This is a genomic window from Lysobacter firmicutimachus, assembly GCF_037027445.1.
Taxonomy (GTDB): domain Bacteria; phylum Pseudomonadota; class Gammaproteobacteria; order Xanthomonadales; family Xanthomonadaceae; genus Lysobacter; species Lysobacter firmicutimachus.
On sequence record NZ_JBANDL010000002.1, the window covers coordinates 2,982,970 to 3,211,113 of the forward strand.

General features: G+C 69.4%; 198 protein-coding genes, 7 tRNA genes and 1 pseudogene (1 of these 206 only partly in view). 87 read left to right on the top strand and 119 right to left on the bottom strand.

Annotated features, from left to right (window positions below; translation table 11 throughout):
• Window positions 1-123: 123 nt before the first annotated feature.
• From V2J18_RS13030 to tpiA, 16 genes are all read right to left on the bottom strand, one after another.
• A complete protein-coding gene (locus V2J18_RS13030; RefSeq protein WP_064749523.1) occupies window positions 124-1,641 on the bottom strand; it encodes an NADH-quinone oxidoreductase subunit M in 1,518 nt (505 codons plus the stop codon).
• A 19-nt stretch (window positions 1,642-1,660) separates the two neighbouring features.
• Entirely contained in the window at window positions 1,661-3,781 is a 2,121-nt protein-coding gene (nuoL, locus tag V2J18_RS13035; RefSeq protein WP_336131979.1) for an NADH-quinone oxidoreductase subunit L, read from the bottom strand.
• A 5-nt stretch (window positions 3,782-3,786) separates the two neighbouring features.
• Window positions 3,787-4,113: an NADH-quinone oxidoreductase subunit NuoK gene (gene nuoK / locus V2J18_RS13040; RefSeq protein WP_064749525.1), complete on the bottom strand. Its 327-nt coding sequence runs from the start codon at window positions 4,111-4,113 to the stop codon at window positions 3,787-3,789.
• Window positions 4,110-4,748: an NADH-quinone oxidoreductase subunit J gene (locus V2J18_RS13045; RefSeq protein ID WP_064749526.1), complete on the bottom strand. Its 639-nt coding sequence runs from the start codon at window positions 4,746-4,748 to the stop codon at window positions 4,110-4,112. Before V2J18_RS13045 ends, nuoK begins: the two co-directional genes overlap by 4 nt.
• A 10-nt stretch (window positions 4,749-4,758) precedes the next feature.
• The gene (gene nuoI / locus V2J18_RS13050; RefSeq protein WP_057947332.1) at window positions 4,759-5,247 is read right to left on the bottom strand and encodes an NADH-quinone oxidoreductase subunit NuoI; all 489 of its coding nucleotides are present in this window, start codon (window positions 5,245-5,247) and stop codon (window positions 4,759-4,761) included.
• A 13-nt stretch (window positions 5,248-5,260) separates the two neighbouring features.
• Entirely contained in the window at window positions 5,261-6,325 is a 1,065-nt protein-coding gene (gene nuoH / locus V2J18_RS13055; protein WP_087960764.1) for an NADH-quinone oxidoreductase subunit NuoH, read from the bottom strand.
• A gap of 15 nt (window positions 6,326-6,340) precedes the next feature.
• Window positions 6,341-8,584 carry an NADH-quinone oxidoreductase subunit NuoG gene (gene nuoG / locus V2J18_RS13060; protein ID WP_336131980.1) on the bottom strand — a complete coding sequence of 748 codons (2,244 nt, stop codon included), beginning with the start codon at window positions 8,582-8,584 and terminating at the stop codon, window positions 6,341-6,343.
• Window positions 8,581-9,951, bottom strand: a complete 1,371-nt coding sequence (gene nuoF / locus V2J18_RS13065) for an NADH-quinone oxidoreductase subunit NuoF (RefSeq protein ID WP_064749529.1) — start codon at window positions 9,949-9,951, stop codon at window positions 8,581-8,583. Before nuoF ends, nuoG begins: the two co-directional genes overlap by 4 nt.
• 11 nt (window positions 9,952-9,962) lie before the next feature.
• Window positions 9,963-10,490: an NADH-quinone oxidoreductase subunit NuoE gene (nuoE, locus tag V2J18_RS13070; RefSeq protein ID WP_064749530.1), complete on the bottom strand. Its 528-nt coding sequence runs from the start codon at window positions 10,488-10,490 to the stop codon at window positions 9,963-9,965.
• A gap of 136 nt (window positions 10,491-10,626) precedes the next feature.
• A complete protein-coding gene (locus tag V2J18_RS13075; RefSeq protein ID WP_064749531.1) occupies window positions 10,627-11,931 on the bottom strand; it encodes an NADH-quinone oxidoreductase subunit D in 1,305 nt (434 codons plus the stop codon).
• Window position 11,932: 1 nt separating this feature from the next.
• Window positions 11,933-12,649, bottom strand: a complete 717-nt coding sequence (locus V2J18_RS13080; protein ID WP_064749532.1) for an NADH-quinone oxidoreductase subunit C — start codon at window positions 12,647-12,649, stop codon at window positions 11,933-11,935.
• Window positions 12,646-13,233 (bottom strand): NuoB/complex I 20 kDa subunit family protein, encoded by a 588-nt coding sequence (locus V2J18_RS13085; protein WP_064749533.1) that lies wholly within the window; start codon window positions 13,231-13,233, stop codon window positions 12,646-12,648. Before V2J18_RS13085 ends, V2J18_RS13080 begins: the two co-directional genes overlap by 4 nt.
• A complete protein-coding gene (locus V2J18_RS13090; protein ID WP_064749534.1) occupies window positions 13,224-13,580 on the bottom strand; it encodes an NADH-quinone oxidoreductase subunit A in 357 nt (118 codons plus the stop codon). The genes V2J18_RS13085 and V2J18_RS13090 overlap by 10 nt, the downstream gene beginning before the upstream one ends.
• A gap of 157 nt (window positions 13,581-13,737) precedes the next feature.
• Window positions 13,738-13,822, bottom strand: a tRNA-Leu gene (locus V2J18_RS13095).
• A 120-nt stretch (window positions 13,823-13,942) separates the two neighbouring features.
• On the bottom strand, window positions 13,943-14,422 hold the full coding sequence (gene secG, locus V2J18_RS13100; protein WP_336131981.1) for a preprotein translocase subunit SecG: 480 nt from the start codon (window positions 14,420-14,422) through the stop codon (window positions 13,943-13,945).
• 73 nt (window positions 14,423-14,495) lie between these two features.
• Window positions 14,496-15,248: a triose-phosphate isomerase gene (gene tpiA / locus V2J18_RS13105; protein ID WP_064749536.1), complete on the bottom strand. Its 753-nt coding sequence runs from the start codon at window positions 15,246-15,248 to the stop codon at window positions 14,496-14,498.
• 88 nt (window positions 15,249-15,336) lie between these two features.
• On the opposite strand from tpiA, the gene V2J18_RS13110 reads away from it, so the two are divergent.
• The 3 genes from V2J18_RS13110 to V2J18_RS13120 all read left to right on the top strand — a co-directional run bounded on the left by V2J18_RS13110 (window position 15,337) and on the right by V2J18_RS13120 (window position 18,571).
• Entirely contained in the window at window positions 15,337-15,870 is a 534-nt protein-coding gene (locus V2J18_RS13110) for a DNA-deoxyinosine glycosylase (RefSeq protein WP_336131982.1), read from the top strand.
• Between the two features lie 414 nt (window positions 15,871-16,284).
• Complete coding sequence (locus tag V2J18_RS13115; RefSeq protein WP_064749540.1) at window positions 16,285-17,436, top strand: trypsin-like serine peptidase; 1,152 nt, start codon at window positions 16,285-16,287, stop codon at window positions 17,434-17,436.
• 274 nt (window positions 17,437-17,710) lie between these two features.
• Window positions 17,711-18,571 (top strand): phosphate/phosphite/phosphonate ABC transporter substrate-binding protein, encoded by an 861-nt coding sequence (locus tag V2J18_RS13120; protein ID WP_336131983.1) that lies wholly within the window; start codon window positions 17,711-17,713, stop codon window positions 18,569-18,571.
• Window positions 18,572-18,665: 94 nt separating this feature from the next.
• On the opposite strand, the gene V2J18_RS13125 is transcribed toward V2J18_RS13120, so the two are convergent.
• On the bottom strand, window positions 18,666-19,601 hold the full coding sequence (locus V2J18_RS13125; RefSeq protein ID WP_064749542.1) for an isopenicillin N synthase family dioxygenase: 936 nt from the start codon (window positions 19,599-19,601) through the stop codon (window positions 18,666-18,668).
• A gap of 197 nt (window positions 19,602-19,798) precedes the next feature.
• Between V2J18_RS13125 and V2J18_RS13130 the strand changes: the two genes are divergently transcribed.
• Complete coding sequence (locus V2J18_RS13130) at window positions 19,799-21,661, top strand: DUF3413 domain-containing protein (protein ID WP_064749543.1); 1,863 nt, start codon at window positions 19,799-19,801, stop codon at window positions 21,659-21,661.
• Between the two features lie 628 nt (window positions 21,662-22,289).
• Here the strand turns inward: V2J18_RS13130 and glmM are convergent.
• From glmM to V2J18_RS13155, 5 genes are all read right to left on the bottom strand, one after another.
• Entirely contained in the window at window positions 22,290-23,633 is a 1,344-nt protein-coding gene (glmM, locus tag V2J18_RS13135; protein ID WP_064749544.1) for a phosphoglucosamine mutase, read from the bottom strand.
• A gap of 186 nt (window positions 23,634-23,819) precedes the next feature.
• Complete coding sequence (accD, locus tag V2J18_RS13140; RefSeq protein ID WP_064749545.1) at window positions 23,820-24,710, bottom strand: acetyl-CoA carboxylase, carboxyltransferase subunit beta; 891 nt, start codon at window positions 24,708-24,710, stop codon at window positions 23,820-23,822.
• 124 nt (window positions 24,711-24,834) lie between these two features.
• Window positions 24,835-25,638, bottom strand: coding sequence for a tryptophan synthase subunit alpha (gene trpA / locus V2J18_RS13145; protein ID WP_336131984.1), 804 nt, complete (start codon window positions 25,636-25,638; stop codon window positions 24,835-24,837).
• Between the two features lie 145 nt (window positions 25,639-25,783).
• Window positions 25,784-26,998 (bottom strand): tryptophan synthase subunit beta, encoded by a 1,215-nt coding sequence (gene trpB / locus V2J18_RS13150; RefSeq protein WP_064749547.1) that lies wholly within the window; start codon window positions 26,996-26,998, stop codon window positions 25,784-25,786.
• 274 nt (window positions 26,999-27,272) lie between these two features.
• The gene (locus V2J18_RS13155; RefSeq protein WP_075575263.1) at window positions 27,273-27,686 is read right to left on the bottom strand and encodes a hypothetical protein; all 414 of its coding nucleotides are present in this window, start codon (window positions 27,684-27,686) and stop codon (window positions 27,273-27,275) included.
• Window positions 27,687-27,859: 173 nt separating this feature from the next.
• On the opposite strand from V2J18_RS13155, the gene V2J18_RS13160 reads away from it, so the two are divergent.
• From V2J18_RS13160 to arsC, 3 genes are all read left to right on the top strand, one after another.
• A complete protein-coding gene (locus V2J18_RS13160) occupies window positions 27,860-28,714 on the top strand; it encodes a tetratricopeptide repeat protein (protein ID WP_336131985.1) in 855 nt (284 codons plus the stop codon).
• 191 nt (window positions 28,715-28,905) lie between these two features.
• A tRNA-Val gene (locus V2J18_RS13165) sits at window positions 28,906-28,980 on the top strand.
• Between the two features lie 105 nt (window positions 28,981-29,085).
• Window positions 29,086-29,454, top strand: coding sequence for an arsenate reductase (glutaredoxin) (gene arsC / locus V2J18_RS13170; RefSeq protein ID WP_336131986.1), 369 nt, complete (start codon window positions 29,086-29,088; stop codon window positions 29,452-29,454).
• Window positions 29,455-30,114: 660 nt separating this feature from the next.
• On the opposite strand, the gene V2J18_RS13175 is transcribed toward arsC, so the two are convergent.
• The 3 genes from V2J18_RS13175 to V2J18_RS13185 form a co-directional block, all read right to left on the bottom strand.
• Window positions 30,115-31,737, bottom strand: a complete 1,623-nt coding sequence (locus tag V2J18_RS13175) for an FMN-binding glutamate synthase family protein (protein ID WP_064749823.1) — start codon at window positions 31,735-31,737, stop codon at window positions 30,115-30,117.
• A 103-nt stretch (window positions 31,738-31,840) separates the two neighbouring features.
• Complete coding sequence (locus V2J18_RS13180; protein WP_336131987.1) at window positions 31,841-33,130, bottom strand: nucleotide sugar dehydrogenase; 1,290 nt, start codon at window positions 33,128-33,130, stop codon at window positions 31,841-31,843.
• A gap of 90 nt (window positions 33,131-33,220) precedes the next feature.
• On the bottom strand, window positions 33,221-34,279 hold the full coding sequence (locus V2J18_RS13185) for a diguanylate cyclase (RefSeq protein ID WP_064749825.1): 1,059 nt from the start codon (window positions 34,277-34,279) through the stop codon (window positions 33,221-33,223).
• A 334-nt stretch (window positions 34,280-34,613) separates the two neighbouring features.
• On the opposite strand from V2J18_RS13185, the gene V2J18_RS13190 reads away from it, so the two are divergent.
• Window positions 34,614-34,961: a hypothetical protein gene (locus V2J18_RS13190; protein ID WP_064749826.1), complete on the top strand. Its 348-nt coding sequence runs from the start codon at window positions 34,614-34,616 to the stop codon at window positions 34,959-34,961.
• A 175-nt stretch (window positions 34,962-35,136) separates the two neighbouring features.
• Here the strand turns inward: V2J18_RS13190 and V2J18_RS13195 are convergent, their stop codons facing one another.
• The 4 genes from V2J18_RS13195 to V2J18_RS13210 form a co-directional block, all read right to left on the bottom strand.
• The gene (locus V2J18_RS13195) at window positions 35,137-35,838 is read right to left on the bottom strand and encodes an SDR family NAD(P)-dependent oxidoreductase (protein ID WP_064749827.1); all 702 of its coding nucleotides are present in this window, start codon (window positions 35,836-35,838) and stop codon (window positions 35,137-35,139) included.
• Entirely contained in the window at window positions 35,838-36,392 is a 555-nt protein-coding gene (locus tag V2J18_RS13200) for a 2-amino-4-hydroxy-6-hydroxymethyldihydropteridine diphosphokinase (protein WP_064749828.1), read from the bottom strand. Before V2J18_RS13200 ends, V2J18_RS13195 begins: the two co-directional genes overlap by 1 nt.
• Window positions 36,393-36,583: 191 nt before the next feature.
• Complete coding sequence (locus V2J18_RS13205; protein ID WP_064749829.1) at window positions 36,584-37,567, bottom strand: NAD-dependent epimerase/dehydratase family protein; 984 nt, start codon at window positions 37,565-37,567, stop codon at window positions 36,584-36,586.
• A gap of 66 nt (window positions 37,568-37,633) precedes the next feature.
• Window positions 37,634-38,794 carry a serine hydrolase domain-containing protein gene (locus V2J18_RS13210; protein ID WP_336131988.1) on the bottom strand — a complete coding sequence of 387 codons (1,161 nt, stop codon included), beginning with the start codon at window positions 38,792-38,794 and terminating at the stop codon, window positions 37,634-37,636.
• A 149-nt stretch (window positions 38,795-38,943) separates the two neighbouring features.
• On the opposite strand from V2J18_RS13210, the gene V2J18_RS13215 reads away from it, so the two are divergent.
• Window positions 38,944-40,077, top strand: a complete 1,134-nt coding sequence (locus tag V2J18_RS13215; RefSeq protein ID WP_064749831.1) for a sensor histidine kinase — start codon at window positions 38,944-38,946, stop codon at window positions 40,075-40,077.
• Window positions 40,059-40,718 carry a response regulator gene (locus V2J18_RS13220; protein ID WP_064749832.1) on the top strand — a complete coding sequence of 220 codons (660 nt, stop codon included), beginning with the start codon at window positions 40,059-40,061 and terminating at the stop codon, window positions 40,716-40,718. Before V2J18_RS13215 ends, V2J18_RS13220 begins: the two co-directional genes overlap by 19 nt.
• Here V2J18_RS13220 and V2J18_RS13225 read toward each other — a convergent pair.
• Window positions 40,711-41,640 (bottom strand): LysR family transcriptional regulator, encoded by a 930-nt coding sequence (locus tag V2J18_RS13225; protein WP_261370224.1) that lies wholly within the window; start codon window positions 41,638-41,640, stop codon window positions 40,711-40,713. The genes V2J18_RS13220 and V2J18_RS13225 overlap by 8 nt on opposite strands.
• A 141-nt stretch (window positions 41,641-41,781) precedes the next feature.
• Between V2J18_RS13225 and V2J18_RS13230 the strand changes: the two genes are divergently transcribed.
• Window positions 41,782-42,345 (top strand): ester cyclase, encoded by a 564-nt coding sequence (locus tag V2J18_RS13230; RefSeq protein WP_336131989.1) that lies wholly within the window; start codon window positions 41,782-41,784, stop codon window positions 42,343-42,345.
• Between the two features lie 138 nt (window positions 42,346-42,483).
• Here the strand turns inward: V2J18_RS13230 and V2J18_RS13235 are convergent, their stop codons facing one another.
• On the bottom strand, window positions 42,484-43,146 hold the full coding sequence (locus V2J18_RS13235) for a hypothetical protein (RefSeq protein ID WP_336131990.1): 663 nt from the start codon (window positions 43,144-43,146) through the stop codon (window positions 42,484-42,486).
• A 237-nt stretch (window positions 43,147-43,383) separates the two neighbouring features.
• Between V2J18_RS13235 and V2J18_RS13240 the strand changes: the two genes are divergently transcribed.
• Window positions 43,384-44,472 (top strand): M35 family metalloendopeptidase, encoded by a 1,089-nt coding sequence (locus tag V2J18_RS13240; protein ID WP_336131991.1) that lies wholly within the window; start codon window positions 43,384-43,386, stop codon window positions 44,470-44,472.
• Window positions 44,473-44,584: 112 nt separating this feature from the next.
• Here the strand turns inward: V2J18_RS13240 and V2J18_RS13245 are convergent, their stop codons facing one another.
• A complete protein-coding gene (locus V2J18_RS13245; RefSeq protein WP_141233605.1) occupies window positions 44,585-45,742 on the bottom strand; it encodes a Tle-like phospholipase domain-containing protein in 1,158 nt (385 codons plus the stop codon).
• Between the two features lie 306 nt (window positions 45,743-46,048).
• Window positions 46,049-47,413, bottom strand: a complete 1,365-nt coding sequence (locus V2J18_RS13250; RefSeq protein WP_336131992.1) for a S8 family peptidase — start codon at window positions 47,411-47,413, stop codon at window positions 46,049-46,051.
• Between the two features lie 186 nt (window positions 47,414-47,599).
• Between V2J18_RS13250 and chrA the strand changes: the two genes are divergently transcribed.
• From chrA to V2J18_RS13290, 8 genes are all read left to right on the top strand, one after another.
• Window positions 47,600-48,793, top strand: a complete 1,194-nt coding sequence (chrA, locus tag V2J18_RS13255) for a chromate efflux transporter (RefSeq protein WP_336131993.1) — start codon at window positions 47,600-47,602, stop codon at window positions 48,791-48,793.
• A 392-nt stretch (window positions 48,794-49,185) separates the two neighbouring features.
• Window positions 49,186-50,805: a methyl-accepting chemotaxis protein gene (locus tag V2J18_RS13260; RefSeq protein WP_064749839.1), complete on the top strand. Its 1,620-nt coding sequence runs from the start codon at window positions 49,186-49,188 to the stop codon at window positions 50,803-50,805.
• 40 nt (window positions 50,806-50,845) lie between these two features.
• On the top strand, window positions 50,846-51,313 hold the full coding sequence (locus tag V2J18_RS13265) for a chemotaxis protein CheW (protein WP_064749840.1): 468 nt from the start codon (window positions 50,846-50,848) through the stop codon (window positions 51,311-51,313).
• Window positions 51,310-52,596, top strand: coding sequence for a CheR family methyltransferase (locus V2J18_RS13270; protein ID WP_064749841.1), 1,287 nt, complete (start codon window positions 51,310-51,312; stop codon window positions 52,594-52,596). The genes V2J18_RS13265 and V2J18_RS13270 overlap by 4 nt, the downstream gene beginning before the upstream one ends.
• Window positions 52,593-53,207: a chemotaxis protein CheW gene (locus V2J18_RS13275; RefSeq protein ID WP_336131994.1), complete on the top strand. Its 615-nt coding sequence runs from the start codon at window positions 52,593-52,595 to the stop codon at window positions 53,205-53,207. The genes V2J18_RS13270 and V2J18_RS13275 overlap by 4 nt, the downstream gene beginning before the upstream one ends.
• The gene (locus V2J18_RS13280; protein WP_336131995.1) at window positions 53,204-55,504 is read left to right on the top strand and encodes a hybrid sensor histidine kinase/response regulator; all 2,301 of its coding nucleotides are present in this window, start codon (window positions 53,204-53,206) and stop codon (window positions 55,502-55,504) included. The genes V2J18_RS13275 and V2J18_RS13280 overlap by 4 nt, the downstream gene beginning before the upstream one ends.
• A gap of 94 nt (window positions 55,505-55,598) precedes the next feature.
• Window positions 55,599-56,618 (top strand): chemotaxis response regulator protein-glutamate methylesterase, encoded by a 1,020-nt coding sequence (gene cheB / locus V2J18_RS13285; RefSeq protein WP_064749844.1) that lies wholly within the window; start codon window positions 55,599-55,601, stop codon window positions 56,616-56,618.
• Entirely contained in the window at window positions 56,615-57,625 is a 1,011-nt protein-coding gene (locus V2J18_RS13290; RefSeq protein WP_064749845.1) for a GGDEF domain-containing response regulator, read from the top strand. The genes cheB and V2J18_RS13290 overlap by 4 nt, the downstream gene beginning before the upstream one ends.
• Window positions 57,626-57,673: 48 nt before the next feature.
• On the opposite strand, the gene V2J18_RS13295 is transcribed toward V2J18_RS13290, so the two are convergent.
• Complete coding sequence (locus V2J18_RS13295) at window positions 57,674-58,285, bottom strand: hypothetical protein (protein WP_336131996.1); 612 nt, start codon at window positions 58,283-58,285, stop codon at window positions 57,674-57,676.
• Window positions 58,286-58,545: 260 nt separating this feature from the next.
• Entirely contained in the window at window positions 58,546-59,751 is a 1,206-nt protein-coding gene (locus V2J18_RS13300; RefSeq protein WP_336131997.1) for a S41 family peptidase, read from the bottom strand.
• Between the two features lie 266 nt (window positions 59,752-60,017).
• On the opposite strand from V2J18_RS13300, the gene V2J18_RS13305 reads away from it, so the two are divergent.
• The 8 genes from V2J18_RS13305 to V2J18_RS13340 all read left to right on the top strand — a co-directional run bounded on the left by V2J18_RS13305 (window position 60,018) and on the right by V2J18_RS13340 (window position 67,303).
• Window positions 60,018-60,299 carry a hypothetical protein gene (locus V2J18_RS13305; protein WP_064749848.1) on the top strand — a complete coding sequence of 94 codons (282 nt, stop codon included), beginning with the start codon at window positions 60,018-60,020 and terminating at the stop codon, window positions 60,297-60,299.
• 509 nt (window positions 60,300-60,808) lie between these two features.
• On the top strand, window positions 60,809-61,222 hold the full coding sequence (locus tag V2J18_RS13310; protein ID WP_064749849.1) for a hypothetical protein: 414 nt from the start codon (window positions 60,809-60,811) through the stop codon (window positions 61,220-61,222).
• Between the two features lie 124 nt (window positions 61,223-61,346).
• Window positions 61,347-61,616 (top strand): heavy-metal-associated domain-containing protein, encoded by a 270-nt coding sequence (locus tag V2J18_RS13315; protein WP_336131998.1) that lies wholly within the window; start codon window positions 61,347-61,349, stop codon window positions 61,614-61,616.
• A 580-nt stretch (window positions 61,617-62,196) separates the two neighbouring features.
• On the top strand, window positions 62,197-63,516 hold the full coding sequence (locus tag V2J18_RS13320; RefSeq protein ID WP_336131999.1) for a hypothetical protein: 1,320 nt from the start codon (window positions 62,197-62,199) through the stop codon (window positions 63,514-63,516).
• 132 nt (window positions 63,517-63,648) lie between these two features.
• Window positions 63,649-64,053 carry a hypothetical protein gene (locus tag V2J18_RS13325; protein WP_141233608.1) on the top strand — a complete coding sequence of 135 codons (405 nt, stop codon included), beginning with the start codon at window positions 63,649-63,651 and terminating at the stop codon, window positions 64,051-64,053.
• A gap of 14 nt (window positions 64,054-64,067) precedes the next feature.
• Complete coding sequence (locus V2J18_RS13330) at window positions 64,068-64,718, top strand: hypothetical protein (protein WP_336132000.1); 651 nt, start codon at window positions 64,068-64,070, stop codon at window positions 64,716-64,718.
• Window positions 64,670-66,493: a hypothetical protein gene (locus V2J18_RS13335; RefSeq protein WP_336132001.1), complete on the top strand. Its 1,824-nt coding sequence runs from the start codon at window positions 64,670-64,672 to the stop codon at window positions 66,491-66,493. The genes V2J18_RS13330 and V2J18_RS13335 overlap by 49 nt, the downstream gene beginning before the upstream one ends.
• Before the next feature lie 138 nt (window positions 66,494-66,631).
• The gene (locus tag V2J18_RS13340) at window positions 66,632-67,303 is read left to right on the top strand and encodes a S1 family peptidase (protein WP_336132002.1); all 672 of its coding nucleotides are present in this window, start codon (window positions 66,632-66,634) and stop codon (window positions 67,301-67,303) included.
• 87 nt (window positions 67,304-67,390) lie between these two features.
• On the opposite strand, the gene V2J18_RS13345 is transcribed toward V2J18_RS13340, so the two are convergent.
• From V2J18_RS13345 to V2J18_RS13465, 25 genes and pseudogenes are all read right to left on the bottom strand, one after another.
• Window positions 67,391-67,477 (bottom strand) — tRNA-Leu (locus V2J18_RS13345).
• A gap of 70 nt (window positions 67,478-67,547) precedes the next feature.
• The gene (locus V2J18_RS13350) at window positions 67,548-67,916 is read right to left on the bottom strand and encodes a DUF5713 family protein (protein WP_336132003.1); all 369 of its coding nucleotides are present in this window, start codon (window positions 67,914-67,916) and stop codon (window positions 67,548-67,550) included.
• 408 nt (window positions 67,917-68,324) lie between these two features.
• Window positions 68,325-68,400: transfer RNA gene (locus tag V2J18_RS13355), tRNA-Gly, on the bottom strand.
• Between the two features lie 70 nt (window positions 68,401-68,470).
• A tRNA-Cys gene (locus V2J18_RS13360) sits at window positions 68,471-68,544 on the bottom strand.
• A gap of 131 nt (window positions 68,545-68,675) precedes the next feature.
• Window positions 68,676-68,751: transfer RNA gene (locus V2J18_RS13365), tRNA-Gly, on the bottom strand.
• 172 nt (window positions 68,752-68,923) lie between these two features.
• Window positions 68,924-69,499, bottom strand: coding sequence for a CDP-diacylglycerol--glycerol-3-phosphate 3-phosphatidyltransferase (gene pgsA / locus V2J18_RS13370; protein ID WP_064749625.1), 576 nt, complete (start codon window positions 69,497-69,499; stop codon window positions 68,924-68,926).
• A gap of 74 nt (window positions 69,500-69,573) precedes the next feature.
• Window positions 69,574-71,424: pseudogene (gene uvrC, locus V2J18_RS13375) on the bottom strand (excinuclease ABC subunit UvrC); the annotation flags it as partial.
• Window positions 71,425-71,840: 416 nt separating this feature from the next.
• Window positions 71,841-72,317: a low molecular weight protein-tyrosine-phosphatase gene (locus V2J18_RS13380; RefSeq protein WP_064747578.1), complete on the bottom strand. Its 477-nt coding sequence runs from the start codon at window positions 72,315-72,317 to the stop codon at window positions 71,841-71,843.
• 2 nt (window positions 72,318-72,319) lie between these two features.
• Window positions 72,320-73,102 carry a 3-deoxy-manno-octulosonate cytidylyltransferase gene (gene kdsB, locus V2J18_RS13385; RefSeq protein WP_336132004.1) on the bottom strand — a complete coding sequence of 261 codons (783 nt, stop codon included), beginning with the start codon at window positions 73,100-73,102 and terminating at the stop codon, window positions 72,320-72,322.
• Between the two features lie 94 nt (window positions 73,103-73,196).
• The gene (lpxK, locus tag V2J18_RS13390; RefSeq protein ID WP_336132005.1) at window positions 73,197-74,234 is read right to left on the bottom strand and encodes a tetraacyldisaccharide 4'-kinase; all 1,038 of its coding nucleotides are present in this window, start codon (window positions 74,232-74,234) and stop codon (window positions 73,197-73,199) included.
• Window positions 74,231-75,979 carry a lipid A export permease/ATP-binding protein MsbA gene (gene msbA / locus V2J18_RS13395; RefSeq protein ID WP_075575067.1) on the bottom strand — a complete coding sequence of 583 codons (1,749 nt, stop codon included), beginning with the start codon at window positions 75,977-75,979 and terminating at the stop codon, window positions 74,231-74,233. Before msbA ends, lpxK begins: the two co-directional genes overlap by 4 nt.
• Window positions 75,976-76,428, bottom strand: coding sequence for an ExbD/TolR family protein (locus V2J18_RS13400; RefSeq protein ID WP_064747575.1), 453 nt, complete (start codon window positions 76,426-76,428; stop codon window positions 75,976-75,978). The genes msbA and V2J18_RS13400 overlap by 4 nt, the downstream gene beginning before the upstream one ends.
• Before the next feature lie 11 nt (window positions 76,429-76,439).
• Complete coding sequence (locus V2J18_RS13405) at window positions 76,440-77,105, bottom strand: MotA/TolQ/ExbB proton channel family protein (protein WP_075575066.1); 666 nt, start codon at window positions 77,103-77,105, stop codon at window positions 76,440-76,442.
• A gap of 27 nt (window positions 77,106-77,132) precedes the next feature.
• Window positions 77,133-79,514: a ComEC/Rec2 family competence protein gene (locus tag V2J18_RS13410; RefSeq protein WP_064747574.1), complete on the bottom strand. Its 2,382-nt coding sequence runs from the start codon at window positions 79,512-79,514 to the stop codon at window positions 77,133-77,135.
• A 2-nt stretch (window positions 79,515-79,516) separates the two neighbouring features.
• Window positions 79,517-80,242: a lipoprotein-releasing ABC transporter ATP-binding protein LolD gene (gene lolD, locus V2J18_RS13415; RefSeq protein ID WP_425606017.1), complete on the bottom strand. Its 726-nt coding sequence runs from the start codon at window positions 80,240-80,242 to the stop codon at window positions 79,517-79,519.
• A gap of 7 nt (window positions 80,243-80,249) precedes the next feature.
• Window positions 80,250-81,494: a lipoprotein-releasing ABC transporter permease subunit gene (locus V2J18_RS13420; RefSeq protein ID WP_064747572.1), complete on the bottom strand. Its 1,245-nt coding sequence runs from the start codon at window positions 81,492-81,494 to the stop codon at window positions 80,250-80,252.
• A 187-nt stretch (window positions 81,495-81,681) separates the two neighbouring features.
• The gene (locus V2J18_RS13425; protein ID WP_064747571.1) at window positions 81,682-82,260 is read right to left on the bottom strand and encodes a hypothetical protein; all 579 of its coding nucleotides are present in this window, start codon (window positions 82,258-82,260) and stop codon (window positions 81,682-81,684) included.
• Window positions 82,211-82,492, bottom strand: coding sequence for an FAD assembly factor SdhE (locus V2J18_RS13430; protein WP_064747570.1), 282 nt, complete (start codon window positions 82,490-82,492; stop codon window positions 82,211-82,213). Before V2J18_RS13430 ends, V2J18_RS13425 begins: the two co-directional genes overlap by 50 nt.
• Window positions 82,493-82,508: 16 nt before the next feature.
• The gene (locus V2J18_RS13435) at window positions 82,509-83,204 is read right to left on the bottom strand and encodes a hypothetical protein (RefSeq protein ID WP_336132006.1); all 696 of its coding nucleotides are present in this window, start codon (window positions 83,202-83,204) and stop codon (window positions 82,509-82,511) included.
• Window positions 83,201-83,623 carry an MAPEG family protein gene (locus V2J18_RS13440; protein WP_336132007.1) on the bottom strand — a complete coding sequence of 141 codons (423 nt, stop codon included), beginning with the start codon at window positions 83,621-83,623 and terminating at the stop codon, window positions 83,201-83,203. The genes V2J18_RS13435 and V2J18_RS13440 overlap by 4 nt, the downstream gene beginning before the upstream one ends.
• Window positions 83,624-83,763: 140 nt before the next feature.
• Window positions 83,764-84,549 (bottom strand): succinate dehydrogenase iron-sulfur subunit, encoded by a 786-nt coding sequence (locus V2J18_RS13445; protein ID WP_064747567.1) that lies wholly within the window; start codon window positions 84,547-84,549, stop codon window positions 83,764-83,766.
• A gap of 15 nt (window positions 84,550-84,564) precedes the next feature.
• A complete protein-coding gene (sdhA, locus tag V2J18_RS13450) occupies window positions 84,565-86,319 on the bottom strand; it encodes a succinate dehydrogenase flavoprotein subunit (protein ID WP_336133109.1) in 1,755 nt (584 codons plus the stop codon).
• Window positions 86,320-86,361: 42 nt separating this feature from the next.
• Window positions 86,362-86,760, bottom strand: coding sequence for a succinate dehydrogenase, hydrophobic membrane anchor protein (sdhD, locus tag V2J18_RS13455; RefSeq protein ID WP_064747566.1), 399 nt, complete (start codon window positions 86,758-86,760; stop codon window positions 86,362-86,364).
• A complete protein-coding gene (gene sdhC, locus V2J18_RS13460) occupies window positions 86,757-87,152 on the bottom strand; it encodes a succinate dehydrogenase, cytochrome b556 subunit (protein ID WP_064747565.1) in 396 nt (131 codons plus the stop codon). Before sdhC ends, sdhD begins: the two co-directional genes overlap by 4 nt.
• 105 nt (window positions 87,153-87,257) lie before the next feature.
• Window positions 87,258-87,476 (bottom strand): DUF1674 domain-containing protein, encoded by a 219-nt coding sequence (locus tag V2J18_RS13465; protein WP_261370073.1) that lies wholly within the window; start codon window positions 87,474-87,476, stop codon window positions 87,258-87,260.
• 30 nt (window positions 87,477-87,506) lie between these two features.
• On the opposite strand from V2J18_RS13465, the gene ygfZ reads away from it, so the two are divergent.
• Window positions 87,507-88,376 carry a CAF17-like 4Fe-4S cluster assembly/insertion protein YgfZ gene (gene ygfZ, locus V2J18_RS13470; RefSeq protein WP_336132008.1) on the top strand — a complete coding sequence of 290 codons (870 nt, stop codon included), beginning with the start codon at window positions 87,507-87,509 and terminating at the stop codon, window positions 88,374-88,376.
• A 184-nt stretch (window positions 88,377-88,560) separates the two neighbouring features.
• Here the strand turns inward: ygfZ and asnB are convergent, their stop codons facing one another.
• From asnB to V2J18_RS13500, 6 genes are all read right to left on the bottom strand, one after another.
• A complete protein-coding gene (gene asnB, locus V2J18_RS13475) occupies window positions 88,561-90,510 on the bottom strand; it encodes an asparagine synthase (glutamine-hydrolyzing) (protein ID WP_336132009.1) in 1,950 nt (649 codons plus the stop codon).
• Between the two features lie 129 nt (window positions 90,511-90,639).
• Complete coding sequence (locus tag V2J18_RS13480; protein ID WP_425606110.1) at window positions 90,640-92,871, bottom strand: thiamine pyrophosphate-dependent enzyme; 2,232 nt, start codon at window positions 92,869-92,871, stop codon at window positions 90,640-90,642.
• A 140-nt stretch (window positions 92,872-93,011) separates the two neighbouring features.
• The gene (locus V2J18_RS13485; RefSeq protein WP_336132011.1) at window positions 93,012-93,653 is read right to left on the bottom strand and encodes a glutathione S-transferase family protein; all 642 of its coding nucleotides are present in this window, start codon (window positions 93,651-93,653) and stop codon (window positions 93,012-93,014) included.
• Window positions 93,650-94,204, bottom strand: a complete 555-nt coding sequence (locus V2J18_RS13490) for a GNAT family N-acetyltransferase (RefSeq protein ID WP_064747561.1) — start codon at window positions 94,202-94,204, stop codon at window positions 93,650-93,652. Before V2J18_RS13490 ends, V2J18_RS13485 begins: the two co-directional genes overlap by 4 nt.
• Window positions 94,205-94,409: 205 nt before the next feature.
• Entirely contained in the window at window positions 94,410-95,573 is a 1,164-nt protein-coding gene (locus V2J18_RS13495; RefSeq protein WP_064747560.1) for an acyl-CoA dehydrogenase family protein, read from the bottom strand.
• Window positions 95,574-95,928: 355 nt separating this feature from the next.
• Window positions 95,929-96,750: a glycine zipper 2TM domain-containing protein gene (locus V2J18_RS13500; protein ID WP_336132012.1), complete on the bottom strand. Its 822-nt coding sequence runs from the start codon at window positions 96,748-96,750 to the stop codon at window positions 95,929-95,931.
• A gap of 223 nt (window positions 96,751-96,973) precedes the next feature.
• On the opposite strand from V2J18_RS13500, the gene V2J18_RS13505 reads away from it, so the two are divergent.
• Window positions 96,974-97,201 (top strand): DUF6116 family protein, encoded by a 228-nt coding sequence (locus V2J18_RS13505; RefSeq protein WP_064747558.1) that lies wholly within the window; start codon window positions 96,974-96,976, stop codon window positions 97,199-97,201.
• A 2-nt stretch (window positions 97,202-97,203) separates the two neighbouring features.
• Window positions 97,204-97,968, top strand: coding sequence for a TatD family hydrolase (locus V2J18_RS13510; RefSeq protein ID WP_425606019.1), 765 nt, complete (start codon window positions 97,204-97,206; stop codon window positions 97,966-97,968).
• Between the two features lie 79 nt (window positions 97,969-98,047).
• Here the strand turns inward: V2J18_RS13510 and V2J18_RS13515 are convergent, their stop codons facing one another.
• Window positions 98,048-98,866, bottom strand: a complete 819-nt coding sequence (locus V2J18_RS13515) for a tRNA threonylcarbamoyladenosine dehydratase (RefSeq protein WP_336132013.1) — start codon at window positions 98,864-98,866, stop codon at window positions 98,048-98,050.
• A gap of 208 nt (window positions 98,867-99,074) precedes the next feature.
• Here V2J18_RS13515 and V2J18_RS13520 point away from each other — a divergent pair, with 208 nt between their 5' ends.
• From V2J18_RS13520 to V2J18_RS13530, 3 genes are all read left to right on the top strand, one after another.
• The gene (locus tag V2J18_RS13520) at window positions 99,075-99,527 is read left to right on the top strand and encodes a cytochrome c (protein WP_064747556.1); all 453 of its coding nucleotides are present in this window, start codon (window positions 99,075-99,077) and stop codon (window positions 99,525-99,527) included.
• Window positions 99,528-99,729: 202 nt separating this feature from the next.
• Window positions 99,730-100,221, top strand: coding sequence for a glycine zipper 2TM domain-containing protein (locus V2J18_RS13525; protein ID WP_336132014.1), 492 nt, complete (start codon window positions 99,730-99,732; stop codon window positions 100,219-100,221).
• A 294-nt stretch (window positions 100,222-100,515) separates the two neighbouring features.
• Window positions 100,516-101,622: a M35 family metalloendopeptidase gene (locus V2J18_RS13530; RefSeq protein WP_336132015.1), complete on the top strand. Its 1,107-nt coding sequence runs from the start codon at window positions 100,516-100,518 to the stop codon at window positions 101,620-101,622.
• A 959-nt stretch (window positions 101,623-102,581) separates the two neighbouring features.
• On the opposite strand, the gene V2J18_RS13535 is transcribed toward V2J18_RS13530, so the two are convergent.
• Window positions 102,582-102,791, bottom strand: a complete 210-nt coding sequence (locus tag V2J18_RS13535; protein ID WP_064747553.1) for a cold-shock protein — start codon at window positions 102,789-102,791, stop codon at window positions 102,582-102,584.
• 216 nt (window positions 102,792-103,007) lie between these two features.
• On the opposite strand from V2J18_RS13535, the gene V2J18_RS13540 reads away from it, so the two are divergent.
• A complete protein-coding gene (locus V2J18_RS13540) occupies window positions 103,008-103,493 on the top strand; it encodes a DUF456 domain-containing protein (protein ID WP_064747552.1) in 486 nt (161 codons plus the stop codon).
• Between the two features lie 131 nt (window positions 103,494-103,624).
• Window positions 103,625-104,800 carry a phospholipase A gene (locus V2J18_RS13545; RefSeq protein ID WP_336132016.1) on the top strand — a complete coding sequence of 392 codons (1,176 nt, stop codon included), beginning with the start codon at window positions 103,625-103,627 and terminating at the stop codon, window positions 104,798-104,800.
• A 238-nt stretch (window positions 104,801-105,038) separates the two neighbouring features.
• Here V2J18_RS13545 and V2J18_RS13550 read toward each other — a convergent pair whose 3' ends face one another.
• Both V2J18_RS13550 and V2J18_RS13555 read right to left on the bottom strand, forming a co-directional pair.
• Entirely contained in the window at window positions 105,039-106,619 is a 1,581-nt protein-coding gene (locus tag V2J18_RS13550) for a fumarate hydratase (RefSeq protein WP_336132017.1), read from the bottom strand.
• 613 nt (window positions 106,620-107,232) lie between these two features.
• Complete coding sequence (locus tag V2J18_RS13555) at window positions 107,233-107,436, bottom strand: hypothetical protein (RefSeq protein ID WP_064747549.1); 204 nt, start codon at window positions 107,434-107,436, stop codon at window positions 107,233-107,235.
• A gap of 467 nt (window positions 107,437-107,903) precedes the next feature.
• Here V2J18_RS13555 and V2J18_RS13560 point away from each other — a divergent pair, with 467 nt between their 5' ends.
• Window positions 107,904-109,787: an ABC transporter ATP-binding protein gene (locus V2J18_RS13560; RefSeq protein ID WP_064747548.1), complete on the top strand. Its 1,884-nt coding sequence runs from the start codon at window positions 107,904-107,906 to the stop codon at window positions 109,785-109,787.
• Window positions 109,788-109,863: 76 nt separating this feature from the next.
• Window positions 109,864-111,069, top strand: a complete 1,206-nt coding sequence (locus V2J18_RS13565; protein ID WP_336132018.1) for a PQQ-dependent sugar dehydrogenase — start codon at window positions 109,864-109,866, stop codon at window positions 111,067-111,069.
• A 402-nt stretch (window positions 111,070-111,471) separates the two neighbouring features.
• Here the strand turns inward: V2J18_RS13565 and V2J18_RS13570 are convergent, their stop codons facing one another.
• A complete protein-coding gene (locus V2J18_RS13570; RefSeq protein ID WP_425606021.1) occupies window positions 111,472-113,865 on the bottom strand; it encodes a Tex family protein in 2,394 nt (797 codons plus the stop codon).
• A 270-nt stretch (window positions 113,866-114,135) separates the two neighbouring features.
• Here V2J18_RS13570 and V2J18_RS13575 point away from each other — a divergent pair, with 270 nt between their 5' ends.
• Together V2J18_RS13575 and V2J18_RS13580 are read left to right on the top strand one after the other, a co-directional pair.
• A complete protein-coding gene (locus V2J18_RS13575; RefSeq protein ID WP_064747547.1) occupies window positions 114,136-114,945 on the top strand; it encodes a ferredoxin--NADP reductase in 810 nt (269 codons plus the stop codon).
• Window positions 114,942-115,556 carry a TlpA family protein disulfide reductase gene (locus V2J18_RS13580; RefSeq protein WP_336132019.1) on the top strand — a complete coding sequence of 205 codons (615 nt, stop codon included), beginning with the start codon at window positions 114,942-114,944 and terminating at the stop codon, window positions 115,554-115,556. Before V2J18_RS13575 ends, V2J18_RS13580 begins: the two co-directional genes overlap by 4 nt.
• A gap of 97 nt (window positions 115,557-115,653) precedes the next feature.
• Here V2J18_RS13580 and V2J18_RS13585 read toward each other — a convergent pair whose 3' ends face one another.
• The 7 genes from V2J18_RS13585 to V2J18_RS13615 form a co-directional block, all read right to left on the bottom strand.
• Window positions 115,654-115,938, bottom strand: a complete 285-nt coding sequence (locus V2J18_RS13585) for a hypothetical protein (protein WP_336132020.1) — start codon at window positions 115,936-115,938, stop codon at window positions 115,654-115,656.
• A 40-nt stretch (window positions 115,939-115,978) separates the two neighbouring features.
• Complete coding sequence (locus V2J18_RS13590) at window positions 115,979-116,461, bottom strand: glutathione peroxidase (protein ID WP_336132021.1); 483 nt, start codon at window positions 116,459-116,461, stop codon at window positions 115,979-115,981.
• Between the two features lie 298 nt (window positions 116,462-116,759).
• A complete protein-coding gene (locus tag V2J18_RS13595; protein ID WP_336132022.1) occupies window positions 116,760-119,057 on the bottom strand; it encodes a TonB-dependent receptor in 2,298 nt (765 codons plus the stop codon).
• Between the two features lie 221 nt (window positions 119,058-119,278).
• Entirely contained in the window at window positions 119,279-119,593 is a 315-nt protein-coding gene (locus V2J18_RS13600; protein ID WP_141233424.1) for a hypothetical protein, read from the bottom strand.
• 175 nt (window positions 119,594-119,768) lie between these two features.
• On the bottom strand, window positions 119,769-121,328 hold the full coding sequence (locus V2J18_RS13605; protein WP_336132023.1) for a tyrosinase family protein: 1,560 nt from the start codon (window positions 121,326-121,328) through the stop codon (window positions 119,769-119,771).
• A 265-nt stretch (window positions 121,329-121,593) separates the two neighbouring features.
• Window positions 121,594-123,666: an amidohydrolase family protein gene (locus tag V2J18_RS13610; protein WP_336132024.1), complete on the bottom strand. Its 2,073-nt coding sequence runs from the start codon at window positions 123,664-123,666 to the stop codon at window positions 121,594-121,596.
• A 45-nt stretch (window positions 123,667-123,711) separates the two neighbouring features.
• Window positions 123,712-124,131, bottom strand: a complete 420-nt coding sequence (locus V2J18_RS13615) for a VOC family protein (RefSeq protein WP_336132025.1) — start codon at window positions 124,129-124,131, stop codon at window positions 123,712-123,714.
• A 172-nt stretch (window positions 124,132-124,303) separates the two neighbouring features.
• Here V2J18_RS13615 and V2J18_RS13620 point away from each other — a divergent pair, with 172 nt between their 5' ends.
• From V2J18_RS13620 to V2J18_RS13635, 4 genes are all read left to right on the top strand, one after another.
• Window positions 124,304-126,508, top strand: coding sequence for a M3 family metallopeptidase (locus V2J18_RS13620; protein WP_336132026.1), 2,205 nt, complete (start codon window positions 124,304-124,306; stop codon window positions 126,506-126,508).
• 291 nt (window positions 126,509-126,799) lie between these two features.
• Window positions 126,800-127,558, top strand: a complete 759-nt coding sequence (locus V2J18_RS13625) for a response regulator transcription factor (protein ID WP_064747538.1) — start codon at window positions 126,800-126,802, stop codon at window positions 127,556-127,558.
• A 442-nt stretch (window positions 127,559-128,000) separates the two neighbouring features.
• Window positions 128,001-131,195, top strand: coding sequence for a YadA family autotransporter adhesin (locus V2J18_RS13630; RefSeq protein WP_336132027.1), 3,195 nt, complete (start codon window positions 128,001-128,003; stop codon window positions 131,193-131,195).
• Between the two features lie 189 nt (window positions 131,196-131,384).
• Entirely contained in the window at window positions 131,385-132,227 is an 843-nt protein-coding gene (locus V2J18_RS13635; protein WP_336132028.1) for an NAD-dependent protein deacetylase, read from the top strand.
• A gap of 118 nt (window positions 132,228-132,345) precedes the next feature.
• On the opposite strand, the gene V2J18_RS13640 is transcribed toward V2J18_RS13635, so the two are convergent.
• Window positions 132,346-133,620 carry a glycerophosphodiester phosphodiesterase family protein gene (locus V2J18_RS13640; RefSeq protein WP_336132029.1) on the bottom strand — a complete coding sequence of 425 codons (1,275 nt, stop codon included), beginning with the start codon at window positions 133,618-133,620 and terminating at the stop codon, window positions 132,346-132,348.
• A 122-nt stretch (window positions 133,621-133,742) separates the two neighbouring features.
• Window positions 133,743-134,801 (bottom strand): hypothetical protein, encoded by a 1,059-nt coding sequence (locus tag V2J18_RS13645; protein WP_064747534.1) that lies wholly within the window; start codon window positions 134,799-134,801, stop codon window positions 133,743-133,745.
• A 127-nt stretch (window positions 134,802-134,928) separates the two neighbouring features.
• Between V2J18_RS13645 and V2J18_RS13650 the strand changes: the two genes are divergently transcribed.
• Window positions 134,929-136,365, top strand: coding sequence for an amino acid permease (locus tag V2J18_RS13650; protein WP_064747533.1), 1,437 nt, complete (start codon window positions 134,929-134,931; stop codon window positions 136,363-136,365).
• 106 nt (window positions 136,366-136,471) lie between these two features.
• On the opposite strand, the gene cfa is transcribed toward V2J18_RS13650, so the two are convergent.
• From cfa to V2J18_RS13675, 5 genes are all read right to left on the bottom strand, one after another.
• A complete protein-coding gene (gene cfa, locus V2J18_RS13655) occupies window positions 136,472-137,605 on the bottom strand; it encodes a cyclopropane fatty acyl phospholipid synthase (protein WP_064747532.1) in 1,134 nt (377 codons plus the stop codon).
• 211 nt (window positions 137,606-137,816) lie between these two features.
• Window positions 137,817-138,641 carry a DUF3298 and DUF4163 domain-containing protein gene (locus V2J18_RS13660; RefSeq protein ID WP_064747531.1) on the bottom strand — a complete coding sequence of 275 codons (825 nt, stop codon included), beginning with the start codon at window positions 138,639-138,641 and terminating at the stop codon, window positions 137,817-137,819.
• 122 nt (window positions 138,642-138,763) lie between these two features.
• Window positions 138,764-139,477 carry a pseudouridine synthase gene (locus V2J18_RS13665; RefSeq protein ID WP_064747530.1) on the bottom strand — a complete coding sequence of 238 codons (714 nt, stop codon included), beginning with the start codon at window positions 139,475-139,477 and terminating at the stop codon, window positions 138,764-138,766.
• A 217-nt stretch (window positions 139,478-139,694) separates the two neighbouring features.
• A complete protein-coding gene (locus tag V2J18_RS13670) occupies window positions 139,695-139,970 on the bottom strand; it encodes a GNAT family N-acetyltransferase (protein WP_064747529.1) in 276 nt (91 codons plus the stop codon).
• Window positions 139,971-140,036: 66 nt separating this feature from the next.
• Window positions 140,037-141,521 (bottom strand): hypothetical protein, encoded by a 1,485-nt coding sequence (locus V2J18_RS13675; protein ID WP_336132030.1) that lies wholly within the window; start codon window positions 141,519-141,521, stop codon window positions 140,037-140,039.
• Window positions 141,522-141,769: 248 nt separating this feature from the next.
• On the opposite strand from V2J18_RS13675, the gene V2J18_RS13680 reads away from it, so the two are divergent.
• Window positions 141,770-141,961, top strand: coding sequence for a hypothetical protein (locus tag V2J18_RS13680; RefSeq protein ID WP_336132031.1), 192 nt, complete (start codon window positions 141,770-141,772; stop codon window positions 141,959-141,961).
• 23 nt (window positions 141,962-141,984) lie between these two features.
• Here the strand turns inward: V2J18_RS13680 and V2J18_RS13685 are convergent, their stop codons facing one another.
• The 4 genes from V2J18_RS13685 to V2J18_RS13700 all read right to left on the bottom strand — a co-directional run bounded on the left by V2J18_RS13685 (window position 141,985) and on the right by V2J18_RS13700 (window position 145,756).
• On the bottom strand, window positions 141,985-142,605 hold the full coding sequence (locus tag V2J18_RS13685; protein ID WP_336132032.1) for a rhomboid family intramembrane serine protease: 621 nt from the start codon (window positions 142,603-142,605) through the stop codon (window positions 141,985-141,987).
• A 37-nt stretch (window positions 142,606-142,642) separates the two neighbouring features.
• Window positions 142,643-144,271 carry a POT-type proton-dependent oligopeptide transporter gene (locus tag V2J18_RS13690; RefSeq protein WP_064747526.1) on the bottom strand — a complete coding sequence of 543 codons (1,629 nt, stop codon included), beginning with the start codon at window positions 144,269-144,271 and terminating at the stop codon, window positions 142,643-142,645.
• A gap of 154 nt (window positions 144,272-144,425) precedes the next feature.
• Window positions 144,426-144,887, bottom strand: coding sequence for a hypothetical protein (locus V2J18_RS13695; protein ID WP_336132033.1), 462 nt, complete (start codon window positions 144,885-144,887; stop codon window positions 144,426-144,428).
• A gap of 242 nt (window positions 144,888-145,129) precedes the next feature.
• Entirely contained in the window at window positions 145,130-145,756 is a 627-nt protein-coding gene (locus tag V2J18_RS13700; RefSeq protein ID WP_336132034.1) for a glutathione S-transferase family protein, read from the bottom strand.
• Between the two features lie 202 nt (window positions 145,757-145,958).
• Between V2J18_RS13700 and V2J18_RS13705 the strand changes: the two genes are divergently transcribed.
• The 4 genes from V2J18_RS13705 to V2J18_RS13720 all read left to right on the top strand — a co-directional run bounded on the left by V2J18_RS13705 (window position 145,959) and on the right by V2J18_RS13720 (window position 151,063).
• Window positions 145,959-147,743: a M14 family metallopeptidase gene (locus tag V2J18_RS13705; protein ID WP_336132035.1), complete on the top strand. Its 1,785-nt coding sequence runs from the start codon at window positions 145,959-145,961 to the stop codon at window positions 147,741-147,743.
• A gap of 249 nt (window positions 147,744-147,992) precedes the next feature.
• Window positions 147,993-148,406: a hypothetical protein gene (locus tag V2J18_RS13710; RefSeq protein ID WP_336132036.1), complete on the top strand. Its 414-nt coding sequence runs from the start codon at window positions 147,993-147,995 to the stop codon at window positions 148,404-148,406.
• 212 nt (window positions 148,407-148,618) lie between these two features.
• Window positions 148,619-149,374 carry an endonuclease/exonuclease/phosphatase family protein gene (locus V2J18_RS13715; RefSeq protein ID WP_261370069.1) on the top strand — a complete coding sequence of 252 codons (756 nt, stop codon included), beginning with the start codon at window positions 148,619-148,621 and terminating at the stop codon, window positions 149,372-149,374.
• A 321-nt stretch (window positions 149,375-149,695) separates the two neighbouring features.
• Window positions 149,696-151,063 carry an esterase-like activity of phytase family protein gene (locus tag V2J18_RS13720; RefSeq protein WP_336132037.1) on the top strand — a complete coding sequence of 456 codons (1,368 nt, stop codon included), beginning with the start codon at window positions 149,696-149,698 and terminating at the stop codon, window positions 151,061-151,063.
• A 229-nt stretch (window positions 151,064-151,292) separates the two neighbouring features.
• Here the strand turns inward: V2J18_RS13720 and V2J18_RS13725 are convergent, their stop codons facing one another.
• The 9 genes from V2J18_RS13725 to V2J18_RS13765 all read right to left on the bottom strand — a co-directional run bounded on the left by V2J18_RS13725 (window position 151,293) and on the right by V2J18_RS13765 (window position 161,135).
• Window positions 151,293-151,901, bottom strand: a complete 609-nt coding sequence (locus V2J18_RS13725; RefSeq protein WP_336132038.1) for a YdeI/OmpD-associated family protein — start codon at window positions 151,899-151,901, stop codon at window positions 151,293-151,295.
• 243 nt (window positions 151,902-152,144) lie between these two features.
• On the bottom strand, window positions 152,145-152,732 hold the full coding sequence (gene thpR / locus V2J18_RS13730) for an RNA 2',3'-cyclic phosphodiesterase (RefSeq protein WP_336132039.1): 588 nt from the start codon (window positions 152,730-152,732) through the stop codon (window positions 152,145-152,147).
• A gap of 42 nt (window positions 152,733-152,774) precedes the next feature.
• Window positions 152,775-153,902 carry a hypothetical protein gene (locus V2J18_RS13735; protein ID WP_064747513.1) on the bottom strand — a complete coding sequence of 376 codons (1,128 nt, stop codon included), beginning with the start codon at window positions 153,900-153,902 and terminating at the stop codon, window positions 152,775-152,777.
• A gap of 37 nt (window positions 153,903-153,939) precedes the next feature.
• Window positions 153,940-154,752 (bottom strand): helix-turn-helix domain-containing protein, encoded by an 813-nt coding sequence (locus tag V2J18_RS13740; protein WP_064747512.1) that lies wholly within the window; start codon window positions 154,750-154,752, stop codon window positions 153,940-153,942.
• On the bottom strand, window positions 154,749-155,345 hold the full coding sequence (locus V2J18_RS13745) for an SRPBCC family protein (protein ID WP_222423739.1): 597 nt from the start codon (window positions 155,343-155,345) through the stop codon (window positions 154,749-154,751). Before V2J18_RS13745 ends, V2J18_RS13740 begins: the two co-directional genes overlap by 4 nt.
• Window positions 155,346-155,508: 163 nt before the next feature.
• Window positions 155,509-157,389, bottom strand: coding sequence for an ATP-binding cassette domain-containing protein (locus V2J18_RS13750; protein WP_064747511.1), 1,881 nt, complete (start codon window positions 157,387-157,389; stop codon window positions 155,509-155,511).
• Between the two features lie 272 nt (window positions 157,390-157,661).
• Window positions 157,662-158,540 carry a GNAT family N-acetyltransferase gene (locus V2J18_RS13755; RefSeq protein ID WP_336132040.1) on the bottom strand — a complete coding sequence of 293 codons (879 nt, stop codon included), beginning with the start codon at window positions 158,538-158,540 and terminating at the stop codon, window positions 157,662-157,664.
• A 279-nt stretch (window positions 158,541-158,819) separates the two neighbouring features.
• A complete protein-coding gene (locus V2J18_RS13760) occupies window positions 158,820-160,382 on the bottom strand; it encodes a protein adenylyltransferase SelO (protein ID WP_336132041.1) in 1,563 nt (520 codons plus the stop codon).
• Window positions 160,383-160,457: 75 nt separating this feature from the next.
• Window positions 160,458-161,135, bottom strand: coding sequence for a glutathione S-transferase (locus V2J18_RS13765; RefSeq protein ID WP_336132042.1), 678 nt, complete (start codon window positions 161,133-161,135; stop codon window positions 160,458-160,460).
• Between the two features lie 83 nt (window positions 161,136-161,218).
• Between V2J18_RS13765 and V2J18_RS13770 the strand changes: the two genes are divergently transcribed.
• Entirely contained in the window at window positions 161,219-161,698 is a 480-nt protein-coding gene (locus V2J18_RS13770; protein ID WP_336132043.1) for a YaiI/YqxD family protein, read from the top strand.
• Window positions 161,699-161,713: 15 nt separating this feature from the next.
• Here the strand turns inward: V2J18_RS13770 and V2J18_RS13775 are convergent, their stop codons facing one another.
• Window positions 161,714-162,982 carry an MFS transporter gene (locus V2J18_RS13775; RefSeq protein ID WP_261370068.1) on the bottom strand — a complete coding sequence of 423 codons (1,269 nt, stop codon included), beginning with the start codon at window positions 162,980-162,982 and terminating at the stop codon, window positions 161,714-161,716.
• Between the two features lie 83 nt (window positions 162,983-163,065).
• Window positions 163,066-163,848: a DeoR/GlpR family DNA-binding transcription regulator gene (locus V2J18_RS13780; protein WP_064747507.1), complete on the bottom strand. Its 783-nt coding sequence runs from the start codon at window positions 163,846-163,848 to the stop codon at window positions 163,066-163,068.
• A gap of 268 nt (window positions 163,849-164,116) precedes the next feature.
• On the opposite strand from V2J18_RS13780, the gene V2J18_RS13785 reads away from it, so the two are divergent.
• A complete protein-coding gene (locus V2J18_RS13785; RefSeq protein ID WP_064747506.1) occupies window positions 164,117-166,159 on the top strand; it encodes a DEAD/DEAH box helicase in 2,043 nt (680 codons plus the stop codon).
• A 236-nt stretch (window positions 166,160-166,395) separates the two neighbouring features.
• A complete protein-coding gene (locus tag V2J18_RS13790) occupies window positions 166,396-167,151 on the top strand; it encodes a type 1 glutamine amidotransferase (protein ID WP_064747505.1) in 756 nt (251 codons plus the stop codon).
• Window positions 167,152-167,413: 262 nt separating this feature from the next.
• Here V2J18_RS13790 and V2J18_RS13795 read toward each other — a convergent pair whose 3' ends face one another.
• Entirely contained in the window at window positions 167,414-168,295 is an 882-nt protein-coding gene (locus V2J18_RS13795) for a pseudouridine synthase (RefSeq protein ID WP_336133111.1), read from the bottom strand.
• A gap of 232 nt (window positions 168,296-168,527) precedes the next feature.
• Between V2J18_RS13795 and V2J18_RS13800 the strand changes: the two genes are divergently transcribed.
• From V2J18_RS13800 to V2J18_RS13810, 3 genes are all read left to right on the top strand, one after another.
• On the top strand, window positions 168,528-169,085 hold the full coding sequence (locus V2J18_RS13800) for a YaeQ family protein (RefSeq protein WP_336132044.1): 558 nt from the start codon (window positions 168,528-168,530) through the stop codon (window positions 169,083-169,085).
• 1 nt (window position 169,086) lies between these two features.
• A complete protein-coding gene (locus V2J18_RS13805) occupies window positions 169,087-170,277 on the top strand; it encodes a BaiN/RdsA family NAD(P)/FAD-dependent oxidoreductase (RefSeq protein WP_336132045.1) in 1,191 nt (396 codons plus the stop codon).
• Between the two features lie 121 nt (window positions 170,278-170,398).
• Complete coding sequence (locus V2J18_RS13810) at window positions 170,399-171,142, top strand: hypothetical protein (protein WP_336132046.1); 744 nt, start codon at window positions 170,399-170,401, stop codon at window positions 171,140-171,142.
• A 102-nt stretch (window positions 171,143-171,244) separates the two neighbouring features.
• On the opposite strand, the gene rimO is transcribed toward V2J18_RS13810, so the two are convergent.
• On the bottom strand, window positions 171,245-172,636 hold the full coding sequence (gene rimO, locus V2J18_RS13815; RefSeq protein WP_336132047.1) for a 30S ribosomal protein S12 methylthiotransferase RimO: 1,392 nt from the start codon (window positions 172,634-172,636) through the stop codon (window positions 171,245-171,247).
• A 138-nt stretch (window positions 172,637-172,774) separates the two neighbouring features.
• On the opposite strand from rimO, the gene V2J18_RS13820 reads away from it, so the two are divergent.
• The 11 genes from V2J18_RS13820 (at window position 172,775) to V2J18_RS13870 (ending at window position 181,811) form a co-directional block, all read left to right on the top strand.
• Window positions 172,775-173,437 carry a dienelactone hydrolase family protein gene (locus tag V2J18_RS13820; protein WP_064747501.1) on the top strand — a complete coding sequence of 221 codons (663 nt, stop codon included), beginning with the start codon at window positions 172,775-172,777 and terminating at the stop codon, window positions 173,435-173,437.
• Window positions 173,434-173,844 carry an HIT domain-containing protein gene (locus tag V2J18_RS13825; RefSeq protein ID WP_064747500.1) on the top strand — a complete coding sequence of 137 codons (411 nt, stop codon included), beginning with the start codon at window positions 173,434-173,436 and terminating at the stop codon, window positions 173,842-173,844. Before V2J18_RS13820 ends, V2J18_RS13825 begins: the two co-directional genes overlap by 4 nt.
• 23 nt (window positions 173,845-173,867) lie before the next feature.
• Entirely contained in the window at window positions 173,868-174,572 is a 705-nt protein-coding gene (pxpB, locus tag V2J18_RS13830) for a 5-oxoprolinase subunit PxpB (protein ID WP_336132048.1), read from the top strand.
• A complete protein-coding gene (locus V2J18_RS13835) occupies window positions 174,569-175,543 on the top strand; it encodes a 5-oxoprolinase subunit C family protein (RefSeq protein WP_064747499.1) in 975 nt (324 codons plus the stop codon). Before pxpB ends, V2J18_RS13835 begins: the two co-directional genes overlap by 4 nt.
• Window positions 175,544-175,829: 286 nt before the next feature.
• Window positions 175,830-177,659 carry a DUF885 domain-containing protein gene (locus V2J18_RS13840; RefSeq protein ID WP_336132049.1) on the top strand — a complete coding sequence of 610 codons (1,830 nt, stop codon included), beginning with the start codon at window positions 175,830-175,832 and terminating at the stop codon, window positions 177,657-177,659.
• A gap of 469 nt (window positions 177,660-178,128) precedes the next feature.
• Window positions 178,129-178,293 carry a LiaI-LiaF-like domain-containing protein gene (locus V2J18_RS13845; protein WP_087960695.1) on the top strand — a complete coding sequence of 55 codons (165 nt, stop codon included), beginning with the start codon at window positions 178,129-178,131 and terminating at the stop codon, window positions 178,291-178,293.
• 27 nt (window positions 178,294-178,320) lie between these two features.
• Window positions 178,321-179,064, top strand: a complete 744-nt coding sequence (locus V2J18_RS13850; protein ID WP_336132050.1) for a LamB/YcsF family protein — start codon at window positions 178,321-178,323, stop codon at window positions 179,062-179,064.
• Window positions 179,065-179,146: 82 nt separating this feature from the next.
• Window positions 179,147-179,854: a DUF969 domain-containing protein gene (locus tag V2J18_RS13855; RefSeq protein ID WP_336132051.1), complete on the top strand. Its 708-nt coding sequence runs from the start codon at window positions 179,147-179,149 to the stop codon at window positions 179,852-179,854.
• Window positions 179,851-180,831, top strand: a complete 981-nt coding sequence (locus V2J18_RS13860) for a DUF979 domain-containing protein (protein WP_336132052.1) — start codon at window positions 179,851-179,853, stop codon at window positions 180,829-180,831. Before V2J18_RS13855 ends, V2J18_RS13860 begins: the two co-directional genes overlap by 4 nt.
• Window positions 180,828-181,481, top strand: a complete 654-nt coding sequence (gene pcp / locus V2J18_RS13865; RefSeq protein WP_336132053.1) for a pyroglutamyl-peptidase I — start codon at window positions 180,828-180,830, stop codon at window positions 181,479-181,481. The genes V2J18_RS13860 and pcp overlap by 4 nt, the downstream gene beginning before the upstream one ends.
• A gap of 36 nt (window positions 181,482-181,517) precedes the next feature.
• Window positions 181,518-181,811, top strand: coding sequence for a hypothetical protein (locus V2J18_RS13870; protein WP_064747494.1), 294 nt, complete (start codon window positions 181,518-181,520; stop codon window positions 181,809-181,811).
• Window positions 181,812-183,074: 1,263 nt separating this feature from the next.
• Here the strand turns inward: V2J18_RS13870 and V2J18_RS13875 are convergent.
• The 3 genes from V2J18_RS13875 to apbC all read right to left on the bottom strand — a co-directional run bounded on the left by V2J18_RS13875 (window position 183,075) and on the right by apbC (window position 185,678).
• Complete coding sequence (locus V2J18_RS13875) at window positions 183,075-183,587, bottom strand: RDD family protein (protein ID WP_336132054.1); 513 nt, start codon at window positions 183,585-183,587, stop codon at window positions 183,075-183,077.
• Window positions 183,588-183,978: 391 nt separating this feature from the next.
• Window positions 183,979-184,548 (bottom strand): dCTP deaminase, encoded by a 570-nt coding sequence (dcd, locus tag V2J18_RS13880; RefSeq protein ID WP_064747812.1) that lies wholly within the window; start codon window positions 184,546-184,548, stop codon window positions 183,979-183,981.
• A 62-nt stretch (window positions 184,549-184,610) separates the two neighbouring features.
• Complete coding sequence (apbC, locus tag V2J18_RS13885) at window positions 184,611-185,678, bottom strand: iron-sulfur cluster carrier protein ApbC (protein ID WP_336132055.1); 1,068 nt, start codon at window positions 185,676-185,678, stop codon at window positions 184,611-184,613.
• Window positions 185,679-186,131: 453 nt separating this feature from the next.
• Here apbC and V2J18_RS13890 point away from each other — a divergent pair, with 453 nt between their 5' ends.
• From V2J18_RS13890 to rnfB, 5 genes are all read left to right on the top strand, one after another.
• Complete coding sequence (locus V2J18_RS13890; protein ID WP_064750032.1) at window positions 186,132-189,125, top strand: TonB-dependent receptor plug domain-containing protein; 2,994 nt, start codon at window positions 186,132-186,134, stop codon at window positions 189,123-189,125.
• 1,043 nt (window positions 189,126-190,168) lie between these two features.
• Window positions 190,169-192,991 carry a TonB-dependent receptor plug domain-containing protein gene (locus V2J18_RS13895; RefSeq protein ID WP_336132056.1) on the top strand — a complete coding sequence of 941 codons (2,823 nt, stop codon included), beginning with the start codon at window positions 190,169-190,171 and terminating at the stop codon, window positions 192,989-192,991.
• A 204-nt stretch (window positions 192,992-193,195) separates the two neighbouring features.
• Entirely contained in the window at window positions 193,196-193,630 is a 435-nt protein-coding gene (locus V2J18_RS13900; protein WP_064748103.1) for a DUF2147 domain-containing protein, read from the top strand.
• Window positions 193,631-193,840: 210 nt separating this feature from the next.
• A complete protein-coding gene (metG, locus tag V2J18_RS13905; protein WP_336132057.1) occupies window positions 193,841-195,913 on the top strand; it encodes a methionine--tRNA ligase in 2,073 nt (690 codons plus the stop codon).
• A 60-nt stretch (window positions 195,914-195,973) separates the two neighbouring features.
• The gene (rnfB, locus tag V2J18_RS13910; RefSeq protein WP_075575122.1) at window positions 195,974-196,414 is read left to right on the top strand and encodes an Rnf electron transport complex subunit RnfB; all 441 of its coding nucleotides are present in this window, start codon (window positions 195,974-195,976) and stop codon (window positions 196,412-196,414) included.
• A 634-nt stretch (window positions 196,415-197,048) separates the two neighbouring features.
• Here the strand turns inward: rnfB and V2J18_RS13915 are convergent.
• The 6 genes from V2J18_RS13915 to V2J18_RS13940 form a co-directional block, all read right to left on the bottom strand.
• Window positions 197,049-198,095 carry a TraB/GumN family protein gene (locus V2J18_RS13915; RefSeq protein ID WP_064748100.1) on the bottom strand — a complete coding sequence of 349 codons (1,047 nt, stop codon included), beginning with the start codon at window positions 198,093-198,095 and terminating at the stop codon, window positions 197,049-197,051.
• A gap of 21 nt (window positions 198,096-198,116) precedes the next feature.
• Window positions 198,117-199,112 carry a DUF1684 domain-containing protein gene (locus V2J18_RS13920; RefSeq protein ID WP_087960720.1) on the bottom strand — a complete coding sequence of 332 codons (996 nt, stop codon included), beginning with the start codon at window positions 199,110-199,112 and terminating at the stop codon, window positions 198,117-198,119.
• The gene (mutL, locus tag V2J18_RS13925) at window positions 199,112-201,007 is read right to left on the bottom strand and encodes a DNA mismatch repair endonuclease MutL (RefSeq protein WP_064748116.1); all 1,896 of its coding nucleotides are present in this window, start codon (window positions 201,005-201,007) and stop codon (window positions 199,112-199,114) included. The genes V2J18_RS13920 and mutL overlap by 1 nt, the downstream gene beginning before the upstream one ends.
• Before the next feature lie 423 nt (window positions 201,008-201,430).
• Window positions 201,431-203,158 (bottom strand): N-acetylmuramoyl-L-alanine amidase, encoded by a 1,728-nt coding sequence (locus V2J18_RS13930; RefSeq protein WP_064748115.1) that lies wholly within the window; start codon window positions 203,156-203,158, stop codon window positions 201,431-201,433.
• 87 nt (window positions 203,159-203,245) lie between these two features.
• Window positions 203,246-203,761: a tRNA (adenosine(37)-N6)-threonylcarbamoyltransferase complex ATPase subunit type 1 TsaE gene (tsaE, locus tag V2J18_RS13935; protein ID WP_064748099.1), complete on the bottom strand. Its 516-nt coding sequence runs from the start codon at window positions 203,759-203,761 to the stop codon at window positions 203,246-203,248.
• A 9-nt stretch (window positions 203,762-203,770) separates the two neighbouring features.
• Complete coding sequence (locus tag V2J18_RS13940; RefSeq protein ID WP_079248191.1) at window positions 203,771-205,291, bottom strand: NAD(P)H-hydrate dehydratase; 1,521 nt, start codon at window positions 205,289-205,291, stop codon at window positions 203,771-203,773.
• Between the two features lie 100 nt (window positions 205,292-205,391).
• Here V2J18_RS13940 and queG point away from each other — a divergent pair, with 100 nt between their 5' ends.
• Entirely contained in the window at window positions 205,392-206,426 is a 1,035-nt protein-coding gene (gene queG, locus V2J18_RS13945) for a tRNA epoxyqueuosine(34) reductase QueG (protein WP_064748113.1), read from the top strand.
• A 386-nt stretch (window positions 206,427-206,812) separates the two neighbouring features.
• On the opposite strand, the gene pgi is transcribed toward queG, so the two are convergent.
• The 6 genes from pgi to pcnB form a co-directional block, all read right to left on the bottom strand.
• Window positions 206,813-208,324 carry a glucose-6-phosphate isomerase gene (pgi, locus tag V2J18_RS13950; protein WP_336132058.1) on the bottom strand — a complete coding sequence of 504 codons (1,512 nt, stop codon included), beginning with the start codon at window positions 208,322-208,324 and terminating at the stop codon, window positions 206,813-206,815.
• 32 nt (window positions 208,325-208,356) lie between these two features.
• Window positions 208,357-208,740, bottom strand: coding sequence for an aspartate 1-decarboxylase (gene panD, locus V2J18_RS13955; protein WP_064748098.1), 384 nt, complete (start codon window positions 208,738-208,740; stop codon window positions 208,357-208,359).
• A gap of 160 nt (window positions 208,741-208,900) precedes the next feature.
• Window positions 208,901-209,749: a pantoate--beta-alanine ligase gene (gene panC / locus V2J18_RS13960; RefSeq protein WP_336132059.1), complete on the bottom strand. Its 849-nt coding sequence runs from the start codon at window positions 209,747-209,749 to the stop codon at window positions 208,901-208,903.
• Window positions 209,750-209,827: 78 nt separating this feature from the next.
• Window positions 209,828-210,658: a 3-methyl-2-oxobutanoate hydroxymethyltransferase gene (panB, locus tag V2J18_RS13965; RefSeq protein WP_336132060.1), complete on the bottom strand. Its 831-nt coding sequence runs from the start codon at window positions 210,656-210,658 to the stop codon at window positions 209,828-209,830.
• A gap of 172 nt (window positions 210,659-210,830) precedes the next feature.
• A complete protein-coding gene (folK, locus tag V2J18_RS13970; RefSeq protein WP_064748095.1) occupies window positions 210,831-211,334 on the bottom strand; it encodes a 2-amino-4-hydroxy-6-hydroxymethyldihydropteridine diphosphokinase in 504 nt (167 codons plus the stop codon).
• A gap of 97 nt (window positions 211,335-211,431) precedes the next feature.
• Window positions 211,432-212,769 (bottom strand): polynucleotide adenylyltransferase PcnB, encoded by a 1,338-nt coding sequence (gene pcnB / locus V2J18_RS13975; RefSeq protein ID WP_064748094.1) that lies wholly within the window; start codon window positions 212,767-212,769, stop codon window positions 211,432-211,434.
• 143 nt (window positions 212,770-212,912) lie between these two features.
• Between pcnB and V2J18_RS13980 the strand changes: the two genes are divergently transcribed.
• The 3 genes from V2J18_RS13980 (at window position 212,913) to V2J18_RS13990 (ending at window position 214,323) form a co-directional block, all read left to right on the top strand.
• Window positions 212,913-212,988: transfer RNA gene (locus tag V2J18_RS13980), tRNA-Glu, on the top strand.
• Window positions 212,989-213,195: 207 nt separating this feature from the next.
• A complete protein-coding gene (gene fdxA, locus V2J18_RS13985) occupies window positions 213,196-213,519 on the top strand; it encodes a ferredoxin FdxA (protein ID WP_064748093.1) in 324 nt (107 codons plus the stop codon).
• A gap of 87 nt (window positions 213,520-213,606) precedes the next feature.
• Window positions 213,607-214,323, top strand: coding sequence for a hypothetical protein (locus V2J18_RS13990; protein ID WP_064748092.1), 717 nt, complete (start codon window positions 213,607-213,609; stop codon window positions 214,321-214,323).
• A 371-nt stretch (window positions 214,324-214,694) separates the two neighbouring features.
• Here V2J18_RS13990 and V2J18_RS13995 read toward each other — a convergent pair whose 3' ends face one another.
• Entirely contained in the window at window positions 214,695-215,228 is a 534-nt protein-coding gene (locus V2J18_RS13995; protein WP_064748111.1) for a hypothetical protein, read from the bottom strand.
• A 23-nt stretch (window positions 215,229-215,251) separates the two neighbouring features.
• A complete protein-coding gene (gene dapA, locus V2J18_RS14000; protein ID WP_336132061.1) occupies window positions 215,252-216,157 on the bottom strand; it encodes a 4-hydroxy-tetrahydrodipicolinate synthase in 906 nt (301 codons plus the stop codon).
• A 125-nt stretch (window positions 216,158-216,282) separates the two neighbouring features.
• On the opposite strand from dapA, the gene V2J18_RS14005 reads away from it, so the two are divergent.
• The 11 genes from V2J18_RS14005 to V2J18_RS14055 all read left to right on the top strand — a co-directional run.
• Window positions 216,283-216,951 (top strand): glycine cleavage system transcriptional repressor, encoded by a 669-nt coding sequence (locus V2J18_RS14005; RefSeq protein ID WP_087960721.1) that lies wholly within the window; start codon window positions 216,283-216,285, stop codon window positions 216,949-216,951.
• Window positions 216,952-216,953: 2 nt separating this feature from the next.
• Window positions 216,954-217,436: a peroxiredoxin gene (locus tag V2J18_RS14010; RefSeq protein ID WP_064748089.1), complete on the top strand. Its 483-nt coding sequence runs from the start codon at window positions 216,954-216,956 to the stop codon at window positions 217,434-217,436.
• 163 nt (window positions 217,437-217,599) lie between these two features.
• The gene (locus V2J18_RS14015; protein ID WP_064748088.1) at window positions 217,600-218,997 is read left to right on the top strand and encodes a PhoH family protein; all 1,398 of its coding nucleotides are present in this window, start codon (window positions 217,600-217,602) and stop codon (window positions 218,995-218,997) included.
• Between the two features lie 356 nt (window positions 218,998-219,353).
• A complete protein-coding gene (gene thiD, locus V2J18_RS14020) occupies window positions 219,354-220,166 on the top strand; it encodes a bifunctional hydroxymethylpyrimidine kinase/phosphomethylpyrimidine kinase (RefSeq protein ID WP_336132062.1) in 813 nt (270 codons plus the stop codon).
• A gap of 115 nt (window positions 220,167-220,281) precedes the next feature.
• A complete protein-coding gene (locus V2J18_RS14025) occupies window positions 220,282-221,115 on the top strand; it encodes an alpha/beta hydrolase family protein (protein ID WP_336133113.1) in 834 nt (277 codons plus the stop codon).
• Window positions 221,116-221,505: 390 nt separating this feature from the next.
• A complete protein-coding gene (locus tag V2J18_RS14030; protein WP_336132063.1) occupies window positions 221,506-222,261 on the top strand; it encodes a TorF family putative porin in 756 nt (251 codons plus the stop codon).
• 12 nt (window positions 222,262-222,273) lie between these two features.
• The gene (locus tag V2J18_RS14035; RefSeq protein WP_221673128.1) at window positions 222,274-222,366 is read left to right on the top strand and encodes a potassium-transporting ATPase subunit F; all 93 of its coding nucleotides are present in this window, start codon (window positions 222,274-222,276) and stop codon (window positions 222,364-222,366) included.
• 133 nt (window positions 222,367-222,499) lie between these two features.
• Window positions 222,500-224,218, top strand: coding sequence for a potassium-transporting ATPase subunit KdpA (gene kdpA, locus V2J18_RS14040; protein ID WP_336132064.1), 1,719 nt, complete (start codon window positions 222,500-222,502; stop codon window positions 224,216-224,218).
• A 20-nt stretch (window positions 224,219-224,238) separates the two neighbouring features.
• Window positions 224,239-226,317, top strand: a complete 2,079-nt coding sequence (gene kdpB, locus V2J18_RS14045; protein ID WP_336133114.1) for a potassium-transporting ATPase subunit KdpB — start codon at window positions 224,239-224,241, stop codon at window positions 226,315-226,317.
• 76 nt (window positions 226,318-226,393) lie between these two features.
• Window positions 226,394-227,002, top strand: a complete 609-nt coding sequence (gene kdpC, locus V2J18_RS14050; protein WP_336132065.1) for a potassium-transporting ATPase subunit KdpC — start codon at window positions 226,394-226,396, stop codon at window positions 227,000-227,002.
• 339 nt (window positions 227,003-227,341) lie between these two features.
• Window positions 227,342-228,144, top strand: partial view of an ATP-binding protein gene (locus tag V2J18_RS14055; RefSeq protein WP_336132066.1) — the 5' end (the start) only. The gene runs 1,918 nt beyond the window's last position; the window shows 803 of its 2,721 coding nt (coding positions 1-803); the start codon lies at window positions 227,342-227,344; its stop codon lies beyond the right edge, outside the window.

Here is a 228,144-nt window from a genome sequence, read left to right on the forward strand (position 1 = left end):
CTTACTCTAGAAGCGAACGGAGGGAAGTGAGAAGTGAGCGCACCCGCGCCCTGCCTTTCTCCCGCCCCTCACTCCTCGCTGCTACTCACTTCCAGGACGGCGGGCCGACGGCCCGCTGTCCGCTTACAGCTTGCTGGCGACGATCTGGCTGGCCAGATTGGCGATCGCCGGCTCCATCAGGTCGGTCAAGGGCTTCGGCCACACGCCCAGGATCAGCACGCCGGCCGCGAACACGCCCAACACCAGCGCTTCGCGCGGGTTGATGTCCTCGAGCTCGGCGACGTGGGCGTTGCCGACTTCGCCCCAGATCACCCGCTTGACCAGCCACAGGGTGTAGCCGGCGCCGACGATCAGGGTGGTGGCCGCGCCGAACGCGATCAGCGGATGCTGCTGGAACGCGGCCAGGATGACCATGAATTCGCCGACGAAGCCCGAGGTGCCCGGCAGGCCCGAGTTGGCCATCGCGAACAAGACCACGAAAGCGGCGAACCACGGCATCACGTTGGCGACGCCGCCGTAGTCCTTGATCATGCGGCTGTGCATGCGGTCGTAGAGCACGCCGACGCAGGTGAACATCGCGCCCGACACGAAGCCGTGGCTGATCATCTGCACCATCGCGCCCTGCAGGCCCAGGCGCGCGGCGTCGGTGCCGTGCGCGTCGCCGTTGTGGACCAGGGCGAAGGCGATGAAGGTGCCCAGGGTCACGAACCCCATGTGCGAGACCGACGAGTACGCGATCAGCTTCTTCATGTCGTCCTGGACCAGGGCGACCAGGCCGACGTAGATCACCGCGATCAGGCTCAGGGCGATCACCAGCCAGGCCCATTCGTGGCCGGCGTCCGGCACGATCGGCAGGACGAAGCGCAGGAAACCGTAGCCGCCGATCTTCAGCATGATCGCCGCCAGGATCACCGAACCGGCGGTCGGCGCCTCGACGTGCGCGTCCGGCAACCAGGTGTGGACCGGGAACATCGGCACCTTGACCGCGAACGCGATCAGGAAACCGAAGAAGATCCACATCTGCTCGGTCGCGGTGAGCTGCAGCGCGTACATGTCCGCCAACTGCCAGCTGCCGCCCTTCAAGTACAGGTAGATCAACCCGACCAGCATGAACACCGAGCCGAGGAAGGTGTACAGGAAGAACTTCACCGAGGCGTAGACGCGGCGCGGGCCGCCCCAGACGCCGATGATGATGAACATCGGGATCAGCATGCCCTCGAAGAACACGTAGAACAGCATCGCGTCAAGGGCGGAGAACACGCCGACCATCAGGCCTTCGAGGATCAGGAACGCGGCGTAGTACTGGCTGACGCGCTTGTCGATCGAGGTCCAGGCGCTGATCAGCACCAGCATCGAGGTCAGCGTGGTCAGCGCGATCAGCGCCGCCGAGATGCCGTCCGCGCCGAGGTGGTAGCGGATGTCGTAGGCCGGGATCCAGGCGTGGTCTTCGACCAGCTGCATGTTCGCGCTGGCGAAATCGCCGTGGCTGAACATCAGCAGGCTCAGGCCGAGGGTGGCGATGGCCACGATCAGCGCGAACCAGCGCGCGGTGTTGGCGCGCTCGTTGCCGAACGCGAGGGTGGCGAAGCCGCCGAGAATCGGCAGCCAGATCAGGAGGCTAAGCAAGGGCACGGGGCTCACGTCGGGTGTCCTTGTCGGATTAGTGCCAGTAACGGATGACGACGGCGAGCAGAGCAATCAGGCCGACAATCATCGCGAAGGCGTAGTGGTAGAGGTAACCGGACTGGACCCGGCGCGCGAGGTTGGCGACGAAGCCGACCAGGCTGGCGCTGCCGTTGACCGCGGCGCCGTCGATCAGCTTGCTGTCGAACAGGCGCGAGACCTTGCCCAGGCCGACGCCGCCGGCGGCGAAGCCGTCGATCCATAGGTTGTCCATGCCGTACTTGTTCTCGAGCACGCGAATCGGCAGGGCGAACAGCTTGCGCGCCTTGGCCGGCAGCTCCGGCTTCCACCAGTACATGACCGTGGCCAGCAGGAAACCCGAGAAGGCGAGCCAGAACGCCGGCGCCTGGAACCCGTGCAGGGCGAACGGCATCCAGCCGTGCCAGGCTTCTGCGCCGACCTGGGCGATGGTGTCGCGCGCCGGCTGCAGGTCGATCGCGCCGAGGAAGAACGGCAGCTGTTTGACGTGGCCGGACATGTCGGTGCCGAACAGCATCGGGCCGGCGGTGAAAATGCCGATCAGCACCGACGGAATCGCCAGCAGCATCAGCGGCACCGTCACCACCCACGGCGACTCGTGCGGCTCGTGCGGACCGTGGTGGCCGTGATCGTCGTGCGCATGGTCGTCGTGCTTGCCATGGCCGTGGTCGTCATGGGCGTGCGCCGCATGATCGTCGTGGCCGTGCGCGTCGCGGAAGCGTTCCTTGCCGTGGAAGGTCAGGTACAGCAGGCGGAAGCTGTAGAACGCAGTGACGAAGGCGCCCAGCAGCACCGCCCAGTAGGCGTACTGCGAGACCCAGGTCGCGTGCTCGCCGCTGGCGGCGTGGTGCGCGGCCTCGATAATGGTGTCCTTGGAATAGAAACCGGCGAAGAACGGCGTGCCGACCAGGGCCAGGGTGCCGAGCAGACTGGTCCAGTAGGTGATCGGCATGTACTTGCGCAGGCCGCCCATCTTGCGCATGTCCTGCTCGTGGTGCATGCCGATGATGACCGAGCCGGCGGCCAGGAACAGCAGCGCCTTGAAGAAGGCGTGGGTCATCAGGTGGTAGACCGCGGCCGAATAAGCCGATACGCCCAGCGCCACGGTCATATAGCCCAGCTGCGACAGGGTCGAGTACGCGACCACGCGCTTGATGTCGTTCTGGACGATGCCGATCAGGCCGGTCCAGAACGCGGTGGTCGCGCCGATGAACAGGACGAAGTTCAGCGCGGTCTGCGACATCTCGAACAGCGGCGACATACGCGCGACCATGAAGATGCCCGCGGTGACCATCGTCGCGGCATGGATCAGCGCCGAGATCGGGGTCGGGCCTTCCATCGAGTCCGGCAGCCAGACGTGCAGCGGCACCTGCGCCGACTTGCCCATCGCGCCGATGAACAGGCAGATGCAGATCACCGTCGGCAGCGACCACACGATCGGGTCGGCGCCGCCCCACACCGTGATGGTGCGGCCGGCCAGGGTCGGCGCGTTGGCGAACACGGTGCCGTAGTCGAGCGAGCCCAGCGCCCACAGCACGGCGCCGATGCCGAGCAGGAAGCCGAAATCGCCGACGCGGTTGACCAGGAAGGCCTTGAGGTTGGCGAACACCGCGGTCGGCTTCTTGAACCAGAAGCCGATCAACAGGTACGAGACCAGGCCCACCGCCTCCCAGCCGAAGAACAGCTGCAGGAAGTTGTTGCTCATGACCAGCATGAGCATGGAGAAGGTGAACAGCGAGATGTAGCTGAAGAAACGCTGGTAGCCCGGGTCCTCGGCCATGTAGCCGATGGTGTAGACGTGGACCAGCAGCGAGACGAAGGTCACCACGACCATCATCATCGCGGTCAGCTTGTCGACCATGAAGCCGACGTGGGCCTCGTAGCCGCCGATCTGGAACCAGGTGTAGACGTTCTCGTTGAACGGAACGGCGCCCTGCCCCACGAGCTGCCACAGCACGTAGATCGACATCGCGCAGCTGGCGGCGACGCCGAGGATGGTGACCGTGTGCGCGCCGGCGCGGCCGATCTTGCGCCCGAACAGGCCGGCGAGGATCGCGCCGAGCAAGGGCGCGAGCACGACCGCAAGCAGGATGGACTTGGAAAGTACGACGGGTTGCATGCCGGTCAGCCCTTCATCGTGTCGATTTCAGCGACGTTGATCGTGCGCCGGTTGCGGAACAGCGTGACCAGGATCGCCAGGCCGATGGCGGCCTCGGCGGCGGCCACGGTCAGGATGAAGAACACGAACACCTGACCGGCCGGGTCGGCCAGCTGACGCGAGAACGCCACGAAGTTGATGTTGACCGCGAGCAGCATCAGCTCGATCGACATCAGCAGCACGATCACGTTCTTGCGGTTGAGGAAGATGCCGGCGACGCTGATGCAGAACAGCACCGCGCCGAGGGCGAGATAGTGGCCGAGCGCGAGGCCCGTCCCGAAGAATTCGCTCACGGCTTGGCCTCCTGTGCGGCGGGCTCGGCGGGCGCCGGCACGACCGGCTTGACCGCTTCCATCTTGATCATGCGGATGCGGTCGCCGGCGCGGACGCGGGCCTGCTCGCTCGGGTTCTGGTGCTTGGCCCCGGCGCGGCGGCGCAGGGTCAGCATCACCGCCGCGATCACCGCCACGGTCAGGATCACCGCAGCGACCTCGAACGGCAGCAGGAAATCGGTGAACAGCGCGTGCGCCAGCCACTTGGTGTTGGATTCGCCGGCGGCGTCCGCGGTCAGCGGCGCGGCCAGGCTGGCCTTGACCCCGATCAGGGTCAGCATTTCCAGCAGCATGACCACCGCGACCAGCAGGCCGACCGGCAGATAGCGGACATAGCCCTCGCGCAGGGGCGCGACGTCGATGTCGAGCATCATGACCACGAACAGGAACAGCACCATCACCGCGCCGACGTAGACCAGGATCAGGGCCACGCCGAGAAACTCGGCGCCGGCGATGATCCATACGCAGGCCACGGAGAAGAACGTCAGCACCAGGCTGAGCGCGGCATGGACCGGGTTCTTGACGCTGATCACGGCCACGGCCGAAAGCGTGGCCGCGGCGGCGAAGACGAAGAAGGCGATCTGGGCGAGATCCATGTCGGGGTACTCAGCGGAAGGCGGCGTCGGCAGCGCGGCGTTCGGCGATCTCGGTCTCGAGACGGTCGCCGATCGCCAGCAGCTGCGGCTTGGTGACGATGTTCTGTCCGCGCTGGTCGAAGTGATACTCGTGGATGTGGGTTTCCACGATCGAGTCGACCGGGCAGGACTCTTCGCAGAAGCCGCAGAAGATGCACTTGAACAGGTCGATGTCGTAGCGCGTGGTGCGGCGGGTGCCGTCGGCGCGCTTCTCCGAGTCGATGGTGATCGCCAGCGCCGGGCACACCGCCTCGCACAGCTTGCAGGCGATGCAGCGCTCTTCGCCGTTGGGATAACGGCGCAGCGCGTGCACGCCGCGGAAGCGCGGCGACTGCGGGGTCTTCTCCATCGGGTACATCAGCGTGTACTTCGGCTTGAACAGGTACTTGAGCGTCAGCCCGAGGCCCTGCGCGAGCTCGATCAGGAGCAGGCTCTTGAAATAGGAAACGATGCGATTCATGTAGGTGCCTGCCTTACTGTCCCGGCTGGAAGACGCCGTAGTACGCCATCACCGCGACCACGCAGATCCAGGCGATGGTCAGGGGGATGAACACCTTCCAGCCCAGGCGCATGATCTGGTCGTAGCGGTAGCGCGGGAACGACGCGCGGAACCAGATGAAGCAGCTGGCGAAGAAGAACACCTTGATCAGCAGCCACCACCAGCCGTCGGCCGACAGCAGCGGGATGCCCAGGCCCTGGAACGGGCTGAGCCAGCCGCCGAGGAAGAAGATCGAGGTCAGGAAGCTGATCAGGATCATGTTCGCGTATTCGGCGAGGAAGAACAGCGCGAACGCCGAACCCGAATACTCGACCATGTGGCCCGCGACGATTTCCGACTCGCCTTCGACCACGTCGAACGGCGCGCGGTTGGTCTCGGCCACGCCGGAAATGAAATAGACCACGAACAGCGGCAGCATCGGCAGCGCGAACCACTCCAGCGCGCCGGCGTTGCCCGACTGGGCCATCACGATCTCGCTGAGGTTGAGGCTGCCGGCGCCGACCATCACGCCGACCATGGCGAAGCCCATGGCGATTTCGTAGGACACCACCTGGGCCGCGGCGCGCATCGCGCCGAGGAAGGCGTACTTCGAGTTCGACGCCCAGCCGGCGAGGATGATGCCGTACACGCCCAGCGAGGTCATCGCCAGCAGGTAAAGCAAGCCGGCGTTGGCGTTCGACAGCACCACCTGGGCGTCGAACGGCACCACCGCCCAGGCGGCGAAGGCCGGAGCCAGGGCCAGCAGCGGCGCAAGCTTGTACAGGAAGGACTGCGCCCGGGTGGGCTGGATCACTTCCTTGAACAGCAGCTTGAACACGTCGGCGAAGGCCTGGAGGATGCCCATGCCGACGTACATCGGGCCGCGGCGGACATGCATCCAGCCGATCAGCTTGCGCTCCCAGACCACGTAGAACGCGACCGAGACGATCACCGGCATGGCGATCAGCAGGATCTTGAGCACGATCCAGGCCACCGCGCCGGCCATGCCGAAGGAGAGGAAGAACTCGCGAACCGGGTCGACCACATGGGTCGTGAACATTCCATCCGTCATGGCTTAAGCCCTCCCCGCCTGCACGCGGCCGGCGCCGAGCGGCGCGGTCGCGCCATGCCCGCTTTCGATCCACACCGTGCCCGCCGCGACCTTGGCGCTGAGCGCGACCGGCAGCGTCGCCGTGCCGGCGCCCGCGCCGAACTTGGCGACCGCGCCGTCGGCCAGGCCGAGCGCTGCCGCGTCGTTCGGATTCAGCACCGCACGCGGCGCCAGATTGAGCGGATGCGATTGCAGCGCCGGTGCGCGGCGCACGGTGGCGTCGCTGCGGTAGATCGCGGTCGACACGGCAAGCTCCAAGCCCTCGCCCGCCGCCTTCGGCGCACGGCCGGCGGCCGGAGTCACGCTGCGCGGCGCGATGCCGCGGCGTAGGCCGTCCAGATCGGTGAACTCGAAACCCTTCGCGCCCAGCTCGCCGCCGAGCGCGCGCAGCACGCGCCAGCCGGCGCGGGTATCGCCCGGCAGTTTGCCGCCGGCGCTGGCGGCCTGGGACAGGCCGTCGAGGTTGGTCAGGGTGGCGTCGATTTCCGGCAGCAGGCCGATCGGCAGGATCACGTCCGCGACCGCTTTGGTCGAGCGGCAAGCGTAATGGCTGAACGCCACCACCTGGGCCGCGCCGAGCGCGCGCAGAGCGCTTTCGCTGTCGGCGAAATCCAGGCCCGGCTCGATGCCGTAGACGATGTAGGCGCCGCGCGCGTCGTCGAGCATGGCGCGGGCGTCGCGCGCGCTCGGCAGCACGCCGTGGCGGGCCAGGCCGACCGCGTTCGCGCCTTGCGGAATGCGGCACAGCTTGGCGCCGGTGGCCTCGGCGAAGGCCTTGGCGGCGGCGCGGATCGCAGCGGCGTGCGGGCCGTTCTCGGCCAGCGCGCCGACGATCAGGGCGACGTGGTGGCCGGCCTTGGCCGCCTCGCGCAGGGCTTCGTCGGCGAGCGCGCCGGCGAGCTGCGACGGCGCGACGATGCGCTTGCCGGCCAGATCGAAGGTGAAGTCGAAGTCGACCGGGTTGATCGCGTGGACCTTGGCGCCGCGGGTGAAGGCCTTGCGCACGCGCTGGTGGACCAGCGGCAGTTCATGGCGCAGGTTCGAACCCACGATCACCACCACGTCGGCGCGGTCGATCTCGGCGACCGGCATGGCGAAGGTCTCGGCGACCGCCGCGTCGGTCAGGTCGTGCTGGCCGATGCGGTGATCGAGGTTGCCGCTGCCCAGGGCCTCGGCCAGGCGCGCCAGCAGTGCGCCCTCTTCGTTGGAGGTCGCCGGATGGACGAGCACGCCGAGGTTGTCGCCGCCGTTGTCGCGCAGGATCTTGGCCGCGCGCGCCAGGGCTTCGTCCCAGGAGGCCTCGCGCCATTCGCCGTTGTCCTTGACCAGCGGACGCTGGGCGCGGTCCTCGGCGTACAGGCCCTGGTGCGAATAGCGGTCGCGGTCCGACAGCCAGCACTCGTTGACCGCTTCGTTGTCGCGCGGCACGGTGCGCAGCACGTCGCCGCGGCGCACGTGCAGGAACAGGTTGCTGCCCAGTGCGTCGTGGTAGCCCAGCGACTCGCGCGCGGTCAGCTCCCATGGGCGCGCCTTGAACTGGAACACCTTGTTGGTCAGCGCGCCGACCGGGCAGACGTCGATGACGTTGCCGGACAACTCGGTGGTCAGCGGCTTGCCGTCGAAGGTGCCGATCTGCAGGTTCTCGCCGCGGTACATGCCGCCGAGCTCGTAAGTACCGGCGATCTCGGCGGTGAAGCGCACGCAGCGCGTGCACTGGATGCAACGGGTCATCTCGGTCGCGACCAGCGGACCGATGTCCTCGTCCGGCACCACGCGCTTGCGCTCGGCGAAGCGGCTGACCGAACGGCCGTAGCCCATCGACACGTCCTGCAGCTCGCACTCGCCGCCCTGGTCGCAGATCGGGCAGTCCAGCGGATGGTTGGCGAGCAGGAACTCCATCACGTTGCGCTGCGACTTGAGCGCGCGCTCGTTGCGGGTGAAGACCTTAAGCCCGTCCATGACCGGGGTGGCGCAGGCCGGCGACGGCTTGGGCGCGGCGCGGCCGCCGACTTCGGTGTCGACCAGGCACATGCGGCAGTTGGCCGCGATCGCCAGCTTGTCGTGGTAGCAGAAACGCGGGATCGGAATGCCGGCCTTGTCGGCGGCATGGATGATCATCGAGTTCTTCGGCGCGGCCAGCTCGACGCCGTCGATGAAGACGGTGACGTGGTCGGGCGGCAGATTCGGATTTACAGGCTGCGCACTCATGCCGCCACCTTCTTTTCAATGACCGTGCCGGCGCGCTGGTCGTCGACCAGGAAGCGCTTGTTCACGATCGCGTACTCGAACTCGTCCCAGAAGTGGTGCAGGAAACCCTGCACCGGCCACGCGGCGGCTTCGCCGAACGCGCAGATGGTGTGGCCTTCGATCTGGCCGGCGGCGGCGCGCAGCATGTGCAGATCGTCCAGGGTCGCCTGCTTCTCGGCGATGCGGGTCAGCATGCGGTACATCCAGCCGGTGCCTTCTCGGCACGGCGTGCACTGGCCGCAGCTTTCCTTGTAGTAGAACCGGGCGATGCGCTGGCACGCGCGCACCATGCAGGTGGTCTCGTCCATGACGATGACCGCGCCCGAGCCCAGGCCGGAACCGGCCTTCTGCAGCGAGTCGTAGTCCATGGTGCAGGCCATGATGGTCTCGGCCGGCAGCACCTTCATCGACGAACCGCCGGGAATCACCGCCTTGAGCTTGTTGCCCTGGCGCATGCCGCCGGCCATCTGCAGCAGTTCCGAAAACGGCGTGCCGAGGCGGATCTCGAAGTTGCCCGGGTTGGCGACATGGCCGGAGACCGAGAAGATCTTCGGGCCGCCGTTGTTGGGCTTGCCGAGGTTGAGGAACCACTCCGCGCCGTTGCGCAGGATCGCCGGCACCGAGGCGTAGGTCTCGGTGTTGTTGATCGTGGTCGGCTTGCCGTACAGGCCGAAGTTGGCCGGGAACGGCGGCTTGTAGCGCGGCTGGCCCTTCTTGCCTTCCAGCGACTCCATCAGCGCGGTCTCTTCGCCGCAGATGTAGGCGCCGGCGCCGAGCGCGCCGTAGATGTCGATGTCCACGCCGCTGCCGAGCACGTTCTTGCCCAGCCAGCCGTGTTCGTAGGCTTCCTTCAGCGCCTGCTCGAAGTGCTCGAACGGCTCGTGATGGAACTCGCCGCGCAGGTAGTTGTAGGCCACGGTCGAACCGGTGGCGTAGCAGGCGATCGCCATGCCCTCCACCACCGAGTGCGGGTTGAAGCGCAGGATGTCGCGGTCCTTGGCCGTGCCCGGCTCGGATTCGTCCGAGTTGCACAGGATGTACTTCTGGGTGCCGCTGCCCTTGGGCATGAAGCTCCACTTCAGGCCGGTCGGGAAGCCCGCGCCGCCGCGGCCGCGCAGGCCCGAGGCCTTGACCGCGTCGATGATCTGCGCCGGATCGGTCTTCTCGGTCAGGATCTTGCGCAGCGCGCTGTAGCCGCCGGTCTTGAGGTAGTTCTCGTACGACCACGGCGTGTCGTAGTGCAGCGTGGTGTAAACGACCTGGTGCTCCTGCGGAGCCGGGCCGACCGGGCCGTAGCCCTTGGAATAATCGTGGTGACCGTGCGCCATCTCGCCCGACCTCACTTCAGACCGTCGAGCAGCTCGTCGACCTTGGCAGCGTCGAGCTTCTCGTGGTAATGACCGTTGATGACGACCACCGGCGCGCCGCAGCACGCGGCCACGCATTCTTCCTCGCGCTTGAGGAACACGCGGCCGTCGGCGGTGGATTCGCCCAGCTTGCAGCCCAGCTTCTTCTCGGCATGGGCGACCAGTTGCTCGGCGCCGTTGAGCCAGCAGCTGATGTTGGTGCAGAAGGCGACGTTGTTGCGGCCGACCTTCTCGGTCTCGAACATCGAGTAGAAGCTGGCGACCTCGTAGGCCCACACCGGCGGCAGGCCCAGGTACTTGGCCACCGCGGCGATCAGCTCGTCGGTCAGCCAACCGCCGTTCTGCTCCTGCGCCGCATGCAGGCCCTGCAGCACCGCCGAGCGCTTGCGGTCCGGCGGGAACTTGGTCAGCCAGTGATCGATGTGCGCGCGCGTCGCATCCGACAACGCCACCATCGGATCGACGTGCTGTGCGGCCTCGAAATTGCCTGTCGCTTTCATAGGGGTAAAGCCGGGATTTGGGATTCGGGATTCGGGATTCGAAAAGCCCGCATTCCAGGAAAGTGAGCGAAACAGGTGTTCGGGCGGTTGCTTCGGGCGATTGCCGATCCCGAATGCTCCATCCCGAATCCCCGCTTCATCGATCGATCTCGCCGAACACGATGTCGTAGGTGCCGATCATCGCCACCACGTCGGCCAGCATGTGGCCCTTGACGATCTCGTCCATCGACGACAGGTGGGCGAAGCCCGGGGCGCGCAGCTTGACCCGGAACGGCTTGTTGGCGCCGTCGGAGACCAGGTAGCAGCCGAACTCGCCCTTGGGCGCTTCCACCGCGCTGTAGGTCTCGCCGGCCGGGACGCAGTAGCCTTCCGAGAACAGCTTGAAGTGATGGATCAGCGCTTCCATGTCGTCCTTCATCTCCTCGCGCTTGGGCGGGGCGACCTTGAAGTTGTCGACGATCACGGGGCCGGGGTTGGCGCGCAGCCACTTCACGCACTGCTTGATGATGCGGGTGGATTCGCGCATCTCGGCGACGCGCACCAGGTAGCGGTCGTAGCAGTCGCCGTTGACGCCGACCGGAATGTCGAAATCGACTTCCGCGTACTTGGCGTAGGGCTGCTTCTTGCGCAGGTCCCAGGCGATGCCGGAGCCGCGGATCATCGGGCCGGTCATGCCCCAGGCCAGGGCCTGCTCGGGCGAGACCACGCCGACGCCGACGGTACGCTGCTTCCAGATGCGGTTGTCGGTCAGCAGCGTCTCGTACTCGTCGACGCGCTTGGGGAAATCGTCGGCGAAGGCGTCGAGGTAATCGAGCATCGAGCCTTCGCGCCATTCGTTGAAGCGCTTCAGGCTGGCGCCCTTCTTCCAGGGCGATTCCTTGTACTTCGGCATCCGGTCCGGCAGGTCGCGGTAGACGCCGCCCGGACGGTAGTAGGCCGCGTGCATGCGCGCGCCGGAGACCGCCTCGTAGCAGTCCATCAGCTCTTCGCGTTCGCGGAAAGCGTACAAAAACACGGCCATCGCGCCCAGGTCGAGCGCGTTGGAGCCGACCCACATCAGGTGGTTCAGGATGCGGGTGATCTCGTCGAACATGGTGCGGATGTACTGCGCGCGCACCGGCGCCTCGATCCCCAGCAGGGTCTCGATCGCGCGCACGTAGGCGTGCTCGTTGCACATCATCGACACGTAGTCGAGGCGGTCCATGTAGCCGATCGACTGATTGAACGGCTTGGACTCGGCCAGCTTCTCGGTGCCGCGATGGAGCAGGCCGATATGCGGGTCGGCGCGCTGCACGACTTCGCCGTCCATTTCCAGGATCAGACGCAGCACGCCGTGCGCGGCCGGATGCTGCGGGCCGAAGTTCAGCGTGTAGTTGCGGATCTCGGCGTTGTTGAGGCCGGAGGTGTTGGCTTGCGGCATGACGCTAGCGGGGTTGCTCATTTCACTTCACCTCGCGCTGCGCGCGCTCGCCCTGCGCCGTCTGGTAGCGGGCGTCGTCGCGGATCACGCGCGGCACGCCGACGCGCGGGTCGATCGAGACCGGCTCGTACACCACGCGGCGCTTGTCCGCGTCGTAGCGCACTTCGACGTTGCCGATCAGCGGGAAGTCCTTGCGGAACGGATAACCGACGAAACCGTAGTCGGTGAGGATGCGGCGCAGGTCCGGATGGCCTTCGAAGACGATGCCGTAAAGGTCGAAGGCTTCGCGCTCGAACCAATTCACGCCCGGCCAGATCGCGGTCAACGAACCGACCACCGGCAGGTCGTCGTTCGGAGCGAAGGTCTTGAGCCGCAGCCGCTGGTTGTGCTGGCACGACAGCAAGTGGGCGACCGCGGCGAAGCGGCGCTCCGGCGCGATCGACGCCGCGTTCGGGCTTTCGCCCCAACGGAAGCGGCCGGCGCTCTTGCCTTCGACGCCGCGCGAGAAGCCTTCCGAGGACACGTCGGTGTCCCACTCGTCGCTGCCGAAGCTGAGGTAGTCGACGCCGCTGACGTCGACGCATTGCTCGAAGCCGAATTCGTCGCGCAGGGCGCGCGCGGCGCCGATCCAGTCGGCGGCGGCGACTTCGAGAGTGACTTCGCCGCGCGGTTCGGCCACGACGACGGAAGCGCCGGCGAAACGTTCGCGCAGACGCTCGGCGAGATTGGCGGTGCTCATTCGCGGACGCCCTGCTTCTGGTCGCCGAAATTGGTGCCGCGGCGGATCTTGCGCTGCAGCTGCAGGATGCCGTAGATCAGCGCTTCGGCGGTCGGCGGGCAGCCCGGCACGTAGACGTCGACCGGAACGACGCGGTCGCAGCCGCGCACCACCGAGTAGGAATAGTGATAGTAGCCGCCGCCGTTGGCGCAGCTGCCCATCGAGATGACCCACTTCGGGTCCGGCATCTGGTCGTAGACCTTGCGCAGCGCCGGGGCCATCTTGTTGACCAGGGTGCCGGCGACGATCATCACGTCGGACTGGCGCGGCGACGGGCGGAACACCACGCCGTAGCGGTCCAGGTCCAGGCGCGCGGCGCCGGCGTGCATCATCTCGACCGCGCAGCAGGCCAGACCGAAGGTCATCGGCCACATCGAACCGGTGCGCGCCCAGTTCCACAGCGTGTCGAGGTTGGTGGTGACGAAACCCTGCTGCAGCAGCGGGTTTTCGCCTTCCGGGCGCAGAATATCGTCGAGACGGCCTTCCGGGAGCGGGTTGTGCATCAACCCGGAGATCGTGTCGCCAACGCTTTGGATCACTCCCATTCGAGCGCTCCCTTCTTCCAGACGTAAACGAAGCCGAGCAGGAGCATGCTGGCGAAGATGCCCATCTCGATCAGGCCGATGATTCCGAGGTCTCGGAACACGGTGGCCCAGGGCACGATGAAGATGATTTCCAGATCGAAGATGATGAACTGGATCGCGATCAGGTAGTAGCGCACGTCGAACTGCATGCGCGCGTCTTCGAAGGCTTCGAAGCCGCATTCGTAGGGAGATAGTTTCTCCGCGGTCGGGCGCTTGGGCCCGAGCACATTGCCTACCACCAACAGGGCGACGCCGATACCACCGGCGACGATCAGGAACAGCAGAGTCGGCAGGTATTCGGCCAGCACGCGGTGTTCTCTCGGCTACTTGTTCGGCTACATGGGCGCGTTGCCGCGACCTTGGCTTGGCGCCGTGGCGCCCAGTCGTTTGGACGCCTTGCGCGGCCCGCCGTGCGTGCCGCACCTGCGTACCGTGGTGCGAATTGCTGAAGCAAAGGGATGGATGTGGTGCCCAAAGGGGGACTCGAACCCCCACGACCTAAGTCGCTACCACCTCAAGGTAGTGCGTCTACCAATTCCGCCATCTGGGCACTGTAACCAACCACGCCATCCTGGCTCCGGTGGGGCTCGCGTTCGCGCCGCCACCCGGTCATCGCTGACCTGCCCTGCCGTCCTTGCGGGGCGTTGAAACTGTATTTTAACTCTTTATTTCACTTACCGTCAGCCGGCTGTTTTGCCGGGGTTGCCTGCTCGGCCGGCGCCGTGGCGGGCGCGGCCGGAACCGCGGCCGGCTGGGCCGCCGCCGGTGCCGGCACGGACTGCACCGGCGCCTGCGGCACGCCGCTGGCGGGCGCGGCCGGAGCGGTGGCCGCGGGAGCGGGAGCCGTCGACGGAGCCGACGGGGCCGCCGCCTGCGGCGCGCCCATCAGGCCCAGGTCGGGCTTGCCGGCTTGGGCCGAGGGACGGCTCGCCTGCCAGGCCATGAAGAGGCTGATCGCGAAGAACGCGATCGCCAGCCATTTGGTCGCCTTGGACAGGAAGTTCGAGGAACCGCGCGCGCCGAACACCGTCGCCGAAGCGCCGCCGCCGAAGCCCGAACCCGCCTGCGCACCGGCGCCGCGCTGCATCAGGATCAGCGCGATCATGGCGATCGCGATCAGCACATAGATGACGTTGAGGAACAACAGCATCGCTTAGGATTCTTCGGTTCGGACTGCGGGTTAGGACCGTCCCGCTGCGGCGCCGGGCGCCGCAACGCTTCGATCAGGGCGCCGCCGCGGCTGCGATGGCGTTGAAATCCGCGGCCACCAGCGAGGCGCCGCCGACCAGGCCGCCGTCGACGTCGGGCTGGGAAAACAGCGCGGCGGCATTGTCGGCCTTCACGCTTCCGCCGTAAAGAATCGGAAGCGAGCCAGCGATTGTAGCATCGTGCGCAGCGATTTCGCTACGAATGAATGCGTGGACCTGCTGAGCCTGTTCCGGGGTGGCGGTCTTGCCGGTGCCGATCGCCCAGACCGGCTCGTAGGCCAGGATCGCGCCGTCCAGCGCCTGCGCGCCGAGCAGCTCGAAAACCGGCCCCAACTGCTCCTGCAGGCGCCATTCGGTCTTGCCGTCCTCGCGCTCGGCCAGGGTCTCGCCGACGCACAGGACCGGGGTCAGGCCGGCGGCCTTGGCGGCGGCGAACTTGCGCGCGACCAGCTCGCTGCTTTCGCCGTGGTACTGGCGGCGCTCGGAGTGGCCGACCAGGCCGTAGCCGGCGCCGACGTCCCTGAGCATCGCGGCCGAGACTTCGCCGGTGTAGGCGCCCTTCTCGTTGGCGCTGACGTCCTGCGCGCCGAAGGCCAGCCCGCGTTCGCCGTAATGTTCGATCAGCTCGCCCAGGTACGGCAGCGGCGGCAGGATCAGGCGCTCCACCCCCGGCGGAGGGGTCTGCGCGGCGACCTCGTCGAGCAAGGCGAAAGCGAACTCGCGGCTGCCGTGCAGCTTCCAGTTTCCGGCGACGATCCTGCGGCGCATGGTCTCTCCTGTTGCGTCTGAACGCGCAGTTTAACCCAGGCCGCCACGCCCCCACCCTATCGGTCCGACCTTCCCGTTCGCCTCGCCCATGCCCGCAACGCCGCCCGCCCCCGTCCGCAGCTTCGCCCCGATCGAACCGCCGCAAGCGCGGGTGTTGATCCTGGGCAGCATGCCCGGGGTCGCGTCGCTGACCGCCGGCCGCTACTACGCCCATCCGCAAAACCGTTTCTGGCCGATCATGGGCCGCCTGATCGGCGCCGGCCCGGAACTGGCTTACGAGCGCAGGATCGAAGCGCTGTGCGCGGCCGGGATCGCGGTGTGGGACGTGCTCGCGCAATGCGAGCGCGAGGGCAGCTTGGATTCGGCGATCCGCGACGACACCGCGGTCGCCAACGATTTCGCCGGCTTTTTCGTTCGCCACCCGCAGGTACGCACGGTGCTGTTCAACGGCGCCAAGGCCGAACAGAGCTTCCGCCGCTTCGTCCTGCCCGGGCTGGCGGCGGCGCCGGAATTGCGCCGCCTGCCGTCGACCAGCCCGGCCAACGCCTCGCAGGCCGATGCGGCCAAATGCTCGGCCTGGCGCGAGGCCTTGCGTGACGCCGGGGTGGCGGTACGCGACTGAGCCCGCACCGCCGCGTGTTGCAGGCCTGAAACTCCGGGCCCGCTCTACGCAGTCGCGAAAAACAGCGTAAGTCAGTGCCGGGAAAGGATTTTCCACCCGGCTGGCCGACCTGCCGCCGGTGCCGCGGCCGTCGTTCGGCCGGCGCCGATTCGCCCGCCCCCTGTCCTGCCCCTGTCGACCCCGGCGTTTGTTGGGGGTGACTGCCCGTATCGGGCCTCAACGCCAAGGATCGCTTGCGAAGCCCCCCGGGGTTCGCGGGACAGGGAGCGTTCGCCCGCGCAAAACCGGCCTCGCCGGCGGCGCACCGCCCCCGTTCCCGATCCGCGACGCGCGCCCTCCGGGTCGGGGCGCACGTCCGGCGACCGTCGACCCGTTCATCGCCCCCAGGGAAGCGATACCACAAGGAGTTTCGCCATGAAGTCGCAGAACCGCCGCTCGCCCCGCCCCATCGCCCGCCTCGCCGCTCTCGGCGCGCTGGCCCTGACCTGCTTCGCCGCCGACGCCGCCGACACCGGCAAGACCGTGCGCACGCCCTACGGCGACGTGATCGAAATCCAGGCGCCGCCGTCGCAGCAGCGCCTGTCCACGTCGGCGCAAGCGCACCCGTTCGCCACCGCACGCCAACGCGCCGCGGTCAAGCCGCTGCAATGGGCGCCGCGCGACGACCGGGCAGCCGCGGACACCGCCGAGCTGAGCGACAAGATGGTCCGCGCCGCCGGCAGCGCCCCCGGCGGCGAAGCGCCGGCGTTCGCCAACTACCTCGCCCGCAACCACTTCCGCGCCACCTGGCAGCGCCTGGACGCGCTCGACGCGGCCAAGGGCGCAGCGCCGTTGAGCGCGCTGTCCGACGGCGGCGAGAAGGACGGCGCGCATTACCCCTATACCCGCTATCCGGGCAACTACTACACCAGCCAGTGGAAGACCACGCCCTGGAACAAGATCGGCAAGCTCTATTTCACCAAGCCCGACGGCAGCGGCTCGTACTGCACCGCCAACGTCGCCAGCGGCAATTCGGTGCTGATCACCGCCGCGCATTGCGTCTATACGCTCGGCGCGGGCTGGAACACGAACTTCGTGTTCGTGCCGGCCGAGCGCTACGGCGAAGCGCCGTACGGTCGCTTCGGCTGGAGCAGCGCGCGCGTTCCGAGCGGCTATTTCCCGTCGGGCGGCCGGCGCTGGGACGTGGCGGTGATCAAGCTCACCGGCGAACAGGTCACCGGCCTGCCGGTCACCAGCTATGTCGGCTGGCTCGGCCGCACCTGGAACCGCCCCTACTCCGAGTACGCCACCTCCCACGGCTACGCCAGCAATCTGAGCACCCAGTTCACCCATATCTGCAACGGCCAGACCTACAGCTCGCCGAGCGAGGGCACCAACGTGCTGGTGCAGGGCTGCGACATGACCTATGGCGCCAGCGGCGGCGGTTGGCTGCTGAACCTCAGCGGCGGCCACTACGTCAACAGCGTGGTCAGCGGCCCGCACATCGGCGCCTTCGGCACCGCCTGGGTCGGCCCGCGCTTCGCCGACGACAACATCGTGGCTTTGTGTGCGGCGATCGGGTGTTGAAAGTCGGGAATGGGGAATGGGGAGTCTGGAATGGGGCGGCAGCGGTTTGTGTCGCTGCGTTCCTCCGGCCAGGGATGGCCGATGCAGCAAAGGAAGGAGCCGGCGCAAGCCGGCTTCTTTTTGTCTTGGTTGGGATTGGGGATTTGGGGGTTGGGGATTCGGGATTGGGGGGGCGGAGCGATGGCGTGTTGCGGGCCGGTGGCAGCGCAGGCTGTTTCGACGCCGCTGCCGTAAGGGCGATGACAAACGCCGGTCGATGCCGTCTGATATCGCGATGACGCGCTCACTGCTGTTCTGCGGCCTGCTCGCGCTGTGCGCGCCCGCGGCCCATGCCCAATCGACCGCCGTGGCCGCGCCACGGCCCTGGGTGGTCGCCACCTATGCCTATCCGCAGCGCGATCGCGAAGCGGCGATCCGGCCGCTGGCCGATTACCTCGCCGCGCGCGGCGGCCGCGCGACCGCGCTGCGTCTGTTCCCCTCGCCGACCGACCTGGTGGAGGCACTGCGCCGCGGCGAAGTCGACGTGGCCGTGCCCAATCTGCATGCCTACCTGCAGACCCGGCGTTGGCGGGCGTCCGCACCGGTCACCTTGCCGGTGCCGCAAGTGCCGGCGGCGCAGGCCGAACGCTATCGCGCCGTGCTCGTCGGGCGCAGCGACGCCGTCGCCGCGGACAGCCTCCGGCGCGAGGCACCGCGCCTGCGCCTGGTCCTGGTCGGCCAGGACTCCGCCTCGGGCGGCTTCGTGCCGGCCCACCATTTGCGCCGCCTGGGCCTGGACCCGGCGAGCGATTTCGCCGGCCTGAGCTATGCCGGCTCGCACGCCGCCGCGCTGCAGGCGCTGAGCGAGGGCCGCGCCGAGGTCGCCGCGCTCGCCGCCGATGTCTACGACGCGGCCCGGCCCGCCGGCCTGGTCGAATTGTGGCGTTCGCCGCCGATTCCGCCCGGTCCGCTGCTGTGCCGTCCAGCCCCCGACGTCCTCTGCGCCGAGGTCGCCGCCTGGCTGTTGCAAGCCCACACCGAGGACCCGTCGGTGATGGCGGCCTTGCGCGCGGGCTGGCCCGAGTTCGGCGAGGCTGCGGGATTCACCTCCGCCGATGCCGACGCGCTCGGTGCGTTGGCGACACGCATCGAGTGAGCGCGCAAGCCCGTCCGCAGGCAAAGAAAAAGCCGGCGCAAGCCGGCTTTTTCCGTTCTGGCGATGCGGCGCGCGAGCGGCGCGCGCCGGCGGCTTACTTGAGCTTGATCTCGCGCAAGCGCTCTTCCAGGTAGCCCTGGGCGGTGATCGGCTCGGGGTAACGGCTGGGGTTGTCGGCGCTGATCGTCGACGGCAGCACGTCGATCAGGAAGTCCGGGTTCGGGTGCAGGAAGAACGGGGTCGAATAGCGCGGCTGGCGCGCTTTCTCGCCCGGCGGGTTGACCACGCGGTGGGTGGTCGAGGGGTATACGTGATTGGTCAGGCGCTGCAGCATGTCGCCGATATTGACCACGATGGTGTCGGCGTCGGCGGTGAACGGCACCCACTCGCCCTGGCGCGATTTCACTTCCAGGCCCTCGGCGCTGGCGCCGACCAGCAGGGTGATCAGGTTGATGTCCTCGTGCGCGCCGGCGCGCACGTTGGGGATGTCGTCGGTGGTGATCGGCGGGTAGTGGATCGGGCGCAGGATGGAGTTGCCCGAGTCGGTCTTGTCGGCGAAATAGTTCTCCGCCAGGCCGAGGTGCAGGGCCAGCGCGCTGAGCACGCGCGAACCGAGCCGGTCCAGGGCCTGGTACAGGCCGTAGGCCTGCTCGCGGAACTCGGGGATTTCCTCCGGCCACAGGTTGGCCGGCATGTCCGCGGCGTACTTGGAGTCGCGCGGGATCTCGCGGCCGACGTGCCAGAACTCCTTCAGGTCGAAGTGCTTGGAGTCCTTGGCGGTTTCCACGCCGAACGGGGTGTAGCCGCGCGCGCCGCCGCTGCCGGGCACGTGGTACTTGCGCTTGATCTCTTCCGGCAGGGCGAAGAAGCGCTTGAACACGTCGTAGGAACGGTCGATCTGCTGATCGGAAATGCCGTGGCCGCGGATGCCGGCAAAGCCCCATTCGCGATAGGCGGCGCCGAGCTCGGCGACGAAGGCCTCGCGGTCGGTGTCGAAACGGCGGATGTCCAGGGTGGGAATCTGACTCACGTGGTCTTCCTGTTGGTGTCGTCGGTCGTAAGGTAATGGGTCATTTTCGCTCAAACCCGGCGTCCGCGCTCGCCGCGTCGCGACAGGGCCGGCAAAGCCACCTTTGGGCGGTATTCGGGACGCGGATTACACGATAAAGTCGCGCCCCGGCCGGCCTCGCGCGCCGGCAGCTCCGTCGGCCGCCGAGAACGCCCCGCATGCAAGACACTGCCGCCCGCCCCGCCTTCCCGGCGCGCCGCGCCTTGGCCTGGCTGACCGGGTTCATCTTCGCCAATGCACTGGCGGCGATCGCGATCGCGGCCTCCAACATCCCCTTCGCTCACCTCACCGAGCACTGGAAGGCCGGGGTCTTCCTGGCCCTGGCCCTGCCCGCCCACTTCGTGTTCTTCGGCGCCGTGCTGGGCCTGCAGGCGCTGCTGTTGGGCTGGGCGACCCGCAGCGTGCGGGTGCTGGGCGCGGCCGCCGTGCTGCCGCACGCGGCCTGGATCTGCCTGCTGCTCATCGACGCCAAAGTGTTCGCCCTGTATCGGTTCCACCTCAATGCGATGGTCGCCAATATGGTGTTCGGCGGCGCGATGCAGGACCAGGTGGTGTTCTCGGGCGCGGTATGGGGCCTGATCGCGCTCGCGGTCGGCGCGGTGCTGGCGCTGGAAATCCTGCTCGCCTGGCTGTGGTGGCGCCTGCTCGAGCGCCGGCCGGGCTGGCAGCGCCTGCTCAAGGGCTGGCTGTGGGCGGCGGGCGTGATGCTGATCAGCCAGGGCATGGTGGCCTACTACGACGCACGCGGCGACCGCGTGGTGATGTCGCAACTGCCCTACATCCCCTGGGCCCAGCCGATCACGCTCAAGGACACGCTGGCCCGGTTCGGCATCGAACGCGCGCCCGGCGCCTCGCTGCCGGCCCAGGGCGAAGGTCTGCTGACCTACCCGTTGCGGCCGTTGCAATGCGATCCGGCGCCGAAGCTCAACGTGGTGGTGATCCTGCTCGAATCGTTGCGCCACGATGCGCTCGAGCCGCAGACCATGCCCAATGTCTGGGCCTATGCGCAGCGCTCGCAGTGGTTCGACGACCATTACAGCTCCGGCAACGCCACCCGCTTCGGCGTGTTCGGCCTGCTCTACGGCCTGCCCGGCGGCTACTGGCACCCGATGTTGGCCGAACAGCGCGGCTCGGCCCTGATCGGGCAGATGAAGCGCGACGGCTACGGCATGCATATCTACGGCAGCGCGCCGCTGCACAGCCCCGAGTTCGACCGTACGGTGTTCTCGGAGGTGCGCGAGCGGGTGGTCAACGGCCCGCGCAAGCGCAAGAGCGCCGAACGCGATCGCGAAATCCTGCGCCGGCTGCAGGCCGACATCGCCGCGACCCCGCGCGACGGGCGTTTCTTCGGCTTCGTGTTCCTGGATTCGCCGCATCAGCCTTATTACATGCCCAAGGGCTATCCGCCGCTGGCGCGGCCGATGGCCGCCGACGTCAATCCGCTCGACCTCGGCCCGGATCACGACCCGACTCCGGAGTACAACCGCTACCGCACCGCAGTGCATTACGCCGACAGCCTGATCGGCGAATTCCTGCGCGCGCTGGACGCGAGCCCCTTCGCCGACGACACGGTAGTGCTGATCACCGGCGACCACGGCGAGGAGTTCAACGACCTCAAGCTCAATTACTGGGGCCACAACGGCAACTTCTCCGACTACCAATTGCGCACGCCGTTCGTACTGCACTGGCCCGGCCGCGCGGCGCAGAAGTTCGCCCACGTCACCGCGCACGAAGATTTCGTGCCGACCGTGATGCGTCACGCTTTGGGCTGCCGCAACCCGGCCGGCGACTACAGCACCGGCCGCGACCTGTTCGGCCCGGCCCAACCGCAGCGGCCGCTGCTGGTGGAGAGCTGGTCGCAACGCGGCATCCGCCAGGGCGAGCGGATCTACCTGTTCGACAACTACGGCGCGGCCACCGTGGTCGACCGCCGCTATCGGCCGCTGCCCGACGCCAAGGTCGATCCCGCCGCTCTGCGCCAGTCCTGGGACATGCTGACCCGGTTCCAGCAACAGCATTGACCGGACGCGTTGCGGTTGCCGTTGCCGTTGCCGTTGCCGTAAAGAGCTTGGCGCCGCATCGAACTAGCGAAGATAAATCGAAGCCCCGAAGGGCGGCCCGCAGGGAGGCGGGCCGTGCGCAGCCAGGCCAGGGAGGGCCTGTGCGGAGCAGCCCTGCGCACGCTCCGTCCCATAGTGGCTCTTGATCCGAAAACAGCCATGGCGTTTTCTTTGGTTACTTTTGACCGAAGGAAATCCCGTAGGACGTTGTCGCCTTGGACAAAGAAAGTGACCCGGCCGCTTGCGGACGGAAGCTTTGCTTGAAGCTTTGAGCTCTGAAGCATCAGAGGCCTTCGAACGACAGACGCCGCGAGACCGCAAGGACGCGGTCGCGGCTTACGCCGCTCCTACAGGGGCATAGGGCAAAGCGCGGCAAGAGTGAAGGACGCGGCCGCGGCTTGCGCCGCACCTACCCCGCGACGGTTTCGAGCTCCGGTCGATGAGGTCGGCGCTGGAGACGTCGGCACTGGATTCGCTGCGCGCACTGGGGGCGCGACTTGCCCCCCTACCCCGCGGATCTTGCGCCAAAAACAAAAACGCACCGGCGCGCGAGGGCGCCGGTGCGTTGACGGTGGACGATGCCCGCGGGTCAGGCCGCGGCGGCGCGCACCGCGGCGGACAGCGTATCGAGGGTCGACTGCATCAAGACCTCGTCGTCGGCCTCGACCGTGACCCGCACCACCGGCTCGGTGCCGGACGGACGCAGGAAGGCGCGGCCGCGGCCGCTGACCGCGGCCTGGGCCTGGCGCAGCGCCTCCTGCACCGAGGCGGCTTCGGCCGGCTTGGCCTCGCCTTCGTAGCGCACGTTGACGGTCTTCTGCGGTACCCGGTACAGGCCGTCGAGCGCGTCGCGCAGGCTGATGCCGTTGCGCCCCAGCACTTCCAGCACCTGCAGCGCGCTGACGATGCCGTCGCCGGTGCTGGTGCGGTCCAGGCACAACAGGTGACCGGAGGCCTCGCCGCCGAGCACGCCGCCGTGGGCGATCAGCTGCTGATGCACGTAACGATCGCCGACCTTGGCGCGCAGGAAACCGATGCCGCGCTGTTCGAATGCGCGTTCCAGGCCGTAGTTGGTCATCAGGGTGCCGACCACCGGCCCCTGCAGGCGGCCGCTGCGCTGCCAGTCGGTGGCCAGCACGTACAGCAGGTCGTCGCCGTCGCAGACGCGGCCTTCGCTGTCGACGAACAGCACCCGGTCGCCGTCGCCGTCGAAGGCGATGCCGAGGTCGGCGCCGGTGGCCTGGACCCGCGCGACCAGGGTCTGCGGATGGGTCGAGCCGACGCCGTCGTTGATATTGAGGCCGTTGGGATCGATGCCGATCGCGTCGACCCGCGCGCCGAGCTCGCCCAGCACCAGCGGACCGGTCTGGTAGGTCGCGCCGTTGGCGCAATCCATGGCGATGCGCATGCCGCTGAGATCGAAGCCCTTGGGCACCGAGTTCTTGCACGCTTCGACGTAGCGGCCGATCGCGTCGCGGGTGCGCACGGCCTTGCCCAGGCGCTCGGACTCGACGGTGCGGAACGGTTGTTCCAGCGCTGCCTCGATCGCCAGCTCCGTCTCGTCGTCGAGCTTTTCGCCCTCGGCCGAGAAGAACTTGATGCCGTTGTCGTAGTGCGGATTGTGCGAGGCGGAAATGACGATGCCGCCGTCGGCGCGCAGGGAGCGGGTCAGGTGCGCGACCGCCGGGGTCGGCATCGGCCCCATCAGCTGCACGTCGACGCCGGCGGCGACCAGCCCGGCTTCGAGCGCGGCTTCGAACATGTAATTGGAGATGCGGGTGTCCTTGCCGATGATGACCATCGGATTGCGCCAGCCGCGCCGGGTCAGGGCGTGACCGTAGGCGTTGCCCAGGCGCAGGACGAAATCGGCGGAAATCGGGCCTTCGCCGACGCGGCCGCGGATGCCGTCGGTGCCGAAATACTTACGAGCCATGCAGTTCAACCTCCAGGTAGCGCGGCGCGTCGCACCAGGACGCGGGCGCTGGATGTGATCGGGACAGGATCGAAGACGCCGCCGACACCGATCGCGCCCCATGGCCATCCAGCCCGCGCTCGAGTCCACAGACGGCGAGGACCGCCGCAGCGGTCCCCCATGACGCGCGCGGTCGGGCCGCTGCGATCAAGCCGCCGCCTCTGCGTCGTCTTCGGGTTGCGATTGTTTCATCAACAGCGCCAAAAGATGCGCGAGGCGATCACGCATTTCGCGTCGGTCGCAGATCTGGTCGACCGTGCCGTGCTCGAGCAGGAACTCGCTGCGCTGGAAACCGTCGGGCAGTTTTTCGCGCACGGTCTGTTCGATCACGCGCGGGCCGGCGAAACCGATCAGCGCGCCCGGCTCGGCCAGGTTGAGATCGCCGAGCATCGCGAACGAGGCGGTGGTGCCGCCGAAGGTGGGATGGGTCATGACCGAAATGAACGGCAGCCCGGCGTCGCGCAAGCGGCCCAGTGCGGCCGAGGCCTTGGCCATCTGCATCAGCGAGAACAGGCTTTCCTGCATGCGCATGCCGCCGCTGGCGGCGAAGCAGACCAGCGGCACGCGGTCGGCCAGCGCGCGCTCGGCGGCGCGGGCGAAGCGCTCGCCGCTGACCGAGCCCATCGAGCCGCCCATGAAGGCGAAGTCCATCGCGCAGGCCACCAGCGGACGCTGCTTGAGGGTGCCGGTCATCGCCACCAGCGAGTCGCGCTCGCCGGTCGACTTCTGCGCCGCCTTGAAGCGTTCGGAATACTTCTTCTGATCCTTGAACTTGAGCACGTCGACCGGGCTGAGCTCGGCGGCGATCTCCTGCGCGCTGCCGGCATCCAGGAACGCAGTGAGGCGCACGCGGGCGCGGATCGGCATGTGGAAGCCGCACTTGGGGCAGACCTCCAGGTTCTCCTCCAGCTCCGGCCGGTACAACACCGCGCCGCAGCTCTCGCACTTCTCCCACAGGCCCTCGGGGACGCTGCGCCGCTTGGCCGCGACCGTCTCGGTGCGGATGCCGGAGGGCATGAGTTTCTTGAGCCAAGACATGCGATGAAATCTTCCTGTTCAGGCAACCACGGATGAGGTACCGACGGGCGCGGCGCGGCAGGCGCCGCTCGCGCACCGGCGGATGAGTTTAGCGCAGCGGACGCGGGCGTCCGCCGCCGGCCGTTCAGGCGCGCGCGTCCAGCGCCTGGCGCAGCGGGGCGAGGAAGTCGGCGGCGGTGCGGGCGGCGGCCGCGTCGCCGGCCTCGGCCAGGGCCGCGACCAGGGCGCTGCCGACCACCACGCCGGCGGCCTCGCGCGCCATCGCCGCGGCGCTGGCGGCGTCCTTGATCCCGAACCCGGCCACCACCGGCACCCGGCTGCGCGCGCGGATGCCGTGCAGGCGGTCGTTGGCGGCTCCGGCGTCGAGCCGGTCGGCGCCGGTCACCCCGGCGAAGCTGACGTAGTACAGATAGCCCTGCGCGCCCTCGCACAGCAGCGCCAGACGCTGCTCGGTGGTGGTCGGCGAAGCCAGCAGGATCAGCGCCAGGCCGGTGTCGGCGAAGGCGCCGCGCAGTTCGTCCGCTTCTTCCGGCGGCAGGTCGACCAGCAGCACGCCGTCGACGCCGGCGTCGACCGCATCGGCGGCGAAGCGCGCCGCGCCGCGGATCTCGATCGGGTTGAGATAGCCCATCAGCACCACCGGCGTGTCGGCGTCGTCGCGGCGGAACTCGCGCACCGCCCGCAGCACCCAGCTGAGCCCGGCGCCGCGCGCGATCGCGCGCTCGGAGCTGCGCTGGATCACCGGCCCGTCGGCCATCGGATCGGAAAACGGCACCCCCAGTTCCAGCACGTCGGCGCCGGCGGCGACCAGGGCGTGCATGACCGGCACGGTCGACTCCAGCGAGGGATCGCCGGCGGTCAGGAACGGGATCAGCGCCTTGCGGCCGGCGGCTTGCAGTTGTTGGAACTTGGCGTCGATTCGGTTCATGGATGAAAGGCTTCGGCTTTAACCCCTCGTCCGCGTGTGGAAAAGGGGTGGGGTGAGGGTCGTCGGCGTCGGCGAACGTCGGATCGGGCGCGCGCCCTCATCCGCCCTGCGGGCACCTTCTCCCGCGAGGGGGAGAAGGAAAAAGTCAGAAGTGCAGCCCCTCGCGCCCGGCGATGGTATGCACGTCCTTGTCGCCGCGCCCGGACAGGTTGCACAGCACGACCCGATCCTTCGGCATCGCGCGCGCCAGCTTGATCGCCTGGGCGATGGCGTGGCTGGACTCGAGTGCGGCGAGGATGCCTTCGGTGCGGGCCAGGGTGCGGAACGCGGCCAGCGCGTCTTCGTCGGTGACTCCGACGTACTCGGCGCGGCCGGCGTCCTTGAGGAAGGCGTGTTCGGGGCCGACGCCCGGGTAGTCCAGGCCGGCCGAGACCGAATGCGTCTCGATGATCTGGCCGTCGTCGTCGCACAGCACGTAGGTGCGGTTGCCGTGCAGCACGCCCGGACGGCCGGCGGCCAGCGACGCGGCGTGGCGGCCGCTGTCGATGCCGTCGCCGGCCGCTTCGGCGCCGACGATGCGCACCGAAGGGTCGTTGAGGAAGGCGTGGAACAGGCCGATCGCATTGCTGCCGCCGCCGACGCAGGCGGTGATCGCATCCGGCAGGCGGCCGTACTCGGCCAGCATCTGCGCCCTCGCCTCGCGCCCGACCACGGCGTTGAAATCGCGCACCATGCGCGGATACGGGTCGGGGCCGGCGACGGTGCCGATGATGTAGAACGTGTCGCGGACGTTGGTGACCCAGTCGCGCATCGCTTCGTTGAGCGCGTCCTTGAGGGTCTGCGAGCCGCTGGTCACCGGCACCACGGTCGCGCCGAGCAGCTTCATCCGGTAGACGTTGATCTTCTGCCGCTCGATGTCGGTCGCGCCCATGTACACCACGCACTCCAGGCCCAGGCGCGCGGCCACGGTGGCGCTGGCGACGCCGTGCTGGCCGGCGCCGGTCTCGGCGATGATGCGGGTCTTGCCCATGCGGCTGGCGAGCAGGGCCTGACCGATGGTGTTGTTGATCTTGTGCGCGCCGGTGTGGTTCAGGTCTTCGCGCTTGAGCAGGATCTGCGCGCCGCCGACCTCGTCGCTGAGCCGCTGGGCATGGTAGATCGGGCTGGGCCGGCCGACGTAATGGGCCAGGTCGCGCTCGAACTCGGCGATGAAGGCCGGGTCGACCCGCGCCGCATCGTAGGCGGCGGCCAGTTCCTCCAGCGGGGCGATCAGGGTCTCGGCGACGAAGCGCCCGCCGAAACGGCCGAAGTGACCGGACGCGTCCGGGTAGGCGTGGAAATCGATCGGTTCTGCGGACATCGGCTCGGCGCGCTGTGAGGGCAACGTGGGACGCCGCCGGAACGGCGACGGGAACCGTGGAGTTTAGGCCATCGCGGGCCCGACCGTACGCGCGACCGGCCGATGGAATGGGACCGGGGTCGCGGCGCGGCGGCCGGCGGCGTCGAGGCCCGTCGCCGCGAACGCGGCAAGCGCCACACCGGGCGCACGCCCCGCCCCGATCCGGCAAACGCGCCGGACCGCGCTCCACGCAACGAAAAGGGCGCCGCAGCGCCCTTTTCGTCTGTGCTTCGGATCAGGCCCGGCGCGTCCGCCGCGGCGCCGGCTTGCGCGCGCCGCGCCGTGCCTGGGCCGGCTTGGCCGCTTTGCGCGGCTTGCGTGCGCCGCGGCGCTGCTTCTTGCCGCCCTTGAGACCCAGCTTGTCCAGCACCGGCGCCAGCCGCGCCTCGACTTCGGCGCTGAACTTCACCACCGTCGGCTCGACTTGGCCGCGCACGCTCTCGATTCCGCCGCGCACGTTGTCGCGCGCGTCGGCGACCAGACCCTGGGCGCGGCGCTGCAGCGCGCCGATCCGGTCGACCGTGCGCGCGCCGCTCGCCAGCGCTTCGCGGCGTGCGATCACGGCCAGGCCGAGGCCGGCCAGCCAGAGATGACGCAACGTGGGGGTGGGGTTGTTCGCCGCCGGCTTGTTGCGCTTCACAGCTGCCATGGTTCGCTCCGCACGACCGCCCGGGGATGGGGGTTTCAGGACGCCACTGTGGGCCGCCGGCATCGAGCATTCACACTAGCCGCGACCGCCGCCGCACGCCCGCGGCCGCCCTCTTGCCAGCGCGCGGCCGCGGCGGGATGCTGCCCAACCCGACCTGTCGACAAGGACCGCAGATGGCCGCCAAATCCGCTTGGGCCGCTTTTCCCCACGAAGCCAAGGCCTATACCTACGCCGGCGATGCCCTCAAGAAAGCCTGGCCCAAGCTGCATGCCGGCGACACCGAGCCCTACCCGGACGCCAAGCGCGCCGCCGCCCTGATCGACGCCGCCGGCAAGGCCGCGCCCAAGGGCCTGGATGCCGATGCGCTGGCCGATGCGCTGCAAGAGGCCTGGCGGGCGTTCCACCGCGGCGATTTCAAGGCCGCTTTCGACGCCGGCCAGGCGCTGGGCCCGGTCGGCGCGTCGGTCGCGGTCAAGGCGCTGGGCATCCACGCCACCTATCTGGTCGAGGACGAGGACGAACAGCTCAAGCGCTACGAGCAGGCGGCCAAGATCGCCGAAGCCGCGGTCAAGGCGCTGCCGGACGAGGCCAACAGCCATTACCGCCACGCCTTCGCCCTGGGCCGCTACAGCCAGGGGCTGAGCATCGCCAAGGCGCTCAAGGCCGGCATCGCCGGCAAGGTGCGCAACGCGCTCGACGCCACCCTGGAACTCGCGCCCAAGCACGCCGAGGCGCATACCGCGATGGCGCTGTACCACGCCGAGATCATCGACAAGATCGGCGGCATGATCGGCGGCCTGACCTACGGCGCCAAGGCCGCCGACGCCGAGAAGCACATCAAGACCGCGCTCAAGCTGACCCCGGACTCGCCCATCGCCCACATCGAGCACGGCAACGTGCTGCTGCTCCTGCACGGCGACAAGCAGGAAGACGCGGCCGCGGCGGCGTACGAAAAGGCCGCCAAGCTCAAGCCGCTGGACGCGATGGAGGCGCTGGACGCGGCCTACGCCAAGGAGCAGTTGGAGTAAGTGCGAATCCAAGCCCGCGCCGCAGGCCTCGCCGGACGGGGTCCCGTGTTCGCGCTCGCCCTGCCGTCCCTGCGCGAACGCGAACCAAATCGCAGCCGGCACGCCCCGCCGGCCGGGCTTCAGTGAAATTTTCACGCCAAGGCTTGTCAGTCCGAAAAAGCCCGATTACACTTTGCGGCCCGATAAGACTCGGGCGGTTAGCTCAGCGGTAGAGCATCGCCTTCACACGGCGAGGGTCGCAGGTTCGAACCCTGCACCGCCCACCAGTTGTACGAAAAGGCCGGCGCAAGCCGGCTTTTTTTCGTTTCGGGCGCAGCGCGCCGGCGTGGATGCCGTCCCGCCGCCTCTGCGCCATGACGAGAATCCGCACCATGACCACCGACCCGCATCTCGCCCCTACCCGCCTGTACCACAACCCGCGCTGCTCCAAGTCGCGCGGCGCGCTGGAACTGCTGCGCGAACGCGGCCTGGAGCCGGCGCTGGTGACGTACCTGGATTCGCCGCCCGATGCCGCGCAGTTGCGCGCCCTGCTCGGACTGCTGGGCCTGTCCGCGCGCGAACTGCTGCGCAGCGGCGAAGACGAGTACCGCGAACTCGGCCTGGGTAATCCCAGCCTCGACGACGCCGCGCTCATTGCGGCCATGGCCGCGCACCCGCGCCTGATCGAACGCCCGATCTTCGTCCACGCCGGCCGCGCCGTGGTCGGCCGGCCGCCGGAGCGGGTGCTGGAGTTGCTGTAAGCCCGCCCTGACCCGCCCCGACCAAAGCCTTGCTCAGTTGGAGCGGCATAGGCCGTTGCCGTTGCCGTTGCCGTTGCCGTTGCCGTTGCCGTTGCCGTGAAGAGCTTGGCGCCGCTTCGAACTCGCGAGGACAAATCGAAGCCCCGAAGGGCGGCCCGCAGGGAGGCGGGCCGTGCGCAGCCAGGCCAGGGAGGGCCTGTGCGGAGCAGCCCGGCGAAAACCTCGTCCCATAGCGGTTTTTGATCCGAAACCGCCATGGCGTTTTCTTTGGTTACTTTTGACCGAAGGAAATCCCGTAGGACGTCGTCGCCTTGGACAAAGAAAGTGACCCGGCCGCTTGCGGACGGAAGCTTGGCTTTAAAGCTTTTGTCCATAGAAGCCGGCGCTACGGTTTCGTAGCTTCGATCATTAGCGAAGGCGTTGATTTCTCTGCGCGTCCCGTGGTCGCGGCTTACGCCGCTCCTACAGGGGCATAGGACAAAGCGCGGCGAGAGTGAAGGACGGCGGCCGCGGCTTGCGCCGCTCCTACCCTCCGCGTCAGTTTCGAGCTTCGATCAACCTCAACCCCGTCGGATTTCCATGCGTCCCGGGGGCGCAGTCTATGGCCGCAGGCAATCCCCATGGGGAAGCCGTTGCCGCAGTGAAGCCAGCACGCTTGGGCTACAGCGATTTGCTCTCGCGCATCGCCAGCACCCGCGCCGGCGCAGCGAACGAGTCACTGCGCGCCGCGCTCCAGAACGCCTGGAACACCGCATGCGCCGGCACCTTGCCGATCAGATCGCCCGGCGCGAGGAAGTTGTACAAGGCCCCCAGCGAACGCACCTCGGTCGGCGATACCCGGCGCAGGATGTGCTCGGGTCCGATCTCGCCGGCATGGCCGAGCCCGGCCGCGCACAGCAGGTCGCGCAGCGCCTTGAGCGTGTTCTCGTGGAAATGGAATACCCGGCTGGCCTTGTCCGGCACGTCGAGCTTGCCCCAGCGGCTGGGGTCCTGGGTCGCCACGCCGGTCGGGCAGCGGTCGGTGTGGCAGCTCTGCGCCTGGATGCAGCCCAACGCGAACATGTAGCCGCGCGCGGCGTTGCACCAGTCCGCGCCCATCGCCAGCGTCCGGGCGATATCGAAGGCGCTGACGATACGGCCGGCGGCGCCGATCCGGATCTTGTCGCGCAACTCCAGCCCGACCAGGGTGTTGTGCACCAGCATCAAGGCTTCGTGCATCGGTACGCCGACATGGTCGATGAACTCCGCCGGCGCCGCGCCGGTGCCGCCCTCGGCGCCGTCGACGACGATGAAGTCCGGCAGCAGCCCGGATTCGTGCATCGCCTTGGCGATGCCGAACCATTCCCAGGGATGGCCGATCGCGAGCTTGAACCCGGTCGGCTTGCCGCCGGACAGCTCGCGCAGGCGGGCGACGAAACGCAACAGCCCCAACGGCGAATCGAACGCCGAATGCGCCGCCGGCGACACGCAGTCCTGGCCCATCGGCACGCCGCGGGTGGCGGAGATCTCGGCGCTGACCTTGGCCGCCGGCAGCACGCCGCCGTGGCCGGGCTTGGCCCCTTGCGACAGCTTGATCTCGATCATCTTGACCTGCGGGTCGCCGGCGTTCGCGGCGAAGCGCTGTTCGTCGAACAGGCCGCGTTCGTCGCGGCAGCCGAAGTAGCCCGAGCCGATCTCCCACACCAGGTCGCCGCCGTTCTCGCGGTGATACGGCGAAATCGAGCCCTCGCCGGTGTCGTGGTAGAAGCCGCCGAGCCTGGCGCCCCGGTTGAGCGCGCGGATCGCATTGGCCGACAGCGAACCGAAGCTCATCGCCGAGATGTTGAACACGCTGGCCGAGTACGGCTGGGCGGCGTTTTCGCCGATGACCACGCGAAAATCGTGCGGCACGTGCGCGGTCGGCGCCAGCGAATGGTTGATCCACTCGTAATCGAGACCGTAGACGTCCTGCTGGCTGCCGAACGGGCGCACGTCGTTGACCGACTTGGCGCGCTGGTAGACCAGGGCGCGCTGCTGGCGCGAGAACGGCACCTCGGCGGTGTCGGCCTCGATGAAGTACTGGCGCATCTCCGGGCCGATCGATTCCAGGCCGTAGCGAAAGTGCGCCAGCACCGGATAGTTGCGCCGCAGGGTGCTGCGGGTCTGCAGCAGGTCGGCGGTGCCGAGCGCGGCGATCGCGCCGAACGCGGCCACGCCCCACCACCAGTCCGGATGGTGCAGCCAGGCCAGCAGCAACGAAAACAGGGTTAGCAGCAGGCTGGCGGCGTAAGCGGCATAACGCATGGCGATGGGTCGGTTCACGAGCGGGAGCCGAGCATAACCGGCCGCGGGTGCAGGCACCGTGGCGGCGCGCCGCCGACGGGCTGCGGCCGCCCCGCCGCGCCGGCTACAGGCGCGCGTCGACCTGATCGCGCGGGTACAGGCTCTTGATGTCGTACAACAGCGCGTCCGGCTTGCCGAACGCGCGCGCGCCGGCGGCGCCGAGCCGGCGGAACTGTTCGTGCGCGACCGCGACGATCACCGCGTCGTAGACCCCGGCCGGCGGCGTTTCGACCATCTCCACGCCGTACTCGCGGCGGGCCTCTTCGGCGTTGGCCCAAGGGTCGTGGATCTCGACCCGGGCCCGGTACTCGCCGAATTCGCGCGCCAGGTCGATCACCCGGGTGTTGCGCAGGTCGGCGCAGTTTTCCTTGAAAGTGATGCCCAGGATCAGGATGCGCGAGTCGGCGACCGCGACGCCGCGTTGGATCATGCGCTTGATCACCTCGGCCGCGACGTGCCCGCCCATGGCGTCGTTGATGCGCCGGCAGGCGAGCAGGATGTCGGGATAGTAGCCCGCGCTTTGCGCCTTCTGGATCAGGTAGTAGGGGTCCACGCCGATGCAGTGGCCGCCGACCAGGCCGGGGCGGAACGGCAGGAAATTCCACTTGCTGCCCGCCGCTTCCAGCACCTCGGTGGTGTCGATGCCCAGGCGCTGGAAGATCAAGGCGAACTCGTTGATCAGGGCGATGTTGGCGTCGCGCTGGGTGTTCTCGATGACCTTGGCCGCCTCGGCCACGCGCAGGCTGGAGGCCTTGTGGGTGCCGGCCGGGATGATGCTGCGGTACAGCGCGTCGACCCGCTCGGCGGTGGCCTCGTTGGAGCCGGACGTGACCTTGGGAATGTCGGTCAGGCGACGCTGGCGATCGCCGGGGTTGATCCGTTCCGGGCTGTAGCCGACGAAGAAGTCCTGATTGAAGCGCAAACCCGAAGCGCGTTCGAGCTCGGGAATGCAGATCTCCTCGGTCGCGCCGGGATAGACGGTGGACTCGTAGATCACCGTGTCGCCGGGCTTGAGCAGTTCGCCGAGCGCGCGGCTGGCCTGGACCAACGGGGTGAAATCCGGCCGCTTGTGCTCGTCGATGGGAGTCGGCACCGTGATCACGTAGGTGTCGCGATCGGCCAGATCCCGCAAGCTGGCGCTGAAACGCAGCCGGGTCGCGGCGGCGATCTCGGCGGCGTCGTTCTCGCGATGCGAGTCCTCGCCCTGGCTGAGCTGGGCCACCCGCACCGGATTGATGTCGTAACCGACGGTGTCGTAGCGCTTGCCGAATTCCAGCGCCAGCGGCAGGCCGACGTAGCCCAGGCCGATGACGCCGATGCGCGTTTGCGCGAGATTGCCGCCCTGCTCCGCCATGCCCTGCCCCGATCGTTGAGTCTGCGCCGGGTCGCCCGGGTCGGTGGATTCTAGTGAGCCGCTTTCGCCGCTGGCAAACCCCGCACCGGCTCAGCCGTCGGCGCAGACCACCTGATTGCGGCCGCGTTGCTTGGCCTGGTACAGGGCCGCGTCGGCATGGCGCATCCACATCGCCGCGCTGACCGTGCGCGGCCCGGTCGATGCCAGGCCGATGCTGACCGTGCAACGCAGCGCCGGGGCGTCGTCGAAGCGGGCGTCCTCGATCGCCTTGCGGATGCGCTCGGCGATCGATCGGGCCGGTTCGTCCTCGATGTTCATCAGCACCAGGGCGAACTCGTCGCCGCCGATCCGGCTGGCGGTGTCGGTCAGGCGCACCACGCCGTGCAGGATGCCGGCGACCCGGCGCAACACCGCGTCGCCGATCTGGTGGCCGTGGAAGTCGTTGATGTCCTTGAAATGGTCGACGTCGATCAGGATCAGGCTGGCGTTCCTGGCCGAACGCGCGCAATGGGTCATGGCCGCGGTCGCCGAATCGTCCCAGTGCAAGCGATTCTGCAGGCCGGTCAGCGGATCGGTGCGGCTGAGCTGGTCGAGCTGCTTGTTCTGCCGCACCACCTTGCGCGCCAGGCCGTAGGCGGCGCTGCTGATCGCCATCGGATAGACGAACATGAACGGCAAACAGGCCAGGACCACCGTCATCGAGCTGTAGGGCGCGAACGGGAAGCCGATCAGCGTCCACACCGCAGCGGCGGTGAGCAGCATCGCCAGCGCGGTGCGCACCAGGAAACGCCAGCCGCCGACGCCGATCTTGTCGGCCGAAAGCATCACCGCCAGCAAGGCGCTGGGCACGATGTTGAACTGCATCACCGCGATCCACATCCCGCCCATGGCCGAGTCGATCACCAGATTGCGGTATTCGGCGTACTCCGGATCGCGACTGCGCGAGGCCAGTACGTAGGCCAGCGTCGGCCACAGGTAGCCGTTGGCGAACAACAGCGTCCACAGCCCCCAGCCGGCGTGCTGCTCGTACAGCACCCCGGCCACGGCGAAGAACCCGAAGCCCAGCCCGAGCGAACGCATCGCGTAGATGCGGCGGACGAAACGCAGATGCTCGGCGGTGCGCCCCGCTTCCCGGGAACTGTCGGTCATTCCGCTCACGCCCCCTCGCTCGTGGATGATCGCGTCGAATCGGTCCCTGCCTCGGTAATCCGAGCATACCTTGCCTGACGGCGCCGGGTGCGCGCAGGAGGGGCCGGCAGCGGGCCGCCGCCGGCCCGACGCCCGGGCCCGGCGGGCATCGGCAAGAGGGCCCGGATCGCCCGGCGACAGCGAGCGGGAGCCGCGTGACCGCGGTCGCGCAGGGAGCGGATTCCGGTCGCAGAGATGAACGTTTGTCTCGATTGAATGCCGCTCTACACGTGCATCTAACGATGCGATCGGGCACCATCTGCGCAACAGGGGGTTCCTCCACGGAGCCTGAGCGATGACGACGACCCTACGCGGCCGCCACAGCCCCAACACGCCCGGGCTCAGTTACTGGGCCAGCCATTACCGGCATGCGGATTTCTACCGCGACGGCATGCGCTTCAGCGATTACGCACCGGCGTTCTACGTCGGCATTTCGGTGCATCTGGAACATCCGGACCGGGACTTCGACGACCCGACCCTGCAACTGCGCCAGCGCTATCAGCGCATCCGCCTGGGCTCGGCGCTGAACTGGGAACAGGCCGAACGCGCCGCGCGCTCGGCCTGGCAACGCGCGCGCAATACCGCCGAAGCGGCGCAGGCGCGCATCGCCCGGCATATGGCCGAGTTGGCCGCACAGCCCTGACCCGACGCGGCGATTCCGCAGCGAACGATCGCGGACGAATATCTCTCCTCTCCGGGAGGGATCGGCCGTCTCGAGACGACCGCGGCGAGGGGCCCGGGGTGCGGCACGGCGCGGGCCTTGCGGCAACGACGGCGCGCGCGCCGGATGCCACAGCCCGAACGCCGGAGCCCGAAGGTCAGAGCTTGAAACGGCCGCCGTCGACGCGCAGGATCTCGCCGGTGCAGTAGGCCGCATCGCTGAGGTACATCACCGCCGCCACCACGTCCTCGGGCGCGCCGATGCGCCCGAGCACCGTGCGCGCGGCGATCGCGTCCTCTTGCTCGGCCCGCTCGGCCGGGTCGCGCACCGACGGCAGCACGGTCCCGGGCGCGACCGCGTTGACCCGGGTCGGCGCCAATTCGCTCGCCAACGCGCGCACCAGCCCGGCGCCGGCGGCACGACTGACCTGATAGGCCGCATGGCCGGGAAAGGAACGATCCAGATAGGTGTCCAGCAGCATCACCACCGAACGCAGCGGGCGGCGGCGCTGCAGCGCCAGCGCCAATTCCCACGGCGCCAGCAGGTTGACCTGCAGATGGCGCCGCATGCGATCGCGTTCCTGCTCCAGCCCGGCGGCGTCGATCCCGCTCCAATGCCGACCACGCTCGAACATCGAGGCGCTGAGCACCAGATCGGTGATCTGCGCCTCGGGCAAGGCCGGCAGCGGCTGATTCAGGTCCCAGCTCCAGCCGATCACGGGGCGCGGATACGGCGCCGGCTCGGCATCGGCGTCGCGGCGGTGCGCGACCACCGTGTCGCCGCGCGCCAGGCAGGCCTCGGCGATGGCGCGGCCGATGCGGCGCGAGGCGCCGGTGACCAAAGTGACGCGCTCGGACATCAACGGGCCTCCGCGGTGAAGTCGGCGACGGGATCGCACGAGCGCAACCAACGTTCGACGAAGCCCGCACCGGCCAGGGAATAGAAACCTTCGGCATTGCGTTGCGGTACGAACCCGCGCTGGGCGGCCACCGTGTCCAGCGCCTGTTTCAACGCCGGCAACGGCAGTTGATACAGGCCATGGAACAGGTAAGGCCGGCCCGGATCGTAACGCGGCTGCCATCGCACCTGTGTGTCGACGAGCCCGACCAGATCGATGTCCAGCGGCACCGGCAAGGCCCGCTGCGGATCGCGGCGCCGTCCGAAGTCGCTCTCGATCTGCTTGAAACGTCGCTCCAGCGCGGCGGCGTTGTCGGCCGCGGCGATCTGCAGCGCCAACATCAGGTTCACCGTCACCCCGCCGCGATAGTCGCGGTGGCGGTCGGCGAACAGGTCGGAACAACCGCGCAGGCCGTGCGGTCCCGCCTCGGCGCACAGTCGCGCGGCGGCGACGATCAGGTTCTCGACCCGCGCGCCGTCGCAGGCGCCCAGGCAGATCAGTGCGATCGCGCTCATGCTGCGCCCGCCTGCGTCGCGCAGGCGCGGCGCGGATCGAGGACTGACCGGATCGTGTCGTTGCGGTGGTTCAATGCGGCGCCTCGTCGGTGGGCGGCGACGGCGCGCCCGGCGCCGTCGTCATCGGCTCCATTCTAGCCAGCGTCGGGCGGACGCCCCAGCCCGTGTCCGCGATCGCTCCCGGCACCGGTTCACATCACCGGATAAGGCATGTCCTCGAAGCGCTGCGCGTGATAGCCCTTGACCCCGACTTCGCGGGCCAGCCCGCTGCGGAAATCGCGCCCCTCGCGCAGGCAGTCCAGCACGTGGCCGAAACCGTAGCGCGGTGCCCAGCCGAGGTCTCGGCGGGCGCGCGCGTTGTCGTAGATCCGGTCGAGCTCGGGGAACAGGCGCCAGCCCTGCGCCGCGTACAGGTCGCGGCAATGCGGGAACAGGCGTTCGACCGCGGCAGCCGCGTCGCGGCGCAGCTCGGCGCGGTCCGCACGCGAGAAGGGCGTGGTGGCCGAGACGATGTAGCGCCCGAAACCCAGCGCCGGCGCGCGCTCGATCGCGCACAGGTGAGCCTGGACCACGTCGTCGATGTCGGCGCGCCGATACAGCAGTTCATTCGCCTGCGCATTGGCCGGGCTGTAGACACTGCGCACCGCCGCATCGTCGTCGTCCTCAGGGAAGAAGCGCGAGGTGCGCAGCACCAGCACCGGCAGGCGATGCTTGCGGTGGAACAGCTCGCACAAGCCTTCGGCGGCGATCTTGGTGGTGCCGTAGATGTTCTTCGGCACCGGCGCCACGTCCTCGTCGATCCACGCCGCCGGCTCGCCGGGCGCCGGGCTCAGCGCCGCGCCGAAGGCGCTGGTGGTGCTGGTGAACACGAACGCCTCGACCCGCTCGGCCAGCGCCGCCTCGAGCAGGGCCAGGGTGCCGGCGACATTGGTGTCGACGAACTGGCGGTAGCTGTGGGTGGCCACGTGCGGCTTGTGCAGGGTCGCGGCGTGGATCACCTGGCGCACCCCGCGCATCGCCGCGGCGACGAAATCGGGATCGGCGATCGAACCGACCGCATCGGTAAAGGCCGAAGGCTTGATGTCCACGCCGCGAACGTCGCGCCCTTGCGCGCGCAAACGACGCATCAGGCCTTCGCCGAGGTGGCCGGCGCTGCCGGTAACGAGAATCGACATCGGTGCTCGCTCCTGGCCGGGGCCGGGCGCGGACGCGCACGCGGCGAACCGGCAAAGAAGCGGACACTAGCAAGCCGGATCGGCCGCCGCCAGGCGCGGCTCGGCGTTTCGGCCCGGCCCGGCGCGCGCCGGCGCATCGGACGGCGGGGCCGCGCCGGCGGCGCGGATCATCAGCTGGTGCAGGTGCTGATGGTGGCTGCGCCAGCCGTCGCCGTCGAACAGCACGAACCAACCCAACTGCAGGCGGCTGCGGCCGGTGTCGTTGCGCGAGACCAACGCCAGCCGACGGCGCGCATCGACGATCAGGAACTGCCCGCCCCACCCGTCGGCCCAGACCGTGTCCGCATCGCGGTCGACCCACCACAAATAGCCGTAGGCATCGAAGGGATCGCGGTCGGCCACCGGCGAACAGGCGCGCGTGCTGCGCTCGACCCAGGCCTGCGGCACCACCTGCACCCCGCCCCAACGGCCGCGGTCGGCGTAAAGCATGCCGAACCGGGCCAGATCGGCGGCCGACAGGAAGATCACGAACTGGCGGTGCTCGGTATAGCCGGGCTGCTCGTAGATCACATGCGCGGCGCGGAATCCGGTCATGCCGGTGGGCCGGGCGATCCAGCGTTCGAAGGCGTCGCCGATGCTCAGTCCGGTGCGGCGCTCGAAGATGGTGCCGAGCACGTTGAAGTCCCAATTGTTGTAATAGAAGAACTCGCCCGGCCGGTGCGCGCCGCGGCGCGGCCGCGAGTCCTTCATGCCACGGGCTTCGCCGGCGGCCTGGATGTAAATGCCCGAGCGCGACATCAGCAGGTCGCGCACCGTGGCGCGCTTCTCCTGCGCGGTCAGCGGCACGACTCGGTCGTCGATGCCCAACTCCGCCAGGCTCTGGTCCAGACGCAGATAGCCCCTGTCGATGGCGATGCCGTACAGCGCACTGAGCAGGCTCTTGCGCACCGAATGGGTGTTGATCGGCAGGTCGGCATCGCCCCAGCGCGCCAGCTCGCGCCCCTGGTGCACGGCGACGAATGCGTCGAAGCGGGTCTGCGCAGGCAGGTAGGCATAGGCTTCGCGCAGCGCGGCGGGATCGGCCGGCGCGCGCCGCGGCAACGGCTCCGCCCCGGCGCTGGAGGTCGCCGGCGGGATCGCCGGGATCGCGGCATAGACCAGGGCGGCGCCGGCGACGCCGGCGAACAGGGCCAGGAGCGGACGCAGCTTGCGGGCCGGGATGCGCATGGGCGGGTTCCGATGGCGGAGGTGGGCGCAGTCTGGGCGTCGCCGCCGCGACGCCGGCAGAGCCCGGAAGTCAGCGCCGGCGGTGACGAAAGTCATCCATTCGCGGCCCTGGCTTGCCTTGCCCGGGCCGCGCCGGCCAAGCTGGCCGCATGCGCTCTCCGCCGCCCCTGCGCTACCCCGCCGCGGTGCTGGCCGGCTTGCTGGCCTGGGCCGCGGTCGGCCTGGAGCTGTGGTCGGGCCCGGTGCAGGCCAGCGGCTTCGCCGCCGCCTGGCCGGTCCCGGCGTTGGCGCGCGGGCTGCATCTGCTGTTCGCGCCCGCGTTCGTCCTGTCCTGGCGGCTGCGCGAGCGGCGCGCACGCCTGGCGGCCGCGTCCGGCCTGACCGTGCTGGCCTTGGGCCTGGTCGCGCTGTACCGCTACAACTCGGCCGCGGCGCTGCTGATCCTGCCGATGATCGAGTTCGCCGCCCTGCTCGGGCCGCGCGCGCTGGCCGCGGCGTTCGCGCTGAGCAATGCCGCGCTGTTCGGCGTGGTCTGGCTGGCGCGCGAGATGGACGCGCCGTGGACCTACGTCGGCGTGCACGCCGCGCTGCAGGCCTTCGCCATCCTGTTGCTGCGCTCGGCACGCCGCACCGAGCGGGCGCACCAGGCCCTGGCGCAGTCGCACGCCGACTTGCTGGCCGCACGCGGCATGCTCGCCGAGGCCGCGCGCAGCGAGGAGCGCCTGCGGTTGTCGCGCGAGCTGCACGACGTCGCCGGGCACAAGCTGACCGCGCTGCGGTTGAACCTGAGCGCGCTGCAGTATCACCCCGGGCTCGACCGCGAACAGGCGCTGACGCGCTGTTCGCAGCTCAGCGCCGAACTGCTCGACGACCTGCGCGCGGTGGTGCAGCAACTGCGCCTGCACGACGGGCTGGACTTGGAGCCGTCGATGCGCGCGCTGGCCGGCGCGTTCCCGCAGCTGCGCCTGCACCTGCGGCTGGACGCGGACGCACGCGCACCCGGCCTGGACCACGCCGAAGCGTTGTTGCGCGCGTTCCAGGAGGGGCTGACCAACGCCGTGCGCCACGGCCAGGCGCAGACCCTGTGGGCCAGTTTGCAGCGCGACGGCCAGCGCTTGGCGCTGGAACTGCGCGACGACGGCCGCGGCGCGCCGGCCGGGCTGCTTGCCGGCAACGGCCTGACCGGAATGCGCGAGCGCCTGCTCGCGCTGGGCGGCGGACTGGACTTCGGCGTCGGCGATAACGGCGGCTTCCGCCTGCGCGGATGGGTACCGCTGTGCTGATCGAGCCGACGCCGCTGCGCCTGGCCCTGGCCGACGACCAGGCCCTGGTGCTGGGCGGGCTCAAGGCCCTGCTCGGCGGCTTCGGGCGTTTCCGCATCGTGCTCGAGGCCGGCGACGGCGAGGCCTTGATCGCCGGGCTGCAGGAACGGCCGGTGGACGTGGTCCTGTGCGACGTGCGCATGCCCCTGCTCGATGGCTACGGCGTGTGCGAGCGCCTACGCGCGGTGCCCGGCGCGCCGCCGGTGATCCTGCTGACCACCTTCGACGAGGCCGGCGCGGCCCTGCGCGCGATCGCGGCCGGCGCGCGCGGATTCCTGCTCAAGGACGCATCGCCGCCGGAACTGATCGCGCTGATCGAAGAGGTCGCGCAGGGTCGGCGCGCGATCGCCCCGGTATCGACCGACGCGGTACGCGCGCGCTACGCCTATCGCGAAACCGCCCCGCCCAGCCACGGTTTCAACCGGCGCGAGGTCGACATCCTGCGCCTGCTCGCCGGCGGCTACAGCAACCGCGAGATCGGCCAGGCGATCCACGTCGCCGAGGGCACGGTCAAGAACTACCTGATCGAAATCTTCGACAAGCTCGGCACCCGCGACCGCACCCGCGCCGTGCTCAAGGCGATCACCCTCAAGATCATCTGAACGTCCGGTCCGCGGCCGCCGGCGCCGGCTCCCAGCGCCAGGCCGACCGCAGGCGCTCGCGCAGGTAGTCGATGAAAAGGCGCGCCCGCGGCGGCAGATGCTCGGCATGGGCGTAGATCGCGTGCAACGGCGCGGCCGGAATCGAATGCCCCGGCAGCACCCGTTGCAACCGTCCGGCGGCAAGATCGTCGCCGACGTCCCAGATCGACTTCAGCGCGATGCCGGCGCCGGCCAGGGCCCAGGCATGGACCGCGCCGCCGTCGTTGCTGACCAGGCTGCCGCGCACGCGCACGCTGACCGGCGGCTCACCGCCGAAGCGCCAGTCCGCGCGCGCCTGTTCGCCGATCAGCAGGCAGCGGTGCGCGGCCAGTTGCGCCGGGTCGCTCGGCTCGCCGTGCGCCTGTAGATACGCCGGCGCCGTGCACAGCACCCGGTAATTCGGCGCCAGCGGCCGTGCGATCAACGAAGAATCCTCGAGCCGGCCGAAGCGGATGGCCAGGTCCAGGCCGTCGGCGACCAGATCGGCCAGCCCATCGCCGAGGTCCAGCTGCACGCTCAGTTGCGGGTGCAGGCGCTGGAAATCCGCCAGGATCGGCGCGATCCAGCGCCGGCCCAGGTCGTTCGGCGCGGTGACGCGCAGCAGGCCGTCGACGCTTTCGCGCCGGCGCCAGATCAGCGCCTCGGCTGCAGCGACCTCAGCCAGGATACGCACCACCTGCGCATGGAACAGCGCGCCCTCCTCGGTCAGCGTCTGACGGCGCGTGGTCCGTTGCAGCAGGCGCAGGCCGAGGTCTTCTTCGAGCTGGGCCAGGCGCTTGCTGACCACCGCCAGCGACAGGTCCAGCTCGCGCGCCGCGGCCGACAGGCTCCCCGCCGAGACGATGCGGTCGAACGCGATCAGATTGGGCAGATTGTCGATCACGCGCCGCGCGCTCCGGCCATGCTTCGCTGGCATTGTTCGCAGATCGGAAAGGATACCTCTGCGCCACGCACCTGTTTGCGCGGCAACGGCCGGGCCAGCATGCCGCTCCCGCGCCCGCTGGCGCTTGCCCGGCCCTCGCCCATGACCGTCTCTAGTCCGTTCCCGTTCGTACGCCCCGCGCGTGCGGCCGCCCTGGCCGCCTTGCTGGCCGCGGCGCCCGCCGCGTTCGCCGCTGCGCCGCCGCTGTTGCAACCGGCGCGGCTGATCGCCGCGGCGCCGGACGATGCGAACGACGCCGCGCGAGTGCTCGCCGCGCGCCGTTACGCCAGTTTCTGGAACAGCGGCGATCCGGACTTGGCGCGCGCGGCGTTGGCGCCGGATTTCGTCGACCGCACCCTGCCGCCCGGCCGCATCCAGGGCTTGGCGGGCGCGTTGCAGGCGTCGCGCACGATGCGCGCGGCGGTGCCCGATCTGCGCTGCGAAATCCAACAGATGATCGTCGCCGGCGACCGGGTGGTGGTGCACCTGCGCTTCCGCGGCCGTTTCGACGGTCGCTTCGGCACCGTGGAGGGCAGCGGCCAGGCCGTCGACTTCATCGCCACCGACATCTACCGGATCGCCGAAGACCGCATCAACGAAAACTGGCACCTCGAGGACAATCTCGGCCTGATGCGCCAGCTCGGACTGGTCGCCCCAACCGGCTGAGCGCTCGCGGCGGCATCCCTGGGCGGCGGCGGCAAGCCGTCCGCCGTCGTCAGCGCCGCGGTTCCGCTCGAGCAAGCCGAAAACGACGACAGCCGGCGCGAAGCCGGCTGTCGTACCCACTGCCCCAACGGCCCCGGTTCAGTGCCCTTTGCCGTTGCCCTTGCCGTTGCCATGCCCGCCGCCATGGCCCTTGCCATGCCCGCCCTTGTCCGGCTTGCCGTGGCCCTTGTCTTTGCCCTTGCCGTGCCCGTCGTAACCGCCGCGGTCGTAGTGGCCCCGATCGTGACCGCCCTTGTCCTTGTCCTTGCCTTTGCCCGGACCGTGCTGCGACCAATCGACGTGCACCGACTGATGGACGGTGATCGGGTAGCCCCAGCGATCGTAGGTGCCGACCGCGCCGCGCTTGAGCGCGTGGAAGGCCGGCGAGCCGGGCTTGATGCCCATGCGCTTGGCAACGTCGCCCCAGCCGCGGCCGGGATAGCGGTCGTACTCGCGCACCACGTTCAGGCACGGCACGCCAAGTGCGCGGGCAATGGCGCAGGCGTAATAGACGTCGCCCGGCGCCCAGCCGCGGCGGCCGAGCAATTCGTCGATCAGCGAGCGGGGGGCGCCGTAGTAGCCGGTCATCTCGTGGATGAACGGTTCGCGGTAGCGATAACCGTAATCGTTGATCTCGCCCAGCCGGGTGTCGACCCAGACGTCGCCGGTACGGATGTTGTAGCCGATGGTCTGGGCCTGGACCCCGGTCGCCAGGCCGAGGCCGAGCAACAGGACCGCTGCCGTGTGCTTGATGTACCGCATTGCTTGCACCCCGTCGTTGGTACGTGAAATTGCCGTGATCGTCATGGTTTTCCGCGCCCCCCGGGCCGCGGACGGCGTTGCCGTCGAGCGCAGTATGCGCATCCTGGCTTAATCGCGCCGGAGCGCATTTGCCGCGTTGCAGAATGCAATCGCGCGCACGCTCTGCTTAGGTGCGAACAGGTCCGCGCGACGGGCCTTTGCCGTTCATTATGTTCACTTACGTTCGGGGGTTTCGGAATGAAAATCAGTCTCATGTCCGCGGTCGCGGGCAGCGTGGTGCTGGCCGGCGCGATCGCCTCGGTGACCGCAGCGCCGAAATACGAAAAAGCCAACCCCTTGCGCATCGGCCTGATGGCCGTGGCCGACCCGGCCGGCGGTTTCGGCGGCCTGGTCGAAGTAAGCGTGACCAACACCAGCCGTCACACCGTGCGGGTTCCGAAGTGGCAGCTGCCTTCCGCACTCACCGAAGCCAAGCTGTTCAACGTCAGCCGCGACGGCGTCGCGGTCGACTATGTCGGCCCGATGATCAAGCGCGGCCTGCCGCAGGCCGAGGATTTCGCGATCCTGCGCGCCGGCCAGACCCTGCGCAGCACGATCGACCTGTCGCAGGCCTACGATTTCTCCCAGCGCGGCCAGTACGTGGTCAACCTGGACTCGCCGCTGCAGTACGCGTCGCTGTCCGACGGCAGCCTGCTGCGCCAGGACAACGGCCTGCCGCTGGTCGCGCGCAGCGTGCCGCTGAGCCTGTGGAGCGCCGGCAAGGGCGGCGAAGCGACCGTCCAGCGCAAACCCGGCGGCGGCAGCGTGGTCGACGGCGTGACCTACAAGAGCTGCGATGCGACCCAGATCGGCACTATCGGCAACGCGGTCGTCGCCGCCCGCGGCTATTCCGAGAACGCCAAGGGCTATCTCGCCGCCGGCACCGTCGGCCCGCGCTACACCACCTGGTTCGGCGCCTACACCTCGGCGCGTTACGGCACCGCCAGCCAGCACTTCGTCGCGATCGACCAGGCCATGGACCAGAGCAACGGCCAGATCACCGTCAACTGCGGCTGCAACCAGCGCTACTACGCCTACGTCTATCCGAACCAGCCGTACGAGATCTTCGTCTGCCGGACCTTCTGGACCGCGCCGCTGACCGGCACCGACTCCAAGGCCGGCACCCTGATCCACGAAATGAGCCACTTCAACGCCGTCGCCGGCACCGACGACCACGTCTACGGCCAGGCCGGCGCCAAGAACCTGGCGATCAGCAGCCCGACCGACGCGCTGGACAACGCCGACAACCACGAGTACTTCGCCGAGAACACGCCGGCGCAGAACTGAGTCGGCCGCACGGCAAGCGATAACGCAAGACCCCGGTTTCCCGGGGCCTTGCGCTTTGCCGCAGGGACCGCCGCGCGCCGGCGCCGAGCGCCGGGCGCGGACGGCGCGTCGCTTACAGGCCGAACTTGGGCCCGGTCTGGGTCTGAAGCTGGGTCGCCGGCTGCTGCGCGTGATCCGCCATGCTCGGCCCCGGGGCGAATTGGCGCACCTTATCCAGCAACGACTGCGTGTCCATGCCCTGCAGGCCGCCGGCGATCTGCACCCGCTTGTGCGCGGCGTTGCCGATGTCGCCCTCCACCGCGAACAGGCTCTTGCCGTCGCGGCCTTCGACGAGGTTGTCGACCCGCGCCAGGCCGCCCTTATGCGCCTGCTCCGCGATCGAGGCGGCGCGCTCGGTCTGGCGCGCATCCACCTCCAGCACCTGCTTCATCGATGTGGCGAAATGCGCCTCGACCGAGCGCTTGTTGGCGAAGACCTGGCTGGTGAGGTCGTCGTCCATCGACATACCGGGTTCGTAAGCCCTGGAAAAGCCCTTCTCGACCGCGCCGCGCTCGATCAGCGCATCCGGGAACGTGCGGTTCACGCCCAGGTCCTGATGGGTTCGGAGCGGGCTGAAGCTCTGCAGATTGGCCAGCACTTCGCCCTGGATGTTGAGGGTCTTGATCGGCAGCGCCTTCTTGTCGATCGCATTGATGTCGACGCCGTGCTTGGCGAAGGTGTTCTCGTGCACCGAAGCCGAGTTGGCGACGATCGCCGGAACTCCGGTCACGGTCGAGCTGAGCATGGCCTGCCCGCCGCCCTTGGAGTGGCCGAGCAACACGACCAGGTTCTCGCCATACACCTCCTTCATGTGCTTGACCGCGGCGACCGACTGATCGTGCTGCGCGCTGTCCAGGCCGAGGTGCTGCTTGATGTTGGTGCCCCAGTCCTTGGGCGAGGCTCCCGCGGTGCCGCGGAAGTTGACCGCGATGCTGTCGCCCTTGGCGTAAACGCTGATGTCCAATCCGGTCGACGCATCCTGCAACCGATCGACTTCGACGCCGTGGCGCTGCAGTTCGTCGCGCCCGAGCCGCTTCCAGCCGTCGATGTTCTTGCGGCTGTCGGCTTCGTAGCCGTCCATCATCAGCTCCACCGCAACCCGCTCGCTGGGGCGCTCCAACGCGGCCGGCGCCTGATGCGGCGCCGACGACTGGGGCTGCCGCCCCATGCCGAAGCGATCCATGACTCCCTGCAGCCAGCCGCGATTCTGGAAAGGATTCGGGTTCGACATAACGAGCACTCCATGGCCATACGCAATAGACACTCGAAAATCTAAGCCGTCGCGCAAGCCATGACAATAAGCGGACCGAAACTGGTCAACGTTTTACAAATCTCCGGCATCGACGGCGCAATGTCGCTGCGCGCTGCATCGGTTCCACCTGCATCTTGCGCATGCATCTTGCCGGTGCCCGACGCCTCGCTGCCGTCCCGGCGTCCTGCGTTTCAGAATCTCGCGCGAACTGCACGGCAAAAAAAATGGCCCCGAAAAATCGGGGCCAGGTGCTCGATGTTCTTTCCTCGATCGCGGTCGCCGCGCTCAGAACCCGCTGGCGTTGAGCCGGCCGCCGCTGACGGTCTTGCCGCTCAGCGAGGGCGTGGCGATCGCCGCGCTCATCACCGCACTCTTGATGTCGGCCGCGGTCGCGCCCGGATGCGAGGAGGCGTACAGCGCCACCGCGCCGGTCACGTGCGGGGTCGCCATCGAGGTGCCGTTGTAGCTGGCGTAACCCGGGATCACCTTGCCCTTGGACGAAACCGGCACGGTCGACCAGATGCCGTAGCCCGGCGCGCCGATGTCGATGGTGGTGGCGCCGTAGCTGTAGATCTGCGTGCCGTTGGAACGCAGCGCAGTCACCGCCAGCACGTTCGGATTCGGGTACTCGGCCGGGTAGCAGTCCGAGGTGTCGCAGTTGACGCCGGAGTTGCCGGCGGCGACCACGAACAGAATGCCGGCGGTGTTGGCGCGGCCGATCGCGTCCTGCAGCGCTTGCGAGAAACCGCCGCCGCCCCAGGAGTTGTTGGTGGCGACGATGTTGAGGCCGTGGCGGCTCTTGAGGTCGTTGAAGTAGTCGATCGCGGTGATCGCATCGGCGGTGCTGCCGCCGCGGCGGCCGAGGAACTTGCCGCTGATCAGCTTGACCCCGCTCCAGCACACGCCGGCCACGCCCTGGCCATTGCCGCCGACGCCGGCGATGGTGCCGGCCACGTGGGTGCCGTGATCGTCGCCTGCGCCGTCGAAGACTTCGTTGTTGTCGCCTTCGAAATCCCAGCCGTGGACATCGTCGACGTAACCGTTGCCGTCGTTGTCGACGCCGTCGACCGGATCGTAGGGATTGGTCCAGGCGTTGGCCGCCAGGTCCGGGTGCGAGTACATGTAGCCTTCGTCGATGACCCCGACCACCACGTTGCCGCAATCGGTATGACCGCCGGCCCAGGCCTGCGCGGCCTGCGAACCGTAGGCGTTGGCCGGGCTGGTGCCCGAGCCGTACATGCCCCAAAGCGAGCCGTTGCTGTAGTAGGTGTCGTTGGACGTCGCCTGATGCTGGTATTCCCAGTTGGGTTCGGCGTACTCCACGCTCGGGTTCTTGCTCAGTTCGTACAAGGTCGCGGCCAGATCGCGCCCGGGCGCAACCCGCCACAGCGCCAGTTCGCCGTTGCGCGCATTGCCGCCGCGCAGAGTCTTGAGCTTCTCCAGGCCGAAGGCCTGACGCGCGGCGCCCTGCTGGGCCGCGCTGCTGCCGTCGCGGAACTTGACCAGCACTTCGCCGGCGCGATGCGCTTGCCCGGCCTTGAGCCCGGCCAGCACCAGATCCGGCCGGCCACCGGCGAGCGCGGCGGACGAAGCACCCAACGCGGTCAGCACCGCGCCGCACAGCAAGGCGATACGAAACGAGGACGTCATGGCGAGTACCCTGGTGAACGCAACCGCGGCCACGGCGGCCGCCCCTGCAATGTAATTTGCGTAACTTGTCACATTCATGCTGCGCCGCAGCGAACGCTAAATCCGCTGAACAGGACTCCGAAATCGTGACTGCCGGCGCCGAACCGCACTCTGCCCTGCCTTCGCCGCGACCGGACGCCGCCGCGCATGCTTGAGGTGTTCCGGGTCTTCCTGCGCCTGGGCCTGACGTCGTTCGGCGGGCCGATCGCCCACCTGGGGTATTTCCGCGACGAGTTCGTGCGCCGTCGCGGCTGGCTGGACGAAGCGCATTACGCCCAGTTGCTGGCGATCTGCCAGTTCCTGCCCGGCCCGGCCAGCAGCCAGCTCGGCTTCGCCATCGGCTTGGCGCGCGCCGGCTGGCGCGGCGGGCTGGCGGCGTTTGCCGGTTTCACCTTGCCCTCGGCGCTGGCCATGTTCGCGTTGGCGCTGTCGGCGCCGCACTGGATCGCCCACCCGGCCGGCGTCGCCCTGGTGCACGGGCTCAAGCTGGTCGCGGTGGCGGTGGTCGCATACGGCGTGTGGGGCATGGCCCGCAGCCTGACCCCGGACTGGCGCCGGCGCCTGATCGCGATCGCCGCCGGCGTCGCGATCGCAGGCGTCGGCGGCCCCTGGATGCAGCTGCTCGCGGTCGCGGCGGGCGGTGCGGCCGGTCTGGCGCTGTGCCGCGCGCCGCTGCTGGCCGGCGCCGACGGATCGATCCCGAACTTCGCCCCCGGCTATGGCCGCGGCGTCGCGCTCGCCTGCCTGGTGACGTTCGCGCTCGGCCTCGGCGCCGCGTTGCTGTGGTCCGGCGGGCCGGCTTCGCTGGCCGGACTCGCCGCCGCCTGTTATCGCGCCGGTGCGCTGGTGTTCGGCGGCGGCCACGTGGTGCTGCCGCTGCTGGAACAACGCCTGGTCGCGACCGGTTGGCTGGAGCTCGACCGGTTCCTGCTCGGCTACGGCGCCGCGCAGGCGCTGCCAGGGCCGATGTTCGCGCTGGCCGCCTATGTGGGCGCGGCGCTGCCGTTGCCGACGCCGGCGCCGTGGCGCGCCCTGGTCGCGCTGCTGGCGCTGTTTCTGCCCGGCCTGTTGCTGGTCGCCGCCGCCCTGCCGCTGTGGTCGGCATGGATGCGCCGCGCCTGGGCGGCGCGGGCGGTGGCCGGGATCAACGCGGCCGTGGTCGGCTTGCTCGCAGCGGCCCTGTTCGACCCGATCGCCCGCCAGGCCATCGGCGAGGCGCGCGACCTCGGCATCGTCGCGGTCGCCGTCGCCATGCTGGCGTGGAGGCGGTTGCCGGTGCTGGCCGCGGTCGCCTGGTGCGTGCTGGCCGCGCTGGGCTCGGCCTGGCCATGGCCGCCGTGAGCGCGCGCCGCGGCCGACACCGCGACGGCCTTGCGTTGGTATCGGCGTAACGCCGTCGCGCCACTCTCGGAGTTGCCGGACGCGGACCGGCGACCGTAGGCTGGACGGCACGTCGGCGCCGCATCGCCGCCGAACCTCGGCGGCCGGCGAACACAGGGGACCCGATGCGATACCCCGGGGAGCGGACTGCGCGCGGTGCGAACTCGGTCACGTCCGGACCGCCCCCGCTTGCCCCTATGCTCCGCTCGCCGACCACGGCCGCAAGCCCCAGTCACGCCGCCGTCCGCTGCGCCTTCGCCAATGCCGGAATCCGCGCACGATCGCGCCGCGCCGCCGCCTTGCGTCGCTCCCGCCGGGCTGGAGAAGTCGCGACAAATCCGACAGGATGAGCCATGAACAACATTACGATCCGCCAACGCATCGTGCTCGGCTTCGCCATCATCGTCGCTGCGATGCTGGTGATGGGAGGCATCGCCTTCGTCCGCCTGCAGCACATCCAGGACGAAGAAACCCTGTTGCGCAGCGACTCCATCCCCGGCCTGTACGCGTCCGGGCAGATGGAGGCGGCCTGGCATTCGTACTACACCGCCCTGCACGGCCTGGTCGGCCTGCCGGCGACCGAACTGCCGCAGGCGCAAGCGCGCCTGGAGGAGCGCCGCGCCGCTTACGAGGCCACGGCCAAGCGCTACGACGACACTATTTCCCAAGCAGAGGACCGCGCCGGCTTCCAGGCCCTGGCCGGACTCACCGCACCGCTGTTCGCCCAGCAGGCCGAACTGATCCGCCTGGCCGGCAGCGACTCCGGCGCGCTGCAGAAGACGCTGCGCGAGCGGATCGACCCGATGTTCGAAAAAGCCGAACGTGCGATCGGGCGGATGATCGAATACAACAACGACCGCGCGGTCGTCTCCGGCAAGCGCATCGACGACGCGGTGCAAGCGGCGCGCTACGGCATGAGCATCGCCTTCGCCGTCGCCCTGCTGGTCGCGGTGCTGGCCGGGTTCTATCTGCTCAAGGCGATCACCGAACCGCTGCAGCGCCTGGCCGACGCCGCCGACGTGTTCGCCAGGGGCGATTTCAGCCAGCGCCTGAATTTCCGCCGCACCGACGAGTTCGGCATCCTGGCCAACGGCTACAACAAAATGAGCGGCGAACTGTCGGGCCTGGTCGGCCAGGTGCAGACCTCGGGCATCCAGGTCAATTCCTCGATCAACGAGATCACCGCGACCCTGCGCGAGCAGCAGGCCACCGCGGCGCAGATCGCCGCGACCACCACCGAGATCGGCGCGACCTCGCGCGAGATCGCCGCGACCTCCAAGGAACTGGCGCGGACCATGGATTCGGTCGCGACCAGCGCCGAACAGACCGCGACCCTGGCCGGCAACGGCCAGGACGGGCTGGCGCAGATGGAAGAGACCATGCGCCGGATGATCGACGCCACCGCGGCGATCAGCGGCAAGCTCGCGGTGCTGGCCGAGAAGGCCAACAACATCGGCCAGGTCGTCACCACCATCACCAAGGTCGCCGACCAGACCAACCTGCTGTCGCTCAATGCCGCGATCGAAGCCGAAAAGGCCGGCGAATACGGCCGCGGCTTCTCGGTGGTGGCGGTGGAGATCCGCCGCCTGGCCGATCAGACCGCGATGGCGACCCTGGACATCGAGCAGATGGTGCGCGAGATCCAATCGGCGGTCTCGGCCGGCGTGATGGGCATGGACAAGTTCTCCGAAGAGGTGCGCCGCGGCACCGGCGACGTGCAGCGGGTCGGCGAACAGCTCACCCAGGTGATCGACCACGTGCAGACCATGGTGCCGCGCTTCGACGCCGCCAACGAAGGCGTGCAGGCGCAGGCCGCCGGCGCCGAGCAGATCAACCTCGCCCTGAGCCAGCTCAGCGAAGCCGCGCAACAGACGGTCGATGCGCTGCGCCAGTCCAACCAGGCCATCGACGAGCTGCACCAGGTCAGCGCCAGCCTGCGCGACGGCATTTCCAAGTTCAAGCTGCTGGCCTGAGCGAAGGCGCCGGCGGCGCGACCGACCCAGCGGAGAACGCGTGCTTTTTCTCGTCTTCCAGCTCGACCAGGACCGATATGCGATCGAAGCGCGGCGGGTGACTGCGGTGCTGCGGATGGTCGCGCCCAAGGCGATCCCGCAGGCTCCGGCCGCGGTCGCCGGCCTGTTCGACTACGCCGGCGAACCGGTGCCGCTGATCGATCTGAGCCAATTGGCGCTGGGCCGGCCGGCGCAGGCGCGGCTCAGCACGCGGGTGGTGCTGGTGCCCTATGCCGACGGCGCGGGCCGCAACCGCACCCTCGGCCTGATCGCCGAGCAGGTCGTCGAAACCGTGCAGCGCGACCCGGCCGAATTCGTCGCCAGCGGTGTCGATTCCGCCGAAGCCGGTTACCTGGGCCCGGTCGCCTCCGATGCGCAGGGCCTGCTGCAATGGGTGCAGATCGAGCGCCTGTTGCCGGCATCGCTGCGCGACCTGCTGTTCGCGGCGACGGACCGCGAACCGGCATGAAGCTGGCCGGCTTCGAGCGCTGGCTGAAGGAGACCATGGGGCTGGACGCAAGCACCATCGGCCCGACCATCGTCGACCGCGCCCTGCGCGAACGCATGGCCGCGGCCGGCAGCGCCGACCTGGCCGGCTACTGGCAAACGCTGCGCGCCTCGCCGCTGGAGCAACAGGAGCTGATCGAAACCGTGGTCGTGCCGGAGACCTGGTTCTTCCGCGACCGCGAGGCGTTCGCCGCGCTGGCGCAGCGATTCGGCCCCGGCGGCAGCGGCGAGCGCACGCTCGACCGGCTGCGCCTGCTCAGTCTGCCCTGCTCCACCGGCGAAGAGCCCTACACCATGGCCATGGCCATGCTCGACGCCGGCCTGCCCGGCGAGCGGCTGGCGATCGACGCCGTCGACATCAGCGAGCGAGCATTGGCCAAGGCGCGCCGCGCCGTGTACGGCAACAACTCCTTCCGCGGCAGCGAACTGCAATACCGCGAACGCCACTTCAGCCCGGTGCCCGGCGGCTGGCAACTCGGTGCGGCGGCGCGCGAGCGGGTGAACTTCCAGCAAGGCAACGTGCTCGACATCGGCTTCCTGCCCGGCGAGGCGGTGTACGACGCGGTGTTCTGCCGCAACCTGCTGATCTACTTCGACCCGCCGACCCAGGCCCGCACCGTCGCCGTGCTCGACCGGCTGCTGCGTCCCGACGGGCTGATGTTCGTCGGCCCGGCCGAAACCGGGCTGATGCTGTCGCTGGGTTTCGTCTCGGCGCAGCTGCCGATGGCGTTCGCGTTCCGCAAGCCGGCCGCGAACGACGCCGCCGTCGTGCCAGCCGCCGCCACGGCGGCACGCCCCCTCCCCAAACCGCTGCCCGCCAAGGCGGCGGCGCCGGCGCCGGCCAAGCCGCGTCCGCGCGTCGCACCGGCGCCGGCCGCCATTCCCGCGGCAACTCCCGCCGCGGCGCCGGCCGCCAACGCCGCGCCGCTGCAGATCGCTCAGCGCGCCGCCGACGACGGCCGTTTCGACGAGGCGATCGCGATCTGCCAGGCGCAGTTGCGCGAACACGGGCCGTCGGTCGAGGCCTTGTACCTGCTTGGCCTGGTGCTCGGTGCGATCGGCCAGGCCACGCGCGCCGAGGACAGCTTCCGCAAGGTGCTCTATCTCGATCCGGCCCACGAGGAAACCCTGATGCACTTGGCCCTGCTGCTCGACGCCAAGGGCGACGCCGCCGGCGCGCGCGTGCTGCGCAGCCGCGCTCAGCGCCATCGCAAGCACGAAATCCAGGGCGGAGGCCGCACATGAACGCAGGCGACGAACGCAGCACCGGCGGCTCGGCGGTCGCGCGCCTGCTCGAGCGCGCGCCGCAGGCGCAGGACCTGCGCGAGGCCACCGCCCTCGCCGCGGCGCACGGCGCCGGCCAGGCGATGCTCAGCGGTTCGGCCTTTTTGTTCCGGCTCGGCGGCGAGTGGCTGGGGCTGGACAGCGCGGTGGTCGACGAGGTGATCGAGCCGCGCGTCGTGCACAGCCTGCCGCACCGCCGCGACGGCCTGGTGCGCGGGCTGGTCAACGTGCGCGGACGGCTGACCGTGTGCGTGGCGCTGGAATCGTTGTTCCAACTCGACGCGGCACGCACCGATGCGCGCTCGCGCCGCCGGCTGGTGGTGCTGGCCCTGCACGACCAGCGGCTGGCCTTCGAAGCCGACGAAGTGCACGGCTCGCATCGCTACGATCCCGCCGAACGCCTGCCGGTGCCGTCGACGGTCGCGCATTCGACTTCGCGCTTCAGCACCGGCGTGTTGAACTGGCAAGGCGGCGCGCACGCCGCGGCGAACGCAGGCGGACCGGCCCGGCACAGCGTCGGCCTGCTCGACGCCGAATTGATCTTGAGCACCATCAACCGGCGGCTGGGATGAGCAACGGCAATCTCCAGGACTACTCCCTGCACGACCTGTTCCGCCTCGAGGTGGAGGGCCAGAGCCAGTTGCTGACCGACGGCCTGCTGTCGCTCGAACGCCAGCCGACCGCGGCCGCCGAACTGGAGTCGTGCATGCGCGCCGCGCATTCGCTCAAAGGCGCGGCGCGGATCGTCGGCCTGTCGGCGGCGGTGTCCGTCGCGCACGCGATGGAGGACTGCCTGGTCGACGCCCAGAACGGCCGCATCCTGCTCGACCACGCCAGCATCGACGCCCTGCTCGGCGGGGTCGATCTGCTGGTGCGCATCGCCTCGACCCCGGCCGCCGAAGCCGGCGCCTGGATGCAGGACGAGGCGCCCGAGGCGTTGCGCTTCCGCGCCACGCTCGCCGCCGCGCTGGCCGGGGAAACCTCTGCGTCCGCAGCCGGCGCGCCGGCGATCCCGGCATCGGCGCAGGGCGACGCCGGTGCGGCCGCTGCTCCGGCTCCGGCTCCGGCTCCCGCACCGACGGCGACGGCCGCCGAAGCGCACTCCGCCGACGGCGAGGCCGAAGAGCGCGTGCTGCGTATCGACGCGCGCAATCTCAACCGCCTGCTCGGCTTGGCGGGCGAGTCGCTGGTGGTGTCGCGCTGGCTGGACCCGTTCGTGCGCTCGCTCAACCGGCTCAAGCAATTGCAACGCGACGGCGCGCAAGCGCTGGACCGGCTGGCCGAGGCCGCGCCGGCGCTGGCCCAGGAACAACGCGCCGCAGCTCTGCTGCTGCAGGCGCGCACCGCGCTCGGCGAGGCCCAGAGCCTGCTGGGCGAACGCAGCTATCAGCTCGACCTGTTCGAACGCCGCTTCGCCAGCGTCGCGCATCGGCTGTACGACGAGGCGCTGGCCAGTCACATGCGCCCGTTCGCCGACGGCACCCGCGGCCTCAATCGCATGGTCCGCGACGTCGCCCGCGAACTCGGCAAGCAGGCGCAGCTGGAGATCGCCGGCGCCAAGACCCAGGTCGACCGCGATGTGCTGACCAAGCTGGAGGCGCCGCTGGGCCATCTGCTGCGCAACGCGGTCGACCATGGCATCGAAACGCCGGAGGAGCGCCTCGCCGCCGGCAAGCCGGCCGAGGGCAAGATCCGGCTCGAAGCGCACCACGTCGCCGGCCTGCTGGAGATCGTGGTCGAGGACGACGGCCGCGGTATCGCGATCGACCGGGTGCGCGAGCTGGTGATCGAGCGCGGCCTGTCGGACGAGGCCACCGCGCAACGGCTCAGCGAGGCCGAACTGCTGGAGTTCCTGTTCTTGCCCGGCTTCACCCTCAAGCGCACCGTGACCGAGATTTCCGGGCGCGGCGTGGGCCTGGACGCGGTGCAGAACATGGTCAAGCAGTTGCGCGGCAACGTGCGCCTGACCGCCCGCCCGGAGCAAGGCCTGCGTTTCCAGCTGCACCTGCCGCTGACCACCTCGGTGCTGCGGACGCTGGTGGTCGAGATCGGCGGTGAGCCTTACGCCTTCCCCTTGGCGCAGATCGCGCGCACCGCGACCGTCGCGCGCCAGGATTTGCAGTGGCTCGAGGGCCGCCAGCACTTCGCCCTCGACGGCCGTCGCGTCGGCCTGGTCGCGGCGCAACAGTTGCTCGGCGGCGAAGCCAAGCCGGCTCCGGAGCAATTGCAGGTGGTGGTGCTCGGCGACCGCGGCCATGTGCACGAGTACGGCCTGGCCGTCGACCGCTTCGTCGGCGTCAGCGAACTGGTGGTGCAACCGCTGGACCCGCGCCTGGGCAAGGTCAAGGACATCGATTCCAGCGCCCTGCTCGACGACGGCACGCCGGTGCTGATCGTCGACGTCGAGGACCTGCTGCGCTCGATCGAACGCCTGGTCTCGACCGGCCATTTGGCCCAGGTGCGCTACGACGACGGCGCCCACACCGCATCGCGCAAGCGCGTGCTGGTGGTCGACGATTCGCTGACCGTCCGCGAGCTGGAACGCAAACTGATCGAAAGCGGCGGTTACGCGGTGGAAGTCGCGGTGGACGGCATGGACGGCTGGAACGCGGTGCGCTCCGGCCATTTCGACCTGGTCGTGACCGATATCGACATGCCCCGCATGGACGGCATCGAGCTGGTCTCGCTGATCAAGAAAGACGCCCGGTTGCGCGCCACGCCGGTGATGATCGTGTCCTACAAGGACCGCGAAGAAGACCGCCGCCGCGGCCTGGATGCGGGCGCGGACTTCTACTTGACCAAGGGCGGCTTCCACGAGGAAGCCTTGCTGCAGGCGGTGGTCGACCTGATCGGCGAGGCCGTCGCATGAGCGGCCTGCCGCGCGGGCGTCGCTGCGATAATGCCGCTATGGGAACGTCGCTATGGGAACATCGCAATGAGAGTCTGCCCATGAGTGCGTCGCGATGAGGATCGGCATCGTCAACGACCTCGCATTGGCGGTGGAAGCGCTGCGGCGCGCGCTGAGCCAGCGCTCCGACCACAGCGTAGTGTGGACCGCGAGCAGCGGCGAGGAAGCGGTGGCGCAGTGCGCGCGCAACACCCCCGACCTGGTGCTGATGGATCTGATCATGCCCGGCATGGGCGGAGTCGAGGCGACCCGCCAGATCATGGCGCGCAGCCCCTGCGCGATCCTGGTGGTCACCGCCAGCGTCGGCGGCAACGCGCCGCTGGTGTTCGAAGCGATGGGCCACGGCGCGCTCGACGCGACCGACGTGCCCGCGCTCGGCAGCGACGCGCCGGGCGCGGCGGACGGGCTGTTGGCGAAGATCGACTTGATCGGCCGGCTGATCGGCGACCGGCCGTCGCGCGCGGCGCCGCGGCCGCAGCGCCGCAACGGCAGCGGCGAACGCCTGATCGCGATCGGCGCGTCCGCCGGCGGCCCGGCGGCCGTGGCCGAGGTGCTGGGCGGCTTGCCGGCGGCGTTCCCCGCGGCGATCGCCATCGTCCAGCACATCGACGAAAAATTCGCCGGCAGCATGGCCGAATGGCTCAATCGTTATTCGCCCAATCCGGTGCGGCTGGCCCGTCCCGGCGACACCCTGACCGTCGGCGAGGCGCTGCTGGCGGCGACCAACGAGCACCTGGTGCTGACGCCGGACGGCGCGCTCGATTACGCCGCCGAGCCGAAAGAGCAACCTTACCGGCCCTCGGTCGACGTGTTCTTCGACAGCATCGCCGAACGCTGGCCGGGGCCGATCGCCGGCGTGTTGCTCAGCGGCATGGGCCGCGACGGCGCCAGCGGCCTGCTCGGCCTGCGCAACAAGGGCCACCACACCATCGCCCAGGACCGCGCGACCAGCGCGGTCTACGGCATGCCCAAGGCCGCGGCCGAACTCGGCGCCGCGGTCGACATCCTGCCTCTGGACCGTATCGCGGCGCGGCTGCGGGTCCTGTTCGGAGATCAACGGAGCGCATCGTCATGAGCGTCATCGAGCCACCCGCCGCTGTCGACTTGCGCCCGGGACGCATCGTCGTGCTGCTGGTCGACGATCAACCGATCATCGGCGAAGCGGTGCGGCGCGCCGTCGCCGGCGCGACCGACATCGAGTACCACTACTGCGCCCATGCCGGCGAAGCGGTCGCCGCCGCCGAGGCGCTACACCCGACGGTGATCATGCAGGACCTGGTCATGCCCGGCATCGACGGCATGAGCCTGGTACCGCTGTACCGCGACAGCCCGGTCCTGCGCGACGTCCCGATCGTGGTGCTGTCGAGCAAGGAGGACGCGGCGGTCAAGAGCCAGGCCTTCGCCATCGGCGCGGCCGATTACCTGGTCAAGCTGCCCGACCCGATCGAGCTGATCGCGCGCATCCGCCATCACTCGCGCGCCTATCTCAACCAGGTCGAGCGCGACGCCGCCTACCGCGCGCTCAGCGAAAACCAGCAGAAGCTGATGGAGATGAACGAGGCCTTGCGACGGCTCAGCGAGGTCGACGGCCTCACCGGGCTCAACAACCGCCGCTACCTGGACTCCTTCCTCGATCACGAATGGCCGCGCGCCGCGCGCGAGCGCAGCGACTTTTCGGCGCTGATGATCGACGTCGATTACTTCAAGTTCTACAACGATACCTACGGCCACCTGGCCGGCGACGAAGTGCTCAAGGCGGTGGCCGGCGTGGTGCGCACCTGCGCGCGGCGCCCGGCCGACGTCGCCGCGCGCTACGGCGGCGAAGAGTTCGCCCTGATCCTTCCCGCCACCGACATGGAGGGCGCGCACACCGTCGCCGAGCAGATCTGCGCCGAAGTGCGCGCGCTGGACATCCCCAACGAGCGTGCCGCCAACGGCCGGGTCACGGTCAGCGTCGGCGGCGCCACGACGATGCCGGCGCCGGGCACCTCCTACAAGCCGCTGCTGGAACTCGCCGACGCCGCGCTGTACGAGGCCAAGCGCTCGGGCAAGGACCGCGCGGTGCAGCGCCGGCCGGAGTGACGCCGCGCGCCCGGCGCATGAGCCGGGGCGGACGACGACACGGCGCGCTCAGTCCTCCGGTAGGACGATCTTGGCGCAGTCCGGCCCGCTCAGCATCGGATCGTCGACGCAGGGCAGACCGCCGGGCACGCGCTGCGGATAGCGCACCGGCGCGTGGCCGCCGCCCCAACCGGGAAAATACGCCGCCGTGCGCGAAGGGCCGCGGTCGATGAGGGTCGTGGTCTGGACGAAACGCTCGTCGCCGTAACGCTCGACCCGGTAACCATGGAGTTCGCTGTAGCCGTAGGCCGGCAGCACCGCCTCGATGCGCACCGACGGCCGGGCGTAGTGCAGATACACGCCGTCGTGCGCCGGTGCATGCGAGCGGTAGCGGGGGTAGTGGCGACCGTCGCGGCGCCGTTCGTCGCCGCGGTCGCGATAGCCGTCGCGGTAATCGCCATGGCGATCGCGATAGCCGTCGTAACCGCCGACGACCGCTCCGCGATGCGTCGGAACCGTGGTGCGCGGCAGCACCGTGTCGTAAGGCGCCACGGTCTGCCCGGGCCCCGGAGTGAAGCCATACACCTGGACCGCGCTGCGCGATTGCGCCATCGCCTGGGCTGCGACGCCCGATAGCGACATCGCGGCGGCCGTAGCCAGAATCAGTCTTGTCGCGCTCATCGCCCGCTCCGCTGCCCTGTGGAAAGCCGCCGCGATGCCGGCACGGCGACAGGCCGATGGTAGCGCCCCGGAACCCGGCGGCGAATGCGGCAGGCCTCGGCAGCGGACGACATTCAGCCGGCAGACGGCGGCAGCGGCGGAAGGAATCGAATCCACCCGTTCAGATTAGGCCTCAGCAGCGGACATCGCAGTGGCGCGGGCCGCCTGCGAGACCTTGCCGCGGTCCACATTCGCCGGTGCCTTCCCGCTCGCCGCCCCGGTCACGGCGCCAGCGCATCGATCGCCGCCTCCAGGTCCGGGTCGCGGCCACTGCACAGGTCGGCGCGGGTCCATTCGATGCGCCGGTCCGGCGTCATCGGCCGGTCGCCCAGATCGCGTCCGTCCGCCGCCCACAGCCCGTGCACCGGCACGGTCAGCGACCAGCCGCGGGCCAGTTCGAACGTCTCGCCGCTGAGCAGCGCGCCGGCGCTGTCGCGGCCGAAGAAACGGGCGCCGCTGTACAGGCGCATCGCCCAGGCGAAGCCCTCGCCGGCGCTGGCGGTTTCGCCGTCGATCAGCACCACCACCGGCGACCGATAACGCGTTTTGCCCGGCAGTGGATCGGAATGGAACACCGCTGCGCCGTGCTGCGCGCCGATCGCCTCGAACACCGCCGCATCGGTGTAGGCGCCGATGGTCTTGGGCCCGCGCGCGATGTCGGCCGCGCTCGGCCGCCGGCCGAGCGACTGCAGATAGGACCGGGCATACAAGGCGAACACCGGGCGTTCGCCCGGCTGCATGAAATAGCTGGCCAGGCGCAAGGCCGACGTGTTGCCGCCGCTGTTGCGGCGCAGGTCCAGGATCAGGCCCTGGGTGTCGCCCAGATCGCTCATGGCGCGGTCGGCCAACTCGGCGGCGCCGTCGTCGAAACGGTCCACGCGCAGATAGCCCAGGCTCAAGCCTTTGCGCGGCGCATAGCGGCTCCAGCGCCAGCCGGGAGACTCCGACGCACTGAGCCCAACCCGGGCGACCCGTAGCGCGCGCGTCGCGCCGGCGCAGGTCCGCACGTTCAGATCGACGCGACTGCCGATCGGACCGGCGAGCGCATCGGCCGGCCCCTGCAGGCGATCGCCCGGTCGCAGCCCTTGCCGCCAGGCATCGCTCAACGGCGAGACCTCCACCGCGGTAGCCGCGCCTTCGACCCTTTCGAAACGAGCGCCGATGCCGCGCGCACGCGCGCCGCTCCCGGCCGGCGGCGCGATCGCGACGTGGGACACCTTCAATTCGCCGAGCATCCGCGCCACCAGGGCCTGGAAGGCCGCATCGTCGGCGACGCTGCCCAATTGCCCCCGATAGCGCTGCCCCACCACGGCCCAATCCGTGCCGTGGAAGCCGGGGTCGTAAAAGTTCGTCTCGACGGTCGTCCAGACCTGTTCGAACAACGGCCGATAGCCGCCCGGCGCCTCGACGCCGAACGCGGTTCCCATCCCAGCCAGCCACCCCGCCAACGCCAGCGCCGACGCCCTGCCCCACGAGCTGTCCCGCTTCGACTTCCTTTGCCGCATCGACCGCTTCCCTGAACGTCGGCGCCGTCGTGACGCCCGAAGCGACGTGATAGCCGATCCCGACGGGCGCCGGCAACGCCGTTCGTCCCGGCCATTCCCGGCTTGATCGCTTGGACGGCGCACAACGCGGCCTTCACATCGCCGGGCCTAGGCTGAATCCGCAGGGGCCGTCAGCCGGAGAGTGCGTCATGCACGCTGCGCAGCTGCGTTCGCTCAGCTATTGGGCGACCCACTACAAGCAGGCCCCCTTCTATCGCGAAGGCTTGTCCTTCTCCGACTACGCGCCGGCGATCTATCTCGGCATCGCCGCACGCGGCGACCATCCCGAGGCCTGCTTCAAGGACCTCGAGGCCGAACTCGAAGAACGCTACGCCCAGGTCCGGCAAGGCTCGCGCTTGAACTGGATCCGAGCGGTCGAGGTCGCCGAAGCGGCCTGGCACAGCATCCACGACGAGGCCGTAGCGGCCTGACCGGACGCCGATCCACGGCTCGGCGCGGCCGGCTGCAACGGCGTCCATAGCGGTCGCCAGGGCTGCGCCGATGCGCTGCCTGATGGCGGCTTGCGCCACACGGCGCGCTAACGCCCGGCGCGTTCGCCGGATCGCGCCTGCGCATCGTCTGCAGGCGCGATCCCGCGGTCGCACTTGAACCCGACCCCGTTGCCGAGTCGCGACTGGCCGATATCGAGTGGGTCGAGCTCGATAAAACGAGCTCGCCGTTCGCGCCAACCGGCTTCGCGTACGTCGTCGTGGCCGGCATTCGCACAACGCCGCGCCTGTATCCAGCCTCCCCTCCTCATTGCGCGGTGCGAGCGGCATTCCGCATCGCCGTTCTCAGTTCCAGGATCGCGCCGAAAGTCGAACGTCCGCGCCTGTCCCCCGCCCGCGCCTGCTGCCGTTTGTCTGGGAGCACGTCGGGGCGACTCGCCTTACCGCCTTGCGACGCCCCCTTCCTCCGACGCCACCAGGATCCGGCCCCTATGACCGATATGCCCGCCCCCTCGCCGATCGTCGACAACGACCTCCAGGCCCACATCCAGCGCGTCACCGAGGCCGCCGCGCGTGCGATCGCCTCGCTGGACCAAGTCTCCGGCGATGCCGCGGGCCAGGTCGCGCAATCGGCCGCCGCCTACTTCGACAGCGTGAGCCAGCTCGCCCTGGCCAGCCACGGCGTGTTGCTCAAGCGCATGACCGAGGAACTGGTCGAACAACATGCGGCCAAGGCCGCCGAAGACGCGCTCGGCATACTCGTCAGCGATGTCCTGCTCGGCGCCGCCGCGGCGGTGGCCGCCGCCGTGGGCGCGATCGAGGCCGAATCGGCCGGCTTCGCTATCGACCGGATCGACCAGAACATCGCCAAGTACACGGCGCTGCTGCAGGAACGCGGCGGCTGAATCCGGCGCGCCGCCGAAGCGATCGCGCGTAGGCGCTCGCGCGACCGCGATCGGCTTGACCTTCCTACCGTGGCAAGCCCGAGGCTGTCTCGGCCGGCGCACCGCCGGCCTAACGGAATCTGCCATGCAACTGATCGTGGAAGGAATGAACTGCGGCCACTGCGTCGCCACCATCGCATCCGCCATCCGCCCGCTGGACGCCGCGGCCGAGGTCGAAGTCGATCTGGCCGCGGCCACGGTGTCGATCGCCAACACCGATCTCAGCCCAGCCGCCGCCGGCGATGCGCTCGGCGACGCCGGCTATGACGTCGTCGCGGTGGTCGATGCCGCGATCGGCAACCCGAGCGCAAAGCCGCAAAGCGCAAACGCCTGCTGCGGCGGTTGCCGCACTTGAGCTGGCGTCGGTTTGGGCGCCGGAGCGGTAGGCGCTGAAAGCGAACCGCTCGTGACGCCGGGAAATCCAACGACGCACCGAACTCAGTCGAGCGATGCGATCAACAGGAACCATCGCATGCGGACGATCCGCATCTCGCCCAGGGGTCGGCGGCGTTCTGCGACGACGCCGACGCCATCCAGGAAATCACACCGCGCTTCAGCCGGACGCCGCTCGCGTCGCCAGACCGCGACTTGACGTCCGCTCCACCCAGCGGCCAATCTTGAAACTGTCGAACAACACGGGCGTCCGCCACCGGCGCCCCTGCCTGGCCTGACCGCTGGGCCCGGGCGCGATAACACGCCCCATTCGCCGCTGCGCAGGATGCGCGACGAGGCCGCCGCTCAGAGCAGACAAGGACCGTCCATGCCCCATCGCCACGACGCTCGCACCACCACACCGCCGCCTTCACGCGCGATGCGACGACGCCCGTCGTGCGCCGCGCCGACAACCCGTCTGCGCACGGATAAAGCGCGGCATGGGCAGGCCACTAAGCACATTCAGCGACTACCCAGAGCGACGGCGTCCTAGGACGATAGGCATGAACTCCCCCGCTTCCCTGAGCCCAGCCATGGCCATCAGCCCTGAACTGCAAGCCAAGATCGATGCGCTCGACAATGAGAAGCTTAGGGACAGAATTCTGAGTGTGCTTACCGGCCCCGGAAAACGGACGGCCAGCGACGAGGATATCTATGAAAACATGGTGTCCAATCACAAGGCGTATCAGGAGCAACAGGCTCGGAAACGCAAGTGGCGCGACGACGAGGTAGTCGCCTTCGCCCAGTACCTGAGCGTGGTAAGCCCGGAAGACTATGCCGACTTCCTGCACCAGCAGCGGGAGTTCAACCATATCGATGCGGAACTCGGCTGGGACGTCCGCCGTTTTATAGCGGTGTGGGCACCGAAGCTGGACTATTTCCTGGACGGCAGCGAGTTGTTCAGCGATTTTCGCACCTATATCGAGGCCACCTTTTGCGAGTCCGCGCTCGAACGCCAGGCAGCAGATCTGTCTATCAGTTCCGAGCTGCGGGCCAAAATCGACGCACTGGAAGAAAAACCGCTCAGGGACAGATTGCGCTGGGTGCTCGCAGCGCCGGCGCACCGGCGCGCCGACGATGAGGCGACCTTCCAGATCGTGCTGTCCGCCGACGCCTTGGCCAAACAGCAACTGGCCGGAGTACAGAGCTGGAGCGAGGACGAGCTGGCGGAGTTCACCCGCTTCTTCCGCGAAACCTGGCCGGAAGACCATGCCGAACTGCTGCGGCAGCAGGATCCCAGCCTGATCGGACCCGAACTCGCCTCGAGTCTTCAATGGCTGCTGGCATGTTGGGCGCCGGTTTCGACCATGGTCGAGATCAAGGGGCTGTTCCGCCAGTACCGCAATCACCTCAAGACCGCCGCTCCGGTCGCGGACGAGACCGACCGGAGTCTTTGGGAACGAACCACGCCCGTCGATCCGGAACTGCAAGCCAAGATCGACGCGATCGAGAACGCCGAGGTCAAAGCCAGAGTCCTGCGCCTGCTTTCATGCCCCTGGCGGGGCCACACTCTCGATAGCGCGATCTACTCCCTGGTCACCTCCGAACACGAGAACGCCGAAATCGAGCGATCCTACCTCGAGGAATGGGGCGACAAGGAGCAATGGCGCATCGACGGGGAAGTGCGTTTCGCCGAATACTTCCGCAAACACCGGCCGCACGACTATACCGAGTTCCAGCGCCAGGCCAAGGAATCCAGCGAGATCGCCCCGCAACTGCGCTGGGACGTGTCTCGCCTGCTGAGGGAATGGGTCATGGATCTGAGCTCCTCCGATCACAAGATGCTGATCGGCAGGCTTCGCGATTACCTCAAGTCGCATTGATCCGATCGAGGCAGGCGAAATGGATGCATGCCCTTGCCGGGCATTACTTTACAAACAAGAATATAACCAAATCAATAATCCAACCTAAATACATTTGATACATTAACCGTCAACCCTTAAAGGAGCCGTGTCGTGCCCATCACTTCTGAAGTACAAGCGAAAATTGATGCATTAGAAGATGAAGAGCTCAAAGCAAAAGTTATCCGAGCCCTTACAGGCCCCGGTATTAGGCGAGCGAGCGACGAGGACATCTACGAGCTAATCGTCACCGACTACGTATTGGCAAAGCAGGAACAGGCCCGACTGAAACAATGGAAAGACGACGAAGTACTCGCCTTCATACAATACTTTAAAGAAAAAAAGCCGAAGGACTATGCTGAATTCCTACGACAGGAAAAGGAATTCAATGAGATTGACACAGCACTTACCTGGGACGTTCGCCGTTTGATCTGGGATTGGATGCCCGATCTCAGCTCGGCTGACTGCAGCGGACTTTTCAGGAAACTTCGTCATCATGCCAGGTCAATTCTGGTCTGATCAAGGAGGATCTGATGGCCGTGAAATATCTTCTTGCTGACACCAGCAGCTTGGTTTTTGCCTATCGCGCGGGAGGCCCGGATCTACTTGATGCATATATCAAGCTCGCCGAAAACGAGGGATTTAAGCTCACCATCTCCAGACTAGTCGAAATCGAAATTGAAAAAGGTCCTCTTGAACGGGACCTCCTTGATTATCTCGCCAGTCGCGATATCAGAGCTCAAGACACACCCGAAACAGAGCAACAATTGAGGGATGCTACCGATCCTCAGGAGCTCAAGCGGCTTACAAAAAATGCAGGCGAACGCTCCCTGCTCGAAATCGCAGCTCGCGAGCATGCTGAAGGTCGCAACGTCGTCATCTGGTCTGATGACGGGCAATTCATTTCGCCGCAGATACGGCGCCAACTCCAGCGGGAGCTGCCTGGCCTGCAACTCAGGACTACCGCCGAGTTGCTGGACCAATCGTACCGGGATGGCATCATCACTGAGGCCCAGTACCAACAGCATTTAGCCGGCTACCGCCAACAGGATCATTTCCAGAAGAGCACCCGCCTCAACTCGTTCGACCCCTCCCTCTCCCCCGCCCCACCGATCTCCCCGAAGGCGAAGCCTCCTTGCGCGGCCCCAACGGCCAGCGCGGCTTCGCCTCCGCCCAATTGCTGATCGGCGAGGTTCCCAGAAACACCCTGATCCGCTCCGGCGGTCTGTTGGCCAGCGGGGTCGACGTGGCCGCCAGCACTCGCCGCGTCGCCGAATTGCTGGAGCAGGGCAATCCCACCGCCGCGCGGTCCGAAGCCACCCATGCGGCGGCGCGCAATCTCGGCGGCTGGGTCGGCGGCAGCGCCGCGGCCTACGCGGTCGGCACCTCGGGCTACGTGCCCGCGGCCCTGGTCGTCGCCGATGCGATGCTGATGAGCAAGGCCTTCGACAAGGCCGTGGACCTGAAAGAAAACCACGACATCACCCATCAGACCGACCGGCAGGGCGTGGCGTGGGAATTCAATGGCCGCAACTGGGTGCGCGAGGGCTTGATCGACCGCAGCGCCGACGGCCGCGACAACCCGGTCGAAGGCACGCTGGGCGCGAACTACGACAAGGCGCGCGAGCTGGGCGCCCGAGCCAGCGTCACGGCGGTGGAACTGGCCCTGGGCAAGGTGCCGCGGCCGCAGGATCCGTTCGATATTCCGGCCGGCCCGCACGACCAAGGGGGCCTGGACAACCCCAACTGGCGCCGCGACCCAGCGACGGAGCAGTGGCAGCGCCAGGTCAAGACCGGCGTCGCCGGCGCCAACGATCGCGGCGTTTACGAACAACAGGTCGCCACCCCGGAACGGGCGATGGAGCTGAACCGCGAAGCGGTCGCGCGCATCCAGCACAACATCGGCAACGGCCGCGAAGCGGTCGCCGCCGCCTACCTGGAGAACTACGCCGCGCAGCGCTCGAGCGACTTCGTCGCGGTGCCGGCGGCGGTGCAATCGGCGCGGCCGCGGCCCGAGGAGGTGCTGGGCTCGGACGGCCAGCTCTATCGGCGCAGTCCGGACGGGGAATGGACCGGCGCCGGCCGGGTGGCGCAGGGTAATCTGGCGCTGGAACTGGAACTGACCCGCTCGGCGCGCGAGCCCTCGCTGCAGCAGCTCGATGCGCGTATCGCCGCGCTCGACGCCAGGCCCGCGCCCAGCGAAGAACAGCGCCAGCAGAACCATCTGCTGCACCAGTACCGGGTCACCGCCGACAGAACCGAACTCACTCCCGAATGGCAGCAGGCCATCGGCCTGGCGGTGCAACGCACCCGCGACGCGCACGGCCTCGAAGGGCCCGGCGCGCTGCAACTGCAACGCAGCCACGGAGCCTATGGCGCCGACAGCTCCATCGCCCACTACCAGCGCGACGCCCAGGGCGTGAACCGGCTGGTCGCCGTCACCAGCCGCGAAGACATCCTGCAGGCGCGCCAGGAGGTGCTGGCCGGCGCCCGCCAGGCAGCGCCGTTGACGGCGCCCGAGTCCGCAGAACGGCCGGCGCCGGCCGCGCCCGACCCGCCACCTCAGCGCGTGCCACCGCCCGCCGAGCCCGAGCCGGCTTTCGGCCTGTCGCGCTTCTCGCGCGAGGACCAGGCGATGATCGCCAAGATTCGCGCCAGCGTTCCGGCCGGGCTGTCGGACGAACACGCGGCCGCGGCGATGCTGGCGGCCAAGCGCAACGGCATCCCCGACGCCGAACGCATCGGCCCCGTCGGCGTGGCCGGCGACACGCTGTGGATCGGCCGCACCGTGCCCGGCTTCCACACCGCCGTGGACCTCGCCCAGCAGGCGCCGCAACTGCGCGACACCTTGCGCGACAGCCAGCAGTTCAACCAGGAACAAACCCAGAAGCAGTCGCAAGATCAGGAGCAGCAACGCCAACAGGCGCAAGCGGCCGGGGCGATGAAGCTGATGCAGTGATTCCTCTTCAGCAAGTTGCCACAGCAACGGCCAATGCAATACTCACCACAAAAAAGTCAATCCTTTGTCAAGCACATGGATCTGCGGCAGAACCAGAGCCACACATAACTCTTCATTGCTTTGGAGGCAAACCGATCAATGCATCCAGTCCAAGCAAACATCCTTCGACGCGTCTTCTTCATTAAAGCGATCCAGTACGGAACAGCTTTCACGATAGATGTCGAGGACACCGAGTATCTGATCACCGCTAAGCACCTTTTCGACGAATCTGCAGAGGCCCATGAAGTTCGGCTGTTCCGAAACAACCGCTGGGTACCATATGAGCCCATCAAAGTTGCCTTTTGCAGAAGTGAGGCAGATATTGCGGTTCTGCGCCTAAATGAGCGCCTGACCCCATCGGGGCTACCGGTTACCCCGACCATTGCGCAACTGACTCTAGGTCAGGACCTGTACATACTTGGATTTCCCCACAAGATGCACGAAGACGTCGGCGAACTTCTCGGCCGGAATCCCTGCCCGCTAGTTAAACGTGGCATCGCCAGCAACGTGGCCACAGGCGACCCGCAAGTGTTATTTGTCGACACTCTCTGCAATGAAGGGTTCTCTGGCGGCCCCGTGGTGTTTTTTTCGCAAAGATCGCCTAACGAGATCCGAGTCGCCGGCGTAATTTCAGGCTTCAGGACTCATCAAGAGCCTGTCGTAGGAAGTGACGGCGAGCCAACGGGAACATATGTCCAATTGAACACAGGCCTTCTTCGAGCCTTTGGCATCAAACATGCCATCGACCTCATCGGCCGAACGTTTTGTTGACAGCAACCGCAGGCTCAAAATGACCTGCTTAACGGAGCTTCTGGACTTCCAGACAAGCTGCCACGAATTGCCGCCGTCGATATGTAGTGGTGCCCGGAGCCGGACTCGAACCGGCACGGCCGCGAAGCCGGCGGATTTTAAGTCCGCTGCGTCTACCGATTTCGCCATCCGGGCAGGATGCGGTGACCGGGTTAGCTTACCGCATCCGGGCTCGGCGCCGGGCCGCCGGGCGCCCCGGCCGCATTCACCATTCGCGCGGGGCGATCAGTTCTTCGATGTCGGCCTCGAAGCCGTAGGCGACGGCGATGCGGGCGAAGTCGGCGCCGATGCTCTCGCGGGCCACGGTCTCTATCTCGCTGCCGGCGGCGTCGAACGCCTCTCCCAGCGCGTTGAAGCGCTCGGTCGCGGCGTGGGTCAGCGCGTACAGCGCGGCCAGGTCGGTGGGGCGATCGCGCTCGATGCTCAGGCACAGCTCGGCCAGGATCGCCTGCCCGCGCTCGACCAGGTGCGGCGGGAAATAGTCGTCCTGCAGCATCTCGCTGAGGAAGACGTGGCCGGCGAGATGGGTGTTGGCGAGAGCGGGGTTGGCAAGAGCCGGATTGGCGGTGGGCATGCGACGGTCCTTGTGTGCGTTCGCGGGCAGGTGCGGCGAAGACGCGGACGATAGTCGGTGCGCGTCGCTGCGGTTGCGACACGCTTGCGGCCCGCCGGGTTCGTTGCGCAACGGCATGCGCCGCACACGATGGCCGCGCCCGAGCGCGACGCCGCGGCTTCGCGCATCGTGCCGGGGCGATGCGGTAACCGTATGCGCAAGCCCGTCCCTGCGAACCTGACTGCAGCGAAACCGTAGTCGCCAAGCGAAGCATCGCCTGCTGCGCCGAGGGGAAGGTGCGTCGCGGAAACCGCGTGCGCAAGCCAGCCGCTGCGAACCCGGCCTTCCGCCGAAACCACGGTCGCCGAAACGCAAAAAGCCCCGCATCGCGGGGCTTGGTGCATTCGCTGCCGGAGGCGGCGAAGAATATGGAGCGGGAAACGAGACTCGAACTCGCGACCCCGACCTTGGCAAGGTCGTGCTCTACCAACTGAGCTATTCCCGCTGAAACTTTTGTTTTACCGCTTTCCGTTACTGCGGCGGACCGACCCTTGGTCTGATCGATGCGCCCGATTTGGAGGCCGAGGTCGGAATTGAACCGGCGTACGCGGATTTGCAGTCCGCTGCATAACCACTCTGCCACCCGGCCGGTGACTCGCCACAGCATACTGCCTGCGGTCGCGTCGGCTTGCAATCTCTGCCCGCCTTCGCTGAAAAAACAAAACCCCGCGAAGGGGTCTCGTTTCTAAACCGATTCCGTTGCCGAAACCGCTTTGAATCTGGAGCGGGAAACGAGACTCGAACTCGCGACCCCGACCTTGGCAAGGTCGTGCTCTACCAACTGAGCTATTCCCGCTGAGGAAGCGATATTTTAGGCATGGAAGCGAAAGTGTCAACACCTTTCTTCACGCCCCGGGACCGCGTCGGACCCGTTCCGGGAACCGGTCAAACCGGCTTGACCGGTTAGACCGCCCTGCGCTGCGTTTCCGTGTGCGGGATCCGCTGCGCAGCGACCGTCTCGTTGCCGATCAGGTCGAAGGCTTGTTCTCGTCGGCGAGCATTATAGGCCATGCCGCGCGCAAATACGCCAGCCCCGACCACAAAGTGAGCAGCGCCGCCGCCGCGAGCAGCCATTCGCCGATCGGAAAAATCGGCAGGCCGAACAAGGGTTCCTGATACAACAGGCAAACCAGTGCGACCATCTGCACGATGGTCTTAATCTTGCCGATCGCGGCCACTTTGACCGCCGCGCGCTGGCCCAGCTCGGCCATCCATTCGCGCAGCGCCGATACGGCGATTTCGCGGCCGACGATCACCGCCGCCCACAGCGTCATCCACACGGTCGGATGCTTCTGCACGATCAACAACAGCGCCACCGCCACCATCAGCTTGTCGGCGACCGGGTCGAGGAAGGCGCCGAAGGCCGAGTACTGGTTGTAGCGGCGGGCGATCCAGCCGTCGAGCCAGTCGGTGATCGAGGCGAAGGCGAAGATCGACGCGGCGGCGAAATTGGTCCACGGATAGTCGAGGAAGAACACCACCACCAGCACCGGGATCAGGACGATCCGGGCCAGGGTCAGCATGGTGGGTATGGTCAACTTCATTGCTCGCTCCGCTTGCCGTCGGGCGCGGCCTCCTCGGCCCCGCCCCGTTGTTTCCTGCCCCGCCCCGCCGGCGCTGCGGCGGCCGGCTCGGCCGGCGCCTCCAACCCGTGCAGGGCGGCGTAGATGCGCTCGGCCAAGGCCTCGTTGACGCCCTCCACCCGCGCGATCTCCTCGATCCCGGCGGCCTTGAGCCCGCCCAGGCCGCCGAAGTGCCGCAACAGATTAGCGCGCCGGCGCGGCCCGATGCCGGGGATGTCCTCCAGCCTACTGCTGTTGCGGGCCTTCTGCCGACGCCCGCGGTGACCGGTGATGGCGAAACGGTGCGCCTCGTCGCGGACCTGCTGGACCAGTTGCAGGGCTGGCGACTCCGCGCCCGGATGGACCACGCGGCCGTCGGGCAGCAGCAGTTCCTCGTCGCCGGGACGGCGCGCCGGGCCCTTGGCCACGCCGACCAGGATCACGCCCTCCACGCCCAGCTCGTCCAGCGCCGCGCGCGCCTGCGCCACCTGTCCGGCGCCGCCGTCGATCAGCAGGACGTCGGGCAGCACGCCGTCCTCCTCGACCGCGCGACGGAAGCGGCGCGAGATCGCCTGGTTCATCGCCGCGTAATCGTCGCCCTCGGTGATGCCGGCGATGTTGTAGCGGCGGTATTGGCCACGCACCGGGCCCTCGGCGTCGAACACCACGCACGAGGCCACGGTCGCCTCGCCCATGGTGTGGCTGATGTCGAAACACTCGATCCGTCCCGGCAGCGCCGGCATGCGCAACAGCTCGCGCAGGGCCTCGGCGCGGGCCAGTTGCGCAGCGTGGCTGGTCAGCTCGGTGCCCAGCGACAATTCGGCGTTGCGCCGCGCCATGTCCAGGTAGCCGGCGCGTTCGCCGCGCACGTTGTGCTTGATCTGCACTCGTCGCTCGCCCGAGCTGGACAGCGCGTGTTCGAGCAATTCGCGCTCGGGCAGGTCGCGGTCGAGCACGATCTCGCGCGGCGGCGGCTGCTCGGCGTAGTACTGCGACACGAACGCGGCCAGCACTTCCTCGGGGCTGTCGCTGCCGTTGGTCTTGGGAAAGAACGCGCGCGTGCCGAGGTTGCGGCCGTCGCGGAATGCCAGCAGCAGCACGCAGGCCGACACGCCCTGCATCGCCACCGCCAGCACGTCCAGGTCGGCGGCGCGGCCGTCGACGTATTGGCGCGCCTGCAGGCTGCGGATGCTGGCGATCAGGTCGCGCAGGCGCGCGGCGTCCTCGAAGTCCAGGCGCGCGCTGGCCGCCTCCATGTCGCGGCCGAGTTCGTCGGTGAGTTCGTCGCTGCGCCCCTCCAGGAACAGGCCGGACTGGCGCACGCTCTCGGCGTATTCGCGCGCCGGCACCAGGCCGACGCAGGGCGCGCTGCAACGGCCGATCTGGTGCTGCAGGCACGGCCGCGAGCGGTTGCGGAACACGCTGTCCTCGCAGCTGCGCAGGCGGAACAGCTTGTGCATGAGGTTGAGCGTGTCGCGCACCGCGCCGACGCTGGCGTAGGGACCGAAATAGCGCCCCGGCACCGCGCGCGGGCCGCGGTGCATGGCGATGCGCGGCCAGGCCTCGTTGGTCATCAGCACGTAGGGGTAGCTCTTGTCGTCGCGCAGCAGCACGTTGTAGCGCGGCTTGAGCGACTTGATGAGCTGGTTCTCGAGGATCAGCGCCTCGGCCTCGGTGCGGGTGACGGTGACTTCCATCCGCACCGTCTGCGCCAGCATCGACATGATCCGCGCCGACTTGGGCGTGGCGTTGAAATAGCTGGAGACGCGGTTCTTCAACGCGCCGGCCTTGCCGACGTAGAGCACGCCGTCGTCCGCGCCGATCATCCGGTACACGCCCGGCGCGGTGCTGAGTTGCTTGACGAAAGCCTTGCCGTCGAACGGCGCGGGCGCGGCGGCCTGGTTCATGCGCGCCCGGCCCGGGCTGCGCGCAGCCCGCGTGCGGCCCGCACGCGCCACGCCGCGGTGCGCGAGGCGTCGTTGAGAGGAGCGGATACGGCGGAAGGCGGCACGGGCATCGGCGGCGGGGGCGGCGGGCGGGAGTCCGGAGCAGTTTTGGCGTGAGCGGCTACTGAATTGGGTTGATTATGCGCGAGCGCAAGGGCCGCGACCGGGACGCAGCGCCGAACCGGCCGGGTCTACGCCCGCTGGACAGGCGCACGCCCCGCGGACCGGGCCACGCGCCCTGGCGTCGGGCCCGTCCGGCGGCGTTTCGACGCACGGCCCAGCGGCGGCGAAACCGTCCCGCCCGGCCTCGCAACGGCCGCCGACGCGGCCCGGTCCGTCGTCCAGGCCGATCGGCAAACGACCGCGCCGGCCTGCGTTCAGCCCCGCCGCAGCTCCTGGCGCAAGCGCGCGATCGCGCCGTCGGCGGCGCGGTCGAGCAACTGGAACACATGTTCGAACTGGGCCGGCCCGCCGGTGTAGGGGTCGGGCACTTCGCAGTCCTCGCCGATCCCGCACCAATCCAGCAGCAGCGCGGTTTGCGCGGTCGCGTCCTTGGGCGCGCGGGCGCGCACGTCGCGCAGGTTGGCGCGGTCGGCGCACAACAGCCAATCGAAGCGGCGGTAATCGGCGGCCTGGATCTGGCGCGCGCGCAGACCGGCGATGTCGACGCCGTGGCCGGCGGCGTTGGCGATCGAGCGCCGGTCCGGCGGCTCGCCGATGTGCCAGTCGCCGGTGCCGGCCGAATCCAGTTCGACCCGCCCGGCGATCGAAGACGCGGCGATGCGCGCGCGCAGCACGCCCTCGGCCACCGGCGAGCGGCAGATGTTGCCCAGGCAGACCACCAGCAAGCGCATGCTCAGCCGCCCTCGCCCGGTGCCGACGCGGCCAGGTGAGCTTCGGCGCGGGCCAGGTCCTCGGGGGTGTCGACCCCGGGCGGGAACGGTTCGGGCGCGATCGCGACCGCGATCCGGTAGCCGGCTTCGAGCGCGCGCAGTTGTTCCAAGGACTCGACCTGCTCCAGCCGGCCCGGGCGCAGCTTGGCGAACTTGCGCAGGAACCCGGTACGGTAGCCGTAGATGCCGATATGGCGCAGCCATTCGCCGCCGCCGGGCATGCACGTGCGGTCCTTGGCGAAGGCGTCGCGCGGCCACGGAATCGGCGCGCGGCTGAAGTACAGCGCATCGCCGTTGCCGGCGCGGACCAGCTTGACCGCATTGGGATCGAGCAGGATCTCGACTTGCTCGATCGGCGTGGCCAGGGTCGACATCTCGGCGCCGCTGTCGCGCAGGGTCGCCGCGGTCGCGGCGATGCCGGCGGCCGGCGCGAACGGCTCGTCGCCCTGCAGATTGACCACCACGGTGTCGTCGCCCCAGCCGGCCAGATCCGCGCACTCGGCCAGGCGGTCGGTGCCGGAGGCGTGATCGGGCGAGGTCATCGCCACCCGCACCCCGCTGCCGTCGAGGGCGCGGGCGATGCGTTCGTCGTCGGTGGCGATCCACACCTCGCGCGCGCCGGCGGCGAGCGCGCGCCGGGCGACGTGCAGCACCAGCGGCTCGCCGCCGAGCGGGCGCAACGGCTTGCCCGGCAGGCGCGAGGCGGCGTAACGGGCGGGGATGGCGACGACGAAGTCCTGGCTCATGTTCGGTTCCAAGGCGAAACGGTGCCTGCGCAGCGTGCGGTGCGCGACGGCGGGTCGGAATGCAGTCTAGCGGCGTCGGGCGCCGTCGCGGCGCTCAGCGGCGGCGATGCGCGGCCAGCTTGTCCAGCAGCGCCACCCACAAGGCCTCCGGCAACTCCGCCCGCACCGGCACGCTGTAGTGCGCGTCGGTGGCGAACGCGTCCGGCCCGTCCAGGGTCAGCTTGACCGCGTCCTTCTCGGTCATCAGCACCGGCAGCTTGCTGCCGAACCCGAAATCCTCGGCGACGTAGCGGTGATGATCGGCGAAGGCATGCGGGACCACGGCGATGCCGACGCCGCGCAACATGGCGAAGTAGCGCTCCGGATCGCCGGTCCCGGCCACGGCGTGCACGCGCCGGCCGGCGAACGAGGCCAGCGGCAGCGATCGACCGCCGAGCAAGGGCGTCGCCTGGTCGGCGATCAGCCGCATCGGCCATTCGCCGAAGCCGCTGCTCGCCGCCGGCTCGCCGGCCGCGCCGGCCAGATTGACCACACGGAAATCGCACGACGCCGCGCGCTCGGGCGGCTCGCGCAAAGGTCCGGCCGGCAGCAGTTGGCCGTTGCCGTAACGGCGGCGGCCGTCGATCACTTCGATTTCGATGTCGCGCGCCAGCCGGTAGTGCTGCAGGCCGTCGTCGCAGACGATCACGTCGCAGCCGGCTTCGGCCAGGGCGCGCGCGGCGGCGGCGCGGTCGCGGTCGACCCGCACCGGCGCGCCGGTGCGGCGGGCGATCAGCACCGGCTCGTCGCCGCCCAGGCGCGGATCGGTGTCGCGCTCGACCCAACGCGCGGTCTTGGCCTCGTCGCGGCCGTAGCCGCGGCTGGCCACACCCGGCTTCCAGCCTTCCTGCTGCAGGCGCTGGACCAGGGCGATGGTGAGCGGGGTCTTGCCGGCGCCGCCGGCAGTGATGTTGCCGACCACCACCACCGGCACGCCGGGGTGGCGGCGGCGCAGCAGGCCTTTGCGGTACAGGCTGCGGCGCAGGCCGGTCAGCGCGCCGTACAGGCCGGACAGCAGCCGTGCGGAGGCCGGCACCGGCAGGTCGTCGTACCAGAACCCGGGCACGCCGGGGCGGCGCTCGGCTCCGCTCATTCGCCGTCCCGGAACTGCATGCGGTGCAGATGCGCGTACAGGCCGCCCTGCGCCAGCAGTTCGGCGTGGCGGCCGCGTTCGACGATCCGCCCCTGGTCCAGCACCAGCACCTGGTCGGCGTGTTCGATGGTCGACAGGCGGTGCGCGATCACCAGCGTGGTGCGGTCCGGCATCAGCCGCTCCAGCGCGTCCTGGACCAGGCGTTCGGATTCGGTATCCAGCGCCGCGGTGGCCTCGTCGAGGATCAGGATCGGCGCGTCCTTGAGCATGGCGCGGGCGATCGCCAGGCGCTGGCGCTGGCCGCCGGAGAGCTTGCCGCCCTTGGCGCCGATCGACGTGTCCACGCCCTCGGGCAGGCGCTCGATGAATTCGGCCGCGTTGGCGCCCTGCACCGCGCGCTGCAAGGCCGCCTCGTCGCTGCCCTGCAGTTCGCCGTAGGCGACGTTGGCGGCGATGGTGCCGTCGAACAGCATCACCTGCTGGCCGACCAGGGCGATCTGCCGGCGCAGATCGGCGAGCCGGTACTCGGCCAGCGGATGGCCGTCGAGCAGGATCTGCCCGGCCTCGGGGTCGTAGAAGCGCGGGATCAGCTTGATCAGGGTCGATTTGCCGCTGCCGGAGCGGCCGACGATCGCGGTGACCGAGCCCGGGCGGGCGACGAAGCTGATGTCCGACAGCGCCGGCTGAGCCTGCCCCGGGTAGCGCGCGGTGACGGCGCGGAATTCGATCAGCCCCTGACTGCGGGCGAGTTCGCGCTCGCCCTGGTCCGGCTCTTCGGCCGCGTCCAGCACTTCGAACAGGCGCTCGGCCGAAGCGACGCCGCGCTGCAGCATGTTCTGCACGTTGGTCAGCTGCCGCAGCGCCGGAATCATCGCCATCATCGACATCATCAGGGCGACGAAGCCGCCGGCGCTGAGGCGTCCTGCGGAGGTTTCGTAGCCGGCCACCAGCAGCAGCAGCGCCAGTCCCGTAGCGCCCATCAACTGGACCATGGCCGAGGCGATGCTGCGGGTGGACTCGACCTTCAGGCTCAGCCGCAGATAATCGTTGGCGATCGCGCCGTAGCGCGCGAGTTCCGACGGCTGCGCGCCGTAGACCTTCACTTCCTGCTGATTGGACAGAGTTTGGTCGGCCGACAGCAGCAGCTGCGCGCCGCTCTCCTGGATGCGATGGCTGATGCGGCGGTAGCGGCGGCCGACCTTGTCCATGACCCAGGCCAGCGGCGGCGCCATGACCGCGACCGCGATGGTCACCTGCCAGTTGGTCCAGATCATCACCGCCAGCAGGGCCAAGGCCTGCAGCGAGTTCTGCACCATCACCTTGAGCGCGTCGACCGCGGCCTGCGCGACCTGGTCGCTGTCCGAGCCCAGCCGCACCAGCATCGACGGCACCGGTTCGGTGTCGAAGCGCGAACCCGGCAGGCGCAGGTACTTGTCCAGCACCCGCACCCGCAGGTCGCGGGCCACGCCGCGGCCGGACTTGGCCATGAAGTAGTCGGTCAGGTACCCGGCCACCCCGCGCAGCACGAACACGCCGACGATCGCCGCCGGCAGCCACAGCGCCACCGCCCGGTTCTTGGCGATGAAGGTCTCGTTGATGATCGGCTCCATCAACTTGGTGAATGCGGCGCCGGCGCCGGCTTCGATCGCCATGCCCAGCGCCGCGATCCACAGCAGTCCGCGGTAGGGCCGCGAGAATTCCAGCAACCGGCGATAGGTCTGCCAGGGCGAGGCGGCTGCCGTCACCGCGCGGCCCCCGTCGCCGGCTTGGCCGCACTGGGTTGCGGCGGCGCGGTCGCGTTCATGATCCGGCGGAAGCCGAGCTGGCCGAGCGCGTCGTAGACGGTGACCACGGCCTGGTACGGGGTGCGCGCGTCGGCGCGCAGCATCACGGTGCGGTCGCGGTCGTCGCCGGCGACCTCGGCGATAGTGGTCTTGAGCGACTCCAGGTCGTCGCGCAGCACTTCGCGGTCGCCGACGAAGTAGCGGCCGTCGGCGTTGACCAGCACGATCAACGCCTTGCTGGCGTCGCCGGCGGGTTCGCCGGTGGCGCGCGGCAGCTCGAGCTTGAGCACCGAGCGCGCATCGAAGGTCGCGGTGACGACGAAGAAGATGATCAGCACCAGGATCACGTCGATCAACGGGACCAGGTTGATCTCCGGCTCGTCGTCGGCGCGGTGGTCGCGGATACGCATGCGGCGCCGCCTCAGCCGGCCTGGCCGCCGGCCAGGCGCACCGGCGGACGCGCTTCGTGCGCACGCGCCTCGGCGGTGCCCGGGGTCAGCACGTCGACCAGGGCGATGGCCTCGTGCTCCATCGCAACGATGTACTCGGCGATGCGGCCGCGGAACCAGCGATGGGCGATCAACGCCGGGATCGCCACGATCATGCCCGCGGCGGTGCAGACCAGGGCCTTGCCGATGCCGCCGGCGAGCTGGTTGACGTCGCCGATGCCGTGGTCGTTGATGACCAGGAACATCTGGATCATGCCGACCACGGTGCCGAACAGGCCCAGCAGCGGGCCTGCGGCGGAAATCGTGCCCAGCGTATTCAGGTAGCGCTCCATGCGATGGACCAGATGCCGGCCGACGTCCTCGACGCGCTCGCGGATCTCCTCGCGCGGGCGGTGGCGGACGTCGAGCGCCGCGGCCAGCAGCGCGCCCAGCGGCGCGGTCGCGCGCAGCGACTCGATGTGCGCCGGATCGAGCTTGCCCGAGGCCGCCCAGGTACGCACTTCCTGGCCCAGGTTCGGCGGCAGCACGGCGCGCCGGCGCAGGGTCCACAAGCGTTCGACGATGATCGCCAGCGCCACCGCCGACAACATCAACAACGGAATCATCGGCCAACCGCCGGCCTTGACCAGTTCCAGCACTCGCGAACCCCCGGCCCGTGGCCGACTTCAATCCGGGCGATAGGATAGCCCAGGGTCCGTGCGCCGGGTCGCATCCCACAGGCGCGGGTGTGTCTGGCGTCGCGTTTCCACGGCGATGCCGCCCGCGCCCAGCCGGACCCGCAGCGCGCCCTGCCCGGCGGTCAGCCAGGTGCGGGCGCCGGCCTCGCGCCAGCGTTGCAGCACCGGCTTGCGCGGATGGCCGAAGCGGTTGCCGTGGCCGGCCGAGATCAGGGCATGGCGGGCGCCGGTGGCGGCGACGAAGGCCGGATCGGACGAGCCGCCGCTGCCGTGGTGAGCGACCAGGACCACGTCGGCGCGCAGGCGCTCGTCGGCCGATTCGGCCGCGCGCCGGACCAGGTCGCGTTCGATCACCTCGCCGATGTCGCCGGTCAGCAACGCGCTGCCGTGGGCGCTGTCGATCCGCAGCACGCAACTGGACTCGTTGCCGAGATAAGGAAAGTCGGCGGACGGATGCAGGAAGCGCAGGCGTACGCCGTCCCAGTCCCAGCGTTGCCCGGCCCGGCAGGCCGCGCTGCGCAATCCGCGCATGGCCTCGCCGGACACCTCCGGCGGCGCCGTCAGCGGCGCCGGGAACTCGGCCAGCACCGCGCCCAGGCCGCCGGCATGGTCGTTGTCGCCGTGGCTGGCGACCACCCGGTCGAGCTGGCGCACGCCGAGCGCGCGCAGGCTGGGCAGCACCGCACGCTCGCCGGCGTCGAAGCCGTCGCGCACCGCCGGGCCGGCGTCGTACAAGAGGCTGTGACCGGCCGTGCGCACCAGCACCGACAGCCCCTGCCCCACGTCGACCACCACCAGTTCCACTTCGCCCCGGCGCGGCAGCTGCCGGTCCGGCCACAACAGCGGCAGCCACAGCAGGACGGCCAGGGCCTTGCCCGGCGTGCCGCGCGGCAACAGCAGCCAGAACGCGCCGGCCAAGGCCAACGGCAGCGCGTACCAGTGCGGCTCGGGCAACCACCACAACGCCAGACCGCTGTCGGCCAGGGCCTCGAACAGCGGCCAGCCGGGCTCGAAACAGGCCGCCGCCGCGCGCCACAGCGGCGCTCCCGCGCCGGCGTACAGCAACTCCAGGCCGGTGCCGAGCAAGGCCAGCGGCACCACCAGCAGGCTCCACCACGGCACCGCGAGCAGATTGGCCAAGGGGCCGGCCAGCGAGGCCTGGCCGAACAGCAGCGCCGCCACCGGCAGCAGGCCCAGGCTGGACACGCCCTGGGCGCCGAGCAGCCCTCCCAGGCGCGCGCGCCAACCGGAGTCGGCCGTATCGGCGGGCAGACACCACATCAACCAGAGCACGCCCAGGAAGCTGAGCCAGAAACCGGCGCCGAGCAAGGCCAGCGGGTCGACCAGAGCAAGCGCGATCGCCGCCACCGCCAGCGCATCGAAACCGCGCCAGCCCCGCCGCGACAGGCTGAGACCGGCGACCACCGCGATCATCAGCCAGGTGCGCACGGTCGGCAGAGCGAAGCCGACCGCAGCGGCGTAAGCGCCGGCGCCCAGCATCGCCGCGACCGCCGCCGCCGTCGCCGCCGGGCAACGCCGACCCCAGCCCGGCCATAGCCACCACAGGGCCCGCGCCAACCAGGCCGCGGCGCCGGCGACCAGGCCGACGTGGAAGCCGGAAATGGCGATCAAATGGGTCAGGCCGTTGGCGCGCAGCACACTCCAGTCGCGCGGGTCGAGGCCGCGGGTGTCGCCCAGCGCGAGTGCGCGCACGAAGCGCGCGCCGCCGGTCGGCACCGCAGCGGCGATGCGGTCGGACAGGGTTTCGCGCCAGGCCTGCAAGCCGCTCGCTTCGCTCAGGCGACGCGCTTCGTCCACCCGACGCAGATAACCCGTCGCGCTCAGCCGGTCCATCAACGCGTAACGCTCCGCGTCCGGCGCGCCCGGGTTGCGCAGCCCGCGCGGTGCGCGCAGGCGTACCCGCAGCTGCCAACGCTGGCCCGCGCGCAGGGCCGAGCGCGGCTGAGGGTCCTCGTCGTACCACGACAGGCGCAGCAAGCGGCCGCGCAGCGGCGCCGGCTGGGCGGCATCGTCGTCGACGCGGAAATCGAAGCGGGAGCGGCGCGGCTCGTGCAGCGGCAACTCGACGATGCGGCCACGCAGCGCGACTTCGCGTTTCTCCCAGTCCGGCGGCAGTTGCAGGCTCAGCGCCCAGGCCGCATGCACACCGGCCCAGGCGAAACCGAACGCGAGCGCGGCCGGCCAACGCCAGCCCGGTCGGCGCCACCACAGCGCGACGGCCAACGCCGCCAACGCGATCGACCAACCCCACGGGCATACGCGCGGCAAGGCCAGGCCGGCACCGATGCCGGCCAACACTCCGATCGCTACGCGTTTTCCGAACGGCGGCGTCCTTGCCGCATCGAACATGGCTACACCTCGGCGGCGTCCAGTTGCCGCAGTTTGCCCTCGTGCAGTTCCAGCACGCGGTCCAGGCGCCGCGCCAGGCGGCGGTCGTGGGTCACCAACACCAGGCTGGTGCCCTGATCGCGGTTCAGCGCGAGCATCAGCTCGAACACCGTGGCCGCGGTCTTCTCGTCGAGATTGCCGGTGGGCTCGTCGCCGAGCACGCAGGCCGGCCGGTTGACCAGCGCGCGCGCCACCGCGGCGCGCTGACGCTCGCCGCCGGAGAGTTCGCCGGGCTTATGGTCCAGGCGATGGCCCAGGCCGACCGCTTCGAGCAGGTCGCGCGCGCGCTGCTTGGCCTGCGCGGTGGTGGCCGAACGGCTGCGGCCGTCGAGCAGCACCGGCAGCATCACGTTCTCCAGCGCGGTGAACTCCGGCAGCAGGTGATGGAACTGGTAGACGAAGCCCAAGGCCTGATTGCGCAGCAGGCCGCGTGCGCGATCGGACAGCGCGCTCATGCGTTCGCCGGCGACGTAGACCTCGCCCGCGGTCGGCGTGTCGAGGCCGCCGAGCAAATGCAGCAGCGTGCTCTTGCCGGCGCCGGACGCGCCGAGGATGGCCACGGTCTCGCCCTTGCGCACGCTCAGGTCCAGATCCTGGAACACCGGCGTGCGCAGCTTGCCCTCGGCATAGGTCATCGCCAGGCCCTGGCACTGCAGGACCACGTCGGCGACGTTGGAATTGGAATGCATCGACGCCTCACTCATAGCGCAAGGCCTCCGCCGGCGCGGTGCGCGCCGCGCGCCAGGCCGGGTAGAGGGTGGCCAGGAAGGCCATCGCCAAAGCCACGCCGGCGATGATCACCACGTCGCTGGTCTGCAGGTCGGTCGGCAGGCCGGTGATGTAGTAGACGTCCTCCGGCAGCAACTGCACGCCGAGCAGCGTCTCGATCGCCTTGAGGATGTGCTCGAGGTTGAGGGTCAGGACGATGCCGCCGACCACCCCGAGCACGGTGCCGATGATGCCGATCAGGGTGCCCTGGACGACGAAGATGCGCATCACGCTCATCGGGGTCAGGCCGAGGGTGCGCTGGATCGCGATGTCGGCCTGCTTGTCAGTGACCAGCATGACCTGCGAAGACACCAGGTTGAACGCGCCCATGGCGATGATCAGCGACAACAGGATCGCCATCACCGTCTTCTCCATCTTCAACGCGCGGAACATGTTGGCGTTGTCGCTGCTCCAGTCGCTGATCCGGTACGGGCCGCCGAGGCTCACCGAGAGGTCGCGGGCGACGTCCCAGGCCTGATCCATGTCGTGCAGGCGCAGGCGCACGCCGGTCACGCCCTCGCCCATCCGCAGCACACGCTGGATATCGTGCATGTTGACCACCGCCAGGCCCTTGTCGAACTCGTTGTAGCCGGCCTCGAAGATGCCGCTGACGGTGAAGCGCTTGAGCTGCGGCATCGCCCCCATCGGCGTGCTGCGGCCGTCGGCGGTCATCACCACCACGCTGTCGCCGACCTGCGCGCCCATCCACAGCGCCAGTTCCTTGCCGAGCACGATGTTGAAGCTGCCCGGGGTCAGCGAATCGAGCTTGCCCTCGACCATCTTGTCGGCCAGCACCGAGACCTTGCGCTCCTGCGCCGGATCGACGCCGCGGATGATCGCCGGCTGCTGCCGGGTCGCCGACAGCAACGCTTCCTTCTCGATGTAGGGCGCGGCGCCGGCGACGCGCGGATCGGCCTGGGCCTTGCCGACCGCCAGCCGCCACTCGGTCAGCGGCTCGCCATAGGCGCTGACGGTGGCGTGCGCGGCCATCTGCAGCATGCGGTCGCGGATCTCGCGCTGGAACCCGCTCATCACCGCCAGGGTGGTGATCAACGCGGTCACGCCGAGCGCGATGCCGGCAATCGACGCCAGCGAGATGAAGGAGATGAAGCCGTTGCGGCGCTTGGCGCGCAGATAGCGCAGGCCGATGGCTACTGAGATGGGTTTGAACATCAGGGCGGGGATTTGGGATTCGGGATTGGTGGAAGCGGAGATTCGGGATCGGGATCGGGATCGGGATTCGGGATTCGGGATTCGGGATTCGGGATTCGGGATTCGGGATTAGGGATTCTCAGAAGCAGATCGCACGCCACCGCTTTTACCAATCCCGAATCCCCAATCCCCAATCCCCAATCCCGGCTCATGGTGCCACCGATCGCGGCTGAGCCGTGGGCAATGAGACCGCGGCGGCCAGCCGCAGTTCACGCCGCTGCGCGGGCGGCAGGGTGTCGGGCCACCACAGCAGGCGGCCGCGGCGCCCCTCGTCGTCGCGGTACTCCAGGCGCGCCAGCCAGCCGCGCCAGTGCAGGCTCCAGGACGACAGCGGGCGTCCGTCGAGCCAGGCGCGGCCGCCGCGCAGCAGCAGGCGCTGCGGCGGACGGCGCAATTCGCTGCGGGCCGAATGCGCGGCCCAGGCCAGGGCTGCGGCCGACAGCGGCCAGGCCAGCGGCGGCGCCAGTTCGCTGCCGAGGCAGGCCCAGGCGGCGGCGGGACCCAAGGCGATCAGGCCGGCCGCGAGCAGGCGCGAAGGACGCCACAGCAGGCCTTCCTCGCTCGCTGCGCCGGCCTGTGCGGCGGCCGCCGGCCGCGCGCCCGAGCCGATCAGGCTCCAGGCGACCAGCGCCCTGCCCCGGCGCGCCGATGACGCCGCCAGCGCGGCGAGACCGCGCTCAGGGCGGCAGCTTTGCGATCGATTCGACGAGTCGCTGCAATTCGGCATCGCTGGAAGTCTCGTGGCCCATGAACCAGTGCCAGAGCTTATCGTCCTCGGTTTCCAGCAACCGTAGGAAAACGCCGCGCTCGGCATCGGAAGCCTGCCGCCATGCGCGGTCCAGATAGCGGCCGAACAACTGGTCCAGTTCGCGCATGCCGCGCCGGCAGCGCCAGCGCAGGCGGCGCAGTTCCAATTCGTCGCGTCGTTCGCGCTCGCTTGCGTCGATTTCGTCGTTCATGGCGTCCTCGTTGCGCTCACGGCGTCGCCGGCGCGGGCTCCAGCGCCCGGCACAGGCCGCCGGGGTTGCGTTGGCAGTGCGCTGCGGCGTCCTTGGCCAGGGCCGGGTCGTTCTCGATCGCCAGACGCGCCGCGGTGCGGAAATCGTCTTCCGAAGCGCCGTCCGCCATGACGTTGCCGAGCTTGTCTTCGATCGGAGTCTCGGCGAAGGCCTGATGCGCCCGGTACTGCGCTTCGCCACCGCGCTCGCGGATGCAGTCCGGCACGCCCGGGGTGCCGAGCGCGGCGCGGATGCAGGCCAGCTCGGTGCGGCCGGCGTCGCTACGGAAATACGCCAGCCCCTGCGCCAATTCGGCGGCGGTGCTGGCAGCCGCGAGGCGGCCCGCGGCGCCGTCGACGAACGGCGTCATCGGCATCGCCGCGATCCAACGCCGGACCAGCTCGCGGTCGGCGTCCGAGCGTTGGTCGTCCGGGCCGCTCGGACCCTGGTCGGCGGTCAACTGCAAGATCTGCCGCATCAGCGCGGGATAGTCGATGGCCTCCAGCAGGCTGCGCGCGTCGGCCAGTCCGTCTGTCGCGGCGCCTTCGGCGGTGGCGCCGGCGGCGACGGGCGCTGCCGCCAGCGCCGGCGAGACCGCCGCGGCGGCCAGCAGCAAAGCGGCCGCGAGACGGCGCGCCGGCCGCGCGGCGCAATGATCGATCATGTCATTCATGAGCGGAGCAATCCGATGGCGAGGTGGACCCACAGCGCCCACAGCGTCAACGCGCCGGCGACGTAGACGATGAAACGGTGCATGACCCGGTTGTAGCCGCAGTGGATCAGGCTGTGCAGCGCGCGCAGGGCGACGAAGGTCCAGGCCAGCGCCAGCGTCGCCGCATTCGCCAGACCGCTCAGCGCCGCCACCGTCAGCGCCAGGTAGAACAGCACCGGCAGCTCGAACAGATTGCGGAAGTTGTCCGCGGCCGCGCTGTCGGTCAGCTTGGCCGCGGCCTGCGACGAGGTCGCCACCGCCTGCGGATGGATGCGGTCGCGGCGCATCTGGCCGATCCGCACCACGTACAGGCGGACCCACACCGCGCAGGTCAGCGCGACCATCGCCAATGCGGGCAGGAAGATCGCTTTGGTCTGCATCGTTCACCCCGTGCGCGGCGCGCGGCCGTCGTGTGTGGCAGGCATTGCGGCAGGCGTTCAAAGCACGACGGCGCCGAACGGCGCCGTCGTTGCGTATCCGGTCGCGGCGCCGCCTCGACGCCGCCGCGGCCCGGCGCGCCTCACACGCGGCGCGCCAACATCAGCTTCTTGATCTCGCCGATCGCCCGCGCCGGATTCAGCCCCTTCGGGCAGGTGCGGGCGCAGTTCATGATGGTGTGGCAGCGGTACAGCTTGAACGGATCTTCCAGATCGTCCAGGCGCGCACCGGTGTCCTCGTCGCGCGAATCGATGATCCAGCGGTAGGCCTGCAGCAGGATCGCCGGGCCGAGATAGCGGTCGCCGTTCCACCAGTAGCTCGGGCAGCTGGTCGAGCAGCACGCGCACAGGATGCACTCGTACAGGCCGTCGAGCTTCTCGCGGTCGGCCGGCGACTGCAGGCGCTCGCGGTCCGACGGCGCCGGGCTCTGGGTGCGCAGCCAGGGCTTGATCGAAGCGTACTGGGCATAGAAGTGGGTCAGGTCCGGCACCAGGTCCTTGACCACTTCCATGTGCGGCAGCGGATAGATCGGCAGCTCGCCGTTGCCGCCGCAATCGCTGATCGCCTTGGTGCAGGCCAGCGTGTTGGTGCCGTCGATGTTCATCGCGCACGAACCGCAAATGCCCTCGCGGCAGGAGCGACGGAAGGTCAGGGTCGGGTCGATCTCGTTCTTGATCTTGATCAGCGCGTCCAGAACCATCGGGCCGCACGCGGCCAGGTCGACCTCGTAGGTGTCGACGCGCGGATTCATGCCGTCGTCCGGATTCCAGCGGTAGACCTTGAAGGTGCGCGGCTGCTTGGCGCCGGGAGACGCCCAGTGGCGGCCCTTCTGGATCTGCGAGTTCTTGGGTAGGGAAAATTCAGCCACGGTGCTCGCTCCGGATCAGTAGACGCGCTTGGCCGGCGGGATCGAAGCGACCTCGCCCGTCATCGGCTGCATGTGGACGGGTCGGTAGTCGATCCGGGTGTTGCCCTTCTCGTCCACCCAGCACAGCGTGTGCTTCTGCCAGTTGACGTCGTCGCGCTCCGGGAAGTCCTCGTGCGCATGCGCGCCGCGCGACTCCTTGCGGTTCTCGGCCGACACGATCGTGACCAGCGCCTGGTCGAGCAGGTTGGACAGCTCGAAGGTCTCGATCAGGTCCGAATTCCACACCAGCGAGCGGTCGGTGACCTTGACGTCGGCGAACGAGGCGTGGATCTCGCGCATCTTGGCCACGCCCTCGGCCAGGGTCTGGCTGGTGCGGAACACCGCCGCGTCGGCCTGCATGGTGCGCTGCATCTTGTCGCGAATCACCGCGGTCGGAGTGCCGCCGTTGGCGTTGCGCAGCTTGTCCAGGCGCGCCAGCGCGCTGTCGCAGGCATCGCCGGCGAGCGGCGCCTGCTTGCCGTTCGGGACGATGGTCTCGGCGCAGCGGTTGGCCACCGCGCGGCCGAACACGACCAGGTCGAGCAGCGAGTTCGAGCCCAGGCGGTTGGCGCCGTGCACCGACACGCAGGCGGCTTCGCCGATCGCGTACAGGCCCGGAACCACCGCGTCGGGGTTGCCGTCGCGCAGCTGCACCACTTCGCCGTGGTAGTTGGTCGGGATGCCGCCCATGTTGTAGTGCACGGTCGGCAGCACCGGGATCGGCTCCTTCTCGACGTCGACGCCGGCGAAGATGCGCGCCGATTCGGCGATGCCCGGCAGCTTCTTGTGGATGACGTCCGGGCCGAGGTGGGTCAGGTCGAGCAGGATGTGGTCCTTGTGCTCGCCGACGCCGCGGCCTTCGCGGATCTCGATGGTCATCGAACGGCTGACCATGTCGCGCGGCGCCAGGTCCTTCACGCTCGGCGCGTAGCGCTCCATGAAGCGCTCGCCGTTGCTGTTGCGCAGGATGCCGCCTTCGCCGCGCACGCCCTCGGTGATCAGGCAGCCGGCGCCGTAGATGCCGGTCGGGTGGAACTGGACGAATTCCATGTCCTGCATGCCCAGGCCGGCGCGCAGGGCCATGCCGCCGCCGTCGCCGGTGCAGGTATGGGCCGAGGTGGCGCTGAAGTAGGCGCGGCCGTAGCCGCCGGTGGCCAGGACGGTGCCCTGGGCCTTGAACAGGTGCAGGGTGCCCTCGGCCATGTCCAGGGCGAGCACGCCGCGGCAGACGCCGTGCTGGTCCATGATCAGGTCGAGCGCGAAGTACTCGATGAAGAACTGCGCGTCGTGCGCCAGCGACTGCTGGTACAGGGTGTGCAGGATGGCGTGGCCGGTGCGGTCGGCGGCGGCGCAGGTGCGCTGGGCCGGCGGCCCCTTGCCGAACTGGGTGGTCATGCCGCCGAACGGACGCTGGTAGATCTTGCCGTCGTCGGTGCGCGAGAACGGCACGCCGTAGTGCTCGAGTTCGATGATCGCCGGGATCGCTTCGCGGCACATGTACTCGATCGCGTCCTGGTCGCCGAGCCAGTCGGAGCCCTTGACGGTGTCGTAGAAGTGGTACTGCCAGTTGTCGTCGCCCATGTTGGCCAGCGCCGCGGCCACGCCGCCCTGCGCCGCCACGGTGTGCGAACGGGTCGGGAAGACCTTGGTGATGCAGGCGGTCTTCAGGCCCTTCTGGGCCAGGCCGAAGGTGGCGCGCAGGCCGGCGCCGCCGGCGCCGACCACGATCATGTCGAAGGTGTGTTCTTGGATCTTGTAGGCAGAGGCCACGGCTCAGGCTCCCAACGCGATGCGGATGATGGCGAGCACGCTGGCGAGAGCCGCGAGTACGCAAACGAAAACGACCGCGAGCTGCGATGCGATCGCCAGCCCCGGGGTATGGACGTAATCCTCGATGACCACCTGCAGGCCGAGCTTGGCGTGCCAGAACATCGCGATCAGGAACGCGCTCAGCAGCACCGCGTTGCAGGGGTGGGCGACCGAGGCGCGCACCGCGGCGTAATCGGCGCCGATCCACGACACGATCAGGCCGACCACGTACAGCACCAGCGGGATCATCGCGATCGCGGTGACGCGCTGGACCACGAAGTGATGGGTGCCGTCCTTCGCCGAGCCCAGGCCGCGCGCGGTCTTGAGCGGGTTGCGCAGGCGCTTGGAATGCTGAGTGCTCATGCGCCACCTCGCGACATCATGGCGACGATCCAGACCAGCGCGGTCAGGACCAGGCTGCCGATCACGCTGATCCAGCTGTTGCGGACGAAGGCTTCGATCTTGTAGGCGTAGCCCGCGTCCTGGACCAGGTGGCGGATGCCGTTGATCAGGTGGTAGCACAGCGCCCAGGTCCAGCCGAACAGGATCAGGAAGCCGAGCGGCGAGCGCGCGCAGGCGACGAACTTGGCCCACGAGTCCGGGCCGCCGGCCAGGGCCAGCAGGCCCCAGGCGATCAGCAGAGCGCCGATGGAAAGAATGACACCGGTCGCGCGGTGCAGGATCGAGGTCACCATCTGTACCTGCCAGCGGTAAACCTGCAGGTGTGGCGACAAAGGTCGTTCGCGGTTCGCCATGAGGGATGGCTATCTCGGCTGGGCGGCGGCGCCGCGTGGCGGGAAGCGTTGGAAACGCCGGTGTGGGGGTGTGTGCTTGAAAAGCGCGGAACGCGGACCGATCAACTAGAAATCGATGCAGCGTCCGTTCTTCTCCCAGTCGCCGTAGCGAGTCGGTTCGGGACCCTCGCGACCACCGTGCTCTTTGCGGGCCAGCCCTTGCGGAGCCTGCTCTTCGGGAGCGTCCTTGGCGGAAGGCGAATGGCCTCCCGCATCGGAAACGGGAGTCGCCGGGGTCTCGGACGCCTCGTCCGAACGTGCTTCCGGGGTGGTTTCGCCTATCATCACAGCGTTAAATATTAATTCCCGCCCCCCATGCCTGACAACCCGCAAGCCTTGCCCGGACAGGCCTTCGCCCTGCCCGGCCACACCGTTATCGCCCTGGAAGGCCGCGATGCCGCGGCTTTCGCCCAGGCGCAGTTCATGAACGACGTCAAGCCGCTCGGCGACGGCCAGTGGCAGTGGAACGGTTGGCTGACCCCCAAGGGCCGGGTGATCGCGCTGTTCGCTTTGCTGCGCCTGTCCGACCAGACACTGCTGCTGGTCCTGCCCGACGCCGACGCCGAATCGCTGGCGGAGCGGCTGCGGCGCTTCGTTTTCCGCAGCAAAGTGGCGATCGGCATACGCGCCGGGCTGCACGCCGCCGGTCGCTGGGGCCGGCCGGCGCAGGCCGAGGGCGCCGCCCTGGCCGGGGATGAGAACGCCGGACTGGAACTGGACTACAGCGGCGCAGGCCAGGCCCGCAGCCTGCTGCTGGCGCCCGCGCCGGCCATCGCCGACACCGAAGCGGCCGCGCGCTGGAGCCTGGCCGACCTGCGCCACGGCCTGCCGCGGCTGAGCGCGTCGCAGGTCGAGCACTGGACGCCGCAGCAGCTGTCGCTGGAGCGCCTGCAGGCCTTCAGCGTCAAGAAGGGCTGCTATCCGGGCCAGGAAATCGTCGCCCGCACCCATTTTCTCGGCAAGGCCAAGCGCGGCCTGGTCCTGTTCGGCGGCGACGCGGCGATCGCCGACGGCGCCGAAGTGCGCTGCCGCGACGCCGTGCTGGGCACGGTCGTGGCCAGCGCCGACGCCGGCGACGCGCATCTGGCGCTGGCGGTGCTGCCGCTGGAGCGCGAACCGCAGCCGGCCACGATCGACGGCCAGGCGGTGAGCGAACAACCGCTGCTCGACGGCCTGGAGCGCTGAGGCGCCGTTTCCGCAGGAGCGGCGCAAGCCGCGCCCCACTGCAACGGCGCGAGCATCGCAGGCGCCGAAGCCCGCGCCACCGGGTCTGCGCGTCCGATTCGCCCGCACGCGCGGGCCCTCGCGACGGGCCGCCGCCGGGGTCGATGGCGACAGCGCCGGTTTCTCTGCGCGTCCCGGTCGCGGCTTACGCCGCTGCTGCGGAAGTTGTCGCTTCGCGCTGCGCGCGCCAGTGCGCATGCCAGGCCTGGAACATCAGCACGTTCCACAAATGGGTATGCCAGCGCCGCTCCCCGGCCTGGAACTGCCGCCACAGGCCGTGCACCAGGTCGGCGTCGAGATAGCCTTCGCGGCGCAGCCGTGCAGGATCGAGCAACTCCTCGGCCCAGCCGCGCAGATCGCCGCGCAGCCACTGGGTGACCGGCGCGCCGAAGCCGCGCTTTTCGCGGTCGACCATGGCATCGGGCAGATAACGCTTGAGCACTCGCTTGAGCAGGCGCTTGCTGCCGCCGTCGCGCTTGTAGGCCAGGGGCAGCGACCAGGCGAATTCGGCCACCCGGGTATCGAGCAGCGGCGCACGCGCTTCCAGGCTCACCGCCATGCTGGCACGGTCGACCTTGCACAGCAGATCGTCGGGCAGATAGACCGCGTAATCGGCCAGCATCATCGCATCCCCCGGCGTGCCCAGGCCGTCCAGCGGCTCGGCCTGGTCGTACAGGGTCGGCGGCAGCGCCGCGCCCGGCACCGCCGCCTGCGGGAAGCGCCAGCGCACGATGCGGTTGCGGTAGACGTCGCCGATGCCGCGCGCGCCCATTTCGGCCGCGAACGCGGCGAAGCCGCCGGCGCGCGAGGTCTCGCCGTGGCCGCGCGCGCTCGCCGCCAGCCAGCGCCGCAACGGCGCCGGCACCCGGCGCAGCAGGCGCAGATTGCGCAGCGCACGCTCGTAGCGGGTATAGCCGAAGAACAATTCGTCGCCGCCGTCGCCGGACAAGGCCACGGTGACCTGGCTGCGCGCCAGCCGGCTGACCAGCGCGGTCGGCACCTGCGAGGCGTCGGCGAAGGGCTCATCGAACATCGCCGGCAATTGCGGCACCACCGCCAACGCGTCGGCGCCGCTGACGTAGAGCTCGGTGTGGTCGGTGCCCAGGTGCCGCGCGACCTCCAGCGCCAGCGGCGCCTCGTCGTGGTGCGAGCCCTGGAAGCCGATGGTGAAGCTGCGCACCGGCTTGGCGCTGAGCGTCTGCATCAGCGAGGTCACCACCGACGAATCGGTGCCGCCGGACAGGAACACGCCGACCGGCACGTCGGCGACCATGCGCAGGCCCACCGCGTCGCGCAGCAATTCGTCCAGGCGCTCTTCGGCGCCGTCGATGTCGCCGTCGAACGGGGCGCGGATCGCCGCGGCCATGCGTTCGCGCGCATCCCAGTACCGTCGCTGGTCGCGGTGCGGATCGTGCCCGGTCGCGCCGCGCGCCACCGCTTCCGCGTCCAGCCGCAGCAGCGCGCCCGGCATCAGCTTGAACGTGTCCCGATGGATCGAATACGGCGAGGGCACGTAGTCGTAGCGCAGCAGCAGGGCCAGCGCATCGCGATCGACGCCGTTGTCGAAATCCGGGTGCCGCCACAGGGCCTTGAGCTCGGAACCGAACACCAGGGTTTCGCCGGCCCAACCGTAGTACAGCGGTTTCTTGCCGACCCGGTCGCGGGCCAGCCATAACTCGCGTCGTTCGCGGTCCCACAGCGCGATCGCGAACATGCCGTTGCAGCGCGCGATCGCCGCCTCCACGCCCCACTCCGCCACCGCCGCCAGCAGCACCTCGGTGTCGGAGTGGCCGCGAAAGGCATGGCCGCGCTCGAGTAGTTCTTCGCGCAGCTCGGCGAAGTTGTAGACCTCGCCGTTATAGGCGATCACGTAGCGGCCGTCGGCCGAGGCCATCGGCTGACGGCCCAGCGGCGACAGGTCGAGAATGCTCAGGCGCCGGTGCGCCAGGGCGATGCCGTGGGCCGCATCGGCCCAAACCCCGTCGTCGTCCGGACCGCGATGGGCCAGCGCCTCGCCCATCGCCGCCGCCAGGCGCCGCAGCGCGTCTTCCGGCCGCCGCGCCGATGCCTGCCACATGCCCGCCAGACCGCACATTCGATTCCCCCTACGTCGCCGCGGCCATTATGCCGCCGGCGCCGTGATCGCGCCCTGACGCGGCGCTCCGGCGGCCGCCGCCGCGGCCCGGCCGCGAGGGCCGGCACCGCATCGACGCGATGGCGCAGATCAAGCCAGCCGGTCGGCCGCGGCGACGATGTCCTCGTCGCCCGGGATCACCAGGAAGGCCGCGCCCGCCAGCGGCGTGTAAGTGTCGACGCCGACCACGCGCTGCATCGGCACGCCGCCCAGGCCGGCCTCGGCCAGCGCGGTGATCACGCCCTCGCCGACCCCGGCGCTGCGCCGGCCTTCGTCGACCACGACGATGCGCTTGGCGCCACGCGCCTGTTCGGCGATGTAGGCGTCGTTGAGCGGCACCAGCCAGCGCAGGTCGACGACCTTGGCCTTCCAGCCGTATTTCTTCTCGATCTCGCGCACCGCGCGCAGGCTCATCGGCACCCCGTTGCCGTAGCTGAAGACCACCAGGTCTTCGCCTTCGCCGTAGGTCCGGCCTTCGCCCAGCGGCATGGCCTGGTCCGGCGCCGGGTACGAAGTCAGCCATTGGCCGTCGCCGGCCTCGTACAGGTCCTTGGTCATGTACAGCGCGATCGGCTCCAGGAACACCGCCACCCGGCCGTCGACCTTGGCCAGCGCGGTCAGGGTGCGCAGCATGGTCGCCGCGTCGTCGCCGCGCGAGGGGCAGCCGACCACCAGGCCGGGAATGTCGCGCAGCGCGGCGATCGAGTTGTCGTTGTGGAAGTGGCCGCCGAAACCGCGCTGATAGCCCAGGCCGGCGATCCGCACCACCATCGGGTTACGGTACTGGTTGTTGCTGAAGAACTGCAGCGAAGCCGCTTCGCCGCGGATCTGGTCGCAGGCGTTGTGGAAATACGCCAGGTACTGGATTTCCGGGATCGGCAGCAGGCCGACGTTGGCGAAGCCCTGGGCCATGCCCAGGATCATGGTCTCGTCGAGCAGGGTGTTGAACACCCGGCGCGGGCCGAACGCCTTCTGCAGGCCCTTGGTGACGGTGTAGACGCCGCCCTTCTGCGCCACGTCCTCGCCGAACAGCAGGGTTTCGGGGTACTTGGCGAACAAGTCGTGCAGGGCGTTGTTGATCTGGATCGCCAGATGGCGCGGCGCCTGCGCCTCCGGCAACTTGGCTTCGCCGCCGAACACCTCCAGCCGGCGCTGCGCGTAGTCGGCGCGCGCGGCTTCCGCAGCGACCGCCTCGGGCGAATACGGCGCCAGCGGCGCGATCACGTCGTCGAGCCTGTCCAGCTTGGGCCGACGGTCGGCCTCTTCGGCTGCGGCGAAGCACTTGGCGCGGATGGCTTCGTACAGCCCGAGCACCTCGTCCCTGGACATCAGCCCGGACTCCAGCGCGATCGCCGCCGAGCGCAGCAGCGGATCGCTGGACTCGACCGCGCACAGCTCTTCCACCGAACGCCACTCGATCTCAAAGTCGGTGCCGGCGTGGCCCATGATCCGGGTCGTGCGCAGGTGCAGGAAGGTCGGCCGGCGGGTGCGGCGGCAATGCTCGACCGCGCGCTGCACGTCGCCGTAGCCGCTCGCCAGGTCCAGACCGTCGGCGGCGAAGTAGTCCAGGCCGTCCATGGTGCGGAAACGGTTGCCGATCCAGCCGCCCGGGGTCTTGACCGAGATGCCGATGCCGTTGTCCTCGCACACGAACAGCACCGGCGCCGGCAGCTTCTGGTAGGCGGTCCAGGCCGCGGCGTTGAACGCGGTCTGGGCGGTGGCGTGGTTGGCCGAGGCGTCGCCGAAGGAACAGATCGCGATGCTGTCGTCGGGAATCGGCAGCGCCTGGCCGAGCCGGCGCGCGGTTTCGATCGCCACCGCCGTGCCCAGCGCCTTGGGCAGGTGCGAGGCGATGGTCGAAGTCTGCGGCAGCACCCACAACGGCTTGCTGCCCCAGACCTTGTGCCGGCCGCCGGAAGCCGGGTCGTCCTTGCTGGCGGCGAACGACAGCGCCGAATCCATCACCGGGTCCATGCCCGGCAACTTGCGGAAGCGTTCGGCCATGAAGCCGCCGCTGCGGTAGTGCAGGAACGCCGGATCGGTATGGCGGGTCAGTCGCGCCACCATCGCATTGCCTTCGTGGCCGCTGGAGCCGATGGTGTAGAAGACTTTGTTCTGCACCCGCAGCACCCGCGCCATCAGGTCCAGATGACGGCTGATCAGCTGCGACTCGAACAACTCGCGGAAACCGCGCGCGTCCAGCGCACTGCCGTCGAGGACGGCCTCATCGGCGGCCGGGCGCGCATCGGCGCGGCCGTTCCAGCCGCGCACGAACTCGACGAAGTTCACGTCGCAGATTTCGGCCCGGTTGAGGCCTTTCATGCGCGCCGGGATCGGGCTCGGCACCGGGTTGAAGTTCGGCACGCCCTGGAAGATCGGAGACTGCGGTTGCGCTGACATCGGAAACTCCGCCGCCCGCACGCGGGCCGGCTCAACAGTGAGGAATTGGGGAAAACCAGGACTCAGGCCGTTTGCGCGATCCGTTGCGCGGCCTGCGCGTCCGGCTCGGGCAGCGCGACGAAGCGTTCGGTCGCGCGCACCCGTGCCAGCCAGGCGCGCAGCGCCGGATAGGCCTGCAGGTCGATGCCACCGTGACCGGCGACATCGGTGTAGGCGAACAGGGCGATGTCGGCGATGCCGTAGTCGTCGCCGCTGAACCAATCGTGCGTCCGCAGGTGCTGCTCCATCACCGCCAGGGCGCGATGGCCGCGTTCGCGCAGCGCCGGCAGTTCGGCCCGGCGCGGCGAATCCAGCGGCGTCCAGCCGGCGATGAAGCGCGCCACCGCGACATAGGGTTCGTGGCTGTACTGCTCGAAATTCATCCAGCTCAGGGCCTGCGCGCGCTGCCAGCGGTCGGCGGGCAGGAAACGGCTGCCCTCGGCCAGGTAGTACAGGATCGCGTTCGACTCGCTGAGCGTGCGCCCGTCGTCGAGTTCGATCACCGGCACCTTGCCGTTGGGATTGAGGGCGAGGAACTGCGGCGTGCGGGTCTGGCCCTGGCTGCTGTCGACCTCGACCCAGCGATAGGGCTCGCCGAGCTGCTCCAGCAACAGCCGCAGCTTGTGGCAATTGCCCGACGGCGAAAAACCGTGGACGGTGATCATGCCGAAGCCCCGTTGCGGCGCGCGCGCCACTCTTCTCGGGTCTGGCCCCAGACTTCGACTTCTTTTTCGTGGAACGGCTCGGGCAGCCGATCCTGGCGCAGATAGCGCGAACCGAGCTTGCGCGCCACGCCCTTGGACGGCGCGTTGTCGGCGTCGATGGTGTGGATCACCTCGCTCCAGCCCAGGTGGTCGAAGGCCCAGTCGATGGTCGCCGCGGCGCCTTCGCTGGCGTAGCCCTTGCCGCCTGCGCTTTCGACGATGCCCCAACCCACTTCGGTGCCCGGCCAACCTTCCGGCTGCCACGGGCCGAGCCGGCCGACCCAGCGCCCGGAGGATTTTTCGTAAACTGAGAAGAAACCGTAGCCCAGCGCGGCCCAGGAACCGATCACCGACATCAGCCCGCGCCAGGCCGTCGGCCGCGGCTGCGGCCCGCCGATGTAGCGCAGGTAGTCGCCGGCGTCCATGAAGCCGGCCCAGGCGTCGAAATCGTCCAGGCGCGGCGGGCGCAGGATCAGCCGCGGCGTTTCCAGTTCGATGTCGGGAATCGTCATCACAGGCGCCTTCTCCTACGCATCGATAATCCCCTCGTCTCCGGCGAAAGCCCCTCCCGCGTGTGGGAGCAGGCCTGGGGTGAAGGCCGGCGAGGCGACGCAAGCGACGTACTGCTCCCGCGCGCCCTCATCCGGCCCTTCGGGCCCTCTTCTCCCGCGAGCGGGAGAAGGAATCAGCGGCTCCCGCACGCGCGGGAGCGAAGCTTCAGAACGCGTTGATGCCGGTCAGTTCGCGGCCGACCACCAGCTGATGCACGGTCTCGGTGCCTTCGTACGTGATCACCGACTCCAGGTTCAGCGCATGACGGATCGCGGCGTGCTCGGTGGTGATGCCGGCGCCGCCGAGCAGATCGCGGCATTCGCGCGCGATGTCGATCGCCATGCGGCAGTTGTTCCACTTCGCCAGGCTCACCTGGGTCGGCTGCATGCTGCCGGCGTCCTTGAGCCGGCCGAGCTGCACCACCAGCAGCTGCGCCAGGGTGATGCGGCGCGCCATCTCGGCCATCTTGATCTGCGCCGACTGGGTCGCCGCGACCGGACGGTCGAACAGGATGCGCTCCTTGGAATAGTTCAGCGCCTCGTCCAGGCAGGCGATGGCGGCGCCGATCGGGCCCCAGGTGATGCCGTAGCGAGCCTGGGTCAAGCAACCCAGCGGGCCCTTGAGGCCCTTCACGTTGGGCAGGCGGTTGGCCTCCGGCACGCGCACGTTGTCGAAGAACAGCGACGAGGTCACCGACGCGCGCAGGCTCATCTTGTGCTTGATTTCCTGCGCGGCGAAACCGGGCATGCCCTTCTCGACCACGAAGCCCTGGATGCCGTCCTCGGTCTGCGCCCAGACGATGGCGATGTCGGCCAGGTTGCCGTTGGTGATCCACATCTTGGAGCCGTTGAGGATCCAGTCGCCGCCGTCGCGCTTGGCGTTGGTCTTCATGTTGGCCGGGTCGGAACCGCCGTGCGGCTCGGTCAGGCCGAAGCAGCCGATGATCTGGCCCTTGGCCATGCCCGGCAGCCAGCGCTGGCGCTGCTCTTCGGTGCCGTAGGCGTAGATCGGGTACATGCACAGCGAGGACTGCACGCTGACGAAGCTGCGGATGCCGCTGTCGCCGCGCTCCAGTTCCTGGCAGATCAGGCCGTAGCTGACCGCGTTGAGGCCGGCGCAGCCGTACTGTTCCGGCAGCGAGGAACCGAGCAGGCCGAGTTCGGCGATTTCCGGCACCAGTTCCTTCGGGAAGCGCCCCTGGTCGAAGGCATCGCCGATGATCGGAATCACGCGTTCGTCGGTGAAGCGGGCCACGGTGTCCTGTACGGCGCGCTCCTCTTCGCTGAGCAAGGAACGGACGTCGTAGAGATCGTAAGGATGCAGGGCCATGGCGCGCTCAGGAGACCTGTATGGACAGAAAGACGGCCATTGTAATGGCCCCTCGCAGCGCGGGTAAGGTCAAAAACCCCCTGAAGAACCCGCACTGCGCGGTATGCGGGGAATTCTTGCGCGGGGCCCGGGGATAACGGGCGGGTTTATCGCGGCTCGCCCGCCGAGCCCCGTTTCGAACCGCCCGGATGCGATCGCCGGTCAGGCTTGCGTGCGTGTCCCTCCTGCCGCGCGCCGGCGCATCCGGCCCGCGCGATCGCATCCGCGCGAAGCGCGCAGCGGGCGGGCGACGCCGGGGCAAAAAAAAACGGGGCCGGACTGGCCGGCCCCGTTGCGGGTATCGCGCTGGCGCGGATCAGCCGCGGTTGGTCGTCGACGCCGAAGCGGTCTGGGTCACGACCTCGCCGTTGATGACCGGCAGACGCTGGGTCGGGCGCTCGTCCATGCGGATGGTCTGCTCCTGCCCCTGATAGCGGTAGGTCACGTTGTAGCCGACCACCTTGTCTTCGCTGCCCAGGGCGATGCGGCTGCCCGGCTTGCTCTCGGTGCGCATGGTGCCGGTGGTGCCGTCCGGGTTGCGGAAGGTCACGTTGTAAGCCACCACGCGCGAGGACTGCGAGGTATCGGACACGGTATGGCACTGGCGCTCGGTGCGGTTCACCACGCGGCCGCCGACATGGTTGCGGTCGACGCGGTTGCCGATGAAGCCGCCGGCCACCGCGCCGGCCGCGGTCGCGGCCTTCTTGCCGTTGCCGCCGCCGACCTGGTTGCCGAGCAGGCCGCCGATGACGGCGCCGGCCACCGTGCCGCCGACGTTGCCGTCGCGCTCGGGCAGGCGCTCCTGCACGACCACGTCCTCGCAGACTTCGCGCGGGGTCGAGACGGTGTTGGTCTCGCGCACCGGATCGGTGCCGATCACGGTCGCGTACAGCTTTTCCTTCTGGTTGATCGGGTCGACCTTGACCACGTCGGCGTATTCGACCTGTGGCGTGGCGTCGATCGCGCCGCTGGCGGCGATGTCGCCGCCGGCGCCGTTGCCCGGCTGCAACTGGCCGGCCGGAGCCGGAGTCAGCGCGGCGTCGGCGACGGCCGGGCCGCGGAAGCTCTGGAAGGCTGCGACGGCGACGCCGCCGACCAGCAGCGACGCGATCGCGACAGCAATCATGTTCTTGTTCATTTGGAGCCTCCAGCGGGGGACCTGAGGTACAGCGTGGGTGGGTGCGGACCGCCGGGGCATGGCGGGCCGCGCGTTATGTGTGTGCTAATTCCACCACCGGAAAGCTGAACCGGTGCCTATTGATTTTCGCCAGTCTGTCCCTGGCATGAACCCCGCTGCGCACGCGTGCTAGCGTGTTCGCGAACCCCGTCACACCCTATCGACGCCCTATCCGACCGCCGCCATGACCAATCCGCTGCTCGCTCCCCTGATGGGCTTCCTCGGCCGCCTGAGTTATCCGCGGCTGTTCATGGTCACCGCCGCGCTGTTCGCGCTGGACGTGGTAGTCCCGGACTTCGTGCCCTTCGCCGACGAACTGCTGCTCGGCCTGGGCACCTTGCTGCTGGCCAACTGGAAGAACCGCAAGAGCCCGCAGCCGCCGCTGGAGCCGCCGGCGCCCGGCACGCGCTGAACGTGAGCCTGACCGACAGCCACTGCCACCTCGACGCGGCCGAATTCGACCGCGACCGCGAGGCGGTGATCGCACGTGCCGCGGCCGCCGGAGTGACCCGCCAGGTGGTGCCCGCGGTCGACGCCGGCAGTTGGCCCAAGCTGCGCGATGTCTGCGCCGCCGCGCCCGGACTGCATCCGGCCTACGGCCTGCACCCGATGTACCTGGACGCGCACCGTCCCGAGCATTTGCGCGAACTGCGCGACTGGATCGAGCGCGAGCGCCCCTGTGCGGTCGGCGAATGCGGCCTGGATTTCTTCGTCGAAGGGCTGGACCGCGAGCGGCAGGCGTTTTACTTCGACGGCCAACTGGCCCTGGCGCGCGAATACGGCCTGCCGGTGATCGTGCATGCGCGGCATTCGGTCGACGCGACGATCGCCGCGATCCGCCGCGTCGGCGGCCTGCGCGGCGTGGTCCACAGCTATTCCGGCAGCGAAGAACAAGCCGCGCAGTTGTGGAAACTCGGTTTCCTGCTCGGCCTGGGCGGGCCGTTGACCTACGATCGCGCCAAGCGCCTGCGCCGGATCGTCGCCGGCATGCCGCTGGCGCAATTGCTGTTGGAAACCGACGCCCCGGACCAACCCGACTCCGGGATCCGCGGTCAGCGCAACGAGCCGGCGCGGCTGGCGACGATCTGCGCGACCGTGGCCGAACTGCGCGGCGAGACCCCGGAACGCATCGCCGAGGCGACCAGTGCCAACGCGGCGCGGCTGTTCGGCTTGAGCTAGCCGCTTAGGAGGCGGGGTCGAGCGTGGGGCGTAAGGAGCGAGCGGAACACATCGCCCTGCCCGCTCAACGCCTCTTCGCTCACGCCTGCTTCTTCAGCAGCAACTCCAGCGCCCGCCCCACCGCCGCGAACGCGAACACCCCGGTGATGTGCGTGGCCGCGCCGAGGCCGGCGCCGCAATCGAGCTTGAGCGCGGCATCGCCGTCGAGCTTGGGCCGCAGGCCGCAGACCGTGCCGTCGGGCTGCGGGTACTTCACGTTCTCCAGCGAATAGATCGCCGATACGCCGAAGTAGCGGTCCGGGTTCTTGGGGAAATTGAATTCGCCGCGCAGCTTCTTGCGGATCAGCGCCAGCATCGCGTCGTGCTCGGTGCGCGAGAGGTCGCGCACCCGCACCAGGGTCGGGTCGGTGCGGCCGCCGGCCGAGCCGACCGCGATCACCGGCAGCTTGCGCCGCCGGCACCAGGCGATCAGCTCGACCTTGCTACGGAAGCTGTCGCAGGCGTCCAGCACCAGGTCGAAGCCGCGGTCGAGCAGTTCGTCGAGGTTGGCCGGTGTCAGGAAGCTCTGCACCGCCTCGACCTCCATCGCCGGGCTGATCGCGCGGCAGCGCTCGGCCATGGCCTCGACCTTGGCCCGGCCGTACTGGCCCTCCAGGGCCGGCAACTGGCGGTTGGTGTTGGACACGCACAGGTCGTCGGCGTCGATCAGGGTCAGGTGGCCGACGCCGGTGCGCGCCAGCGCCTCCACCGCCCAGGACCCGACCCCGCCCATGCCGACCACCGCAACCCGGCAGCGCCGCAGGCGCGCGACCGTGCCGCGGCCGTAGAGCCGGTCGACGCCGGCGAAGCGTTCCTGCCAGACGGCGTCGGCAGAGGGTTCGGAAATGGCTGCATTCATCCGCGCATTGTAGTTCGCCGGCGCCCTGCGATCGGCGCCGGCAGCGGAATGCTGCGGATGGCGCATGACGGCGGGCGCAGCGTTGCCGGGGCCGTGGCACATACCGTCCGGCCGGCCGGATCGACCGGTCGCGGGCCCGTCCCCGCGCCGACCCCGGCCTCACACGCCCCCATGCTATGTTCGCGGGCAATTGGACGGAGGCCAGGCAATGAGCAATACCCAGCCCACAGATGCAGCACCCAAGCGCAAAGGCAATGGTTCGAAATATCTGTTCTTGTTCCTGATCGGCCTGATCGGCGGCGTGGTCGCCACGGTCATGGCGGTGCGCGCGCTCGAACAGCGCAAGGATCATTTCCCCGACAGCGTCATGCACGTGCAGCAATGGCATCTGGGACAGCTCAAGAGCAAGGTCGAGCAGAACCGCTGCGCCGCCACCGACACCCTGCCGCACATGAAGGCCCTGCGGACCATGGCCGACGATCTCGAGCCGGCGTTCCCCGACCTCAAGGACGACCAACGCTTCGGCCAGCACGCCAGCAAGATGCGTGCGGCGCTCGACGGCGCGCTGGCCAGCCCGCCGCTCAACTGCGCCGGCGTCAGCGCCGTGTCGGAGCAGATCGGCGAAGCCTGCAAGGCCTGCCACCAGGATTTCCGCGGCTGAGCCCGCGGCACGGCGCCGGCGTCGCGCGACGCCGGCGCCGCGATCGCCCCACCGCATTCGTCGGCTTCCCCGCCGCGAGCTGAACGCAGCCGCGCGCGGTGCACGAACGGGTGGCGAAATTGAACACGTGTTCACGCAGGGCTGGATAGCGTGGCAGGCGCGTGGCGATGCCCGCCACATGCCTCTAGCGCAGGAGCCTCGAATGAACACCAATCAATTCCGACTGCTGGGCCTGGCCGCGACGGCCACCTTGGCGCTCGCCGGCTGCGCGACCTCGCCGGGCTACAGTGGCGGCGGCTACAACAGCTATCCGCCGCCCTCGCAGCCGAGCTACAACCAGAACAATTGCTACGACTGCGGCGTCGTCACCCGGATCGAACAGATCAGCACCGCCAGTACCGCCCCGCGCGCCACCGGCGCCGTGCTGGGCGGCCTGGTCGGCGCCGTCGCCGGCCGCGAGATCGCCGACGACCACACCGACAGCAAGGGCCGGAAGAACACCGCCACCGTGGCCGGCGCGGTCGCCGGCGCGATGGCCGGCAACGCGATCCAGAACCGGGTCGGCGCGCCGAGCTACAACCTCTATGTGCGCATGAACGACGGCCGCACCGTCGTGGTCACCCAGAAGGATATCGGCGGAATCCGCGAGAACACCTACGTCCGCGTCGCCAACGGCCGCGCCTACATTCGCTGAGCCGTGCCGGCATCGCCGCGCTCGGCGGCGATGTAACAAAGTAACGAAACGAAGCGAAAAACGGCCCGCATCGCGGGCCGTTTTTTTGCGCGCCGTCCGCGCCGCCGACGCTGCGCGTCGCGTTCCCGACCCGCGTCACGATTGCGCGCGGAACTGGCGCACCTATCGCTGTCTCCATGACCGCCGCGTTGCGCTACGGTCGTTCGCGTCCGCACTGCGGACGCAGGCCGTCGCTCGCGTCCGCGCGGCGAGCCCAAGTCGATACCAGCCAACGCAAGCTCAGGAGATCGTGCAATGAAACTTCGCTTCCTGCCCGTGGTGTCCGCCGGCGCCGTCCTCACCGGCGCCATCGCCGCCGCCGTCGCCGCCCCGGGCGCGGCCCAGAACAATCCGCTGCGCGTGGGCCTGGTCGCGGTGAACGGCGCCGCCGACGATTTCCTGGGCGCGGTCGAAATCAGCATCACCAACACCGGCCGCAAGGCGGTGCGCCTGCCGAAGTGGCAGTTGCCTTCGGACGAGTTCGACGCGCGCCTGTTCGACATCAGCTATGCCGGCAAACCGGTCGCCTACGAGGGCGCGCTGGTCAAGCGCGGCCTGCCGAGCGCGGAGGATTTCGCGATCCTGCAACCGGGCGAAACCTATCGCCGTACCATCGACCTGTCGGCCGGCTACGACCTCTCGCGCACCGGCCAGTACGTGGTGCGTTTCAATGCGCCGCTGCAGCATGCCTCGACGTCCGACCGCGCCATGCTGCGGCAGAACAACGGCCTGCCGATGAGCGCGCAGAGCGTGCCGCTGAGCCTGTGGGTGGACGGCCTGGACCAGCTCGGCGGCAGCAAGGTCGCGGCGGCGGCGAAGAAGCCGATCGGGCCGACCGCGGTGGTCAACGGCGTCAACTACGTCGGCTGCACCACCTCGCGCATCAGCGCCGCCGGGCAGGCGGTGGTGTCGGCGCGCGGCTACTCCGAGAACGCCAAGGGCTACCTCAACGGCGGCTCGGTCGGCCCGCGCTACACCAGCTGGTTCGGCGCCTACGCCGACAGTCGCTACGCCACCGCGCGCCAACACTTCGTCGCCATCGATCAGGCGATGGACCAGAACAGCGGCCAGATCACCATCAACTGCGGTTGCAGCAGCAGCGCCTACGCGTACGTGTATCCCAATCAGCCGTATCAGATCTACGTCTGCAATGCGTTCTGGAACGCGCCGCAGACCGGCACCGATTCCAAGGCCGGCACCCTGATCCACGAAATGAGCCACTTCACCGTCGTCGCCGGCACCGACGATCACGCTTACGGGCAGGGAGCGGCGCAGAATCTGGCCGCCACCAACCCCAATGCGGCGCTCGATAACGCCGACAACCACGAGTATTTCGCTGAGAACACGCCGTACCAGAACTGAGCCCGCCGCCGCCGGCGCGTTCGCGCGTCGGCGGCCGGATCGGAAGCGAAGCGCAAATCCCCCTGCCCCCGTTGTTTCAAAGGAGGCGATAGGCGGCGACGTTGGCCATGGGCCGGGGATGCGCTTCGGCATACGGACGTCGGCAGGTCTTCCGCGCCGCGGCTCGCAGGCGCAGGGGCCGGAATCGCCGAGTCTCCTGCTGCGCAGCGCGCATCGGCCTGCCCGTCCAGGTCATAGGCTCCTGTCCGCGTCCCCGCCTCCTGAGCCGAACCCCAGGCTCAAAGTCCGAGGCTTCGCCGGTCCCCGATTCCCGATTCCCTGCCAAAGCCGTCGACCCCATTGCCCGCACCGATGCGTTGCAACCATCGGGCCCGGCGGCAGGAAGTCGCAGCGAACGGCAAGGAGGCGGACCGCGCGGCGGAAGACGAGGCTGCCGCGCCGTCGACCGGGCTCGGCGCGGCCAGGAGGGCCGCGACGCACGCAACAAGGCGAGATATCGGATGCGTGCGATCCGGCACGGAGGCGCCGGCCGTCGATGAGGCGGCGGTCGGCGGGTCGGGGGCTTCGCGCCCCCGGCTCGTCCGGACCGCCCATGCCGTTCGGTCGAACCGCCCGTCCTGCGTCCACAGCCCGGCCGGATTCAGCCTCGCCGCCCACGCAGACGGCATGCATGCATGCCATCGGGCCATCGAAGGAGGGAATCCGGGCGGGTCGCCAGCGGGTTTACCCTGCGATCGCGCTGCGGGCTTGGATCGATTCAAGCGCGACGACCGTCTTGGTTTCAAACGGAACTACACCGACCGCGCGCACGCTTTGAAACATTCGCGTGACGATCGCGCAAGCAATCGGCGATTTTGTGATGTTTATAGAACTTCAAAACAAGAAAAACCCGGCCGGGGCCGGGTCTTTCCGATGCGATCGCGTCGCCTGCGGCGTCGCGACGGATCTTAGGGGGTGCGTCAGATCGGCTCGACCGCGTCGGCCTGCAGGCCCTTCTGGCCCTGGACGACGTTGAAGCTGACCTTCTGGCCTTCCTTCAGGCTCTTGAAGCCCTGGACCTGGATCGCGCGGAAGTGCACGAACACGTCCTCGCCGTTTTCACGGCTGATGAAGCCAAACCCCTTGGCGTCATTGAACCACTTGACGGTCCCGGTTTCTTTCGCGGACATCGCTACTCTCTCCTTGAAACGTGGTGTTGTTAACGCGACTGGACTCGCGTGCTGGTTGCAAGGAGGAAGCGAGGTGCAACGATGTAGCGGATCGACGGATCAACCGCATCGGGCCACGATTCACGGTGACCCTTGGCAAACGCAGCGACCGCAACGTACCCCGACATCGGTGAAAATGCAAACCGGCCGGACACCCCGTCCGCACAGGGAATAAGCATGGATTTGCAGACACTTTATTACATATTGGCCGCCGTCCTGGTGGTGATCGGAATCGTCGGCACGGTGCTCCCGGCCCTGCCCGGCCTGCCCCTGGTCTTCGTCGGCATGGCCCTGGCCGCCTGGGCCTCGGATTTCGAGAAAGTCGGCTGGGTCACCCTGGTCGTCCTGGGCCTGCTGACCGCGCTGTCCCTGGGGATCGACTTCCTCGCCACGGCGATGGGGGCCAAGCGGGTCGGCGCCAGCAAGCTGGCCCTGATCGGCTCGGTGATCGGCACCTTCGCCGGTCTCGCCTTCGGCCTGGTCGGGGTCTTCGTCGGCCCCTTCGTCGGCGCCCTGATCGGTGAGCTGATCCACACCCGCGAACTGTCCAAGGCCACCCAGGTCGGGATCGGCACCTGGGTCGGCATCATCGTCGGCACCGTGCTCAAGTTCGGCCTGGCCTTCGCCATGGTCGGCCTGTTCGCCCTGGCTTGGTTCTTCTGAAAGACCCCCTGCCGGTACCGACCCTTCGCCGGTTCTGCTGAACCGACCGGCCGCGGCGACGCGGCCGGTTCACGCCTCGTTCGCACGCCGATGCAAGACTGCAGCGGTTTGCCGTACGCCGACCCGACGCCATGACCTCTGCCCTGTCCCGAACCCGATCGCTGCCCTGTCTGCTCCTGGCCATCGCCCCTATCGCGGCCGGCGCGCAGGAGGCCAAGCCGCAACCGGCGACGCCCGAAGCCTGTCTGGCGATCGCCAACGACGCCGATCGCCTGAGTTGCTACGACAGCGCGCTCGGCCGCAGCGCGGCCGGCGTGCGCCAGGCCGATATCGCCGCCAAGGAAGCCAAGGCGATCCAGCGCAACCTGGAACTCGGCGACCAGCTCGAAGGCGCGCCCAAGCCCGGCCTGGGCGAGCGGGCCAAGCGCGCGGTCGGCGCCAACGACCTGTTCAGTCACGAAGAAGCGCTCGACAGCGCGATCGCCAACGCCGGCAAGGGCGGCCTGCTCGACAGCCGCTGGGAACTGGCCAAGGACTCCAAGCTCGGCGTGTTCAACTTCCGCGCCTACAAGCCGGTGTATCTGCTGCCGGCGTTCTGGAGCAGCAAGCCCAACGTGCTGCCGCATTCGCCCAACCCGCGCAACACGGTGACCCAGCCGCAATCGCTCAAGGACGTCGAGGCCAAGTTCCAGATCAGCTTCAAGACCAAGGCGGTGGAAAACCTGTTCGGCGACAACGGCGACATCTGGATGGGCTACACCCAGTCCTCGCGCTGGCAGGTCTACAACGGCGAGGATTCGCGCCCGTTCCGCGAAACCAATTACGAACCCGAAGTGATGCTGGTGTTCCGCAACAACTACCGCATCGGCGGTTGGAACGGGCGCATGGCCGGGATCGGCATCAACCACCAGTCCAACGGCCGCGCCGATCCGTTCTCGCGCAGCTGGAACCGGGTGATCGGCCAGATCGGCTGGGACCGCGACAACTGGGCGGTCGTGGCGCGACCGTGGTGGCGTTTGTCGGACGGCAACGACGACGACAATCCGGATATCGAGGACTACATCGGCCGCGGCGACCTGACCATCGTCCATACCCGCGGCGGCCACGAGTTCTCGCTGATGGCGCGGCATTCGCTGCGCGGCGGCGACCGTTCGCACGGGGCGCTGCAGTTCGACTGGGGCTTCCCGATCCACAACCAGCTGCGCGGCCATCTGCAGATCTTCGACGGCTACGGGGAGAGCATGATCGATTACAACCATCGCGCCACTTACGTCGGCCTGGGCATCTCCTTGCTGGAGTGGTACTGAGCCGCGCCGCTTTTCCGTAGGAGCGGCGTAAGCCGCGACAACCGGAGCGATGTACGCAAGCGCCGCCACCGACGCCGGGACCGCCGGTTTCGACGCGCGACACGGCTTCGTAAAAGGCGCGGTATTGCACCGCTTCGGTTGTCGCGTCTCGCGCCGTTCCTACAGAGACGAGTGGCATCGCCAATGCGAAAACGCCCGGCGGGAGGCCGGGCGTTTTCGCAAGCGGATGCCGTGCCGATCAGGCCGATTCGACCACCACCGGAATCTTGCCGAGCATTCCGCCCGAAATCCGCGCCTGCCATTCCTTCGGCCCGGTCTTGTGCACCGACTCGCCGGCGCTGTCGACCGCGACCGTCACCGGCATGTCCTGCACGGTGAATTCGTAGATCGCTTCCATGCCCAGGTCGGCGAAACCGACCACGCGCGAGGCCTTGATCGCCTTCGACACCAGATAGGCCGCGCCGCCGACCGCCATCAGATAGACCGACTTGTGCTTCTGGATCGCCTCGATCGCGGCCGGGCCGCGCTCGGCCTTGCCGACCATGCCGAGCAGGCCGGTCTGCGCCAGCACCTGTTCGGTGAACTTGTCCATGCGCGTGGCGGTGGTCGGGCCGGCCGGGCCGACGACCTCGTCGCGGACCGGATCGACCGGGCCGACGTAGTAGATGAAGCGGCCCTTGAAGTCGACCGGCAGCGGCTCGCCCTTGTTGAGCATGTCGACCATGCGCTTGTGCGCGGCGTCGCGGCCGGTCAGCAGCTTGCCGTTGAGCAGCAGCACTTCGCCCGGCTTCCAGCTGGCCACGTCTTCGGCGGTGACCGTGTCGAGATCGACGCGACGGCCCTTGGACGAGTCGTAGGTCAGTTCCGGCCAGTCCTCCAGCGACGGCGGGTCGAGCATGACCGGACCGCTGCCGTCGAGGGTGAAGTGGGCATGGCGGGTCGCGGCGCAGTTCGGGATCATCGCCACCGGCAGGTTAGCGGCGTGGGTCGGATAGTCCTTGACCTTGATGTCGAGCACCGTGGTCAGGCCGCCCAGGCCCTGTGCGCCGATGCCGAGCGCATTGACCTTCTCGTACAGCTCCAGGCGCAGTTCTTCGGCGCGATTGCTCGGCCCGCGCGCCTGCAGGTCGGTGATGTCGATCGGCTCCATCAGCGATTCCTTGGCCAGCAGCATCGCCTTCTCGGCGGTGCCGCCGATGCCGATGCCGAGCATGCCCGGCGGGCACCAGCCCGCGCCCATGGTGGGCACGGTCTTGAGCACCCAGTCGACGATGGAATCGGACGGGTTGAGCATGGCGAACTTGGACTTGGCCTCCGAGCCGCCGCCCTTGGCGGCGACGATCACGTCCACGGTGTTGCCGGGCACGACCTTGACGTTGACCACCGCCGGCGTGTTGTCGCGGGTGTTGCTGCGCTTGCCGGCCGGATCGGCCAGCACGCTGGCGCGCAGCTTGTTGTCGGGATGGTTGTAGGCGCGGCGCACGCCTTCGTTGACCATGTCCTCCACGCCCATCGTCGCCCCGTCCCAACGCACGTCCATGCCGATTTCCAGGAACACGGTGACGATGCCGGTGTCCTGGCAGATCGGCCGGTGGCCTTCGGCGCACATGCGCGAGTTGATCAGGATCTGCGCGATCGCGTCCTTGGCCGCGGGCGATTCCTCGCGCTCGTAGGCGGCGGCGAGGTTCTTGATGTAGTCGACCGGGTGGTAGTAGCTGATGTACTGCAGGGCGTCGGCGACGGACTGGATCAGGTCGTCCTGGCGGACGACGACCGGGCCCGAAACGGCGGGAGCGGAGGAGGACGAAGAAGCGGTCACGGCGGGCGTAAGGCTGGCGGTGGGGCGATTATTCTACCTGCCCCGGCCGGCCCGGGCCCGCGGCCCCGTGCAGCGGCCCGGTTCGGCCAATGGCCCCGCTTCTCGACGGTTCGCTTTTCGACGGCCCGCTTCTCGACGGCCCGCTTCTAGACAGCCAGTTCCTCGGTAACCAGTTCCGCGTCTGCCCGACGCCGGGGCAGCCCGTGCCGGCAGGTCGCCCGTGTCCCCGTCCCCTGCTCCGCCCGCTGCGCCGTTCAATCCCGTGGCGGCACTGGGCGCGCTGGTTCGCCTGCTGTGCGGGCTGTTTGCGCTGTCGGCGGCGCCGCAGTTCGCACCGGTCCACGCGTCCCTCGGCGCCGGCCTGCCCTGGCCGACCCGGCTGCTAGATGGCCCCTGGGCCCTGTGCCTGCTGCCGCTGCTGACCGCTGCGGTCTGGGTCCTGAGCCCCGCGGCGGCGCGACCTGGCGGCCTGCCTGTTCGGCATCGGCGCCTGGCTCGCCGGACTGGCGGCGGCGCTGGTCGCGCCGTACCTGCCGATCTACCAGCTCGCCGCGACGCTGTAAGCCGCCGGCGCGACGGCCCGCCCCCTCACGGAGGCGGGCCGCGGTGCGGCTTACTGCGGGCAAGCGTCGAGCACGCAGGAGCGCCAGAACACATCGCACATCGACGGGCTGCCGCCGCCGTCCAGGCAGGGCTGACGGACTTCCTGGTCGCAGTACACGCCGCCGGCGCAGACGATGATGTCGCGCGAGGACGCGGTGGCGCCGAAGGCGAAACCGAACGCGGCCACGGCCACGGCGAACAGCTTGATCTTCATTCGAACTCTCCTTTTCGGATGGTGGATCTTTCGTTGAGGTAGCGAGGCTTGCACAGCCTGTCCGGCCGGGCCGGAGACGACGCACGCCGCGCGCGGGCTGCGCACGCGCGACGAAAGGACGAAGCGGCTTAAAGCAGAAGACCCGTCAGGCCCGTCGCGCCATCGATGGGCGACGACCGCAATCGGCGTTCCACGTCGAAAAGGACCGGACTGGGCAGCAGCGGGCGGATCGGCATGCGGACACTCCCTGTCGTCGTGGCGCGGGCGGAACTCGCCGGAGTCCGCGCCGGTGCACTTGCGCCAGCCTGGGCGCGACCGGCCCACGTTAGCCGCTGTGTCCGGACAAGGGTAGCCGCAGTGCAGCACGCCCCGGCGGCGGGACGTGCGCGCGCTCACTGTTCGCCGCATCGACCCGCCCTTCCCCGCGCGTGCACGCGAGCGTCCGCCGTTCGCGGCACAATCGCGGCATGAATTCAGCCGCCAGCGAATCCCGCGTTCCGCCCCGTTCCGGCGACGGCAAGCCCAGCCTGCGCGAACGTTTCGACGCCCTGCGCAACTTGCCGCCGTTCCTGCGCCAGATCTGGAGCACCAGTCCGGGCCTGACCCTGATGACGCTGAGCCTGCGGCTGATACGGGCCTTGCTGCCGATCGCCACGCTGTACGTCGGCAAGCTGATCATCGACGAAGCCGTGCGCCTGGTCGCGGCGGGGCCGGACGTGGATTCGCTGGCCGCCGCCTGGCACGGCGGCCAGCTCGACACCTTGCTCGCGTTGCTGGCGCTGGAGTTCGGGCTCGCGGTCGCCTCCGACCTGCTCGGCCGCCTGGTCAGCTATGGCGACGCGCTGCTGTCGGAACTGTTCACCAACGCCACCAGCGTGCGCCTGATGGAGCACGCGGCGACCTTGGATCTGGAGGATTTCGAAGACCCCGAACTGCAGGACAAGCTCGATCGCGCCCGCCGCCAGACCATGGGCCGGATGAACCTGATGAGCCAGTTGTTCGGCCAGGTGCAGGACAGCATCACCGTGGTCGCGTTCGCGATCGGTCTGCTGGTGTATGCGCCTTGGCTGATCGCCCTGCTCGCCATCGCCCTGGTGCCGGCCTTCGTCGGCGAAGCCCATTTCAACGCGCTGAGCTATTCGCTCAATTACGCCTGGACCCCGGAGCGCCGCCAGCTCGAGTACGTGCGCCAGATGGGCGCCAGCGTCGAGACGGCGAAGGAAGTGAAGATCTTCAACCTGCACCGGTTCCTGATCGCGCGCTATCGCGCGCTGGCGGAGAAGTTCTACCGCGCCAGCCGCGCCCTGGCCCGTCGGCGCGCATTCTGGGGCACGCTGCTGGCCGCCTTGGGTACGCTGGGCTACTACGTCGCCTACGGCTACATCGCCTGGCGCACGGTGCGCGGCGATTTCAGCATCGGCGACCTGACCTTCCTCGCCGGCAGCTTCCTGCGCCTGCGCCAGTTGCTGGAAGGACTGCTGGTCGGCTTCTCGCAAGTCGCCGGCCAGGCCCTGTATCTGGACGATCTGTTCTCGTTCTTCGAAATCAAGCCCGAAATCGTGTCGCCGGCGTTGCCGCGGCCGGTGCCGCGGCCGATCCGGCACGGCTTCGCGTTCGAGAACGTCGGCTTCCGTTATCCCGATGCCGAACGCTGGGCCCTGCGCGGGCTGAACTTCGAACTGCGCGCCGGCGAAGTGCTGGCGCTGGTCGGCGAGAACGGCGCCGGCAAGACCACCCTGGTCAAGCTGCTGGCGCGACTGTACGACCCCGACGAAGGCCGCATCCTGCTCGACGGCCGCGACCTGCGCGAGTACGACCTGGATGAGTTGCGCGCCAACGTCGGCGTGGTGTTCCAGGATTTCGTCCGTTATCACCTCACCGCCGGCGAGAACATCGGCGTCGGCCAGATCGACGCCATGCACGACCGGGCGCGGATCCGCGATGCGGCGCGGCGCGCGCTCGCCGACGAAGTGATCGAATCGCTGCCGCGCGGCTACGACCAAGTGATCGGGCGCCGCTTCAAGACCGGGGTCGACCTGTCGGGCGGACAATGGCAGAAGATCGCCATCGCCCGTGCCTACATGCGCGACGCCCAAGTCATGATCCTGGACGAACCGACCGCGGCACTGGACGCACGCGCCGAGTTCGAGGTATTCCAGCGTTTCAAGGAACTGTCGGCGCAACGCACCGCGGTGTTGATCTCGCACCGGTTCTCCAGCGTGCGCATGGCCGACCGTATCCTGGTGCTGGCCGAGGGCCGCCTGGAGGCCAGCGGCACGCATGCCGAGCTGCTCGCCCAGGGCGGGCGCTACGCCGAATTGTTCGAATTGCAGGCGGCCGGTTATCGCTGAGCCGTCGCGACGCCGCCGCAGCCGATCCGATCGAAAGATCCGAATCCACGATCCGCTTGAAAACCGGGAGCCATGCATGACCGCCGTCCGACCCGAGCCGATGTTCCGCCGCGCCGTCCTCGGCCTGGCCCTGATCGCCGCCCTCGCCGCCTGCCAGCGCGGCCAGGACGCCGCCGCGGCAACCGCGCAACCGGCGCCGAAGCAGCAGATCGCGCACGACGTCGCAAGCGAGCGCGGCACCGTGCGGGTGGTCGAAGTCGCCACCGGTCTGGAGCACCCCTGGGCCGTCGCGCTGCTGCCCGACGGCGGCTTCCTGGTCACCGAGCGGCCCGGCCGCCTGCGCCGGGTCGGCGCCGACGGCGCGATTTCCGCGCCGATCGCCGGCGTACCGCAAGTCTGGGCGCAGGGACAGGGCGGTCTGCTGGATGTGATCCTGGCGCCGGATTTCGCCAGCAGCCGACGCATTTATCTCAGCTACGCCGAGCCGGGCCCGGACGGCAGCGCCGGCACGGCGGTGGCCTCGGCCACGCTCGGCGATGCCGCATTGAGCGAGGTCAAAACGATCTATCGCCAGCAGCCCAAGCTCGAAGGGCCGAACCACTTCGGTTCGCGCCTGGCCTTCGATCGGCAAGGGCATTTGTTCGTCAGCCAGGGCGAGCGCCAGCAACGCATGGCCTCGCAGGAACTGGACAAGCTGCAGGGCAAGCTGGTGCGGATCAACGCCGACGGCAGCGTGCCCGCCGACAACCCCTTCGTCGGCCGCGACGGCGCGCGTGCGGAGATCTGGAGCTACGGCCATCGCAATATGCAGTCGCTGGCGGTCGACCCACGCACCGGTACCGTATGGGAAGCCGAGCACGGTCCGCGCGGCGGCGACGAAATCAATCTGCCGCAGGCCGGCAAGAACTACGGCTGGCCTATCGTCACCCACGGCATCGACTATAGCGGGCTGAAGATTTCCGAAGCCGAAGGCAAGGAAAAGCCGGGCATGGAATCGCCCTACCACGTCTGGGAGAAATCGCCGGCCTTGTCGGGCATGGCGTTCTACGTGAATCAACCCCAGTCGCCTTGGAACGACAGCCTGTTCCTGGGCGCGCTGGCCGACGGCAGTCTGATCCGGCTGAGCCTGGACGGCGACAAGATCGTCGCCGAGGAGCGCTTGCTGAAAGAGCTGGACTGGCGCATCCGCGACGTGCGCGTGTCGTCCGACGGCAAGGTGTTCGTGCTGACCGACGAAACCGACGGCAAGCTGCTGCGGTTGGACCTGCCGGCGGCGAAGTGAGCGGCGGGCCCAGGCTTTTGTAGGAGCGGCGCGAGCCGCGACAACCGCAGCGACGTACACAAGCGCAACGGCGAAGCCCGGGCAGTCGGGAAGCGACGCCGTGTTGTACGGCGACGGCAGCCGCGCGGCGCCGGCGGCAGGCGTGGTACTTCACCGCTACCGCGGTCGCGGCCGGCGACCGCAGGAAATCCCGTGGGACGCCGCCCCTACGGGCGCTGGTTGCCGGCTTCGATCGTTTTCTAAGGCCCTGGGAGTTATGCGCGTCCCTTGGTCGCGGCTCGCGCCGCTCCTACCCCCAGGCGCAAACTCGTCTCGCCGCGGCAATGGATAGCCCCTCTCGCGCTTGCGGGAGAGGGGTTGGGATGAGGGCCACGTGCCCGGGGCGAGGGCCGCGCCGCCACGTCAGCTCTTCTGCTTGGCCCGCGCGAAAGCGTCGGCCAGGGCGCCGCCCAGCGGCGCGGCGGCGGCCTTGCCCGGCGGCGAGAACGATCCGCCGCGCGCATGATTGTCGCGCCGGCCGCCGCGGTCGTGGCCGCGGCCGGCGTTGCGCTCGGGACGCTCGCTGCGCTCGCCCGGCGCACGCGGCGCCGCCGGCAGCGGGTCGTCCAGACGACGGGTCAGGGCGATGCGCTTGCGCGCGATGTCGACTTCCAACACCCGCACCTTGACCACGTCGCCGGCCTTGACCACGTCGCGCGGGTCCTTGACGTACTTGTCCGACAAGGCCGAGATGTGGATCAGGCCGTCCTGGTGCACGCCGATGTCGACGAAGGCGCCGAACGCGGCGACGTTGCTGATCACGCCTTCCAGGATCATGCCGACCTGCAGGTCCTTGAGCTCCTCCACGCCGTCGGCGAACTTGGCCGCCTTGAACTCCGGGCGCGGGTCGCGACCGGGTTTCTCCATTTCCTTGAGGATGTCGCGCACGGTCGGCACGCCGAACTTCTCGTCGGTGTACGACTCCGGCTTGAGGCTGCGCACGAACTGCGGATCGCCGAGCAACTGCTTCACCTCGCGGCCGCATTGCTTGACGATGCGCTCGACCACCGGATAGGCCTCCGGGTGCACCGCCGACGCATCCAACGGCTCCTCGCCGCCGACGATGCGCAGAAATCCGGCGCATTGTTCGAAAGTCTTCTCGCCCAGGCGCGGCACCTTGAGCAGGGCCTTGCGCGACGCGAACGGGCCGTTCTCGTCGCGGTGGCGGACGATGTTCTCGGCCACCGTCGAGGACAGCCCGGACACGCGCGCCAGCAGCGCCGCCGAAGCGGTGTTGACGTAGACGCCGACCGCGTTCACGCAGTCCTCGACCTTGGCGTCGAGCGCGCGCGCCAGGCGGTACTGGTCGACGTCGTGCTGATACTGGCCGACGCCGATCGCCTTGGGCTCGATCTTGACCAGTTCGGCCAGCGGGTCCTGCAGGCGCCGTGCGATCGACACCGCGCCGCGCAGGCTGACGTCGAGGTTGGGGAACTCCTTGGCGGCGAACTCGGAGGCCGAGTACACCGAAGCGCCGGCTTCGCTGACCACGACCTTGGTCAGCTTGAGTTCGGGCGCAAGCTTGATCAGGTCGCCGGCGAGCTTATCGGTCTCGCGCGAAGCGGTGCCGTTGCCGATCGCGATCAGCTCGACCTGGTGCTTGGCGCACAACGCACGCAGCGCGTGCAACGACTGATCCCACTGCCGGCGCGGTTCGTGCGGGTAGATGGTGTCGGTGGCGACCAGCTTGCCGGTGGCATCGACCACCGCGACCTTGACCCCGGTGCGCAGGCCCGGGTCCAGGCCCAAGGTCGCGCGCGGACCGGCCGGCGCGGCCAGCAACAGGTCCTTGAGGTTGTCGCCGAACACATCGATGGCCTCGGCCTCGGCCTTCTCGCGCGCCTGGCCGAACAGGTCCAGCATCAGGTGCAGGTGCAGCTTGGCGCGCCAGGTCAGGCGGCAGCAGTCGAGCAGCCAGCGATCGGCCGGACGGCCCTGGTCGCGGATGCCGGCGTTGAGCGCGACCCGCGCTTCGCCCTGCTGATGCCCGGCCTCGGCGTCGCTGCCCGGGTCGAGGTCGAGGAACAGCACCTCTTCGCGGCGCGCGCGGAACAGCGCCAGCAGGCGGTGCGAAGGAATCTTGGCCAGCGGTTCGGCGTGGTCGAAGTAGTCGCGGTACTTGGCGCCTTCGTTCTCCTTGCCCTCCGCGACGCGGGCGCGGATCATCCCGACTTCGGTCAGCCAGGTACGCAGTTCGCCGACCAGCTTGGCGTCTTCGCCCCAGCGCTCCATCAGGATCGCGCGCGCACCGTCCAGCGCCGCCTTGACGTCGGCGACCTGCTTGTCCGCGTCGACGAATCCGGCAGCGAACTCCTCCGGCTTGAGCATGGGATCGGCGAGCAGTGCGTCGGCCAGCGGTTCCAGGCCGGCCTCGCGGGCGATCTGGGCCTTGGTCCGGCGCTTGGGCTTGTACGGCAGATACAGGTCTTCCAGCCGCGCCTTGCTGTCGGCGGCCTCGATGTCGGCGCGCAGCTCGTCGCTGAGCTTGCCCTGCTCGGCGATGCTCTCCAGCACCGCGGCGCGACGGTCTTCCAACTCACGCAGATAGCGCAGCCGGCTTTCCAGATCGCGCAGTTGGGTGTCGTCGAGCCCACCGGTCACTTCCTTGCGGTAGCGGGCGATGAAGGGCACGGTGGCGCCTTCGTCGAGCAGGCCGATCGCGGCCTGAGCCTGGGCGGGCTGGGCGTTGATTTCGGCGGCGATGAGCAGGGCGATCTTCTTGGCGACCTGTGCGGACTGCGCGTTCTTGTCTTGCATCGTTTCCAATCGGCTGGCCCCGCCGGGCGGGGGACGGGACGATTGTGGCAATGCCGGCGTGAAGACGAAACCCATTGACAGGGCTGGATTTTTGCGGCCGGAAAGGGACGCGGGCAGGCACCGGCGAATGACGGACCGGACCGGCGATGGCGCAAAGCGGTCCGGGACTTTGCCGCGTCCTGTCGCCCGGCCGCTATCCCCTGCCCCAGATAAGAACCGCTCTCATCCATCGGCTACAATGGCCGCCCCGCGCCACCCGACCTCACCGGCATGTCCTCCGCTTTTGGCACCGAGACGGTGCTGGACGTCCGTCACTGGACCGACGACTACTTCAGCTTCACCACCACCCGCGACGACGGCTTCCGTTTCGAGAACGGCCAGTTCGTCATGATCGGTCTGCAAGTCGAGCAGGCGGACGGCTCGTTCAAGCCGCTGCTGCGCGCGTACTCGATCGCCAGCGCGAACTGGGAAGAACAGCTCGAGTTCTTCAGCATCAAGGTGCCCAACGGCCCGCTGACCTCGCGCCTGAAGTCGATCCGGCCCGGCGACAGCGTGCTGATCGGACGCAAGCCGACCGGCACCTTGCTGATCCACGACCTGCACCCCGGCCGCAACCTGTACTTGCTCGGCACCGGCACCGGTTTCGCGCCGTGGCTGTCGGTGATCAAGGACCCGGAAACCTACGACCGCTTCGAGAACGTGGTGCTGTGCCACGGCGTGCGCAGCGAACAGGACTTGGCGTACCGCGACTACATCGTCAACGAGCTGCCGCGCCACGAGTTCCTCGGCGAGCAGATCGCCGCCAAGTTGAAGTACTACCCGGCAGTCAGCCGCGAGGCTTTCGTGTTCGACGGCCGCGACCAGCGCGGCCGCCTGACCGACATGATGGACAGCGGCCGGATGATGCAGCAGCTCGGCCTGCCGGCGCTGGACGCCGAGCACGATCGGGCGATGATCTGCGGCAGCCCGCAGATGCTGGCCGACTTCCGCGAAATCCTCGACCGCCGCGGCTTCGTCGCCGCACCGCGGATCGGCACGCCGGGCCAGTACGTGTTCGAACGCGCCTTCGTCGAGAAGTGATTCCCGCATCGGTCACGCGGCCCGACGCGGCCGGCGCGCGACGCCGGCGGCGTGGCGCGCTCGCCGCCCTGTTGCTCGGCCTGTACGGCGCCGCCTGTGCCGCCGAACTCGCCGGCGCGCCGCTGACCCCGCCGCCGGTTTCCGCTGCACCGCCCCCCCGTACCGCCTTGCGGATCGGTCAGGCCCCACCGGAATGGCTGGGCCTGGACCGCAACGGCCGCTCGCTGCAGGTCGGTCAGTATCGCGGCCGGGCCCTGCTGGTGGTGTTCTGGGCCGGCTGGTGCGGGCAATGCCGCAGCGAACTGCCGCTGTTGGCGGCGCTGCACCGCGGCTTCGGCCGCGAACGTTTGGCCGTGGTCGCGATCAACCACGCCGAATCGCGCCAGGACTTCGATGCCTTCGTCCGGCTCAACCCCGGCCTGGACTTCGAATTCGTCCACGACCCGGGCACGGTGGCGCGCCATTACGGCGTGCGCGCGGTGCCGCAGGTGTTCCTGATCGACGCGCAAGGGCGGTTGACTCATCAACAGCGAGGTTACTCGCCGGAGAAGATCGACGCGCTGGCCCGGGAACTGCGCGGCTTGCTGCCGTCTACCGGCCGGCGCGACTGAGCGCGCGATCCGGACCGACCTCGCGGCCGCGGTTCGCGTCCGATCGTCGAAGAGACGGTTACCGAACCGACGGTTCGCGGCCGCAAGAGCGCCCGGCTTACAGTCCGTTCCGGCGATCCCAACGCACACAGGCGATGTCGAGCGTGGCGAGCGCGCACGCCCCCATCGCGCCGAAGGCCGCCGACGCCCACCATGCGGGCGCGAACAACAGCGGCGCAGCCCAGGCGGCGGCGAACAACGGCGCCACCCCGCCCCAGCCGGCGAGTTTGTACGGCCACGGCAAGGCGCGGTAGCGGCGCGCCTTGTCCGGCGCACGGGCGAACTCGCGCCGCTGCAGCGCGGCGGCGGCCGCCGCGGTCAGCGCATAGGCGATCGGCGCCAACCACCGCGCACCCGGCGGCATGTCCGCAAGCGGCCCCGCGTCAGGCCAGGGCCTTCTCGATATCCGACGCGATCGACTCGGGCTTGTCGGTCGGCGCGTAGCGCTTGATCACCTTGCCGTCGCGGCCGACCAGGAACTTGGTGAAGTTCCACTTGATCGCATCGATGCCGAGGAAGCCGCCCTTCTCGTCCTTCAGCCATTTCCACAAGGGGTGTGCGGCGTCGCCGTTGACGTCGATCTTGGCGTACATCGGGAAGGTCACGTCGTAGGTCAGCGAGCAGAAGTTCTTGATCTCGGCCTCGTCGCCGGGCTCCTGGTGGCCGAACTGGTCGCAGGGGAAGCCGAGCACTTCGAAGCCGCGGGCATGGTACTCGCGCTGCAGTTTTTCCAGGCCGGTGTACTGCGGGGTGAAGCCGCATTTGGAGGCGACGTTGACGATCAGCAGGACCTTGTCGCGGTAACGGTCCAGCGACTGGGTCTGGCCGTCGATGTCGTTGGCGGAGAAGTCGTAGGCGGTGGTCATGGCGGGCTCGCGGCCGTGGGGATGGCCCACCATAGCGCGTCGGGATGACGTTGTCCGGGCAGAGCGCGCGAAAGCAAAAAAACCAATCCCCCTCCCCCTTTTTCACAGGCGAAAAGGCAAGTGCGATTCGAGATCGAGATCAAATCCCGCTTTCACTTAGCCAATCCCCAATCCCCAATCCCGAATCCCGAATCCCGAATCCCGAATCCCGAATCCCGAATCCCGAATCCCAGCCCAAAAAAAACGGCCCGCCGAAGCGGGCCGTTCTTTTTTTGGGGGGCTCAGCCCGCGCCTCGGCTCAGAACGAAGCCTTGAACTCCACGCCGACGATGCGCGGGTCGTTGACGAAACCGACCAGGTTGTTGAAGTCGATGCCGCCGACGGCGCGCACTTCGTCGAGGATGTTGCGGCCGTACAGGGCCAGGTCGTAACGGCCGCCGTCCCACATGTAGCCCACGCGCAGGCCGCCTTCGGTCAACGACTTGCCGCGGAACTCCTTGGACTCGTACAGGAAGAAGTTCACTTCGCTGCGATAGGCCCAGTCGGTGTAGACGTAGAACTCGTTGCCGTTGGCCAGCGGCAGGGTGTAGCGCGCGGTCAGGTTGTAGACCCACTTCGGCGCCTGCGGCAGCGGATTGCCGTCGATCGCCGCCAGGGTCTGGCCGTTGCGCACCACCAGCGGATCGGTCACGGTGCAGCCGCCGCCGCAGGGGGCGACGAACAGGTTGCCGTCCTGGATTTCGGTGTCGTTGTAGCTGGCGCCGAAGGTGACCATGAGGTTGTCGGTCAGGTAGGCGTCGAGGTCGACTTCGAAGCCCTGGCCGACGGTCTTGTCGGCATTGACCAGGATGGTCTGGTTGAGCGCGCCGCCGACGGCATTGAGCTGCTGGTTGTCGACGGTGTAGCGGAACAGCGCCACGCCCAGGCGGGCGCGCTTGTCCCACAGGTCGGCCTTGAGGCCGGCTTCGTAGGAGATCACCTTCTCCGCGTCGGCCACCGACGGGCTCGGCGGCACCTGGAACAGCAGGCGGCCCTGGATGCTCGGCGCGCGGAAGCCCTTGGCGACGCGCGCGTACAGGTTGATGTCGTCGGTGGCCTGGAACACGCCGCTGACGTCCCAGCTGACGTCGTCGACGTCAGTGTTGACCTTGAACGGGCCCGACACCGGCGCGCCGAACGGCGCGCTCTGCAGCACGCTGGCGCTGAAATCCTTCTCGTCCTGGGTGTAGCGCAGGCCGCCGCGCAGCTTGAAGCGATCGGTCACCGCGTACTCGACCGAGCCGAACGCGGCCCAGGCCTTGTTGCGCTGCTTCTGCTGCGCATGGCCGGCCTGCGCGCCGCCGCCGAGGGTGTCGTAGTTCAGGCTGTCGACGGTGATGTCTTCGTCGAAGTAGAACAGGCCCGCCTGCCAGTTGAACGGGCCGGCGTAGTTCGACTCCAGGCGGAATTCCTGGGTCCACTGGCGGTGGTCCGGCAGGCCGTCGGCCGATTCGGCGGTGAACGGAATGCCGCGCGGGGTGCTGCCGCCGGGCAGGAACTCGGCGCCGATGCCGCCGTCGATGTCGCCGCGGCTGAGCGAGTCGGCCGACTCGTAGCCGGTGATCGAGTACAGGGTCAGGTCGTTGGACAGGTCCCAGCTCAGGCGCGCGCTGGCGCCGAAGGTGTCCAGCTTCTGGAAGTTGCGGCCGTCGATGCCGACCTGGTCGACGTCGAAGCCGTCGACCAGGTCGTTGCTGCCCGGCTTGAACAGCATCGCCCGGAACAGGCGCGCGGTGCCCTTGAGGTGGCGCGCGTGGACGTTGAACAGCGCATCGAAGGTGTCGCTGCCGTCGTACTGCAGCTGCAGGCGCAGCGCCGACTCGTCGTAGCCTTCCAGCTCGCGGTTGCTGCGCGCGTTCGGGTTGGTGTTGTCGACCCAGTCGCCGCGGCGCTGGTACATGCCCGAGGCGCGGCCGGACCAGTTGGCGCCGAGCGGGCCGCTGATCGCGCCTTCGAAGTTGGTGGTGCCGTAGGTGCCGTAGGAGATCTGGCCGTAGCCTTCCAGCTCGCGGGTCGGCTTGGCCGATTCGAACTTCACCACGCCGGCCGGGGTATTGCGGCCGAACAGGGTGCCCTGCGGGCCGCGCAGCAGTTCGACGTTCTCCAGGTCGAACACCGGGAAGCCCTTCAGCAGCGGGTTCTCCAGGACGATGTCGTCGTACACCAGCGACACCGGCTGGGAGGCGTTGAGATCGAAGTCGGTGTTGCCCAGGCCGCGGATGTAGAAGCGCGGGAAGGCGCGGCCGAACGAGGATTCGATGTTGAGGCTGGGCAAGCGGCCCGACAGGAAGCGGATGTCGCCGCCGCCGGAGCCGAGCACGTGCAGCTTCTCGCGGTCGACCGTGGTCAGCGCGACCGGCACGTCCTTGGCGCGTTCGACCTTGCGCTGCGCGGTCACCATCAGCGCATCGAGGGTCTTGGCTTCGCCTTCGGCCGGCGCGGCGGGCGCGGTGTCCTGGGCGAAGGCGGCGGCGGAAGCCAGGCTCAGGCCGATGGCGGCGGCGAGGACGCCGGCGCGCGGGGCATGACGACGAAGCGCACGAAGGTGCTGGGGCATGGTCGGATTTCTCGTGGACGCGGCGCCGCGGCGGCGCCAGTTCGGGGGGAAGACCGCCGCGGCTCCTCAACGGGAATGCGCGCGCGGCGTTCGGCGATCGGACCGTCCCTTGACGGCCGTGACGCGGACCTGCCCGCGCCCCTGGGCGACTCATTGACCGGGGAATGTTACCAAATCATTAAAAGAGCTGGTGCTCCAAAGCCCATTACCATCGGGTCGGTTCAGGGACGCCATTCCAGATGGGCCGGCAGCGCAGCCGGGTCCAGGCCCCGCTGCGCCGGCGGCCGCGCCGGCTCGGTCGCGGTCTTGGGCGGCACCCGGCAGAACCGGAACCGCAGCGAGGCCCCACCGACGCTCGCCGCCGGCACCCTCAATCGATAACGCAGGCGGCGTTCGGCCTCGGCGCGTCCGTACGGAACCAGCCGCCCGAGCACGGTGCCGTCGGCGTCGCGCACTTCCAGGGTTTCCCCGGGCTGCAGGGGTCGGTACTCGACCACCAGCAGCAGTCGCGCGGCGCCCGCCGGCCGGGGCGGCACGGCCAACTCGCGCAGAGGCGGCGGCGTGGCGGCAGCGGCGAACACAGCGACGAGGACGGCGCAAGCGAGCCCGCCCGCCGCCGCCGCCCACGCCCGCCATCCCCGCAACCGCCGCATCGCCATCGTTGCGCCCGCCTCGCCGTCCGCGTCCGTCGCCGAGCGACTGCGCCGCCGCTCAGAACTGACCGATGCTGAGCTTTTCCAGCCGCGCCTTCAATGGCGCCGCGGCACCGGCGTCCTCGCGCGGCTCGGCCACCACCTGGACCCGCAACGGCTCCTGCGCGTCCAGCGCGTCGGCCTCGGCCAGGCCGCGCAGATTGGCGCTGATCGGCACGGTGAAGGCGACCGCCTCGCCGTGGCCGCGATGACGGCCGAAAAACTCCAGCGTGCCGGCATAGTACGGGCTGCCCGGGCCGTAGTCGGTACGCCCTTCCGGCGCGTTCAGCAGCACTTTGTAGCGCATCGCCTTGGTGTCGTCCGGGCGCAGGTAGACGCGCACGTACACCGGCGCGGCGCGGCCGTCGCGCAACGCGGCCGCGCGCAACGCCGGCGGCAGTTTCACCGATGCGGTCGCGTCCTGGTCCGGAGTCAGCATGCTGGGCTCGATCTTGGCGGCCACTTCGGTATTGCTGCTGCGCACTCGCGCGGCCTTGACCACCTCTTCGCCGGAACCGGCCTCGTAGCCGTAGTCGAAATCGCCGATGGTCGCGTAGTCGCCGGCGGTGTTGCGCGCGACCGGCTGGCCCTTCTCGTCGATGTAGAACAGGAACGGTTCTTTCGACCAGGCCGTCAGGTCCGCCCCGGTGGGCAGGGTCGGCCCGCCCTGTGCCTGCTGCTTGCGCGTCCACACGTCCCAGATCCGGTCGATGTTGGCGTGGTGGGCGAAGAACACCGGGTCCACCGGCGACAGGAAGTCGCCCATGAAACCGCCGGTGTCGTTGTGCACCTGGTTGTGCGGGAACTGCTCCAGGGTGGCGAAGCCGACCATCTGGCTGTGCTGCAAGGCCTGGTCGCTGCCGAAATCGACGAAGTCGATCGGCGCCAGGGACTCCTCGAGCTTGCTCATCGACACCGCATCCTGGGTCTGCTGGTCGAAGTCCGGGTGGGCCTTGGTCAGCGCGCGCGCGTTGGCCGGGTCGAAGAACATCGGATTGCCCTTGACCTGCGCCCACACGTCGGCCATCGAGGTGTAATGGCGATACTTCTGTTCGGCGATCTGGCCGGCGCTCATGCCGCTCCAGAAATCGTTCATCGGCCCCTCGAACAGATCGTAGAAGCGCTCGTAGCTGGCGATGTAGTCCGGATGCGCCGGATTCAACAGGCCGTCGTAGAACGAGGCCGGCACCCGCGGCTCGGCGGTCCAGTCCCAGTACGGCAGGGCGAATTCGGCGTCGCCGCTAAGATCGCGGCAGATGCGCTCGAACCAGCCGATGTAGCCGCGGTGCCAGACCACGAACCACCAGTTGCCGTGCGGGCAATCCAGGGTGTGGATGAAAGCGTTGCGGTACCAATTGCGCGGATCGGTCGGCGGCAGCGCGAGCATGGCCTTGATCGCCTTCTCGTAGCTGGCCAGCACGCGCAGCGGAAAACCCGGCTTGGCCAGGTTGCGGCGCAGGTACTTCGGCTTGGGTTGGGTGCGCGCCCAGCGCGGCAGCGCCAGGGCGCCGGCGCCGAGCGCCGAGCCGATCAGGAACTGCCTGCGCGAAACGCCGTCTGCGATACCGTTTCCGTGCATGGTTGCCTCCTCGCATCGTGGATGCCGCGCACTGCGTCAGCGGCGACGAAATCGCCGCAGCGCTCCTGCGCCGCGGTTCTGCCGTACATACGCACGCGGATCGCGGCAGCGGCCACATCGCGGCGGCTTGCAACGCAGGCACGGAAAAACTGCGAAGCGCGACGCGCAATGGGCGTGCACGGCGCCGGAAAAAACGATGCCCCGGTCGCTGACGACCGGGGCATGTTCGGCGACGCGCGCGAACGCGGGGCGTTCGCGGGCGGCGTCAGTGGGAGATCTTGGCCGGCTCGGCGAAGGCGCGCACGCCCAGGGCCTTGTAGATCTCGCTGGGGTAGTAGCCGGTGTCGCCCTGCACGACCAGGGCGATCTTCCGGATATCGCCGATGTTGCGGGTCGGGTCGCCGTCGACCAGCAGCAGGTCGGCGCGCTTGCCCGGGGCGATCGAGCCGCGGTCGTCGAGTACCCGCGCGACCTTGGCCGCATTCCAAGTCGCCACCTGCAGCGCCTGGGCCGGGGTCAGCCCGGCGCGCACGTACAGGGCCAGTTCGTGCTGCAGGGTGAAGCCGGGCACCTCGTCGGTGCCGGCCAGCAGCGGCACGCCGGCCTGGTAGGCGCGGCCGACGAACTCGACCAGCTTGTCGTAGGACTGGCGGTAGCGCGCCGCGGTGGCGTCGTCGGGAATGTCCAGCTCGGCGGCGCGGCGCGCGCGCTGCACGTCCGGCGGCAGGTGCTCGGCGACTTCGGCGAAGCCCGGCCACAACTCGCCGTTGCGCTGGTGCAGGAACTCGAACGTGGCCAGGGTCGGGTCGATCGCGATCTGCTTCTTCGCCAGCATGGCGATGAAGTCCTGCACCGGCTTGGAATCCAGGTCCAGCGCCGCGGTCTTGTCGGCGACCAGGTAGAAGCGCTGCAGGGTACGGGTGTCGGTCTTGTCGTCGATGAAGAAGTTCAGCATCAGCTGGTTGATGTGCTGGATCTCGTCGAAGCCCTGGTCGGCGACGTCCTGGGCGCGCATGAACGCCGGCACGTGGCCGCTGACGCGCAGCCCCTTGCCGTGCGCATAGGCCACGGTGTCGCGCAGCGCATCCTTCGGGAACGAGTTGTAGATCTTGATCTGCGGATAGCCGTGCGCGGCGTACCAGTCCACCGCCTTCTTGGCTTCGTCCAGGTTCTTGATCACGAAGCCGTTGCGCGCGGAGTAGTTGCTCTCGCCCTCGATGAAGCCGGCCGGAACCACGTTCGGCGACATCAGCGCCCCGTCGCGGATCTCGCCGATGATCTGCTGCAGGGACGCGTTGTCGTTGCCCATGTCGCGCACGGTGGTCACGCCGGCGGCGATGTTGAGCCCGCCGTCCCAGCGCGACACGTGGCCGTGCATGTCGAACAGGCCCGGCAGCAGGCTGCGGCCGGCGCCGTCGATGACCCGGTCGTACTTGCCCTGGTCGGCGGCCTTGCCGATCGAGACGATCTTGCCGTCGGCGATCACCACGTCGGTGGCCTCGCCCAGGCGCGCGTGTTCGCTGTCGAACACGCGCACGTTGCGGATCACGCTGGAACCGCGCAGCGGCATGCCCAGTTGCTTGCGCAGGTCGACCAGCAACTTGCCCTCGGCGGCCTTCTGCCGCGCCTCCAGCGCCGCGGCGTTGCCCTGCCAGCCGTCCTCGATCAACTGCAGGAAGCCGGGGTAGATCGAGGCGAACAGGCGCGGCTGCGCGCCGCTGGTGGCCCAGACGAAGTCCGGCGAGAAGCCGGCGCCGTTGACCGCGTACAGCTCCACTTTCTGGCTGCGCCCGTCGCGGCTGACCTCGGCCTCGTCGAGCTTGCGCAGGCTCAGGCTGCCGTTGGGCAGCAGCGGCAGGCTGCCGTCCTTGCGCTTGGCCAGCGCCTGCAACGCCACCGAATAGCCGGCCGGGGTGCCGCCCAGCGGCGAATACAGCCCGGTGCCCTGGACCTGCATCTCGCCCGAGTCGGACGTCGATTTCCATACCGCCTTGTCGCCGTCTCGGCGGAAGCTCTCGTCGACCTTGGCGCCGAAGGTTTCCAGGCCGGTCACCTTGTAGCTGCGGTAGGTGCCGTCCTCGGCCAGGGTGTAGGTTTCCTTGAGCTCGGGGCCGCGGCCGTTGTCCTTGAACACGAAATCGACCGTGGTGGTGCCGTCGTCGGCGCGGGTCACTACCTGCTGGCCGGCCTGCTTGCCGCCGTCGACCAGGGCCAGGTAGCGCACGGTCTCGGCGGCCAGCGCGTTGCCGCCGAAACCGCCGATCAGGCACAGCGCGAGGGCTAACCGGGTACGACCGCGACGCGGCGCAACGGCGGACGGGGAAAGCGTTCGGATCATCGGTGCAGCTCCATGAAGTGGGATTCGGCCGTTGCCACGCGCGGCTCAGTCCTGATGGGTGACCATCAGCACGTAGCCGTCCGGATCCTGGACCCGGAATTCGCCGCGCGGGCGGTAGAACGGATAAGCGATTTCGCCGGCATCGATGCCGGCCGCGAGCGTGCGCTCGCGCATCGCCGCGACGTCGTCGCAGTAGACATAGAACAGCACGCCCTGGGCGGAGGCGTCCACCGGCGCATCGGCCCGCACCAGCATCAGTTCGGCGCCGGCCGCGCTGCCCAGCCAGGCCCAGACCGGCTCGTCGCGGTCCGGATCGTCGCAGGACGGTTCGCGATGGACCTCGCCGATCGCGAAGTCGAACGCGGCGTAGAACCGCGCCGCGCGCATCACGCTGGCGACGTGCAGCATCGGCACGAAGCGCGCCGCGCTCGGCGGCGCGACGGACGGGACGTCGGTGGCGGACATGCGGGCTCCTGTAGCGGGTCGTCCATGCGGCGCGTCGGTGCCAGCCCCCGCCCGGCGCCGGCTCCCGCGATGGTCCCGGACGCGCCGGCCCGCCGGCCCATGCCTTTCGTCATGGGTCCGCCCGCCCCCCATCGGTTAGGCTTTCGGCCTCCTATTGACGAGGTTTCGTACGATGAAGCATCCCCTCGCCCTGGCGCTGGCCGTGGCCCTGGTCGCCACCGTTCCCGGTCTGGCCCACAATGCCCAGGCCCAGACTCCCGCCGCCCAAGCCGTGAAAAACGACGCCCAATCGCACGCCAATCCGTTCTTCCAGGAAAGCCCGCTGCCGCTGCAGTTCCCGCAGTTCGACAAGATCAAGGACACCGACTTCGCGCCGGCCTTCGATCGCGGTATGGCCGAGCAGCTCAAGGAAATCCAGGCGATCGCCGACAATCCGCAGGCGCCGACCTTCGACAACACCATCCTGGCGATGGAGCGCTCCGGCCGCATCCTCAGCCGCGCCACCGCGACCTTCTTCAACCTGGTCGGCACCGACACCAACCCGGCCCGGCAGAAGCTGCAGCAGGATTACGCGCCCAAGCTGTCCGCGCACCGCGACGCGATCGCGCTGAACCCGAAGCTGTTCGAACGCATCAAGACCCTGTACGGCCAGCGCGAATCGCTGGGCCTGGACGCCGAAGGCGTGCGCCTGGTCGAACGCTACTACACCGACTTCGTGCGCGGCGGCGCCAACCTCAGCGAGCCGCAGAAGGCGCGCCTGAAGGCGATCAATTCCGAGCTGGCCGAACTCGGCGCCAAGTTCAGCGAGAACGTGCTCGAGGAAGTGAAGGACTCGGCGATCGTGGTCGACAGCAAGGCCGAACTCGACGGCCTGTCCGACGAACGCATCGCCGCCGCGGCCGAAGCGGCCAAGGCGCGCAAGCTGGAAGGCAAGTACCTGCTGACCCTGCTCAACACCACCGGCCAGCCGCCGGAAACCGACCTGACCAACCGCGCCCTGCGCGAGAAGCTGCACAAGGCTTCGGTCGCGCGCGGCAGCCGCGGCAACAAGTACGACAACACCGCCATCGTCTCCAAGGTCGTCACCCTGCGCACCGAACGCGCCAAGATGATGGGCTACCCGAACTACGCCGCCTACGTGCTCGAGGACGAGACCGCCAAGAACGCCGACGCGGTCAACAAGATGCTCGGCCAGCTGGCCCCGGCCGCGGTCGCCAACGCCCAGCGCGAGGCCGCCGATCTGCAGGCGATGATCGACAAGGAACAGGCCGCCAAGGGCGAGAAGAGCTTCAAGCTCGAGCCCTGGGACTGGGCCTTCTACGCCGAGAAGGTGCGCAAGGAGAAGTTCGCCTTCGACGAGGCCCAGCTCAAGCCCTACTTCGAAATGAAGAACGTGCTCGAGAACGGCGTGTTCTACGCCGCCGGCCAGTTGTACGGTCTGAAGTTCAAGCAGCGCACCGACCTGCCGCTGTACCACGCCGACACCAGCGTTTACGACGTGTACGACGCCGACGGCAAGCAGCTGGCGATCTTCATCGCCGACATGTACGCGCGCGATTCCAAGCGCGGCGGCGCGTGGATGAACTCCTACGTCGAGCAGTCGGAGCTGTTCGGCACCCTGCCGGTCGTGGCCAACCACCTCAACATCCCCAAGCCGCCGGCCGGCAAGCCGACGCTGATGACCTGGGACGAGGTCACCACCATGTTCCACGAGTTCGGCCATGCCCTGCACGGCATGTTCTCGAACGTGAAGTACCCCTACTTCTCCGGCACCAGCGTGCCGCGCGACTTCGTCGAATTCCCGTCGCAGGTCAACGAGATGTGGGCCGACTGGCCGTCGGTGCTGGCCAACTACGCCAAGCACTACCAGACCGGCGAGCCGATGCCGAAGGAGTTGCTGGACAAGGTGCTGGCGGCGTCCAAGTTCAACCAGGGCTTCACCACCACCGAATACCTCGGCGCGGCGATGCTCGACCAGAACTGGCACCAACTCTCCGACGCTTCGCAGGTGCCGGCGGCCAAGGACGTGATGGCGTTCGAAGCCGCGGCGCTGAAGAAGGACGGCATCGCCTACGCGCCGGTGCCGCCGCGTTACCGCACCCCGTACTTCAGCCACATCATGGGCGGCTACGCGGCCGGCTACTACGCCTACATCTGGTCGGAAGTGCTGGACGCCAACACGGTGAAGTGGATCAAGCAGCACGGCGGCCTGACCCGCGAGAACGGCGACCGCTTCCGCGCCACGCTGCTCTCGCGCGGCGGCAGCAAGGACGCGCTGCAGCTGTTCCGCGACTTCTCCGGCCACGAGCCGAAGATCCAGCCGCTGCTGGAGCGTCGCGGCCTGACCGCCCCGGCGGGCGCTGCGCCGGCCCAATAATCCGGCCTCCGCAGCGGTCTGCGCCCCGAAAGCCGCCCACCTGTCCGGTGGGCGGCTTTTTTTTCGTTGGAGCCGACAAGACCACTCTCATACGCTCACCAGCGCCTGGAAAACCGTTGTCTCGATCTAAAAGACCGGCCTGGATTCCCTGAGATTTCAGTGCTTTCCGCGAAGGCCGACCTATGTCACTGTAGGTTTCAGTGGAGCCCCATTAACCTGATTTTGGACGTCGACGGCACCGTCCCGCAGCCGCGGGCCGGTCGGTTAGCTCGATCAACAGGGGAATTCAGGATGGCCGCCATTCCCACAGTCCTGCCCGGCAGCACCGGCAACGACCGCCGCAACGAGCGTCGCATCGCGGTGGTCGAACGCGACCCGGCGCTGCGGCAGCAAATCCTGCAATCGCTGCAAACCCGACAGTTCGCCGTGCTCGAATGCGCCAACGCCACGGCCCTGTACCGCAATCTGCTCAACGCTCCGTGCGACATCGCGGTGATCGCCAGCGATCTGCCCGACGACAACCCGCGCGTCGTCGCCCAACACCTGCGCCAGCATTCCGATATCGGCATCGTCGTGCTCGACGCCGAGGGCGATGTCTGCGGCAATGCCTATGAGGAAATCGCCGACGCCTGCCTGGCCAAGCCGGTCGACCTGGACCGGCTGACCTCGGTGGTCACCGCGATGCACAGCCTGCAGCACCACATGCGCGCCCTGCCCGCGCGCGCCGGCACCGGTGCGATGCCGGATTGGGAATTGGCCGCGGACGGCTGGACCCTGCGCACGCCCGACGGCGCGGCGATCGACCTCAGCGCGCCCGAGCGCAGCGTGCTGCTGCGCCTGGTCAACGCCGGCGCCGGAGAGCATCCGGTCTCGCACGACAGTCTGATCGGCTCGCTGACCAGCAACGTCTACGATTTCGATCCGCATCGCCTGGAAATGCTGATCTACCGGCTGCGCAAGAAAGTCGCATTGATGAGCCCGCTGCCGTTGCCGCTGCGTGCGGTGCGCGGCATGGGCTATCTGTGCACGGTGGTTCGCGCTTCCGGCTGAGCTTCGCCGTTCCACTTCCATCCCCCGGATTCGACGGCGCCGCCTCGGCGCCGCGTTTTGCGTTGCGTGAACCTCGGTGAGCCGGCGTGATCGTGCGTGAACCACCATGAGTGCGCACAGCGACGCGCTTTTCTAGCCTGCGTAGGCCGATGCATCGAACGTGCCAGCGAACACGGTCGGTCGCGGCGACGGGGGAGACCGGTGGCGCATCGCCGCCCGCCATGCGCTCCATCGCCGCCGTCGGCGCTACGTAGGCTCAGCAGACGGAGGCCGTGTCATGACCCAGGGGACCCGCAGCACCCGCACCGCTCACCGCACCGTTCCTTCCACCCACGACCGGCGCCGGAATCCAATGGTTCCGGCGTTGTCGCATCTGAGCGCAGCCTGTTGGCTCGCGCTCGCTGCAGCTTGCGCCTCCACGCCGGCGCTCGCCGCCGACGCCATGCCCGATTCCGTTGTCACGGTGCCGGCGGCCGACGCCGTCGCGGCCAGCGAGCCCAGCGACGCTACGGGCAGCGCGTCGACGACGGAAGCGGCGACGGACCAAGACCCCTGGGCCGAACCCGGCCCCCTGCTGCCGCTGGTGTTCGACGGTATTCCCAACAGCTCGACCTGGAACCAGGAATCGTTCGACGGCGGGCTGGTTTCGCCGATGAGCGTGATCCAGCCGCCGCCGCCGACCAGCAGCCTGCCCGATCTCAACGTGTACCTGAGCAACTGGCTGCTCGGCAACGACTACCAGGCCTGCGGCCTGCTCGGCAGCGACTGCCTGACCATCGACCGGGCCAACTTCAATTACTCCTACCTGTCGCTGATCCTCAACCTGATCCAGGCGCCCAATGTCGCCGACCTCGACGGCAACCAGCCGGCCGACCATCTGACCCTGATCGGCAGCGTGCATTCCGACAGCTACATCCAGTTCCAGGACAGCAACTACTTCGGCAACAACAACAATCCCTCCTGCGTGATAATCGGCCTGGCCTGCACCTGGCGCACGAATCCGGCGCAGAACAACCAGGTCATCATCGGCGACGGCAGCTACGCCAACGGCTCCAACACCGTGGTCTTGGGCACCAATGCGCGCCACCAGTTGCCGACCGTCAGCGCCGCCTCGGCCGGCTTCACCGGCGGCCCCGACACCAACTACGCCGCGCGCCTGGGCAATTCGGTGGTGATCGGCGACAACAGCTTCGGCAATGCCGACCGCCAGACCGTGCTCGGCTTCGGCGCGACCTCCACCCACGCCAACAGCGTCGCGCTCGGCGCCGGTTCGTCGACCGTGATCGGCGCCCAGACCGGCTATATCGCGTTCGGCCTGGCCGCGCCGCAGAACTCCGCGGGCGAGGTCTCGGTCGGCGCGCCCGGCGCGACGCGCAAGCTGACCAACGTCGCCGCCGGCAGCGTCGGCACCGACGCGGTCAACCTCGCCCAATTGCAGGGGGCGTTGGCTGGCGCCGTCGCCGATCCGTTCGCGGTCAAGTACGACGATCTCGGCGGTGCGCCGGATCTGCAGAACGTCACCCTGCAGGGCGCCGGCGGCACGACCGTCGCCAACCTGCGCGCCGGCGCGATCAATTCCTCCAGCACCCAGGCGGTCAACGGCTCGCAGTTGTTCGCGATCAGCCAGTCCAATGCCCAGCGCCTCGGCGCGGGCGCCGCCGTGGCCGCCGACGGCACGGTCACTGCGCCGAACTACCTCGTCGCCGGGACCGGCTACGACAATGTCGGCTCTGCGCTGGCCGCGCTGGACAACGGCCTGGCCGCCGCCGACGCGTTCGCGGTGCGATACGACGACGACGGCAGCGGCAATCCCGATTACGCCCACGTCACCCTGCGCGGTCCGGCCGGGGTCGGCAGCGTGCTCGACAACCTCGCCGCCGGCCAGATCGCCGCCGGCAGCCTGCAAGCGGTCAACGGCGGACAATTGTTCGGCGTCGGCGGCTCCATCGCCACCGTGTTCGGCGGCGGCGCCGCCTTCAACGCCGGCGGCAGCTTCACCGCGCCAAGCTACGTCATCGCCGGCAATCCCTACGACAACGTCGGCGACGCGCTCGCCGCCTTGAACAGCGGCCTGAGCACCGGCGACGCCTTCGCCGTGCAATACGACGACGACGGCAGCGGCACCCCCGATTACGGTTCGATCACCCTGCGCGGCCCGGCCGGGGTCGGCAGCGTGCTCGACAATCTCGCCGCCGGCCAGATCGCCGCCGGCAGCCTGCAGGGGGTCAACGGCGGACAGATCTTCGGCATCGGCGGCTCGATCGCCAATCTGTTCGGCGGCGGTGCGGTCTTCAACCCCGGCGGCACGTTCACCGCGCCCACCTACCTCATCGGCGGCAACACCTATACCGATGTCGGCGCCGCGCTCGCCGCCCTGAACAGCGGCCTGAGCAGCGGCAACGCCTTCGCCGTGCAGTACGACGACGACGGCAGCGGCAATCCGGACTACGGCTCGATCACCCTGCGCGGCCCGGCCGGCACCGGCAGCGTGCTCGACAATCTGGCCGGCGGCCAGATCGCCGCCGGCAGCTTGCAGGCGGTCAACGGCGGGCAGATCTTCGCCATGGGCAATTCCATCGCCTCGATCTTCGGCGGCGGCTCGCTGTTCGCCGGCGGCGTGTTCGGCGCGCCGAACTTCACCGTGCAAGGCGGCACCTACACCAATGTCGGCGCGGCCTTCGCCGCGGTCGACGCCAGCCTGACCCAGCTCAACACCCGCATCGATAACCTGCCCGGGCCGACCTCGCCCGAACCGCGGCTGGCGATCGACGGGACCGGCAATGCCTCGGTCGGCGCCGGCACCCGCGCGATCGCCGCCGGCGCCAGCGCCCACGCCGGCGGCCGCCACGCGGTCGCGGTCGGCGGCGACGCTTATGCCGCCGGCGACAACGACACCGCGATCGGCGGCAATGCCCGGGTCGAGGCCGACGGCAGCACCGCGCTCGGCGCCAACAGCAGCATCGCCGCCGGCGCGACCAATGCCGTGGCGGTCGGCGAAAGCGCCAGCGCGACCGCTTCCGGTGCGGTCGCGCTCGGCCAGGGCGCGGTCGCCGACCGCGCCAACACGGTGTCGGTCGGCAATGCCGGCCAGCAGCGCCAGGTGGTCAATGTCGCCGCCGGCACGCAGGACCACGATGCGGTCAACCTCGCCCAGTTGCGCGCCTCGCAAAGCGGCACGGTGCGCTACGACACCCACGTGGACGGCAGCGTCAACACCACCCAGGTCACGCTCAACAACGGCGGCGCGCCGGTGACCATCCGCAACGTCCGCGCGGGCACCCACAACAGCGACGCAGTCAACGTGCAACAGCTCAACGAAGGCATCAACCGCGCGATCAACACCTCCAACCAATACACCGACAACTGGGGCATCACCCTGCGCCGCGAGATCGGGCAGCTCGACGACAAGGCCAGCGCCGGGGTCGCCTCGGCGATGGCGGTGGCCGGCCTGCCGCAGGCCTACGTGCCGGGCAAGAGCATGGCCGCGATCGCCGCCAGCTCCTTCCGCGGCGAAACCGGCTTCGCCATCGGCGTGTCGACCATCAGCGAGGACGGGCGCTACGTGTACAAGTTCTCCGGCAACAGCAATTCCGAAGGCGATGTCGGCGTGACCATCGGCGCCGGCGTCATGTGGTGATTGGGGATTCGGGATTCGGGATTCGGGATTGGAGGATTCGGGGTTCGGGGTTCGGGGTTCGGGGTTCGGCACGAGATAGCAAAACCGCTGTTGGCGAATCCCGAATCCCCAATTCCCAATCCCACCTTGCTATCGGCCGATAGGGGCGCCATATCCCGTCCAGCCCCGCCCCGCGTTGCCGAGCCCGTCATGACCGCCGATGCCGCCCTGCCCCACACCGACGCCGCCCAGCGCCTGCGCGATTGGCTGCGCCCGCACCGGCGTGTGTTCGTGCTCACCGGCGCCGGCCTGAGCACCGGTTCGGGGATTCCGCACTACCGCGACGAGACCGGCGCCTGGCAGCGCAAGCCGCCGATCGAGTACCGCGCCTTCGTCGGCGACGCCCGCGCCCGGGCGCGCTATTGGGCGCGCAGCTTCGTCGGCTGGCCGGCGTTCGCGCGCGCCCGGCCCAACCCCGGCCACGCCGCGCTCGCGCAATGGCAGGCGCGCACGCCGGACACGGCCCTGGTGACCCAGAACGTGGACGGCCTGCATGCCCGTGCCGGCAGCCGCGACGTCATCGACCTGCACGGCTGCCTGGACCAGGTCGTGTGCCTGGATTGCGGCGCGCAGCGACCGCGCGAGGCGGTGCAGGCCGAACTGGCCGCGCGCAATCCCGACTGGACCGGGCTGGATGCGGCGCTGCTGCCCGACGGCGACGCCGACCTGGAAGGCTTGGCGTTCGAACGCTTCGTCGCTCCGGTCTGCGAAGCCTGCGGCGGCCTGGTCAAACCCGACGTGGTGTTCTTCGGCGAGAACGTGCCGCGTCCGCGCGTAGCTGCCGCCCAGCAGGCTTTGGCCCAGGCCGATGCGATGCTGGTGGTCGGCTCCTCGCTGATGGTCTATTCCGGGTACCGCTTCGCCCGCGCCGCGCGCGAGGCCGGATTGCCGCTGGCCCTGCTCAACCGCGGCGTCACCCGCGCCGACGACATCGCCACGCTCAAGCTCCCGGCCGATTGCGCGGCGACGCTGGTCGCCGCGATCGGGGATTAGGGATTGAGGATTGGGGATTCGCCAAAGCCATAGCGCGGCCCCTGTAGGAGCGGCGTAAGCCGCGGCATCCGAAACGGTGTACGCCAGCGCAACCGGGAGGAGCGACGCGGGTGCGGACTCATCGGCCGGCGTCCGGCAACCGGCTGTGCTGCAGGAACAGGTCGCGCGCGGCGACGCCGATATCGGGCTGATCGATGAACAAGCCCTGCACGCCCAGCGCATACAGTTGCAGCGCTTCGCCGAGCGCGTTCTGGTCGACGCCGCTGGCGCTCTGGCTCAGGAACGGCGCCTCGGCGCGCACGGTATAGGGGTGCACCTGCAAGCCCAGCGCCAGCGCGCGCCCGAGCAGCGGATGCACGTAGCCGGTGTTGCGGGTCCTCAGCCCGGCCCCACCCGCCGGCGCCGGCGCGCGCGGCAGCAGACTGCTCTTGGACGGCCCCAGGCCGCTGGCGTAGTGCTCGCGCATCCAGGCCAGCGCCGCAGGCTCGGTCAATGCGGCGTAGCGGGTGTCGGCGCTCAGGCCCCCGGGGATCGCGCGCTCCAAGCCGCGGTAGCGCGCCGCCGGGACTTCGCCGCGGCTCAGGTGATAGACCACGTCGTAGGGCCGGTCGCGCTCGAAGTCGCCGTACAACTGCACCAGCGGCAGATCGACGCCGGCGCGCGGCATGATCTCGCGCTTGAGTTCGATCAGGTTGGCGACTTCGAAGCTCTGGATATAGACCCGGCGCGGATCGGTGAAACCTTCCGCGACCAGGATGTCGATCAATTTCTGCCCCAGGCTGATGCCGATCGGCGAGCCGTCCAGGTGCCGGCCCTCGTGGGCGAACCAGGTCGGGTGCTTGGTTTCGGGGTAGATGCCGATCGCGCGGCCGTCGCGGCTTTCCTGCCGGGCCAAGGCGATCACCTCGCGCAGGGTGGCGATCTGGTACTGGCCATCGTAGCGGGTATTGCCGGGGCGGATCTGCGGGATGCGTTCTTTCGCGCGCAGGGTCTTGAGTTCGGCGAGAGTGAAGTCCTCGGTGAACCACCCGGTCAGCGCCTCGCCGTCGATGGTCTTGGTGGTCTTGCGGGCGGCGAACTCGGGGTGCGCGGCGATGTCGGTGGTGCCGGAGATTTCGTTCTCGTGCCGCACCACCAGTTCGCCGTCGCGGGTCGCGACCAGGTCGGGCTCGATGAAGTCGGCGCCCTGGGCGATGGCCAGGCGGTAGGCCTCCAGGGTGTGCTCGGGGCGATAGCCGCTGGCGCCGCGGTGGGCGATCACGATCGGGCGCGGCGCCGCGGCGGACACGGCAGGGGGCGAAGCCTCGGTCACGGCAGGGGTTCCGGCAAAGACGGCGCCGGCCAGCCACACCAGCGCGGCGAACGGACGGCCCAGCTTAAAGCAATGCGGCATGCGTAGCGCTTCCTCGTTCGGCGGCCGCAGCCGAACGCCCGGCCCGCAACGGCGCACGGCGCCGCCGGCCCAGCATGCCGCAAATCGATGACAGCTCTGCGGACGCCGGTGGCGATCGCCGCCTAGTCCTCCTCGCGCACCTGCAACGAGATCCGTCCGGGCCAACGTCCGCCCAGATCGATATGGCGCCGCCCGTTGCTCCACTGACGCAGCGGATCGGCCCATTCGCGCACGATCGGCGAGCTGCCGGAGGCGACGAAACGCGCCGACACCCGCAGATCGCGCGCCGCCAGCGGGATGTTGCCGACGGTGCGGGTCATGGCGCCGCTGACCGCCACCCGCTGCACGGTGCGCGGCTGCCGGCCGACCTGCCAGCCGACCTCGATCTCGACCCGGTAGGTGCCGCCGGCGCCGTTGCGGAACACCAGCTCCAGCGCGCCGAGCCGGCGCTGCCAGTTCGGGATCAGCAGTTCGCCGTCGAACGAGGCGAAGGCGTAGGCGATCGGCACCGCATCGCGGCTGCGGCTGTTGGGTTGGGCCGGCCAGACCTGGCGGTCGACGTTGCGCACCCGCCGCACCGAGCTGTAGCTGCCGTTGCCGGCGACGCCGCCGAGCATCTCGCGCACCGCGCCGGCGCGGCCGGCGATGGCGAACTCGGCGTTTTCGCTCTGCGAGCCGACATTGAGCCCGCTGTTGGCGTAGATCGCCGCAGTGACCACGCCGAAGCCCTGGTGGATGGCGCCGTTGCGGCCGAAGCCGACCCGCGCCGCCTGCTCGGCCAGCCAGCGGAACTGGTTGCGGATCTGGGTCAGGTCGGCGATCACCGCCTGCTCGCGCAGTGAGAATTCCGAGGCGATCGCGCCGGCCCGCCCCATGCTCCAGCGCACTTCCAGTCCCCCCTCGGCACGGACTCCGGCGCCGGTCTCGGCTTCGCCGCTGACGTCGACCGCAAGCTCCTGGCGGCTGACGTGTTCGGACAGCAGCTTCCAGGCCCCGGACATGCGGTCGTGGCGGATCTGCACCTGCGGCAACGAAGGATGCACCAGTTGGAAATCGCCGCTGGCCGGATCGACGATGCCGACCGCCCCCGGGCGCACGTGCATGGCCAGGCCCCAATTGCCCCAGTAGCCGGCCCGGCTGCGTCGGATCAACTCGGTGAACTGCCGGTTCCAGCGGATCATGCGCGGCCCCTCGCGATGGATATCCGTGACAACGTCCCGGGCGCGGCCGCGTGAGCCGCGACCGTGCGCCACCGTCCGGCGCGGCAGCGGCTATGATGCGGCGTCCAACTCGCGGAGTACGCGTTCGATGAGCCTGATCGCCAAGGTCCTGCGGCACAAATCGGTGGAACAACTGCAGGCCGAGGCCGGCAAACGCTCGGACTTCCGCCGCGTGCTCGGGCTGTGGCAGCTCACCGCGATCGGCATCGGCGGCATCATCGGCGTCGGCGTGTTCGTGCTGGCCGGCCACGAGGCGGCGACCAACGCCGGCCCCGCGGTCGCCCTCGCCTTCCTGATCGCCGGCATCGCCAGCGCCGCCGCGGCGCTGTGCTACGCCGAGTTCGCCGGCATGATCCCGGTCACCGGCAGCGCCTACACCTACAGCTACGCCACCCTGGGCGAACTCGCCGCCTGGCTGATCGGCTGGGACCTGTTGCTGGAATACGCCTTGATCGTCGCGGTGGTGGCGATCGGCTGGTCGGGCTATGTGCAAGTCCTGCTCGAAGGCGTCGGCATCCAGTTGCCGGTCTGGGCGCAGGGCGCGATCGGCACCGGCGAAGGCCGGGTATTCAACGTCATCGCCGCCGCGGTCACCCTGGCCGTCTCGGCGCTGCTGGTGTTCCGCACCGAATGGGGCGCGCGCTTCAACACCCTGATCGTGGCGATCAAGATCCTGGCGGTGGTGCTGGTGATCGGCGTCGGCGTGTTCTACATCAACACCGCCAATTGGGTGCCGTTCGTGCCCGAGCGGGTGATCGGCGAAGACGGCGTCGGCCACTTCGGCTGGAAGGGCGTCGGCACCGCCGCGGCGGTGGTGTTCTTCGCCGTGTTCGGCTACGACACCCTGACCACCGCGGCCGAGGAATCCAAGAACCCGCAGCGCGACCTGCCGCGCGCGGTGCTGCTGTCGCTGGGCGTGTCGATGGTGCTGTACTTGGCGGTGTCGCTGGTGCTGACCGGCATCGCCCACTACTCGACCCTCGGCGGCGACGCGCCGGTCTCCGACGCCTTCGCCGCGCTGGGCCTGCCGTGGATCGCCAAGGCGATCGCGTTCTCGGCCGTGGTCGGCATCGCCAGCGTGCTGTTCGCGTTCATGCTCGGCGCGGCGCGGATCTGGTTCTCGCTGTCGCGCGACGGCCTGCTGCCGGGCTGGTTCGCCAAGATCCACCCCAAGTACGGCACCCCGCACCGCCCGACCATCGTGCTGGGCGTGTTCACCGCCCTGGTCGCCGGCTTCCTGCCGATCGGCGAGGTCGCCAAGCTGGTCAACATCGGCGTGCTCTCGGCCTTCATCGTCATCTGCGCCTCGGTGTGGGTGCTGCGGGTGCGCAAGCCCAACCTGGAGCGCTCGTTCCGCACGCCGCTGGTGCCGCTGATCCCGATCGTCGGCATCGCCTTCTCGATCTGGCTGCTGGCCGAACTGGCCGCGATCACCTGGCTGATCTTCCTGATCTGGGTCTCGCTGGGCCTGCTGGTGTATTTCGGCTACGGCATCCGGCATTCGAAGCTGGCGCAGGAGCAGTAACGCGGAAACGAGTGGAGAGGAACGAGTAAGAGCCGGGACCGGTTCGCTCACTCGTTTCTTGTTTCTCTTCACTCGTTTCTTGTTTCTCTTCACTCGTTTCTAAGTTTCAGCGCGGCGCAACGTAGCCGCCGGGCACGCCCTCCGGCGACAACACCAACTGCCACAGCTGCGCGTGGCGGCTGCGGAAGGTCGCCATCGAGGCGGCCAGGTAGAACCGCCACATGCGCCGGAAGCGCTCGTCGTAGCGCGGGCCGAGCCGGTCCCAGGCGGCCTCGACGTTGCGACGCCAGGCCTGCAGGGTCCGGTCGTAGTCGGCGCCGAAGTTGTGCCAGTCCTCGATCACGAAGCGGCCTTCGACGTGCTCGGCGATCTGCCGCGCCGAGGGCAGCATCGAATTGGGAAAGATGTACTTGGCGATCCACGGATCGCTGTGGCCGACCGAGCGGTTGCCGCCGATGGTGTGCAACAGGAACAGGCCGTCGCCGTCCAGGCAACGCCGGGCCACGTCGAAATAGGTCTCGTAGTTCTTGACCCCGACGTGTTCGAACATGCCCAGCGAAAAGATCCGGTCGAAGGGCTCGTTGAGCTCGCGATAGTCCTGCAGGCGGAACTCCACCGGCAGGCCGGCGCAGCGCTGCCGGGCGTAGTCGAGTTGCTCGCCCGACACCGTCACCCCGACCCCGCGCACGAGGTAGCGCTCGGCGGCGAACTTCAGCGCCTCGCCCCAGCCGCTGCCGATGTCGAGCACGCGCATGCCGGGACGCAAGCCGAGCTTGCGGCAGACCAGGTCCAGCTTGGCCTCCTGGGCGGCGTCCAGGTCGTCCAGCGGCACGCCGTCGCGGTCGCGCCAGTAGGCGCAGCTGTAGACCAGGCGCCGGCCGAGCATGGCCGCATACAGATCGTTGCCGAGGTCGTAATGACGTTCGCCGATGGTGAAGCTGCGGCGGTGGCTCTGCAGGTTGATCAAGTGCGCGCGCAAGCCGTCGAGCATCGCCGCCCAGCCGTGCACGCGCTCGTCGACGTGGGCGCGCATCAGCCGCACCAGCATCTCGTCCAGCGCCTGGGTGCGCCAGGCGCCGTCCATGTAGCTTTCGCCCAGGCCCAGCGAGCCTTGCGCCAGCACCCGGGCGTAGAAAGCGTCGTCGTCGACCTGCAGGTCCCAGGGCCGGTCGCCGTCGATGCGCACGTCGGCCAGCTCCAGCAATTCCTCCACTCGCTTGCGCAACGACGCAACGGACATGCGGACCTCGCTCAGGATCGGCGAACCAGCCGGCGACGCCGCGGCGCGCCCGACGGCGCGCTGCGGCCTGCGAACCGAACGCGCCGGCGACCGTCCGGCACCGGTTCCGCGTTCGAGCCGCACCTTAGCAAACGCCTGGCGCGGCAATGTGCCGAATCGTGTGGATTTCGCGCAACGCGATCCGCACGGCCGGCCGCGGCCGCGCCATGCCTCAGCCGCCGCTGAACAAACTCCGGTACGCCGGCGCGACGTGCGGCAGCAGCACCGCGGCCGGCACTTCCACGGTCTGGGTGCCGTCCGAATACGGGCCGACCTCGTAGGGCGCGAACACGAACTTGAGCGCGGCGAGCTTGCCATCGGCGGCCTTGACCGGTTCGAACATGGCGAAGTTGGCCGGGTCGGATGCGGTGCCGTCGTCGATCATGCGGCCGCCGGTCTCGATCTGCTCGGCGCGCACCGCCGGCGCCAGGTCGTCGGCGTCGATGCGCTGCGACAGCGCCGAATGCAGCTGTTCGCGCACATAGCGCGAGATCGCGTCCCAGCCGGACTTCTGCGGCACCAGCTCGGCCGCGGTCAGCAGCTTGTTCTGCTGCGGCAGCCAGACGAAGCGCGCGATCAGCGGCGCGGCATGGGCGCCGCCGGTGTAACTGCTGCCGTCGGCCGAGACCGCCATCATCTGCGGCGCGTCGAGTACGTCGTCGAAGGTCAGCGACAGCTCGTAAGGCGACGGGTTCTCCTTGGCGGTGCGGCCCTTGGCCGCCTCCAGCAATTCGCTGCGGGCGGCGTCGGCATAGCGGCGCAGTTCGCGCGCCAGCCCGGGGTACTTGGCCGCCTGGGTGGCGTAGCTGATGCCGATCACGTAGTCGGGCGTGGTCTCGACCACTTCCTTGAGTTCGACCGGGCCGTCGTCGGTCGCCACCGGTGCGGGCAATGTGCCTGGGGCCGGCGTCCCCGCGGCCGGCGCCGGCGGCGTGGCTTCTTTCTTGCAGGCCGCCAGGGCCAGGGCAAGCAGGGAGACGGCGATGACGCGCTTCATGCAGCTATCCTTTTCGACGGCGGTCCATGGATGTTTCGCGCGAGATTATCGCGCAGGGCGTGACGCCCACATCTAGATCGCGGTCCGCCGAAGCGGTGTCCGGCGCGCGCCGCGCCGTTCGTTCACCACTCGTTGCGGTGCGGCAGCAAGCCCTGCAGTTCCGGGTCGGTGAGGTTGCGCCACTGGCCCGGCTTGAGGTGGCCGAGCTTGACGTTGCCGATGCGCACGCGCAGCAGTTGCTTGACCCGGAAACCGAAGTGCGCCGCCATCAGGCGGATCTGCCGGTTGAGGCCCTGGACCAGGACGATGCGGAAGCCGAAGCGGCCGAGCTTGCCGGTCTTGCACGGCAGGGTGGTCTGGCCGTGGACCGGTACGCCGCGGCTCATGCCGCGCAGGAACTCCGGGGTGACCTCGTGATTGACCGCAACCAGGTATTCCTTTTCCAGCTTGTTCTCGGCGCGCAGGATCTCGTTGACGATGTCGCCGTTGCTGGTCAGCAGGATCAGGCCTTCGGAGTCCTTGTCGAGGCGGCCGATCGGGAAGATCCGGCGCTCGTGGCCGACGAAGTCGACGATGTTGTCCTTGACCCCGGACTCGGTGGTGCAGACGACGCCGACCGGCTTGTTGAGCACGATATAGACGTGCTGGCGTTTGCCCTTGACCGCGGCGCGGACGCGCAGCACGTCGCCGTCGACCCGGACCTCGTCGCCCTCGCCCACCTCGGCGCCGACCCGCGCGCGCAGGCCGTTGACCGTCACCCGCCCCTCGGCGATCAGCCTGTCCGCCTCGCGCCGCGAGCAGAAACCGGTGTCGCTGATGTGTTTGTTCAGACGCATGGGAAGGACCAGGGGACGGACGGCGCCGGCAGGGCGAAGGGCGCGTAGGCTGGCACAGCCGGGCCGGCTTGGCGACCCCTGGGGGCGATCTGCAGGACCTCGGGCCGTCCCGGCAGGGCCGGCTCAGGGCTGCTTCGGGGCGCCGCGCCGGGCGCAGGCGCGGCGCTCGGGGCGCGGGATCGCCGCGGCGGCTGTGCGGCCGCGGTGGGCCGGTCGCTCAGCCCAGCAGGTCGGTGTACTCGGGGTGGCGCTGAATCCAGGCGGCGGCGTAGGAGCAGGCCGGCCTCACTTTCAGGCCAGCCTGGCGGGCATAGTCGAACGCCGCCCGGACCAGGTCCGAGGCGATGCCGCGGCCGCCGATCGCGTCGGGCACGCCGGTGTGGGCGATGACCAGGTGCCCCTGGTCGAGGCGGTAGTCGAGCAGCGCCAGCACGCCTTCGACTTCGGTCTGGAAACGGCGCTGGGCGGGGTCGTGGAGAACGTTGACGGCCATTCCGGGGGATCCTCGTACGGTGGCGGCGGCGCCGGAGCCGCATACGGCGGCTCCGGCTGGCGGCGTTCAGCGGTTGTCGCGCTTGCCCTGGTTGTGGCGGTCCTGGGTGCTGACCGAGCCTTGGATCGCCTGCATGCGGCTTTCGCCGGCGTGCAGTTCGTTGGCCTTGTCGGCGGCGGCGCCCGATTGCGGGCCCGGGGCCGGCACATGGCCTTGCTGCGGATCCAACTGCTGCCACGGCTGCGGCTCGCGCGCCTGCTCCTGCTTGGCCTCGAGCAGGTGGCGGGTATTGGCCAAGGCCTGCTCGGGGGTGATCCGCGCCGGCGCGGCGTCCGCTTCGGCCGAAGCCTCCGCCGCCTCCGGCTCGTCCTCGCGTCCCTGCGCTTCGACGGTCTCGGCTTCCACCGCGCCGCCGTCTTGGTCGCCCTCGACAGGCGCGGCCGATTCGGCGGCGCCTTGCGCGATCAGCGAACCGGCGGCGGTGCCGGCGGCCGGCTCATGGCTCGCCGACTGCAAGGCCGGCGCGCTCGCTTCGGCTTCGGCGCCGGCCACCAGCGACGCAGCGGCCGGCGCGGTGCCGGCTGCGATGGGCTGCGGCTTGGGCGCGCGCGGCTTGCGCGGCGCCTTGGGCTTGACCGGCGCGGCCGCGGCCTGAACCTCGACGGCCGGCGCAGAGCGGGCGCTCGCTTCGGTCGTCGGCCGGGTCGGCGCGCGCTTGGCCGCCTTGGCGGGCGCGGCCGGTTCCGGCAGACGGACGATCGCCGGCATCGCGGGTTCGGGTTTGATCGGCGCCGGCTTGCGGGTCGGCGTCGCCCGAGCGGGCTTCGCGGCCGCGACCGGCTTGACGGGCGCCTGCTTGGGCGCGGCCGGCTTGCGCGCGGCTTGCTTGACCGCGGCTTGCTTGGCGACGGGCTGGGTCACTGCCGGCTTGGCCGCCGGCCTCTGCGCGACGGCACGCTTTGCGACGACCGGCTTGGCCGCTTGCTTGGCGAGCGTGCGCTGGACCGCCGCGGCCTTTTGCGGCGCCGCCTTCCGGGCGGCCGCCTTTTGGGTCGCGGCCTTGTGTGCGACGGTCTTTCCGGCCGCTGCTTTCTTGGTCGCGGGTTTTTGGGTCGCGAGCGTCCTGGCCGACGTCTTCTTCGCCAGAACCTGCTTCGCGGCGCCGCGCTTGGTCGCGAGCTTCTTGCCTGCGGCCTTCTTCGCCCCCGACTTGCCGACCGTCGATTTCTTGGAGGCCGCCTGCTTGACCGAGGCCGGCCGAGCCGTCTTCTTCGCCGCGACGCGCTTGGCCGCCGGCTTCTTGGCCGTCGTCTTCTTGACCGTCGCCTTCTTGGTCACGGCCTTCTTGGTCGCAGCCTTCTTCGCCGCAACCTTCTTGGTCGTCGCCTTCTTGGCTACCGGCTTGACGGCGTTCTTTTTGGTCGCCGCCTTCTTGGCCGCGCCCCGGGGTTTCGCCTTCTTGGCCGTCGCGCGCGCGGTCTTGCCGGCGCTCTTCTTTACGGCCTTGCTGGCGGTGGTCTTGGCCGATTTGCCGGCCTTCTTGGTCGCCATGCCTCGCTCCTGTCGAGTTTGCTGGTTGAACGGCCGCCCCCCAGGCCGCCACCGTGTGGTAGCACGGCCGACCTTCAAGGCGGGTGAGCGGGCGTGAGAGTCGCCGCGTCGCGTCACGCTGCGCCGTTCCGCCGGCTCGTGTTTGACCTCGCGCGTCACATGAATCGGGAAAAAAAGCCCGTCCTTGCTGGCACGAAATGTGCTTTGTTTGTGATTGAGTTCCGGTTTATACGAGAGGGAGGTCTCATATGCGTCCTGTCGCCCCGCTCCATCGCGATCCCCGCAGCCTGGCGATCGTCTACCGCCTCTACGAACTCGCCTATGTCGGCGATCTGGAGACCAGCGAACTGCAAGCACTCGACGCCGAGATCTACGCCGGCCTGATGGCGTCTTACGGCGAAGCCCCGAGCGATTACCGCGACAACCCGATGGCGGCCTGAGCCGCCATCGCGGCCGCCGCCCCTCAGCCGCCGAAGAAGCTCGGCAAGCTCGGGCTGGCCAGACGCTGCAGGAAGATCAGGCCGATGCGCGGCTCCATCAGCAGCATGAACAACACGCCGTAGATCGCGCCGGACAGATGCGCATTATGGTTGATGTTGCCGCGGCCGCGCTTGTCCATCCAGAACGAATAGACAACGTAGGCGACCGCATAGGCGATCGCCGGCACCGGGATCACGAATACGATGATCCAGTTCCAGGGGTTGATCAGCACGTAGGCGAACAACACCGCCGACACCGCGCCGGACGCGCCCAGGCTGACGTAGCCGTTGTCGCGGCGATGGCGCAGGTAGCTGGGCAGGATCGCCACCACTATCGCCGACAGATAGAACAGCACGAATCCGGCCTGGCCGATGGTCTGGGCGAACACCTGCTCGATCACGCCGCCGAAGAAATACAGCGTGATCATGTTGAACAGCAGGTGGGTCCAATCGGCGTGCACGAAGCCGTGCGTCAGCAGCCGATCGTACTGGTGGAAACGCTCCACCCCCGGCGGCCACAGCACCAGCCGCTCGAAGATGCGCTTCTTCTCGAACGCCTGCCACGACACCAGGGCGGTCACGGCGATCAGGATCAGGGTCAGCATCGGATCGGAGTCTCGTAGGGGACGGCCGCGGCGCCGGTCAGACGCTGCGGTAGTGGTCCTGCATCGGGTAACTGCGTGCGTACAAGGCGAACGCGGCCGCGGCGACGAAGGCGAAACCGGCGAAGAAGAACATCAGGAACGCGTTCTCGCTTAGCCCGGTGGCGGCGATGTGCGAGGTCACCGCCTCGTTGCGCACCGCCGCGTTGGTCAGCATCACCCACAGATTGCCGAAGGTGCTGGTCAGGTACCACAGGGCCATGATGACGCCCTTCATCGACTGCGGCGACTGGCTGTAGGCGAACTCCAGCGCGGTCGCCGACACCAGCACCTCGCCGAAGGTCAGCAGCACGTAGGGAAGGATCTGCCATGCCAGCGACATGGGGTGACCGGCGTCCATATACAACTGGATCGAGGCGGCCACGACCCAGGACAGGCCCGAGACCGCGATGCCGAACCCCATCCGCCGCAGCGGGGTCGGATTGATCCCGATCTTGCGCAGTGCCGGGTACAGCACCAGGTTGTTGAACGGGATCAGCAGCATCACCAGCAGCGGGTTGATCGCCTGCATCTGCGACGCCGCGGCCTTGGCCCCGCCCTCGCCCGAGATCAGCCAGCTCGGCCACCACCACAGCTCGGTCGGCACCACCATGCGCTGGCCCTGCAGCACCCAGGTCGAGGCCTTCTGGTCGAACAGCGACCAGAACGGGGTGACGAAGGCGAACACGATCAGGATCCGCAGCACCGCGCGCACGCCGTCCACCGCCGCGTCGGGATGGATGCCGCGGGCGCGCTCGAGCTGCAGCGCGATGCCGTAGCCGCCGAAGCCGATCAGCAGGCCCAGCGCCAGGCAGGCGCTCTTGACGAAGCCCAGGCTCGGGATCAGCGCCAGCGCGCCGGCCGCCAGGGCCACGCCGACCGCGGCCACCGCCACGCCCGGGTTGCCCTGCCCGGCGACCTTGCCGCGCAGCGCGGTGCGGGCGACGTTGAAGAACGAATCCGGGTCCGGCGCGCTGCGGGTCGGCGGCACCATGACATAGCGCTTGCGGCCCAGCCAGAAAATCAACGTGGCCAGGAACATCAGCGCGCCGGGAATGCCGAACGCCACCGAGGGGCCGTATTCGCGCAGGAAGATCGGCATCAGCAGCGAGGCGAACAGCGAGCCGAAGTTGATCGTCCAGTAGAACGCGTCGAAGACCAGCTTGGCCTTGTGCTTGTTGCTCTGGTCGAACTGGTCGCCGCAGAACGACACCACCAATGGCTTGATGCCGCCGGCGCCGAAGGCGATCAGGAACAGCCCGGTGAAGAAGCCGGTCTGGTTGTGTTCGAACAGCGCCAGGCAGGCGTGGCCGGCGCAGTAGACCAGGGAGAACCAGATGACCGTGTTGTACTTACCGAAGTAGCGGTCGGCCAGCCAGCCGCCCAGCAGCGGGAAGAAATAGGTGCCGATCATGAACGTGTGGAACACGTCCTTGGCCATGCGCTCGCGCTCGGCCAGGTCGCCGGTCGAGGCCATCAGCAGGGTCCCGACCAGGAATGCGGTCAGGATGTTGCGCATGCCGTAGAAGCTGAAGCGCTCGGCCGCCTCGTTGCCGATGATGAAGGCGATCTGGCGGGGCATCTTGCCCTGCGAATCGGCGGTGACGGGGGCGGTGGCGGCTTGGCTCATCTACGGCGGTCCTCGGCGGTCGGGTCGCGCGTTCCATCGCGTGGCCCGGGCGCAAAGGCGGCCGGGCAGTCCAGCCCCACAGCCTAACCGATCGGCCGCGCCGGCGGTTTCCGCAGTGCGGCGGACCGCGCCGTTCAGCGTCGCGAGGCCTCGCTCAGATCGCCGGCTCGCCGATCTCCAGCTCGTACTCGAAATTCTGGATCATGCGGCCGAAGTCGGGGTCGGCGTCGTTGCCGTAATTGGCGCCGACCACCAGCCGATGCCGGCCCGGCGCCAGCGGCGGCAGCAGCAGCCAGTAGCCGTCGGCCGCGGCGCGCACCCGGCCGCCCCGCTCGCGCAGGGAATCGCGCGACGCCGCGAACGTATCGAAACAGCGCGAGACCAGTCGCACCGGGCGGGCCAAGGGACGGCCGTCGAGCAAGACCACGGCGCTGACCAGGGCCTGGTTGTTGAGCGCCGCCTCGGCCTTGACCCGCGCGCAGCTCATCGCGTTCTCGCCGCGCAACGGCCCATGGAAGTACATGTTGATCGCCGGCACCAGCAGGTGTCTCCCGGCCGGAACCCGGCAACGGCGCTTGGCGTCGAAGCGACCGTCGGTGCCGGCCAGGAACCACACCGGCCCGTCCGCATCCTGGCCTTGCGCGCACTGCGCGCCGCTGCGGTCGCGATAGGGCTCGCGCCCGGCCGGGAAGGCGTAGACCCAGCGCCACCAGCGCGCCGTCCATTCGGCGGCGGCGACGCCGTCGACCTCGGCGACGGATCCCAGCGGCGCCGGGACCGGCTACGGCGCGGCCGGCGCGGCGATCGCGGTCGACGCCGTGCAGGCCGCCAGAACGACGCCGAGGATCGCGCCGGCGCTCAGGCCCATTCGGTCAATCCTTCGCGTTCGTAGAGGGTCTTGAACGAGGGCCGCGCCTTCATCCGCCGCGCATACTCGGCCAGGTGCGGCCAGTCGTGCGCGGGCTTGGGCAGGTTGCGGCTCCAGCGCATCAACATGGTCAAGTAGAAGTCGGCCGCGCTCAGGCGCTCGCCGAGCAGGTAGGGGCCGCGCTGGGCCAACTGAACCTCGAAGCGTGCGCAGGCGGTCTCGATCTGGGCCTGGGCGCCGGCGCGCACCGCCGCGTCGTCGGCCTGCAGGTCCCACGGGTACCACCACAGCCGCAGCGGCGCTTGCAGGGTGCTGACCAGATTGAACATCCACTGCGCGTATTCGGCGCGCTGCGGATCGTCCAGCGCCGGGGCGAAGCCGGCCTGCGGATGGCGGTCGACCAGGTACATCGCCAGCGCCGCGGCCTCGTAATGCGGGCGGCCGTCGACGATCAGGGTCGGGATCACGCCGTTGGGGTTCAGCGCCAGATACTCGGCGCTCTTTTGTTCGCGCGCCTGCATGTCGACCCGGCGCAATTCGTGTTCCAGGCCCAGCTCGATCAGCAACCAGTGCACGACCAGGCTGGCGGCGCCCGGGGCGTAATAAAGCGCGTACATGCGGCATTCTCGCGGCGGCAGGGCGCGACAGTCTAATCCGCACCGTCGCGCTCGCGCGCGTGCCTGACCCGGGCGCGGACGCGATTGCTGCCAAAACGCTGGCAGCAGTCGCCGATTTCCGGCGCCGAACGGGCCTCTCGGGCCAATTCGCGCGCCCTGCACTTCGCTACCATGCACGGCGATTCCGGGGAGAACCGATCCGATGCCACGCACCGTTGCCCGCACCGCCCTGCTGTCCGCCCTGCTCGCCGCCGCTCCGCTCGCTTCCGCCGCGCCCGCGCAGGCGCCGCTGACCACCGTCGCCGAACGCAGCGGCTTCCTCAAGACCGGCCGCTACGACGAAGTGCTGGCGCTGTGCGCCGCCTATGCCGAGCGCTACGCCGATGCGGTGCGCTGCATCGACTTCGGCGTCACGCCCGAGGGCCGGCCGATGAAAGCGCTGGTGGCCACCCGCAGCGGCGCGTCCTCGCCCGCACAGGCCAAGGCGCAAGGCCTGCCGGTGACCCTGATCCAGGGCGGCATCCACTCCGGCGAGATCGACGGCAAGGATGCCGGCTTCCTGGCGCTGCGCCAGCTCCTGGACGGCCAAGCCGCCAAGGGCGCGCTGGACAAGCAGGTGCTGGTGTTCGTGCCGGTGTTCAACATCGACGGCCACGAGCGCTTCGGCCGCTGGAACCGGCCGAACCAGCGCGGCCCGGAGGAGATGGGTTGGCGCACCACCGCGCAGAACTACAACCTCAACCGCGACTACCTCAAGGCCGACTCGGCCGAGATGCAGGCCATGCTCAAGCTGATCGAGGCCTGGGACCCACTGGTCTACGTCGACCTGCACGTCACCGACGGCGCCAAGTTCGAGCACGACGTGTCGATCCAGGTCGAGCCGGTGCACGCCGGCGATGCGCCGCTGCGCCAGGCCGGCCTCGCCCTGCGCGACGGCGTCATCGCCCGCCTGGCCAAGCAGGGCTCGTTGCCGCTGTCGTTCTATCCGTCCTTCGTCGAAGCCGACAACCCGGCCTCGGGCTTCGAGGACGGCGTACCGCCGCCGCGCTTCTCGCACGGCTATTTCTTCCTGCGCAACCGTCTCGGCATGCTGGTCGAGACCCATTCCTGGAAGGACTACCCGACCCGAGTCGGGATCACCCGCAATACCATCGTCGACGTGCTGGAGCTGGTCGCCCGCGACGGCGCCGGCTGGCGCCGCCAGGCCGATGCCGCCGACCGGCGCGCCGAAGCCCTGGCCGGGGAGACGGTGGCGCTGGACTACAAGACCGGCGACGCGGTGCGCACGGTCGATTTCCGCGGCTATGCCTATACGCGCACGCCTTCGGACGTCTCCGGGGCGCTGATGACCCGTTACGACGAGACCAAGCCGGACGTGTGGAAGCTGCCGCTCAAGTACGACATCCAGCCCGCGCGCAGCGTGACCGCGCCGCGCGGCGGTTACCTGGTGCCGGCCGCGCATGCGGCCTGGGTCGGGGCGCGCCTGGACCGCCACGGCGTGAGCTACCGCCGTCTCGACCACGCCCTGAGCCAGGCGGCGGTGGCGGCGTTCCGCGCCGACAAGGCCGCGTTCGCCGCGCAATCGGTCGAGGGGCATCAGCGCGCCACGCTGGACGGCGAATGGAAGGCGGAAACCCAGGACCTGGCCGCCGGCGCGTTGTTCGTGCCGATCGCCCAGCCCAAGGCGCGCGTGGTCATGTCCATGCTGGAACCGCAGGCGCCGGACTCGCTGGCGTCCTGGGGCGAGTTCAACAACGCCTTCGAGCGCAAGGAGTACATGGAAGACTACGTCGCCGAAGAAGTCGCCCGCGAAATGCTGGGGCGCGACCCGCAGCTCAAGGCCGAATTCGAGCGCAAACTGCGCGAAGAGCCCGAATTCGCCAAGAGCCCGCAGGCCCGGCTGGAGTTCTTCTACCGCCGCCATTCGGCCTGGGACGCGCGCTACAACCTCTACCCGGTGCTGCGCACCGAGCACGTGCCGCACTGAGCGGCATTACGACCGAGCCTTCCGCCTAGGTTCGTGAGGCCCGTTTACGGCCCCCTCTTTGCAAAGGGGGCAAAGGGGGCTGCTTTTGCTGCCCGCAAAAGCGGCGGACGATGCGCCCGCCCCCCGACCGACCGCGCGGAGCGTCACCGCTTCGACGGTCGCGGCTCACGCCGCTCCTACAGGCGGTACGGCGCGGCGGCATTCACGCGCCCGACGCTATGCTCGCTGCGACTCGGATCGGAGACTGCCATGCTTTCGCGCCTCGCATTCGTCCTGCTGGTCGCCACGGCGCTGCCGGCCTGCCACGGCGCGGCGACGCAGACCGCCGCCGTACCGACCGCCGCGGGCACAACGCCCATTCCGCCTTCCGGACTGCGCGCGATCGGCAACGAGCCTGGCTGGCTGGTCGAAGTCGGGGCCGGCGACACGCCGGCCATGCGCCTGATTCTCGACTACGGCGAGCGCAGGCTCGACGTCGCCGCCGCGGCCCGGCTCGGCGACGCCGGCTATCGCGGCACCACCGCCGATGGCGTTGAGGTGGAACTGCGCTATCGGCGCGAGACCTGCAGCGACGGCATGAGCGAACGCGACTATCCGGCCAGCGTGATGCTGCAGGTCGGCGCACAGACGTATCGCGGTTGCGCGGAGTTTCGGTCGCCATGAGCCGCTCCGCGCCCGTTTCGCCGTCGCACCGAAGTCCTGCAGACGGCGTCGCCGCGCACCGCTTCGCGCGAGGTTTGCGACATCTCGCGCAGGCCGCGCTCGCCGCCCTTGCATTGTCGTCTGCCTGCCTCGCCGGCGCAGCCGAGTCCGCAATAGCGGCCGGTTCCGCCACCGATCCTGCCGCCGCTCCCGCTGCGGCATCGCGTACCGCCGTGCGTGCAGCGCCGACGATCCGCGTGCTCAGCCTCAATCTGTGGCACGACAAGGGCGATTGGCCGCGCCGCCGCGCCCTGATCGTCGACGAGCTCCGCCGCCTGCGCCCGGACGTGATCGCGCTGCAGGAAGTGCTGCAGCGCGACGGCCTGCGCAATCAGGCCGAGGATCTGGGCGCCGCCTTGGGCTACCGGGTCCAGTTCGTTTCGGTCGATCCGCCGCAGGCCGCGCGTCGCTACGGCAATGCGTTGTTGACGCGGGCACGCAGCCGCGCCCGGGACCAGCGCAAACTCGACCCCCTGGACGACTACCGCACCGCGGCGCATGCGCGCGTGGCGCTGGGTCGCACCGGCGCAGTCGAGGTCTATGCCACCCATCTGCACAACGACCGCCAGGGCGGCGCGATCCGCGCGCGCCAGGTCGCCAGTCTGCTCGACTTCGTCGACGCCACGCGCGGCGACGGGCCGGTGCTGATCGCCGGCGATTTCAACAGCGACGCCGATTCGCCGGAGTTGAATGCCTTGGCCGCACGCTATCGCGACGCCTACGGCAGCGCGCATCCGCAGGCGAGCGCCGATCCGGCCGCGCACACCACGCTCAACCCCGCGTATCTACCGGCGCAACGCATCGATCACGTGTTCTACGACCCGCAACGTTTCGAGCTGGTCGAAGCCAAAATCGTCCTCGACCGCAGCCGCGAAGGCGTGTGGGCGTCGGATCATTTCGGCATGCTGGCGGTATTGCGGCTGCGCTGAGCGCGGGACGCGGCGTCGACGGAGGGCGTCGTCGGCGCCGATGTTGCAGTTTCCCCGCGCGTGGCCTGCGTGGCGTCCGCTTCGACGAAGGTTCCGGGCTTCGATCGTTGACGCAAGCCTTGAGGCCTCTGCGCGCTCCGTGGTCGCGGCTTGCGCCGCTCCTACAGGGGTCCCAGGACGAAGCGCGGCGAGAGTGAGGGATGGCGGTCGCGGCTTGCGCCGCTCCTACAGGGGTAGGTCGTCGCGACGCTGGCGGACCGTCATCCCGCTGACATCTGCCGCTTTCAGCATGACCGGTTTCCCGTGCCCCTGGAGCCCCGCATGATCCGTTCCGTCCTCGGCGCCGCCGTGCTGCTCGCCTGCGCCCTGCCCGCCTGCGCCGCTTCCTGGTCGCTGCGCAACGTGGTCGAGACCGCGGCGACGACCCGCGATGCCGTGCGCCTACCGCCGGGCACGCCGGACCAGGCCAACCTCAATCGCTTCGGCTTCTACTCCGACCTCAGCTACAACCCGCGCGACGGCTACTGGTACGCCCTGTCCGACCGCGGCCCGGGCGGCGGCGTGATCGATTACGCCACTCGCGTGCAACGCCTACGCATTCCCTACGATCGCCGCAGCGGCCGCATCGGTCAGCCGATCGTCGACAAGACCGTGCTGTTCCACGCTCGTCGCCGCGACAGCCTCAACGGCCTCAATCCGCAGTTGCTCAACGGCGACGCATCCCGGCTCGGCCTGAGTTTCGATCCCGAAGGCCTGGCCATCGGCCGCAACGGCCACTTCTACGTCGCCGACGAGTACGGCCCCAGCCTGTACGAGTTCGCGCCCAACGGCCGCCTGCTGCGCGCGTTCGAGATTCCCGACAACCTGCGCCCGCGCAATGCCCAGGGCGCGCTGGACTACGTCGGCGATCGCAAGAGCGTGGTCGCCGGGCGCCAGGACAACCGCGGCTTCGAAGGCCTGACGCTCAACGCCTCCGGCGACAAGCTCTATGCGGTGATGCAAGACCCGCTGGTGCAGGAAGGCGCGGGCAACGACGGGCGCCGCAGCCGCAACGTGCGCATCGTCGAGTTCGATCTGCGCCGCGGCCGCGCCGGCGCGCAATACGTGTACCGGCTGGAGCCGATCGAGGCGCTGAACGCGATCGATCCCTCGACCCGGGACGACTTCTCCGCTACCCAGCAGGGCCGCAGCATCGGCCTGAGCGCGATCCATGCGCTCAGCGACCAGGATTTCCTGGTGCTGGAACGCGACAACCGCGGCCTCGGCGTGGAAGTCACCGCAGCGCCCCTGCACAAGCGCGTCTACCGGATTTCGCTGCGCGGCGCGAGCGACGTGTCGCAGCGCTCGCTGGCCGGCAGCAACGACCTGCCGGCGGGCGTGCGCGCGGTCGACAAGGCTCCGGAGGTCGATCTGCTTGCCGCGCTGCACGGCGCCGGCGTACGCGATGTTCCGGAGAAACTGGAAGGCCTGGCGATCGGCCCGCGCCTGCGCGACGGCCGTCATCTGGTGCTGGTCGGCAGCGACAACGACTACAGCGTGACCCAGACCGGCGCCGGCGAGCAGTTCGAAGTCTGCGTCGACCGCCTCGGCGGCACCCGCACCCAGGTGCCGCTGGATGCCGCCTGCCCCGCCGGCACCGCGCGCATCCCCGGCACGCTGATCGCGTTCGCGGTGGATTTCCGCCGCTGATTCGGCGGCGGCGCCCGGAGCAGATCCCCCGGCGCCGCTCCCTCTGCGCATCCCATCGTCGCGCAAGGCGCCAGCCCCCTTTCCAAAGGGGGCTAATTTTCGTGGTATTGCCTGAGCTCACAGCAGCGCCGCCGTCCGAGATCCCGTCGAGTCCCGGCTTTGGGTTTGGGTTCTCAGCCCTTGCCAATCCCGAATCTCCAATCCCGAATCCCCAATCCCGAATCCCCAATCACCGCCCCACATACTTCCAGTTCCGCACCTTGCCCTGCGCCATCCACTCCACCGCCTGGATCAGGCGGGCGTGGCGGGTGGCCTCGCGCTTGGCCGCTTCGATCCATTCCACGTATTCGCGCTTCTGACTCGGCGGAAAGGCCTCGAAGTTGGCACGGGCCTTGGCATTCTTGCGCAGGGCCGCAGCCAGGTCATCGGGGGTCCGCACCGGCGGTTTGCGCTCGGCGGTCCGGGTCGCCGGCCGGGTCGCGCCGGATTCGATCAACGCCATCGCCTGTTTGACCAACCGCGTCAGTTCGCGTTTGCCCGGCAGGTCGGCGACCCGGGTCAAACGCCCGAACTGGCCCATCGCATCGCTGCCGGCGGCCTGCGCGGCGCCGACCACTTGCGCGCCGTGCCAGAAGCCGAACGTCGCATGCTGTTTGAACGCCGCCATCGCGCACAGGATCTTGCCGCGGTAGAGGAAGCTCGGCATGCCCCATTTCAGGGTCTCTTCGACCTCGGGGCAGGCCGCGCGCACCAGCGCGCGCAAGTGCTGCAGGATCGGCTGCGCGAACGGCGCGGCCTGGGCGATGTAGGCGTCGATGCGCCGGTCGGCGGCGGTCATGGCGATGCCCTCGGCGGTGACGGCCCATTCTGCGCCGGCCCCGCTTCCCGCCGCTAGCGTGGCAGTCGGCGGGCCCGACCCGCATCGCCCCAGTCCACGGAGGGTGGAGCGGCGCAGGCCGCGGCCGCGCGGTTGCGGTCTCGCGTCGCGATGCCGGCCTCCGCGGCCGCTGCACCGACGCGGCGCCCGCAAGCCGCTGCCGGCACCGACGATCGGATCCGGCCAAAGCGACAGCCGTCAGCCCTATCCGCGCAGCGGCCACTGCCCCAGCACGGTGTAGGCATTGCGTGCGCCCAACTGGCTGTGGATCAGGACGAACTCGCTCACCGGCCAGTCGATGGCCTCGATCGCGACCGGCGGATGCAGCGGTGCGGCGGCGTCGCGGACCACGGTGACGTGCGGCACCAGTTGCGATCCCGATTCCGCGCGCAGCCCCTGCTTGGCCAAGGCCACGCCCAGGCGCTGCCATAGCTGCTGCAAGCCGTCGGGCATCCGCTCGCAGCCCAGCCACCAGGGAATCGAACGGTTGCGGAAGCTACCGGCGCGGTCCAGACGCAATGCGAACGCCGGCGTCTCCAGCGTCGCCGCCGCAGCGCAGGCGGCCTGCGCGCGATCGCGCGGGAACTCGTGGGCGTCGCCGAGGAATTGCAGCGTCAGGTGGTAGCGATGCGCGCCGATCGCGCGGCCGCCGCTGCGGTAGTCCTGTTGCAGCCGTGCCGCGGTCGCGGCCATGCGCTCGCGGGTCGCCGCGTCGGGCAGCAAGGCGAAGAACAATCGGTGGATATCGGCGGGCGCGGCCGGCGCCGCGCCGAACAGGGAGTCTTGATGCATGGCGCCAGTCTAACGCCGGCGGCCGCGGCCGCCGGCATTCGCTCAGCGCGAGGGCGCGGCTTTGGCCTTGGCCGGCGCCGCGCCGTGGCCGTCGGCTTCGCGCCGCCGCGTGTCCTCGGCCAGCACCTCGGCCGCGGCGCGGCGCACGGCGGCCGGATCGGCCATGCGCAGGTCGGCATCGGCGCCCAACCCCAGCTGGGTCGCGACATCGCTCAGCACGCGTTTGTTCGAATACGGGTGCGGGTGATCCGGGTTGTCGTCGCGGCTGCGATAGAACTTGCCCAGCAACGTATCGCGGGTCTGGTCGGCCTGCGCCAGCTCGACCAGCTTGGCCCGGTACTCCAGCTGCCAGGACAGCATGTCCGGCCAACGCTGCTGGTCGGCGTAGTGCTGCGATTCGTGGCCGAGCAGGCTGACCCGGTAGTCCTCGCCCTGCAGATCGCCGTAATTGGCACGCACCGCGAACACGCCGTCGGCGTTGGCCCAGCCGCCGGCGCCGCCGGCGCCGCAGATACCGTAGTGGATCCAGCCGCGGCTGATCCAGTCGTCCATCAGGAACACCCTCACCGGCTGACGCGCGCCGCCGGGCAGATCGACCACGTAGTCGCGCTGCTCCTGCGCCCGCCACAGCAGCAGATCGTACAGCGGCGGCGTACGGCCGAGCTGCGCGTGCACGCCGCGCTTGCCGAGTTCGGCGTCGAGGCGCTCGTTCAAGGCGTCGAACGCCTCCTCGCCCTCGGCCGGCGGCGCTTCGCCAAGCAGGCCAGCCAGTTCGGTCTTGAGCTGCTTCTCGGCCGCGGGCCGGACGGAGACGTCCCGCAGCGACCGCCACCAGTAGCGCTGGTAGCTGGCCAGCAGCGCGCGCACCATCGGATCGCTGAGACCGCCGTCGGGTTCGACCGGCGCCGGCGCGCCGCTGCGATCGTGGCGTTTGAGCATGCAGCTGCGGAACGCGGCGTCCTTGGCGTTGAACTGCGCCACGGGCGCTGCCTTCAGCGCCTTCAACGCGGACGGCATGTCGGCGCGCAGGGTGTCGCCCTTGGCCTGGTTGACCGCCTGCGCGGCCTGCGGGCCGCTGTCGGCAGGCGCCGCGGCGGTGGCGGCGAGCGCACCGGCGGTCGTCGCCGCCAGGCTCAGCGAACACAGGGTGGACAGCAGGGTCGGTTTCATCGGCAGACTCCGGTTGCGCCGCGGCGCGTTGGGGCCATTAGGCCGCCTGCGCCGGCGCCGGGTCTTGTACGTACTTGATCTGCCGGCGCAAGGTCGCCGGGGTGCAACCGGCGTGGGCGACCACGATCCGGTGCAGATGGCTCTGATCGGCGAAGCCCGCCGCCGCGGCGACCTCGGCCAAGGGCAGATCGGTGGCCAGCAGTCGCAACGCGCGGCGCCAACGCAGTTCGCGCCGCAATGCGCGCGGCGACATGCCGTAGCTGCGGGTCAGCGCGCGGCTGGCGTGCTCGGCCGACACGCCAAGCCGGCCGGCGAGCACGCCGATCTCGTCCTCGCTGTCGGCCATGCGCCGCAGCAGTTCGCCTTGCCAATCCGGCAATGGCGACGGGGCCTGCGGCACGGCGCAGGCCAGCAATTCCGGCAATCGCTGCGGGCAACGCGCGAACACCTCCAGCGCCTCGCCCAGGTGATGCACGCGCCAGGCGCTGGCACCGAACGCGGCCAGGACTGCGTCCGGCCCGCCCATGCCGGATCGACCGGTCTCGCTCGACCGCACCCGGGCCGGCGCCTGTCCGAACGCGCGGTTGTCGGACGGACCGGCATCGAGCCACCCGCGCTCGGGCAGATCGAGGTTGATCGCCTGCGCGCCGAGCCCGCCGAAACGGTCGCCGTGGGCGTGATAGGCGGGGTGCAGCACCAGCGTGCCCGGGGTGCACGGCAACGGACCGTCGACGCTGGATTCGGTGTAGTCGCCGTCCAGCACCAAGGCCGCGTAAGCGTGGCGATGGCGATGCGTCGCCAGGCTGGCGCCGCGTGCGTGGCAGGTGCGATAGGCGGCGCCCGGGCTCATCGCTGCGGATCGGGCTGGACGGCGGCGCGGCCGGCCTCGGTGGCGCTCGATGGGGTCGCGGCCGGTCGGATGGCCGCCGGGTTCGCCGGCGCGCGCCGCAGGTAATCGCCGAGCCCCTGCAATTGCAGGCCTTGCACCTGATCGACCACGGCGACGAACTTGCTCAGGTCGTCGGGGGTGTAGCCGCCGGCGCGATAGCTCATGACGATGCGGGTGCCGCCGTCGGCGGTCGCGGCGAGCTTGAACTCCAGCGCGCCGTGCAGGCCCATGCCCTGCAGCGGGCCGAGGCCGCCGAGCAGGCGCAGGGTCTTGCCCGGGTCGACGAAACTCACCGTCATGTGCAGGGCCTGCTGCTTGCCGTCCTTGCCGATCTCGCAGAAGCAGCCGCCGGCGTGCGGCTGCAGCGACAGGCGCGAGGCCTGGCCCCACCAGGTGTGGTCCTTCGGCCACCAACGGTCGATGTCCTCGACCAGCGCCTTCCAGGCCGCGTCCGGCGCCACCGGCACGGTCTGCTCGTTCTCGACCGTGAACCCGTTCGCGGCCGCGTCCTTGACCGTCGCGCCGGCGTGGCCGCCGGCCAGCATCAGCCACATGGTCGCCGCCATCGCCACTGTTGCGCCGATCCGCCGCATCGCCGGTCTCCCCTCGCCGGCCGCGCCGGCGTTCGCGACTGCGATTAGGAACCGCCGCCCAGCGCCGGCGCAAGCGCCGGAAGTCGGGGGTCGCACTGCGCCGCGGCCGGCCTACGCCGGCGGCTCAGCCTTCCAGTTCGGCCCAGCGCGCGTAGGCGTGGTCGAGCTCGGCCTGGGTCTGGGCCAGGCTGGCGTTGTGGGCGTTGATCGCGGCGCTGTCGCGCTGGTAGAACGCGGCCTCGTTCATTTGCGCGGTGAGCTGGGCCAGGCGGGTTTCCAGCTCCTCGATCCGCAGCGGCAGCTGCTCCAGCTCGCGCGCGTCCTTGTAGCTGAGCTTGCGCTTGCTCGCGGCCGGCGCCGCCGCGGCGGCGGCCGCTTCGACCTTGACGGCCGGCTTCGCCGACGCGGCGATCGGCGCCGCCGGCTGCGCGCGTTGGCGCAGCCAGTCGCTGTAACCGCCGACGTACTCGCCGACCCGCCCTTCGCCTTCCATCACCAGGGTCGAGGTGACCACGTTGTCGAGGAAATCGCGGTCGTGGCTGACCAGCAGCAAGGTGCCGGGGTAGTCGCCGAGCAGTTCTTCCAGCAGTTCCAGCGTTTCGACGTCGAGGTCGTTGGTGGGTTCGTCCATCACCAGCAGATTCGACGGCTGGGCGAACAGCTTGGCCAGCAGCAGACGATTGCGCTCGCCGCCGGACAGGCGGGTGATCGGCGCCCGCGCACGTTCCGGGGTGAATAGGAAGTCCTGCAGGTAGCCGATCACGTGCTTGCTCTTGCCGCCGACCTCGACATACTCGCGGCCCTCGGCGACATTCTCGATCGCGTTCCAGTCCTCGCGCAGCGTCGCGCGGTACTGGTCGAAATAGGCGATCTGCAGCTTGCTGCCCTCGCGCACCTCGCCCGTGCCCGGGCTCAGGTCGCCGAGCAGGATCTTCAGCAAGGTGGTCTTGCCGCTGCCGTTGGGGCCGATCAAGCCGATCCGGTCGCCGCGGAACACGGTGGTCGAAAAGTCGCTCAGCATCGGCTGCCCGCCGTAGCCGAAGTTCACGTCCTTGGCTTCGATGACCTTGCGTCCGGAGGCTTCGGACTGGGCGAACTCCATGCGCACGTTGCCGACCGCGTCGCGGCGCGCGGCGCGCTCGTTGCGCATCGCCTTGAGCCGGCGCACCCGGCCTTCGTCGCGAGTGCGGCGGGCCTTGATGCCCTGGCGGATCCACACCTCTTCCTGCGCCAGCAGCTTGTCGAAGCGCGCGTTCTCCTGCGCCTCGGCGTTGAGCCGTTCCTCGCGCCGACGCAGGTAATTGTCCCAGTCGCCCGGCCAGCTGGTGACCTGACCGCGGTCGATCTCGACGATCCGGGTCGCCAGCGCGCGCAGGAAGCGGCGGTCGTGGGTGACGAACAGCAGCGCGCCCTGCCAGGACTTGAGGAACTGCTCCAGCCAGTCGATCGCCTCGATGTCGAGGTGGTTGGTCGGCTCGTCGAGCAGCAGCAGGTCGGGCGCCGAGACCAACGCGCGCGCCAGCAGCACGCGCCGCTTCATGCCGCCGGACAGGCCGGTGAAGGCGGCCTCGCCGTCCAGGCCGAGCCGGGTCAGGGTCTCGGTCACGCGCTGGTCCAGGGCCCAGCCCTGGGCGTCCTCGATCTTGGCCTGCACCTTGGCGACCGCGTCGGCGTCGTAGATCTCGGCATGGCTGAGATGGTGGTACTCGGCCAACCACGCGCCCAGTTCGCCCAGACCGTCGGCGACCACATCGAACACGCTGCCGGTCGCGCCGGCCGGCACTTCCTGCTCCAGCCGCGCCACCCGCGCGCCGTTTTCGCGCCGTACCTCGCCGTCGTCGGGCTGCAATTCGCCGGCCAGCAGCTTCATCAGCGTGGACTTGCCGGCGCCGTTGCGGCCGATCAGGGCGATGCGTTCGCCGGGTTCGATGGCCAACTCGACGTTTTCGAGCAGGAGCGGGCCGCCGACGCTGTAGTCGACGTTCTGGACGGTAATCAGGGGCATCCGCCCATTCTACCGGGCGCGGCGCCCGCGGCGGCGCCTCGGCCGGCACGCGGCGCCGGCCGGGCGCATACTCGGCGCAGGCGCACGGCCTCCGCCGCACCCCGCCGCCACCAAGGGAGGAACCGCCATGAGCAAGGGCATGGACCGCAAGAAAGAGACCAAGAAGAAGCCGGCCAAGACCATGAAGGAAAAGCGCGCCGAGAAGAACGAGAAGAAGGCCGCCAAGCCCTTCGCGCCGGTCTGAGCCCGGCCGGCGTCCGCGGCCGGCGCGCTCAGGTCCGCGCCAGCAGCGGAAAGCGGTGTGCGGGCAGCGCCTGCAGGTCGAGCCCGCGCACGAACAGGTGCGCATCGTCCTCGATCGCCACCGCTTCGGCCCGCGGCCAGCCGCGCGGCGGGCCGAAGCCGAAACGCAGGGCTCGCACCGGCGCGTCGATCAATCGCGGCACGGCCGCGACCGGGTCGAAACGCTCCGGGGCGGCGCAGAACACGTCTTCGATCGTCAGCATCCCGTCCTCGACCTGGGCGAACACCAGGGTGTCGCGATCGAGCCGTCGCAAAGGCGAGGCGTAGCCGTTGGCGGCGTACCAAGTCGCGATGCGGCCATAGTCGCGGGCGGCGAAGGCCCCGGCCGACGGGGCCGCAACGGTGGCCAGACGCAGGAATTCGGCCCGCCAGACCGGGTCGGCCAAGTCCAGCGCCGGCGCCGGCTCGGCCCCGGGACGCAGTTCGACGCGGCTTTCGAACCGCCACTGCGGCGCGGCCGCGAAGCCGAACCGCGGATAGAAGTCCAGCACCGTCGGGTTGGCGAACAACAGCACCGGGGCACGGCCGCAGACCGCCAACGCGGCCTGCATCGCCCGCCGCGCCAGCCCCTGTCCGCGGTGGCCCGTCAAACAGCCGACCGCGCCGAGCTGGAAACCTTCGACGTCCTTGCCGTCGATCCACAGGCGCATGCGCGACAGCGATGCGTTGGCGACCACCCGCCCGCCTTCCACCAGGCAGAACGCGCGGTAGCTGTCGCTCCACTGCCCCCACTCGCACCAGCGACGGAAGTCGGCCTGGGTGAAGACCTGGGCGACATAGTCGCAATAGGCCGGATGCAGAGACAGGTCGGAAGGACCGAGAACGTGCAGGTGGATGGCGGAATGCATCGGTCGATTCTGCCCCGGCTCACGTCCGAAAAACGTCGTCCCGATGGCGCCGGACGTGCGTTTTCGTCGCCGGGTACGCGGTGGCGGCGGCGCAACTCGCCGTGGGAGCGGCGCAAGCCGCGACAACCGGAACGACGGTCAACGCGTGGCGTCCCAAGCCCGGGCGTTGGATGTGCGCTCGGCCGAGGCCATCGCTTTGCGGTCTGCGATCTGCGGTCTGAGCGCTCGCGTACACCGCCGCGGTTGTCGCGGCTCGCGCCGCGCCTACGGGTGGAGCGCTCAGGAACTGCACGACAGCATCGAACACCCGGCGCGATCGCGCGCCCAGTCGGGGCGCTTGGCCGCGAAGGCTTCGCGTCCTGGCTGGTCCTGGTACGGCCGCCGCATCACCTCCAGCAGTTCGTGCACGCCGCCGAGGTCGCCCTGCTCGGCGCGGTCGATCGCCTGCTGCGCCAGGTAATTGCGCAGCACGTAGCGCGGGTTGGCCGCGTGCATGCGCGCGCGCCGCTGCGCCGCGGGCAGCGCATCGGCACGGACACGGGCGGCGTAGTCGGCCAGCCAGGCCCGCAAGGCCGGCGCGCCGGCGGCGGCCTTGTCGGAATCGTAGGCGGCCTCGGCCAGCGGCGCCGGATCGGGCGCCTCGGCCTCGACGTCGACCTCGGCCAGGGCACGGAAAAAGATCGTCATGTCGATCTCGTGCGTCTGCAGCCACTCGCGCAGGCGCTGCATGCGCTCGATGTCGCCCTCCGCGCAATCGCGCAGGCCGAGCTTGGCCGCGATCGCCTCGGCCTCGGCCGCGTTGTAGGTATCGACATAACGGCGCAGGCCGTCCTGCAGGGCCTCGACCGGGATCAGCAGCGACAAGGCCCCGGCCAACCGGCTCAGGTTCCAGTACGCGACCTGCGGCTGCTGGCCGTAGCGATAGCGGCCGCGGCCGGCGTCGGTGGTGTTCGGCGTCCAGTCCGGGTCGTAGGCGTCGATCCAGCCGTAAGGGCCGTAGTCGATGGTCAGGCCCAGCACCGAAAGATTGTCGGTGTTCATGACTCCGTGCACGAAGCCGACCCGCATCCAGTGCGCCATCAGCCTGGCGGTGCGCTCGCAGACCTCGCCGAACCAGGCCGCATGGCGCGCCGGTTCGTCGCCCTGCAGATGCGGAAAATCGCGGCGGATGCAGAAGTCCACCAGCTGCTTCAGCAATCCGGTTTCGCCGCGCGAGGCCGGCAATTCGAAATTGCCGAAGCGGATGAACGAAGGCGCGACCCGGCACACGATCGCGCCCGGTTCGGCCTGCGGATGGCCGTCGTAGAACATGTCGCGCACCACCGCCTCGCCGGTGCCGACCAGGCTCAGCGCGCGCGTGGTCGGCACGCCCAGGTGGTGCATGGCCTCGCTGCACAGGAACTCGCGGATCGACGAGCGCAACACCGCGCGGCCGTCGGCACTGCGCGAGTAAGGCGTCGGCCCGGCGCCTTTGAGCTGCAATTCCCAACGCTCGCCGGCCGCAGTCACCGCCTCGCCGAGGGTGATCGCGCGGCCGTCGCCGAGCTGGCCGGCCCAATGCCCGAACTGGTGACCGCCGTAGTTGGCCGCGTAGGGGTCCATCCCGGGCAGCAAGGCGTTGCCGCCGAACACCGCGGCGAACTCCGAGCCGGCCAGATCGTCCTCGCCGATGCCCAGAATGCCCGCCATCTCGGCCGAATGCGCCAGCAGGCGCGGCGCGGCGACCGGGGTCGGCAGCGTGCGCGAATACGCCGCGCCATACACCTGGCGTACACCCGGCCCCGACTCGGGATCGCCGGGAAGTTCGCGGACGAAGGCATTGTCGAAACGCAGCGAGAGCATGGCGGAACCGGCCGGGGATGAAGCTTCAAGATGGGTGCCGGCCGGCGCGAATCCAAGCCGCCTGCGCCGCGGCCCTCAGCTCAACAGCGAATAGGGCCCGCCCTTCTCCAGCGCCCGCTGGTAGGCCGGGCGGGCGCGAATGCGCTCGACGAAGGCCTGCATCCTCGGCCGCTCGCCGCCGGCGCGCGCCGCCGCGGCCTCGACCGGAAAACTCATCTGGATATCGGCCGCGGTGAAGCGCTCGCCGGCGAACCATTCGTGCCGGCCCAGTTCGCTTTCGATGTATCCCAGGTGCAGGGCCAACTGCGGCCCGACGAAGGCCGACAGGGCCTTGTCGGCGATCCCGCGCGCGACCGGCTTGACGAAAAACGGCATCGGCGCCGACTTCAGCCGCGCGAACACCAGGCTCAGCAACAACGGCGGCATCGCCGAGCCCTCGGCGTAATGCATCCAATAGCGATAGCGCCGACGCTCCTCGCCGTCCAGCGGCTGCAACGGCGGCGACAGCCGGTGCTCGCCGTCGTAGCGCTCGCACAGCGTTTCGATGATCGCCGCCGACTCGGCCAGCACCTGCCCGTCCAGTTCCACCACCGGCGATTTCCCCAGCGGATGCACCGCGCGCAGTTCCGCCGGCGCCAGCAGGGTCTTGGGATCGCGCTGGTAGCGCACGATCCGGTACGGCAGCTCCAGTTCCTCCAACAGCCACAGCACGCGCTGGGAACGGGAGTTGTTGAGGTGGTGGACCGTGATCATGGCCGGCGCGTCCGTGGGGCTGGCGGCCATGGTACGGGAAGCCGATGCCGACGCGCCGGACCGATCCACGGCAAACTGGCGCGATGAGCGATGCCTCTTCCCCGCCAATCACACCGCAGATCTGGGTCGACGCCGACGCCTGCCCCGGCCCGATCAAGGAGATCCTGTTCCGCGCCGCGGACCGGGCCCGGATTCCGCTGACCCTGGTCGCCAACCAATGGCTGCGCACTCCGCCCTCGCCCTACATCCGCGCGATCCAGGTGCCGGGCGGGCTGGACGTGGCCGACAACGAGATCGTGCAGCGGCTGGCCGCGGGCGACCTGGTGGTGACCCAGGACATTCCGCTGGCCTCGCTGGCGCTGGAGAAAGGCGCGGTGGCCTTGAATCCGCGGGGCGATCTCTACACCCGCGACAACATCGCCGAGCGCTTGTCGGTGCGCAATTTCATGGAGGAGCTGCGCGGCGCCGGGGTGCAGACCGGCGGCCCCGCCGCGTTCCATGCCCGCGACCGCCAGGCCTTCGCTGCGCAACTGGACCGCTGGCTGGCACGGCGCCCGCGCTGAACGCCGGCCGGCGGGTCAAGCCTGGCGGGCGATGCGCGCGCCGGCCGCGACCGCGACCAAGGCCAGGCCCAACAATGCGAACGCCAGCGGCAGGCCGCCGATGCGCGCGATCGCGCCGATCGCGGCCGGGCCGGCGAGGATGCCGGCATAGCCCAGGGTGCTGACCGCCGAGATCGCCGCGGCCGCCGGCATCGCGCGCTGCTGGCCGGCGGCGCTGAACAGGATCGGCACGATGTTCGAGCAGCCCAGTCCGATCAGAACGAAACCGAGCAGGGTCGCGATCGGCGACGGCAACGCCGCGGCGAGCAGGAAGCCGAGCGCGGCGCAGGCGCCGCCGACGGCCTGCACCCGGCGCGGCCCGAAGCGTTGGACGATGCGGTCGCCGTTGAAGCGGCCGACGGTCATCGCCAGGGCGAAGGCCGCATAACCGATGCCGGCCGCGCTGGAGTCGACGCCGCGCGCCGACACCAGCAGCAGCGCGCTCCAGTCCAGCATCGCGCCTTCGGCCAGGAACACCACGAAGCACAGCGCGCCGATCAGCGCCACCGCGCCTCGCGGCAGCGCGAACATCGCGCCGCCGCCCCCTGCGCCGTAGCGCAACAGTCCCCGGCTGCCCGCCGACAGCAGCACCGCCAGCGCGACCGCGGCGGCCAGCGCCGCGGTCAACGGCGTGGCCTGCCACCACAGCAGGCCGCCGACCAGACCGGCGCCGGCGATGCCGCCGACGCTGAAAAACCCATGGAAACCCGACATCAGCGCGCGGCCGCCGGCTTTCTCGACGATCACCGCCTGGATGTTGATCGCCACGTCGATGGTGCCGATCGCCGCGCCGAAGCCGAACAGCGCCAAGGCCAAACCCGGCACCGACGCGCAGTACGCCAGCAAGGGCAGGCAGGCGCAGACCGCGGCACCGGCCAGCAGGATCACCTTGCGACAACCGTAGCGAGCGGCCAGCGCGCCGGTCAGCGGCATCGCCGCGATCGAGCCGGCGCCGAGCGCGAGCAACAGCAGGCCCAAGGTGCCTTCGTCGACGCCGGTGCGCGCCTTGGCGTAAGGCACCAGCGGCGCCCATGCCGCCATCGCCACCCCGGCGACGAAGAAGGCGATGCGGGTCGACAGGCGCTCGCGCGCGCCGATCGCGCAGGAGGGCGCGGAAGAATCCGCCGCAGCGGCCACCGAGGCGGGCATCGCGTCGTTTGCGCCCGGCGCGCCGGGCGGCTCCGGCGCGGCGTCGGCGCGCACGGCGGGCGAGTCGGAGGCGGCGTGAGGATCGAGCGGATTCATGGGGAGTCCCGGTTCACAGGCGGCCGGCGGCCGCGCAGGGGCAAGGCGGCCGATGCGATAGGCGTCGGCGCCGAGGCTGTGGCTCATCGCGCTGGCGCGGCGCGCAGCACGCGTACGCCGCGGTGGGCGAAGGCGTCGGCCTGGGCCGTGTCGCCGCCGTGCTCGATCACCAGCGCGTGCAGCGCGTCGGCGCCCAGCACCGGATAGCGCGCCGCGGTACCCAGCTTGTCGTCGGTCGCGGTCGCCACCACCGCGCGGCTGGCCGCGGCGACGGCCTGCTTGAACTGCGCGTCCTCGTAGTCCAGCGCGCTCACGCCGACGTCGGCGTCGGCGCCGCACACGCCGAGAAAATACAGATCGCTGCGCAAGGCCTCGGCATCGCGGGTCGCGGCGCGGCCGAGGCTGGCGCCGACGCGCGGATCGACCCGGCCGCCGATCACGATCAGCTGCAGATCCTCGCGCTCGGCCAGGCGCGCGGCGATCGCCGGCGCGTTGGTGGCCACGGTCAGCCGACAGTCCGCCGGCAAGGCCTCGGCGATCGCCAGATTGGTCGAGCCGGCGTCGAGGAACAGCAGTTGGCCGGGCTCGACCAACGCCACCGCGGCGCGCGCGAGTGCCGCCTTGCGTGCCGGCTCCAGGCCCCGTCGGCGGGCCAGCGGGCCGTGATCCGGGGACAGGGGCAAGGCGCCGCCGTAGACGCGCCGGCACATCCCGGCCGCGGCCATTTCGCGCAGATCGCGGCGGATGGTGTCGTGCGAGACCTCCAGTTCGCGCGCCAGATCGACCGCGATCACCCGGCCCTGGGCCAGCAGGCGCTGCAGGATCAGGCCCTGGCGTTGCTGCGGCAGCAGTTCTTCGGTGGACATGGGCAGACACTCGTTTGTGCACGATTTGATTCAATTGTGCATAAACGTGCAAACACGTGCAAGCGCCACCGAGCGACATTTCCGCGCCCGGCCGCAACCGGCGGCGAACCGGCCGATCCGGCACAACCCGCCCCGTCCAGCGGCGAAACAGCGCCCGAACCGACCTACCGCACGTCGCCCGGCGCGCGGCCGAGCCGAAGCTCCACCCGCATACAGGTAGACTGGTGGGTCTCCCGACCGGCCTCGCCGGCGCTGCTAGAGCCTCGACATGAGCGCCGACACGCCCAATACCGCCCCCGAAACGCCCAAATTCACCGACCTCGCCCTGCCGGAGACGCTGCTGCGCGCGCTCGCCGACGTCGGCTACGAGTCGCCTTCGCCGATCCAGGCCGCCACCATTCCGCCGCTGCTGGAAGGCCGCGACGTGCTCGGCCAGGCCCAGACCGGCACCGGCAAGACCGCCGCGTTCGCGCTGCCGATCCTGGCCGCGATCGACCCGGCCCAGGCCCGCCCGCAGGCGCTGGTGCTGGCGCCGACCCGCGAGCTGGCGATCCAGGTCGCCGAGGCGTTCCAGAAGTACGCCACCCACCTGCCCGGTTTCCACGTGCTGCCGATCTACGGCGGCCAGAGCTATTACCCGCAGCTGCAAGCGCTCAAGCGCGGCGTGCAGGTCGTGGTCGGCACCCCCGGCCGGGTCATCGACCATCTCGAGCGCGGCTCGCTGGACCTGTCGCAGCTGCGCTGCCTGGTCCTGGACGAAGCCGACGAGATGCTGCGCATGGGCTTCATCGACGATGTCGAGGCGGTGCTGAAGAAGACCCCGGAAACGCGCCAGGTGGCGCTGTTCTCGGCGACCATGCCGCCGCAGATCAAGCGCATCGCCCAGACTTATCTCAAGGAACCGGTCGAAGTCGCGATCAAGGCCAAGACCACCACCTCGGCCAACATCCGCCAGCGCTACTGGTCGGTCAGCGGCGTGCACAAGCTCGACGCGCTGACCCGCATCCTCGAAGCCGAAACCTTCGACGCGATGATCGTGTTCTCGCGCACCAAGCTCGGCACCGAGGAGCTGGCCGAGAAGCTGTCGGCGCGCGGCATCTCGGCCGCGGCGATCAACGGCGACGTGCAGCAGGCGCAGCGCGAGAAGACCATTCAGAACCTCAAGGACGGCAAGATCGACGTCCTGGTCGCCACCGACGTGGCCGCGCGCGGCCTGGACGTGGAGCGGATCAGCCACGTGCTGAACTACGACATTCCCTACGACACCGAAAGCTACGTCCACCGCATCGGCCGCACCGGCCGCGCCGGGCGCAAGGGCGAGGCGATCCTCTTCGTGACCCCGCGCGAGCGCGGCATGCTGCGCGCGATCGAGCGCGCCACCCGCCAGCCGATCGAGCCGATGGAGCTGCCGAGCGTGGAGACGGTCAACGAGCAGCGCGTCTCGCGCTTCCTCGGCCGCATCAGCGAGGCGCTGGAAAGCCAGGAGCTGGGCCTGTTCCGCGATCTGGTCGAACGCTACGAGCGCGAGAAGAACGTGCCGGCGGTGGAGATCGCCGCGGCCCTGGCCAAGCTGGTGCAGGGCGAGAACCCGCTGTTGCTGGCCCCGCCGGCGGCGCAGCCGCGCTACGCCGAACGCGATGGGCCGCGCGAACACCGCGGCCAGGCCACGCGCAAGTTCATCGAGCGCGACAACGCGTCCAATTCCGGCGCGCATCGCCGCGACAAGTTCGAGCGCCCGGCGCGCGACGAAGCCCGTCCGTCCCGTCACGACGAGGAGCGCGGCGGGCATCGCCACGAGCAGCGCCAGTACACCCCGCCGATGCCGGGCGCATCGTCCGAGCGCCCGCTCAACGCCGCCGAGTCGATGTTCGACGACGACGCGCCGGCGCCGCGCCACGAGCGCGCGCCCGAGCGCAGCCACGAGCGCGCGCCGCGCGAGGCCGAGGTCGGCATGGAGACCTTCCGGATCGAAGTCGGCCACGCCCACGGCGTGCAGCCCGGCAACATCGTCGGCGCGATCGCCAACGAAGCCGACCTGGAGAGCCGCTACATCGGCCGCATCGACATCCGCGACGAGTACACCCTGGTCGACCTGCCCGAGGGCATGCCGCGCGAGCTGATGGAGCACCTGAAGAAGGTGCGCGTCGCCGGTCAGCCGCTGCGCATCCAGCGCGCCGGCCCGGGCGACGCCGAAGGCGGCCGCGGCCGCGCTCGCCCCGGCGCGTTCCGTCCGCACGGCGCGCGTCCGGGCGGTCCCAAGCCGCACGGCGCCGGCCCGCGCAAGCCGTTCAAGCCGCGCGGTCCGCGCTGAGGCTGGTCGCCGCCCTCCCCCGATCCCTCCCCCGCAAGCGGGGTGAGGGGGGCGCGCTCGCGCGCCACCGAACGCCCGAACGCAAAGCGTTCGGGCCGGAGAGCGAATCGGCCGGTCGCTGCGTGCCGGCGCGACCCGGCCTCCTCCGTGCCCAAACCAGAAGTCATAAGCCCAGCGCCCCACAGCGCGCGCCGCGTTTGGCATAGTCGCAGGCGTAAGCCGCAACGCCGCCGCTCATGTCCCGCATTCTGGTCTTCCAACACGTCGCCGCCGAGCCGCTGGGCACGCTCGACCCGCTGATCCGCCGCCGCGGCCACCGCATCCGCTTCGCCAATTTCGACCGCCATCCCGAGGCCCAGCCCAACGTCGACCGCTACCGCGGCCTGATCGTGCTGGGCGGGCCGATGAACGTCGAAGACCAGGCCGCGCGGCCGCATCTGCGCACCGAGCTGCTGGCGATCGAACGCATGCTCGAACAGGGCAAGCCGGTGCTGGGGATCTGCCTGGGCGCACAATTGCTGGCCCACGTGCTCGGCGCGCCGGTGCGCAAGCACCACCGCCCGGAAATCGGCTGGTATCCGATGCAAACCACCGCGGCCGGCGCCGCCGATCCGGTGCTGGCACCGCTGGCCGGTACCGCGCCGGTGTTCCAGTGGCACCGCTACAGCTTCGAGATTCCCAACGGCGCCCAGCACCTGGCGCGCACGGACAGCTGCGAACAACAGGCTTTCCGCTGGGGCGACAACGCCTACGGCTTCCAGTTCCACCTGGAAATGGACGTGCCGCTGATCGAGCGCTGGCTGGCCAACCCGGTCTATCGCCAAGAGCTGGCCGAACTCGGCCACGACACCAGCGAAGAGGCGATCCGCGCCCGCACCGTCGAGCACATCCACGGCATGCAGACGCGCGCCGACGCGGTGTTCAACAATTTCCTCGACCTGATCGGCCGCCCGCAAAGGCGCTACACCCTGCCCTCGCGCGAGTGGGTGTGAGCGCGGAACCCGAGAGGTAGCAGCGGCGCAAGCCGCGACCGCGCTGTCTCGACTGCTCGCCGACCATGGCTCGACGAGCAGCCACCAGACTGCATGCGCTGACCGCTGCGTTCGGCACGGTGGTTAAGACGCGAGACCGGGGCTCCGCAGCCGCGGCTTGCGGCGCTCGACAGGGGCGTCTGTTTCGGTCTTCGTTGCGATCACCCAGGCCGTGCGGGTTCCGCGTGCCCGCGGCGCGGCCCACGCCGCTCCTACAACAGGCCTACAGGCTCAGGCCGCTGTCGTAGCGGCGTTCGCGGCCGTCCAGCGGGTCGACGAACTGCAGCGAACGCGCCAGCAGCTTCAACGGCCGCGCGTAATCGTCCGGCGCCTGCGGCGCCAGCGGGTAGAACCGGTCGCCGAGGATCGGCGCGCCCAGCGCGGCCAGGTGCACGCGCAGTTGATGTTTGCGTCCGGTGACCGGTTCCAGCGCATAGCGCCAGACCGATTCGCTGCGCTCCATCACCTCGATCCGGGTCTCGCTGTTCGGCTCGCCCTCGGCCTCGCGCATCAGAAAGAACGGCTCGCCGGGAACGATGCGCGAGCGCCGCAACAGCGGGAACGCACGCTCCGGCAACGGCGGCGCCAGCGCCTCATAGCGCTTGCGGATGCGCCGCGCGCGGAACAAGGCCTGATAGGCGTCGCGGCTGGCCGGATCGCGCGAGAACAGCACCAACCCGGCGGTGGCCGCGTCGAGCCGATGCAACGGCGCCAAACCCGGCTCGCCGTAGCGCCGCTGCAACCGCCCCAGCAAGGTCTCGGCGACATGCCGGCCGGCCGGCGCCACCGCCAGGAAATGCGGCTTGTCGACCACCAGCAAGCGGGTGTCGGCATGCACGATGCGCTCCTCGAACGGAACCCGCGCCTCGTCGGCGACTTCGCGGAAGTAGCGGACCTCCATGCCGACGCGATACGGCGTCGATGCGGCCAGCGCGCGCCCCTGCGCATCGAGCACGCGGCCGCGGGCGAAGCGGTCCAGCCAGCGCTCGCGGCCGATCGCCGGAAACCGCGCGCACAAGCCGTCCAGCAAGGTCGCCCACGCTCCTGGGGGCAATTGCAGGCGGCTGGGCGCCGCGGAGTCGGCAAGCGGGTCGGTCCGGGGCATCGGCATGCGCGCATGATCGCGCACTTCGCGGCCCTACCTGCAGCCGTCCCCGGCCCGCCGGCTCGCTGCGCGAACCGTCCCGATCGAAACCGTCCGGGCAAGCGCCGTTCAGGCCGCTCCGTCCGAATCGCCCCCCGGCCGGCCCGGTCGGACCGGGCGCCCGAATCGCGCCGACCGACGCCGGTGCGCGCAAACGCCTAGAATGCGCGCTGTTTTTACCGCAGGGCCGCCCATGGCGCCGAATGCCACCATCGTCAAAATCGAACTGCAGGTCAGCGACATGGACCGGCACTACTACGCCGGCCACAACCTGACCCTGGCCCAGCATCCGTCCGAAACCGAGCAACGCTTGATGGTGCGCCTGCTCGCCTTCGCCCTGCACGCGCACGAGCGGTTGGAGTTCGGTCCGGGGCTCAGCGGCGAGGACGAACCCGAACTGAGCCTGCGCGACTACAGCGGCGAGATCGAGCTGTGGATCGACGTCGGCCAGCCGGACGAATCGCGCATCCGCAAGGCCTGCGGCCGCGCGCGCCAGGTGGTGGTGGTCAACTACGGCGGCCGAGCCGCCGACCTCTGGTGGGATAAGAACGCCGCCGGCCTGCGCCGGCTGAAGAACCTGACCGTGCTCGACGTCGACACCGACGCCGTCGAGGCCATGGCCGGGCTGGTCCAGCGCAGCTTCCGCCTGGACTGCCAGATCCAGGACGGCGAGGTCGCGTTGAGCACCGACAGCGCCCAACTCGGCCTGACCCCGACCGTGCGCCACGGCGCGGAAACCCGGGCGGCCTGAGATGGCGGAGCGTTACGACGCCGTCATCGTCGGCGGCGGCGCCGCCGGCTTGATGTGCGCGCTGACCGCCGGCCGGCGCGGCAAGCGCGTGCTGGTGCTGGAGCACGCCAACAAGGTCGGCAAGAAGATCCTGATGTCCGGCGGCGGGCGCTGCAATTTCACCAACACCGGCACCGCGCCGGCGAATTACCTGTCGGCCAATCCGCATTTCTGCAAGTCGGCGCTGGCGCGCTATTCGCCCTGGGATTTCATCGCGATGGTCGAGCGCCACCGCATCGCCTACCACGAGAAAGAGCTCGGCCAGCTGTTCTGCGATCTGTCGTCGAAGCTGATCGTGAAGATGCTGGTCGACGAATGCCAGGCCGCCGGCGTGCGGATCGAAACCGGCCACGGCATCGACGCCCTGCACCACGGCGACGGCGACGACGCGCCGTTCCGCCTGCACACCGCGCACGGCAACGTCGCCACACCGGCCTTGGTGGTGGCCAGCGGCGGGCTGTCGATCCCGAGCATGGGCGCCAGCGGCTTCGGCTACGAACTGGCGCGCCGCTTCGGCCACCGCGTGCTGCCGACCCGCGCCGGGCTGGTGCCGCTGACCCTCAGCGGCAAACACCAGGAACGCTTGCACGACCTCAGCGGGGTCGCCCTGCCGGTGACCGCGAGTTGCAACGGCCAAGCCTTCAGCAACCAGATGCTGATCACCCACCGCGGCGTCAGCGGCCCGGCGATCCTGCAGATCTCGTCCTACTGGCAGCCCGGCGACGATCTGCGCCTGGACCTGTTGCCCGGCCGCGACGCGCTGGACTGGCTGCTCGCCCAGCAACGTCAGCGGCCGGCGGCCGAACTCAAGACCGTGCTCGGCGAAACCCTGCCCAAGCGGTTCGCCCAGCGGCTGTGCGAGCTCTGGCTGGCGAACAAGCCGATGAAGCAGTACAACGCGCCGGAGCTGAAGCAGTTGGCCGCGACCCTGTCCGATTGGCCGCTGGTCGCGAGCGGCACCGAAGGCTACCGCACCGCCGAAGTCACCCTCGGCGGCGTCGACACCGACGAAGTCTCGTCGAGCACGATGCAGTCCAAGCGCGTGCCGGGCCTGTACTTCGTCGGCGAAGTGCTCGACGTCACCGGTTGGCTGGGCGGCTACAACTTCCAATGGGCGTGGGCGTCGGGCCATGCGGCGGGCTTGGCGGTGTAGGGTGCGGGATTGGGGGTTCGGAGTCCCGCGCCTGTCGGCGCCGTCGCCCGGCTCCCGCTTCCCCCCTGTCTGCCGCCCTGCCTTACCATCCCCTCTCTCCCTCCGGACAAGGATGCCGCTCATGCCCCTGCTTCCCCGCTCTCGCGTTTTCGCCGTCGCGCTGCTGAGCGCGCTGGTCCTGGCTCCTGCGGCGGCGGCCGAGCGGACCGCGCTGGCGCCGGGCGAGTACATCACCGGCAAGGGCTGGGGCACGCTCAAGATCAGCGCCGGCGGCAGCGGCCGGCAGCGGTTCGAGATCCTCACCGTCAATGTCGGCCATTACTGCGAACTCAGCGGCACGCTCGAGCGCGGCCGCGGCCGGGTCGCCGCCGACGGCGACCTGCCGGAATGCCGCATCACCCTGGCCGACAACGGCGAAAGCATCGACGTGGCGATGACGACGCCGGCCGAGTGCAAGCGCTACTGCGGCGCCAACGGCGGCTTCGATGCCGACTATCTGAAGGTCGCGCCCGAGTGCGCCAGCGACGGTCTGCGCCGCACTCGCGACGCGTTCAAGCACAGCTACGACGGCAAGCGCTACGCGCAGGCGCTGGCGACCCTGGCGCCGGTGCTGAGCCGATGCGGGCGCACCCTGAGCTGGGAGGACGAAGGCGATATCCGCAACGACCTGGCCATCACCCAGTACCACAACGGCCGTTATCGCGAATGCCTGGCCACCCTGCAGCCGTACGCCGAAGAGGCCGCGCTCGACGATGCCGAACTCGCCGACAGCTGGCCGCCGGTGCTGCTCGACCGTCGGCTCAGCATCGTCCGTCCGGCGCGGACGAATCTGCGCCTGTGCAAGCGCAAGCTGGGGCTGCGCTGAGGTTTCGCGGCCGCGCCCGCCGGGGCTGACACGCAAATCCCCTGCCGCGTCGCCGCGGCGCAAAGCGACAGCGCTGTCGCTCCCGCCCCGGCCATCGCCCCCTCACTCCGGCAGCAGCGCCTCGCCGTACAGATCGTGCTCGTCGCTGCCCATGATCTCGACGTCGACGAACTGGCCGACGCGCAGTTGCGCTTCCAGGCCGTTCTGGATCTGCACCAGGCCGTCGATCTCCGGCGCGTCGGCCATCGAGCGGGCGATCGCCAGATCGCCGTCGATCGCGTCGACCAGACAGCGCTGCACGCTGCCGACCTTGGCCTCGAGCTTGGCCGCGGAAATCTCCGCCTGCCGCTCCATGAAGCGGGCCAAGCGCTCTTGCTTGACCTCTTCATCCACCGGATCGGGCAAGTCGTTGGCCTGGGCGCCGTCGACCGGCGAATAGGCGAAGGCGCCGACGCGGTCGAGTTGGGCTTCGTCGAGGAAATCGAGCAGTTCTTCGAACTCGGCCTCGGTCTCGCCCGGGAAACCGACGATGAAGGTGCTGCGGATGGCGATGTCCGGGGCGATCGAGCGCCAGCGCTGGATCCGCTCCAGGGTCTTGTCGACCGCGCCGGGGCGCTTCATCAGCTTGAGCACGCGCGGGCTGGCGTGCTGGAACGGGATGTCCAGGTACGGCAGCAGCTTGGGCATGCCGTGGGCGCCGTTTTCCGCCATCAGCGGGATGATGTCGTCGACGTGCGGGTATGGATACACGTAGTGCAGGCGGGTCCAGATGCCGAGTTCGGCCAGGCCCTCGCACAGCGCCTTCATCCGGGTCTGGTAGCCGTTGCCGCGCCATTCGCGCGCGGCGTACTTCAGGTCGACGCCGTAGGCCGAGGTGTCCTGCGAGATCACCAGCAGCTCCTTGACCCCGCCCATCGCCAACTTCTCGGCTTCGCGCAGCACTTCGTCGACCGGGCGCGAGACCAGGTCGCCGCGCATCGAGGGAATGATGCAGAAGCTGCAGCGGTGATTGCAGCCTTCGGAAATCTTCAGATAGGCGTAGTGCTTCGGCGTCAGCTTGATGCCGATGCCGTCGTCGAGCCGATGCGAAGCCGGTCGCGGCACCAGGTCGATGAACGGATCGTGCCTGGGCGGCAGCGCCGCGTGCACCGCGCTCATCACGCTGCCGTAGTCCTGCGGGCCGCTGATCGACAGCACGTCCGGATGCGCTTCGCGGATCAGCTCCGAGCGCTTGCCCAGGCAGCCGGTGACGATGACCTTGCCGTTCTCGGCGATCGCCTCGCCGATCGCGTCCAGCGACTCGGTCACCGCCGAATCGATGAAGCCGCAGGTGTTGACCACCACCACGTCGGCGTCGTCGTAGCTCTGCACGATGTCGTAGCCCTCGACCCGCAGCTGGGTGAGGATGCGCTCGGAATCGACCAGGGCCTTGGGGCAACCGAGGCTGACGAAACCGACTTTGGGATTGGCGGGCGAAACGCTGGCGGAAGACATGAACGCGGAGACCTGAACGAGGACGCCCGATGGGCGGCGGGCCGGCGGCCCGGATCCGGCGACGCCGGGGGCGCGAATTATAGCCTCCGCGGCTAAACTGGCCGCGAACCAAGGTTCATTCGCATAGGAGCAAGGCCCATGGCCCAGTGGATCGACCTCGACACCCCGGCCGGCCCGGTCCGCGCCTGGCGCGCCGACCCCAGCGGGGTGCCGCGCGGCGGCCTGGTGGTGATCCAGGAGATCTTCGGCGTCAACGCGCACATCCGCGCGGTCGCCGAGCGCTTCGCCGAAGCCGGCTACGTCGTGCTGGCGCCGGCCGTGTTCGACCCGGTCGAGACCGGGGTCGAACTGGGCTACGACCAGTCTGCGGCCGCGCGCGGGGTCGAGCTGCGCAACGCGGTCGGCTTCGACCGCGCCAGCGACATCGTCGGCGCCGCCGCGCACCGGCTGCAGAGCGAGGGCCTGCGCACCGGCGCGGTCGGCTTCTGCTGGGGCGGTTCGCTGGCCTTCCTGGCCAATACCCGCCACGGCCTGCCCGCGGTCAGCTACTACGGCGCGCGCACCCTGCCCTTCCTCGGCGAAGCGACCCGGGCGCCGATCGCGTTCCACTTCGGCCGCCACGACGGCAGCATCCCGCCGGAAGCGATCGAACAGCACCGGCAGGCGCTGCCGAACGCGCCGATCTACCTTTACGACGCCGGCCACGGCTTCAACTGCGACCAGCGCGCCGACTACGACCCCGACAGCGCCGCACTGGCCTGGCGGCGGACCCTCGACTTCTTCGCAGACACGCTGAAATGAACGCCTGGCACCTGCACCCGCAACTGGCCGACGACACCCATCCGGTGGCGCAATTCGAATTGTGCGAACTGCGCCTGATGGACGACGCCAATCATCCCTGGCTGATCCTGGTGCCGCGGGTGGACGGCGCGGTCGAGCTGATCGATCTCGACGAGGCTCAGCAGCAGGCGCTGACCCGCGAAATCGCCCGTACCAGCCGCGCCCTGCAGGGCGCGTTCAAGCCGCACAAGCTCAACGTCGCCGCGCTCGGCAATCTGGTGCCGCAGTTGCACGTGCACGTGATCGCGCGCTACCGCGAGGACATCGCCTGGCCGCGGCCGGTATGGGGCATGGCCACCGCCCAGCCGTATTCGCCGGAAACCCTGGTCCAACGCATCCGCCGGCTGCAGGACGCGCTGGCGGAGTGACGCCCGCGACCGGCTCGCCGCCCATGCCGCCGATCGCGTTCGAACCGCTGGCCGACGACGCCTGGCTGCTGCGCCTGGGCGAGCGCATCGACGACACGCTCAACGCCCAGGTGCATGCCTTGGTCGCCCGCCTGCGCCGGCAACCGCCGCCGTGGCTGCGCGACGTGGTGCCGGCCTACGCCAGCCTGGCGGTGTTCTTCGATGCGCAAACGATCGACGCCGAAGCCGCGCTGGATTGGCTGCACGCGCAATGGCACTCGCGCCAAGGCGACGACGACGACGCAGTCGGCGACGCATGCCTGGTCGAAATTCCGGTCGCCTACGGCGGCGACTACGGCCCCGACCTGGAGCCGTCTGCGGCCGAACTCGGACTGTCGCCGTTGCAGTTGATCCAGCGCCATGCCGGCGCGCAGTACCGGGTCGCGATGATCGGTTTCGCCCCCGGTTTTCCCTACTTGTCCGGCCTCGACCCGGGGCTGGCCCTGCCGCGCCTGAACACGCCGCGCACGGCGGTCGCGGCCGGCAGCGTCGCCATCGGCGGCGCCCAGACCGGGATCTACCCGCGTCCCGGCCCCGGCGGCTGGCGCCTGCTCGGGCGTACTCCGCTGAACCTGTTCGATGCCACCCGGACGGCGCCGACCTTGCTCATGCCGGGCGACCGGGTGCGGTTCGTGCCGATCGACGCCGACGCGTTCGAGCGCTTGCGCGCGCAGGCGGCCTGGCCATGAACCGCGCCCCCGCCGCCATCGAAGTGCTCGCGCCCGGCCCACTCAGCAGCCTGCAGGACCAGGGCCGGCCGGGATGGCGCCACCTGGGCGTGGCGCACAGCGGCGCGTTGGACCCTGGTTTGGCCGCGCTGGCCAACCGCCTGGTCGGCAACGACGAGAACCAGGCCGTGCTCGAGATGTGTTTGCACGGTCCGCACTTGCGCCTGCTGCGGCCGCTGCGTCTGGCCTGGCTGGGCGCGGCGCTGGATTTGCGTTTCGATGCCCGGCCCTTGCCGGCGACGATGGGGCGGCCGATCGAGCTGCCGCCCGGCGAACTGCGCCTGGGCGGTTTGCGCGGCGGCGTGCGCGCCTGGCTGGCGGTGGCCGGCGGCTTCGCCGCGCCGCCGGTACTCGGCAGCCGCAGCACCGACCTGCGCGGCGGTTTCGGCGGCTACGCCGGCCGCGCCCTGCAGGCCGGCGACCGGCTGACACTCGGCGAACAGTGCGGGCCCGCGACCGAGGCGCCGCGCTGGAGCCGCTGGTGGATCGACCCCGAGTTCGATCCGCCGACCCAGGCCCCGATCCGCTACCGCGCCCTGCCCGCGCCGGCCCTGGCCGAGGCGCAGGCGCGTTTCGCCGCGCAGGCCTGGAGCGTGGCCGCGGCCAGCGACCGCCAGGGCCTGCGCCTGGCCGGCGCCTCGCTGCCGGCGCCGGCCGCCGCCGGCGTGTCGGAGCCGGTCGCGCCCGGCACCGTGCAATTGCCGCCGGACGGACAACCGATCGTCTTGCTGGCCGATGCGCAGACCGTCGGCGGCTACGCCCGCCTCGGCCACGTCATCGCCGCCGACCTGCCGCGCCTGGCCCAGGCCGCTCCGAACGCGCCGTTGCGCTTTCGCGCCTGCGATGCGGCCGAAGCCGCGGCGGCCTGGCGCGAGCGCCAGCAACGCCTGGCGCGCTTACGGGTGGCCGTGGATGCGCGCTTGCGCGACTGAACCCGCGCCTGGCCTGAAGGCTTTCGCCAGTTCGCGACTCTTGCGGCATGGCCGCGTGTGCGAGGCCACGGTGTCGCTGAACCGGCGCGCGCCGCGTTCGCCGCCGGCTGCGGCGGCGACACCGCGCGGGAACGGTGCCGGAACTGTGCCGGATTCTGCATCCGCCTAGGGCAAAAGACACTATCGCCGCCGCAGCCGGAACCGCGAGGATCGGCGACATCGTCGCGATCGGCTCCGCGCCGCGCGCCGCCCCGCCCCGTCGCCATCGCTGTCCGGAGGTTTCCGCATGCCGTCCCTGCGTCTGCTGTCGTTGTCCGTCTGCGTCGCCGCCGCGCTGAGCGCCGGCTGCAAACAGGGCGCGCCCGCGCCCGCCTCCCAACCCGCCGACAGCGCCGCCGCGCCGGCCGTGGCCGATGCCGCCTGGGACAGCGCGGTCGACCAGTTCATCCAGGGCTTCTTCGAGCGCTATCCGACCTGGGGCGCGAACGCCGGCAAGCACGAATTCGACGGCCGCCTGCCGGACTTCTCGCCGGAAGGCCTGAAGCGCACCGCACAGTGGCTGCACCAGCAGCGCGACGCCGTCTCCGCCTTCGCCGACGACCGGCTCACGCCCGCGCAGCGCTACCAGCGCGACTACGTGCGCGCGGTGATCGACGGCCAATTGTTCTGGCTGGAAGACTCCGGCTTCGCGACCAAGAACCCGGCCTTCTACATGGGCGACCTGTCGCCGAGCATGTACCTGACCCGTCCCTACGCGCCGCTGGAGCAGCGCATGGCCGCGTTCGCGACCTATCAGGAAAACCTGCCCAAGGCGGTCGCGCAGATCCGCGCCAACCTGCAGGGGCCGCTGCCGGACACCTACATCCAGCTCGGCAGCGCGGTGTTCGGCGGCATGGCCGAGTTCTTCGACAAGGACGTGCCGAAGATCTTCGCCGGGGTCCAGGACGAGAAGCTGCAACTGCGGCTCAAGCAGTCCAACGCCATGGCCACGGTGGCGCTGCGGGAGTTGGCCGAGCACATGAAACTGCAGAAGGGCCGGGCACCGGTGGACTTCGCCCTGGGCGCGGACAAGTTCGCCAAGATGCTCAAGGCCACCGAGGGCGTGGACCTGCCGCTGGACCGGCTGAGGGCCGCCGGCGAAGCCGACCTGGCGCGCAACCTGGCTGCGCTGCAAAGCGCGTGCGAGGCCTATGCCAAGGGCAAGCCGATCGCCGAGTGCATCGAACAGGTCAACGCCGACAAGCCGGCCGGCGGCGCGGTCGAGGGCGCGCGCAAGCAACTGGTCGGGCTGCGCCAGTTCCTGGTCGACAAGGACCTGGTGACGATTCCGGGCACCGAGGAGGCCAAGGTCGAAGAGGCGCCGCCGTTCAACCGCAACAATTTCGCCTACATCGAGATCCCGGGGCCGTACGAAAAGAACCTGCCCTCGGTGTACTACATCGCCCCGCCGGACCCGAAGTGGCCCAAGGCCGAACAGGACGCGTATGTCCCGGGCAAGGCCGACCTGCTGTTCACTTCGGCGCACGAAGTCTGGCCGGGGCATTTCCTGCAGTTCCTGCACGCCAACCGTTCGCAGTGGAAGTTCGCTCAGTTGTTCGTCGGCTACGCCTACGCCGAGGGCTGGGCGCACTACACCGAAGAGATGATGTTCGACGCCGGCCTGGACGGCGCGACGCCGGAGATCCACATCGGCCAGCTGACCAACGCACTGCTGCGCAACGTGCGTTACCTGTCCGCGATCGGCCTGCATACCGGCGGTATGACCGTGGCCGAGTCCGAGCAGATGTTCAAGGACAAGGCCTTCCAGGACCCGGGCAACGCGCGCCAGCAGGCCGCGCGCGGCACCTACGACCCGGCGTATCTGAACTACACCCTCGGCAAGCTGATGATCCAGCAGTTGCGCGAAGACTGGACCGCATCGCGCGGCGGCCGCAGCGCCTGGAAGTCGTTCCACGACCAGTTCCTGAGCTACGGCGGCCCGCCGATTCCGCTGCTGCGCGCGCAGATGCTCGGCACCGCGCCGGAGACCAAGTTGTGGATGGCGCCGGCGGCGACCGCCGCGTCCACCGCGACGGCGGCGACGGCCGCGCCGGCCCCGGCCAACGGCTCGCGCTGAGCCGGAGCGAATCCCCGGCGCAGCGGCCGCGCCACGACGCCGATTCGCGCAGGCGCCCGCCCCCTTATCCCGAGGGGGCGGATGCTCCCGGCGCAACCGCGCGCTCAACAAGCGCGCAGCAGCCCGCCCCTTTCAAAAGACGACCAACGGGCTTGCCCTACCGCCTCCATCTCTCGCGCCGCCATCGCGCCGCGACGCCGGCGCACGCATGCGCCCGCTCCGCCGTGGCAACGGACCGATTGCCGAAGTCAGGCATCTCCGGCCACCGCCGTGTCCGCCATCGACATCGACATCGATGCCGTATTGCACCGCAACAAACGCAACCCCATCGATCCCATCGCGTCTCGCGCCCAACCGATCTGCGGCCTGCGTCCCCTATCCGCCGCGCCCTCTTGGTCGCCTACTCCAACCCGACTAGACTGCATGCGTCCCCGGGCCCGGCGCCCCGCATCAGCACGAGAACGCAGCAATGAAATCCCATGTCGTCGGCGCCCTGATCCTGATCGTCATCGGCACCCTGTTCCTGCTCAACAACCTCGGCTTCACCAACCTCAGCCTGACCAAGCTGCTGCTGACCTGGTGGCCGGCGATCCTGATCGCGGTCGGCCTGGGCCTGCTGTTCAAGCGCAACTAGCCGCGCATCGAACCCCGCGGCAAGGCCATGCAGTACCGCATCGACTTCAATTGCGACCTCGGCGAAGGCTGCGGCGACGATGCGGCGATCCTGCCCTACGTCAGCTCGGCCAATATCGCCTGCGGCGGCCATGCCGGCGACGAGTCGACCATGCGCGCGACCCTGCGCCTGTGCCGCGAACACGGCGTCGCCGCCGGCGCGCATCCGGGCTACGACGATCCGGAACACTTCGGCCGCCGCACCTTGTCGCTGGACCGCGACGAGATCGGCCTGCTGATGCTCGGCCAGCTCGCCCGGCTCGGCGCGGTCGCCGCCGGCGAGGGCGTGCGCCTGACCCACGTCAAGCCGCACGGCGCGCTGTACAACCTCGCCGCCGACGACCGCGTCGTCGCCGAGGCCATCGTCGGCGCCGTCGCCGCGTTCGATCCGCAGCTGATCGTCTACGGGCTGGCCCAGTCGCAACTCACCGACGCCGCCGAACGCACCGGCCTGCGCGCCGCGCACGAGGTGTTCGCCGAGCGCGGCTACGCCGGCAACGGCCGCCTGTTGCCGCGCGGCCGGCCCGGCGCGGTGATCGAATCGCTGGCGCAGGCGATCGCCCAGGTCCGCCGCCTGGTTCTCGACGGCGAAGTCGACACCGCCGAGGGACCGCTGCGCCTGCGCGCCGACACCCTGTGTCTGCACGGCGACCGCGCCGACGCGCCGGCCTTCGCCCGCGCCGTGCGCGAGGCGCTGCTGGCCGACGGCGTGCGCATCCAGGCGCTGGCCTGAGCCGCATGCGCATCGGCCGACGCTCCCGATCCTCCCACTCCACACTCCCCGCCCCCGCTGCCGCCGCCCGCGAGGTGATGCAATGAACTATTGGCCCCTGCTCGGCGTCGCCGCCGTGGTGCTGGGTTTCGTGCTGCGATTGAACCCGGCCCTGGTCGTGGTCGCCGCCGGCTTCGTCACCGGACTCAGCGCCGGCCTGTCGCCGCTGGACGTGCTCGACGTGATCGGCAAGGGCTTCGCCGAGAAACGCTTCCTGCTGCTGTTCCTGCTGACCCTACCGGTGATCGGCCTGCTCGAACGCCACGGCCTGAAAGAACATGCGCAACGCTGGATCGCACGTTTGCGCGGCGCGACCCTGGGCCGCCTGTTGATCGCTTATCTGCTGATGCGCCAGCTCGCCTCGGCGGTCGGCCTGACCAGTCTCGGCGGCCATCCGCAGACCGTGCGTCCGCTGCTGGCGCCGATGGCCGAAGGCGCCGCCGAAAGCCGCCACGGCGCGCTCGATGCGGACCAGCGCGAGCGGATCCGGGCCATGGCCGCCGGCACCGACAACGTCGGCCTGTTCTTCGGCGAAGACATCTTCATCGCCTTCGGCGCGGTGCTGCTGATCCAGAGTTTCTTCGCCGAGCACGGGCTCCAGCTCGACCCGTTGCAGATCGCCTTGTGGGGCATCCCGACCGCGATCTGCGCCTTTGCCATCCACGTCGTGCGCATCCTGCGCTTCGAACGCCGGCTGACGCGCCAACGCGCCGCCGCCGCGGACCTCGAACCGGGAGCGCCGCCGGCATGATTGCGCACAACGACGCCGGCGGCCTGCTCACCCTGGACTTCGTTTACTGGCTGATGGGCGCCTATTTCGCCGCGCTGGCCCTGCGCGGCGCGCGCGACCGCGCCAACCCGCGGCGCTGGGGCACGGCGGCGTTCTGGGGCCTGATCGCCGTGCTGATGGTCGCCGCCGAGCACCTGCCGGTGCGCGCGGTCGGCGTCTGCGTGGTCGCACTGGCGGCCCTGGCCGGGTTCGGCGCGCTCGGCAAGGGCGCCTATGCCGAGACCGACGCCGACTACAAACAGGCCGAGGCGCAGCGGCTGGGCAATCGCCTGTTCTGGCCGGCACTGCTGATCCCGACGGTGACCCTGGTCGGCGCGCTCGGCCTCAAGCACGTACGCATCGGCCAAACGCCGTTGCTGGACCCCGCCAACCTGACCCTGATCGCGCTGGCGCTGGCCTGCGTGGCGGGCCTGATCGCCGCCTGCCGGCTGACCCGGCAGACGCCGTGGAGCGGGATCGAACAATCGCGCCGGCTGGTCGACGCGATCGGTTGGGCCGCGTTGCTGCCGTTGCTGCTGGCGACGTTGGGCAGCGTGTTCGAAGCCGGCGGCGTCGGCCAGGCGGTGGCCGGCGTCGTGCGCGCCGTGATCCCGGTCGACAACGCCTTCGCGGTCGTGGTCGCCTACGCCGTCGGCATGGCCTTGTTCACCGTGATCATGGGCAACGCCTTCGCCGCGTTTCCGGTCATGACCGCCGGTATCGCCTTGCCGTTGCTGGTCCAGCAGCACGGCGCCGACGCCGCATCGCTGGCCGCGATCGGCATGCTCTCGGGCTATTGCGGCACCTTGCTGACGCCGATGGCGGCCAACTACAACCTGGTGCCCGCGGCCCTGCTCGAACTCAAGGACCCGTACGGGGTGATCCGCGCGCAGTGGCCGACCGGTCTGCTCCTGCTGGGCTGCAATGTCCTGCTGATGTATTGGATCGCTTTCCGGTGACCGACCTGCCCTGCGTGCTGCTGACCGGCTTCGCGCCGTTCGGCGGCGAAACCGAGAACCCCAGCTGGGACGCGGTGCGCCGGCTCGACGGCGAAACGCTCGCCGGCCATCGCATCGTCGTCCGCTGCCTGCCGGTCGCGTTCGACGCTTCGCTCGATGCCTTGCGCACGGCGATCGAGCAGACAGCGCCGGCCCTGGTCTTGTGCGTCGGCCAGGCCGGCGGACACGCGCAGCTGGCGCTGGAACGCGTCGCGATCAACGTCGACGACGCGCGCATCCCCGACAATCTCGGCGCGCAGCCGATCGACCGGCCGGTGGTCGAGGGCGGCCCGGCGGCTTATTTCAGCGACCTGCCGATCAAGGCCATGCGCGCGGCCCTGCTCGCCGCCGAGATCCCGGCCGAGATTTCGCAGACCGCCGGCACCTATGTCTGCAATCACGTGTTCTACGGACTGATGCACGCGCTGCGCGAACACGCCGGCGTTCGAGGCGGCTTCATCCACATTCCGTATGCTCCCGCCCAGGCCGCGCGCCATCCCGGCGCGCCGAGCCTGGCGATCGAGACCGTCGCCGCGGGCCTGCGCGTGGCGCTGCGCACGGCCCTCGACACCCGCACCGACCGCCGCCTCGCCGGCGGCGCCGAGCACTAGGCCCGACGCCTTCCTCTTGCCCTGGAGACTTCCCCCATGAACCGCCTGCTGCTCGCTTTCGTACTCGCCTTGTCCGCGCTCGCTCCGGCCCAGGCCGGCCTGTTCGACAAAAACCCCGACCAGGTCGCGCAAGAGGCGGTCAGCAAGAACCTGCGCGCGGTGACCCTGTGGGTCGACGCCAGCTGGGGCTTCCGCAACCAGGGCGCCGCCAACGCGCTGAGCCGCGCCCACCAGGCCTTCACCACCCGCGGCTACGACGTGGTCAGCGTCGAACCGTACATCGAGAACGGCGACCTGCAAGGCTTTTTCGTCACTTATCAGAAGCCCTGAGCGCAGTGGGGCGCGAGCGGCAACTGGGGCCTTTCCCCGGCCGCACAGCACCTGCTGCTATTGCTGTTAAGAGCTTGGCGCAGCACCGAGCTCGCGAGAACCATTGCAGACCCGAAGGGCGGCGCACAGGACGTGCGCCGTTTTTCGATAAGACAGGGATGTCTTATCGAAAAATCCCGGCGCAAGCATCGAACTCGCAGGGGAGCTTCGCGCAAATGCGTTTTTCTTTGGTGACTTTCTTTTGGGGCGCCAAAAGAAAGTTACCCGCCCGCTTGCGGGCGGAAGCTTTGTTTTCACAGCCTTCGAACGACAGGCGCCGCGAGACCGAAACAGCGCGGTCGCGGCTTACGCCGCTCCTACAGGGCAGCCGAAGAAAGTTGCTCCGCCGCTGAAAGGCGGGAGCTTTGGTTTTCACAGCCTCCGAACGACAGACGCCGCGAGACCGAGACAGCGCGGTCGCGGCTTACGCCGCTCCTACAGGGCAGCCGAAGAAAGTTGCTCCGCCGCTGAAAGGCGGGAGCTTTGGTTTTCGCAGCCTTCGAACGACGGACGCCGCGAGACCGAAACAGCGTGGTCGCGGCTTACGCCGCTCCTACAGGGCAGCCGAAGAAAGTTGCTCCGCCGCTGAAAGGCGGGAGCTTTGGTTTTCACAGCCTCCGAACGACAGACGCCGCGAGACCGAGACAGCGCGGTCGCGGCTTACGCCGCTCCTACAGGGCAGCCGAAGAAAGTTGCTCCGCCGCTGAAAGGCGGGAGCTTTGGTTTTCGCAGCCTCCGAACGACCGACGCCGCGAGACCGAGACAGCGTGGTCGCGGCTTACGCCGCTCCTACAGGGCAGCCGAAGAAAGTTGCTTCGCCGCTGAAAGGCGGGAGCTTTGGTTTTCACAGCCTCCGAACGACTGACGCCGCGAGACCGAGGCAGCGCGGTCGCGGCTTGCGCCGCTCCTACAGGGCAGCCGAAGAAAATTGGCCCCCGCTGAAGGGCGGAGCTTTGTTTTCGCAGCCTCCGAACGACCGACGCCGCGAGACCGAGGCAGCGTGGTCGCGGCTTGCGCCGCTCCTACAGGGCAGCCGAAGAAAGTTACCCCCGCTGAAGGGCGGAGCTTTGTTTTCGCAGCCACCGAACGACCGACGCCGCGAGACCGAGGCAGCGCGGTCGCGGCTTGCGCCGCTCCTACAGGAAGCGGCGGCGTCCCACGAACGAAAAACGCGCCGATGCCAGCGGCATCGGCGCGTCGGAAGGCCAGGCGGTGCGGGCTGGATCAGCGCGCGACCACCACCTTGGTGCCGGCGATCTGGTCGTGCAGGCAGCGACGGTCGTCGCGGAAGATCATCAGCACGTCCACCAGCTGGACGATCGCGCCCAGGCAGGGAATCAGGCCCACGCCCTGCGAGAACAGATAGCGCTTGCCGAGCAGTTCGACCAGGCTCGGCTGCAACCCGTCCATGTCGACGATCTTGATCTTCATGACCTTCTTGCCCCAGGTCTGGCCGCTCTGGTTGAGCGGATAGGCCTGGATCACGAAGAACAGGATCACGCCGATCAGGCCCCACAGGAACTGCAGGCCGAAAGTCTGCTGACCGTTCTGGGCGGCGGTCAGGGCCTGTTCGAAATAGCCGCCGACGAACATCAACGGCAGCAGCAGCACCAGCATGATCACGCCGTCGATGATCGCCGCGACCAGGCGGATGCCGCGTCCGGCCAGCTCCTCTTCGCCGTACGCCGGTTCGGTCAGCGACGACTGCGGGCTCTGGTAGGGGTTCTGAGGGTCCATTCTTCTCTCCTTGCAGGTAATGGGCGTTCGTCGGCCCCCTGCCGCGACGCCACGAAAATCCAGGCGGCGAAGATAGCAGGACAACGTGACTTAAGGCACATCGTGCCGCGCCGAAAGCCGCCGGTCCGCGACCGGCGGCGCCGATCGCGCAACGGACCGGGCGCGGCACGGCCGCACGCGATCGCGCCGGATCGACACGATCCGGACGCGCCGTCCGAGCACGCGGATGCGAGGCGCCACCCCATCGTCGTCGCGACGGAGGCGCCGGAGCGCTCTGGGAGAATTGCGCTGAAGTCCCTGGCTCCCCGCATTCGCGGGGACGACGATCCCGCAGGGACGCGCGGGCACTCGCCCGCCATCGCCCCTGCGACGGCCGCAGCCCGATCGCGGATCAGGTGCGCGGCAGGGTTACGCCGGTCTGGCCCTGGTACTTGCCGCCGCGGTCCTTGTACGAGGTGTCGCAGACCTCGTCGGACTGGAAGAACAGCATCTGCGCCACGCCCTCGTTGGCGTAGATCCGCGCCGGCAGCGGCGTGGTGTTGCTGAATTCCAGGGTCACGTGGCCTTCCCACTCCGGTTCCAACGGGGTCACGTTGACGATGATGCCGCAGCGCGCGTAGGTGCTCTTGCCCAGGCACACCACCAGCACATCGCGCGGGATGCGGAAGTACTCCACCGTGCGCGCCAGGGCGAAGGAGTTCGGCGGGATGATGCAGACGTCGTTCTCGACGTCGACGAAGCTGCCCGGATCGAAGTGCTTGGGGTCGACGATGGTCGAGTTGATGTTGGTGAAGACCTTGAACTCGCGCGAGCAGCGCACGTCGTAGCCGTAGCTGGAGGTGCCGTAGCTGACGATGCGCTGGCCGTCGGATGCGTGCTTGACCTGGCCGGGCTCGAACGGCTCGATCATGCCGTGCTGCTCGGACATGCGGCGGATCCAACGGTCGGACTTGATGCTCATGCGGTGTTCCAGTGAGGGCAGCCTGGCTGCCGATTGTAGGGGTTAAAACGGCCGCGCCGCGCTCAGCCCAGCAGCGAGGCCGAGATCGAGGGCGTGGTGCGCGGGCGCCGCGCCAGCGCCACCGCCAGCCGCCGCGCCACGCCGCGGTAGGCGCGCGCCGCGGCCGAGTCGGGCTGGGCCGCGACCAGCGGCACGCCGGCATCGCCCTGTTCGCGGATCGCCAGTTCCAGCGGCAGGCTGCCCAACAGCGGCACGCCGTACTGCGCCGCCATGCGCGCGCCGCCGCCTTCGCCGAACAGATGCTCGGTGTGGCCGCAGTTCGTGCACACATGCACGGCCATGTTCTCGATCAGGCCCAGCACCGGCACCTCGACCTTCTCGAACATGCGCAGCGCCTTGCGCGCGTCCAGGGTCGCGACCTCCTGCGGTGTGGTCACGATCACCGCGCCGGCGACCGGGATCTTCTGCGACAGGGTCAACTGGATGTCGCCGGTGCCGGGCGGCAGGTCGACGATCAGATAGTCCAGCTCGCCCCACTGGGTATCGTTGAGCAAGGTGGTCAGGGCCGAGGTCGCCATCGGGCCGCGCCAGATCATCGGCGTGTCCTGCTCGACCAGCGGACCGATCGACATCGCCTCCACGCCGTGCGCGCGCAGCGGCTCGATGTGCTTGCCGTCCGGGCTGTCGGGCTTGCCGTGCACGCCGAGCATGGTCGGCACGCTGGGGCCGTAGATGTCGGCATCGAGCACGCCGACCCGGGCGCCGTCGGCCGCCAGGGCCAGGGCCAGGTTGACCGCGGTGGTCGATTTGCCGACCCCGCCCTTGCCCGAACCCACCGCGATCAGGTTGCGCACGTTCGGCAGCGGCGCCAGCTTGGGCTGGACCGCGTGGGCGACGATGCGCGAATTCAGTTCCAGGCTGGCCAGGCTCAGCGATTGCGCAGCCAGCAGCTCGCCGATCGAACGCTCCAGCCCGGCGCGCAGGCCGCCCAGGGGGAAGCCGGCGGAAATCGACACCGCGACCCGGCCGTCGGCCGCGCCGGCGCGGATGCGCGCCTCGCTGTCGCCCAGGCGCAGGTCGGTGTCGGGGATGAGAAGCGCCGCGATCGCGGCCTGCAAGGTCTCGCTCATGCCGGCCGTCCAGCCGGGCGTGGGGTGTGCTTGTGCATGGGGGCTCTGTGATGGGACCGGCCGCTCGGCGGCCGCGCACATGGTAAGGCCTGCGCCCCGGCAGCGTCCCCTTCGCCGCCATCGCCACGGCCCGGCACCGCCTCTCGTCGTGCCCCCGACCGACGCCATCGGAAATTGCAAGCGACTGATCGAGTCGGCGAAACCGGCGTGACAGCTATCGCATTCATTTTGCTCGGACTTTGCCCCGAAACGGCACGCCCGCGCCCCCTATTCAGCTAGAGAAGCCAACACGATCAACCAGTTGAGCGTTGGTCTTCAGCAAAGCCAAGGGGCGCCGGGCGCAAAACGGCAAATGTTTCGCGCGTGTTAATTTCAGGTTTGTCAAAGGATTGTTAATCGCCAGGACGGCCACCGGAAGTCGTACTTCGTTCTTCACGTTTTGGGGGAAACACAATGGCAGTTCGCAACACGCTCGGCCTGCAACGCAGCAGGCTGACGGCCGCACTGGTCAGCGCGATGCTGATCTCCGTCAGCGGCGCCGGCTACGCCGCCGATCCGGCCCCGGCCGCCGAAGGCTCGGCCGCGCCGACCGACATCGACGCGGTCACCGTGACCGGCTCGCGCATCAAGCGCATCGGCTTCGTCACCCCGTCCCCGGTGGTCGGCATCAGCTCGGAAGAGATCCGCTCCACCGGCGCGGTCACCATCGCCGATCTCATGACCACCCTGCCGCAGCTGTCGGCGACCTACACCCTCGGCAACTCGACCCGCTCGATCGGCACCGCCGGCCTGGGCCTGCTCGACCTGCGCGGCATGGGCACCGCCCGCACCCTGGTGCTGGTCAACGGCCGCCGCCACGTCGGCGGCCTGTCCGGCTCGACCGCGGTCGACGTCAACACCATCCCGGTCGAACTGATCGAGCGCGTGGAAGTCATCACCGGCGGCGCCTCGGCCGTGTACGGCGCCGACGCCGTCGCCGGCGTGGTCAACTTCATCATGAAGAAGTCCTTCGACGGCTACGAAGTGCGCGCCCAGACCGGCGACGCCAGCGAAGGCGACTTCAGCCGCTCGTTCGTCAGCGTGACCGGCGGCAACACCTTCGCCGAAGGCCGCGGCAGCGTCGTGTACTCGGCCGAGTACAGCAAGCAGGACAACTTCGGCCGCAACGATCGCTCGATCGGCCGGGAGTTCCTGCTCAGCATGCCGAACCCGAACTACAACCCGAACCTGCCGTCCAGCCAGAGCAACCCGCAGCGCGTGTTCATGGGTCCGGGCGGCAACTCCAGCATCTCCTACGGCGGCACCTTCAACGCCGGCGGCGTGCGCTACCAGTTCAACGAAGACGGCAGCTTCCGCCGCACCCGTTACGACGGTCCGCGCGACGGCGCCAACACCTGCGTCAATTGCGACTTCGTCGACCTCAACAGCGTCGCCGACCTGCAGCCGGGCTTCGACCGCTACAGCGTCAACACGATGGTGAACTTCGACATCAACGAGAACCACAAGTTCTTCTTCGAAGGCAAGTACACCAAGACCGAGTCCGAGTTCCTGGCCCAGCCGAGCTTCGACCAGCCGCTGCGCATCCGCCGCGACAACGCCTACCTGTCGCCGCAGCTGGCGGCGCTGATGGACGCCAACGGCCTCAACAGCCTGACCGACCGCAACCGCATGCTGCAGGTCTCGCGCTTCAACGTCGACGCGGGCCGCCGCGGCGAGAACGTCGAGCGCGAAACCCAGCGCTACGTGGTCGGCCTGGAAGGCTACCTGAGCGAGAACTGGTCGTACGAAGTCTCGGCCAACTACGGCAAGACCGAGATCGATCGCCTCAACCTCAACAACCGCATCAACGACCGCTGGCAGGCCGGCATGGACGTGGTGCGCGACGGCGCCGGCAATCTGGTCTGCCGCACCTCGATCGATCCGAACGCGATCAACCCGAACACCGGCGTGCGCTACCTCGACCTGTCGCGCCAGGGCTGCGTGCCGTTCAGCATCTTCGGCAACGGCGCGGTCAACCCGCAGGCGGCCGACTGGTTCAACTACGACGCGGTCAACCGCACCAAGCTGACCCAGAAGGTGTTCAGCGCTTCGGTCGCCAACAGCTCGCTGTTCGAGCTGCCGGCCGGCGGCGTCGGCTTCGCGGCCGGCGTGGAATGGCGCAAGGAAACCAGCGAAGAGAACACCGATCCGCTGGCGGCCCAGGGCCTGACCTTCCTCAACGCGATCCCGAACCGTAAGGGCGAGTACAGCGTCAAGGAAATCTTCGCCGAAACCACCATCCCGCTGTTGGCCGACCTGCCGGGCGTGCAGCGCCTGAGCATGGACCTGGCCGGCCGTTACTCCGACTACAGCACGGTCGGCGAGACCAAGACCTGGAACGTCGGCCTGGATTGGGCGATCAACGATTCGTTCCGCGTCCGCGCCAGCCTGGCCCAGGCGGTGCGCGCGCCGAACATCGGCGAGCTGTTCAACCCGCAGACCCAGAACTTCGCCACCATCAACGACCCCTGCGACACCCGTCCGGGCCGCACCAACTCGGTCAACACCGCCGCCAACCCGGCGCTGCGCGCGCAGAACTGCGCCGCGCTGGGCCTGCCGGCGAACTACGTCGACACCTACGGCGGCAACCGCCCGGGCGTCAGCGGCGGCAACCCGGACCTGAACGTCGAAGAGGCGCGTTCGTTCTCCTACGGCTTCGTCTGGCAGCCGGAGTTCATCGAAGGCTTCGGTCTGTCGGTGGACTACTGGCGGGTCAACCTGAAGGACGCGATCGGCGCGGTCACCGCCGAAACCCTGGCGACCCGCTGCGTCGACTCGCCCGGCGGCATCGGCAACGACTTCTGCGCGGCGATCCTGCGCGCTCCGGCGGGCGGCTACGTCGACCCGCAGGGCCGCACCTTCCCGGCCGGCTCGATCTACAACTGGACCGCGCTCAACGAGAACCTGGCCCGTTCGCGCCGCACCGGCGTGGACATCGAAGCGGACTACCGCTTCGAACTGTTCGGCGGCCAGACCTCGCTGCGCTTCGTCGGCACGCGCCTGATCTCCTCGCGCGAGTGGGCGTTCCAGGCGTTCCCGAACGAGTACCGCGAGTACCTGAACTACGTCAGCGATCCGCGCTGGCGCGCCTCGCTCAACGCCAGCTACAAGCTGGGCCAGTGGCGCGCGAGCTGGGACATGCGCTACATCGACGGCAACCTGCGCGTCGAGCCGTGGAGCTACCAGAGCAACCCGGGCCAGGTCTCGCCGATCCGCAACGGTTCGTACACCTACCACAACCTGCAGGTCGGCTATAAGCTGCCGAACACCGGTCTGGACCTGTACGTCGGCGCCGACAACGTGTTCGACAAGGATCCGCCGCTGAACTACTTCGGCGAAAGCGCGATCAACTCGAACTACGACAACATCGGCCGCTACGTGTACGTGGGCGCGACCTACAAGTTCTGATCGCCGCAAGGCCTTCGAACCGCGACAAGAACAAGCCCGGCCTCGCGCCGGGCTTTTTCTTTGCCCGCCCGCAACCCGCCGACCGGTACCGAGCGAACCGCGCTCCCCTCGCCGAAGGAACGCTGCGCCATCGGCGACCGCATCGGCCGCACCGCGCTGCCCAATCCGCATCGCTGGCCGACCTCCGCGGTCGCGGCTTGCGCCGCTCCTACCCCTCAACAACAACGCACCGCCCGCCGTTGCTGTTGCTGTTGCTGTTGCTGTTGCTGTTGCTGTTGCTGTTGCTGTAAAGAGCTTGGCGCCGCATCGAACTCGCAAGAACGCCCTCAAGCCCCGGAGGGCGGCCCGCAGGGAGGCGGGCCGTGCGCAGCCAGGCCAGGGAGGGCCTGTGCGGAGCAGCCCGGCGAAAACCTCTTCCCATAGTGGCTTTTGATCCGAAAACAGCCATGGCGTTTTCTTTGGTTACTTTTGACCGAAGGAAATCCAGTAAGACGTTGTCGCCTTGGACAAAGAAAGTGACCCGGCCGCTTGCGGACGGAAGCTTGGCTTTGAAGCTTTGAGCTTTGAAGCTTCACAGGCCTTCGAACGACAGACGCCGCGAGGCCGAAAGGACGCGGTCGCGGCTTACGCCGCTCCTACAGGGGCCCAGGACAAAGCGCGGCGAGTGAAGGATGGCGGTCGCAGCTCGCGCCGCTCCTGCAGGGGCCTGCCCTCTCTACCCGCCCCACCGCCGGCCGGATCGCCGGTTACACCTGCAATCGAAAATAGGCATCCGTCGCGACGAAACCGGGGATTCGCCGACCGAAACCGGGCCCAGGCCTAGGCCGCCGTTGCGTACCAGGACTCGCCGCGAGCGGCCAAAACCGCGACGAGTCCAGATAAATCAAGCACCTATCGTCATGAAAAACGATCATCCACCGCAGAATTGCAATTCGATGGCAGATTGGTTAATCGCATGTTAATTTTGCCCGCGAAGGAACAGGGGATCGCCAAGGTCGGCACATAGCTCAGTCCATTTCGCTTCGCTTCGGGGGATTCACCAGATGTCGTCCAATCACCACGGCCTGCGTCGCAGCAGGCTGTCGCGGGCGGTTGCGTCCGCGATGCTGTTCGGCGCCGCGGGCGCCGCGTTCGCCCAGGAACCGGCCGCGGCCAGCGCCGGCGGTTCCGACAAGCCCACCGACGTCGCCGGCGTCGTCGTCACCGGTTCGCGCATCAAGCGCACCCAGATCGAAGGGCCCTCGCCGGTCACCGTGATCAGCTCGGCGCAGATCCAGCGCGAAGGCTTCGTCACCGTGTTCGATGCGCTGTCCACGCTGACCCAGAACGGCGGCACGGTACAGAACGAACTCAACTCGGCCGGCGGCTTCACGCCCAACGGCAGCCCGGTCAACCTGCGCGGCCTCGGCCCGGGCCGCACCCTGCTGCTGATCAACGGTCGCCGCGCCGCGGACTACCCGTTCCCGTACAACGGCCAGAGCAACTTCCAGAACTTCGGCAATATTCCCTCCGCGGCGGTGGACCGGATCGAGATCCTGTCCGGCGGCGCGTCGGCGATCTACGGCTCCGATGCGGTCGCCGGCGTGGTCAACGTGGTGCTGAAGACCAACTTCGACGGCGACAAGCTGACCGTGCGCGGCGGCACCTCGACCACCGGCGGCGGCGACTTCGGCAACGTGCAGTGGGTCGGCGGCCGTTCCGGCGACAACTGGAGCGTGACCTACGCCCTGGAGTATTTCGCCGACGAGCCGGTGTTCGCGTTCCAGCGCGACTTCATGGACTCCACCGACGACAACCCGCGGCCGACCCCGGAACTGGGCAACAACCAGCCCACCGCGGCGATCCGCCTCAATCGCCCGGGCAATGCCGCCAACTCCTACATCGCCCCGCCCGCCGGCGTCTGCGATCGCTTCGACGGCGAGTTCGTGCGCTTCAACTACCGCACCGTGGTCGCCGGCACCCGCGCCGTGACCAACCTCGGCCCGGCCTGCGGTTCCTGGGGCGACGTCGGCTACCAGACCATCGCCAACGGCAACAGCGACTGGTCGGGCTATCTGTACGGCACCTACACCTTCGGCAACGGCTTGCAGGCCTGGACCAGCCTGCAGGGCTATCACTCCAAGTCCAAGCTGTCCGGCGGCACCGAGGCGATCAGCGGCCCGCACATCGACCGCACCGGCCGCGTCACCACCTGGTTCGACACCGGCTTCAACACCAATCTCAACATGCAGCGTCTGCTGACGCCGCAGGAGTACGGCGGCTTCGACGCGATGTACCAGCGCTTCACCGAGAAGTCGCTCGACGTCGCCGTCGGCCTGCGCGGCACCCTCGCCGACCGCTTCGACTGGGACGTGACCCTGGGACGCGCCGAGTACCGCGCCGACCGCACCCGTCCGCGCCTGGACGGCTCGGCGGTGACCGATTGGTTCTTCGGTCCGCGCCTGAACACCACCGGCACCCCGCGCTACCGAATCAACCTCGACCGCCTCTACACCCCGCTGACCCCGGCCCAGTACCGGGCGATGTCGACCACGCTGAAGTACGAAGCCGAGTCCTGGGTGACCCAGGGCAGCGCCACCTTGTCCGGCGACCTGTTCGAGCTGCCGGCCGGACCGCTGGGCTTCGCCGCGGTGGTCGACTTCACCCAGCAGGGCTACGAGTTGAACTCGCCGCGCAGCATCCTGCCGACCGTGGTCGAGACCTACGGCCTGACCGGCACCAACGGCGGCGGCGACCGCGACCGCTACGCCGCGGGCCTGGAGTTCAGCATTCCGATCCTGCCGTCGTTGAAGGCCAGCCTGGCCGGCCGCTTCGACAAGTACGACGACATCACCGCGGTCGACGACGCCAAGACCTGGGGCTACGGCCTGGAGTGGCGCCCGATCGAGAGCCTGCTGGTGCGCGGCAACTACTCGACCAGCTTCAAGGCGCCGGACATGCACTTCGTGTTCAACGAAGGCAGCGGCAGCTTCAGCACCGTACTCGACACCTACCGCTGCCTCAACGCCAACCTGGCCGCGTCCTCGTGCACGGGCACGGTCTACAACTACTCGGTGTTCGCGACCAGCAAGGGCGAACCCACCCTGACCGAGGAAACCGGCGAGTCCTGGGGCGCCGGCCTGGTGTGGGACATCACCGACGGCCTGTCGATGTCGGTCGACTACTACGACATCAAGCTCGACGATGCGGTCACCACCCTCAGCAGCACCTACATCCTCGACAACGAGGGCGGTTGCCGCACCGGCCTGACCCGCACCCGCCAGCCGTTCCAATTCGCCGCCGATTCGGCGTTCTGCCAGGAAATCCTCAGCCGCGTGACCCGCAGCGGCGCGCCGGGCGAGCCCACCGATCGCGTCACCGGCGTGCGCAGCGGCCCGGTCAACCAGTCCCTGCGCCATGTCGCCGGCCTGGATGCGGCCTTGAACTGGCGCTTCAGCACGCAGCGCTGGGGCGACTACCGCTGGGAGCTGGGCTGGACCCACACCCTCAAGCACGAGCGTCAGCTGCTGGCGACCGATCCGGTCGAGCGCGACTGGCGCGACGATCCGGGCAACTTCGATTTCCGCAGCCGCGTGCGCGGCTCGGTGAACTGGCAGAAGAACGACTGGAACGCCACCGTGTTCATGACCCGCTACGGCAGCCTGCCGAACTGGCAGGAAACCGGCCGCATCGCGCCGTACTTCCTGTGGAACGCGAACCTGGGCAAGCAGATCACCGACAAGGCCAAGGTCACGGTGTTCGTCAACAACGTGTTCAACAAGTTCCACCCCAGCGACGACGGCTACGACAGCTATCCGTATTTCTATTCGGCGTACAGCCCGATCGGCCGCGAAATCTCGGCCCAGTTCGAGTACCAGTTCCACTGATCCGCCCTTCGCGGGCCCGGCCGCGCGCCGGGCCCGCAACCGCTTCCAGCCCGGCTCCGGCCGGGCTTTTTTCTGCCTGCGACGGCGAGCTGAACGGCGCCCGCCATCGCCTTCCGTACGCCGACGGATGCGGTATAAAGGTCGCAACCGTCGCCCCACCGTACGGCCGAACCGTTTCCACGCTCCATCCCTGGGAGGGGACTCATGCGTACCAAACTGCTCGCCCTGCTGTTGCTCGCTCTGCCCGCCGCGGCTTTCGCCCAGACCCCGGTCGGGCACTGGACCACCATCGACGACAAGACCCAGAAGCCCAAGTCGGTGGTCGAAATCTACGAGGCCAAAGACGGCAGCCTGGCCGGCCGCGTCACCGAGGTGCTGCAGTCCGACCGCGGCCCCAACCCGGTCTGCGACAAGTGCTCCGGCGACCGCAAGAACAAGCCGGTCAAAGGCATGGTGATCTTGTGGGGCATCCGCAAGAAGGGCAACGTCTGGGAAGGCGGCCAGATCCTCGACCCGGCCAGCGGCAAGGTCTATTCGGTCAAGGTGACCCCGACCGACGCCGGCAAGAAGCTGGACGTGCGCGGCTTCATGGGCTTCTCGCTGCTCGGCCGCACCCAGACCTGGATGCGCCGCGAATAACCCCGGCGGGCCCGTCGTTCACGGAAGCCCGGCCTCGGCCGGGCTTCTTTTTTGGGCGACTGCGGGCCTTGGCCGGGGCGGTGTTTGCACGCGTGCCGCCCTGCCGCGTTCGGCCTGTAAACGGCGGCCGCCACAGACCGCTGCGCCGCCGTTCCCGGGCTGTCCCCGGGCCCATGCCATAATTCACGACCGCCCACGACCACCCCGCCCATGTCCCGCGAAATCGTCGTCTCCAACGCCCTGCCCTACGCCAACGGCGACCTGCACCTCGGCCATCTGGTCGGGTACATGCAGGCCGACATCTGGGTACGCGCGCAGCGGATGAGCGGGAACACGGTGCGCTACATCTGCGCCGACGACACCCACGGCACCCCGATCATGCTCGGCGCGGAGAAGGCCGGGCAGACGCCGGAGGCCTACATCGCCCAGATCCAGGTCCGTCACGAGCGCGATTTCCGCGACTTCGGCGTGCACTTCGACCACTACGACTCGACCCATTCGGCGGGCAACCGCAGCCTGACCGAAGGGTTCTATGCGCGCCTGGACAACAACGGCCACATCGCCCGGCGCTCGGTCGCGCAGTTGTTCGACCCGGTCAAGGGCATGTTCCTGCCCGACCGCTACGTCAAGGGCATCTGCCCGAACTGCGGCACGCCCGACCAGTACGGCGACAACTGCGAGAACTGCGGCGCGACCTACGCCCCGACCGAACTCAAGGAGCCGCGCTCGGTGGTCAGCGGCGCGACGCCGGAGTTGCGCGAGTCCGAGCATTTCTTCTTCGAGGTCGGCCATTTCGAGGGCTTCCTGCGCGAGTGGCTGGCCGGCGACGTCGCCACGCCCGGGATCAAGGCCAAGCTCAGCGAATGGCTGGACGCCGAAGGCGGCCTGCGCGCCTGGGACATCTCCCGCGACGCGCCCTATTTCGGCTTCGAGATCCCCGGCCACCCGGGCAAATTCCTGTACGTCTGGCTGGACGCGCCGATCGGCTACCTGAGCAGCTTGCAGGCCCTGTGCGAGCGCGAAGGCCTGGATTTCTGGTCCTATCTGGCGCGCGACAGCGGTGCCGAGCTGCATCACTTCATCGGCAAGGACATCGTCACCTTCCACGGCCTGTTCTGGCCGGCGGTGCTGCACGGCGCCGGCTTCCGCGCCCCGACCCGGCTGCACGTCAACGGCTACCTGATGGTCAACAGCGAGAAGATGTCGAAGTCGCGCGGCACCTTCATCCAGGCCCGCACCTACCTCGACGTCGGCCTGGACCCGGAAGCGCTGCGCTATTACTTCGCCACCAAGACCAGCGGCGGCGTGGAGGACATCGACCTCAACCTGGCCGACTTCGTCGCCCGGGTGAACTCGGACGTGGTCGGCAAGTTCGTCAACCTCGCCAGCCGCTGCGCCGGCTTCATCGAGAAGCGCTTCGAGGGCCGCCTCGCCGACGCCCTGCCCGACCCGGCCATGTACCGACGCTTCGCCGCCCAGCTGGCGCCGATCGCCCAGGCCTACGAACGCAACGAAGCCGCGACCGCGCTGCGCCTGACCATGGCCCTGGCCGACGAGGCCAACAAGTACATCGACGAGCACAAGCCCTGGGTGCTGGCCAAGCAGGACGGCATGGAAGCGCAACTGCAGGCGGTGTGCACCCAGGGCCTGAACCTGTTCCGCGTGCTCGCCGGCGCGCTCAAGCCGGTGCTGCCGCGCGTCGCCGCGCAGACCGAGGCCTTCCTGGCCGCGCCGGTGGCGCGCTGGCAGGACCTCGATGCGCCGTTGCTCGCCCACACCATCGGCGCCTACGCGCCATTGTTCATCCGTATCGATACGAAGTTGATTGACACCATGATCGAAGCCAGCAAGGAATCCCTCGCCCCCGCCGCCAAGGCCGAGCCCGCCGCCGCCGCGAAACCGGTCCCGCAGGCCGCCGCGCCGCAGGCCGAAGCCAAGAGCGAGACCGCCGCGACCATCGCCATCGACGACTTCGCCAAGCTCGACCTGCGCGTCGGCAAGGTGCTGGCCTGCGAGTTCGTCGACGGCTCGGACAAGCTGCTGCGCTTCCAGCTCGACGCCGGCGACCTCGGCCAGCGCCAGATCTTCTCCGGCATCCGCGGCTCCTACGCCGAACCGGACAAGCTGGTCGGCCGCAGCGTGGTGTTCATCGCCAACCTCGCCCCGCGCAAGATGCGCTTCGGCCTCAGCGAAGGCATGATCCTCTCGGCCGGTTTCGACGGCGGCAATCTGTTCCTGCTCGACGCCGACGAAGGCGTGGCGCCGGGCATGCCGGTGCGTTGAGCCGGGATTGGGGATTCGGGATTCGTAAAGCGCGCCGCGGACGCTGTGCCGGATAAGCCCATGCCCATCCCGAACTCCGAATCGCGCCCCCTCGAGCTGACCGAACGGCTGGATCGACTGCTGCCGCAGACCCAATGCGGGCAATGCGGTTACGCCGGTTGCCGGCCGTATGCGGAAGCGATGGCGCGCGGCGAGGCCGGGATCGATCATTGCCCGCCCGGCGGCGACGCTGGCGCACGCGCGCTGGCGCATTTGCTCGGCCTGCCCGCGCTTCCCTACGACCGCAGCCGCGGCGAGCACAAGCCACCGATGGTGGCGCTGGTGGTCGAAGCGGACTGCATCGGCTGCACCAAATGCATCCAGGCCTGTCCCGTCGACGCCATCGTCGGCGGTTCCAAGCACATGCACACCGTGATCGAGCCGCTGTGCACCGGCTGCGAACTGTGCGTACCGGCGTGCCCGGTGGATTGCATCGTGATGGTGCCCGAGCAAGCGCGCTGACCCATCGCCTGCGGACGACGGGTTCGGGCTTCGGTGAACGACGGCGCTGGTCTTCTGCGCATCCCGGGTCGCGGCTTGCGCCGCTCCACCCCCTCAGCAACAACGCAGCGCCTGCAGGCGCTGTTGCCGTTGCCGTTGCCGTTGCCGTTGCCGTTGCCGTAAAGAGCTTGGCGCCGCATCGATCTTGCGAGAACGCACCGAAGCCCCGAAGGGCGGCCCGCAGGGAGGGGCCGTGCGCAGCCAGGCCAGGAAAGGCCGGTGCGGAGCAGCCCCGCGCACGCTCCGAACCATAGTGGCTCTTGATTCGAAACCGCCATGGCGTTTTCTTTGGTGACTTTTGACCGAAGGAAATCCCGTAGGACGTTGTCGCCTTGGACGAAGAAAGTGACCCGGCCGCTTGCGGACGGAAGCTTGGCTTGAAGCTTTGAAGCTTCACAGCCTTCGAACGACAGACGCCGCGAGGTCGCAAGAGCGCGGTCGCGGCTTACGCCGCTCCGACAGAGGGCCCAGGACAAAGACGCGGCGAGCGGGAGAGAGCACGGTCGCGGCTTACGCCGCTTCTGCCCCGCGAGGGTTTCAGGCGTCGACCGATGACGTCGGCGTTGGCTTCTTCGCGCGTCGGCTCGCGCTGCTCCTAGCCTGCTTCCGGCTTGCTTGCCCCGGCCTTTCCGCGAGCAGCCTTCTCGCCCGCAGCGGGGTCCGCCGCGGGAACCGGCGCCGGCAAATCCGCCGTGCCCGCAGCGCAGGCGCCGCATACGCGCTCGATCTTGTAGCCCTTGCCGCGCATCAATTCGATCAGCCCGTCGTCGCCGAGCAGGTGCAGCGCGCCGACCACCACCAGCGTGTTGCCCTGGCGCGACTCGTCGAGCATCTTCTGCAGTTGCGGCAGCCAGGCGCGATTGCGCTCGACGTTGACGATCCGGTAGGTCTCCGGCGTCTTGTCGCGCATCTCCACCCGCGCCTTCGCATCCAGCGTCGCCAGGTCGGCGCGGCGCCAGGCGGTGTGCATGTCCTCGAGCATGCCCGGCACTTCCTCGGGCTGGTCGACGAACTCGCGCAGCGCCTTGATCTGTTCCGGCAGGGGGCCGGAGTCCATCGCCTGCAGCTGCGCATCCATGCTTTCCAGGCCGGCGGTCGGCTTCTCCGCCGCCGCGGCCTGGCGCATCAGGTACTGGTCCAGGCCCAACTGCGGGCTGAAACCCAGCGACTGCGACACGCCCAGCACCAGCGACAGGTTGACGAACCACGGCTCCAGCGGGTCGAGTTGCGCCAGCGAGGCGCCGTTCTTGGCCAGCACGCGATTGAGCTTCTCGCGCAGGTCGCCCGGCAGCACCTGACTCAGGCTGCGGCCGTCGTCGAAACGGGCGCGGGCCATGAAACGCTGCGCCACGCTGGGGTCGAACATCTGATCCGGCGGCACTTCGAACACCAGCTTGGCCGAGTCGGCGAAAGCCTGGTCGACGTCCGCCGCGAGCGGGTAGTCGTCGGGACGCAGCAGGTGGAAGGACCCCAGCAGATACACCGCGTTGTCGGCGTCGGAGACCTTCCACAGCAACGGCACCGGCGGCGTCTTGGGCGCGGCCGCGGCGGCTTCGGCGGCGACCGTGGTGGCCGAGGTCAGCGGCGCGCTCAGCAGCACCGCAGCGGTCAAGGGGGCGAGGAACAGCTTCAACAACCGCATGCGCAGATTCCGGAACGAGGCTTAGGTGGCGTGGGCCGGCGCGGCCGGCGGCTTGTAGGTCTTTTCGCCGGCGGGGATCTCCAGGTCGAGCCGGTTTTCCTGCGGCGGCAGCGGACAGGTCGCGTACGCAGTGAAGGCGCACGGCGGGTTGTAGGCCTTGTTGAAGTCGATCACCACCCCGCCCTGCAGATTGGGCCGCGCGACCTCGAGGAAGCGCCCGGCGCTGTAGCTGGTGTGGCCGCTGGTGCGGTCGGCGAACACCAGCAGCAACTGCTCGCCGCCCTGGTCCAGGGCCTCGAGGCGGAAGCTGCGGCCATCGCGCTGGAACTCGATCGCGCCCGGGTTCGGGGTCGGTTCGATCGTGCCGATGATGTTGGCGATGTCGATGGTCTTGCCGGCCGGATGGGCGACGAACTTGGCGTTGAGCTTCCAGTCCTGCTGCGGCGCCCAGTAATCGATGCCCTTGAAACCGGTCAGGGTCGGCGCCTGCGAGTGGCGCACGCGCAGGAAATAGCGCTCGCCGCGCTTGATCACGGTCAGCCCGCCCTTGCCCTCGTCGAAGCCGATCCGGGTCGGGCCGGCCGGGTAATCGTCGGCGAGCAGGGTCACCGCGCCCTTGATCGGCTGGTCGTTGAAGGTCAGCGGCGCGCCGCGTTCGGGAACGAAGCGCAGGCGGCCGTTGTTGAGCGAAATCAGGCCGAAATGCGCCGGCCCCACCCCCAGGCGGATGCCGTTGTCCGGGTCGCTGCCCAGATAGTGCGAACCCGGTTCGATCGGATGCAGGCCGACCAGGCTGGCCCAACCGTCGGGCTTGAGCAGCTCGGTCTTGCGCTGTTCGCGCCACAACTGCTGGTCGCGATCGAAGGCGTGGTTGGCGGCGGCGACGCGCTCGGCCTCGCGTTGGCGCGCGGCCTGCCGCTCGGGCGAGTCGCACGCCGCCAAGGCCGGCAACAGCGCCAGCGCCAGCAACGCCGGGCGGGACGAAGCGAACAACGGCTTGCGCGCAACGGACATCATCAACGCCCTCGCAGGAACCAGCGGTCGATTTCGGGCAGGCTGAAGCGCGCCCAGGTCGGGCGGCCATGATTGCATTGGCCGGAGCGTTCGGTCGCCTCCATTTCGCGCAGCAGGGCGTTCATTTCCGGCAAAGTGAGACGGCGGTTGGCGCGCACCGCGCCGTGGCAGGCCATGGTCGACAGCAATTCGTCGCGCGCCGCCGCGACCCGGCGCGATTCGCCGTGTTCGCGCAAGTCGGCCAGCACGTCGCGCAGCAGGGCCTCGACGTCGCCATGGGCCAGCAACGCCGGCACCGCACGCAGGGTCAGCGACTGCGGACCGCTGCGGGTGACTTCGAAGCCCAGTTCGACCAGCGTCGCTTCTTCGCGCTCGGCGACCTCGGCCTCGCGCTCGGACACCGCCAGCGTCGCCGGCACCAGCAGCGGCTGGGTACGCAGGCCTTCGCCGTCGTGCGCGCTCTTGAGCTTCTCGTAACCGATGCGTTCGTGCGCGGCGTGCATGTCGACCACGATCAGGCCTTCGGCGCTTTCGGCGAGCACGTAGATGCCGTGCAATTGGGCGATCGCATAGCCCAGCGGCGGCAGGGTCGCGTCGTCGCTGGCCGGCAGCGCCGGCGCGGCGCCCAGCCCCAGGCCCGGCGCGGCGTAGGCGCTGCCGCCGCCGGACGCCGAGCCGCCGCCATAGGACGCACCGCCTGCCGGACCGCCCGCGCCGCCGCTGCCGTACAGCGCGGCGTAGCCGGCGCGGGTCTCGGCGACCTGCAGGCCCAGCGGCGCGGTCGAACGCCATTGATAGGCGTTGGCCGCGGACGTCGCCGCGCCCGCCGTCTGAGCGCTGCCGGCGACCAAACCGTCGGCGCCAGGCGCCTGCGCCGACGGCAGGCTGCCGGCGCGGGTTTCGGCCAGGGCGTCGTTGAGCGTGCGGTAGACGAAGTCGTGGATCAGGCGCGCGTCGCGGAAGCGCACCTCGTGCTTGGCCGGGTGCACGTTGACGTCGACCCGGCGCGGGTCCAGTTCCAGAAACAGCACGTAGGCCGGCTGGCGGCCGTGGAACAGCACGTCGGCGTAGGCCTGTTTGACCGCGTGGGCCACGCTGCGGTCGCGCACCGCGCGGCCGTTGACGTAGAAATACTGCTGATCGGCGCTGGCGCGGTTGTAGGACGGCTGAGCGATCCAGCCGTGCAGGCGCAGGCCGGCGCCGCTGTGGTCGACGCGCAGGGCGTTGCGGGCGAACTCCTCGCCCAGCGCCTCGCCGATGCGCAGGTCCGACAGCCCGACCTCGACCAGGTCGCCCTCGCCCTTCCAGCGCCGGGTCGGCTTGCCGTTGTGGGAGACGCGCAGCTCGACGTCGGGCCGGGCCAGGGCCAGCTGGCGCAGCCATTCTTCGATATGGCCCAGCTCGGTGCGCTCGGCCTTGAGGAACTTGCGCCGCGCCGGCACGTTGAAGAACAGGTCGCGCACCTCGACCGTGGTGCCCTGCGGATGCGGCTTGGGGACGACGTCGCCGACCCGGCCGCCGTCGATCTCCAGCACCGCGCCGCGGTCCTCGCCGATCCGGCGCGAAGACAGGGCGAAACGGCTGACCGAGGCGATCGAGGGCAACGCCTCGCCGCGGAAGCCCAGGGTGGTCACGCCTTCCAGGTCGTCGAGCGAGGCGATCTTGCTGGTGGCGTGGCGCGACACCGCCAGCGGCAGTTCGTCGGCGGCGATGCCGTTGCCGTCGTCGCGGATCCGGATCAGGCGCACGCCGCCCTCCTCCAGATCGATGTCGACCCGGCGTGCGCCGGCGTCGAGCGCGTTCTCGACCAGTTCCTTGACCACGGACGCGGGCCGTTCGACCACTTCGCCGGCGGCGATCTGGTTGATCAGGGTGTCGGGCAGTTGACGGATGCTCACGGGCGGCATTCGGTGCGGCGGCACCGGCGGGGGGATGGGAAACGATGATAGCCGCTGCCGGCGCGGCTTCGCGATCCGGGGCTTGCGCCGGATGCGGCGGATCGGCCCGGCGCGCGGATTCAGGGGCGAAGCAGCAGCAACGGCAAAAGCCGCCTCGCCTGCGCGCCCTGCGCGGCCACCCGCCCCCTTGCAAAGGAGGCAACGGCCGGCGCCCGCTCTTGCGCACCCGGAGCTACGGCCCGGCTTCCGCGGCATCGCACGGCCTCGCTCAGGAGCCCGGTGGCGTCGCGACCGGCATTGCGCCGAAACGACGCCCCCTCCTTTTGAAACGTGGAACGGTGGGATTCGCGCTTTGCCTTCCCCGAAACGATCGCGGCCCCGATCGCTCAGAGCCGCGCAAGAACCGTCGAAATCGTTGCGGGGTTAAGGACTGCCGCCCCCGCCGAACCCGCCCTGCTGCGCTTCGGCGCGCGCCGCGTACATCGTGCCCGGCGGCGGCTGGCGGGTGAAATAGGTGTTGACTCCGTCCAGCACCGCCCGCGCCAACGCGCGCTGGTGCGCCGGATCGGTCAGGCGGCGCTCTTCTTCCGGATTGGAGATGAAGTTGGTCTCGACCAGCATCGCCGGCATGTCGGAGGTGCGCAGCACGGCGAAGTTGGCGCGCTCGATGTTCGGCTTGTGGTTGCGGCCGAGCTGGCGCAGCCCGTCGAGCACATGCCCGGCGGCGTCTTCGGACGCCTTCATGTGCCCGCTCTGGGTCAGGTCCAGCAACACCGAGGTCAGGGTGTTGTCGGACTGCGGCAGGCGCGCGCCGCCGATCAGGTCGGAGGCGTTTTCCTTGTCGGCCAGCCAGCGCGCGCGCTGCGAGGACGCCCCCTTCAGCGACAGCACGTAGACCGAGGAGCCGTTCGCCGAGCGGTTTTCGGCCGCGTCGGCGTGGATCGAGATGAACATGTCGGCCTTGGCGTGACGCGCGAGCTGGGCGCGCCGCGGCAACGGAATGAACACGTCGGTGTCGCGGGTCATGTAGGCCTTGAGACCCGGCGTGGCGTTGATCTGGCGCGCCAGTTCGCGGCCGATCGCCAGGGTCACGTCCTTTTCGCGCTTGCCGGCCAGGCCGATCGCGCCCGGATCCTGGCCGCCGTGACCGGGATCGATGGCGATGATCAACGGGCGCATGCCGCGGCCGCGCATCACGTCCTTGAGCGTCTTGACCGCACCCGGCGGCGGCGCGGTCTCGACCGGCGCCGGGGCCGCTGCCGCGGCACCGGGCATCGGCGTCGGCACGCCGGTCGCAATGCGGGTCGGCACGCCGGTCGCGACCGTGGTCGGCACCGGCGCCTGTGCGGCCTGTTCGAACACGGCCTGGCTCGCGGCGCGCTGCGCAGGCGTCGGCGTCGGCGCGGGCTGCGCAGTCGCCGGTCGCGCGGCCGCGTGGATCGGGTTCGCCGCCGGCAGCGCCGTCGCGATCGCGCTCGGCGCATGGGTGACGGGCGGTGGGTTGCCCGCGACGCTCGGCGCGTTTGCCGCCGGCGCCGCGCCGTTGCGCGCGGCGAGCTCGGAAATCAGTTTGCTGGTGGCCGCATTCGAGGCCAGCGCGGGATCGGGTTCGGCGGCTGGCGCCGGCGCAGTCGCGACGGCGGGCGCCGCGACCATCGGCGACGGCGCGGCCGGCTTCGGCGGCGGGGTCGCGGTGGTAGCGACGCTGGCGGCGGCCGGCTTCGGCGCAGCGGCCGTCGTCTCGTTGCCGTCGCCCGGCCATTCCAGCACCAGGCGCGAACCGCCGGCGCCCTGCTCGATGCGCGGCTTCAGCGCCGCGACCGGCTGGGCCAAGTCGAACACGATCCGAGCGGTGCCGGGCTGCGGCTCGCCGGTGCGCACGGCCTTGACGATGCCGGCGGCGGCGGGAAGCTTGAAAGCCTTGCTCAGGTGCGAGGCCGGCAGATCCACCACCAGGCGATCGGGGCCCTTGAGGCTGAGCACTTTGTACTGGCCGGCGCCGTCCAGAGCGATCTCAGCGCGGGTGCCGGTGGCCCCGTTACGCAGCTCCAAGCCCTTGATTTCACTCGCATGCGCGAGATTCCAAGCCAGCGCCGCCAGCAGCGCTAGGCCGAGCAGGAACTTCTGAACGGTGGCCCCTTTGACTCGCATGCGCATAAGTCAAGCACCGGAAAATCACAATTGCAAGTATTTTTTCCTTGCAAATCCGGTACCTGGGGACACTTCCTAGGGAATCGTTCAGGAGTCGGCCGCAAGCTCCTGGGGGCCGGTTTCCGCCGCCAGGCCGGCCAGCCAGGCCGCCCCGCCCTCTGAATCGGCCGACAACTCGGCGCGGCGACCGGCGCCGCCTTCGGCCACGGCGAGGTCGACGCGCAGGTCGGCCGGGGGCAGCCAGCCGCGGCCGCGCTCGGGCCATTCGATCAGCCACAACTCGGCCTCGCCGCCATCCAGCCCCAGGAATTCCAGCTCGCCGGCGTCGCCGATCCGGTACAGGTCCAGGTGCCAGGCTTCGCGCCCACCGGCCAGCGGATAGCGCTCGACCAGGGTGTAGGTCGGGCTGCGGATCGCGCCGCGCACGCCGAGCGCACGCAACAGCGCGCGCGCCAGGGTCGATTTGCCGGCGCCCAGATCGCCGTGCAGATGCACGCGCAGCACTGCGCCATCGCGTTGCGGGCGGGTGCGCGCGAGCGCGGCGCCGAGCGCGTCGGTGGCGTCGGCGTCGGCGAGCGTGAGGATCGTGCGCGCTGCGGTCATCGCGCGATTCTAAGCCGCGCCGCGCGGATTCGCGCAGCGTCGCAACCACGGCATCAGATCGCTCGGCAGCAGGCCGCGCTCGCCGCCCTCGCGCGCGGCTTCGTCGCCGGCGACCGCATGCAGCAAGGCGCCGCACGAGGCCGCATCGAACGCATCCAGGCCCTGTGCGAGCAAGGCCGCGATCGCGCCGCTGAGCACGTCGCCCATGCCGCCGACCGCCATGCCCGGATTGCCGGCGGCGATCAGGCGCGTGCGCCGTTGCGGTGCGGCGATCAGGCTGCCGGCGCCCTTGAGCACCACCGCGCAACCGTAGCGATCGACGAGCGCGCGCACCGCGGCGAAGCGGTCGGCCTGCACCTGCGCGGCAGCGCTGCCGAGCAGGCGCGCGGCTTCGCCGGGGTGCGGCGTCAGCACGCAGTCGGCCGGCAGCGCCCGCGGTTGCGCGGCAAGCAGATTGAGCGCATCGGCGTCGAACAGACGCGGCTTGGCGCTGGCCAGGACGCGCGCGTACAGCGCCCGCCCCCAACCTTGTTGACCCAGGCCGGGGCCGATCGCGACGACATCGGCGGCGTCGATCGCGGCGGCGAGTTCCTCGCCGCTCTCGACCGCGCGCGGCATCGCCTCGGGCAGGCGCGCCAACATCGGCGCCACATGCGCCGCACGCGTGGCCGCATCGAGCAAACCGGCGCCGCTGCGCAGCGCGGCCTGCGCGCACAACAACAAGGCGCCGCCGTGCCCGTGATCGCCGCCCACGCACAGCACACGGCCGTTGCGGCCTTTGTGACTGTCGCGCCGGCGCGGCCGCAGCCAGCGCCCGAGATCGGCGGCGCCCAGCGCTTCGGCAACCGCTTCGACGCCGTAATGCTCCGGGTCCAGTTGCAACCGCGCCACCGCCAGCGCGCCGACGTGATCCAGCGCTGCGCCGCTGCGCAGGCCGGCCTTGGGCGCGATGAACTCCAGGGTGCGCTGCGCGATCACCGCGGCGACGTGGGCCTGGCCGCTGTCGGCGTCGACGCCGCTCGGCACGTCCAGCGCCAGCACCGGCGCCGGGTGCGCGTTGATCGCCGCGATCAGATCGGCCGAGGCCGCGTCCGGCGCGCGCGACAGGCCGATGCCGAACAACGCGTCGACCACCACGTCCGCCGCCGGCAGCGTGCCGTCGAATTCGAGCGTGGCGCCGCCGGCCTGCGCGTACTCGGCCGCGGCGCGGCGCGCCAGGGCGCTGCGCGGCGCGTGCCCGGGCAGGCGCAGCACCGAAACGTCGCGCCCGCTTTGCCGGGCCAGGGTCGCCAGCACATAGCCGTCGCCGCCGTTGTTGCCGGGACCGCACACCACCAGCAGGCGGAACGCGCGCGTCCAATGGTTCAGCAACTCGCTCCAGGCCGCCGCGCCGGCGCGCTGCATCAGCACGTAGGCATCGCCCAGTTCGGCCGCGGCGCGCGCCTCGATCGCGCGCAACGCCACGGCGTCGTACAGCGCGGTCCCGGGCGCGGCAGCGGTTCGGCCGACGATTTCAGCGTTGGGCGACATGCCCGGATTCTATACTTGCGGGATCGTGAACCAGCCCGACGCCCATTCCAGCTCCGCGCCCCGCCCCGCGCCCAACCCGGCGCCGCCCGACTACCCGGCGCTGGCCGCGCGCATCCGCGAGCTGGCGCGCGAATTCGGCTTCCAGCGCTGCGGCATCGCCGGGATCGAACTCGACGACGACGAAGGCTACCTGCTCGACTGGCTGGAACAGGGCCTGCACGGCTCGATGGACTGGATGGCCCGCCACGGCGAACTGCGCGGCCGCCCGGACCGGCTGCTGCCCGGCACCGTGCGGGTGATCTCGGTCGGCCTGGACTACGGCCGCCGCGACGACGAGGACGCCTGGGCCACCCTGGCCGACCGCGAGCGCGCCTACGTCGCCCGCTACGCGCTCGGCCGCGACTACCACAAGCTGATGCGCCAGCGCCTGCAGCGTCTGGCCGACCGCATCGGCGAAGTGGTCGGCCCGTTCGGCCACCGGGTATTCGTCGATTCGGCACCGGTGCTGGAGCGCGCGCTGGCGCGCAACGCCGGGCTGGGCTGGATCGGCAAGCACACCTGCCTGATCGACAAGGACGGCGGCTCCTGGTTCTTCCTAGGCGAGATCTACGTCGACCTGCCGCTGCCGATCGATGCGCCGGCCAGCGCGCACTGCGGCACCTGCACGCGCTGCATCGACATCTGCCCGACCCAGGCCATCGTCGCCCCGCACCGGCTCGATGCGCGCCGCTGCATCGCCTATCTGACCATCGAACACGACGGCGCGATTCCCGAGGAACTGCGCCCGGCGATCGGCAACCGCATCTTCGGCTGCGACGACTGCCAGTTGGTCTGCCCCTGGAACAAGTTCGCCAAGCGCAACGACGAGCCGGATTTCCGCGCCCGCAACGGGCTCGACACGGCCAGCCTGGCGCAATTGTTCGCCTGGGACGAGGACGAGTTCCTGCGCCGCACCGAGGGCTCGGCGATCCGCCGCAGCGGCCACGAGCGCTGGCTGCGCAACATCGCCGTCGCGCTCGGCAACGCGCCGGGCACGCCCGAGACGATCGCCGCACTGCGCTCGCGCCGCGAGCATCCCAGCGCGCTGGTGCGCGAGCACGTCGAATGGGCGCTGGCGCGCCACGGCGCGGCCTGAATCGCGGTGCCGCCCAGTACCAACGTTATCGTTGTTATTGCTACAAGCACTTGGCATAGCATCGCGCCCGCGAGAGTTCCCCTAGACCCGGAGGGCGGCGCACAGGACGTGCGCCCCGCCGTTAAAGAGCACGACTCGATAAGACAGGGATGTCTTATCGAAAAATCCCGGCGCAAGCATCGAACTCGCAGGGGAGCTTCGCGCGAATGCGCTTTTCTTTGGCGACTTTCTTTTGGGGCGCCAAAAGAAAGTTACCCGTCCGCTTGCGGGCGGAAGCCTTGCTCTTGAGGCCTCGAACGACAGATATCGCGAGACCGAAGCAGCGCGGTCGCGGCTCATGACCGAAGGAAATCCCCGTGGGACGCCGCTCCTACAAGAAGCGGGTACTAGCCGCGCAGCTTGCGCAACAGCTCGCGCGTCACCGGGTCGTCGGCCTCGGCGTCGCCGGCCAGCGCCGGCAGCAGCTTGTTGGCGACCTGCTTGCCGAGTTCGACGCCGAACTGGTCGAAAGCGTTGATGCCCCAGAACACCGACTGCAGATAGACGCTGTGCTCGTACATCGCCAGCAGCGCGCCCAGCGACTGCGGGGTCAATGCGTCGAGCAGGATCGTCGTGCTCGGGCGGCCGCCGGCGTAGGCGCGGTGCGGGTCGTCGCTGGCCTGGCCGTTGGCGAAGGCCTCGGTCTGCGCCAACAGGTTGGCGTGCAGCGCGCGATGGTTCTGCGGGTACGGCGCGTCGGCGCGGACCACGCCGATGAAATCGGCCGGCACGATCGAGGTGCCCTGGTGCAGGGCCTGGAAGAAGCTGTGCTGGGTATCGGTGCCGACCCCGCCCCACCACACCGGCACGGTGTCGCCGGCCACGGCCGAGCCGTCCAGGCGCACCGACTTGCCCAGGCTTTCCATGACCAACTGCTGCAGGTAGTTCGACAGCAGCTTGAGCCGGTCGTCGTAAGCCAGCACCGCTTGGGTGGCATAGCCCAGGCCGTTGCGGTTCCACACCGCGGTCAGCGCGTGCCAAGCGGCCAGATTGCGCGGCAAGGGGGTCTCCAGCACGTGCGCATCCATCTGCGCGGCGCCGGCGAGGAAATCTTCGAACGCGTCCATGCCGATCGCCAGCGCGATCGGCAGGCCGACCGCCGACCACAGCGAGTAGCGGCCGCCGACCCAGTCCCACATCGGCAGCAGCCGCTCCGGCGGGATGCCGAACGCGGCGCCGGCGCGCTCGACGTTGGCGCTGATCGCGTACAGGCGCGAGGCGTCGCCGAGCCAGTCGCGCAGGATCGCGCCGTTGAGCAGGGTTTCCTGGGTGCCGAAGGTCTTGGAGATCAGCAGCGCGGCGGTGCGCTTGGGGTCCAGCCCCGCCAGCAGGCGCTGGGCGGCGTGGCCGTCGACATTGGACAGGAAATGCACGCGGAACCGGCCCGGGGTCGCGCCGCTGAGCGCGTCCACGGCCAGGCGCGGGCCGAGATCGGAGCCGCCGATGCCGACGCTGACGATGTCGGTGACCTCGCTCGCAGTCAGCGTCTCGATCACCGCGCGCATCCGGCTGCGCGCTTCCAGCGCCTGGCGGTGCGCGGCGCGGGCGGTATCGCTGGCGGACAAGTCGCCGCGCAAGGCGGTGTGCAGGGCGGCGCGGCCCTCGGTGACGTTGACGGTTTCGCCGTCGAACAGCGCCCGCAGGCGCCGCTCGCTGTGCGCCGCCGCCGCGGCGCGGAACAACCAGTCCAGCGCGGCGCGGTCGTAGCGCTGACGGGCGAAGCTGGCGTAGACCGGCCAGACCTGGAGAGCGAAATCGGCGGCGCGGGCCGGATCGGCGGCGATCAGCTGCGCCAGCGGGGTGATGCCGACGCGCCCGACCTCGGCGCGCAGCTCGTGGAGTCGGACGTCATCGCTCATCGTGTGCGAAGGCTCTCTTGGGGGCCGGTCGGTCAGGCGGCGGCCTGTGCCGGCATCGAGTGGTTGGTGTGGGTCAGCTGGTTGTGCCGGTCCACGTACACCAGGGTCGGCTTGTACTTGGCCGCCTCGGCCTCGTCGCAGATCCCGTAGGCGCAGATGATCACCAGGTCGCCGGGCTGGGCCTTGTGCGCGGCCGCGCCGTTGACCGAGATCACCCCGCTGCCCTCTTCGCCGCGGATGGCGTAGGTGGAGAAGCGGTGACCGCTGTTGATGTTGTAGATGTGGACCATCTCGTATTCGCGGATGCCGGAGATGTCCAGCAGGCGGCCGTCGATCGCGCAGGAGCCTTCGTAGTGCAGCTCGGCATGGGTGACGGTGGCGCGGTGGATCTTGGCCTTGAGCAGGTTCAGTTGCATGGTCGGTACTCCGTCCGCAGACGCGCGGGCGCGAAAGGCCAGAAGTCTAGCAGCGCATGGCGCGCTGCAACATGGCCCCGGGGCCTCGCCGGCGGAACGGAGATTTCCCGTTCAGCCGCCCCCTCCGGGCGCTTGCGCCGGCCTGGCCGGACGCCCCCGTTCAGGCGTCGAATTCGAGGTTGTCGATCAACCGCGTGCGCCCCAGCCGGGCCGCGATCAGGGCCACCCGCGCCGGTTCGCCGGGCTCGTCCTCGGGCAGGCCCAGATCGGGCCGGCGCAACGCCGCGTAGTCGACCTCGAAACCGGCCGCGCGCAGGCGTTCGGCGGCTTCGGCCTCGATCGCCGCGCGCGGCTCGCCGGCCTGCGCGGCCTGGCGCATCCACTGCAGGCAGCGGTGGATTTCGACCGCGCGCGGGCGCTCGGTCTCGGACAGGTACTGGTTGCGCGAGCTCAGCGCCAGGCCGTCGGCCTCGCGCCGGGTGTCGGCGCCGACGATCTCGATCGGGAAGGCCAGGTCGCGGACCAGGTAGCGGATCACCGCCAGTTGTTGGTAGTCCTTGCGCCCGAACACGGCCACATCCGGGCGGACCTGATTGAACAGGCGCGCGACCACGGTCGCCACGCCGTCGAAATGGCCCGGCCGGTGCGCGCCCTCGAGGGTGTCGGTGACCTGGGGCACCCGCACCTGCACGGTGTGCTCGACCCCGTACGGGTACATGGTCTCGACCGACGGCCGCCACAGCAGGTCGCAGCCGGCGGCGCGCAGGCCGTCGGCATCGGCTTCCGGCGTGCGCGGATAGCGGCCGTAGTCTTCGTTGGGGCCGAACTGGGTCGGGTTGACGAACACGCTGGCCACGACCCGGTCGGCGCGCTCGCGCGCGATCCGGATCAGCGAATGGTGGCCTTCGTGCAGGTTGCCCATGGTCGGCACGAAGGCCACGCGTTGGCCGGCCATGCGCCAGGCGCCGAGGGTGGCGCGCAGGGCGCCGAGTTGATCGACAGTCAGCATGAGGTACTCGAAATGGATATCCGCCGGAGCGGAGCGCGAATCCCTGCGCGATGACGTCCGAAACCAGCCGCGCGCGGCTCAGTCGTAGGAGTGGGCCGCGTCGGGGAAGGCGCCGCTGCGCACCGCCTCGGCATAGGCCGAGAACGCGCCCGCGACCGAACCGCCCTCGGCGAGGAAATCCTTGACGAACTTGGGCCGGCGATGGCCGGAGTTGACCCCGAGCAGATCGTGCAGCACCAGCACCTGGCCGTCGCAGGCGGGGCCGGCGCCGATGCCGATGGTGGCGATGCGCAGGTCGGCGCTGATCGCCGCGGCGACCGGGGTCGGCACGCATTCCAGCACCAGCAGCTGCGCGCCGGCCTCCTCGACCGCGCGCGCGTCTTCGCGCAGGCGCGCGGCCGCGGCGTCGTCGCGGCCCTGGACCTTGTAGCCGCCCAGGCGCAGCACCGACTGCGGGGTCAGGCCGAGGTGGCCGCAGACCGGAATCTCGCGTTCGACCAGGAAGCGGATCGTCTCCAGCTTGTGCGCCGCGCCTTCGATCTTGACCATCGCCGCGCCGGCCTGCAGCAGCGCCGTGGCGGCGTCGAGCGCACGCGCCGGCGTGGCGTCGGATTGGAACGGCAGGTCGGCGATCAGCAACGCCTTGGCCAGGCCGCGGGCGACGCAGGCGGTGTGGTAGACCATGTCGGCGACGGTCACCGGCAAGGTGCTGTTGTGGCCCTGCGCGACCATGCCCAGCGAATCGCCGACCAGGACCAGATCGATTCCGGCCGCGTCCATGGTGCGGGCGAAGCTCGCATCGTAGGCGGTCAACATCACCAGCTTGCGGCCGTCGCGCTTGGCGTCGGCGAGCATGGGCACGGTCCAGGCCTTGGCGGCCGGCTTGTCGGTGGAAGCCGAGGTGTACATGGGCGGCTCGTCCGGTGGCGACGGACGTCTGTGGGGTGGCGCCATAACTTAACAGGTTGCCGCACGACCGCGGCCCTCCCCGGCGCAACGCAGTGGGGCCGGCAAACGGCGGCCAACCCGCGGCCAAGCGCGGTACCGGCGCTCGTTCAGACCGTACGCGAGGCGGCGGCGGTCAAAGATCGTCCGCCGGCAGGGGGCGTATGTCGCCGGCGCCGAGCTGGGCCAGGCAATCGCGCGCCGCGCCGAGGCCGGGGATGCGCGCGTCCGGCGCGATTTCGAGCAAGGGCACCAGGGCGAAGGCGCGTTCGTGCAGATGCGGATGCGGCACGTGCAGGCCCGGCGCTTCGATCGTCGCCTCGCCGTACAACAGCAGATCGAGATCGAGCGTGCGCGGCCCCCACCGGTCGCTGCGATCGGCCAGGCGCGAGCGCCCGGCTTCGCGCTCGATCTCCAGCATCGCCGCGAGCAGTTCCTGCGCCGGCAGTTCGGTGTCCAGCGCGGCGACCGCGTTGAGGAAATCCGGCTGGTCCGTACGGCCCCAGGCCGGCGTGCGGTACAGCTGCGAGGCGCGCCGCAGCCGGCTGCGCGGGAGGCCGTCGAGCGAACGCAGGGCCGCGCGCAGCACCGCGGCGCTGTCGCCGAGGTTGCTGCCGAGGCCGATATAGGCGGTTTGCATGGCGGGAAAGCGGAAGTGAGCGCAGAGGAACGAGGAGTGAGCGAAGCGAGCGCCGGCTATGGGATTTCGCCCGCGCCTACACGCCCGCTCCCCGCAGTCATTCCTCGACCGGCGCGCCGCGGCGACGGCGCCGGCGCTTGCGCGGCGCGCGGCCTTCGCCGCTCTCGTCCTCGTCGGCGTGCGGCGCGGCGTCCTGCTGCGCCAGGGTTTCGTTCGGGTGCAGTTGCGCCTCGCGCCAGAACTCGACGTCGGCGGCGTGTTCGGGCGAAGCCGCCAGGCGCAGGCTGAGGAAATCGAACGCGGCGCGGAAGCGCGGATGCGACAGCAGCCGGAACACGCGCTTGCGTTGGCGCTGCTGGAAGCGCGATTGCAGCAGCCAGATCTCCTGCATCGGCAGCGAGAAACGCCGCGGCAGGGCGATCGTCGACAACTGATGCAGGGTCACCCGGTCGGCGGCGCGGCGCTGCGCTTCGGCGGTGTGCACGCCTTGCGCCTGCAACGCCATCAGCGCACGGCAGTACGCCGGCCACAGCAGCAGGGCGAACAGGAACGCCGGCGATACCGGTTCGTCGGCGGCGACGCGCGCGTCGGTGCCCTTGAGGCCCTCCAGCACCATCCGCCGCAACGCGCCGCTGCGGTTGGAACGCAGCGCGGCGGCGCTTTCCGGCAGCAGTGCGCCGAGCAGGCCGTAGCGCTCCAGGCCGAGGAAGCTCTCGACGGCGTGACCGGACAGGAACAGCTTCAGGCATTCCTCGAACAAGCGCGCCGGCGCGGCGTCGGCCAGCAAGGGCGCCAGGCGCGGAATCGGCTCGGCGGTGGCGCGCTCGATCTCGAAGCCGAGCTTGGCCGCCAGCCGGACCGCGCGCAGCATGCGCACCGGGTCTTCGCGGTAACGCGTCTCCGGGTCGCCGATCAGGCGCATCAGCCGGTTCTGCACGTCTTCGAAGCCGCCGACGTAGTCGCGCACCGAGAAGTCTTCGACCGCGTAGTACAGCGCGTTGGCGGTGAAGTCGCGGCGCACCGCGTCGTCTTCGATGCTGCCGTAGACGTTGTCGCGCACCAGCCGGCCGCCGGTGTCGGTTTCGCGGTCGCCGCTGCCGTCGTCGCTGTTGGCGCGGAAGGTCGCCACTTCGATGATCTCGCGTCCGTAGACCACATGGGCCAGGCGGAAGCGGCGACCGATCAGGCGGCAGTTGCGGAACAGGCCCTTGACCTGCTCCGGCGTCGCATCGGTGGCGACGTCGAAGTCTTTGGGGTGGCCGCCGACCAGGATGTCGCGCACCGCGCCGCCGACCAGATAGGCGCCGAAGCCGCTGTCGCGCAATCGGTACAGCACCCGCAGCGCATTGGGGCTGATCTCCTTGCGCGAGACGTTGTGCTGGTCGCGCGGAATCACCCGCAGCGTGGGTTGGAATGAGAAGTTATCGGCTTGCATCGAGCGGGCGCGCCGCCTGTAAAGGAATTCGGGATGGCCGTTGCCCGCGGCAACGGCGGCGCATATACTAGCAGGCCGCACCGGATTGAGAGTCCCTGCGGTCCGGCGAGGAGCCCGCTCCCCCGTCGGCGCTGCAATCCCCTGCTCCCTTCGTCTAGAGGCCTAGGACGTGGCCCTCTCAAGGCTAAAACACGGGTTCGAATCCCGTAGGGAGCGCCAAACCCGCGACCATGTCGCCGAAAAAGCCCGCGCCTGCGCGGGCTTTTTCTTGCTCGCTCGCCGGCAGGGCGATCGGCGACGCCGTCGCGCTCCGCGCCCGCGGCGCCCGTCACGCATCCGCCAAGCCGCGCCTTGGGTCGTTGCGCAGCGATGGCTACACTATCGCCGCCGACCCGCCGGCACGGCCCAGACCCCAGGATTTCGCTCATGCCCTTCGTCGTCACCGAGAACTGCATCAAATGCAAGTACACCGACTGCGTCGAGGTGTGCCCGGTCGACTGCTTCCATGAAGGCCCCAATTTCCTGGTGATCGATCCGGACGAGTGCATCGACTGCACTCTGTGCGAGCCGGAGTGCCCGATCAATGCGATCTACCCCGAAGACGACGTCCCGGCCGGCCAGGAGGCCTTCGTCGCCCTCAACGCCGAGCTGGCCCAGGCCTGGCCGGTGATCACCACGCGCAAGGACAGCCTGCCCGACGCCAAGGATTGGGAAGGCAAGACCGGCAAGCTCGACCTGCTCGAGCGCTGAGCCGGCGCCGGCGGCCCCGGGCCGCCTGCGGGCGTTCATCGACCGCCGCCTAGACTCGGGCCGACCGCGCCGCCCGAGACCGATGCCGTGCCCAGCCCCCGCCGAACCGCGCACGTCCTGCCCGCGCTGCTGCTCGCCCTGAGCCTGGCCCCGGCCGGTGCCGGCGGCCAATCCAGAACCGCCCCGCCATCCACGCCCCGCTCCGGCTCGACCGCGCCGGACCGCGGTGCGCTCGACCTGGGCGCGCTGGGCCTCGGCGACCTCGATCTGAGCGCGCTGGACCTGCCGCGGCTGGACCCGGACGCGCTGCGCAGCGGCAGTGCCGATCTGCTGACCCGCGCCGCCGACCCCGACCTGGACCGCCTGTTCCAGGCCCTGCACCGCGCCGCGCGCACCCCGGCCGATGCCGAGGTGCTGTGCGGCGTGTTCGACCCGCAAGCCGATCGCAGCCCCGAGGCGCTGACCCGTGCGGCGCAACAGCTTGGCGAGGACAGCCGGCAGGGCTTCCTCGACGCCTTGCTGCGCATCGCACTGGGCGGACTGCAGAACCCGCCGCAGGCCTACGACGCCGGCGCGGCCAAACAGACGCTCAAGCGCGCCGGCGCCACCGCCCTGCTGCTGCACGACGACTTCGCCGCCCAACTCGGCGCCGAAGGCCAGGCGCCGCAAGCGCGCCAGGCGCGTTGCCGCGCCTTCGGCTGGGTGCTCGATGCCTTGGCGCAGATGCCGATGGCGCAACGCGCCGCAGCGACCCGGTTGCTGTTGCACGAAGGCCTGGCGCGCGGACTGCCGAGCGAGCGCTGAGCGCTGCCCGGCCCGATGGTCGCGGCCCACGCCGCGCCCTATGCCGGCCCGGACTTTGTAGGAGCGGCGTAAACCGCGACAACCGCTGCGATGCGATACCACGCTGGCTTCCGCAGCCCGGCCGACCGGGCCGAACCACCAGGCCCCGCGTGAAGCCCGCTTATCCTGGCTTCGGCGACCTGCGCTCGCGCAAACCGCTCCGGCCTTCGCGGCTCGCGCCGCTCCTACAAGAGCCGATCTACCGGCTGCAGCGCCTGTCGCACCGGTTGCGCCCGCCCCTCCTGTTGCGCCGGGCGGGGGCTCGCGGTGTCCGCCGCAACGAAAACGGGCGCCTCGCGGCGCCCGTCCGGTGTCGCAAGCGACGCTGGCGATCAACGGCCGCCGAGCGTGCCCTTGAGGCTGGCGATCAGCTGCGCCGGCGCATCGCCGGCGGCCGGCAGGCCACGCGGGTCGACCGCCGAGACATAGGCGCCGGCTTCCACCGCGCTGACCCGGACCAGGAAGTTGCTGCCCTGGTAGTTGACGTCGTAAGCGCCAAGCAGCTGCGCGCGGCTGGCGATGCTCAGGCCTTCGACCTTGCCCAGCGCGTCGCCGACCTTGTTGAAGATGTCGTCGCGGTTGCCGCTGACGGTGAAGCCGTTCGCCGCCGACGCCGGCGTGGCCGGGGCCGCCTGGGTCGGACGCGAGGCGGCCAGGCCGGACGCGGTCACCGAGCCGCCCGGCACCGCCATGGCGCCGTCGGTACGCGGCTGGTCGAGATCCGGCGGCACTTCCAGCGGGCGGTTTTCCGGCGCTTCGGCATACAGCTTGTTGCCCTTGCGGAACCAGCTGCAGCCCGAAGTGGCGACCACCGCCAGCAGCAGACCGGCGACCAGCGCTCGGGACAGATTGGGGTTGCAACGCATGAGCATCTCCTGCGGAAAGGGGGTCAGGCCGCGATCGGCTCGCGACCGGCATGTTCGAGTTCGATCACCAGCGCGGCGATGCGGCGCGCCGCCTCGTCGTGCGCCGGCGACAGCGATTGCAGCGGCAGGCGCAGACCGTGGCCCAGGCCTTGCGCGGCCAGCAGCGCCTTGACCGGGATCGGGTTGGGCTCCACGCCGAGGAAGTCGTAGGCCGGACGCAGGCGCGCGTCCCAGGCTTCGGCCGCTTCGCGGCGGCCGGCGCGGGCCAGATCGGCGAGGCGGCGGAACGCCGCCGGCAGCACGTTGGAGCCGACCGAGACGATGCCGTCGGCACCGGTGAGCATGGCCCGGCACGCGGTCGGGTCGTCGCCGCTGAGCACGGCGAAACCGTCCGACTTGAACGCCAGCAGGGCATCCATGCGCGCGGCCTCGGCCACCGCCTCCTTGATGCCGACGATGCGCGGGTGGTCGACCAACGCCGCCACGGTCTGCGGCAGCAGATCGCCACCGGTGCGGCCCGGCACGTTATAGAGCACGATCGGCAGCGCACCGTCGTCGGCGATCGCGCGATAGTGCGCGATCAGACCGGCCTGGGTCGGACGCACATAGGGCGGCGTCACCACCAGGGCGGCGTCGGCGCCGAGCGCGGCGGCGCGGCGGGTCAGTTCGATGGTTTTGGCGGTATTGGACAGGCCGGTGCCGGCCAGCACCGGAATGCGTCCGGCGACCGCTTCGACCGCGGTCCGCAGCAGGAGGTCGTACTCGGCGTCGTACAGCGCCGCGGCCTCGCCGGTCGAGCCGGCCACGACCACCGCCTGGGTGCCGCCTTGCAACTGCGCCGCCAGCAGCTTGTGCCAGGCGTCCAGGTCGAGTTCGCCGGCCGCGGTGAACGGCGTCGCCAGCGCGGTGATGCTGCCGGAAAGTCGCAAGAGAAAACCTACCAATGATCGTGATGAAGGCGTCCGCGCCGTCGGGCGGCGGACCGCCGGGCCAGTGTTCCGGGCGGAGCGTCCGGGCCTGGAAAAACGTGCGCGGTGCCGCCAAGTACGGGGCGATGTTACTTGCGGCCCGAAAGCGGGGGCAAGTATGCTGCCTTACAGCCGCGACCCGAGCCCGGGCCGCCGTTCATTTCCGAGCCTTACGCTCCCTTGCAGGCGCCGCCTTGACCGATTCCGCTTCCCGGCCGTCGCCGAACGAAAACCACCTCCTGATCAACGCCTATACGACGCATCCGGAGTCGCCGCTGCTGTCGGTGACGCGCCGGATCGCCGATTCGGGCTGCAACCTGGTCGACGCACGCCTGTCCACGGTCGGCCGCGACGTCTCGGTGACGGCGCTGGCGGTGGGCTCCTGGGACGCGGTCGCGAAGCTGGAGGCCATGCTGTCGCGCCTGGAGCGCGAGGAAGGCCTGAAGCTGGTGTGGTACCGCACCGGCGCCAAACAGGTCCAATCCAGCCTGCTGCCCTATGTGGTCGAGGTGGTCGCCGCCGACAAGCCCGGCATCCTGTTCCAGCTGGCCGATTTCTTCGACCGCCAGGGCATCACCATCGAAAGCCTGCATTGCTCGCGCTACCGCGCGATGCAGACCGGCGCGGACATGTTCTCGGCCCAGATCACCATCGGCGTGCCGTCGAGCATGCACATCGCCGCGCTGCGCGACGATTTCCTCGAGTTCTGCGACCATCTGAATCTCGACGCCATCATGGACCCGATGAAGTTCTGACCATGCTCGACACCGGCGATCACGCATACGGCAAGAAAGCGCCCGCGCTGCAACTGGCCCTGTCCAGCGGCGAAACCGTCCGCCTCGCCGACTACGCCGGGCAGTGGCTGGTGCTGTACTTCTACCCCAAGGACAGCACCCCGGGCTGCACCACCGAAGGCCTGGATTTCAACGCCCTGCTGCCCAAGTTCAAGAAGCTCGGCGCGACCGTGCTCGGCGTGTCGCGCGATTCGATCCGCTCGCACCAGAACTTCTGCGCCAAGCAAGGCTTCAAGTTCGACCTGGTCAGCGACGGCGACGAATCGCTGTGCAACGCGTTCGGCGTGATCAAGGAAAAGAACCTCTACGGCCGCAAGTACATGGGCATCGAACGCAGCACCTTCCTGATCGACCCGAAAGGCGTCATCGTGGCGTCATGGCGTCCGGTGAAAGTCGCCGGCCATGCCCAGGCCGTACTCGATTCGCTCAAGGAACACTCCGCCTAGGAGCGCAACGCCCAGTGAGGCCCTCCCCGTCCACGTTCGCCAGCCGTCCCGCCCCGCGGGCCACGGCGGCGCGACCGTGGGCGCCGTCCGTGCGCGGCCCGCACCGCGTCCCGGCGCAATGTCCCGCCCCGCTTTCCACGCACTACTCCGACGAGACCGCTCAATGACCAGAAGCAAGCGCATCTACGTGCTGGATACCAACGTGCTGATGCACGATCCCACCGCGCTGTTCAAGTTCGAGGAACACGACGTGTACCTGCCGATGCAGGTCATCGAGGAACTCGACAACGGCAAGAAGGGCACCTCCGAAGCCAGCCGCAACGCGCGCCAGGTCAGTCGCTTCCTCAACGAGCTGATCGAAGCCGAAGGCACCGCCAAGATCGCCTCGGGCATCACCCTCAACCGCCCGCAGGGGCTGCAGCTGCGCGGCGCGCAGAGCATCGGCAAGCTGCGCTTCCAGACCAGCGCCTTCGATGCCGGCAAGCGCTTCGGCGCGGTCATTCCGGACAACCACATCCTCGGCTCGATCCTGGCGCTGAAGGAGTCCGAGCCGGAGGTGCCGGTGGTGTTGGTGTCCAAGGACATCAACCTGCGGATCAAGGCCTCGATCGCCGGCATCGTGTCGGAGGACTACGAGAACGACCGCGCCCTCGACGACTTCAGCCTGCTCTACACCGGCGCGACCGCGCTGCCGGAGGACTTCTGGCAGCGCCACGGCAAGGACCTCAAGTCCTGGACCGAGAAAGGCCGCACCTATTACGAACTCAGCCGCGCGCCGGACGACGACTGGTACCCGAACCAGTTCCTGTACCTGCCCGGCGACGACGAGTCCGAACTCAAGGTGGTCAAGGTCGGCGAAGAGCGCGTGACCCTGCAGATCGTCGACGACTACCGCCATAACCAACATGCGGTGTGGGGCATCATCGCGCGCAACCGCGAGCAGAACTTCGCCCTCAACGCCCTGATGGACCCGGAGATCGACTTCGTCACCCTGCTCGGCACCGCCGGCACCGGCAAGACCCTGCTCGCCCTGGCCGCCGGCCTGGCCCAGACCATGGATCAGCAGCGCTACCGCGAGATCATCATGACCCGCGCCACGGTCAGCGTCGGCGAAGACATCGGCTTCCTGCCCGGCACCGAGGAGGAAAAGATGACCCCGTGGATGGGCGCGCTGACCGACAACCTGGAAGTGCTGACCCACAACCAGGAAGGCGGCGCCTGGGGCCGCGCGGCGACCAACGACCTGCTCGCCTCGCGGATCAAGATCCGCTCGATGAACTTCATGCGCGGGCGCACCTTCCTCAGCCGCTGGCTGATCCTGGACGAGGCGCAGAACCTGACCCCGAAGCAGATGAAGACCCTGATCACCCGCGCCGGCCCGGGCACCAAGATCGTCTGCCTGGGCAACGTGGAGCAGATCGACACGCCCTACCTGACCGAGACCACCTCGGGCCTGACCTACGCGGTCGACCGCTTCAAGGGCTGGGCGCACAGCGCCCACGTCACCCTGCGCCGCGGCGAACGTTCGCGCCTGGCCGATTACGCGTCGGAAGTGTTGTAAGCGGCGCACGGCCGCGCAAACGAACGGAAGGCCGGCGAATCCGCCGGCCTTCCGTCGCCTTACCCGATCGAACCGGAGACAGCAGCTCGCGCCCGGCGTGACCGCGGTCATGCTGACCGTGATGGCCGAAGCATTGAGCGGGATGCTGCAGGTCGACGCCGAGCCGCCCTGGGCGGTGAAGTCGCTGCCGGTTCGCTGATGGCCCGGGCCTGGACAGACGACGGCAAGGACTAGCAAGCACGGGCACCGGCCGGGCCGATAAGATGGGGGCGGCCGCGCGTCCTGCGGCCGCCGTGCGCGGCCGTCGTGGCGAACGGCCGCCGCGCCCGTCCGACCCTATCCGCCGACCGTATCCGATGACCCAGCGCCCCGTTTCCGCCCTCACCGTCGCCGGCTCCGACTCCGGCGGCGGCGCGGGCATCCAGGCCGACCTCAAGACCTTCGCCGCGCACGGCGTGCACGGCCTCAGCGCGCTGGCGGCGCTGACCGCCCAGCACACCCGCGGCGTCAGCGCGGTGCACGTGCCCGACATTGGCTTTCTGCGCGCCCAGATCGACGCTTGTTTCGACGACTTCGCGATCGGCGCGGTCAAGCTCGGCATGCTCGCCAACGCCGCGGTGATCCACGCCGTCGCCGATGCGCTGGAGCATTACCGTCCGGCGCAGATCGTGCTGGACCCGGTGATGGTCGCGACCTCCGGCGCGCGCCTGCTCGAGCCCGACGCGCTGGACGCGCTGCGCGGCCGCCTGTTGCCGCTGGCCAGCCTGGTCACGCCCAACCTGCCCGAGGCCGAACTGTTGCTCGGCCGCCGGATCGGCGACCGCGCCGACATGCGCGCGGCGGCGGAAGCCCTGCTCGCGATCGGCGCACAGGCGGTGTTGCTCAAGGGCGGTCATCTGCCGGGAGGCGGCGATGTCGTCGATCTGTTCGCGCACGCCGGCACGCGGCGCGAAATCGCCCACCCGCGCTTGTCCGTGGACGCGCACGGCACCGGCTGCACCCTCGCCTCGGCGGTGGCGGCGAACCTGTGCCGCGGCCTGGCGCTGGAGCCGGCTTGCGCGGCGGCGGCCGATTATGTCCATGCCGCCCTGCACGGCGGCTACCGCCCCGGTCGCGGCGAAGTACTGGTGCTGGATCATTTCGGAGCGGCGCCGCATGGCCGACCGTAAAGCTCCCGACCGCGGCCGCGCCGAGGCCGACGAACGCATGCCGAACGAAAACAGGCGGATCGAGAGCACGCCGCCCCAGAGCGGGCCGGACGGTTCCGGGCCGAAGGAAGTCGGCCTGAAGGCCAGCGACGGCCACGCTTGGTCCTTGCTCGCGCGCGTTCCCGCGCAACCACGTCTGAGCCTGCTGTGGCTGCCCGCGCTCGGCGTCGCCGCGCGCCATTACCTGCCCTTCGCCGAAGCCCTGGCCGCACGCGGCGTGGCGGTGTTCCTGCACGAATGGCGCGGCAACGGCAGCAGCAACCTGCGCGCCGGCCGCAAGGTCGACTGGGGTTACCGCCAGATCCTGCTCGACGACCTGCCGGCCAGCGAAGCCGCGGCCGCGGCGGCCCTGCCGGGCGTGGCGCGCGCGATCGGCGGCCACAGCCTCGGCGGGCAACTGGCCTGCGTGCGCCTGGGCCTGATGGCGCTGCACGGGCGAGCGATGCCGGAAGCGCTGTGGCTGGTCGCCAGCGGCTCGCCGTACTGGCGGACTTGGCCGATGCCGCGCAAGCTCGGCCTGTCCTGGATGTACCGCTTCCTGCCCTGGCTGGCCCAGGTCAACGGCACCTTGCCGGGGCGCCGGATCGGCTTCGGCGGCAGCGAAGCGCGCGGCCTGATCCGCGACTGGGCCCGCACCGGGCTCAGCGGCCGCTACGCCGCCCACGGCGTCGGCGAGGACCTGGAAGCCGGCATGGCCCGGGTCGAGATCCAGGCACGCAGCGTGCGCCTGGACGACGACTGGCTGGTGCCGCGCGCTTCGCAGGATTACCTGCTGTCCAAATTACCCCGGGCGCGCGCCGAGTCGACCGACATGGACGCTCGCGAATTGGGCGCGCGCGCCGATCACTTCGCCTGGATGAAGCAGCCCGAAGCGGTCGTGGCCGCCCTGCTGCGCGACCGCTCTGCGTAGGAACGGCATCGGCCGCGACAATCGCAGCGACGCACGACAGCGCCGGAGCCGAAGCCTGGGCCGCCGGGCCGATGTTTTCTTTCGCATGCCCGCTGCGGCCGGCTGCGTGGCGGTTCATCGCTGCGGGTGCTGCGGCCCAGGTCGCTTCGAAGGCCGCTATTTCGGGCTTCGATCAACGCAGCAGGCCCCGGCTGGGCCGCGCGTCCCGTGGTCGCGACTTGCGTCGTCCCTGCAACCCGCACTTCACATGCTGCGGTTTATGCCGAGGCCGGGATTGTTTACGGCGAATTTATGCCGCGGCGGCGGTCGCGAAATAGCGGCTTTACGCCGCCCCTTCCGAGAATGAGCGCGTGGCCGAACCGGCCTCGTATGCATTCTCCGGATACCTCCATGTCGTCGCATCATCCGTTCCGCCATCGCGAGGCCGCGGCCCCGCTGCTATCGGCTTTCTGCGCCGGACTCGGTCTGCTCGCACTGGGCGCGAACGCTCAGGCCGAGGAAGCCTCGGCCCTCGGCCTGAGCGGTTCGGCCGTGCTGACCAGCGACTATGTCTGGCGCGGCAGTTCGCAGACCCAGGGCGACGCGGCCGTGCAGGCCGGCTTCAAGGCCGCCCACCGCAGCGGCGTCTACGCCTCGGTGTGGGGCTCCAACGTCGAGTTCGCGCCCGGCACGCACGCCAGCAGCGAATTCGATTTCACCGTCGGCTGGGCCGGCAAGATCGCCCGGGACTGGAGCCTGGACGTCAACCTCCTGCACTACCGTTATCCCTCGACCACGGCCGATCTGAACTGGACCGAGCTCAACGGCACGCTCACCTGGCGCGACGACTACTGGCTGTCGCTGGCCTATTCCAACCAAGCGCTGGGCAGTCGGGACCGCGGCCTGTACGCGCAGCTCGGCGCGCGCTTCCCGGTCAACGACGCCATTCGCTTCGAAGCGGCGGTAGGCCACTACGTCCTGGACGACGTCTACGACCGCAGCTACAGCCACGGCCAGCTCAGCGCGATCTGGACGGCGAAAACGGTCTCCAGCGCGAACCTCGAACTGCGCCTGACCGCCCATGCCACCGATCGCAGCGCCGAACGGATCTTCGGCGACGCCCTGGCCGGCTCGCGCATCGAAGCCGCGGTCCAGGCGAGCTTCTGAAGGAGACACGACATGCCCGGTTGGCTCTCGATGCTGTGCGCGATCTCGGTCCTGGTGGCCGGCGCCTATCTGCTCTACGTCGTACTGCGCCCCGAGGACTTCTGAGCGCGCGCCCGCGCCGCACGGAGCGCGGCGCGGCTCCACTCTACCGACGCGCGTCCGCGCTTGAGAGGACGCGTGCCAAGCCGTAGCCGCGCCGGACGCGCCGCCACGGCGTCATCACCGCCCGGTGTTCGTCATGATCGAAATCTTTCTTGTATTCGCGCTCGCCATCGGCCTGGGTTGGCCGTTAGGCCTGTACCTGGCGCGCGTCATGCGCGGCGACCGCTCGCGCCTGGACGTCCTGTTCGCGCCGGTCGAACGCGCGATCTATCGTGCCGTCGGCACCGACCCCGCGCGCGGCATGAGCTGGCGGGGCTATGCGCTGGCGTTCGCGCTCAGCAATGCGGTACTGGCGGTGCTGGTCTGGGCGCTGTTCATGACCCAGGCCTGGCTGCCGCTCAATCCCGACGGTGTGCCCAACCTGCGTTGGGACACCGCGCTGCACACCATGGTGTCCTTCCTCACCAACACCAATCAGCAGCATTACTCCGGCCAGGCGCAACTGAGCTATCTCTCGCAGATGGTCGGCATCGTCGGCCTGCAGGTCGTCACCCCGATGATGGGTCTGGCGATCGTGGTCGCCACCTTGCGCGGCCTGTTCGGCGGCCGTCAGGCCCTGGCCGGTCCCGGCGCGGCGATGCGCGAGGGCGAGCCCCGCGACCTCGGCAACTACTGGGTCGACGTCACCCGCGCCACCCTGCGCTTCATGATTCCGCTGTGCTTGCTGTGGGCTGCGCTGCTGACCTGGCAGGGCGTTCCGTCGACCTTGCAAAGCGGCGCGACAGTTTCGCCGCTGGACCGGAGCGCCGAGCTTGAGCAACAGAAAATCCCCGTCGGCCCGGTCGCGGCCATGGTCGCGGCCAAGCAGTTGGGCACCAACGGCGGCGGCTGGTACGGCCCCAACAGCACCGTACCGCTGGAGAATCCGACCCCGCTTTCGAATCTGCTCGAAGTGCTGGCGCTGATCCTGATTCCGGTCGCGGTCACCTTCATGGTCGGTCCGCTCACCGGCCGGCGCAAACTCACCGCGCTGGTGTTCGGCAGCATGCTGTTGATGTCGCTGCTGTCCACCGGTTTGTCGGTGTGGTCCGAGGCCTACTCATCGGGCAGCGCCGATGCGGCTTTGATGGAGGGCAAGGAGACCCGCTTCGGCGCCGAAGGCTCGGCCTTGTGGTCGGCGCTGACCACGCAAAGCAGCAACGGCTCGGTCAACGCCATGCACGATTCGCTGGCGCCGCTGACCGGCGGCGTGGCGATGGTCAACATGCTGATCAACGCCATTTGGGGCGGCGTCGGCTGCGGCTTGCAGCAATTTCTGGTCTATCTGCTGCTGTCGGTGTTCCTGGCCGGGCTGATGACCGGACGCACGCCGGAATTGTTCGGACGCAAGATCGAAGCGCCGGAAGTGCGCCTGCTGGCGTTGCTGATCCTGTTGCAGCCGATGGTGGTGCTGGGCTTCAGCGCCGTCGCGATGGCCTTTCCTTCGCTCACCGGCAACTCCAACCCGGGTTTCCACGGCATCGGCCAGGTCTTCTACGAGTACACCTCGGCCTTCGCCAACAACGGTTCGGGTTTCGAAGGCCTCGGCGACGCGACCTATTGGTGGAACCTGAGCTGCGCCGCGGTACTCGCGCTGGGCCGCTACCCGGCCCTGATCGTGCCGCTCGCGGTCGCCGGCCTGCTGGCGCGCAAACGCGTGGCACCGCAGAGCGGCGGCACGCTGCACGCCGAAACGCCGACCTTCGCCCTGACCCTGATCGCGGTGATCGCGATCCTGACCGTCCTGCAATTCATGCCCGCGTTGGTGCTCGGCCCGATCGCCGATCACCTGACCCTGGCGAGCAAGGCTCTGTGAGGAAAAGCCCGATGAACGACATGCTCCATCCCGGCGCGCAAACGCGCCAGAGCCACCTCGGCGCGCAACGCCGCCAAGGCGCGGTCGCCGGCCTCGACGCCGCCGGCCTGCGCGCGGCGATGCTCGAATCCTTCGTCAAGCTGGCGCCGCAGCACGCGGTCCGCAGCCCGATCATGGCGGTGGTGCTGCTCGGCACCGTACTGTCGGCGCTGATCACGATCTTCGTCCCCGGCCACCTCGCCTTCGGCGCCGCGGTCACGGCGATCCTGTTCGTGACCGTGCTGTTCGCCAACTTCGCCGAAGCCGTCGCCGAAGCGCGCGGCCGCGGCCAGGCCGCGTCCTTGCGCGCCGCACGCCGCGACCTGGTCGCACGCAAGCTCGACACCGTCGGCCGCAACGAAACCCGCGTACCGGCGTCGACGCTCAAGCCCGGCGACCGGGTGATCGTGTCGGCCGGCGAACTGATTCCGGCCGACGGCGAGATCGTCAAGGGCCTGGCCACGATCAACGAATCGGCGGTGACCGGCGAATCCGCCCCGGTGCTGCGCGAAGCCGGCACCGACCGTTCCGGCGTCATCGGTGGCACCAAGGTGTTGTCCGACGAAATCGTGATCGAAGTCAGCGCCGAGCCCGGTCACAGCTTCCTCGACCGCATGATCGCCCTGGTCGAAGGCGCCAACCGGCAGAAGACGCCCAACGAGATCGCCCTGACCATGCTGCTGGCGGCGATGACCCTGACCTTCCTGATCGTGGTCGCGACCCTGCCCTTGTTCGCCGGTTTCGTCGGCGCCAGGCTCGATCCGCTGCTGCTGATCGCGCTGTTGGTGTGCCTGATCCCGACCACCATCGGCGGTCTGCTGCCGGCGATCGGCATCGCCGGCATGAACCGCGCGCTATCGGCGAACGTTCTGGCGAAGTCGGGCAAGGCGGTGGAAGTGGCCGGCGACGTCGACGTGCTGCTGCTCGACAAGACCGGCACCATCACTCACGGCGACCGCCAGGCCACCGCCTTCCATCCGCTCGCCGGCATCGATCGTTCGCGACTGCGCGACGCCGCCCTGCTGGCCTCGCTCGCCGACCCGACTCCGGAAGGCAAGTCGATCGTGCGTCTGGCGCGAGAACAGCACAGCGCGGCGCCGGAGCCGGAGCGCGCCGACTACATCCAGTTCACCGCGCAGACCCGCATGTCCGGCGTCGACCTGCCGCAGGACTACCCAGGCGGTGCGCGCTCGATCCGCAAGGGCGCGGGCGATGCGATCGGCAACCATGTGCGCTCGCTGGGCGGCGAAGTCACTCCCGAATTGGCGGGGCGCATCGAACAAGTCGCGCGCGGCGGCGCCACCCCGCTGGTGGTCGCCGAAGGCCGCTACGTGCTGGGCGTGGTCGAGTTGTCGGACGTGGTCAAGCACGGCGTCAAGGAACGCTTCGCGCGACTGCGGGCGATGGGCGTGCGCACGGTGATGATCACCGGCGACAACCCGCTCACCGCCGCGGCGATCGCCGCCGAAGCCGGCGTGGACGATTACATCGCCGAAGCCAAGCCTGAGGACAAGCTGGCCCGGATCCGCGCCGAGCAGGCCGGCGGCCGGCTGGTGGCGATGGTCGGCGACGGCACCAACGACGCCCCGGCGCTGGCCCAAGCCGACGTCGGCCTGGCGATGAATTCCGGCACCCAAGCCGCCAAGGAAGCCGGCAACATGGTCGACCTGGATTCGGACCCGGCCAAGCTGCTGGCGGTGGTCGAGGTCGGCAAGCAGCAATTGATCACTCGCGGCGCGCTGACCACGTTCTCGCTCGCCAACGACGTGTCCAAGTACTTCGCGATCCTGCCGGCGCTGTTCGCCGCAGCCATCCCGCAGATGGCCGCGCTCAACGTCATGCGCCTGTCGAGCCCGACCAATGCGGTGCTGGCGGCGCTGATCTTCAACGCAGTCATCATCCCGGCGCTGATTCCGTTGGCCCTGGCCGGGGTGCGCTTCAAGCCGGCGACCGCGGTCGCCCTGCTGCGCCGGAACATGCTGGTCTACGGGCTCGGCGGGGTGCTGCTGCCGTTCGCGGCGATCAAGCTCATCGACATGGCGCTGTCGTCGATTTTCTGACCACGTAAGTCCCTCTTCCGCTTGCGGGAGAGGGGTTGGAGCGAGGCTCGTCCCCTCCCCACGCAAAGGAGTTCCCATGAACGTCGCATCCACGCAAGCCCCGAACATCGACGACCGCCAGTCCCTGCGCGCGCCGGTGCTGTTCGCCCTGGTATCGCTGCTCGGCTTCGGTCTGGCCTATTCGCTGGCCGGCACCGCGATCGGCCGCACAGCCTTTCCGGATCAGGCGCAGGGTTCGTTGATCGAACGCGAAGGCCGCGCCATCGGCTCGGCCCTGGTCGCCCAACCCTTCGTAGACGCTCGCTACTTCCAGCCGCGCCCCTCGGCGGCCAAGTACGACCCGATGGCCGCGTCCGGCAGCAACCAGGCGCGCAGCAACCCGGATCTGCGCAAGCGTCTGAGCGAAGAAGCCGCCGCCATCGCCGCGCGCGAAGGCATCGCGCCGAGCGAGGTGCCGGCGGAACTGGCTACGCAATCCGGCGGCGGCCTGGATCCGCACATCTCGCCCCGTTCGGCGCGGGTGCAGGCCGCCCGCGTCGCCCGCGCCCGCGGGCTCAGCGTCGCCGCGGTCGATAGCTTGATCGCGCGGCATATCGAGGCGCCGCAGTTCGGCGTTCTCGGCGAGCCGCGGGTCAACGTGTTGCAGCTCAACCTGGCCCTGGATGCGATGCAGGCATTGCGTTGAGCCAAAGCCAGTCCCGCTAGCCGCCTTATCGAAGGGGGAATGCTTCGGTGGTCGTTGCATGGCTGGGGGGTTCGCGGATTCGACCGTTGCCCTTTGAAAGAAAGGCGCAGCTCCTGCAACTGACCCCGTGGCAAGGGAAGCAAAGCTCATGCTGGCGCTTCCTGGTTGAGATGGAAGCGCAGCTCTTGCTGTGGCGTCCCTCGAAAAGGGGACGGCGCTCGCACAGCAACGCGGGGAGTCGCTGTGGCTGTCGCGGTGCCGATCCAGGCCCCGCCGGACAGCCACGTCTTCGCCGCGTCCAACTACACACCCATCACCCGCCCGGCGCACAATCTCCCCATGAGCGATCCCCGCAGCGCCCAAGCCGATGCCCTGATGGGCGAACTGCAACGCCAGGGCGCCGGGCGGCTGACCATCTTCCTCGGCGCCGCGCCCGGCGTCGGCAAGACCTATGCCATGCTCGGCCGCGCGCGCGAACTGCAGCGGCGCGGCAGCGACGTCGCGGTCGGCGTGGTCGAGACCCATGGCCGCGCCGAAACCGCCGCCCTGCTCGACGGCCTGGACCTACTGCCGCGCAAGCGCATCGACTACCAGGGCCGCCCCCTGGAGGAACTCGATCTCGACGCCCTGCTCGCACGCCGCCCGCAGGTCGCCCTGATCGACGAGCTCGCTCATCGCAACGCGCCCGGCAGCCGCCACGAGCGGCGCTGGCAGGACGTGCTGGAGTTGCTCGACGCCGGCATCGACGTCTACACCACGGTCAACATCCAGCATCTGGAAAGCCTCAACGACGTCGTCCACCGGATCACCGGCGTGCGCGTCAGCGAGACCGTGCCCGATGCGCTGTTCGATCGCCTGCGCGACATCGTCCTGGTCGACCTGCCGCCGCGAGAGCTGATCGAGCGCCTGCAACAGGGCAAGGTCTACGTGCCCGAACAGGCCGCGCACGCGTTGCAGGCGTTCTTCTCCCCGTCCAACCTCACCGCGCTGCGCGAGCTGGCGATGCAGACCGCCGCCGACCGGGTCGACAGCGACCTGCGCGAGGCGCAGACCGCGCGCGGCCTGCCCGGCGTGCCGCTGCGGCGCGCGGTGATGGTGGCGATCGACGGTCTCGGCCAGTCCGAGTACCTGGTGCGGGTGGC

Bases quoted from the DNA above. Each gene is read 5' to 3' on its own strand.
- nuoL (WP_336131979.1), bottom strand. From the start codon at position 3,781: ATGCAACCCGTCGTACTTTCCAAGTCCATCCTGCTTGCGGTCGTGCTC.
- V2J18_RS13045 (WP_064749526.1), bottom strand. From the start codon at position 4,748: ATGGATCTCGCCCAGATCGCCTTCTTCGTCTTCGCCGCCGCGGCCACG.
- nuoI (WP_057947332.1), bottom strand. From the start codon at position 5,247: ATGAATCGCATCGTTTCCTATTTCAAGAGCCTGCTCCTGATCGAGCTC.
- nuoH (WP_087960764.1), bottom strand. From the start codon at position 6,325: ATGTTCACGACCCATGTGGTCGACCCGGTTCGCGAGTTCTTCCTCTCC.
- nuoG (WP_336131980.1), bottom strand. From the start codon at position 8,584: ATGAGTGCGCAGCCTGTAAATCCGAATCTGCCGCCCGACCACGTCACC.
- nuoF (WP_064749529.1), bottom strand. From the start codon at position 9,951: ATGGCGCACGGTCACCACGATTATTCCAAGGGCTACGGCCCGGTCGGC.
- nuoE (WP_064749530.1), bottom strand. From the start codon at position 10,490: ATGAAAGCGACAGGCAATTTCGAGGCCGCACAGCACGTCGATCCGATG.
- V2J18_RS13075 (WP_064749531.1), bottom strand. From the start codon at position 11,931: ATGAGCAACCCCGCTAGCGTCATGCCGCAAGCCAACACCTCCGGCCTC.
- V2J18_RS13080 (WP_064749532.1), bottom strand. From the start codon at position 12,649: ATGAGCACCGCCAATCTCGCCGAGCGTCTGCGCGAACGTTTCGCCGGC.
- V2J18_RS13085 (WP_064749533.1), bottom strand. From the start codon at position 13,233: ATGGGAGTGATCCAAAGCGTTGGCGACACGATCTCCGGGTTGATGCAC.
- secG (WP_336131981.1), bottom strand. From the start codon at position 14,422: ATGCTGTTGTTCCTCAACGTCATCTATGTGCTGATCGCGATCGCCATG.
- tpiA (WP_064749536.1), bottom strand. From the start codon at position 15,248: ATGCGCCGCAGGATCGTCGCCGGAAACTGGAAGCTGCACGGCAGCCGC.
- V2J18_RS13110 (WP_336131982.1), top strand. From the start codon at position 15,337: ATGCCCGCAACGCCGCCCGCCCCCGTCCGCAGCTTCGCCCCGATCGAA.
- V2J18_RS13115 (WP_064749540.1), top strand. From the start codon at position 16,285: ATGAAGTCGCAGAACCGCCGCTCGCCCCGCCCCATCGCCCGCCTCGCC.
- V2J18_RS13120 (WP_336131983.1), top strand. From the start codon at position 17,711: ATGACGCGCTCACTGCTGTTCTGCGGCCTGCTCGCGCTGTGCGCGCCC.
- V2J18_RS13130 (WP_064749543.1), top strand. From the start codon at position 19,799: ATGCAAGACACTGCCGCCCGCCCCGCCTTCCCGGCGCGCCGCGCCTTG.
- glmM (WP_064749544.1), bottom strand. From the start codon at position 23,633: ATGGCTCGTAAGTATTTCGGCACCGACGGCATCCGCGGCCGCGTCGGC.
- accD (WP_064749545.1), bottom strand. From the start codon at position 24,710: ATGTCTTGGCTCAAGAAACTCATGCCCTCCGGCATCCGCACCGAGACG.
- trpA (WP_336131984.1), bottom strand. From the start codon at position 25,638: ATGAACCGAATCGACGCCAAGTTCCAACAACTGCAAGCCGCCGGCCGC.
- trpB (WP_064749547.1), bottom strand. From the start codon at position 26,998: ATGTCCGCAGAACCGATCGATTTCCACGCCTACCCGGACGCGTCCGGT.
- V2J18_RS13155 (WP_075575263.1), bottom strand. From the start codon at position 27,686: ATGGCAGCTGTGAAGCGCAACAAGCCGGCGGCGAACAACCCCACCCCC.
- V2J18_RS13160 (WP_336131985.1), top strand. From the start codon at position 27,860: ATGGCCGCCAAATCCGCTTGGGCCGCTTTTCCCCACGAAGCCAAGGCC.
- arsC (WP_336131986.1), top strand. From the start codon at position 29,086: ATGACCACCGACCCGCATCTCGCCCCTACCCGCCTGTACCACAACCCG.
- V2J18_RS13175 (WP_064749823.1), bottom strand. From the start codon at position 31,737: ATGCGTTATGCCGCTTACGCCGCCAGCCTGCTGCTAACCCTGTTTTCG.
- V2J18_RS13180 (WP_336131987.1), bottom strand. From the start codon at position 33,130: ATGGCGGAGCAGGGCGGCAATCTCGCGCAAACGCGCATCGGCGTCATC.
- V2J18_RS13185 (WP_064749825.1), bottom strand. From the start codon at position 34,279: ATGACCGACAGTTCCCGGGAAGCGGGGCGCACCGCCGAGCATCTGCGT.
- V2J18_RS13190 (WP_064749826.1), top strand. From the start codon at position 34,614: ATGACGACGACCCTACGCGGCCGCCACAGCCCCAACACGCCCGGGCTC.
- V2J18_RS13195 (WP_064749827.1), bottom strand. From the start codon at position 35,838: ATGTCCGAGCGCGTCACTTTGGTCACCGGCGCCTCGCGCCGCATCGGC.
- V2J18_RS13200 (WP_064749828.1), bottom strand. From the start codon at position 36,392: ATGAGCGCGATCGCACTGATCTGCCTGGGCGCCTGCGACGGCGCGCGG.
- V2J18_RS13205 (WP_064749829.1), bottom strand. From the start codon at position 37,567: ATGTCGATTCTCGTTACCGGCAGCGCCGGCCACCTCGGCGAAGGCCTG.
- V2J18_RS13210 (WP_336131988.1), bottom strand. From the start codon at position 38,794: ATGCGCATCCCGGCCCGCAAGCTGCGTCCGCTCCTGGCCCTGTTCGCC.
- V2J18_RS13215 (WP_064749831.1), top strand. From the start codon at position 38,944: ATGCGCTCTCCGCCGCCCCTGCGCTACCCCGCCGCGGTGCTGGCCGGC.
- V2J18_RS13220 (WP_064749832.1), top strand. From the start codon at position 40,059: ATGGGTACCGCTGTGCTGATCGAGCCGACGCCGCTGCGCCTGGCCCTG.
- V2J18_RS13230 (WP_336131989.1), top strand. From the start codon at position 41,782: ATGACCGTCTCTAGTCCGTTCCCGTTCGTACGCCCCGCGCGTGCGGCC.
- V2J18_RS13235 (WP_336131990.1), bottom strand. From the start codon at position 43,146: ATGCGGTACATCAAGCACACGGCAGCGGTCCTGTTGCTCGGCCTCGGC.
- V2J18_RS13240 (WP_336131991.1), top strand. From the start codon at position 43,384: ATGAAAATCAGTCTCATGTCCGCGGTCGCGGGCAGCGTGGTGCTGGCC.
- V2J18_RS13245 (WP_141233605.1), bottom strand. From the start codon at position 45,742: ATGTCGAACCCGAATCCTTTCCAGAATCGCGGCTGGCTGCAGGGAGTC.
- V2J18_RS13250 (WP_336131992.1), bottom strand. From the start codon at position 47,413: ATGACGTCCTCGTTTCGTATCGCCTTGCTGTGCGGCGCGGTGCTGACC.
- chrA (WP_336131993.1), top strand. From the start codon at position 47,600: ATGCTTGAGGTGTTCCGGGTCTTCCTGCGCCTGGGCCTGACGTCGTTC.
- V2J18_RS13260 (WP_064749839.1), top strand. From the start codon at position 49,186: ATGAACAACATTACGATCCGCCAACGCATCGTGCTCGGCTTCGCCATC.
- V2J18_RS13270 (WP_064749841.1), top strand. From the start codon at position 51,310: ATGAAGCTGGCCGGCTTCGAGCGCTGGCTGAAGGAGACCATGGGGCTG.
- V2J18_RS13275 (WP_336131994.1), top strand. From the start codon at position 52,593: ATGAACGCAGGCGACGAACGCAGCACCGGCGGCTCGGCGGTCGCGCGC.
- V2J18_RS13280 (WP_336131995.1), top strand. From the start codon at position 53,204: ATGAGCAACGGCAATCTCCAGGACTACTCCCTGCACGACCTGTTCCGC.
- cheB (WP_064749844.1), top strand. From the start codon at position 55,599: ATGAGGATCGGCATCGTCAACGACCTCGCATTGGCGGTGGAAGCGCTG.
- V2J18_RS13290 (WP_064749845.1), top strand. From the start codon at position 56,615: ATGAGCGTCATCGAGCCACCCGCCGCTGTCGACTTGCGCCCGGGACGC.
- V2J18_RS13295 (WP_336131996.1), bottom strand. From the start codon at position 58,285: ATGAGCGCGACAAGACTGATTCTGGCTACGGCCGCCGCGATGTCGCTA.
- V2J18_RS13300 (WP_336131997.1), bottom strand. From the start codon at position 59,751: ATGGGAACCGCGTTCGGCGTCGAGGCGCCGGGCGGCTATCGGCCGTTG.
- V2J18_RS13305 (WP_064749848.1), top strand. From the start codon at position 60,018: ATGCACGCTGCGCAGCTGCGTTCGCTCAGCTATTGGGCGACCCACTAC.
- V2J18_RS13310 (WP_064749849.1), top strand. From the start codon at position 60,809: ATGACCGATATGCCCGCCCCCTCGCCGATCGTCGACAACGACCTCCAG.
- V2J18_RS13315 (WP_336131998.1), top strand. From the start codon at position 61,347: ATGCAACTGATCGTGGAAGGAATGAACTGCGGCCACTGCGTCGCCACC.
- V2J18_RS13320 (WP_336131999.1), top strand. From the start codon at position 62,197: ATGAACTCCCCCGCTTCCCTGAGCCCAGCCATGGCCATCAGCCCTGAA.
- V2J18_RS13330 (WP_336132000.1), top strand. From the start codon at position 64,068: ATGGCCGTGAAATATCTTCTTGCTGACACCAGCAGCTTGGTTTTTGCC.
- V2J18_RS13340 (WP_336132002.1), top strand. From the start codon at position 66,632: ATGCATCCAGTCCAAGCAAACATCCTTCGACGCGTCTTCTTCATTAAA.
- V2J18_RS13350 (WP_336132003.1), bottom strand. From the start codon at position 67,916: ATGCCCACCGCCAATCCGGCTCTTGCCAACCCCGCTCTCGCCAACACC.
- pgsA (WP_064749625.1), bottom strand. From the start codon at position 69,499: ATGAAGTTGACCATACCCACCATGCTGACCCTGGCCCGGATCGTCCTG.
- V2J18_RS13380 (WP_064747578.1), bottom strand. From the start codon at position 72,317: ATGCGCTTGCTGGTGGTCTGCCTGGGCAACATCTGCCGCTCGCCGGTG.
- kdsB (WP_336132004.1), bottom strand. From the start codon at position 73,102: ATGAGCCAGGACTTCGTCGTCGCCATCCCCGCCCGTTACGCCGCCTCG.
- lpxK (WP_336132005.1), bottom strand. From the start codon at position 74,234: ATGAGCGGAGCCGAGCGCCGCCCCGGCGTGCCCGGGTTCTGGTACGAC.
- V2J18_RS13400 (WP_064747575.1), bottom strand. From the start codon at position 76,428: ATGCGTATCCGCGACCACCGCGCCGACGACGAGCCGGAGATCAACCTG.
- V2J18_RS13410 (WP_064747574.1), bottom strand. From the start codon at position 79,514: ATGTTCGATGCGGCAAGGACGCCGCCGTTCGGAAAACGCGTAGCGATC.
- lolD (WP_425606017.1), bottom strand. From the start codon at position 80,242: ATGCATTCCAATTCCAACGTCGCCGACGTGGTCCTGCAGTGCCAGGGC.
- V2J18_RS13420 (WP_064747572.1), bottom strand. From the start codon at position 81,494: ATGTTCAAACCCATCTCAGTAGCCATCGGCCTGCGCTATCTGCGCGCC.
- V2J18_RS13425 (WP_064747571.1), bottom strand. From the start codon at position 82,260: ATGCCGAATTGCAGCGACTCGTCGAATCGATCGCAAAGCTGCCGCCCT.
- V2J18_RS13430 (WP_064747570.1), bottom strand. From the start codon at position 82,492: ATGAACGACGAAATCGACGCAAGCGAGCGCGAACGACGCGACGAATTG.
- V2J18_RS13435 (WP_336132006.1), bottom strand. From the start codon at position 83,204: ATGAATGACATGATCGATCATTGCGCCGCGCGGCCGGCGCGCCGTCTC.
- V2J18_RS13440 (WP_336132007.1), bottom strand. From the start codon at position 83,623: ATGCAGACCAAAGCGATCTTCCTGCCCGCATTGGCGATGGTCGCGCTG.
- sdhA (WP_336133109.1), bottom strand. From the start codon at position 86,319: ATGATCGTGGTCGGCGCCGGCGGCGCCGGCCTGCGCGCCACCTTCGGC.
- sdhD (WP_064747566.1), bottom strand. From the start codon at position 86,760: ATGAGCACTCAGCATTCCAAGCGCCTGCGCAACCCGCTCAAGACCGCG.
- sdhC (WP_064747565.1), bottom strand. From the start codon at position 87,152: ATGGCGAACCGCGAACGACCTTTGTCGCCACACCTGCAGGTTTACCGC.
- V2J18_RS13465 (WP_261370073.1), bottom strand. From the start codon at position 87,476: ATGATAGGCGAAACCACCCCGGAAGCACGTTCGGACGAGGCGTCCGAG.
- ygfZ (WP_336132008.1), top strand. From the start codon at position 87,507: ATGCCTGACAACCCGCAAGCCTTGCCCGGACAGGCCTTCGCCCTGCCC.
- asnB (WP_336132009.1), bottom strand. From the start codon at position 90,510: ATGTGCGGTCTGGCGGGCATGTGGCAGGCATCGGCGCGGCGGCCGGAA.
- V2J18_RS13480 (WP_425606110.1), bottom strand. From the start codon at position 92,871: ATGAAAGGCCTCAACCGGGCCGAAATCTGCGACGTGAACTTCGTCGAG.
- V2J18_RS13485 (WP_336132011.1), bottom strand. From the start codon at position 93,653: ATGATCACCGTCCACGGTTTTTCGCCGTCGGGCAATTGCCACAAGCTG.
- V2J18_RS13490 (WP_064747561.1), bottom strand. From the start codon at position 94,204: ATGACGATTCCCGACATCGAACTGGAAACGCCGCGGCTGATCCTGCGC.
- V2J18_RS13495 (WP_064747560.1), bottom strand. From the start codon at position 95,573: ATGGCCCTGCATCCTTACGATCTCTACGACGTCCGTTCCTTGCTCAGC.
- V2J18_RS13500 (WP_336132012.1), bottom strand. From the start codon at position 96,750: ATGAACAAGAACATGATTGCTGTCGCGATCGCGTCGCTGCTGGTCGGC.
- V2J18_RS13505 (WP_064747558.1), top strand. From the start codon at position 96,974: ATGACCAATCCGCTGCTCGCTCCCCTGATGGGCTTCCTCGGCCGCCTG.
- V2J18_RS13515 (WP_336132013.1), bottom strand. From the start codon at position 98,866: ATGAATGCAGCCATTTCCGAACCCTCTGCCGACGCCGTCTGGCAGGAA.
- V2J18_RS13520 (WP_064747556.1), top strand. From the start codon at position 99,075: ATGAGCAATACCCAGCCCACAGATGCAGCACCCAAGCGCAAAGGCAAT.
- V2J18_RS13525 (WP_336132014.1), top strand. From the start codon at position 99,730: ATGAACACCAATCAATTCCGACTGCTGGGCCTGGCCGCGACGGCCACC.
- V2J18_RS13530 (WP_336132015.1), top strand. From the start codon at position 100,516: ATGAAACTTCGCTTCCTGCCCGTGGTGTCCGCCGGCGCCGTCCTCACC.
- V2J18_RS13535 (WP_064747553.1), bottom strand. From the start codon at position 102,791: ATGTCCGCGAAAGAAACCGGGACCGTCAAGTGGTTCAATGACGCCAAG.
- V2J18_RS13540 (WP_064747552.1), top strand. From the start codon at position 103,008: ATGGATTTGCAGACACTTTATTACATATTGGCCGCCGTCCTGGTGGTG.
- V2J18_RS13545 (WP_336132016.1), top strand. From the start codon at position 103,625: ATGACCTCTGCCCTGTCCCGAACCCGATCGCTGCCCTGTCTGCTCCTG.
- V2J18_RS13555 (WP_064747549.1), bottom strand. From the start codon at position 107,436: ATGAAGATCAAGCTGTTCGCCGTGGCCGTGGCCGCGTTCGGTTTCGCC.
- V2J18_RS13560 (WP_064747548.1), top strand. From the start codon at position 107,904: ATGAATTCAGCCGCCAGCGAATCCCGCGTTCCGCCCCGTTCCGGCGAC.
- V2J18_RS13565 (WP_336132018.1), top strand. From the start codon at position 109,864: ATGACCGCCGTCCGACCCGAGCCGATGTTCCGCCGCGCCGTCCTCGGC.
- V2J18_RS13570 (WP_425606021.1), bottom strand. From the start codon at position 113,865: ATGCAAGACAAGAACGCGCAGTCCGCACAGGTCGCCAAGAAGATCGCC.
- V2J18_RS13575 (WP_064747547.1), top strand. From the start codon at position 114,136: ATGTCCTCCGCTTTTGGCACCGAGACGGTGCTGGACGTCCGTCACTGG.
- V2J18_RS13590 (WP_336132021.1), bottom strand. From the start codon at position 116,461: ATGACCACCGCCTACGACTTCTCCGCCAACGACATCGACGGCCAGACC.
- V2J18_RS13595 (WP_336132022.1), bottom strand. From the start codon at position 119,057: ATGCCCCAGCACCTTCGTGCGCTTCGTCGTCATGCCCCGCGCGCCGGC.
- V2J18_RS13605 (WP_336132023.1), bottom strand. From the start codon at position 121,328: ATGCACGGAAACGGTATCGCAGACGGCGTTTCGCGCAGGCAGTTCCTG.
- V2J18_RS13610 (WP_336132024.1), bottom strand. From the start codon at position 123,666: ATGATCCGAACGCTTTCCCCGTCCGCCGTTGCGCCGCGTCGCGGTCGT.
- V2J18_RS13615 (WP_336132025.1), bottom strand. From the start codon at position 124,131: ATGTCCGCCACCGACGTCCCGTCCGTCGCGCCGCCGAGCGCGGCGCGC.
- V2J18_RS13620 (WP_336132026.1), top strand. From the start codon at position 124,304: ATGAAGCATCCCCTCGCCCTGGCGCTGGCCGTGGCCCTGGTCGCCACC.
- V2J18_RS13625 (WP_064747538.1), top strand. From the start codon at position 126,800: ATGGCCGCCATTCCCACAGTCCTGCCCGGCAGCACCGGCAACGACCGC.
- V2J18_RS13630 (WP_336132027.1), top strand. From the start codon at position 128,001: ATGCCCGATTCCGTTGTCACGGTGCCGGCGGCCGACGCCGTCGCGGCC.
- V2J18_RS13635 (WP_336132028.1), top strand. From the start codon at position 131,385: ATGACCGCCGATGCCGCCCTGCCCCACACCGACGCCGCCCAGCGCCTG.
- V2J18_RS13640 (WP_336132029.1), bottom strand. From the start codon at position 133,620: ATGCCGCATTGCTTTAAGCTGGGCCGTCCGTTCGCCGCGCTGGTGTGG.
- V2J18_RS13645 (WP_064747534.1), bottom strand. From the start codon at position 134,801: ATGATCCGCTGGAACCGGCAGTTCACCGAGTTGATCCGACGCAGCCGG.
- V2J18_RS13650 (WP_064747533.1), top strand. From the start codon at position 134,929: ATGAGCCTGATCGCCAAGGTCCTGCGGCACAAATCGGTGGAACAACTG.
- cfa (WP_064747532.1), bottom strand. From the start codon at position 137,605: ATGTCCGTTGCGTCGTTGCGCAAGCGAGTGGAGGAATTGCTGGAGCTG.
- V2J18_RS13660 (WP_064747531.1), bottom strand. From the start codon at position 138,641: ATGAAGCGCGTCATCGCCGTCTCCCTGCTTGCCCTGGCCCTGGCGGCC.
- V2J18_RS13665 (WP_064747530.1), bottom strand. From the start codon at position 139,477: ATGCGTCTGAACAAACACATCAGCGACACCGGTTTCTGCTCGCGGCGC.
- V2J18_RS13670 (WP_064747529.1), bottom strand. From the start codon at position 139,970: ATGGCCGTCAACGTTCTCCACGACCCCGCCCAGCGCCGTTTCCAGACC.
- V2J18_RS13675 (WP_336132030.1), bottom strand. From the start codon at position 141,521: ATGGCGACCAAGAAGGCCGGCAAATCGGCCAAGACCACCGCCAGCAAG.
- V2J18_RS13680 (WP_336132031.1), top strand. From the start codon at position 141,770: ATGCGTCCTGTCGCCCCGCTCCATCGCGATCCCCGCAGCCTGGCGATC.
- V2J18_RS13685 (WP_336132032.1), bottom strand. From the start codon at position 142,605: ATGCTGACCCTGATCCTGATCGCCGTGACCGCCCTGGTGTCGTGGCAG.
- V2J18_RS13690 (WP_064747526.1), bottom strand. From the start codon at position 144,271: ATGAGCCAAGCCGCCACCGCCCCCGTCACCGCCGATTCGCAGGGCAAG.
- V2J18_RS13700 (WP_336132034.1), bottom strand. From the start codon at position 145,756: ATGTACGCGCTTTATTACGCCCCGGGCGCCGCCAGCCTGGTCGTGCAC.
- V2J18_RS13705 (WP_336132035.1), top strand. From the start codon at position 145,959: ATGCCACGCACCGTTGCCCGCACCGCCCTGCTGTCCGCCCTGCTCGCC.
- V2J18_RS13710 (WP_336132036.1), top strand. From the start codon at position 147,993: ATGCTTTCGCGCCTCGCATTCGTCCTGCTGGTCGCCACGGCGCTGCCG.
- V2J18_RS13720 (WP_336132037.1), top strand. From the start codon at position 149,696: ATGATCCGTTCCGTCCTCGGCGCCGCCGTGCTGCTCGCCTGCGCCCTG.
- V2J18_RS13725 (WP_336132038.1), bottom strand. From the start codon at position 151,901: ATGACCGCCGCCGACCGGCGCATCGACGCCTACATCGCCCAGGCCGCG.
- thpR (WP_336132039.1), bottom strand. From the start codon at position 152,732: ATGCATCAAGACTCCCTGTTCGGCGCGGCGCCGGCCGCGCCCGCCGAT.
- V2J18_RS13735 (WP_064747513.1), bottom strand. From the start codon at position 153,902: ATGAAACCGACCCTGCTGTCCACCCTGTGTTCGCTGAGCCTGGCGGCG.
- V2J18_RS13740 (WP_064747512.1), bottom strand. From the start codon at position 154,752: ATGAGCCCGGGCGCCGCCTATCGCACCTGCCACGCACGCGGCGCCAGC.
- V2J18_RS13745 (WP_222423739.1), bottom strand. From the start codon at position 155,345: ATGTGGCTGATGCTGGCCGGCGGCCACGCCGGCGCGACGGTCAAGGAC.
- V2J18_RS13750 (WP_064747511.1), bottom strand. From the start codon at position 157,389: ATGCCCCTGATTACCGTCCAGAACGTCGACTACAGCGTCGGCGGCCCG.
- V2J18_RS13755 (WP_336132040.1), bottom strand. From the start codon at position 158,540: ATGCATTCCGCCATCCACCTGCACGTTCTCGGTCCTTCCGACCTGTCT.
- V2J18_RS13760 (WP_336132041.1), bottom strand. From the start codon at position 160,382: ATGCTCTCGCTGCGTTTCGACAATGCCTTCGTCCGCGAACTTCCCGGC.
- V2J18_RS13765 (WP_336132042.1), bottom strand. From the start codon at position 161,135: ATGATCACGGTCCACCACCTCAACAACTCCCGTTCCCAGCGCGTGCTG.
- V2J18_RS13770 (WP_336132043.1), top strand. From the start codon at position 161,219: ATGAGCGATGCCTCTTCCCCGCCAATCACACCGCAGATCTGGGTCGAC.
- V2J18_RS13775 (WP_261370068.1), bottom strand. From the start codon at position 162,982: ATGAATCCGCTCGATCCTCACGCCGCCTCCGACTCGCCCGCCGTGCGC.
- V2J18_RS13780 (WP_064747507.1), bottom strand. From the start codon at position 163,848: ATGTCCACCGAAGAACTGCTGCCGCAGCAACGCCAGGGCCTGATCCTG.
- V2J18_RS13785 (WP_064747506.1), top strand. From the start codon at position 164,117: ATGAGCGCCGACACGCCCAATACCGCCCCCGAAACGCCCAAATTCACC.
- V2J18_RS13790 (WP_064747505.1), top strand. From the start codon at position 166,396: ATGTCCCGCATTCTGGTCTTCCAACACGTCGCCGCCGAGCCGCTGGGC.
- V2J18_RS13795 (WP_336133111.1), bottom strand. From the start codon at position 168,295: ATGCCCCGGACCGACCCGCTTGCCGACTCCGCGGCGCCCAGCCGCCTG.
- V2J18_RS13800 (WP_336132044.1), top strand. From the start codon at position 168,528: ATGGCGCCGAATGCCACCATCGTCAAAATCGAACTGCAGGTCAGCGAC.
- V2J18_RS13805 (WP_336132045.1), top strand. From the start codon at position 169,087: ATGGCGGAGCGTTACGACGCCGTCATCGTCGGCGGCGGCGCCGCCGGC.
- V2J18_RS13810 (WP_336132046.1), top strand. From the start codon at position 170,399: ATGCCCCTGCTTCCCCGCTCTCGCGTTTTCGCCGTCGCGCTGCTGAGC.
- rimO (WP_336132047.1), bottom strand. From the start codon at position 172,636: ATGTCTTCCGCCAGCGTTTCGCCCGCCAATCCCAAAGTCGGTTTCGTC.
- V2J18_RS13820 (WP_064747501.1), top strand. From the start codon at position 172,775: ATGGCCCAGTGGATCGACCTCGACACCCCGGCCGGCCCGGTCCGCGCC.
- V2J18_RS13825 (WP_064747500.1), top strand. From the start codon at position 173,434: ATGAACGCCTGGCACCTGCACCCGCAACTGGCCGACGACACCCATCCG.
- pxpB (WP_336132048.1), top strand. From the start codon at position 173,868: ATGCCGCCGATCGCGTTCGAACCGCTGGCCGACGACGCCTGGCTGCTG.
- V2J18_RS13835 (WP_064747499.1), top strand. From the start codon at position 174,569: ATGAACCGCGCCCCCGCCGCCATCGAAGTGCTCGCGCCCGGCCCACTC.
- V2J18_RS13840 (WP_336132049.1), top strand. From the start codon at position 175,830: ATGCCGTCCCTGCGTCTGCTGTCGTTGTCCGTCTGCGTCGCCGCCGCG.
- V2J18_RS13845 (WP_087960695.1), top strand. From the start codon at position 178,129: ATGAAATCCCATGTCGTCGGCGCCCTGATCCTGATCGTCATCGGCACC.
- V2J18_RS13850 (WP_336132050.1), top strand. From the start codon at position 178,321: ATGCAGTACCGCATCGACTTCAATTGCGACCTCGGCGAAGGCTGCGGC.
- V2J18_RS13855 (WP_336132051.1), top strand. From the start codon at position 179,147: ATGAACTATTGGCCCCTGCTCGGCGTCGCCGCCGTGGTGCTGGGTTTC.
- V2J18_RS13860 (WP_336132052.1), top strand. From the start codon at position 179,851: ATGATTGCGCACAACGACGCCGGCGGCCTGCTCACCCTGGACTTCGTT.
- V2J18_RS13870 (WP_064747494.1), top strand. From the start codon at position 181,518: ATGAACCGCCTGCTGCTCGCTTTCGTACTCGCCTTGTCCGCGCTCGCT.
- V2J18_RS13875 (WP_336132054.1), bottom strand. From the start codon at position 183,587: ATGGACCCTCAGAACCCCTACCAGAGCCCGCAGTCGTCGCTGACCGAA.
- dcd (WP_064747812.1), bottom strand. From the start codon at position 184,548: ATGAGCATCAAGTCCGACCGTTGGATCCGCCGCATGTCCGAGCAGCAC.
- apbC (WP_336132055.1), bottom strand. From the start codon at position 185,678: ATGAGCGAGACCTTGCAGGCCGCGATCGCGGCGCTTCTCATCCCCGAC.
- V2J18_RS13890 (WP_064750032.1), top strand. From the start codon at position 186,132: ATGGCAGTTCGCAACACGCTCGGCCTGCAACGCAGCAGGCTGACGGCC.
- V2J18_RS13895 (WP_336132056.1), top strand. From the start codon at position 190,169: ATGTCGTCCAATCACCACGGCCTGCGTCGCAGCAGGCTGTCGCGGGCG.
- V2J18_RS13900 (WP_064748103.1), top strand. From the start codon at position 193,196: ATGCGTACCAAACTGCTCGCCCTGCTGTTGCTCGCTCTGCCCGCCGCG.
- metG (WP_336132057.1), top strand. From the start codon at position 193,841: ATGTCCCGCGAAATCGTCGTCTCCAACGCCCTGCCCTACGCCAACGGC.
- rnfB (WP_075575122.1), top strand. From the start codon at position 195,974: ATGCCCATCCCGAACTCCGAATCGCGCCCCCTCGAGCTGACCGAACGG.
- V2J18_RS13915 (WP_064748100.1), bottom strand. From the start codon at position 198,095: ATGCGGTTGTTGAAGCTGTTCCTCGCCCCCTTGACCGCTGCGGTGCTG.
- V2J18_RS13920 (WP_087960720.1), bottom strand. From the start codon at position 199,112: ATGATGTCCGTTGCGCGCAAGCCGTTGTTCGCTTCGTCCCGCCCGGCG.
- V2J18_RS13930 (WP_064748115.1), bottom strand. From the start codon at position 203,158: ATGCGAGTCAAAGGGGCCACCGTTCAGAAGTTCCTGCTCGGCCTAGCG.
- tsaE (WP_064748099.1), bottom strand. From the start codon at position 203,761: ATGACCGCAGCGCGCACGATCCTCACGCTCGCCGACGCCGACGCCACC.
- V2J18_RS13940 (WP_079248191.1), bottom strand. From the start codon at position 205,291: ATGTCGCCCAACGCTGAAATCGTCGGCCGAACCGCTGCCGCGCCCGGG.
- pgi (WP_336132058.1), bottom strand. From the start codon at position 208,324: ATGAGCGATGACGTCCGACTCCACGAGCTGCGCGCCGAGGTCGGGCGC.
- panD (WP_064748098.1), bottom strand. From the start codon at position 208,740: ATGCAACTGAACCTGCTCAAGGCCAAGATCCACCGCGCCACCGTCACC.
- panC (WP_336132059.1), bottom strand. From the start codon at position 209,749: ATGCTGACTGTCGATCAACTCGGCGCCCTGCGCGCCACCCTCGGCGCC.
- panB (WP_336132060.1), bottom strand. From the start codon at position 210,658: ATGTACACCTCGGCTTCCACCGACAAGCCGGCCGCCAAGGCCTGGACC.
- folK (WP_064748095.1), bottom strand. From the start codon at position 211,334: ATGCAAACCGCCTATATCGGCCTCGGCAGCAACCTCGGCGACAGCGCC.
- pcnB (WP_064748094.1), bottom strand. From the start codon at position 212,769: ATGCAAGCCGATAACTTCTCATTCCAACCCACGCTGCGGGTGATTCCG.
- fdxA (WP_064748093.1), top strand. From the start codon at position 213,196: ATGCCCTTCGTCGTCACCGAGAACTGCATCAAATGCAAGTACACCGAC.
- V2J18_RS13995 (WP_064748111.1), bottom strand. From the start codon at position 215,228: ATGCGTTGCAACCCCAATCTGTCCCGAGCGCTGGTCGCCGGTCTGCTG.
- V2J18_RS14005 (WP_087960721.1), top strand. From the start codon at position 216,283: ATGTTACTTGCGGCCCGAAAGCGGGGGCAAGTATGCTGCCTTACAGCC.
- V2J18_RS14010 (WP_064748089.1), top strand. From the start codon at position 216,954: ATGCTCGACACCGGCGATCACGCATACGGCAAGAAAGCGCCCGCGCTG.
- V2J18_RS14015 (WP_064748088.1), top strand. From the start codon at position 217,600: ATGACCAGAAGCAAGCGCATCTACGTGCTGGATACCAACGTGCTGATG.
- thiD (WP_336132062.1), top strand. From the start codon at position 219,354: ATGACCCAGCGCCCCGTTTCCGCCCTCACCGTCGCCGGCTCCGACTCC.
- V2J18_RS14030 (WP_336132063.1), top strand. From the start codon at position 221,506: ATGTCGTCGCATCATCCGTTCCGCCATCGCGAGGCCGCGGCCCCGCTG.
- V2J18_RS14035 (WP_221673128.1), top strand. From the start codon at position 222,274: ATGCCCGGTTGGCTCTCGATGCTGTGCGCGATCTCGGTCCTGGTGGCC.
- kdpA (WP_336132064.1), top strand. From the start codon at position 222,500: ATGATCGAAATCTTTCTTGTATTCGCGCTCGCCATCGGCCTGGGTTGG.
- kdpB (WP_336133114.1), top strand. From the start codon at position 224,239: ATGCTCCATCCCGGCGCGCAAACGCGCCAGAGCCACCTCGGCGCGCAA.
- kdpC (WP_336132065.1), top strand. From the start codon at position 226,394: ATGAACGTCGCATCCACGCAAGCCCCGAACATCGACGACCGCCAGTCC.